Here is a 180,925-nt window from a genome sequence, read left to right on the forward strand (position 1 = left end):
GCGCCCACCCGGACCAGCTGTTTGCCCGCTTCGAGCGCGAACCGGTGGCGTCCGCCTCAATTGCCCAGGTGCACTTCGCTACCTTGAAAGATGGCCGCGAAGTGGCCGTGAAGGTCTTGCGTCCAGGCATGAAAAAGCTGATCGACGAAGACGTGGCCCTGATGCACATCGCCGCCGACTGGACCAGCCGCCTGTGGGCCGACAGCAAGCGCTTGAAACCGAAAGAGGTGGTGGGCGAGTTCGACAAATACCTGCACGACGAGCTGGACCTGATGCGCGAGGCGGCCAACGCCAGCCAACTGCGCCGCAATTTCGCCAACTCGGACTTGCTGCTGGTGCCGGAAATGCACTGGGATTACTGTTCCAGCAGCGTCATCGTCATGGAGCGCATGGTCGGCATTCCCGTGTCGCAGACCGAGCGCCTGGTGGCGGCCGGTGTGGATTTGCGCAAACTGTCCAGCGATGGCGTGGAGATTTTCTTCACGCAAGTGTTCCGCGACGGCTTTTTCCATGCGGACATGCATCCGGGCAATATTCTCGTGTCGATCGCGCCGGAATCGTTCGGCCGCTACATCGCGCTCGATTTCGGCATCGTGGGTACCTTGAACGACTACGACAAGGATTATCTGTCGCAAAACTTCCTCGCCTTCTTCCGCCGCGACTACAAGCGCGTGGCCGAGGCGCATATCGAATCGGGCTGGGCGCCGAAAGACACGCGCGTGGATGAACTGGAAGCGGCCGTGCGCGCCTGCTGCGAGCCGATCTTCGACCGTCCGCTGAAAGATATTTCTTTTGGGCAAGTGTTGCTGCGTTTGTTCCAGACGTCGCGCCGCTTCAACGTGGAAGTGCAGCCGCAACTGGTGCTGCTGCAAAAGACCCTGCTCAATATCGAAGGCCTGGGCCGCCAGCTGGACCCGGAACTGGATCTGTGGCAAACGGCCAAGCCCTACCTGGAAAAATGGATGAGCAACCAGGTGGGGCCGCAAGGCTTCATGGAGCGCCTGCGTGCCGAGGCGCCCCGTTATGCGCACATCTTCCCGCAACTGCCGCGCTTGCTTCACCAGGCCTTGACCGTGCATGGCGAGCCGCGCGAAAACGATGTGGAACTGATGAAAACCTTGCTTGCAGAACAACGCCAGACGAACCGCTTGCTGAGCTTTATCGTGTACTTCGTGGGCGCCTTCGCCCTCGGCGCGCTGGGCTTGCAAGTGTTCATGCGCTGGCATCAACTGCCGTTTTAAAGGCTGAGGACGTAAGTGATGGCTGACTTCCAAACCCGCGATCCGCTCTCGCCCGCCTTCTGGGACGAGCGTTTCGAAAAGCAATTTACGCCCTGGGACCACGGCGGCGTGCCCACGCGCCTGCGCAGCTTCGTCGCGGGCAGCCCGGCGCCGCTGTGCTGCCTGATCCCCGGCTGCGGCTCGGCCTATGAGCTGGTCTTCATGCTCGATCACGGTTGGGATGCCACGGCCATCGACTTTTCGCCAGCTGCCGTGGCTGCCGCGCGCGCCGTCGTCGGCGAGCGGGCAGGGCAGGTGGTGGAAGCCGATTTCTTTGCCTGGGAACCTGTCGCGCCGCTGGACCTGATCTATGAGCGGGCTTTTTTGTGCGCCATGCCGCGCGCCATGTGGCCGCAAGTGGCGGCCCGCTGGGCGCAACTGCTGGCGCCGGGCGCCATGCTGGCCGGTTACTTTTTCTTTGACGACAATGCCAAGGGACCGCCATTTGGTATTTCACGGGAGAAACTGCAGGAATTGCTGGCCCCGCATTTCGACTGCCTGGCCGATGAAGCCGTCGACGATTCCATCGCCGTCTTCGCTGGCAAGGAGCGCTGGATGAGCTGGCGCCGCCGGGCGGACTGAGGCGGACCGGTCAATTTCCGTTGAGGGCAAAGGAAAAGCTTTATAATTCAGGGTTTTTGATGATTTTCTCGGAGTAGAGATGCCGATTTACGCTTACCGTTGTGACGAGTGTGGTTTTGCCAAGGATGTCTTGCAAAAGATCTCCGATCCAGTACTGACGGTGTGCCTGTCGTGCGGCAAGCCCAGTTTCAAGAAACAATTGACGGCCGCCGGTTTCCAATTGAAGGGCACCGGCTGGTACGCGACCGATTTCCGCGGCGGCACGGCGCCCACCACGGCCATTCCGACGGGCCCGGCCGATAACGCCAAGCCTGCCCCGGCCGCCGACAGCGCGCCTGCTGCTGCGCCTGCGCCCGCCCCGGCTGCAACCGCGCCGAAAGCGGACTGAGCGCGCGCCGCGCCGATACGATCCATTACCGAGAAACTGATGCGTAAATACTTTATTACCGGATTACTGATTTTGGTGCCCCTGGCCATTACGGCCTGGGTCCTGAATCTGGTGATCAGCACGATGGACCAGTCGCTGTTGCTGGTGCCCGGCAGTACGCAGCCCAGCGTCTGGTTCGGCCACAAGGTTCCCGCGCTGAGCACCATTCCCGGCCTGGGCACGGTATTGACGGTACTGATCGTGTTCTTCACGGGCTTGCTGACGAATAACCTGGTCGGCAATTACGTGGTGAAGCTGTGGGAAAAATTGCTGCAACGCATACCCATCGTCAATTCCCTGTATTCGAGCGTCAAGCAAGTGTCGGATACCCTGTTTTCCCCGTCGGGCAATGCGTTCCGCAAGGCCGTGCTGGTGCCGTATCCGCACCAGAACTCCTGGACCATCGCTTTCCTGACGGGCGTGCCGGGCGGCGATGCGGCGAACCACCTGGTGGGCGACTTTGTCAGCGTGTATGTGCCGACGACGCCGAACCCGACATCGGGCTTTTTCCTGATGATGAAGCGCAGCGATGTCGTCGAACTCGACATGAGCGTCGATGCGGCGCTCAAATATATCGTCTCGATGGGCGTGGTGGCGCCTGCGGAAGTTGTTGCTGTACCGGCCCCGGCAGCCAAAGAATAAAGGCAGGCGTCCCACGTGGGACGTGGCCGGATTGAACACTCACTAACCTGAACTGAGAATTTTATGTCTATGCGTACTGAATACTGCGGCCTCGTTACCGAAGCCATGCTGGGACAAACCGTCAGCCTGTGCGGCTGGGTACATCGCCGCCGCGACCACGGCAGCCTGATCTTCATCGACTTGCGCGACCGTGAAGGCCTGGTGCAAATCGTCTGCAACCCGGAACAAGCGGAAATGTTCAAGGTCGCCGAAGCCGTGCGCAACGAATTCTGCCTGCGCGTGACGGGCGTCGTGACCAACCGTATCGAAGGCACGATCAACAACAACCTGAAGTCCGGCAAGATCGAAGTGGTCTGCTCGGAGCTGGAAGTGCTGAACCCTTCCGTGCCTGTGCCGTTCCAGCTGGACGACGACAACCTGTCGGAAACGACGCGTCTGACGCACCGCGTGCTGGACCTGCGCCGCCCGCAAATGCAGAACAACCTGCGCCTGCGCTACAAGGTGACGATGGAAGTGCGCAAGTACCTCGACGCGCTGGGCTTCATCGACATCGAAACGCCGATGCTGACCAAGTCGACGCCAGAAGGCGCGCGCGATTACCTGGTGCCGTCGCGCGTCAACGCGGGCAGCTTCTTCGCCTTGCCGCAATCGCCACAGTTGTTCAAGCAACTGTTGATGGTCGCTAACTTCGACCGTTACTACCAGATCACCAAGTGCTTCCGCGACGAAGACTTGCGCGCTGACCGCCAGCCTGAATTCACGCAGATCGATTGCGAAACCTCGTTCCTGACGGAACAGGAAATCCGCGACCTGTTCGAAGACATGATCCGCGTCGTCTTCAAGAACACCCTGGACATCGACCTGCCGAACCCGTTCCCGGTGATGGATTTCGCCGAAGCGATGGGCCTGTACGGTTCCGACAAGCCGGACATGCGCGTCAAGCTGGCCTTCACGGACTTGACGGAAGTCATGAAGTCGGTCGAATTCAAGGTCTTCAACGGCGCCGCCAACATGAAAGGTGGCCGCGTGGTTGCCCTGCGCGTACCGCAAGGCGGCAGCATGCCCCGTTCGGAAATCGACGCCTACACCCAGTTCGTCGCCATCTATGGCGCCAAGGGCCTCGCTTACATCAAGGTCAACGAGAAAGCCAAGGGTCCTGAAGGCTTGCAGTCGCCGATCGTCAAGTTCCTGCCTGCCGACGTGCTGGCCACGATCCTCGAGCAGACGGGCGCGCAAGACGGCGACCTGATCTTCTTCGGCGCCGACAAGGCCAAGGTCGTCAACGACGCCATCGGCGCGCTGCGCGTGAAAATCGGTCACAGCGAATTCGGCAAGAAAGCCGGCCTGTTCGAAGACGTGTGGAAGCCATTGTGGGTAGTCGACTTCCCGATGTTCGAGCACGACGAAGAAGCGGACCGCTGGACGGCTACCCACCATCCATTCACGGCGCCAAAAGACGGCCATGAAGACATGCTGGAAAGCGATCCGGGCGCCTGCATCGCCAAGGCCTACGACATGGTCTTGAACGGCTGGGAACTGGGCGGCGGTTCGATCCGTATCCACCGCGAAGAAGTGCAGTCGAAAGTGTTCCGCGCACTGAAGATCGATGCCGAAGAAGCGCAGCTGAAGTTCGGCTTCCTGCTCGACGCCCTGCAATACGGCGCGCCACCGCATGGCGGCCTGGCATTCGGCCTGGACCGTATCGTGACCATGATGACGGGTTCCGAATCGATCCGCGACGTGATCGCCTTCCCGAAAACCCAGCGTGCGCAAGACTTGCTGACCCATGCGCCGTCGGAAGTGGACGAGAAGCAACTGCGCGAACTGCACATCCGTTTGCGCAGCGCCGAGCCAAAAGTAGTGTAATGAAGCATGCGGCTGCCCCGGCGGCCGCTGTTTGATCCACTATGCAAAAAAAGGCGCTGTCGTGGCGCCTTTTTCATTGTTGATATGACTCATAAAATCCCTGTTTCCGTGCTGGTCGTCATTCATACGGCTGACCTTGACGTCTTGCTCATCGAACGCGCGGGCCAGCCCGGTTTCTGGCAATCGGTGACGGGTTCCGTCGATGCCGTCGACGAACCGCTGCTGCAGACGGCCGCGCGCGAACTGTTCGAGGAAACCGGCATCGTTGCCGATGGACACGATATCGTGCTGCGCGACTGGAAATTGTCGAATGTGTACGAGATCTATCCGATCTGGCGCCACCGCTATGCGCCCGGCGTGACGCGCAACACGGAGCACGTGTTCAGCGTGCAAGTGCCGCGCGACATCGCCATCACCCTGAGCCCGCGCGAGCATCTGCAATACGCGTGGCTGCCGTATCTGGCGGCGGCCGACCGCTGTTTCTCGTCGTCCAACGCGGAAGCGATTTTGCAATTGCCGGCCATGACGGGCCTGGCGCGTCCCACCTGATTTCCCTAGAAAGCATTCCATGTTGAACTGGTTACATTTGACTGCGCAGCAAAAACTGCTGGGCACCCTGGGCATTGTTTTTTGCCTGTGCTTTATCTTCCTGCTGTTCAGTTCCACCGTGCCCGGCCGTACGCCACCGATCGGCATGCCGCTGATGGCGATCGGCTGGCTGTTGCACCCGGGCGCGTTTGCCAAGGGCAAGCGCACCGTGGCCTGGCGCGGTGCACCGTTGCTGGTCAAGATCGTCTGGGCGGCCGGCATCACGGCGCTGCTCGTCAGCGTGACGGCGGGCGTGGGACGCATGCTGGCCTGAACACCCGATAGCGAACGATTACCCGGCAACATTTTGATATGAATAACAACGTCAGCGATGACGAGAGGATGGCATGCTGAATTGGTCTCAACTTTCTTTACGGCAGCGCATGATCAGTGTGCTATTCCTGTCCTGGGTGTTGGGCAGCCTGTATGCCGTCTGTTTCCCGGAGCAGCCGCATGCCAGTTTTCCGCAGGCGGGCTTGCCCTTGTTGATGCTGGGATTTTTGCTGCATCCGCGTTTCTTCGCTGGCGGACGCGGACCGTTCAGCTGGAGCAGCGCCCCCAGCCTGATAAAGGGCTTGTGGGTGACCGGCGCCATAGTCGGCAGCATCAGTGCCGCTAGTAGTCTGCTGCTGTCGGCTGCAGGTAAATAAAGCTGCCGTAGGTGCGCACGCGCACCTACGCTGGCGCCGCGCGGGGCCCGTCTGGGAGTAGAATCAATGCATGAAAATCCGCGTAGCAACTTATAATATTCACAAGGGTGTCTCCTCCGTGCGAGGCTTGCCCCGCGTACATGCTTTAAAACAGGCGATCGCCCTGTTTCATGCCGATGTCGTCTTTTTGCAGGAAGTGCAAGGCAAGCACGACCGCAATGCGGCCCGCTATGGCGCCGAGAAAAACGGCCACAAGCATTGGCCGGAAGCGTCGCAGCATGAGTTCTTTGCCGGCGCCGAGCACCATTCCGCGTATGGCATGAATGCCGTGTATGACCATGGCCACCATGGTAATGCCTTGCTCAGCAAGTTTCCCATCGCCTCGCAAACCAACCACGACGTCTCCGACCATGCCTACGAGCAGCGCGGCATCCTGCATTGTGTGCTGAAGACGCCGCAGGCCGACGTGCACTGTTATGTCGTCCACCTGGGCCTGTTCGAGTCGGGACGGGGACGCCAGACGCAGGCGCTGATCGACGCCGTGATGGAATCGGCGCCCGATGGCGAGCCCGTCATCATTGCCGGCGATTTCAACGACTGGCGCAACACGCTCAGCGACAAGCTGCGCAATGCGCTGGGCGTGGTCGAGGTGTTCGACCAGCGCGCGTCGAACTCGGCCTTGGGCGACCTGGTGCGCACCCTGGCGCGGCGCCAGACGAAAACGCCGATCCCCGTGCCGGCGCGCACCTTTCCCGCCGCCTTGCCGTGGTTCCGCCTGGACCGCATCTATGTGCGCGGTTTCCACGTGGAAGGCGCGCAAGTGATGCATGGCACCTTGTGGGCAAAACTGTCGGACCACGCGCCGATCGTTGCCGCTTTGAAACTCGCGTAGACTGCCGGCATGCGTACAGTCAATTTCATCGCCCATAACGACATCAAGCTGCTGTATTGCGGCACCGATTACTTTCCTGCGCTGATCGCGGCCATCGACGGCGCGCGCTCGGAAGTCTATTTCGAAACGTATATCTTTGCCGACGACGCCACGGGCACCCTGGTGCTCGACGCGCTCAAGCGTGCCGCCGCGCGCGGCGTGCTCGTATGCATGATCACGGACTGGTTCGGCACGGGCAACCGCCGGGTCAATGCCATGCATGCGCAGCTGGAAGCGGCCGGCGTGCACCACCGCATCTTCAACCCGTGGTTCCGGCGCGGCATCACGCGCACGCACCGCAAGATCTGCGTGGCCGATGGCGAAATCGCGCTGGTGGGCGGCATCAATATCAACGACGACATGTTTTGCGACTACGATCACAACATCAGCCTGGAAGCGCCGCGCTGGGATTTCGCCGTGCAGGTGAAGGGCCCGCTGGTCGACGCCATCCACGAAGAGGTGCAGGCGCAGTGGGCGCGATTGGGCAAGATGAATCTGGTGCGGCGTATCAAGCTGTACCGCAAAATGCGCGTCGTCAGCAAGGAGCTGGCGAAGAACCCCGTCGTGGCCGGCTTTGTCGTGCGCGACAACCTGCGCAACCGCCGCACCATCCAGCGCGCCTACCTGCAGGCACTGGGCCAGGCGCGTAAAAGCGTGATGCTGGCCAACCCGTATTTCGCACCCGGACACAAGCTGCGCCACGCGCTGGCCCAGGCGGCCCAGCGGGGCGTCGACGTGGTGCTGCTGATCGGCGTGGGCGAGTTCCGTATGCAAGATGCCGTGGCGCACTCGTTTTATCCGAAACTGCTGGCCGCCGGGGTGAAAATCGTCGAATACCGCAAGACGCAGCTGCACGCCAAGGTGGCCGTCGTCGACGACGACTGGGCGACGGTGGGCTCCAGCAATATTGACGCGCTGAGCCTGTTCCTGAACCAGGAGGCGAACGTGGTGATCAAGGACGTGGCCTTCGCGCAAAGCTTGCGCCAGCATATCGAGCAGGGCGTGGCCGACGGCATCGTCATTCACCAGGACGATTTCAAGCACATCGGCCGCTTCCGGCGCATCGGCTATGAAGCCGCGTTCCTCGCGTACCGGCTGGTGATGCGCATTTTTTCAGTAGGCAAGTACGCATGAACGAGATGACAACGGTAAGGCTGGACAAATGGCTGTGGGCGGCGCGCTTCTTCAAGACGCGCTCGCTGGCCAGCGAAGCTGTCGATACGGGCAAGGTCAAAGTGGGCGGCGAGCGCGTGAAACCGGCGCGCAGCGTGCGCGTGGGCGACGAGCTGGCCATCGACAATGGCGCGGAGACATGGGAAGTGGCCGTGCTGGGCCTGTCCGACAAGCGCGGCGCGGCGCCCGTGGCGCGCTTGCTGTATGGCGAAACGCCGGCCAGCATCGCCCGCCGCGAGCAGCTGGCCGAGGAGCGCAAGCTGTTCCGCGAGCCGGGCACCACCATCAAAGGGCGGCCGACCAAGCGCGACCGCCGTCAACTGAACAAGGCAGGCGGCCTCGACTGAGGAGCGCTGGCACTCAGGCGGCAGGGGCGCGCGCCGCTTTTGCCCGTCTGAAATCGCTACAAACACGCAGCCAAAGAATGCTGCGCTGCACCAATAGAACGCCGGCTCTAAAGTTCCCGTTTGACTTTTACGTGGTAGTGGATAATAGTACGAGCGTTCGGATTTTTTCGAAGCGTGCTTTTTTTACCCTCGCTTCAGTCCGCCAGATCGGCAACCTCACTTTGAGAACGGACCTCTTGAATACTTCAGTCAAATTCATGCGCAAGGGCGAACTGACCCGTGCAGCCATCCTCGACGTGGCGCTGGACCTGTCCAGCCGCGACGGCCTGGAAGGCCTGACCATCGGACTGCTTGCGGACAAAATGAACATGAGCAAGTCGGGCGTGTTTGCCCACTTTGGCTCGCGCGAAGACTTGCAGATGGAAGTGCTGAAGCTCTACCACTATCGTTTCGAGCAAGAAGTCTTTTTCCCCAGCATGAAAGAACCACGCGGCATCCAGCGCCTGCAATCGATGTTTGCGCGCTGGGTCAAGCGGGTCAGCGTGGAAATCGCTTCCGGCTGCATCTATATCAGCGGCGCCGTCGAGTATGACGACCGTCCCGGTCCCATCCGCGAAGCCCTCGTGGCCATGGTGCGGGCCTGGCAGGGCGCGTTGCTGCGCTGTGTCGAGCAATCGATCGCCACGGGCGACCTGAAAGCGGACACGGACGCCCAGCAGCTGGTGTACGAGATGTATGGCCTGATCCTGGCCCTGCATCACGACGCGCGCTTCCTGCGCGTGCCGGGCAGCATCGAACGGGCGCAAGCGGGCTTTATCCGCCTGCTGGCGTCGTACCAGAATTCCGTCACAAGCAAATAAGCCGTCAGGCAGTATCCGCAACAACGCACACGCACTTACAAGTACAACACTTTAGCTAATCGCCTTCAGGAGAAAATTATGGGTCAATACGTCGCGCCAATCCGGGATATGCAATTCGTCCTGCATGAGTTCCTGCAAGTGGAAGAAGAACTGAAGCAAATGCCGTCGTACGCCGACGTCGACGCCGACATCATCAACCAGGTGCTGGAAGAGGGCGGCAAATTCACCTCCGAGGTATTGTTCCCGCTGAACCACTCGGGCGACCGCGAAGGCTGCCACCACGACCCCGTCACGAAAAGCGTGACCACGCCTAAAGGTTTCAAAGAAGCCTACAAGCAGTACGTCGAAGGCGGCTGGGCAGCCTTGGCTTGCGATCCGGAATACGGCGGCCAGGGCTTGCCTGTCGTGCTGAACAATTCCTTCTATGAAATGCTGAACTCGTCGAACCAGGCCTGGTCCATGTACCCGGGCCTGTCGCACGGCGCCTACGAGTGCCTGAAGGAACACGGCACCGACCACCAGAAGGAAGTCTACCTGCCGAAACTGGTGTCGGGCGAATGGACTGGCACCATGTGCCTGACCGAACCGCACTGCGGCACCGACCTGGGCCTGCTGCGCTCGAAAGCGCTGCCTGAGGCGGACGGTTCCTGGACCATCACCGGCAACAAGATCTTCATCTCGGCCGGCGAGCACGACATGGCGGAAAACATCCTGCACCTGGTGCTGGCCCGCGTGCCGGACGCGCCGGAAGGCTCGAAAGGCATCTCGCTGTTCCTGGTGCCGAAATTCCTGCCGAACGCGGACGGCACGGTCGGTGAACGCAACCCGATCACCTGCGGCGCCATCGAAGAAAAAATGGGCATCCACGGCAACTCGACCTGCCAGATGAACCTGGACGGCGCGAAAGGCTGGATCATCGGCCAGCCGAACAAGGGCCTCAACGCCATGTTCGTCTTCATGAACGCGGCCCGCCTGGGCGTGGGCATGCAGTCGCTGGGCCTGACGGAAATCGCCTACCAAAACGCGCTGATCTACGCCAAGGACCGCACGCAAATGCGTTCGCTGTCCGGCATCAAGAACCCGGAACTGCCGGCCGACCGCATCATCGTGCACCCTGACGTGCGCCGCATGCTGCTGACGGGTAAAGCCTACGCCGAAGGCGCGCGCGCTTTCACCTCGTACGTGGCGCTGCAGATCGACCGCGAACTGCATCACCCCGACGCCGACGTGCGCAAGGAAGCGGCCGACGAAGTGGCGCTGCTGACCCCTGTCATCAAGGCCTTCATTACCGACAACGCCTGGATCGCCACCTCGGACGCGATGCAAGTGTTCGGCGGCCACGGCTACATCTCGGAATGGGGCATGGAACAGTATGTGCGCGACGCGCGCATCAACATGATCTATGAAGGCACGAACACGATCCAGTCGCTGGACCTGTTGGGCCGCAAGATCCTCGGCGACAACGGCGCCAAGCTGCGCAAGTTCGGCGAAAAGATCAAGGCATTCGTCGAAGACAACGGCACCGATGAAGCGATGAGCGAATTCGTCACCCCACTGGGCGACCTGGGCGACAAAGTCACCAAGCTGACCATGGAAATCGGCATGAAGGCCTTCCAGAATCCGGACGAAGTGGGCGCGGCATGCGTGCCTTACCTGCGCGTCGTCGGCCACATGATCTACAGCTACCTGTTCGCGCAGATGGCCAAGATCGCCCTCGAAAAAGAATCCAGCGGCGACAAGTTCTACACCGCCAAACTGGCTACCGCACGTTTCTACTTCGCCCGCTTGCAGCCAGAAACGGCAACCCTGATCCGTCAGGCGCGTTCCGGTTCGGCCAACCTGATGGCACTCGACGCAGACCTGTTCTAAGACTTGAGGAAAATATGACCAATTTCATCGTTAAAAAAGTAGCCGTCCTCGGCGCCGGCGTGATGGGTGCGCAGATCGCCGCCCATTGCATCAACGCGAAAGTGCCGGTCGTGCTGTTCGACCTGCCGGCCAAGGAAGGTCCAAAGAATGGCATCGTGCTGCGCGCCATCGAGAACCTGAAAAAGCTGTCGCCTGCCCCGCTGGGCAATAAGGATGACGCCGCGCTGATCCAGGTAGCCAACTACGAAGACAACCTGGACCTGCTGGCCGGTTGCGACCTGATCATCGAAGCCATCGCCGAGCGCATGGACTGGAAACACGACCTGTACCAGAAGGTCGCCCCGCACATCGGCCCGAACGCGATCTTCGCCTCGAACACCTCGGGCCTGTCGATCACCAAGCTGGCCGAAGGCTTCGACGCCGACCTGAAATCGCGCTACTGCGGCGTGCACTTCTTCAACCCGCCGCGCTATATGCACCTGGTCGAGATCATCCCGACCGAGTTCACCAAGCCTGAAATCAGCGACCAGCTGGAAGGCTTTTTGACCACCACCCTGGGCAAGGGCGTGGTACGCGCCAAGGATACGCCGAACTTCATCGCCAACCGCGTTGGCGTGTTCGGCATCCTGGCCATCGTGCACGAAGCTGAAAAATTCGGCCTGTCCGTGGACGTCGTCGATGATTTGACTGGCGCCAAGCTGGGCCGCGCCAAATCGGGCACCTTCCGCACGGCGGACGTAGTTGGCCTGGACACCATGGGCCATGTGATCAAGACCATGCAGGACTACCTGCCGAACGATCCGTTCGCCGCCGTCTACAAGACGCCGGAAGTGCTGGCCAAGCTGGTGGAAAAAGGCGCGCTGGGCCAGAAGAGCGGCGCAGGCTTCTACAAGAAGGTCGGCAAGGAAATTCAACGCCTGGACTTCGCCACCGGTGAATACGTGGCCGGCGGCGCCAAGGCCGCCGACATCATTGCCCGCATCCTGAAAGAAAAGGATCCGGTCAAGAAGATGAAGGCGCTGCGCGAATCGACGAACCCGCAAGGCCAGTTCCTGTGGGCGATCTTCCGCGACGCTTTCCACTACATCGCCATTCACCTCGACACTGTGGCCGACAATGCGCGCGACATCGACTTCGCCATGCGCTGGGGCTTCGGCTGGAACGTCGGTCCGTTTGAAACGTGGCAGGCATCGAACTGGCTGCAAGTGGCCAACTGGGTCAAGGAAGACATCGACGCCGGCCACGCGCTGTGCAACGCGCCGCTGCCAGCCTGGGTCTTCGAAGGTCCGGTCGCTGAAAAAGGCGGCGTGCACACGCCGGAAGGTTCGTACTCCGCCGTGTCGAACAGCTTCGTGCCACGCTCGACCCTGTCCGTGTATGACCGCCAGCCATTCCGCGCGCCCGTCCTGGGCAGTGGCGCCATCGACGGCAAGACCGCCGGCACCACCGTCTTCGAAGACGAATCCGTGCGCGTCTGGCATACGGGCGACGATGTGTTGATCATTTCGTTCAAGACCAAGATGCACGTGATCGGCGAAGGCGTCATCAACGGCCTGAAACTGGCGCTGGCCGAAGCGGAAAAGAACTTCAAGGGCCTGGTGATCTGGCACGCCGACGCAGCCGAAGGCGGCGCCTTCTCGGCCGGCGCCGACCTGCAATCGGCCCTGCCGGCGTTCATGCAAGGCGGCGTGAAAGCCGTCGATCCGATCATCGCCGAACTGCAGAACACCTTCATGTCGCTGAAATACGCGAACGTGCCGGTGATCGCCGCGGTCGCTGGCCTGGCACTGGGCGGCGGTTGCGAACTGGCCCTGCATGCATCGAAGCGCGTGGCCTCGATCGAGTCCTACATCGGCCTGGTGGAAGTGGGCGTCGGCCTGATTCCTGCCGGCGGCGGCTTGAAGGAAGCGGCGCAGCGCGCCTACAAGGAAGCCAAGGGTAACGACATCCTGCAATTCCTGAAGACGGGTTTCACCAACGCAGCCACCGCCAACGTGTCGAAGTCGGCGCTGGAAGCGAAGAAGATGGGTTACTTGAAGGAAGACGACGTCATCGTATTCAACGCCTACGAGCTGCTGCACGTGGCCAAGGTCGAAGCGCGCGCCATGTTCGACGCCGGCTTCCGTCCAGCGCTCCCATCGCTGATCCAAGTCACGGGCCGTTACGGCTGGGGCACCATCAAGGCGCAGCTGGTCAACATGCGCGACGGCGGCTTCATTTCGGCGCACGATTTCAAGCTGGGCGAGATGATCGCCGAGATCGTATCGGGCGGCGACGTGGACCAGGGCAGCTTCGTCAGCGAACAGTGGCTGCTGGATATGGAACGCAAGGCATTCCTGGAGCTGTTGAACCATCCGAAAACCCAGGAACGGATCATGGGCATGATGCAAACCGGTAAGCCGGTACGCAACTAAGCCTGACGTCGATGACGATCCTGTCCATTATTTTTAAAGTATTGCTGCGCGTGAGGCCAAGCATGGTGTATGACCGTATCAAACAACAGATGATGGACACCTTGCCCTTCGTGCGGCTGCTGGGGATCAGCATCGACGACATCGGCGCCGGCACCTCGAAGGTGTCGATGCCGGAAGATCCAAAACTGAATAATCACCTGGGCACGCAGCATGCGGGCGCCTTGTTTACCCTGGCCGAAACGGCTTCCGGCGCGGCCATGGCTGGCGGCTTCGCCGAGCTGATACTGGGCTTGCGCCCGGTGGCCAAGGAGTCGCGCATCCAGTACCAGAAGGTGGCCCGGGGCGCGACGCGCGCCGAAGGCCGGGTACCGGGCGACCTGGCTGCCTTGAAGGCGCAGCTGGCGCAGGATGGCAAGGTGGCGTTTCCCGTGGAGGTCGATATTTTCGACGCCGAAGGCACGCTGGCGGCACAGGTGACGGTGGACTGGTATTTGTCGCAGAAGCGATAGGCCAGCATCCTGGACATTCGACAGAACACGAACCTCGTTCAACATCTTTGAAAGCATAAAATGAGCAAACAACTTCAAGACGCGTACATCGTCTCTGCAACCCGCACCCCGATCGGCAAGGCGCCGCGCGGCATGTTCAAGAACACCCGCCCGGACGACCTGCTGGTGCGCGTGCTGCAATCGGCCCTGGCGCAAGCGCCTGGCCTCGACCCGGCTTTGATCACCGACGCCATCATCGGCTGCTCGTTCCCGGAAGCGGAGCAGGGCTTCAACATCGCGCGTAACTCGGTGCTGCTGGCCGGCTTGCCGAAAACCGTTGGCGGCGTCACCGTCAACCGTTATTGCGCTTCGGGCATCACGGCGATTGCCATGGCGGCCGACCGCATCCGCGTGGGCGAAGCCGACGTGATGATCGCCGGCGGCATCGAATCGATGTCGATGGTGCCGATGATGGGCCACCACCCATCGATGAACCTGGACATGTTCAGCGACGAGAACATCGGTATGGCTTACGGCATGGGCCTGACGGCCGAAAAAGTGGCGCAGCAATGGAAAGTGTCGCGCGAACAGCAGGACGCGTTCTCCGTTGAATCGCACCGCCGCGCCATCGCCGCGCAGCAAGCCGGCTTCTTCAAGGCGGAAACGACGCCAGTGGAAATCATCACGCGCACGCCGAACCTGGCCACCGGCCAGGTGGATGTAACGCGCCGCACCGTCGACACGGACGAAGGCGCGCGCGCCGATTCGTCGATGGAGTCGCTGGCAAAACTGAAGCCTGTGTTCGCCGCCAAGGGTTCCGTCACGGCCGCCAACAGCTCGCAGATGTCCGACGGCGCCGGTGCGCTGTTGATCGTCAGCGAAAAAATCCTGCGCGAGCACAACCTGACCCCGCTGGCGAAATTCTCCTCGTTCGCCGTGCGCGGCGTGCCGCCGGAAATCATGGGCATCGGTCCTAAATTCGCCATTCCGGCAGCATGCGCCGCCGCCGGCATCACGCAAGACCAGCTGGACTGGATCGAGCTGAACGAAGCGTTTGCCGCGCAAGCCCTGGCCGTCATCGGCGACCTGGGCCTGGACCCATCGAAGGTCAACCCGATGGGCGGCGCGATCGCCCTGGGCCACCCGCTGGGCGCGACCGGTGCCATCCGCGCCGCCACCGTGATCCACGCACTGCAGCGCACCAAGCAGAAGTACGGCATGGTCACGATGTGCGTGGGCGCCGGCATGGGCGCGGCAGGTATTTTCGAACGCGTCTAAGTTCGACGGGCTAAAGCAATAAAACAGGGCGCTGCGGGATTACCCAGGCGCCCTTTATCTTTTTGGAGACGACATGGATATTTTGTGCAGCAAGAGCGAGGGCATCCTGACCCTGGAATTCAACCGCCTGGAACGCAAGAATGCGATCACGGGTGCCATGTACCAGACCCTGGCCGACGCGCTGGTGGCGGCCGAGACCGATGATGAAGTGCGCGCCATCCTGATCTGCGGCAAGCGCGAGATTTTCACGGCCGGTAACGACCTCGACGACTTCATGAAGACGGCGCGCCCGAAAGATGGCTCGCCCGACCATGACCGTCCCGTGTTCCAGTTCATGCGTGCCCTGTACGGCAGCAGCAAGCCCGTGGTGGCGGCTGTTTCCGGTCCCGCCATCGGCATCGGCACCACCTTGCTGATGCATTGCGACCTCGTTTACGCGGCCGACAACGCCAGCTTCTCGATGCCGTTCACGCAGCTGGGACTGTGCCCGGAATTCGGCTCCAGCCTGCTGCTCACGCAACTGGCCGGGTACCCGCGCGCGGCGGAAAAATTGATGCTGGGCGAAGCGTTCCCGGCCAGCGAAGCGCTGGAAATGGGCCTGGTCTCGAAAGTCGTGCCCCTGTACGACTTGATGACGTACGCGCAAGGCCAGGCGGCCAAGCTGGTAGCCTTGCCAGCCGCCTCCATCCGCGCTACCAAGCGATTGATGAAGCAAAGCCGCATGGAGTCGATGAAGGTGGCCATCGCCGAGGAAAACAAACTGTTCAGCGCCATGCTGGGTGGCGCCGAGGCGAAGGAAGCGTTTACGGCCTTCTTTGAAAAGCGCAAGCCGGATTTCAAACAGTTTGCATAAGGCGGGGCCTGACATCTCGTCGGGCCCGGCACCATCTGATTTGGACATGGCGATCGGTGATGAGAATGCGGTGGCCGGTGCTGCCGCAATTCATCGAATGGATTTTTCTCAGCCCCCGACCTGCGTAGGAGGATATGCCTTCAACGAGGGATGGAAGCGGCCAATTCCGAACTATCGAGGAAGAATGCGCGGTTGTCAGCGAGTTTCTCGATCATGAAATCAATAAAAGTCCTCACCCGCAGAGACTGTTCCGCCCGATGCCCATAGTAGATATAGATGGCGCCGCACTCGCTGACATGCTGCATGAGCAAAGGCACGAGCCGGCCGCTACGGATATGCGGCATCGCCTCGAAACTACCTAGCTGTCCAATGCCAAGACCCGATAACACCGCCCGTGTCTCCATCGCGGTGTCATTCACGCAAATGACGGCCGGTATGTCCCGATGCACAATTTCATCGCCGATCTGGAACTGCCATTGGGCGACCTTGCCTGTATTTGCCCACCGATAGCCGGTGCAGCTGTGCTGGCTCAGTTCGTCTATCGTCCGAGGAGCGCCGTGGCGCTGAATGTAGTCCGGCGATGCGCAAACGATCAACTGAATGGGCACGAGCCGCCGCGCAATCGACGCTCCCGAGGGCGGCGGTCCACCCCGGAAACCGACATCGGCGCGTCCGCTCACCAGATCGGTGAACTGATCATCGAGCTGGATGTCGAGCTGCACTTTGGGATGGGACTGGTGGAATAATTCGAAAAATTGCCAAAGCACGGACAGCCCCAGCGACTGGGCAGCGTTGATGCGCAATATCCCGTTCACTTCTTCCTTTGACCGGCGCGCTTCGTCGAGGGACGACGACAGTATGGCCAGTGCCGGTTTCACGCTGTCGAACAGGCGCTGGCCTTCTTCCGTCAAACTCAGCTTGCGCGTGGTGCGGTGGAACAGGCGCACGCCAAGTGATTTTTCCAGCTGGATCACCGATTGGCTGGCCGCCTGCGGCGAGATGCCCTGGTCGACGGCCGCGCGCCGCAAACTGCCCAGCGTTGCCGTGCGGACGAAGACGGTAATGGCGCGGATATCGTTCATGGAGCGAGAATGATTAGCAAGTTTTAGTTGATTATCATTCTAGCATTTGACCACTAGTTCATGCCAATTTTTGCTTCTATCATTCGCCCTTTAAGTACCTCGGGAGCAGAATGATGAAGAACGTTCAACAGCACGAATTCAAGCGCGTCTGGTTGATCACCGGTGCATCCAGGGGCATCGGCGCGCTGATTGCAGAGGCGGCACTGGCGGACGGCAATGCGGTGGTCGCAACCGGGCGTAACGCGGCAGCGGTCGTCGAGCGGCTTGGCACATCCTCCGCGTTGCTGCCGCTTGCGCTCGACGTGACGAATGAGGAGCAAATCAGGCTGGGCGTGCGTGTTGCGCTGGAACATTTTGGGCGTATTGACGTGCTCGTCAATAATGCGGGCTTCGGTCTGCTGGCTGCCGTGGAAGAGTCTGGCGATGCGGATGTGAGACGGATGTTTGACACGAATGTCTTCGGCTTGCTGAACGTGACGCGCGCCGTGCTGCCCACAATGCGGGCGCAGCGTTCCGGTCACGTGATCAATATTTCATCGATCGGCGGCTATCAGGCTGCGGCAGGGTTCGGGGTGTATTCATCGACAAAATTTGCCGTCGAAGGCATCACGGAAGCCATGCATACCGAACTCAAGCCACTGGGAATTCACGCCACCATCGTTGAACCAGGTTATTTCCGCACCGATTTTCTCGATGCCTCGTCGCTGCTCGTAGCACCCGATGAAATTGGCGATTACGCGGCGACTTCGGGCGCCGTGCGCAAACAAGCGTTAGCGCTGAACCACAATCAGCCCGGTGATCCAAAAAAATTGGCGGCCGCCATGCTCCGCCTTGCCGACGCGCCCAATCCGCCACTGCGCCTTCCCATGGGCACCGATACGCTGGCTGCTATTGCCGCAAAAAACGCCTTTGTGGCACAGGAAATGGAGACGTGGCGCGACCTCTCCGCATCGACGGATTTTCCCGCCTGACAGAGTTTGACCGGTGGGCCATGCCTGAATTTGCCCATATAAGCGGTTCGCAGCTGCATCCCCCGATTCTTGAAACCATTGTTGATATCGCGTTCGCTGGCAAGGAATAACGCATGAGCACACCTGATTCTGTTGTCAAAGTTCTCCACCATCACATACGGCGGATGTCAGGACGCGATCCGCACGAGCCGCATCGTGTCGCATCGTCTCTGGAATTGTTATTCGACCTGACTTTCGTCACATGCTTTGCGTTTGCCGCGGCACAGTTCGCACACGCACTCGCGGCAGGCCATTACGCCAGCGCGCTCATCGGATTTGGATTTTCGAGCCTCTGCATCTGCTGGGCCTGGTTCAATTTCACGTGGTTTGCATCTGCCTACGACACTGACGACTGGATTTTCCGCATCACCACCATGGTACAGATGACGGGTGTGCTGGTGCTGGCGGTTGGCTTGCCGCGCCTGTTCTCTTCCCTCGAACACGGCCAGCAGCTCGATAACTCGGTGATGGTACTTGGCTACGTGATCATGCGCATGGCGCTGATATTTCAATGGTTGCGGGCAGCGAGGCAAGACGTCGCACGGCGCCGCGCGTGCCTCACCTATGCCGCCGCCATTGCGATTGCCCAGATAGGCTGGATAGCGATTATTCTTTTCCCTTTCTCGATGGGCGTGACCATTGTCCTCGTTGTCATCTGGTTTCTCATCGAGTTCGCCGGCCCCGTGCTGGCGGAGCGCAAGGATGGCGGTACGCCCTGGCACGCGGAGCACATTGCCGAACGCTACAGCCTGTTCGCCATCCTTGCCTTGGGTGAAGGGTTGGTCGGTACGGTCGCGACTTTGTCTGCCGAAATAGAGCACCAGGGCTGGACACTGGAAACGGCGCTCGCTTGCCTTGCAGGTGTCGGACTGACCTTTGGCATGTGGTGGGTGTATTCCATTCTGCCGTCGGCAAATGTGCTGCACGTGCATCGCTCACGCGCTTTCATCTGGAGCTATGGGCAGATACTGATCATTGCATCTATTGTGGCAACGGGGGCTGGCCTTGACGTCGCGGCGAACCTGATTGAAAACAAGGCCCATATCGGCACACTCCCGGCCCTGCTCGCCACCGCGATTCCCGTGACCATTTTCCTCGCCTTGATTTATGCGCTCCACTATTTTCTTGTGCGCCGCTTCGATCAACTGCATATATGGCTTTTGCTTGCAACAGCTGCCGTCATCGCGACAGCGATCATGGCGGCGATCTTTGGCGCGAATATCGTTGAATGTCTCGGTATTCTGCTCTTTGCACCGGTCATCACGGTCGTCGGCTATGAAGTATTGGGACACCGTCACCAGGGCGAAATGCTCATTCCCCGTTAGTGTGTGACGCAGTGCGCGAACCGATTGCATGCTGTTGATACGGCTGCCGGCAAGCAAACCTGACATTTTTATCTTTTATGATACTTTTCTGAAGAATTTCATTTTTACGCTAATTCATTGATTGCGACACTTGTCATTCTCAATGATGTGAGAGTCCGTAGCCATACGCTTTCACAGCCATGACGGCCAGTTAATGCGTATTGTTCGAGTATTGCTGCTGCAGTTAAAAACAGGAGGAGCATTCATGATTCGATTGGTGTTGCTGTTATTGGGCGTCGAATATCTACGCAAGCGCTGGCGCGGTATCCTGTTGATCGGATTAATATGGCTGCTCGCAGGCCTGGTCATATTTATCGACGCACTCGATAACGCACTGTACTTCCCGATCAATTTCTTTGCTTACCTGTTCCTGGCCGAAGGCCTGGCAACGCTGGCTGTGGCATGGACCGGCGTCGGCGGCCAACGCATCCTGCGATACGTGAAAGGCTGCGCCGTCGTGCTGGCCGCGATGCTGATCTTCGCCGGTCACCACCATGGCAATTTCCTGTTATCGATGATTTTTGGGACGCTGTTTCTCGCCGATGGGCTGATACAGTGCATTTCCGCTTACATGGTCCGCTATCGCCGCTGGCGCGTGGCCTTCTCGTGGGGTGTGGCCGAGATTGCGCTGGCCATTTTCTTTTATCAGCCCTACCCGACGCATTATGTCGGCACACTGCCGTATTGCCTGGGCTTGTTCCTGATGTTTGGCGGCGCCAACTTGATCGCCCTGGCCGCCCGTGTTCGCCGCATGAGCGATAACCCGGCGCTGTCGGAATCGGTGCAGCCTGACGTTCAGCCGGATGAGCAGCTTGCTTCCGCATTCACGCAAGTGGAGTGGGAAGGTCCTCCCGCGGACCATGAACAGGCGCTGACGGTGCACGTCTGGACGCCTTCCGGTTCAGCCAAGTCGCCCACCCAGAATTACCCGATCGTCGACCGCTATATCGCCGCGGTCGATGTCAATGGCGTGATCTCCACCGGGCATGCGGCATTGGAGTCGCCGGAGGGTATTTATATCAGCCTGTATCCGAGTGTGGAGATCGACCGTTCGCCCGACGATTTCGGACGCCTGCTGCGCGCCACCCGCGAGAATGACGTACCGGGCGTATTTCAGCCCGATTACGCGACAGAGTCGAAGGCATGGTGCCCGTCCACCGTTCAGGTCCGTATCCGGAATTACGACCCGCGCCAGCTGCAGTCTTTCTGGCGCCATTATCGCGAGGACGCGACTTACAATCTCACGCATCGCAATTGTTCCAGTACCGTCGCCCGGGCTCTGGAAGCGGCTATCGACGGCGCCGTTGGCCGCCTGTACGGGGAGCGCGCAGGCTGGAGAGTGTTTTTTCGCATCCTGGCGACGCCGGAACTGTGGGTCGCCGCCCAGATCCGCAAGCGTGCCGTGACGATGGCGTGGACGCCCGGGCTGACGCTCGATTACTCCCGAGCGCTCAGCATGCTGGCCGACCCGCGTCCGTTCGCCTGGTGGAAATTGGCAAGGACCGCCTTCAGCCGGATGGCGCAATTGCGCCGCGAATGGCGCGCCCAGGATCATGGCGCCGTTGATCTTCGCGAGCAGCCTGCTGAAGACGCCATGCGTGACAAGCGCGCGTAGGTCGCCGCTGCTGCATTGAAATAGAGGTCTATAGACGACTGGTCTAATTGTGCTACAATGCCTCGCATGAAAGCTGAATACACCGACGTGCGCCAGCACATTATCGACCAGGGCAAGGCCATCATCACGCGCAAGGGTTTTGCCGGGGTGGGGCTGAACGAGATCCTGTCGGCCGCCGACGTGCCCAAAGGCTCGTTCTACCATTACTTCAAGTCCAAGGAATTGTTTGGAGAAGCGATGCTGGAAGATTACGTCACCGGCTACCTGGACGAAATGGAGCTCGTGCTGGGCCAGCCGGGCCAGAACGCGGCGCAGGCGCTGATGGCGTATTGGGCCAGCTGGACCAGTGCAAGCCTCGACGGCAGCGGCTGCGATTGCCGCTGCCTGGTGGTCAAGCTGAGTAGTGAAGTGGCGGACATGTCGGAGCCGATGCGCGTGGCGCTGCTCGACGGCACCCACCGCATCATCGCCAGACTGGCCCTGGCCATCGCGCGCGGCAGGGTGGACGATACCTTGCCATCGGTGGCCGATCCGGCGCAGATGGCCGCCACCTTGTACCAGCTGTGGCTGGGTGCGGCCATGCTGACCAAGCTGCGGCGCGACGCCAGCGCCTTGCAAACGGCCTGGCGTGCGACCCTGGCGATGTTGCAGCTGCCGCCGGACAGCGACCGATAGGCAGCAAACCAAGCAAACAAGCGGACGCACCACGTCCGCATTTTTTGAACTGCATTCTAGACGACCAGTCTAATAATAAGGGAGCAGCAGCATGAAGAATTTTGAATTCCATAACCCGACGAAGATCGTGTTCGGCGCCGACACCGTCGCCAAATTGTCCATCTTGGTGCCGCATGATGCGCGCGTGCTGATTTTGTACGGCGGCGCCAGCGCGGAAAAGACCGGCACCCTGGCCGAAGTGCGAGCTGCGCTTGCGCTGGGCCAGCGCAGCGTGCAGGAGTTTGGCGGCATCGAACCCAATCCCAGCTATGAAACCCTGATGCGCGCCGTCGCCCAGGTGCGCAGCGAGAAAGTGGACTTCCTGCTGGCCGTCGGCGGCGGCTCCGTGATCGACGGCACCAAGTTCGTCGCCGCAGCCGCCCTGTACGACGGCGAGCCGTGGGAAATCGCCGAGCGCGGCGGCGCCAATTTGCAGCGTGCCCTGCCGTTCGGCACGGTGCTGACCTTGCCAGCCACGGGGTCGGAAATGAACAGCGGCGGCGTGGTGACGAAAAAAGCCACGCATGCCAAGCTGAGTTTCCGTAATCCGCTGCTGTACCCGCAGTTTTCCGTACTCGACCCCAGCAAGACCTTCACCTTGCCGGCCACACAGGTGGCCAATGGCCTGGTCGATGCCTTTGTCCACACGACGGAGCAGTATCTGACCTATCCGGTGCAGGCGATGGTGCAGGACCGCTTTGCCGAAGGCTTGCTGCAGACGCTCGTCGAGATCGCGCCGCAGACGGTCGCCTCGCCCGACGATTATGCGACTCGCGCCAACCTGATGTGGACCGCCACCCTGGCCCTGAATGGCTTGATCGGCGCGGGCGTGCCGCAGGACTGGGCCACCCACATGATCGGCCACGAACTGACGGCCCTGTACGACATCGACCATGCGCGCACCCTGGCGCTGGTGCTGCCAGCCCTGCTGGACGTGCAGCGCGAGCAGAAACGCGGCAAATTGCTACAGTATGGCGAACATGTCTGGAACATCACCAGTGGCAGCGACGACGAGCGCATCGATACCGCCATCGCCCGCACGCGCGCCTTCTTTGAAGGCCTGGGCATCCCGACCCGTTTGTCGGCCTATCAGCTGGGCCAGGAAGCGGTGGAAGCGGTACTGACGCAACTGGAAGCACATGGCATGACCTCACTCGGCGAACACCGCGATATCGACCTCGCGCGCAGCCGCCGTATCCTCGAAGCAGCACTGTAACCCTGACATAAAAGGACACAACATGAACATCCTGATGGTACTGACCTCGCACGACCAACTCGGTAATACCGGCAAGAAAACCGGCTTCTGGCTGGAAGAATTCGCCGCGCCCTACTATGCCCTGAAAGAAGCGGGCGCGAAGCTGACGGTAGTGTCGCCCCACGGCGGCCAGCCGCCGCTGGACCCGAAAAGCGACGAGCCGGATTCGCAAACGGACGCCACGCGCCGCTTCAAGCAGGACGCCGATGCGCAAGCTGTGCTGGCCAACACGGGCAAGCTGGCCGACGTGAAGGCGGGGGACTTCGATGCCGTGTTTTACCCGGGCGGCCATGGCCCGCTGTGGGACCTGGCCGAAGACCCGCACTCGATCGCGCTGATCGAGCAGATGATCGCCGCCGGTAAGCCCGTCGCCGCCGTCTGCCACGCGCCCGGCGTGCTGCGCCACGTGAAGGCAGCCGATGGCACGCCGCTGGTGCGCGGCAAGCAGGTGACGGGCTTTACGAATACCGAGGAAGACGCCGTCGGCTTGACGGCCATCGTGCCTTTCCTCGTCGAGGACATGCTCAAGCAAAACGGCGGCGTCTACTCGAAACTGGGCGACTGGCAGCCGTACGCCGTCACCGATGGCTTGCTGGTCACGGGCCAGAATCCCGCATCGTCTGAAGCGGCCGCGCAGGCGCTGCTCAAGCTGCTGGGCTGATGCCCGGGTAGTGCGTCCGGCCGCTGGACGTCACACTGCAGTGCGTCCGGCGGCCATGCCCGCCAGGATCAGGCCGACCGAGGCGTGCCATTGCGTCTCGCTGGCCGGCCTGCCCGCCAGCGCATAGCCGTGCAGGAAATCGACGAGCGTATCGCGCCCGCGCAGCCGGGTTTTCTTGTCCAGCGCGAGACCGTCGAGGGCTTGCTCAAACAGCGCCGTGAACCGCTGGGCCACGTCGGCTTGCTCCACCAGCCCGCGCGCCATCAGGCGCACGAAATACGGCGTGGCGCTGACCAGTTCCAGGTACAGCGCGCATAGCGCCAGCAGACGACGCTGCGGCCCCTGGCGTTGTGTAAACGGTGACTGCTGCGGATCGAGCGCGGCAAAACGCTGCGCCATCAAGGCCAGCAACAGTTCCTCTTTCCCCGCGTAGTAGTGATACACGGCCATGGCGTCGACGCCCAGGCTCTGCGCCAGTGCGCGCATGGAAAACGCATCGCCTTTTTCTTCCAGCAGGGCCAGGGCCGCTTGCAGGATGGCGGCGTTGTCCAACGCGGGCTTGGTGCGGCGCGGACGCCCGGCGCGGCGCACGGGAGATTCCGTGGCTTGAAGTTTTTGGGTTTTCATGGGCATAATTCTACACTGTAGAATTAAATCAAGGAGCACCCATGCAAAAAACTTTCGTCAGCGTTTTTCTCGGTATCAGCCTCGATGGCTGCATCGCGGGAGAGAACGGCGACCTGTCCTGGCTGGCCGAACTGGCGCCCGACTCGCCCGATGCCACCGGCTACACGGCATTGATGGAGCAGGTCGATACCTTGCTGATCGGCCGTACCACGTATGACGCCGTGCTGGGGTTCGAACCGTGGCCGTATGCGGGCAAGCGCGTGCAGGTATTGAGCCACCGCGGCTTCGCGCCGCGCCATGGTGAACAGCGCCGCGAAGGCAGCGTGCGGGACGTGCTGGAGGCGCTGGCGGAAGAGGGTTGCCGCCACGTGTATCTCGATGGCGGCGCCGTTGTCCGCGCCGGTTTGCGTGAGGGCGTCATCGACAGCCTGACCTTGTCCGTGCTGCCTGTGGTGCTGGGCAAGGGCGTGCGCCTGTTCGAGGACGGCTTGCCGCGCAGCGACTGGCGCCTGGACGGCACGCGCCAGCTGCCCAGCGGCGTGGTGCAGCTGCGCTATCGGAAAAATTAGCCCGCGCTGGCGATATCGACGATGAAGCCGGGATCGTAGCGTTCATTTTCCGGCGTGCCGTCGGGCCGCTTGTAGCCGCAAGGGTTGCACACGACGCGGCAATCCCGGACGCGGTAGTCGAGCGAGGCGTGCATGTGGCCATGCACCCACAGGTCCGCCTGCGCCACCAGTGCATCGAGCTGCGAGGCGAACGCGGGCGAACCGAGATTGGTCGCGTATTGCGCTTCCACCGACAGCATCGAGGGCGCCATGTGTGTGATGACGACCGTCTTGCCCTCGAAGGGTTGCGCCAGCTGCCGTTCCAGCCAGGCGCGGTGCCGTGCGTGCAGCTGCGCCGTGTCGCTGGCGCACAAGAGGCGCGGCGTGTCGCCGCCCGTGCTGATGCGCTTGTAGTCGGGCATGTAGGCTTGCGCCGCGCTCAATGCTTCGTCCCGGCGCTCCTCGCCGAACAGCAGGAAATCCGTCCACAGCGTGACGCCGAGGAAGCGCATGCCGCCGAGCGTCACGGCGTCGCCGTCGAGCAGGCGGATGTTGGCGCCTTGCGCATTGGCGCTGGCGCAGGCGTCGCGCACGGCGTCCTGCATGTGTTCGAGCTGGTGGCCATAGCCTTCATGGTTGCCGTGCACGTACAGCACGGGCAGGGCGCCGAAGGTGCGCGCGGCCCAGGCGATGGCGTTGCTGCCTGTGTCGATGTCGCCGGCCAGGATCACCACGTCGGGTCGGCAGGCGGCAAGGTCGATGGCGGGTGTGTCGTCACCCCAGACTTCCAGGTGCAGGTCGGACAGGATCAGCAAACGCATGGCAATAGGGGAGCAGTGACTGGGCCTCTATCGTAGCGCAAGTTGCCGCGCCAGTCTGCTTGACCGCGCAAGGGTAGCGACGTTACCCTGTGGCATCGATTACCGCAACTTACCCTGGAGCCGCATGCCGCCTTTCTTCCTTCCCAAGTCCTTGCTCAGCATCGCGCTGGCCGCCATGGCGCTGCCGTTTGCCGCACATGCGGAAACGCCTGCCATCGATTCCTTGACGCAGCCGATCGCCTCGCCGTATGCGGCGCAATGGAACCGCCCGCAGCAGCCGGCACGCATCCACGGCGACACGTATTACGTGGGCGTGGGCGGCTTGAGCGTGGTGTTGATCGATACGCGCGAAGGCTTGATCCTGATTGACGGCGCGCTGCCGCAATCGGTGGCCGCCATCAAGGAGCATATCCTCGAGCTGGGCTTTCGCCTGGAAGACATCAAGTTCATCCTGAATACGGAAGCGCATTTCGACCATTCGGGCGGCATCGCCGCCCTGGCCCGCGACAGCGGCGCGCAAGTGGTCGCCAGCCCGCTCGGCGCGCAGGCGCTGCGCGCGGGCTCGGTGCTCGCCATGGACCCGCAAGCGGGCGAAATCGACCCCATGCCGGCCGTGGAAAACGTGCGCGAAATCGCCGATGGCGAAACTCTGCAGCTGGGCGACGTGACCATCACGGCGCGCTACACGCCCGGCCATACGCCGGGCAGCACCAGCTGGACCTGGGTGTCGTGCGAGGATGAGGAGCGTACGGACTGCCTTAACGTCGTGTTTGGCGCCAGCCTCACGCCGGTGGCGGCCGACGATTTTCACTACCTGGGCGATGAACGCCATGCTGACCTGACGCCGGCCTTCCGCCGCGTCATGCAGGACTTCGCCAAACTGCCATGCGACATCCTGATCTCGGCCCATCCCGACCATTCCGGCGGCGACCGCAAGCTGACGCAATTGCTGGAAGGCGTCACGCCGAATCCCTTCATCGATGCGCAGGCGTGCAGCAGCTACGCGGCCAAAAATGAAGCGAAGCTCGATGCGCGCATCGCCAAGGAAAAAGCGGCTGCGACAAAATAACAACGTTGGCGCGTTCGCCATGAAAAGCGGTTGACGCACTGCAGCATCCGGTGCAGAATCATCGTCCGCAATGCAGATTAACCCAACAAAAGAAAGGATACCCATGTTCGAGCAGGCTGGCAGCAAGTCGTACTTCCACTAGCCCCGCGCATGACGCTCGGGGCCACCGGCATCTTGCCGATCCCGAGCCGGTGTCCTTGAAAACCCCGGTGAGGAAACTCGCCGGGGTTTTTTGGTTTACCAGGACCCCGGCATAACGCAGACATCAGGAACACCGTTATGCCCATTCATCAGACCCTGCGCGGCGCCCATGTGCCCGTGCATATTTTTACCGACGATATCGACGCGCAGGCATTGCGCCAGCTGCACAATATCGCCAGCCTGCCCATCGTCCATCCATATGTGGCGGCCATGCCCGACGTGCATGCCGGCATCGGCGCCACCGTCGGCAGCGTGATTCCCACGCGCGGCGCCATCATTCCGGCCGCCGTGGGCGTGGACATCGGCTGCGGCATGAACGCCGTGCGCACCACCCTGACGGCCAGCGACTTGCCCGACAACCTGGCGCGCCTGCGCAGCGCCATCGAAGCGGACGTGCCCGTCGGTTTCGAGCAGCACGACTGGAGCCGCGTGCAGGGTTCGCGCCATGCACGCGCCACGCGCCCCCTTGCCGGCCGCCTGGAGCATATCGTCGAGCGCCACCGCGGTATCGCCAAGATGCTGCGCCAGTTCGAACGCACGTGGATCTGCCAGGCCGGCACCCTCGGCGGCGGCAACCATTTCATCGAGATCTGCCTCGACGAGGAACAGCGCGTGTGGATCATGCTGCATTCGGGCTCGCGCGGCATCGGCAACGCCATCGGCCGATACTTCATCGCCGCCGCGCAGAAGGACATGCGGCGCCACCAGCTGCAGTTGCCGGACGCGGATCTGGCATACCTGAGTGCAGGCTCCACGGTGTTCGACGACTATGTGGAAGCGGTGGACTGGGCGCAGGATTATGCGCTGCTCAACCGCAGCGAGATGATGCGCCGCGTGCTCGACGCGCTGGCGAAGTTTGCGCCGCCGTTCCAGCTCGATGGAGAAGCCATCAACTGCCACCACAACTACATCGCGCGCGAAACGCATGGCAATGCCGACTTGTACGTGACGCGCAAGGGCGCCATTTCGGCGCGGCAGGGGGAGCTGGGCATCATCCCCGGCAGCATGGGCGCGCGCAGCTTCATCGTGCGCGGCAAGGGCAATCCGGAGTCGTTGTGTTCCTGCTCGCACGGAGCGGGGCGCAGCATGAGCCGCAGCGAGGCGAAGCGCCGTTACGACCGCTTCGATCTGGCCGAGCAGACTGCCGGTATCGAATGCCGCAAGGATGGCGGCGTGGTCGACGAGATTCCGGCCGCCTATAAAAATATCGACGCCGTGATGGCGCACCAGAGCGACCTGGTGGAGGTGGTGCATACCTTGCGCCAGGTCGTCTGCATCAAGGGTTGAAAGGAGAGCATATGAAAATCAAAGTGAAAGCCACGTCCAAGCCGCGCAACCCGCTGGTGGCGGCAGCGAAACTGCGCGGCGGCGCCGGCGCGCACCAGTCGGAGGCGTCGCCGCGTGCGGCGCGCCGGGCCGGCAAGCACCGCCTGCAGCAAATGCTGGCGGGCCGCCTCAAAGCTGACGATTAGCGGACCGGCAGTTCGACGATGAAGTTCGGATCAAAAGCGGGATTTTGCGGCGTGCCGCTGCGCGTCTTGTAGCCGCACGGGTTGCTGACGACGCGGCAGCGGCCGATGCGGTAGTCGCGCGAGACGTGGAGGTGGCCATGCACCCACAGGTCCGCCTGCGCGGCCAGGTCGTCCAGGCGCGAGGCGTAGGCGGGCGAACACCCTTCGCTGCCGTAGGCATCGTCGACGGACAACAGCGACGGCGCCATGTGGCTGATGACGACAGTGCGTCCGTCGAAGGGCTGCGCCAGTTCGCGCGCCAGCCACGCTTTTTGCTGCGCATGGAACATGGCCGTATCGGCCGCACGCAGTTTGCGAAAGCCCATGCCGGCCAAGCGGATGCGCTTGTAATCGTTCATGACGGCTTCCGCGTCGCGCATGGCCGCTTGCCGCGTATCGTCGCCCAGCAGGCGGAAATCCGTCCACAGGGTGGCGCCCAGGAAGCGTACCTTGTTGCCTGCCTGGTCGGTGATCACATAGGACTCCGCATCGAGAAAATGCACGTTGGGCGTGGCGGCGCAGGCCGCGCGCAGCTCCTGGCGCACCTTGTCCAGATGGTGGCCATAGCCTTCGTGGTTGCCATGCACGTACAGTACGGGCAGGCCCGCGAATGCGCTGGCGGCCCAGCCGACGGCGCGGATGCCCGTGTCGATGTCGCCGGCCAGGATGACGGCGTCGGGGCAGCTGAGCGCGAGGTCGCCCTGCGGCGCTTCGTCGCGCCATAGCTCGTGGTGCAGGTCCGACAGTATCAATAAACGCATGCTGTTTTCACGCCTGTTGAAAGAGCACCATCGTACCTGAAAACCTTCACTCTTCCGGCAGCGCGGCGAAGCTGTGCGCCAGGTAGTCGATCAGCGCGCGCACGGCCGGCAGCAGGCCGCGCCGCGAGGGAAATACTGCGTGGATGATTTCGCGCTGCGGCCGCCACTGCTCCATCAGCGGCAGCAGGCTGCCATTGGCCACCTGCTCGGTGATCATCATGGTCGGCAGCTGCACCACGCCCACGCCGGCCACGGCCGCGTCGCGCAGAGTCAGCATGTCGCCCGTGACGAAGCGCGGTGTATGGCGCAGCTGGGCGCGCGCCCCATCGGGGCCATGCAAATCCCACTGGTAGTGCTGTTGCGGCATGCCCAGGGCCAGGCTGGGCCAGTCGGCCAGGTCGGCCGGCGCCTTCGGCAGCGGTGCACCGGCGAACAGCAAGGGGCTGCCCACCATGCACTGGCCCCGTTCGGCCAGCACGCGCAGCACCAGGTCGCTGTCGGGCAGCGGCGGCGGACGCACGCGGATGGCCACGTCGATGCCTTCGGCCACCAGGTCGACGCGGCGGTTACTCGCTTCCAATAACAGAGTTACTTGCGGATGCGCGCGCATGAAACCGGCCAGCATGGGCGCGACCAGCGATTGCAGCAGGGCGATGGGGCAGGACAGGCGCACCGTGCCGCGCGGCGCGGCCCGCGTCAGTTCGATCGCTTCCTGCGCCGCTTCCGCTTCCACCAGCATCGCCTTGCAATGCTCGTAAAACGTCTGTCCCACGTCGGTGACGGAAAAATGCCGCGTCGTGCGCTGCAGCAGGCGTGCGCCGAGGCGCTCTTCCAGCAGCGCGATGCGCCGGCTCAGTTTGGATTTCGGCATGCCCAGCGCGCGCCCGGCCGGCGCGAAGCCGCCATGGTCGACCACCTGCACAAAGTAATACAAGTCATTCAGATCTTGCATGCCACCTCCTTGATCGTTCTATTTTTGGAACGCTGATGGCCTATTTTACCGTCTACCCGCTTCATCGTTGCAGGTCTATTCTGTCTCCATCGTAATGCAAACCTCAACAGGAGATCGAGATGAACAAAGTCACAGGTATCTACAGCGCACCGCGCCAGCACTGGGTAGGCGATGGTTTCCCCGTGCGCTCGATGTTTTCGTATAACGGCCATGGCAAGCAGCTGAGCCCATTCCTGCTGCTCGACTATGCCGGCCCCGCCGAATTTACCCCCGGCACCCGTCCGCCCGGCGTCGGCTCGCACCCGCACCGCGGCTTTGAAACGGTGACCATCGTCTACAAGGGCGAAGTGGCGCACCGCGATTCGACGGGCCAGGGCGGCGTGATCGGCCCCGGCGACGTGCAGTGGATGACGGCCGGCGCCGGCATCCTGCATGAAGAGTTTCACTCGCCTGCCTTCACGCAGTCGGGCGGCACCTTGGAAATGGTGCAGCTGTGGGTGAATCTGCCGGCAAAAAACAAGATGACGGCGCCCGGCTACCAGGCCATCACCAGCGACACGATACCCACGCTGGCGCTGCCCGACGATGCAGGTTCCGTGCGCGTGATCGCCGGCGATTTCGCTGGCCAGCATGGCCCGGCCCGCACGTTCTCGCCGATGCAGGTGTGGGATGTGCGCCTGGCCCAGGGCAAGCTGACGGAACTGCCCGTGCCCCGCGGCTGGAGCACGGCGCTGATCGTCCTGCATGGCACGGTGCTGGTCAATGGCGAGAGCGTGGTGCGCGAAGCGCAGATGGCGCTGTTCGAGCGCGACGGCGACAGCATCACCGTCGAGGCGAACAATGACGCCGTGGTGCTGCTGCTCAGTGGCGAGCCGATCGATGAACCCATCGTCGGCCATGGCCCCTTCGTCATGAACACCGAAGCGGAAATCGCGCAGGCGTTCGAGGATTTCAACAGCGGCCGCTTCGCCCGCATCGCGAAGTAATTTGCGCAGTGAATTTGTGTAGTACCCGTGCCGCATCCCGCGGCACGGTTTTTCAGGAGACCACCATGAGCACCCCCGCCAACTTCCAAGGTTTGCCACCGATGATCGATCCCGACGACGCCGTCATGCTGCTGATCGACCACCAGAGCGGCTTGTTCCAGCTGGTGCGCGACATCGAGCAGCACGTGCTGCGCGGCCACGTCACGGCGCTGGCCAAGCTGTCGCGCCTGGCCAAGATGCCGACGTTTACCACCGCGTCCGTGCCCGACGGCCCGAACGGCCCCTTGATCCCGGAAATCCACCATTTCAATCCGGAAGCCGTCTACATCCCGCGCACGGGCCAGATCAATGCCTGGGACAATCCGGCCTGGGTCGAAGCGATTGAAAAGACGGGCCGCAAGACCCTGCTGATCGCCGGCACGCTCACCAGCGTGTGCATGGCTTTTCCCACCATCAGCGCGCTGGCGGCCGGCTACAAGGTGTTTGCCATCATCGACGCCTCGGGCAACTGGTCGAAGATGGCCACCGACATCACCATGGCACGCGTCACGCAAGCGGGCGCCGTGCCGATCGACACGTATGCCGTGCTGGCTGAAGTGATGAGCACCTGGAACCGCGCCGATGCGATGGAATTCGCCGCCATCATGACCGACCACATCGTGCCGCCGTACCGCGCGCTGATCGAAAGCTACGACAAGGCGCAGGGCGTGCAAAAGAATGGCCGCGAAACGAAGCTGGAAATCCTCGAGGCGGCATCGAAGGGCTGACCGCCGCTATGGCGCTTCGTAGCTGCTGCGTATCGCCGCCAGCACGCCGCGCTGTTCCAGGCGCGTGATGGCGGCGTTCAGTTGCGCCAGGTCGGCGGCGCTGGTCGTGCGCGCGTTGAGCATCAGGTGCACGGGCGCGCGCAGTGCCAGGAAGGGCAGGGTGTTCAAGGCCACGCCCTGCAGACGCGCTTCGTGGCGCACGGCCAGCACGTCGCCCAGCAACAGGTCGGCGCGGCCCGCGTCGAGCATGAGGATGCCTTGCCGGAAGCTGCCGAAGGTATTCAGGCGGCCGTCTTTTTCCATTGCCGGACGGGCCGCCGCATAGTCGGCCCCGTACCAGCCCACCTTGGGCGCGAGCAGGGTGGACTTGCCGCGCGCGAGCTGCGCGAAGCTGGCGACTTGGCGGTGGTTGCCGGGCGCGCCGGATTTGCTGAAGACACCGACGGCTTCATCGCGATACGAGAGGGAAAAGCGGGCATAGGACTGGCGTTCTGGCGTCTCGGACGCGGCGGGCAGCAGGTCCAGTTCGCCTTTCTGGAACAGCAGCTGGCGCCGCGCCGTCGGCAATTCCGGCAAGGTGACCAAGGTGCAGTGCGCTTCCTTGAAGATGGCGCGCAGCAGTTCCAGGTCCAGCCCCGTATAACTGTCCTGGGCGTCGCGGTAGACATACGGCGGCCATTGCTCGAGCGCCATCGTCATGCGGCAGGCCAGGGCGGGCAGGACGCTGCCAAGCAGCGTTGCCGCAAGCAGCACGTGGCGCAAGCGCATGGAACATCTCCGCAGTGGTTCAAGTGTAGTGCTTAGCAATTTGCCAGAATGGCCACGGAAGTCAAGCAGTGCATGGCGGGTTGCGGATATCAAATGGGCTATAGTGGCGGCGTGTCTTCATCCAAAGGAAATCCGCTTGACTCCCCCGCTCGAGATCGCCGCCAATGTCTTGATGACTGCTTCCATCATCCTGGCCGGACGCAACAACATTCATTCCTGGTGGATCGGCATGGTCGGCTGCGTGCTGTTTGCCGTGCTGTTTTTCCAGGTCAACCTGTACGCCGACGTGATGCTGCAGCTGTTTTTCATCGTCACCTGCGTCATCGGCTGGCTGCAATGGCGGCGCGGCGCCGGCGGCAAGCCCTTGCCGATCACGCGCACGGGTTGGCGCAGCTTGGCCTGGGTCGTGCCGGCCGGTATCGCCTCCGTGGCCATCTACGGCATGCTGCTGCACCGCTTCACGAACGCCTACGCGCCATTCATCGATTCGGCGGTGTTGGTATTTAGCATCATCGCGCAATTCCTGCTGATGAGCCGCCGCATCGAAACGTGGGCTTTCTGGCTGCTCGTCAACACCGTCGCCGTGCCGCTCTACTACAGCCGCGGCCTGCACCTGACAGCCGTGCTGTATGCGGCCTACTGGGTCAACGCCGTCATTTCCTGGTACTGGTGGAGCGTGCAGGCACGCCGCGCGGCGGCCGTGCCGCCGGCGCTGGCCGACGCCTGATATTGCCAAAAACCAAGTCCTTAGATCCAAATCGTATATACATTCAATTTTTAATTCGTTCACCCCATAAAGACACCGGGATATAGTGGCCTTTCCCCGCTTACCGGTGTCTTTTATGTTGCGTTTTACCCTTTCTGCCTGTTTTTACGCCGTCCGGCACCAGCTGACCATGCAATGCATGGCGCAGTGGATGCCGATGCGTGTCCGTCCACGCATCCCGTAATTCCTTCATCCCCCCGTCGTCGTTTTGCCCGCAGGCCAATCCGGTCCGTGTGCCCCTGCTCGGCCTTTTTTATCTGAAAAAGGCTGCAATCCCAATAAGAGGAAACCATGTTCAAACCACTCGCCATCAGTCTTGCCATCGCCGCCGCCTTCCCCGCCGTCTCCACCATCGCCCACGCCGAGGATGACATGCTGCGCGTCAACGTCACCGGATCGAATATCCGCGTCAGCGAAAAAGAGGGCGCCAGCGCCGTGCAGGTCATCACGGCCAAGGAATTGAAAGCCAGCGGCAAGACCAGCGTGTCGGATGTGCTGCGCGCTATCTCCGCCAACAGCGGCAACAGCTACAACGAACAATATACGGGCAGTTTCTCGGCCGGCACGTCGGGCCTGTCGCTGCGCGGCATCGGCCAGAAAAATACCCTGATCCTGGTGAACGGCAAGCGCGTGGCCAGCTATGCGACGGCGCAAAACCTGCAGGAAACCTTTGTCGACCTGAACAGCCTGCCGATGGCGGCCGTACAGCGCATTGAGGTGCTCAAGGATGGCGCCTCGTCAATCTACGGTTCCGATGCCGTGGCCGGCGTCGTCAACATCATCCTGTACAAGGAATTCACGGGCACGGACATCACGGCGCAGTGGGGCGGCTCGACCGAAGGCACGGGCCAGCATGAAAAGAGCGCGGCGCTGCAGACGGGTTTCGGCAAGCTCGAGGAAGACGGCTACAGCCTGGTCTTCTCGATCGACGCGCAGCAGCGCGACAAGCTGCAGCAAAGCGACGTGGCGTGGATGCGCGATACGGACTTCCGCAATCAGCAGCGTGGCGCGCTGGGCTGGGTCGCCACCAATTATGCGGGCAGCGACCCGACGCGGACCCTGGGCGGGGTGCGCGGACCGCTGCAACTGGTCAATTACGGCGACATCACGCCCGGCAAGACGGGGCAAGTGCTCGCGTATAACCCGTCGCCGTATAAAACCCTGATCCCCGGCATCCAGCGCGTGCACACGGCCGCGCGCGCCACCTTCAAGCTGAACGCGGACACGGAAGCTTACGTCGACTTGCTGCACAGTTATTCGCGCGCCGACCAGACCTTCAGCGCGCCGCTCACCGTCAACAATGCCACGCGCGTGTGGAACAACGCCACGCAGGCGCTCGACACCATCCCCGTCGTGCTGCCGGTCGGCCACCCGAACAATCCGGGCGCCACGCCCCTGCCGTTCACGGCCACCCTGTTCGACCTGGGGCCGCGCCTGAAGCAGGACAAGGTCACCTTCTACCGCGCGCTGGCGGGCGTCAAAGGCACGCTGGCGGGCTGGGACTGGGATGCGGCCGTGGGCCACTCGAGCAGCAAGCTGGAAGAAACCGTGCAGAACTTCGTCAACCGCTACGAATTCCAGAAGGTGCTGGCCGATGGCAGTTATAACTTCCTCGACCAGTCGCAAAACAGTGAAGCGGTGCGCAACCGCCTGCGCCTGTCGACCCTGCGTCCGGCCGAGTCGACCCTCGACACCGTCGATTTCTCGGCCGCGAAAGACCTGTGGCAATTGCCGGCCGGTCCGCTGGGCTTTGCCGCCGGTGCCCAGTGGCGCCGCGAAAAGATGGATTCGCAAACCTCGACGGCCGTGTTGTCGGGCACGGAGCTGCGTCCGGCCATCAACATCATCAACGGTTCGCGCAGCGTGTCGGCCCTGTTTGCCGAATTCAACGTGCCCGTCGTGAAAGACCTGTCCGTCAATCTGGCGGGCCGCGCCGACCATTACAGCGATTTCGGCAATGCGTTTTCGCCGAAGGCCAGCGCGCGCTACCAGGCGGCGCCGTGGCTGCTGGTGCGCGGCACCGTGTCGCGCGGCTTCCGTGCGCCGTCGCTGCCGGAAATCACACAAAGCACGGCCGTCAGCTACGTCAGCGTGCTCGATCCGCGCGACCCGATCACGCCCACGCAGACGCGGGGCGTGACGGCCATTACCATCGCCAATACGGCGCTGCGTCCGGAGCGCTCGAATAACCTGAACCTGGGCGTGGTGGTGTCGCCGACCAGCAGTTCGAGCATCGGCCTCGATTACTACCGCATCAGGCAGGATGGCGTGATCGGCACGGAAAGCGCGACCACCACGCTCGCCAATGAAGCGTCGGCGCCGCAGAAGATCACGCGCGATGCCGATGGCCGCATCACGACCCTGTACCGCCAGTACCGCAACCAGGGACAGCGCGAAGTGTCGGGTATCGACCTCGACCTGCGCCAGCGCTTCGTCGACAAGGACTGGGGCAAGCTGACCCTGGCCGGCCAGTTGAGCCGCGTGCTGCGCTTTGCCGAACCGCTGTCCGACGGCGCCCCGCTCACCGATGGTGCCGGCACCAATTATTTCGGCTCGATTCCGAAATGGCGCGGCGTCACATCGGCCACGTGGGAGCAGGGAAAGTGGTCGTCCACGCTCACCTGGAACTACGTGGGCAGCTATGCGCAAAACACGCATCTCGATGAATCCGTGGCCGCCTTCAGCACGTTCGACGTGACCACCAGCTGGCAAGTCACGCCAGCGGCGAACGTCACCTTCATCGTGCAAAACCTGGCCAACAAGCGCGCGCCGTGGGATTACTCGGCCTCGGGCTTCGACTATACGCAGGCCGACCCGCGCGGCCGCTTCGCCTCGCTCAAGCTGAACTACAAGTTCTAATGACCGTTTGACACCTGCCGCTGGCCCGTCTGTTCATGCAGGCGCTGGCGGTAGGCGCTGGGCGTGACGCCCATGCGTTCGCGGAAGGCCGTGGCGAAGTTGCCCGCGTTGTGAAAGCCGATCAGCAGGGCGATATCCTGCACGTCGATCTCGGTCTGCTGCAGCAGTTCCACGCCGCGGGCGATGCGCGCTTCACGGATGAAAGCGAAGACCGTCATGCCCGTCTGCTCGCGGAACATCAGGGTCAGCTTTTCGCGGTAGGTGCCCACGCTGCGGGCGATTTCGGACAGGTTGGGCAGGCTGCCCAAGTTATCGAGAATCAGTTGTTTGACGGCATTGACGAACACGAGGTCCGGATGCTGCTGCCGGTCGCTGACCGGGGTCGCTGTCGGTGGCGTGCTGTTGCTTCTACGCATCAATCCCAGATGGATATGGATGCGCGCGGCCAGTTCTTCCGGCAAGAAGGGCTTGGAAATGTAATCGACGCCGCCCACCTGCAAACCCATGATGCGTTCCTTGGCGGCATCGGCGCCGCTGAGAAAGATCACGGGTATCTGTTCCGTTTCGGGATTGGCCTTGAGCAAACGGCACGCCGTGTAGCCATCCATCTCGGGCATGCGCACGTCGAGCAGGATCAGGTCGGGATGCGTGGCCAATGCCAGCTGGTAGCCCTGGTAGCCATTGAAGGCAATGCTGAAGCGATAGGGCTGCTCGCTGAGCAGCTCCATCAGCATGCGCTGCTCGAACGCGGAATCGTCCACGAGCAGGATATTCTTTTTGATGGTTTCGCTGGTCAATGGCATGGCATGGATGACTTAACCAAATAGCAAGTTGTTGCTTATTATGCCCTGCTTTTTCTTTTTTTTCTGCTTTTCTCGTGTTTCAAAAGATGTTTCTCCGCCAGAAGAAGCGCGGATTTCCCAGATCGCCAATAATTCGCTCATGCATTGATTTTAAGCAATGTCGATTGCCAAAAAATCTGTTTTGCAAATGCTGCAAACAATGCCGGAGTCCCCGGGTTCCTGACTCTCGGCACAAGTTTTTTGTCGTCCTGGTTTGCGTGCCCGAGAAAACGCCGGCAATACCGTGACTATCCTCGATGCCCTTCATATTGGTGGGCTCATTAATGATGTTCCATCATCAGGAGGTATCATGTTGCGAGTTATTTTTCCCCGCCTTATCGTTGCCGCCAGCGTGGCGGTTGCCGCCACGGCGTTCCTGCCGCGTAGCGCCGACGCCGCCGTGTATCTGAATGGCAGCGCCACCACCACCTTTGACGTCACCCTGAAAATCATCGCAAATTGCACCATCGCGGCGGCCAATCTCGACTTTGGCCAAAGTCAGGGTGTACTGGCTACTGCCGTTAACGTCAATACGACCGTGAACGTCACCTGCACCAATACCACGCTGTATAACGTGGGCTTGACGGCCGGCTCGGGCACGGGATCGAGCGGTACCACGCGCTATATGAGCGGCACGGGCGGCAACCTGGGGACGGTGCAGTTCAACCTGTACCAGACGGCTGGCAGCACCTTGTGGGGCGATACCCAGGGCACGAATACCGTCGGCGGCACCGGCAACGGCTCATCGCAGCCGATCACGGTGTACGGCAATATTCCGCCGCAAGCGACACCGGCGCCCGATACCTACAAGTCGACCATCACGGCCACCGTGTACTTTTAAGCCAGGCGCTGCGTGAAGGCCGGTGCTGTTTCCCTGATGAAAAGCGTGCTGGCGCTGCTGGCCTGCTGTGCGGCGGGCGCACACGGCGCCAATCTGCAGATTTCGCCGGTGACGCTCAATTTGCGCGCGCCACAGAATGCGGCCGGCATCAGCCTGCAAAACCTCGGCGACCAGCCCATCTACGGACAGGTGCGGGTGTTCGCCTGGGAGCAGCGCGATGGCGAGGAAACTCTGGCGCCGACGCAGGAACTGGTGGCCAGTCCGCCGATCGTGGAAATCGCCGCCAACAGCCGGCAGACCATCCGCCTCGTGCGTGCCCAGGCCGGTCTTGTGGTGCAGGAAAAGACGTATCGCGTGCTCATCGATGAAGTCAGCCGCGAAGATGGAGCGGGCCGCAGCGGCATCGATATCCGCTTGCGCTATTCGGTGCCCGTGTTCGTGCTGCCGGCCGGTGCGCCGGGCAAGGAAATACTCGACTGGCAAGTGTTTCGCGAGCGGGGCGAGTGGATGTTGCGTGTCAAGAACAGCGGCAATTTCCATGCACAGATCGGTGCGATGACATTGACGAACCAGGCGGGCAAGGAATTTGTCATCAGCAAGGGGCTGTTTGGTTATGTCCTGGCGGCACGCATGCGCGTCTGGCGCTTGCCCGTCGCCAGGGAGGCCGAACTGGATGGACCGTTGAGTATTGCGGCAAACGTGAATGCAAAGGCGCTCGTTGCCACGAATTCGACACCTTGAACCGGGCCGCCATGGCGGGCGGGTTTGCCGCGAACCGGGTTAAACCATGAGACGCGCACTGGCATCCTTGCTGTTGCTGTTGCTGGCCATGGCACCGGTGGCCAGGGCCGATGGATCGGCCGCCGAAACGGGCGCCGATCCGGGACCGGCCAGCTTGCCGAGCGATCCGATGGCGCCGAATGAACTGTATCTGGAGGTGACTGTGAATGCTGAATCAACCGGGCTGATCTTGCGCTTTACCCAGGTGGGCAAAGGCTTGCGCAGCAGTGTGGCGAACTTGCAGCAGTTGGGGCTGGACCCGGCGCGCCTGTCCGCACCCGGTCAGACCGAGGTGGCGCTCGATGCGATTCCCGGACTCAGCTATGACTATGATGCGGCGCGCCAGAGCGTGTCGCTGCAGGTGGCGGACGACTTGCGCTCGCCGTACCGAATCAACGCGCGCCTGGCCCCGCAGACGCCGCCGTCGCGCGTTACGCCCGGCGCCGTCCTCAATTACGAAGCCTATGCGGAACTGGGCCGGACGCGGCGCGCCGCCATCTTCAACGACTTGCGCTATTTCAATGACAGCGGCGTGTTCAGCAATACCGGCACCGTGAACCTGGGGTCGGACCAGCGCAAATACATGCGCTTTGACACGTTCTGGAGCCATGCCGATCCCGAGACCCTGCAGACGTGGCAAGTGGGCGACCTGATTTCCTCCTCGCTCAGCTGGAGCCGCGCCGTGCGCGTGGGCGGCGTGCAGTGGCGCAAGAATTTCCAGCTGCGCCCCGACCTGCTGACCTTTCCCGTCGCCTCCGTCGATGGCACGGCGCTCGTGCCTTCGTCGCTGAGCCTGTACGTCAATGGCGTGCAGCAATATGCTGCTAGCGTGCCCAGCGGTCCGTTCGTGCTGAACCAGGTGGCCGGCATCAATGGCGCCGGGCAAGCCACCCTCATCACGCGCGATGCCCTGGGGCGCAGCGTGACGACCGTGCTGCCCCTGTATGTCGACACGCGCATGCTGGCTGTCGGCTTGAGCGATTATTCGGTCGAGGCGGGCGCCGTGCGGCGCGACTATGGCCGCCGCCTGTTCGGCTATGAGCGGCAGCTCGTTGCCAGCGCTTCCGTCCGCCATGGCGTCAGCGACAGCTTCACCATCGAAGGCCATGCGGAACTGGCTGCCGGCCTGTATCAGGTGGGGACGGGCGCGCTGGTGCGGCTGGGCCAGGCGGGCGTGCTCAGCGGATCGCTGTCGGCCAGTGCCGGCCACAGCCGTGGCGCGCAGCTGGGCGCAGGCTACCAATACATGGGGCCGCGCTTCAGCGTCGACGTGCAAAGCGTGCGCGCCAGCGCCGGATTCGGCGACCTGGCCTCGCGCGACGGCAGCCCCGTGGTGCGCGCGGCGGACCGCTTTACCGTAAGTTTGCCCTTGCCGGCGGGAAGCTTCATCAGCAGCAGCTATATCCGCTACCGCACACCGGGCGCACCGTCATCGAAGCTGGCCACCCTGGGCTATTCGGCCACCCTGTTGCACGGCCTGTTCCTGAACGCCAGCCTGTTCCAGGATGTGCGGCAACGCGAGAAGCGGGGATTTTATGTCGGCCTGAGCATGGCCTTCGACAATAATCTGTCCATCAGCACGAGCGCCAGCCGGCAAAACGGCGAGAGCGGCCGCAGCGTCAGCGCGCAGCGCGCGGCCGACTTTGGCGGCGGCTTCGGCTGGAACTTGCAAGCTGGCACGGTGGGTGGCAATACCTACCGGCAGGCGCAAGTGGAATACCTGGGCAATGACGGCCGAGTGAGTGCGCGCACGCAAAGCAGCAGCATGGGCAAGGCCTCCTCGCTGGGCGCGGCTGGCGCGCTGGTATTGATGGATGGCCATGTCGAGACGACGCGCCAGGTGGGCAACGGTTTTGCGCTGGTCTCCACTGGCGGCGTGGGCAATATTCCTGTGCTGCATGAAAACCGCCAGATCGGCGTGACGGGCGGGAGCGGCTACCTGCTGGTGCCGAATTTGAATCCCTATGGCAATAACCAGATCAGTATCGCCACCGATGAACTCGACGTCGACGCGCGCGTACCCGTGACCAATATGACGGTTGTACCGCAACACCTGGCCGGCGTGCTGGCGGCCTTTCCCGTCGAACGCTACAGCGCCGCCACCGTCATCGTGCAGGGCGCCGATGGCAAGCCGCTGGCTACGGGCTTGCCCGTGCTGCATGTGCAAAGCGGCAAGCAGACGGTCGTGGGCTTTGACGGCATCATTTTCGTCGACGATCTGCGCGAACAGAATCAATTGCAAGTGGGTGAGGAGGACAGCGCGTGCACGGTCGGCTTTGCGTATGTGCGTCCGGCCACGGGCGGCTTGCCCGTGATCGGGCCTTTGCGCTGCGCTGCCACCGGAGGAGGCCGCTGATGCGCCGCCTGCTGCCATGGCTGACCTTGCTGCTGGGCTGCGCCTGGGGTAGTGTGGCGCAGGCGGCCGATACCTGCACGGTCAGCATGACGAATATCAATTTTGGCTCCGTCAGCCCGATTTCCGGCACCGATTACGTGGCGCAGGCCACGGGCACCTTCAGCTGCCTGTTTTCGTCGCTGAACCTGGGACAGTTGCTTACGCCCAATGCGCAAGTGTGCATCTCGCTGGGGCTGGGCACGAATTCCACCTCGGCCCTGCCGCGCAAGCTGGGCAATGGCAGCAACCGCATGGAGTACAACGTGTACGTGGACAGTTCATATGCGACGGCGAAGATCTGGGGCGGCGCCGGCGTGGCGGGCGCGCCATCGACCTTTGGCATGACCCTGTCTGCCGGCTTGCTGGCCCCGCCCGGCACGTATTCCACCACCTTTACCGTGTACGCGAAGATCCCTGCCGGTACGGCCCTGGCCGCCGTGCCCACGGTCGCCAACGCCAATACCGTCTATGCGTCGAGCTTTGCCGGCGTGGGCACCTACACGTACACGACGTATGGCCTCGTCAACTTGCAGGGGTGCTCGGCCACCAGCGGCAGCTTCGGTTTCACGGTAAGTGCCACGGCCGTCAACGACTGCACCATCGCGGCCAGCCCGATGGCGTTCGCCAACGCCTCCATCCTGACGGGCAACTTGCGCAGCACCAGCACCTTGTCCGTGCGCTGCGTGAATAACAACGCCTATCAGATTGCCCTGAACGGCGGCAGCGTGGCGGCCAATGTGGCCAACCGGCAAATGAAAAACCTCTTAACGACGGACAAGGTCAGCTACCTGCTGTCATCCACGCTCGATGGCGCGCCCTGGGGCGATGGCACGGCAGGCACGAGCATGGTGACGGGCACGGGCACGGGCGCCAGCGTGCCGCTGACGATTTACGGCCGCGTGCCGGCGCAGGTGTCGCCCCGCCCCGGCGACTACAAGGACACGGTGACGGCAACGATTTATTTTTAGAACGTGACGGTAACGAGGCCGGCGCCCGATGGCGTCGCCTGCTGGTGCAGCAGATAAGGCGTGTTGTGCTGGCAGCGTACCTGGGTGATGTTGCGCTGCGAGACGATGGTGCACGCTTCCTGCACGACGAAGGTGGCCTGCAGCGTTGCGGAAGCGGCGGTACCGGCGGTGGTGGTCTGGCAAAGGGACAGGGCGAGCAGGGCAGGCAGTACGGCAAGCTTCAAAGGGGTCATCGTGAACGCATCGAGTGAAAAACGGGCGTGGGCAGCAGCGCCGGAAGGCGTGGCTGGCACCGTTTTTCGCACCGGGATTGGGAGAGCAGAACCAGCCATGATTGTACTTGAACAAGGAAAGTGTGAGTTTTCGTGTATTTTCAGCCCGCCGCAGGGGCAAGCAGCTCACTTTCAAAATGATAGTAATTAAGTTTCCGTGTTGCAACTGAAATTTTTTTCGATTGTTGTGTTGAATCAATGTGAGGAGATGGCCATGAAACATACCAACTTTAATAATTTGCCTTGCCCGATTGCGCGCAGCCTGGGAAAGGTGGGCGAATGGTGGAGCATCCTCATCCTGCGCGAAGCGTTTTACGGCAAGACGCGCTTCGACGAATTTGAAAAAAGCCTCAAGATCGCCCCCACCATCCTGACGCGCCGCCTGGCCGACCTGGTGGAAGGCGGCTTGATGACGCGCCGCCTGTATTGCGCCAAGCCGCCCCGCTATGACTACGTGCTGACCAAGTCCGGGCGCGCCTTCAAGCCCGTCTTGCTGGCGTTTATCGCCTGGGGCAATGAAAACTTTGCGCCCGAAGGCGCCAGCCTCGTCATCGCCAGCCGCGACACGGGCCTGGCCGCCGATCCGGTGCTGGTCGATGCCACGACGGGCTTGCCCATCAATGACGAGTATTACGCGTTCGCGCCAGGGCCTGCCGCCAGCGACAGCATGCGCAGCATCATCCTCGACGCGGAAAAAAGCAGCGGCATCGCGCCCAAGCCGAAGGCGCCGGCCGCCAACCGCGGCTGGGTGGCGGAAGGGCATCTGGCCTGAAGACGCGCTGGCGGAGGTGCGCCGAGTTTGGCGCAAAGCAAGACGGACTGCACGGCATGGCGTTACCGTCGCACTATGCAATGCAAGTGCGGCGCAGGCCCGGCTGTGCAGGGTGAGGCGCCATCCGTGACCCGATGTCCGTTAAAGGAGTACTGCGATGACTACATTGCCACAACACGCTCGCCGCGCCGCCACCGTGCTGGCGCTGGCCGCCCTGCTGGGCGCCTGTTCCCATGGCCCGCATCAGCCGGGCGGCCATGACGTCACCTTGACGGGCGCGCAGGAAGTGCCGGCCAATACGAGCACGGCCAGCGGCAGCAGTAATATCCGTGTCGCCCACGACCGCAGCGTCAGCGGCGGCGTGCGCTACACGGGCATGGTGGCCACCGTCGCGCATATCCATGAAGCGCCGGCCGGCGCCAACGGCCCCGTCATCATGCCCCTGGTGAAAACGGCCGAAGGCATGTTTGCCGTGCCGGCCGGCGCCATGCTCACGCCGCCCCAGTATGCGAGCTACCAAGCCGGCAACCTGTACGTGAACGTGCACAGCGCCGCCTACCCGGCCGGCGAGATCCGCGCCCAGCTCAAGCCATAGCCGCTGGCGCTTTCCCGAAACCTCCTTGGGCCGCGCGAGCGGCCTTTTTTTGCGCCCGGCGGCCAGCCACAGCAGCGCGCTACAATGGCGCTTCATGCTGACCATCCTCGCCATCACCTTTCCCTTCTTCGCCCTGGTACTGTGCGGCTACCTGGCCGTGCGGCGTACGCTGCTGCCGCTGGCCGCCATCGGCGGCTTGAACAGTTTTGTCCTGTACTTCGCGCTGCCGTGCATGTTGTATCGCTTCGGCGCCGCCACGCCCATCGCGCAGCTGCTCGATGGCAGCGTGTTCGGCGTCTACTTGCTGTGCGCACTGATCATGGTGGGCGTCACCACGGCCATGACCTTGAGCCACCGCATCGACTGGAACAATGCCGCCTTCGGCGCGCTGGTGGCGGCCTTCCCGAATACGGGCTTCATGGGCGTGCCCCTGCTGTTGACCCTGCTGGGGCCCCGTTCCTCGGGTCCCGTCATCGTCACCATCGTCGTCGACATGCTCATTACCAGCTCGCTGTGCATCGCCCTGTCGCGTATCGGCAGCGGCGGCGCGCACGGCAGCCGCGCCGCCATCGCCAACGCCATGAAAGGCATGCTGGGCAACCCGATGCCGTGGGCGATCGTGCTGGGCGCCATGTCGTCGTGGCTGGAACTGGCCTTGCCCAAGCCATTGATGCAGACGGTGGGCCTGCTGGCCGACGCCGCCTCGCCGGTCGCCCTGTTTACCATCGGCGCCGTGCTGGCCCGTTCGCAAATGAGCACGGCCGATCCGGCGCCGCTGGGCGAGTATGTGCCCGTGGCGCTGAAAAAACTGCTGCTGCATCCGCTGCTGGTGTGGGGTATTGGCCATGCGGCCATCGCGCTGGGCGCGCCGCTCGATCCGTTCGCGCTGACCTGCATGGTGCTGGTGGCTTGCCTGCCCAGCGCCAGCAATGTCTCGCTGCTGTCGGAGCGCTTCGGCGCGAACACGGCGCGCATCGCCCGCATCATCCTGGTATCGACGGCGCTGTCGTTTTTGACGTTTTCGGCAGCCGTCAGCTGGCTGGCGTGAGGGTGGCCGCGTGGCCCCGGGCCTCGCCGCGCGCCTTGCGCATCGTCGAGAGCACAGCGACGGCGCGCATCGCCCGCATCATCCTGGTCTCGACGGCGCTGTCGTTCCTGACGTTTTCGGCGGCCGTCAGCTGGCTGGCGTGACGTTGGCGGCGATCAGCGCACCCAGGGCCTGCGCCGCGCCGGGCTGGGGGCCGGCGGCCAGTTCGCGCGCCATGGTGGCCTGGTCCTGCATGCTGCGGTTCTGGCCCAGCTTCCATTTGCCCGTGATGCGCGTGAGGGGGATTTCGATGCCGACGATGGCTTTCAAGAGTTTCTCGATATAGCTGGCCGGCGCGTCGCTCACCCGCCATGGCGCGGCTTGATCTGTCTCATGGCGCGCCGTCAGCCGCTCCACCAATCCCAGCAGCCACGCCGCGTCGTCGATGGCGCGCAGGGGGCCGTGGGCGTGCACGACCGCGTAATTAAAGGTCGGCACTTCCTTGCCGCTGCGCTGCTTTTCCGCGTACCAGGCGGGCGTGATGTAGGCGTGCGGTCCCTGGAAGATCACCAGTGCTTCGTCGTTCCCGCCGGCAGCGCGCCATAGCGGATTGGCGCGCGCCACGTGGGCGCGCAGGGTGCCGAATGGGGCGTCGGGCGTGGGCGCGGTGATCTCGAACGGCAGGTGGTCGGCGCACAAGCCATCGGCATCGTGGCGCACCAGCGCGCCCAGCGGATGCGCGTCGATCAAGCCATGCAGCACGTCGAGGCGTTCTTCGCGAAAGCTGGCGGGCGAGTACATTTAATCGGCTCCTTCCACGACCACGTCGGCCGTCAGCGAATTGGCGATGTAGCAGCGCTCGTGCGCGTCGTGGTGCAGGGCGGCCAGCGCTTCGGGCGAGGGCGGCGTTCCCGCAAACGCGATGCGCGGACGCAGCACGATGCGCGTCATGGCCAGGCGGCCTTGCGCATTCTTGCCCAGCTCGCCGGTGGCGTCGTCGCTGTAGTCGTCGATGACGTAGCCGCGCTGCGCCGCCAGCGACAGGAAGAACAGCATGTGGCAGCTCGACGTGGCCGCCACCAGCGCTTCTTCCGGATCGATATTTTCCGCCACCGACATGGGCAGCGGCACGGACAGGGGCGACGACGAGGCAGCTACCGTCAGGCCGCCGTCGAACTGCCATTCATGGCCACGGCTGTAGCGCTGGCCGACGAAATCCTGGCCGTCGCGCTGCCAGGCCACGGTGGCGAAAAACTGATGCATGGGTGCTCCGCAAAAATAGAGGGGATGCGCCATCTTAGCGCCAGTCTTGGCTATTTAAAACAGCCAATAAGTGCTATCTTTAAGCTACCAATTCAAGAGTGCCGCCATGCCAGCTTCCCATTTGCACCAGATCATCGCCACCTTGCCGCTGCAGCGCGGCGCCAGCGAGCCGCTGTTTCGCCAGCTGTATGCGGCCATCAAGGCCGCCATCCTCGATGGCCGCATGAATCCCGGCATGCAGCTGCCGCCCACGCGCGACTTTTGCCGCCTGCTGGCCGTGTCGCGCCAGACGGTGCTCAATGCGTATGCGCTTCTGACAGCCGAAGGCTATCTCGATGGCGCCGTGGGGCGCGGCACCTTCGTCAGCGTCGAGGTCCCCATGGCCGCGCCGGCCACCAAGATGGAAGCGCCTGGCCTGCTGCGGCCCCTGTCGGCGCGCGGTCAGGGCGTGGTGACGGCCATGCGCCAGGTGGCGTTCCACCGTGGTCCGCTGCGGGCTTTCCGCGTCGGCATGCCGCGCATCGACCATTTCCCGTTCGACGTGTGGAATCGCCTGGAAGCGCGGCGCTGGCGCCGGCCCGACCACCATTTCGGCTACAGCGACCCGGCCGGCTACCTGCCGCTGCGCGAACTGCTGTGCGTGTATCTGAAGGCGTCGCGCGGTGTCCAGTGCACGCCGCAGCAGATCGTCATTACGTCCGGTTCGCAGCAGGCGCTGTTCCTGCTGTCGACCATTTTGCTGGCGCCCGGCGACCCGGTCTGGATGGAGTCGCCCGGCTACCGGGGCGCCAGCGGCCCGCTGCGCGCGGCCGGTGCGCGCGTGTTTCCCGTCCCCGTCGATGCGCAGGGGCTGGACGTGGCGTATGGCGTGGCGCACTGTCCGCAGGCGAAGCTGGCGTACGTGACGCCGTCGCACCAGATGCCGCTGGGCGTGAGCATGAGCTTGCCCCGCCGCCTGGCCTTGCTGGCCTGGGCCGCACAGCACAAGGCGTGGCTGGTGGAAGACGATTACGACAGCGAATACCGCTACGCGGGCGCGCCATTGGCTTCGCTGCAAAGCCTGGACCGGGCCGGCTGCGTGGTGTATGTCGGCACCCTGTCGAAAGTGCTGTTCCCTGGCCTGCGCCTGGGTTACATGGTGGCGCCGCCCGCGCTGGCCGACGCGCTGGTGCAAGCCAAGGCCGTGATGGATCGGCACACGGCCATCGTGCCGCAGATGGCGCTGGCCGACTTCATCGCCGAGGGCCACTTTGGCCGGCATATCCGCCGCACGCGCGACAGCAATGCCGAACGGCGCGACCTGCTGGTGCGCGGCATCGCGCGCGAATTGTGCGACCAGCTCGCGTGCGGCCCGGCCGACAGCGGCCTGGAATTGTGCGCGTATTTTCGCGCCGGCCACGATGAAGAAACGGTCGCGCGCGCGGGCCTGGCACGCGGCATCGAATTGCGTCCGTTGAACCACTATGCCGATCCGGCGGCGGGGCCCGAGTGCGCCACGCCGCCCGGGCTGCTGCTGGGCTTTGCGGCCATTCCCCCGGCCGAGATGGAGCACGGCTTGCAGGAATTGGGCCGCATCCTGCGCGGCCGATAAACTATACTGGCACTTGCCTGCACATTAAGAACACGACCATGACCACCATCCGCTGCTCCTGGGCCAACCCGGCCAATCCCCGCTATCTCGACTACCACGATACGGAGTGGGGCGTGCCCTGCCACGACGAGCACCGGCTGTTCGAGATGCTGAACCTGGAAGGCGCACAGGCTGGCCTGAGCTGGGAAACCATCCTCAACAAGCGCGACACCTACCGCGCCGCGTTTGACGACTGGGACGCGGAAAAGATCGCCGCGTATGGCCCGGGCAAGGTGGCGCAGCTGCTGGCGGACCCCGGCATCGTGCGCAACCGCCTGAAGGTGGCGGCCGCCATCACGAATGCGCAAGCCTATTTGCGCCTGCGCGCGCAAGGCCAGACCCTGGACAGCTTCCTGTGGGCGTATGTCGATGGCCAGCCTATCGTCAACAGCTGGCAGCCGGGCGAATTTCCTGCCAAGACGGCATTGTCCGACCAACTGTCGAAAGACTTGCTCAAGCTGGGCTTCAAGTTCGTCGGCTCGACCATCATCTACGCCTACATGCAGGGCATCGGCATGGTCAATGACCATGCGCCCGCCTGCTTTTGCCGCGCGGGGCGCTGATGCACCGCGTGCTCGTCCTGCTCGACACGGATTTTGACGGCGCCCGCTTGCGTGCCGCCTGTGCGGCGCATGGGGAGCGCCGCCTGCATTACATCGCGCTGGCGCCGCGTCCCGTCGATGCGCGCCACTTGCCCGAAGAGTGGCGTGCGCAATGGCCGCCCTGCGTGCCGGGCCTGCATCGCATGGTCTCGCACGATGGCCTCGTCACGCTCGATGTGCTGATCGGCGAAGCCGATGCCTGCCTGGCGCAACTGTCGGCGCGCGTCGATGAAGTACACCTGGCCTGGGTGCCGCCAGCCACGCCGGTGCTGGCGCGCCTGATGGCCGATGGCGCACGTCTGCAAGCCGTGCATCTGGACGAGGCGCAGCGCGCGGCCCTGCAAAAGAATGGCTTTGTCTTCGACGAGAGCCGTTTGCGCGCCGTGTTTTATGCGCGGCGCGCAGAGTACGCGGCCGTCACCGCGCCCGAGCGGCGCGCCATCGTCATCGGCGCGGGCGTGGCCGGTGCGGCCGCCTGCGAACGGCTGGCCGCGCGCGGCTGGAAGGTGACCCTGGTCGAGCGCCACATGCAACCGGCCAGCGAGGCCTCGGGCAACCTGGCCGGCATCTTCATGCCGCTGATGTCGAAGGACGACAATATCGCCACGCGCCTGGTGCGCGCCGCCTACCTGTATTCGCTGAACCGCTGGAAAGACCTGGGCGGCATCGGCGCCGCCATCGAGGGTGCGCAAAGCGGCGTGCTGCACCTGGCGCGCGACGGCGCGCATGCGCAGGTGCAGCGGCAGATCGCCGCCAGTGGCCTGTATCCGCGTGAATTCGCCCGCTGGCTGGAAGCGCCCGAGGCGACCGCCATGCTGGGTGCACCGGCGCCCGATGGCGCCTGGTGGTTCGAGCAGGGCGGCTGGGCGCGCCCGTCTTCCGTCTGCGCGGCCATGCTGGACGCCTGCGGCGCCTCGCTCACGCGGCGCTTTTCCAGCAGCGCCTTGCGCCTGGAGCGCGGCGACCAGGAATGGCTGGTGCGCGATGCGGACGGCGCCCTGATCGCGGCTGCACCCAACGTCATCCTGGCGGCGGGCACGGGTGCCGTCGATTTCGAACAGGCGGCCGGCCTGCCGCTGGACGCCGTGCGCGGTCAGGTCACGCACCTGGCCGAAGGCAGCTTGCCATCGTTGCCGTTCGTCGTCTGTCGCGAAGCCTACATGACGCCGGCGCACCAGGGCATCGTGTGCGTGGGCGCCAGCTACGATGCGGACGCGGACACCAGCTTGCGCCCATCGAGCCAGGAAGACAATATCGCGAAGATCGCCGATATCCTTGGTGTGGCTCCGTTCGCCGCGCCGCTGGCCGGGCGCACGGGCTTTCGCTGCATGGCACCGGACCGCCTGCCGCTGGCGGGCGCCTTGCCCGACCCCGGCGTACCGGGCCGCTGCGAGCGCCTGCGCGACGTACCGCGCTGGCCCGGCCTGTTTGGCTTGCTCGGTTATGCCTCGCGTGGCCTGATCTGGGCACCGCTGGCGGCCGAGCTGCTGGCGTGCCAGCTGGAGGGGGAGCCGCTGCCGCTGGAACGTCAGTTGGCAGAGGCGCTTGACCCGGCGCGTTTTCTACTTCGCGAACGCCGCCGCGCTTCCTGAGGACACCCAAAGGCAAATTCCGGGGTCAGACCCGGCGGGTCTGACCCCGGCTTTACGCTGCAATATCTCCATATACGTTTTTCAGCTTTCTAAACTCTTTTTAATTTGTTTTCCGAACAACATAAGTTCGCTACAGTGGACTCGTGCTGGTTTTTGACGACGGAAGAAAGAGGTGGAAAGATGGCTGCTGCAGAACTGATTTTTGATCCCCGCGCCGCGCACGGCGAGGCGGCTTTTGACGAGGTGCTCAATCTCGCGCGTACCCAGGCGCAGGCGCAGGGCTTGCCGTATGCGGGCATCGTCAGCGCGCAGGATGCGTGGCAACTGGTGCAGGCTGGCAAAGCCGTGCTGGTCGACGTGCGCACGCATGAAGAACGCACGTTCGTCGGCTACGTGCCCGCCTCGCTGCACGTGGCGTGGGCCACCGGCACGGCCATGAACCGCAATCCCCGCTTTACGCGCGAACTGGAAGCGAAGGTGGGCGGCAAGGAGGCCGTCGTGGTGCTGCTGTGCCGCAGCGGCAAGCGCTCGGCCGCGGCCGCCGAAGCGGCTGCCAAGGCCGGTTTCACGCACGTCTTCAATATCGCGCAAGGCTTCGAGGGCGACCTCGACGAACAGCAGCAGCGCGGCCACAGCGGTGGCTGGCGCTGGCATGCGCTGCCCTGGCTGCAAGACTGAACCTCTTCCCGGGACCACCATGAACCAGCGAGCCATTCCCCCTGCCTCCCTTGCCGCGCAGCCGCAATGGGAACTGCGCCAGATCGTCGATGAATTGCGCGCCGTGCGCGAGCAGTGGCGCGAAGGCTTGGCCAGCAACCAGGAGTGCGGCGCGCGCGAATTCCCGTCGCGCCAGCATTTGCACGACATCATCAAAGCCCTGTGCGCGGCCCTGTTCCCCATGCGCCTCGGCCCCCTCGACCTGCAGCAGGAGAGCGAGGATTTCTTCGTCGGCCACACGCTCGACACGACCCTCACGGGCTTGCATGAACAGGTGCGGCGCGAACTCAGTTACCACGCGCGCCAGCATGGCTTGCAGCAGACGGTCTCCATCGAACAGCAGGCGCTGGCCATCGTGCAGCGCTTTGCCCGCGCTCTGCCGCGCATCCGCGCCCAGCTCGACACGGACGTGGCGGCCGCCTTCCATGGCGACCCGGCCGCGCACAGCGTCGATGAGGTGCTGCTGTGCTATCCGGGCATCCTGGCCATCATCCATTACCGCCTCGCGCACACCTTGTATGCACTGGGCGCGCCGCTGGTGGCGCGCATCATCGCCGAAGTGGCCCATTCGCAGACGGGCATCGACATCCACCCGGGCGCCATCATCGGCAGCAGTTTTTTCATCGACCATGGCACGGGCGTGGTGATCGGCGAGACGGCCATCATCGGCGAACGGGTGCGCATCTATCAAGCCGTCACCCTGGGCGCCAAGCGCTTTCCCGCCGGCGCCGACGGCGTGCTGAAAAAGGGACTGGCGCGCCACCCCATCGTGCAGGACGACGTGGTCATTTATGCGGGCGCGACGATCCTGGGACGGGTGACCATCGGCCAGGGTTCCGTCATCGGCGGCAATGTCTGGCTGACCCGCAGCGTGGCGCCCGGCAGCCATGTTACGCAAGCGCACAACCAGCAGGAGGCACCGGAATTGCCGGCGCCATCCCACCCCGCCTTTGCCCACCACCCATGAGGACAGCATGTTGATCAAACAGTTTGGACTGGCCGTGCGCCAGTTGCGTGAAGGGCATGGCTGGTCGCAGGAGCGGCTGGCCGAAGCGGCCGACTTGAACCGCTCGTTCATCGGCGAAATAGAACGGGGCGCCGCCACGCCGTCGCTGCTGACGGTGGAAAAGCTGGCCGTCGCGCTGGGCGTCGGCCTGGCCGGATTGATGGCGCGCTGCGAGCCGGAGTTGGTCGATTAAAAACGGGTAAAACGCTTAACAAAGCTGTGGCGAGCGGCAGTGAGTTGTGGCCGAGAAGCGCAGCTGTGCGAATGCACAGTGAGCATCGCAGGCTGCAAATCGCGACGCGCAGTAGGTTTGGTTAAGCGTTTTTTGGTGGCGATAGCATGTTGAGAGAAGAGGGGAGACACCCGATACTTTATTCGTTTTTCAGATAAGCATATTCACTTTTCTCATCAGGAGTAGTCATGGCAGAAGCAACAGAGAACCAGTTCGCGCTGGGCGATAACGCCGCGCGCCAGCTGGCCAATGCAAGCAAGAGCGTCCCCCAGTTATCCACGATCACGCCGCGCTGGCTCGTGCACCTGCTGCAATGGCTGCCCGTGGAAGCGGGTATCTACCGCCTGAACCGCGTGAAAAATCCGAAGGACGTGCGCGTGGCCTGCTCGCAGCGCGACGAGTCGGAACTGCCGCAAACCTTCGTCGACTATGACGACCAGCCGCGCGAATATTTTCTCAACGCCGTCAGCACGGTGCTCGACGTGCACACGCGCGTGTCGGACCTGTACAGCAGCCCGCACGACCAGATCAAGGAGCAGCTGCGCCTGACCATCGAGACGATCAAGGAGCGCCAGGAAAGCGAGTTGATCAACAATCCCGATTACGGCCTGCTGGCCAGCGTGCACGACGACCAGCGCATTTTTACCCTGACGGGCGCGCCCACGCCGGACGATCTCGACGAACTGCTGACGAAAGTGTGGAAAGAGCCGGGCTTTTTCCTCGCCCATCCGCTGGCCATTGCCGCCTTTGGCCGCGAATGCACGCGCCGCGGCGTGCCGCCGCCGACGGTCAGCCTGTTCGGTTCCCAGTTCCTCACGTGGCGCGGCGTGCCGCTGGTGCCATCGGACAAACTGCCGATCGAAGACGGCAAGACGAAGATCATTTTGCTGCGCGCGGGCGAACAGCGGCAGGGCGTGATCGGCCTGTTCCAGCCTGGTCTGGCGGGCGAGCAAAGCCCGGGCTTGTCCGTGCGCTTCATGGGCATCAACCGCCATGCGATTTCGTCCTACCTGATTTCGCTGTATTGCTCGCTGGCCGTGCTGACCGACGATGCGCTGGCCGTACTGGAAGACGTGGAGATCGGTAAATACCATGACTACCCAGACACCTACAAGTGATGGCGCGGCGGGCTTGCCTGCCGTCCCGTTCTTACCCGACGAAGCGACCTTGAACCGCCTGGCCGGTGAATTCTTTGCCCGCTTGCCGGGGTTGGCCCCCGCGTCGGACAAGTCACCCAGCCTCGGCGGTTCCGGCAGCGTGCTCGATGCGGCGCCCCGCTATGCGAACCGTCCGCCGCCGCAGCCCGGCCCTTCCTTCGCCGCCATCGCCCCCGGCGTGGCGACGGCGCAAGTGCCGCCCGTGACGGCGCCGCTGGAGGCACCGGTTGCGCCGGCGCCGGCTTCCGTGCCGACGCCGCGTGCATCAAGCCTCGGTGCGCCGTCGCCCTACTATTTTGTCGGCGGCGCGCATGGTTATCCCGCGTCGAACGGCAAGCTCGATGGCCTGGCGCAGCAGGGGCTGGGACAGGCGGCTCCCGATGCCACGCCGCAGCGCTCGCCCGCGCGCCAGCTGCCAGTCTCGCCGGCCAGTGGCCAGCCCATGTTCTATTTCCAGACCGAGCTGCCTGCGCGGCAGCAGGGACAAACGCCGGCGCCGTTCGACGTGCATGCTGTGCGGCGCGATTTTCCCGTGCTGGCCGAAAGGATCAACGGCAAGCCGCTGGCCTGGTTCGACAATGCGGCCACCACGCACAAGCCGCAGTCGGTGATCGACCGCGTGTCGTATTTCTATGCGCACGAGAACTCGAACATCCACCGCGCCGCGCACGCATTGGCGGCGCGTGCCAGCGACGCGTACGAGGCCGCGCGCGCCAAGGTGGCCAATTTCCTCGGTGCGGCTTCGCCCAATGAAATCATCTTCGTGCGGGGCGCCACCGAGGGCATCAACCTGGTCGCCAATACGTTCGGGCGCAAATACATCGGCAGCGGCGACGAGATCATCGTCTCGCAGCTCGAGCACCACGCCAACATCGTGCCGTGGCAGCAGCTGGCGGCGGAGAAGGGTGCAACCCTGCGCGTGATTCCCGTCGACGACAGCGGGCAGATCATCCTCGATGAATTCCGCAAGCTGCTCAACGGCCGCACCAAGCTCGTGTCCGTCACGCAGGTGTCGAATGCATTGGGCACCGTGACGCCCGTGGCGCAGATCATTGCGCTGGCGCATGCGGCCGGCGTGCGCGTGCTGGTCGACGGGGCGCAAGCCGTGTCGCATTTGCGCGTGGACGTGCAGGCGCTGGGCGCCGATTTCTATGTCTTCTCGGGCCACAAGGTATTTGGTCCGACGGGCATCGGCGCCGTGTATGGCAAGGCGGACTTACTCGAGCAATTGCCGCCATGGCAGGGCGGCGGCAACATGATCGCCGACGTCACGTTCGAGCGCACCGTCTACCAGGGCGTGCCGAACCGTTTCGAAGCGGGCACGGGCAATATCGCCGATGCCGTGGGCCTGGGCGCGGCCATCGATTACGTGCAGCGCATCGGCCTGGAAAACATCGCCGCCTACGAGCACGCGCTGCTGGAATACGCGACGCACCACTTGCAGGCGATTCCCGGCGTGCGCCTGATCGGCACGGCGATTGAAAAGGCGAGCGTGGCTTCGTTCGTGCTGGCCGGCTACGAGCCGGCGGAAGTGGGGCGCGCGCTGAACGACGAGGGCATCGCTGTGCGCTCGGGCCACCACTGCGCCCAGCCGATTCTGCGCCGCTTCGGCGTGGAAGCGACCGTGCGGCCATCGTTCGCCTTCTACAACACATATGAGGAAATCGACCGCATGATCGTCGTGGTCAAGCGCCTGGCGGGTGCGCGCCGCTGATCTTGCCTGTTTGTCAGCCTGATGCCGCCCTTGCGCAAGCGGGGGCGGCATTGTTGCGTCATGTCACGGACTTTGCGCGCGGCTGGCTGGCGCCCGCAGGCTGGCGGTATAATTTATCCTTGGCAATATTGAAGCTGCGGCCCAAGGAGATATCCGGTGGAAGATCAACACAGCTCGCCCGAGCTATTCCTGTTCCTGGCGTCGACCGTGCACGACATGAAAAACTCGATCAGCGTGGTCAGCGGCACGTTGGAGTCGCTGCTGGCGGCCGAGCAGGCGAAAACGGCCCCCCAGGCCGACCCCGCCTACCTGCAGATGGCGCAGATGCTGTACCAGACCAAGCGCCTCAACGATAACCTGATCCAGCTGCTGGCCCTGTACAAGGAAGTGGGCAAGCCCGGCTACCCGTTCGACGTGCAGCCGCAGCTGGTGAGCCAGGTGGTCGACCAGGTGGTGGACCAGGAAAAGATCCTGCTGGCGTCGAAAGGCATCGCCCTGGAGACGGCCTGCCCGCCAGAGCTGATCTGGACCCTCGATGAAGACCTGGTCATCGGCGTGCTCGCGCATGCCATCAACAACGCCATCCGCTACACGAAGGACACGATCCGCCTGTCCGTGCGGGAGCACGGCGGCATGCTCGAGCTGCGCGTGGAAGACAATGGCGACGGCTATACGCAGGCCTTGCTCGACGCGGGCAGCGCGGCCATGGATGGCATGGCCGCCGGCGTGAATTTTTCCACCAACAGCACGGGCCTGGGCCTGTATTTTTCCAGCGAAGTGGCAAAGATGCACAAGCACCGGGGCAGCAGCGGCAGCATCGCCCTGGAAAATGGCGGCGCCCTGGGCGGCGGCTGTTTCATCCTGCGCCTGCCCTGAACGAGGACTCCATGACGACAGACAGCCACGCCACCGCCGCCGAAGCGGGCAGCACCGACTGGGCCGATAAACATTATCTGCTGGTCGACGATTTCATCGGCATCCGCATCCTGCTGCGCGAATCGTTGCGCAACCTGGGCGCGCGCCATATCGACCAGGCGGCCAGCGGCGGCGAAGCCATGAAGCTGCTGGCCAAGACGCGCTACGACGTGGTGCTGTGCGATTACAACCTGGGCGAAGGCAAGAATGGCCAGCAAGTGCTGGAAGAGACGCGCGTGCGCAACCTGACGGCGCCGTCGAGCGTGTGGCTGATGGTGTCGGCCGAGAAAAGCGTGGAATCCGTGATGGGCGCGGCCGAGCACCAGCCCGACGCGTATCTGATCAAGCCGATCACGGAAGGCGTGCTGCTGACGCGCTTGAACCGCGTGTGGCACAAGAAGCAGGTGTTTCGCGAAATCGACCAGGCCTGCATGGAAAAGGATTATCTGCGCGCGGCCAAGCTGTGCGACGCGCAGATCGAAGTCAACAAGCTGCACGAGCTGGAATTGCTGCGCATGAAGGCGTCGTTGCTGCTGAAAAGCGGCGAGCCGGAAAAGGCCCGTGCCGTGTACGAAAAAGTCTTGGCCGAGCGCGATTACAGCTGGGCCAAGGCGGGCCTGGGCAAGATCCGCATGAACAACGGCGAGCACGAGGCGGCGCGGCAAATCTTCCAGGGCGTGATCGTGGAAAACAAGTACTACATCGATGCCTACGACCAGATGGCCGTCGCCTACCAGCTGATGGGCCAGCACGAAGAGGCCTGCGGCGTGCTGGAAAAGGCGGCGCGCCTGTCACCCAATTCCGTGCCGCGCCAGCGCAACCTGGGCCTCGCGGCCCTGAAGGTCGGCAATGTCAGCATGGCGGAAAAGGCCTTTCGCAAGTGTATTTCCATCGGCGAGTTTTCCGTCATGAAGACGCCGGACGCTTACCTGGGCCTGGCGCGCGTGTGCGGCCTCAAAAAGGATGCAAAGGAAGCGCTGCAATGGCTGCTGCTGGCGCAGCGCGAATTCTCGCCCGAGCAGATCGGGCTGCGCGCGAAGATCACGGAAGGCATGGTGCACCACGAAACGGGCGACTACCGGCGCGCGCGCAAGTGCGGCGACGAACTCGAAGCGATGCTGGCCGAAGACCCGGCGCGGCCCGAGAAAAGCATTTGCATGGAACTGGCGACCCTGCTGTTCGCCGTCGGCGTCAAGGATGCGCCGGCCGGTTTGTTGTGCTACGTGGTCAAGAACAACCACGATAACCAGGTGGTGCAGGACGAAGTGCAGAAAATTTTCGACAAGGCCAAGATGGGCGACGAGGGCACGAGCCTGATCATCGCCTCGCGCAAGGAAGCGTCGGACTTGATGAACAAGGGCGTGCTGCTGTGGAAGACGGACAAGCTCAACGAAGCCGTGGCCTGGATGCGCACGGCGCGCGACAAGCTGCCGAACAACTTGCGCATCCTGTTCAATTCCGCGCAAATCATCGTGTCGTTCTTGGAGCAGCGCGGCTACCAGGCGGAATTGGCGGCCGAAGCCATGGAAGTGTTGTTGTATGTGGACAAAATTGCACCAGGGCAGCAGCGCTTCGCGCAATTGATGGAGCAACTGGTGCAGTTGACGCCGCCGCCCGGGCCGGAAGAGGCCGTCGTGGTAGCGGAAAAAGCGCCGCCGGTGCCGGAAAAAGGGGGAAAAGTCGTGCGTGAGCGTGCCGGATGATAAACTAGGGGCCAGCGTGGGTTCGCCCGTGCTTGAGTTGCTCTACAACAATAAGGAAGAAACTATGCGTGATGTGGTCAATGAAGTATACAAAAAAATGAAAGTCGGCGCCGTTGCCTGGGTACGCCCGGTCGCCGCCAAGGGAGACACGCTGGAAACATTCCAGTCTTCGTACGAGCACGCCAAGGCGCTGGCCGACGAAGGCCTGATCACGATCGGTGACGTAAAACGCCAAGCCGACAATCAGATCGAGGCGATCCGCATTCATCGTATCGCCTGATCATATCGCCAGCTTGAAACATCAGGCCTTGCCTGGTGCTTTCGACTTGGGTGCCGCGCGCTTTGCCGGCGCCTTGCGCAGCGGGGCCTTGGCCTTGGCTGCCGTGCCTGCTTCAGCCGGTTTGGCGGATTTGCCGGCCGCTGGCTTGGCCGTCGCTCCAGCCGCTCCACCGCCAAAACTGGCAGCATCGGGCGACATGGCTGTCGACACGGCCTGCTTGAACTGATCTTGTAACAAATTCCACCAGGCACTTGGATTGGCCAGCTGGGCTGCCGCCTGGCTGCCGGCATCGCTGGGCACCGCCGCAGCCGGTTCCGGTGCGGGGGCAGGCGCCGGCTTTGGTTCAGGCGCTGTCGCCGCAGCTGCGGGTGCGGCTTGCTGGAAAAATGCGGAAGCGTAGGGTACCGATTCAAACACGGATTTCTCGCTGGCGCCGGGCTGGGTAATGGCTGCCGCCAGAGAAGCGCCCATTGATTTCAGGGTAGCGATGGTGCCGCGCTGCACTTCCAATGCCTGAATACTGCCGCGCAGCATGCTGGTATTGAGGTTCAGCCAGGCTTCGACGGCTTTCAAGTCATTGATTTTCTTGTCCAGCTCTTCCACCGACATGGTGGGCGCCGTGATGCCAGGCACGCCCATGCCGGGCACGCTCATGCTGCCCCACAGGTTCTTGACGAAGTCGAGGGTGTCGGTCACAACTGCTGCGCCCGGCATTTGGGGCATTTGCGGGTTTGCCATGCGAAATCTCCTGGTAGGTGGATGTGCCTAGCGTAGCAGATATCAGCTTGCAACTGACGCAAAGCCGCCAACATTTTCTTACATAAAACAGCAGGAGTTGAGTACGGGCAAGAAGCGGGAAGTAGGGGGAAGGCGTTACACTACGGCCTATGATGCCTGACTCCTTCTTTTCGCCACCGCGCCGCCGCACCGTCATTTTTGTCGCGGTCATCGGCGCACTGCATTACGTGGCGCTGGAATGGCTCACCTCGCGTGCCAGCATGGTGCCGCTGGGGCAGGATCATGCGCAGGTGGTCAGCATGGCCTTGATCGCCGAGCCGCCCGCACCCGTGCCGGTGCCGCCTCCGCCGCCCAAGCTGCGGCCCTTGCCCGAGCCCCGCTTGCCGCCACCGCCGCCGCCGACGGAGCTGCCGTCGAGCGACACGGCGCAGTTCACGGCGCCCGCCAGCGACGCGCCGCAAGGGCCGGTCACGCCAGCGGCACCGGCGGCCAGCGCGCCAGCCATCACGGCGCCGCCGCCCGCCGTGGCGGAAGCAGCGGCAGCGGCCAGTCCGCCGCCACCGCCCGTCGAGCAGGCGCGGCGCTACAAGACGAATGCGCCTGCATCGGCCCAGTTCGACCTGCACGTGGACCGGCGCGATGCGGACGGCACCAAGTGGCAGGGCGTGGCCGCCATGGCGTGGGACAACCGCGGTGACACGTACCAGCTGAAACTGGAAGTGGGCTTGAGCATGCTGATCACGCGCATCAACCTGCTGGTGCTGACCAGCGAAGGCGTGATCGATGGCAGCGGCATCGTGCCCGTCACGGCGACGGAAAAGCGCAAGGGCCGCGCGCAAACGGCCACGCATTTCAACCGCGACGCCAAGGCCATCACGTTTTCGGCCACGACGGCCACGGCGCCATGGCAGGAGGGGGCGCAGGACAAGGCCACCGTGCCATTCCAGCTGGCCGCCATCGGCCGCGCCGACGTCAATCAGCTGGCGGGCAATATCGACATCCTCGTCGGCGAGGAAAAGGAAGCGACCGTGTTCCGCTTCCAGCTGGTGGGCGAGGAAGAACTGGAGACCAAGATGGGCCGCCTGGTGACCTGGCATTTGCGCCGGCCGCCGAAGCCCGGCACGTATTCGTCGCAGCTCGATATCTGGCTGGCGCCATCGATGCAATGGTATCCGGTACAAATACGCAATACCGAAGCGAACGGGGCGCTGACCACGCAAACCGTGACCCAAATTCGCGTCAATGACGCTACAGGAAAATAAATGATGACTCTGAATTCTTTGAAACACTTGCTGGCCGCCGGCGTGCTGGCCGCCACCTTCGCTCCCGCCATGGCCGACGCGCCCGTGGACCATCCCGTCATCAAGCGCCCGTACAAGCTGGCGCCGTCGGCCGACCTCGTCTATTCGATCAAGGCGAAGCAGCGCGGCATCGCGCTGTCCGGCGAATCGGTCAGCAACTGGCGCGCCGGCGACGGCAAGTACTCGCTGCTGGCCGAAACCAAGGCTGCCCTGTTCGGCAAGATCCTCGAGCAGCGCAGCGAAGGCACAGTCGACGATTACGGCCTGGCGCCGGCCCAGTTCGTGGAAAAGCGTTTCCGCAAGGAAGCGGCCACGACCACCTTCAAGCGCGACAGCAAGACCATCGTCTTCAGCGAAGGCGACGACAGCTATCCGCTGAAAGGCGGCGAGCAGGACCGCAACAGCACCGTCTGGCAACTGGTCAGCATAGCGCGCGCCACGCCCGAGAAATTTACGCCCGGTTCGGAATGGAGCTTCTTCGTTGCCGGCCGCCGCGACGCCGAGCCGTGGACCTTCAAGGTCGTCAAGCAGGAGACCGTCGCCACCGGCCAGGGTCTGGTGGAGGCCGTGCACCTGATCAAGGCCCCGCCGCCGGACAAGAAGGGGCAGCAAGTGGACCTGTGGCTGGCGCCGTCGCTGGAATGGTATCCCGTGAAGGTGACGTTCGCCGATGAAGACGGTGATTACGTCGAGCAAACCTTGCAAAAGGTCGTGCAGAAGTAGGTTTCCACGCTTGCTTGCATTCGATTTTCTTGCCCCAAAGCAAATGCTGGGGTCAGACCCGCCGGGTCTGACCCCGGATTTCCGCCGCTGGCCATCAGTCAAATTGCATGTCAGAACTGATATACTGACGCCCCCGCCCCGCAGCGCTGCGTTAGCCCGCTGCGCCGCCCGCTGAACACTCATCCGGAAAAGAATGATTGATATAATGGCAAGTGCAGCCGTGGCTACGGATGCAAATCAGACAGAGCAAGAGCATCACGATTCCTTGCAGGCGCATTTCCAGCCCAATATTTCGGCCGATGAAATAGAGCAAGTTTTTCACTTGAAGCGGGCGCAGCCCCTGCTGCAAGTGTTTACGGCCCTGTTCCACGGCGGTTTCGATGGCGTGCTGGTGCGTCTGCTCGTGTTGCGCGAACTCGCGTCCGATGCGGCCACGTCCGCCTATACGCGCGCCGATATCAACACGAAACTCGCCTACCTGTTGCCGGAAAGCCTGGAAACGGTCTTGCTGCGCCTGCGCTCGAACCAGTTGCTGGCCTGGGATGCGCAGCAGGGCGTGTATCGCGTGACGCCGATGGCGCGCAATGTGCTGTCGGCCATCGACAGCTTGCTGGGCCTGGGCCAGACGGAAGACGAAGCGGAAATGGGTTTTCTGCTGTCGCAGGTAGCGGGCGCGCAAGCCGTCGGCGGCGTATCCGTTGAACAACTCCAGCATTTGCTGGGGCGCCTGGTGGACTTGACGGAGGAGTTCTCCGACGCCATCGCGTCCGGTTCCGAATTCCGGCTGCGCACGGCGCAGGCAAAGTGGAACATGGCCTGCGACTGGGTCGAGAAGGGTTCCGAAATCCTCGTGGCCATCACGTCCGATGAAAACGCGGACAGCGCCACGCACAAGGCGGCGCAGGCGATCGGCCGCGCGCAAAGCAAATTGCTCAACATGCAAGGCATGTTTTCGCGCGCCCTGAACCAGATCGAGCGCCAGCGCGTGCACCTGGGCCAGTCGGGCTTGTCGACCACGGACATCAAGCGCTGGCTCTTGCTGCACGAAGACCTGGCCAGCCTGGCCGAAGGCGCTATCGACCAGCCCGTCGTGCCGCTGTTCTCCACGCCGGCCGAGATGATCGACGTGGCCGAAACGGAACTGCTGTCCGAACGGGCGGCAGGCATTACCAACACGGGCCTGCCCAGCGGAGAGGATGCGCCCACCACCATCAGCGACGGACCCGCCATGCAGCTTGAACTCGATGACCTGTTGGACCGCCTGTCGAACTTCGCCAGCCTGGGCAATTTCCCCAGCATCGGCGAAGAGGGGCCGAAGTCGGTGCCCGTGCAGGACTCGCTGCTGCCGGCCAGCTTTGCCGTGGCGTCATATCGCGCCTCGATGCTGCCGCTGCTGGGCGACGTGTCCGAAGCGAGCTTGCAAGGCTCGACGGCCGAACTGGCCCGCTTGCCGATTACCTTTACACCGACCGACGAGATGGTCCAACTGACCGACCCCCACGTGGCGGCCATGTCGATCGCCTCGCTTTCACTGAATGTTTCACTTGATTTAGATAGCGGCACCGCCGATGAATGACGATTCCCAAATCCTGATTGCGCGCCTGCTCACGCATCAAACCCTGCGCCGCGACGACAAGCTCGTCAAGCGCGTGCTGTCCGACGAGCTGTTCCGCGCCGAGATCGATGCGCGATTGCTGGCCTGCGGCTTGAAACTGCTCGACAACGTGTATGCCGACCACGTGACGTTGGCCCTGACGCGCACCATCGAGCCGAAGATCTTCGGCGCGCGCGACGTGTGGCAAAACAATAATTTCGGTTTGGCCCGCGATGGCGTGGCCTTGCTGGTGGTGCTGTGGGCGCAGATCATCCTGCCCAAGCGCGAACGCCAGGAAACGCACCAGCATGCGGACGATGACCAGAACGATATGTTCGGCACGGAAAAACCGCTGCCGCGCGCGGAAGACGCGTCGATCGGCATTTCCTACAAGGCGCTGCTGTCGGACTTCGGCGACAAGCTGGGCAAGAAGACGCGCATGGACATGAATCTGGGCACCCTGGCCAAGCTGGGCTTCATCGAGCGGCGCGGCGATTTCATCCTGGAAGGTCCGCTGCTGGACCTGATGATGGACACGGACGTCTTGAAAGAGCGCATCATCAACGGCGCCCTGGCCGACGTGTTCAAGCGGGCGCCGGCGCGCCTGGTGGCCGTCGACCTCGATGCTGACTTGTCCGCTGATTTGTCCGCCGATATCGGCGACCTGCCTGACGCTGGCGACGAGCCCGCGTCCGACCTTCCTCACTGAAAGCGCCCATGTTTCATATCAAATCACTTGAACTGGTGCACTGGGATTACTGGCAGCGCATCAAGAATATCCCGCTCGACGCGAAGATCATCACCATCGCGGGGCAGAACGGTTCGGGCAAGACCACCTTGCTTGACGCCTTGCGCACCCTGTTCGGCCTCGACTGTTCGATGGGGCGCACGTATAAACACTATGCGCGCCACTCGGGCCAGCAGACGGCCTGGCTGCGCGCCGTGGTCGACAACAAGAACGTGGGCAAGCAGCTGTCGAACCGTCCGTTCCGCAGTTCCGGCTTCTTCAGCGACGATGAAGTGACCCTGTTTTGCCAGATCCAGAAAAATGGCGGCGACTGGAAGCGCCAGTATCTGATGCGTCCGGGCAACGTGCAGATCGAGGACATCACGGATGCCAACGACTGGCTCGGCGTGGAAAACTACCGCAAGCGCCTGGCCAATGCGGGCCTGTCGCCAGCCATGTCGAAAGTGCTGGCGCTGGAGCAGGGCGAGACGGACAAATTGTGCGAATATGCGCCGCGCCAGCTGCTCGATCTGGTGTTCCAGGTATTCGGCGACAAGGAAGTGCTGGACGCCTACGATGAAGCCAAGCGCCACCAGCGCGACACGGAAGTGGAGCTGAAACGTTTCGAAACGGAACTGGAAGCGTCGAAGACCAACTTGGAAGGCTTGCGCCTGCGCGTGGCCAATTACCACCAGTGGGAAGGGCTGCATAAAGAGCGCCGCAACCTGCTGGAAGAAGTGCTGCCCAGCCTGCAATACCACGAGGCGCGCGAAAAGGCGGCCATTGCCAGCCGGCAATTGCGCGACGCGCGCAAGCCGATGGCGCAGGCGGACCAGCAACTGACCGACAAGCGCAATGCGCTGGCCGCGCAAGCGAAGGCCCTGTCCGACGCGCAGATGAACGAAACCCTGCTGGAGCAGGAATCGATCGGCCTGCAGAGCCGCTTGTCACTGATCAATGCCAAGCTGAAACCGCTGGACAGCCTGCTGGAACAGAAGGATCGCCTGCAGAAGCTGGCCGCGGATTCGGGCAGCGACATCGCCGAAGTGGCGGCCCAGCTGGAACAGAAGGAAGCGGAACTGCTGCGTCAGCGCCAGCAGCGCGACGCCCTGTCGGCGCGCATTGCGGGCGAGCAGGCGACGATTGCAGCATTGCAAGGCAAGACGGCCATGCCGGAGCCGGACAATGTGCGCGGCATGCGCCGCGCGTTGCGTGACGCGGGGATCAGCCACGCGATGCTGTCGGACATCGTCGAAGTGACGGACAGCCGCTGGCAGGGCGCCGTCGAAGGCGTGCTGGGCGGTTACGCCTCGGTCGTTCTGCTCGACAAGGCCAAGGATGCGGCCGCCGCTTACCGTCTGGCCGAGAAGGAACGCTATCGCCACTTCATCGTGCCCGACCTCGTGACGGCGCCCGTGGCGAAAGACGAAAGCTTGCTGGCTGTGGTGAAATTTTCCGCGCCCGTGCCAAGCTGGCTGATCGAGCAGCTGTCGCGCATTTCGCGCGTCGATTCCGTCGAAGCCGGTTTCAAGCTGGGCAACCATGAAGAGTGGATCACGCCCGAGGCTTACCACCGCGAACGCCGAGGCGGACGCTCGCTGTTCGTGGAAGCGTCGCGCTACCGCTTCGGCCAGGCTGGCCGCAGCGGCCGCCTGGAAGCGCTGCTGCGCTCGCTGCCGGGACTGGAAGGACAGGAAGACACGCTCACCCTGGCGATCTCGAAGCTGGCGGCCGAAGTGGGTGCCTTGAAGGCGCGCATCGCCGGCGTCGACGCGGCCAAGGAACTGAGCGCACGCCAGGAAGAATTCGCCGAAGCGCTGCGCAATTCGAAGCCGCTCAAGGAAGAGCGCCTGGAAGTGGGCGGCCGCCTGGGCGAGCTGCAGAACCTGACGAAGAACGCCACCGTGGCGCGCACGCGTGCCGATACGGTGTGGCAAAACGCGCGCCTGGCTTTGTCGGAAGCGGAAGCCGGTTCGCGCCTCGGCTACAAGAAGCAAATTGAACAGCGCGCCGAGCATGCGCGCGCCTTGCTGGCCCTGCGCCATGCGTGGCGCCACCTGCCGAAAAGCTGGCGCCGTCCCGCTCGTCGCGCAGCCCTCGTGGCCGAGCACCAAAATGCGCACCAGGTCGATCTGCGCGTGGCCAGCCTGCAAAACAGCCTGGCGCGCGACGACTGGGAACTGGACGCGACCGTCATCGACCAGCATCACCGCCTGTCGGACCAGCTGCACGGCCGCCAGTCGGAAACGGACGAGCGCCGCTACCAGAACAACCGCGCCATCGAAGCGACGGGCAATGCCCGCGGCGCCTACATGGAGCGCTTGCGCTACACCATCAAGACGTACAGCAAGAACATCAAGGAGCTGGGCGAACTGGCCGGCATCGAAGTCCATGCCGACCCCGTGCGCCTGGAAAACGACGATGTGCAGCTGTCGCAGGCGGGCTTGCACGTGCGCTTCAAGTTCGACGGCAAGGGCGTCATCGGCATGAACGATGGCGAAGCGTCGGGCGGCCAGCAGGTGATGAAGTCCTTGGTGCTCTTGATCGGCCTGCTGAAATCGGAAGATGGTTCCGGCGGCTTCGTCTTCATCGACGAACCGTTTGCTCATTTGGATATCCGCAACATTCAACTGGTCGGCGAATTCCTGAAGAATACGGAAGCGCAATACCTGATGACGACGCCGTTGACGCACAACACGGACGTCTATGATCCGTCCGAGCTTACTTTGATCACCAGCAAGAAGAAAAAGGATACCCAATGGGCGCAACCGATTTTCGTGCTGCAGCGCCGGGTCGAACCCGCGCCGGGCAAGGCGGCGTGATGCTTGTACGCACTTTGCTCGCATCTGCAGTACTGGCGCTGGCGTGCTCGGCGCCAGCCGTGGCCAACGACGGCATCGGTTCCGTGAGCGCGGGCGGTATCCTGTTCGGCAAGACGGATGCCGTGGCCATGAAAAAGGAAGTGCTCAGCGTGAGCACGGACTTGATCAAGGTCGAGTATGAGTTCCTCAACGAGTCCGCCAAGGATGTGGAAGAGACGATCTTCTTCCCGCTGCCCGAATACTCGGCCGGCTACCATGGCTCGCCCACGTATTACGGCCAGCCGCAGCAGTTCACCGTCGACGTCGATGGCAAGCGCAAGGACTATCAAACCACCTTCGTCGCCAAGCTCGATAGCGCCGACGTGACGGCCCGCTTGCGCCAGCTGGGCCTGTCGGATGCGCAGATCGCGTATTTCCCTTCGCACACGCCGTTCGACAAGAAGGTGGCGCCGCTGACGGCCGCGCAGAGCAAGATCATGATACGCGAAGGCTTGCTGGCCCAGCTGTATGACGAAGAATGGGTGCCGGCCTGGACCGTCAAAGTCATCTACCTGTGGCAGCAGAAATTCCCCGCTGGCAAAGTCGTGCGCGTGCGCCATCAATATGCGCCCTTCGTCGCGGCCGGTCCGGGCGCGTCCTACCTGGGTGATGGCGATACATTTGAAAAGAAATACTGCGGCGACAAAGCCTTCTACAAGACGTGGAACCGCCTGGCGGCCAAGCAGGGCGAGAGCGGCTTCGTCAATGCTGTCTGGGTGTCGTACATTCTGACGACGGGCAACACGTGGAAGAATGGCATCGAAGACTTTACCTTGAATCTGATCAAGGGCAAGCCGGACGAACTGGTCAGCCTGTGCTTCCCCGGCACGTTCACGAAAATCAACCCCACCACCTTGCAAGTCAAGCTGCGCAACTTCCATCCGAAGCAGGATCTCGACGTGTACTTCGGCAATGTCGAAAGCGCGGGTGACCACGACGGCGTGGCGCCACGGATCCGGCCATAGGAATGAGCAAATGAGCACGCAGGAAGCGCTGGCCGCGCGCCTGCGCGCCATCGCCCGCGCCACGCCGTGGTGCATGCAAGCCCTGCGCGCCGTGGCGCAGCTGGGCTTGCCCCACTGCTGTATCGGCGCCGGCGCCGTGCGCAACCTCGTGTGGGACGCCTTGCACGGTTACGCGCAACCATCGGCATTGAGCGACATCGACGTGGCGTATTTCGATGCGCACGATGTGCATCCGGAAAGCGAAACGCAGTTGCGCCAGCGCCTGGAGACTGTGCTGCCCGGTGTGCCGTGGGAAGTGTGCAACCAGGCCCGGGTGCACCTGTGGTTTGAAGACGAGTTCGGCTACGCCGTGCCGCCGCTGCTGTCGCTCGACGACGCCATCGCTTCCTGGCCCGAGTTTGCCACGGCGGTTGGCATCCATCTGCAGCCTGACGGCGGGATCGGCATCATTGCGCCGCATGGCCTCGATGACCTGTTCGACATGGTGGTGCGGCGCAACCCGGCGCGCATCAGCGAAGACGGCTATGCGCAGCGCCTGGCCAGCAAAAACTATGCGGCGCGCTGGCCGCGTGTCACCATCGTCGCTTGAGAAATGCTGGCGTAAAAGCAATTAAATGCACTATGGATACAGATTGCCTATAATTGCTAGTTATCCAATAGTGTTTTCCTGATCTCATGTCCCTGTCCCTGTCCATTTCCATGCCGCTGCGCCGCCTCGGCCGTTTGTTCTGCCTTTCCTCCGCCCTCGTGGCGCCCGCCGCCTGGGCCGACAGCTATACCGATTTCCAGCAAGCGAGCGGCCAGCTGGAAGCGCTGATGGCCAAGGCGACGCCGCAAAGCGGCTTGCCGCGCCTGAGCGACCCCGGCGTGGCGCAGCTGTTTGCCCATATCGCCGACGGCCCGCGTCTGTTCCGGGCGCCCGTCGCGGCGCTGCAGGACGTCAACCAGAGCGTGTCCCTGTGCGAACGGAGCACCAATCTGGGCAAGTCCTATTACCAATTTGGCCTCACGCGGCCGCTGCTGTTGTCGGGCGCCGAATTGCAGCAGGCGCGCAGGGAACAAGTGACGCAGAACCTGGCCGACTACGGCGATGAAATGGCTGCCTTGTTCGCCTTTGGCATGCATTGCCATGCGCACTTGATTGGCTTGATGGAAAAGGAGTTCAGCAGCCAGCCCTTGCCCGAGGTGAGCAGTGCGGAGCGCATGCGCGCCCGCGCCTTCAGCAAGGGATCGAGCACCATGTTTGTGAACGTGGTGCAGTTCGTGCAAGTGCCGTTCTGGAACGTGGCGCAAAAGAAGCGGATGCTGGAAGCGGCGGCGCAGCACGCCGCAGCGAATGCCAATCTGATGGCGCCGCCCTTGCGCGAGCGTTTGCTGACCAGCCTGGTCGATGCGGACAAGGATCTCGATCCGGCCCTTGCACCGGCGCTGGCGGCGATACGCCAGGCGCTGTCGGTGACGACGTGTACCGGCCTGTGCCAGTACTACTGACTGATGTGACTTACTCCGATGCCTGCAGCGGCTTGTTGCGCTGGCGCCAGCGCACGAGGCCCCACGCATACACGGCGTAGTAGCCGATGACGAGGCCGTAGGCGGCCATGGTCAGCGGACTCTGGCCGAACGGCGGCGGCGGTACGGGCACGTCCAGGCGCGTGTTCAGGTAGATTTCCATGCCGCGGTACAGCAGGCGGGCGATGAACAGCATCGTGACGGCCAGGCCCAGATAGCGGTGCTGGGTAAAGAAGAAATCCTTGCCGACCTGTTCGAAGCGCGTCAGTTTCAAGCCCAGCACGCCCAGCCAGCCGCCGGCCAGCGCGCCCGCGCCCAGGCTGGACAGGGGCAACAGCTCGAATTTCGTCGTCGTCGCCAGGAACAGCAGCAGCGCGGGAAAGACGATGGCCACGCTCCAGTGACGCCACAGCTGCGACTTCTGGCGCGCCACCAGTTTCTTCAGACGCGAATAAATGCGCCAGACCAGCAGCGGGACCAGGAACAGCAGGGCGAGAGTAGTGGTTTCCATGTAGACATTCGGGTGCGGGTAAAACAGCGATTGTAAGCCAGATGGGGATGGGCGGCGATGCTTGTCAAACAGCAAAAGTTGCTGGTTGACATTTACATGGCATGAACGCACTATGCCCTGTCACACAGCGCCGCCATGAGCGGTGCGGTGCGCTTGCTTGTTGTCGCCACCTTCATACACTGGAGTTCCATGTCTACTCGTTTGCCTTTGCTGCCCATCACTGTCGGCCTGATGGCCTCGTCTTCCCTGGCCATGGCGCAAGATGGCGCCTATCAAGCCCCGCCAGCGCCCCTGCAAGCCATCGTCGATGCGCCGCGCGCGCCGACCCTGAGCCTGAGCCCGAAACGCAACCTGGCGGCCGTGCTGCCCACGCCATCCTTGCCCAGCATCAGCGAAGTGGCGCAGCCGGAACTGAAACTGGCGGGCTTGCGCATCAATCCACGCACGTATTCGGCCAGCCGTTTCAGTTTTCACACGGGACTGGGTTTGCTCGACATCGATACGCAGAAGGAAATCAAGGTCAGCGGCTTGCCAGCTTCGCCCCGCATCGCCGACCTGGCCTGGTCGCCCGACCAGCGCTACCTGGCGTTTACGCACATCGCCTTTGCCGATCCCGCCAAGGGCGTGAAGGAATCGGGCGTGGAACTGTGGCTGCTTGACGTGCAGACGAAAGCGGCGCGCAAGCTGGGCAATCAAGCCCTGTCGACCGTATATGGCCGCGGCTTTTCCTGGCTGCCAGACAGCAAGACCTTGCTGGTGCAACTGAAACCGGCCAAGCTGGGCGCGGCGCCCGTGGCGAGCGGTATTCCGACAGGCCCGTCCATCCAGGACAGCGTGCCGGGCGGCGGCGTCAAGCAATTGCGCACCTATCCCGACCTGCTGAAAAACGAACAGGATGCACAGCTGTTCGAGCACTACATCACCGTGCAGCTGGCCTTGCTGGACGTGGCGGGCAAGCAGCGCCTCGTCGGCCAGCCGGGCCAGTTCTCGCGCGTGGCGGCCTCGCCCGATGGCAAGCACTTGCTGACGACGAGCATCGTGCGTCCGTATTCCTACATCGTGCCGGCCTCCGACTTTGCCCACAAGATCGACGTGCGCGACCTGAATGGCAAGGTGGTGCATGCGGTGGCGGCCCTGCCGCTGGAAGAAGGCCTGCCGCCAGGCAATGATGCCGTGTCCGCCGGCGTGCGCTCCGTCAGCTGGCGGGTTGATGCGCCAGCCACCCTGGTGTGGGCCGAAGCGCAGGATGGCGGCGACCCGGCCAAGGCGGTCGAGATCCGCGACATCGTCTACACGCAGGCGGCGCCGTTCACCGCCAAGCCGGCCGTGCTGGCCAAGCTCGGTTCGCGTTATGCGGGCGTGGCCTGGGGCCGTGGCGACCTGGCCCTGCTCAGCGAAGCGTGGTACAAGACGCGCGCCGTCAAGCAGTGGAAGATTTCGCCAGATCAACCTTCCGCGCCGGCCGACCTCGTGTATGCGGGATCGTTCGAAGACCGCTACAACGATCCGGGCCAGCCCGTCATGCGCGCCGACGCGGCCGGCTTGCCGCGCCTGCTGATCGCCTTTGACAACTCCATCCTGCTCGACGGCCAGGGCGCGTCGAAGGAAGGCGACCGTCCCTTCATCGACCGCCTGAACCTGGCGACGAAACAGAAGCAGCGCCTGTTCCAGAGCGCCGCACCCTACTATGAAAACGTGGTGGCCGTGCTGGACGAGGATGGCAGCCGTTTGCTGTCGACGCGCGAATCGCCGACCGAGCAGCCGAATTACTATGTGCGCAACCTGAAACAGCAGGGCGCGGCGCAATTGACGGCCCTCACGCATTTCCCCCATCCGCTGCCGCAATTGAAGGACGTGCAGAAAGAGCTGATCCGCTACAAGCGCGCCGACGGCGTGGACTTGACGGCGACATTGATGCTGCCGCCGAACTATGACGTCAAACGCGACGGCCCGCTGCCGACCCTGATGTGGGCATACCCGCAGGAATTCAAGACGGCCAGCGCCGCCAGCCAGACCAAGGGTTCGCCGTACAAATTCAATGCCGTCAGCTACTGGGGCCCGGCCGCCTTCCTGTCCATGGGCTACGCCGTGCTCGACAATCCATCGTTCCCCATCGTCGGCAATGGCGAGCAGGAACCGAACGACACCTATCTGCCGCAGCTGGTGGCCGACGCCGAGGCTGCCGTTGAGGAAGTGGTGCGCCGCGGCGTGTCCGACCGCAACCGCATCGCCATCGGCGGCCACTCATATGGCGCTTTCATGACGGGCAATCTGCTGGCGCACACGCGGCTGTTCCGCGCCGGCATCGCGCGCAGCGGCGCCTACAACCGCACTCTGACGCCGTTCGGCTTCCAGGCGGAGGAGCGCTCGTTCTGGCAGGCGCCGGCCGTCTACCAGGCCATGTCGCCGTTTAATTATGCGGACAAGATCAAGGATGCGCTGCTGATGATCCATGGCGAGCAGGACAACAACTCTGGCACCTTCCCCATCCAGAGCGAGCGCATGTTCCAGGCCGTCAAGGGACTGGGCGGCACGGCGCGCCTGGTGATGTTGCCGAACGAGAGCCACGGCTACCGCGCGCGCGAATCGATCATGCAGATGCTGTATGAAAGCAACAACTGGCTGGAGAAATATGTGAAGAACGCGGCACCGCCAGCCGCCGACGCCAAGCCGGCAAGCAAATAAGGGCAGCGGCGCGCATCTCGTGGTATGGTCTTCCTTTGTCTGCAGGGAGGCCAGCCATGTCAGTCATCCATACCCACCGCGCGCCCGACCCGGCTCCCGTCGATGAACCCATGCCGGCGCCGGAGCCGCAAGAAGCGCCCGGGCGCCAGCCAGGACCCGTGCACCCGGTGCCGCAGGACGATCCCGTGCCGCACCCGCATCCCAGTTAATCTCGTCAAGAAAGGCTGTTTTAGATGGCAATTGTCAAGGAAGTCTACACACGCAAAGTCAGCGGAGAATCGTTCGACTATGAACTCGATTATACCCAGGGCGCGGACGTGGCCTGGATTGCGCGCGTGTACCACGACGGCGTGCTGAAAGGCTCGCCGCACGGCGCGCTGACGGCCAACGTGCTGTCCGGCCCCGCGCTGGAACAGTACCTGCGCGCCTACGTCGAAGGCATGATCGAGCGGGGGCTCGACGTGGCCGAGTAAGCTGTTTGCGTTAGAGCAAAGAAAAGGGCGCCGAGGCGCCCTTTGTGTTTCTGGTGGCGTCGGATGACGCGCATGCACATGGACCGTAGGTCGGATTAGCCCGCCAGGGCGTAATCCGACAACATGGTTGGCACCACGATGGCCACGACCAATCTAATCAAACGCCCACGTGTACAACACGTCGAGCGCATTGTTCGTGCCCGTCTGGAACTGCAAGGTGATGCGGCGGTTCAGCTTATAACGCAGCTTGACCAGGCTCGTCGCCGTGCTCGTGCCTTGCTCGAACGTCAGGTAGGCGCGCGAGGACAGGCGCTTGCCGACGGTGACGACCGTGCTTTCCAGCCCCTGCGCCTGCGACAGGCCCACTTCGTCGAGGCCCAGCGAATTGGCCAGCTTGCCTTGCAGGCCGCCGCCGGAGCCGCCGAAGAGGGCGCCTGCCGCCGTCGTCAGGAGGGCCATTTCATCGCCGGCCGCCGTTTCCGCGCCGTGGCCGAGGATCAGCCAGGCCAGCTTGTCGCTGTCCGACACGCTCGGCGTGGACACCAGCTTGGCCGTCGGCGCCTGGGCCGTGCCGCGCACTTCCACGCCCGCTTCCACGTTCGTTTCCGACAGCGCTTCGCCTTCAGGGCGCTTGCGCACGGCCAGGATGTTCAGCGACGGGTTGTCGTAGGCGCCCGTGAAGGCGATCAGGCCCCGCTCGATCGACAGCTTCTGCCCGTAGGCCGCGTACTGGCCGCTGGTGACCTTGATGCTGCCCGTCACGCGCGGCGCGGCGCGGTTGATGACACGCGCGCGCACATTGCCGGCCAGATCTGCATCGATGCCCATGCCGCGCAGGTGGAAGGCATTGCCCAGGTCGAACTCGAGGTCGATATTCAGGGGCAGCGAAGGCGCTTCCTTGCTGCCCTTGACTTCCTTGCCCAGCACCACCACGTCGCTGCTTTGCGTCGGCGTGTCTTGCGGCGCCAGTTCGATCAGCGCGCGGTTGGCCCTGAACTTGCCCTCGAAGCTGAAGCGTTTGTCGTTGCGCACCAGGGTGCTGTTGCCCGACAGGACCAGGGTACGGTCCGGCCGCGACAGCGCTTGCAGGCGGTCGGCCAGCAGTTTCAGTTCCAGGCTTGCTTCACCATTCGCAAAGCGTACCCAGCCATCTGCCTGCACCTTGCCATCGCCGCCGTCAAAGCTCAGGCGCTGCAATTGCAGTTGATCGCCGGCCAGCTTCGCCTGCAGCACGCCATTGCGCAATTTCAAGCCCTGGTCGGCCCAGTTGACGAGCAGCTTGCTGCCGTTGATGTCGCCATTCAATTGCGGCGCGCCGATGGTACCGCTGCCGGACAGGGCCACCTTCAAGGCGCCGCCCAGTTCCAGGCCCGGCTGGCCCGTCAGCGGCGCCAGCCACGCCAGCGAATCGATATTGGTGGTGCCCGTCAGCGAGAGGGCGCTGTCGTTGCTGATGCGTCCGCCCAGCATTTGCACGGTGGCATTGATGTCGCTCTGGCCCGCGCGCGCGCCGTCGAGTTTCACGGCCAGGCGCAGCTGCTGGTTGGCCACGTCCACTCTCGCATCGAGCGTGCGCAAGCCCAGCGCCAGCGGCTGCTCCACGCCCACCGTCACGTCGCCTTTTTCGCGGTAGATGTGCAGCATGCCGGCCAAAGATGGATCCTTCTGTTTCGCCGTCGGCACTTGCATGTCGAGCGACCATTGCGCGCCCAGGGTCAGGTCGCTGCGCGCATTGGCTTGCAGCGCGGGAATCACTTGCGCCAGATAGGTCAGCGCTACGCCGGCCGCCTGGCCGGAACTGGTCCAGCGGGGGCCGTTCTTGACGAGGCTTTGCATGGTGATGCTGCCTGCCGGCAATTTGATGACGGTGTTGCCCACGCTGATCTGCTCGGGCTGGCCCAGGCCCGCCACGCCGCTGTTGGCAGGGCCCGCCACTTTCACGGGCACGGGCGCTTGCAGCACGAGTGCATAGCGGCCCTTGTTTTGCAGGCTGTCGATGGTGCCCGTCCAGCTGGCGCCGCTCTGGCTGCCGCGCACTTGCACGGTGGCGTCGAAATCGTCATTGCGCGCCGCCAGGCTCACCGTATGGCTGCCGCGCGTACCCGTCGTGCCCAGGCGGGCGCTGGCCAGCTTGAAGGTGGGCGTGCTGTAGCCCGTGATTTCCAGGCTGCTGACCATGGGGTCGAGCGCGCCCTGGCCGGCGCCCACGCTGGCGCTGCCTTTGACGGCTTTCAATTGCTGGTCGCCAAAGAAGGTCAAGTCCTTGCCGTCGAGCGTCAGCTGGGCTGCGGGCGCATCCATCTTGCCCGAGACGGAACCGGCCGCATGCAGCACGCCGGCAAAGCGCGGTCCCAGGGTCGACAGTTGCGGCGCATCGAGTTTCCACGTCAGCTTGTCCGTGGCGCCGCCCAGCGCGCCCTTGGCCAGCAGGCTGTTCGGCCCCAGGCGCAATTCCGTATCGACGCTGTCGATGCGTTTTGCGTTGGCCGACAGCTTGGCGTAGCCGGCCAGCGGCGCGTTTTGCAAGGTCGATTCGCTCAAGGCAAGGTTCAGGGCCACTTGCCAGTCGCTCGTCAGGCGGCCGCTGCCGGTGAAGTCTGCGTTGACGTTGCCGTTGGGCAAAGCCGCGCCAAAGGCGGCCGGATTGATCTTTTGCAGCGAACCCGCCACTTTCAGTTCCGCCTGCTGCTTGGCTCCCGTCAAGCCCACTTCGCCGCTGGCGTGGATGGCGCTGTCGGGCGCAGGGCGCTTGCCGCTGGTCAGGCCCAGGCCCTTCGCATCGGCAACAAAGCTCGTGCGCGGCTGCTGCATGGTGCCCTGCACCACGCCGCTGGCCAGCACCGTGCCCAGCAAGTCGCCCTGCAAGGCGGAAAGTTGCCGCGCATCGACGTTCCAGTTGAGCTTTTCGCCCGCGCCGCCAAAGTTGCCCTTGGCTGTCACGTTGTTCTTGCCCAGCGCCAATTGCACGTCGATGCCGCTGAAATGGGCCGCGTCGGCCGTCAGCTTGCCCTTGCCCGACAGGGGCTGGTCGAGCAGCTTGCTGGGGCGCACGGTGAAGTCCGTATTCGCCAGCCACTTGGGCGCCACGTGACCATTCGCGCGCACGTCGAGGTTCAGGTCGGCCACGGGGAAGGCGCCGAAGTCGGCGGGATTGAGACGGCTGGTACTGGCCTCGGCCTTGAATGGCTGCTCGTCCTTCAGACTGATCTGGCCCGTCGCATTGACGCTGCTTTTGCCCGCTTGCAAGGTTGCCTTGCGCAGTTGCACCAAGGAGTCGGCCAAGGTCGCTTCCACGTCCAGGCGCAGCTTGGCTTCGCCGAGCTTTGCGCGCAGGGTCTGCGTCTTGCCGTCGCTGTCGAGCACGATGTCGCCGACGATCTTCGTGCTGTTGATGCTGCTGTAAATGTGCTGCAAGTCGATCTTGTCCGTGTGCAAGGTCAGCTGCGCATTGCCGATGGGCGCGTCGGCCGCGTCGCGGTTGAGCTTGCCGCCGCCCGTGAATTTGCCCGCGTTGCCGAAGTCGATGATGGCCGACTCGAGCGTCGTGGCCGTCAGGGTGCCGCCCAGGCGTGCCTCGAACTGGCGCAGCGGCAGCTTTTGCTGGTCGATGGGGCCCGGCGTGGCGTGGTTGAGGATGGCCAGCTTGCCCGACACGGTTTGCGCGTTGGGGCGCGTGTCGATGGCGGCATCGAGTTCCAGGCTCAGGTCCGCCTGCGGCAAGGTGGTGTCGAACTTGCCCGGATTGATGTTGCGGCCTTTGATGCTGGCCGAGTGCAGGATGATGACGGGATCGAACGGCGCCAGCGCCAGCCGGGCGTCGGCCGTGGCCGCGCCCGCGCTGCCCTTGGCCGTGACGTTCAGCACGTTCAAGTCGCCGCCCAGCTGCAAGGCGAGGGCAGCCGGTTTTTCGCCGGCGGCGGGGTTGAGCTGCGTCAAGCCGGCCTTGCCCGACAGTTTGAACGGCTGCGTGGCGGCTATCGTCGCGCTGGCAGTGGCCTGGCCGAACGGCGTCAGGGCCGAAGCGTCTTCCAGTTGCCATTGCGACTTGTCGCCCGACAAGGTGAAATGGATCTTTTCAAACACCGTATTGCCGCCCGGGCTGACCAGGGTTACCTTGTCCAGGCGCGCGTCGGCAATGCCGATCCTGAACGGCGCGGCCAGGCTGGTGGGCATGGTCGACGGTTCCTCGGACGGCGCCGTGCTTTCGACGGACAGGCTGGCCACGTGCAGTTCGCTGATGGCAATGCCTTCCGAGAAGAACTGGAACGGCGACCAGTTGATGTCGATATTGTCGGCCGTGATGTGCTGCGTCTTGCTGCGGTAGCTGACGTGGCCCAGGTGCATGCGGTTGTACAGCGAGCCGGACACGCCCGACACTTCGATGTCGCCGCCGCTGGCGCTGGCCACTTTTTGCACCAGCATCTGCAAGGTCGATTCGCGGCCCAGGAACCAGAAGGCGCCGCCCAGCAGCACCGCCAGGCTGGCGACGGCGATCAGTACGTAGCGCACCCAGCGGCGCGGTTTTTTCGCCGGCGGCGGAGGGACGGCGCCGGGCGATTCGGTAGTCATATCGGACATCAGAAAGTGAATCCCAGAGAGAAGTGCAAACGGTAGGCGTGGACGGCGTGGCCATATGCCACGTCGACATTGATGGGACCGACGGGGCTCTTGTAGCGCCCGCCCAGGCCGTAGCCCGATTTCGGCGTCATGGCCGCTTTCATGGTGTCGGCCGCGTTGCCGGCGTCATAGAAAGCGGCAATGGCCCACTTCGGCTTGAACCAGTACTGGTATTCGGCGCTGCCGGTGAGCATGTAGCGCCCGCCGACGGTAGCGTCGCCCTCTTTGACGCCCAGTTCCTGGTAGGCATAGCCGCGCACCGACTGGTCGCCGCCCGCGCGGAACAGGTAGACGGCCGGCACGCCGCGTTTTTCCTTTGAACCGAGCGCGCCCATTTCGCCGCGCACGATCAGCTCGCCTTTTTCACCGAGCGGACGGTAATACACGGCCTTGCCGGCCACGCGCACAAAGCGCTCGTCCGTCAGCACGGGCAGCAGGGCGCCGCCCACTTGTGCGTTGATGACATAGCCCTTGGTGGGGAACAGCAGGCTGTCGAGGCTGCGCTTGGTGATCGCGTAGGTCAGCGGCAAGCTCTTGCTGCGCGTCTGTTCCAGGCCCACGACGGTCTTGTCTTCGCTGAGGAACTCGAATGTCAGGCTGCGCTCGAGGTTGGTGCCGCCCCAGTTGCGCTTGGCCGAGATGGTCGTCACGGCCGTGATTTCGTTGGAAATGTCGCTGCGCTCGAACGAGGCGCCCGCGCTGTCGTTGTAGCCGCGTTCGGTCGTTGGAAAGTAAAAATTGGCGTGCGCCGCCTGTTTCTTCGTTTCCATTGTGAGAGCGCTCTTGAAGCGCGTGCCCCACACGTTCAGGTTGTCATAGTTGAGCTGGGCGCGATTCCCCGTATTCGTACTGAAACCGAGACCGGCGCTGACGTTCTGCTGCTTGTTTTCCGTCACGCGCACGACCAGCGGCAACTGCGGCGCGGGGCCGCGGTTGGCGGGCTTGGCGTCGGGCGCGGCGCCGGCGGCATCGGCTTGCTGGCTTTCCTGGCCCGCCTCGATCTGCTCGCTGAGGATGCTGCTCATGTCGGCGCTCACTTCCACGCTGGCAAAGTAACCGGTGTCCTGCAGGCGCGCCTGGTACGATTGCAGCGCCGATTCGCTGTAGTAATCGCCGGGACGGATCTTGTCGAGGTTGCGGATGATGCTGGCATCGTAGCGCTTCAAGCCTTCGATGCGCAGCTCGCCGAAGCGCAGCTCGGGGCCGCTGTCGAGCACCACCAGCAGCGAGACCTTGTGCGTTTCCGGGTCGACCACGGCTTGCGTGTCGACCAGCTGGGCGCGCGGGTAGCGCGTCTGTACCACTTCGCGCAGCAGCGCGCGCTTGGCCGCTTCCCAGTCGGACTGGCGAAACACGCTGCCCGTCTTCAGGGCCCAGCTGCGCTTCAGCGCTTCCGTATCGTAGGGTTCGCTGGCGGCCAGCGGCGGCGTGGGGTCGAAGCCGCGCAATTCCAGCTCGACCTTGTCGATGGTCGCGGGCTGGCCCGGGTCGACGTCGACGATGACGACGGGTTTGGCGCCCGTCGTATCGACGCGCACCGTGACGACGGGCGTATAGTAGCCGGCCGTGGCGATGAGGTTTTTGGCTTCCTCGGGCGTGGCGCGCACGAGGCGCCGCAATTGCTCACGGTCCATGCGCGGGTTGCCGCGAAAGCGTTCCAGGTCCAGGTTTTTTTCGAGCAACTCATCGAGGTCGCCGGGCGCGTTGACCTTGACCTCGTACTGCAGCGGGGCAGGCGCCGCTTCCGTGGCGCTGGCGCTCTCTGGAGCAGCATCTTGCGTGGCCTCTTGTGCGGCGGCATGGGCGGCAGGAAACAGCAATATGGCACCGCCAGCGGCGGCCAGTGTCAGTTGCCCCATTACTTTTGCCACTACTTGTGCCAAAATTCGTGGTCGTATCGCCTTGCCGGCAGCCGTATGCCGTATGGGTCGTGCAGAAAACATGGTGCTCCAGATAAGTAAATGCTGACTGCATGTTACCGGAATAGGTAAACTGATGGCGGACGAATAAGTATTTTTTGCGCAGGGAATCATGTTTGCCCGCGCACTCGGACAGAATAAAACTGAAAAGAAAGAAATTATGCTAGCAACGGACTCCGCACTGGTGCTCTTTAGCGGTGGACAAGATTCCACCACCTGCCTGGCCTGGGCCCTCAAGCACTATAGCCGCGTCGAAACCATCGGCTTTGATTATGGCCAGCGCCACGCGATCGAACTGACCGTGCGTCCCGGCGTGCTGGAACAGATACGCCAGCAGTCGCCCGAATGGGACAGCCGCCTGGGCCAGGATCACATGATCGACCTGTCGCTCATTTCCGCCATTTCCGATACGGCCATGACGCAGAACGTCGAGATCGTCATGCAGGAAAACGGCTTGCCGAATACTTTTGTTCCTGGACGCAACTTGCTGTTCATGACCGTGGCCGCCACCGTGGCCTACCGCCGCGGCTTGACGGTGTTAGTGGGCGGCATGTGCGAGACGGATTTTTCCGGCTATCCGGATTGCCGCGACGATACGATGAAGGCCCTGCAAGTGGCCCTGAACCTGGGCATGGACACGCGCTTGAAGCTGGAAACGCCGCTGATGTGGCTGGACAAGGCGCAAAGCTGGGACCTGGCGGAAGACCTGGGCGGCCAGCCGCTGGTCGACCTGATCCGCAGCGGCACGCATACGTGCTACCTGGGCGAGCGGGGCGAGCTGCACGACTGGGGCTATGGCTGCGGCACTTGCCCCGCCTGCGCCCTGCGCGCGAATGGCTACCAGCAATATGCTGCGAGAAAAGCCCTGAAGTAACAGGTTGCGCCGTTTCTTCAAGCGGCGCGGCAGGGGGAGCAGCCATGCTGTGGTTTTTGCCACAGGAGCGTCTTGCCATGAAATCCCTCTTTACCGCGCTGTACGGCCCCGTATTCTGGGCCGGCTTCATCGGCGCCGCCGCTTGCCTGATCGCGGCGTGCCACTATTCCCTGTGGGTCTTGCCGCCCTTGTTGCTGCTGGCCCTGCTCACTTCCTTTCTTGCCGAACGCTATGCGCCGTATGACGGCGCGTGGAACGACGGTCACGGCGACGGCTGGCGCGATACGCTGCATGCGCTCGTCAATGAAGCGCTCTACCTGCTGGGCCTGGCGGCTTTTCCCCTGCTGGCCGGGCACCTGGCGCTGGGGCCGTTCTGGCCGGGCCAGCTGCCGTTCTGGGCGCAGCTGCTGCTGGCGATCCTGATTGCCGACTGCGGCATCACGCTCGTGCACTACCTGAGCCACCGCTATTATTTTCTGTGGAAACTGCATGCCGTGCACCACAGCGTGCAGCGCATGTACGGTTTCAACGGCTGGATGAAACATCCGCTGCATCTGCTGCTCGAAGCGGCGGGTGGCATGCTGCCCTTGCTGCTGCTGGGCATACCGGAGAAGGTCATGGCCGTGCTGGCGTTTGCCGTGGCGATCCAGCTGTTGCTGCAGCACGCGAATGTCGACATGCGCATGGGGCCGCTGCGCCACGTGTTCGCCTGGGCGCCCTTGCACCGTTTTCACCACATGAAGTATGGCACGGCCGGCGACGTGAATTTCGGCCTGTTCTTTACGTGCTGGGACCGTCTGCTGGGCACGGCCTTCGACGCGCCCGGCTACCGCATGCGGGGTGAAGACCTGGGCATCGGCAGCCGTCCCGATTATCCCGTCGCTTATGGACCGCAGCTGCTGGAGCCGTTCCGCGCGGAAGAGGGCGTGCGCGCGCCCGAGTTGCCGGCCGGCTTGCGGCAGGCACTCAATCGTGCCGTCAATCGAGCAGCTTGACGTCGAGCTGGCGCAAGCTGCGGTCGGCGCGCACGCCGAACAGGCTGCGCATGGTGCGCGAAAAATGCGCGGCATCGGCAAAGCCGGCGCCGTGGGCCGCCTGCGTCAGGGTACTGCCGAGCAAGATGAAGCGGATGGCCAGGCGCAAGCGGCGCCACAGCACCAGGCGCCGCACAGGCAAGCCCAGCTGGGCGCTGAACAGGCGCTCCAGCTGGCTCAGCGACAAATGCGCGGCCTCGGCCACTTCCGCCGCGCTGACCTTGCCAGACAATAGCGCATCGACCTTGTCCAGCGCCCGCAGCAGGCGGGGATCGGGCAAGCGCTCGCGCGGCTGCGCGTGCAGCGCGGCGGCCAGGCTGTCGAGACTGGGTACGCCGGCGCTGGCGGCCGCCGCCAGCAGGGCCGCGCCGCCCAGGCGCTGCGGTTCCGCATAGATGGTCAGCATGGGGGCCGGCGCGGCGATGATGGCGTGCGGGCGCAGGCTGTCGACCAGCAAGTGCCGCGCCGTGTGGATGATGCCGTCGAGCTCGGCGGTGAAGGGCGCTCCCGTGCTCAGCATCAGCTGGTGCGCATAATGGGCGTGGCTGTCCGTGGCGCCCGCTGCGCCATGCAAGATGGCAAAGTCCGGCGCCAGCCAGAGTGTTCCCTGCCAGCTATCTTGCTGCAAACGCGGCTCCTCGGTAATGGATTGCGGGGCGATCATACCAGTGTCGGGCGATGGTTTTCATGGCATCGAATTTTCCTGGAGTACACATCATTGCGTTCACGAAATATGTGCTCTTTTTAATACAATATTCAGCATTGCAAGGGCGCCCGCTGTAACGTACTATCATTCTCATCGACTACCGATGGTAGTTGTACAGCCCGCTGCCAGCCATGTTGCTGGCCGTGAAATGGTTTGATGTCCGTCCTGTCAGCCTGTCATGTCTACACGCGCGTCTTCGTCGTGGTTTGCCAAGCCAGTGTCGCACTGGGTGGGACCGCGCGCGTTGGCCGCGCTGGTGCTGGCGCTGTGCCTGGGGTTGACGTATGGCGCCTGGCGCAATGCCCATGATGCCAGCGAACAGCAGGTGCAGGCCGATTTCGATTTCCGCGTGCGCGAACTGGTGGGCAACATCGCCGGCCGCATGCAGACCTATATCCAGGTGCTGCACGGGGTGCAGGGACTGTATGCCAGTTCGCAGGAAGTCACGCGCCGCGAATTCCATGCCTATCTGTCGGTGCAGCAGGTGGACCGTCACTTTCCTGGCATCCACGGCATCGGCTACCTGCCGCTGTTGCCCGGCGCCGCCTTGGCGCGGCACGAGGCCAGCGTGCGCGCGGAAGGCTATCCCGGCTATGCCGTGCGTCCGCACGGCCAGCGCGCCTGGCATGCGCCCATCACCTATCTGGAACCTTTAAGCGACAGCAACCTGCTGGCCTTCGGCTATGACCTCTGGTCCGAACCCGTGCGCCGCGCCGCGCTCGAGCAGGCACGCGATACGGGGCGGGCCGCCATGACGGGCAAGATTCACCTGGTGCAAGACAGCGGCAGCGCCCAGGCGCATGGCTTCCTCGTCGTGCTGCCCGTGTATGACAACGGCATGCTGCATGCGAGCGTGGAACAGCGGCGCGCCGCCTTGCGCGCCTGGGTGTTTGCGCCGTTCCGCATGGGCGACCTGATGGCGGGCGTGGGCGGCGAGGCGGCGCGCCAGCTGGACCTGGAAATCTATGACGGCGCGCAACTGGCCGAGGCGACCCTGATGTACGACAGCTTGCCGGGCGGCTTTTCCTCTGCCGCGTCGGACAGCCTCGTGTCGCGGCAAGTCATCACCATCGCGGGCCGCCCCTGGACCTTGCGCGTGCGCGCCATGCCGGGCTTCGATGGCGAGCTGCTGGCGCGGCCCCGTCTGGTGGCCTGGACCGGTTTGCTGGCCAGCATCGTGCTGGCGCTGGCGGCGTGGCTGCTGGCGGCGGGCCGTGCCCGCGCCCAGGCGGCGCTGGCGCGCTCGAGCGAGCTGACCGGCCAGCTGGAGCAGGGGCAGGCGAGCGTGCTGGCGATGGCCGAGGCTGCGCAGCGCAGCCAGGCCATGCTGCGCAGCATCCTCGATTCGACCATCGACGGCATTCTGGTCGACAATATCAACGGCCGCATCTTCACGTCGAACCGGCGTTTCCGCGACCTGTGGCAAGTGCCCGACGCGCTCGACTGGCAAGCCGATGGCACGGCGCTCGTGCGCCATGTGGAAAGCCAGCTCGAGCAGGCGGCACCTTTCCTCGGGGCACGCGCCCACGCGCCGCACGGCCACCGCGAGCGGCGCGACGTGCTGCACCTGCGCGATGGACGGGTGGTCGAGCAATACGTGCGCAGCATGCAGCTGGGCAATGAGCAGGCGCGTTTGTGGACCTTCCGCGATATCAGCGAGCGCAGCCAGATGGAACGGCGCGAGCACACGCGGCGGCAAGTGCTGGAAATGCTGGCCACGGGCGCGCCGCTGGAACGGGTGCTGGAAAGCGTGGTGCTGAGCGTGCAAGCCGACCATCCCGCCATGCTGTGCAGCATCTTGCTGCTCGACGAAAGCCGCCACCGCCTGGTGCTGGGCGCGGCGCCGAGCCTGCCCGCGTTTTTCAACCTGTCCAGCCATGGCCACGACCTCGACACCCTGCAGGGCGTGCACGGCATCGCCGCGCAAGCCGTGCGCGACGGCCAGCGCGTGATCGTCGGCGATCTGCATGCCGTTGCGCAGGAAACGATGGAACTGGCGTGCCGGGCCCAGCTGCAATCGTGCTGGGCCGAGCCCGTGCGTGGCGGCTCGGGCAAGCTGCTCGGTGTGCTGATGGCGTATCACCGCCAGCCGACCTTGCCGGGCGCGGCGCATCTGGCGCGGCTGAGCGAGGCGGCGCACCTGGCCGGCATGGCCATCGAGCAGGCGCAGGTGGCGCTGGCCCTGCGCGCCGGCGAAGCGCGTTTCCGCAGCCTGTACGACCATGCGCCCGTGGCCTTGTGGGAACAGGACTGGTCGGCTGTGCGCGCCGCGCTCGATGCTATCGAGCAAGCGGGCGTGCGCGACCTGGGCGCCCACTTCCAGGCCAATCCGGATGTGCTGCGGCGGCTGGCGGGGCTGGTGCGCATCATCGATGCGAACGGCGCCGCGCTGGCGCAGGTGCGCGCCAACGAGGAAGACCAGCGCCGCGGGGCGCTGGGCCTGGCACAGAATTTCGACGACAGCGCCTTGCCCCGTTTCGGCGATGCGCTGCTGGCGCTGGCTGGCGGCGCCCACCTGTACGAGTGCGAGAGCAGCTTCGTGCGTCTCGATGGCGCGGCGCGGCAAAATGAATTGAGCTTGCTGGTGATGCCTGGCCATGCGGACAGCCTCGATTTCGTCATGGTGTCTTCGCTCGACATCACCGAGCGCAAGCGCATGAACGCGGAACTGCTGCAGCTGGCCACTACGGATTTCCTGACCGGCTTGCCGAACCGGCGCCACTTCATGGCGTCGCTGGAAAACGAGCATGCCCGCTTGCAGCGCGAGCTGGCCAGCTGCGCCAGCGTGCTGATGCTCGACATCGATCACTTCAAGCGCGTCAACGACGAGTATGGCCATGCCGTGGGCGACGCCGTGCTGCGCCACCTGGGCGCGCTGATGTGCCAGGCGCTGCGCAAGGTCGACGTGCCGGGCCGCGTGGGCGGCGAGGAATTTGCCATCTTGTTGCCGGGCACGGATCTGAGCGCCGCCGCCGTGTTTGCCGAACGGCTGCGCCGGCGCGTGGCGGAAAGTTCGCTGACCATCGATGGCGGCACGGTGATCACCATCACGGTGAGCATCGGCATGGCTGCCATGGCCGGTACCGATGCCGATTGCGACGCCGTGCTGGCGCGCGCCGACGAGGCGCTGTACCGGGCCAAGCGGGGCGGGCGCAACCGCATCGAACAGAACGATGGCGGCGGCGACGGCGTGCTCAGCAAATTCATGGCGCAGTGATTACAGGCTGTGCTGACGCGCTTGCGTCTGCTTGCGGTTGCGGCTGACGATCAGCCAGACGATGGCGACGGGTATCAGCAGCGGCAGCAGCACGGGCGTGCTCAGCGCGAGCGCCAGCACGACGCACAGGGCCACGGCGGCGATCAGCACTACGCTCACGCCGGCCAGCACCACGCCCGCCACGATGGCGGCGCACACCACCGCAATGGCGGCGATCAGCAAGCCGCCGCCGGCAAACACGAGGCCGAACAGCCACTCGAGCGGACCGTCGACATCGTCGCCGTTGAACTGCATGTGCATGTCGCTGCCGCCGACCTTGTCGAGGAACAGGCAGGCGAGCATGACGATGAGGACGAAGGTGAGCAGTTTTTTCATGGTAAGCCTCGCAGTGTGGGTGATCGGGTATTGCATGGTCACACTGTAGGGGCGCGCCCGGTTTGCCGCCAGCGGCGTGCGACAGGCCGTCATTTTCACGGTATGGAAGGCGCTGGAGGCCAGAAAACGCTGATCTGGAACAAGATTTCTTTTCTTGTAATGTACGCAAGCCGTCCTATACTGAATACCTCACTCTCGCAAGGAGGGCAACATGCTTTTGTTTGCAGATACCGGGGATCAATCGCTATCCCCCCCTGACCATCGAATCACGCGCCAGCGTAGCGCCACGCAGTCCTGCGCCGAGCCCGTCGGTGCGCCATCGGCGATACCGCCGATCATCATCAATCCCTTTAATTACCATGCGCCGCTGCCGGCCATCGACCCGCGCTGGGTGCCGCCGGGCCCGCCGCTGACCTGGCCCAACCGGCCTGCCATGTCCATGTGCTGACAGTCGCGTGGGAAGATGCCGGACGGAAGTGTTGAACGTTCACCCGTGCCGCCGGGAACGCGGCACGGGCGGGCGTTTTCGACTATCATGCTAGCCCCGACCTTCCATCACGAGCACCGCCATGAGTACCGATTTCCCCGACTTTTCCGACGAAGCAGCCGAGCAGGACAATGATGCCCCGATCCAGGAGCCGCGCCTGTGGGTGGGCAATGGCTGGACGGCGAGGGTGATCAAGAACGAGGAAGATGAAGGCTGGGCCGTGGCCATGATCAAGGATGGCGAACCGGAGCCGGCGCTGGTGGGCCCGTGGACCATGGGCCGCGACAAGAAAAACCCGAAACCGCTCGACGTCAACGCCTTCAATACCCTGGTCAAGACGGCGTCGGAAGTGCTGCGCCGCCACGAGCAGCAGCTGCATGCGCAATTGCACAAGAACCTGTTCGTCGCCACGGACGAGGGGCAAGTCAAGGTGATGTTCGACATCGTCCCCGACGAAGACCACCCGTACGCGGAACTGAGCGCCTACGACGCCGACGGCGAACAGATCGCCAAGGTGCGCACCTCGGCCGCGTTCAAGTTCAATGCGACGTCCGCCGCGAACTGGATCGAGGGCGGCTACCGCCGTCCGTAATCCAACGCCACCACCGGCGTCAACAATGTGTCGGATTACGCGCTTGCGCGCTAATCCGACCTACCTCTTGCGGCATGCGCCAGCCGATACAGCAGCGGCAGGCGTAGGTCGGATTAGGCCTGAAAGGCCGTAATCCGACGCCACCAGCGCCAACAATGTGTCGGATTACGCGTGCCCTTCGGCCACGCTAATCCGACCTACCTCCTCTTCTTTCCTGCGATACGCGAGCCTGTACAACAGCGGCAGTACCAGCAAGGTCAACGCTGTCGACGACAGGATGCCGCCGATCACCACGGTGGCCAGCGGACGCTGCACTTCGGCGCCCGTGCCCGTGGCGATCGCCATCGGCACGAAACCGAGCGACGCCACCAGCGCTGTCATCAAGACGGGCCGCAAGCGGGTGATTGCGCCTTCCCGTATGGCATCGTGCAAGGGCATGCCCTGTTCGCGCAACTGGCGGATGTAGGCGATCATCACGAGGCCGTTCAGCACGGCCACGCCGGACAGGGCGATGAAGCCGACAGCGGCCGAGATCGACATAGGGATGTCGCGCAGCCACAGGGCGACGATGCCGCCTGTCAAGGCGAACGGGATGCCGCTGAACACCAGCAAACCATCCTTCAGATTGCCGAACATGGCGAACAGCAAGACGAAGACGAGGGCCAGCGCCACGGGCACCACCAGCTCCAGGCGTTTCGTCGCCGACTGCAGCTGCTCGAACTGGCCGCCCCAGCTGGTCCAGTAGCCGGCGGGAATGGCCACTTGCGCTTGCAGCTGCTGCGTGGCGTCGGCGACAAACGACCCAATATCGCGTCCGCGCACATTCGCGCTGATGACGATGCGGCGCTTGCCGTCTTCGCGGCTGATCTGGTTCGGTCCCGGCGCCACTTGCAGGCTGGCCACTTCACCGAGCGGAATGAAGCGGGCACGGCCTTCCGCCGACGCGCCCAGGGGCAGGGCGATGGGCAAGCGTTTCAGCTGCTCGAGGTCGCTGCGCAGGCTGTCGGGCAGGCGTACGACGATGTCGAAGCGGCGGTCGCCCTGGAACAGGGTGCCGGCCTCTTGCCCGCCAATGGCCGTGGCAATCGCCGCTTGCACGTCCGCTATGTTGAGGCCGTAGCGGGCCGTCTGCTCGCGGTCGATCTGCACCGTCAGCATCGGTAACCCCGTCGTCTGCTCGACCTTCACTTCCGTCGCGCCGGGAATCTTGCCCAGTACGCCGGCGATCTTCGCGGCTGTGCCGTCGAGGACAAGCATGTCGTCGCCGAACAGTTTAACGGCCACGTCGCTGCGCACGCCGGAAATCAGTTCATTGAAGCGCAGCTGGATCGGCTGCGAAAACTCGTAGTTATTGCCCGGTAAACTGGTGGCCGTCGCTTCGATTTCCGCCAGCAACTGCTCGCGCGGTTTCTTCGGTTCCGGCCACTGGTCGCGGGGCTTGAGCATGATGTAGCCATCGGAAATATTCGGCGGCATGGGGTCGGACGCGATCTCGGCCGTCCCCGTGCGGGCGAACACGCGCGCGATTTCCTTGTGGTTTGCCATGAGCTTGCTTTCCAGCTGCTGCTGCATGGCCAGCGATTGCGTCAAGCTGGTGCCGGGGATGCGCAGGGCCTGGATGGCGATGTCGCCCTCGTTCAGGCTGGGTACGAATTCGCTGCCCATGCGCGTGGCCAGCAAGCCCGACAGCACGACGGCCATGGCCGCGCCCGTCAGTACGACGGGCGTGTTGCGCATCACCTTGTCCAGCAGCGGCGCATACCAGCGCTTGGCGGCGCGCATGATGGCGTTTTCCTTTTCCGCCACCTTGTCGCCGATGAACAGCGCCACGGCGGCCGGAATGAAGGTGATCGACAGCAGCATGGCGCCTAGCAGGGCGATGACGACCGTCAGCGCCATCGGCGTAAACATGCGGCCTTCCACGCCCGTCAGCGCGAAGATGGGCAGGTACACGACCATGATGATCAGCTGGCCGTACAGCAGGGGACGGCGGGCCTCTTGCGATGCGGCAAACACTTCGTGAAAACGCTCCTGCAAGGTCAACGGCCGTCCCAGTTTCTGCTGCGCGTGGGCCAGGCGGCGCACGCAGTTTTCCACGATCACCACGGCGCCATCGATGATGATGCCGAAGTCGAGCGCGCCCAAACTCATCAGGTTGGCGCTCACGTGGTATTGCACCATGCCCGTAAACGTGAACAGCATGGCCAGCGGAATCACCATGGCCGTGATGACGGCCGCGCGGATATTGCCGAGGAACAGGAACAAAATGGCGATCACCAATACCGCGCCTTCGAGCAGGTTTTTCTTTACCGTATTGATGGCCTTGTCGACGAGGACCGTGCGGTCATACACGGTGACGGCGTGCACGCCTTTGGGCAGGCTGCGGTTGATCTCCACCATCTTCTTGTCGACGGCTTGCGAGACGGCGCGGCTGTTCTGCCCGATCAGCATGAAGACGGTGCCGAGCACCACTTCGCGGCCGTTTTCCGTGGCCGCGCCCGTGCGCAGCTCGCGCCCCAGCACCACGTCGGCCACGTCGCGGATGCGGATCGCCACGCCTTGCACATTGGCGACGACGATGTTGCCGATGTCGCTTTTGGATGCCACCTGGCCCGGCGCGCGTATCAGCAGCTGCTCGCCCTGTTTTTCGATATACCCGGCGCCCACGTTGCTGTTGTTGCGCTCGAGCGCCGTCACCACGTCTTGCAGGCTGATGCCGTAGGCGGCCAGTTTTTCAGGGTAGGGCGCCACCTGGTATTGCTTGGCGTAGCCGCCGATGGCATTGATTTCCGTCACGCCCGTGACGTTGCGCAACTGCGGCTTGATGATCCAGTCCTGGATTTCGCGCAAGTCCGTCGGCGTGTACGGCGTGCCGTCCGGCTTTTTCGCGCCGTCCTGCGTTTCCACCGTCCACAGGTAGATTTCGCCGAGGCCCGTGGAGACGGGGCCCATCTTGGGCGTGATGCCGGACGGCAGGCTTTCCCTGGCTTCCTGCAAGCGCTCGTTGATCATCTGGCGCGCGAAATAAATGTCCGTGCCATCCTTGAAGATCACGGTCACTTGCGACAGGCCATAGCGTGACAGCGAGCGCGTCTGTTCCAGATTCGGCAAGCCGGCCATGGCCGTCTCGATGGGGAAGGTCACGCGCTGCTCGGTTTCCAACGGCGAATAGCCGGCGGACTGGGTATTGATTTGCACCTGCACATTGGTGATGTCGGGCACGGCGTCGATGGGCAGCTTTTGATAGCTGTAGATGCCGAGGCCAGCCATGGCGGCGACGGCCAGCATCACCAGCCAGCGCTGGTCGATGGCGAAGCGGATCAAGCGTTCAAACATGATGGTTTCCTTTAGTTTGACGTGATCAGTGTTCGTGGCCGGCGGAGTCTTTGCCCAGCTCGGACTTCAGAACAAAACTGCCTTGCGCCGCGTACGGCGTGCCGGCTGCCAGGCCCTGCTTGATGTGCGTCAATGTGCCATCGCTGCGGCCCAGCACCACGGGCGTGGCCTGGTAGCCGTCTTTCACCTGCACGAAGACGACGGGCTTGTCTTCCACCGTCTGGATGGCCGTGCTGTGCACGGTGACGGGCGCGTCCGCTTCGCCGGACACCACTTCCACCGTGACGAACAGACCCGGGCGCCAGGCCATGTCGGGGTTTTGCAAGCTGATGCGTGCCTTGGCCGTGCGCGTCTGCTCGCCCAGCAGCGCGCCCACGTAGGTGATCGTGCCTTGCGCGCTGGCGTCAAACGCGGACGCTTTCACCTCCGCCTTGCCTCCCATGCGCACGGTGGCCAGGTCTTTCGCCGGCACGGCGATTTCCGCCCACACGGTCGACAGGTCGGAAATGACGAAGATGTTCGCGTCTTCCTTGACGGCCTCGCCCAGGGTGATATGTTTTTCCAGCACCATGCCGTCGAACGGCGCGCGGATCTCATAGCGGTTCAGCGGACCTTTGCTGGTACTCGTGGCGCCCAGCGCGCTGAGCTTTTGCTGCGCGTTCTGCACGGCGATTTCCGCTTCGCGCCACGCCTGCTGCGCCTGCAGATAATCCTGTTCGGCTGAAATTTTCTCGCGCCACAGTTTTTCCTCGCGCTCATACGTGGAGCGGGCCAGCGACAAGCGCCGCTGCGCCGACAGCAGCGCGCTGCGCTGTTCCGACAATTCCGTGCTGGCGATGACGGCCAGCACTTGTCCCTTCTTGACAAGCTGGCCCAGGTCCGCCTGCACCGTTTCGACCACGCCGGCCAGGCGCGGCACGACGTGGGCCGTGCGGTCTTCATTGAACCGGATTTCACCGGGCAGGGCGACCGTCGTCTTGATGCGGCCGGGCGCGGCCGTGGCGATGACGACGCCGGCGGCCTTGCTTTGCGCCGCCGTCAATTCCAGCTTGCCTTCCACTTCTTCGTGGCCGTGTTCGTCTTTCTTTTCAGCATGTGCTTCCGCCTTGACGGCAAGGGCCGGCGGGGCGCTGGATTTCCCCGTGCCGAGGATGAGGATGGCCAGCACGACGCCGGCGGCCGCGATGGAAGCCATGGCGACCGCCTGTTTTTTGTTGAGTGTGATGTTCATGGATGGTGTTCCTTACAGGGGAGCTGGTGTACCCAGCAGGCGTTCGATGTCGGCGGCGGCGTGTTGCGCTTCCGTCAGCGCGCGCAGGTATTGGTTTTTGGCTTGCAGCAAGGTGCGCTGGGCATCGAGCACGTCGAGGAAGGCGAACTTGCCGAACTCGAAACCTTTGCTGGCCGCGTCGTAGGCGCTTTGGGCGCCGGGCAAGATGTCCTGGCGCAAGCTTTCCACGTCGAGCCGGGCCGTGGCCAGGCGTTCGGTGGCGGCGGCCACGTCCGTTTGCACGGCGATGCGGGCGGCGGCCAGCTCGTCGCTGGCCTTGTCGCTGCGGCGCAGGGCGTCGAGCTTGTTGCCCGCATTGCGGTCGAACAGTGGCAGCGGCAGGGCCAGGCCGATGATGGCCTGGTTGCGGCCCAGCTCTTCCGAGCGCTTCATGCCGATGCTGACCGTGACGTCGGGCGTGGCGCGCCGCTGTTCCACGTCGAGCATGGCTTGCCGCTGGGCCAGCGCGCTTTGCGCCTGGCGCACAGCCGGGGCTTGCTCCAGGCGCGCCGCCAGTTCGCTGGCCGGTGGCAGTTCGGGCAAGGTTTCCAGCCGTCCCTCGGCGACGCTGAAGCGCGGCGTGGCGTTGCCCCACAGGGCGGCCAGGCGCTTGCGGGCGCTGGCCAGGGTGCTGCGGGCCAGGTTCAGCTCCAGCCGCACGCTCGCTTCGGCGACCCTGGCGCGGGTTTCCTCGACGGGCGAGGCCTTGCCGGCCGTTACCCTGCGCGCCGTGATGTCGCTGGCGCGCGCGGCCAGGGCCTGTGCGCTGTCGGCCAGGCGCAAGCCTTCCTGCGCGGCCAGCACGTCGACAAAGGCACTCGTGACGGCGGCGCGCGTGTCGGCTTGCTGCATTGACAGGCCCGCTTGCGCCAGGTCTGCGCCGCGCTGGGCAACGGCGGCGCGCGCCCCGCGTTTGCCGCCCAGTTCGATGAGCTGGTTCAGTTGCACCGTGGTGCTGCGCGTGGCGCGCCGCGTGTCTTCCAGCACGGTTTGCAGTTCCGGATTGGGCAGGGCGCGTGCCTGCTGCAGGGCGCCGCCCTGCGCCGCCAGTTCGTGGCGGGCGGCGGACAGGGTGGCGTTGCCGCCCTTGGCCAGAGCCAGCGCGGCGGGCAGGGTCAGGGGGCCGGCAGGCTCCTGTGGAGCTTGTGCATGGGCAAAGTTGCCGGCCAGCAGGCCAGCGGATAGCAAGAAAATGAATCGGTACATCGAATTCTCCAAAAGCATGGAAAAGAATTCGACGGGACGCGCAGGCCTGCGCCTGACTTACTGCGATAAGTGATTGAAACGTCCCGTCGGCCTAGATGGCCGACGACCAGTCAGGGCGCTTGGGAGCGTCCGGGATGTGGGAAGCGTAAAAGAAGGGGGAGGTGTCCGCGTTGACGGACGCCGTGTCGCCGATGGGCAGGCTGGAGCCGGCTGGCAGCCACGCGTGGCCAATGCCATGGCAGACGTTGCAGTCGCTGTGCGGCTGGCCTTTTTTCTGCTGGTCCGCCACTTTTTTGTCGCCGGCGGGCTGCTTGTCCGCATCGGACTCGGCCTTGTGCTGGTGGCTGTGGTGGCCCAGGTGCTGCGCCGCCTTGCCTTCCTCATGCAGGCAATACGCGCTCGCCGCGGCCCAGGACATCTGGAGCGGAAGCACGAACAGCAGAAAAATGAGGAAGAATCGGCGCATGGTGACGGCTATTGTACAGAAAGAAAGAAGGCCGTGCCCATGTCAGCGCGGCTGGGTGCGCCACGCCTTCAGCTGCGCGGCGATGGCCTTGCCCTGGAACAGCTGCGGCTCGGAATGCTCTTCCGCTTCCATGCCGCCTTCGTTAAAGTCGGCCGCTTCGCGCGCCTGCACCAGCACTTTGGCCTTGTCGAACGCTTCCGCAAAGCCAGCGCTCTTCGGCAAGGCTTCCTTGAAATACGCTTCGCTGAAATACGTAAAATCGTTCTGGTCGTCGCAGCCGAACGAGGTGCGGTCGCTGCGCGCGGCCGTGATGATGAGGGTATTGTCATCTTTTAAGGGCGCAATGAAGCCGTCCGCATAGCAGGCCGAGATCACGATGACTTTCCAGCGGATGCCGCTGTGCTTGAGCATGGACGCCAGCTCCTGCGCGGGCAGGCTGTGCAAGTCCATGCCGTTTTGCGCCAGCGCCAGTTCGTGCTCGGGCGAGCCGTGGCTGGTGAGAAACAGAAACAGGATGTCGTTGGCCTTGTCCATCTTCGCGCCCAGCGCGTCGAGGCTGGCCGCGATGCTGGTGCGCGTGGCCATCGGCTGCTGGGCCACCGTGTTGCGGCTGTTGACCAGCATCAAGGAGCGGCCCACGGTACCGTAATCGCGGTCGAACTGGCGCTGCACGAAGGCCGTTTCGCGGTGGAACACTTCCTGCGCGCCATCGCCGGCCACGCCCAGCAAATACAGATTGATCTTTTTCGCCGTGTCGCGCGGTGCGATGCGGGCCAGGGCGCCGTCGAGCAGGCTGCGCTGGTTGTACAGCGCCAGCTCGATATTGTCGCGCGTGAGCTTGTCCAGGGCCGGGTCGTCCAGCTGGCCTTCCGTCCAGTTGCCGCTGTCTTCGCGCCGGCCGTCCGCTTGCGCCACGGCGTAGCGCAGCACGCCCTTGCCGTCGAACTGGCCATTCTTGAAGCCGCCCCGGTATTCGTCGCCGTCGGCCGTGCGCAGCACGCCTTCACCTTCGAATTTCCAGTCTTTCAGCTCGCCTTCGTAGTGGATGCCGTCGCTGGTGGTGACCTCGGCCTTGCCCTGCACCTGGCCCTGGACGAAGTCGCCCTCGAAGACGGTGCCGTCCGTGTCGGTCAGTTTGCCGGCGCCGTGCGGGCGCCAGTGCCTGAAATGGCCTTCGAAGGTGGCGCCATCGGCGCCCTGGAAGCGGCCTTGTCCCTCGAAGCTGCCTTTGACGAAGCTGCCCGCATAAATCTCGCCCTTGGGCGAAGTGTAGCGGCCGATGCCATCGAAGGCGCCCTGGCGGAAGGCGCCCGTGTATTCGACGCCGGACGCCTGGCGCAGCTTGCCCTGGCCGGAAAACACCCCGCGCGCGAAACCGCCTTCGTAGAATGCGCCGCTCGCATACTCGAGCCGGCCCTGGCCATGCATCTTGCCCGCGACGAGGGGGCCGAAATAGCGTCCGCCATCGGCCGTTTCCGCCGCCGGCGCCTTGGCTGGCGCGGCGCACAGCGGCGGCATGCCCAGCGCGGCAAAGGCCAGCAGGCCGGCGAGGGTATAGGGACGAAGCGAGGCGCGTAGCGTGGCGGTCATGAGGACAGTCTGGTCTGTAGGAAGGGGCCTAGTCTGCCACTGTATTGCCAGCGTGGCAAATGTGCGCGTGGCGTGCGTTGCGCTGCCTCAAGGCAAGATTCTCCGTTTTATGCCGTGCCAAGGCCGGGCTGAACTGATAATATTGATTTTCAGAACATATACTTGCACAAGGTACATAGTCACCCATGGAAAGCCGCCTCAGCCGTCTGGAAGCCGTTCAAACCGTGTTGCTGGAGATCGGGCAGCGCTCGAGCACCTGCAGCGATATCAGCGAATTCCTGCAGGCGGTGCATGCGGCGCTGGGACGCATCATGTATGCGGCGAACTTTTACGTGGCGCTCAGCGACCATGACGACGGCCTCGTGCGCTTTCCGTATTTTGTCGATGAATTCGACGCCGCGCCCGACCCGGACGAGGGCGTGCGCCTGGCCAGCGCCGCGCAGTCGCCCACGGCGTGGGTCATCGTCAACCGCAAGCAGCTGGTGATGACGGCCGACGACGACGCCATGCGCGCCATCGGCGGCGGCGCCTGGGGCGGCGGCACGGCTGCCGAGCACTGGATCGGCTGTCCGCTGCTGGACCAGCAGCACCAGGTGCTGGGCGCCATCGTCATCCAGAGCTATGACGCGCAGCACCGCTTCAGCCTGGAAGACCAGGCCCTGTTCGCGCTGATCGCCACCCACGTGTCGAGCGCCCTGCAAGGCATGCAAAGTATGGACCGGCTGGAAAAGGCGGTGCAGGAGCGCACGGCCCTGCTGGCGCACGAGGTGGCCGAGCGGCGCCGCGCGGAAAACCTCCAGCATGCGCTGTATGAAATCGCCAACCTGTCGGCGCAGGCGGCCGACGCGACGACCCTGTATGCGCGCCTGCACGCCATCATCAGCGAGCTGGTGACGGCCAAGAATTTCCTGATCGCCCTGTACCACCCGGACAACAAGGACATCACGATCCCGTATTTCGTCGACGAGAAGGATGCGCAGGCGCCCGTGAAACGCTTTCATTACGGCATCGGCATGAGTTCGTACGTGCTGGCGCGGCGCAAGGCTTGCCTGCTCGATGCCAGCAGCTATGCGGCGCTGGTGGCCAGCGGCGAGATGGACGAGCCGCTGGGCAATGTCGGCATCGCCAGCTGGATGGGCGCGCCCATGCTGCTGGGCGAGCGCAAATATGGCGTGATCATCGTGCAAAGCTACGACGAATCCGTCGTGTATGGCCAGGCGGAACTGGATGTGCTGGCCTTCATGGCCAGCCACGTGGCCGTGGCGATGGCCCGTATCCAGGCCGACAGCGCCATGCGCCAGGCCAAGGAAGCGCTGGAAGAACAGAACGCGGCCCTGAACAGCGCCCTGAGCGCCTTGCAGGAAGCGCAGTCGGAACTGGTGCGCCAGGAAAAGCTGGCATCGCTGGGGCGCCTGGTGGCGGGCGTGGCGCATGAAATCAATACGCCGCTGGGCATCTGTGTGACGGCCACCAGCCACCTGGTGCAGGAATTGAAACTCACGCGCGAAGACCTGGAAGGCGGCCAGCTCGATGAAGACGGCTTGCGGCAATTCTTCGACATCATCGACCAGACCCTGCGCATCATGACGACGAACACGCAGCGCGCCGCGGCGCTGGTGCGCAGCTTCAAGCAGGTGGCCGTGGACCAGTCGTCGGACGAATTGCGCAGCTTTAACTTGCGCAAATACCTCGATGAAGTCCTGCTGTCCCTGCAGCCCAAACTCAAGGGCAAGCCGATCAAGGTGGAGATCGACTGCGCGCCCGAGGTGCAGCTGCGCAGCTATCCGGGCGCCGTCTCGCAGATCGTCACGAACATGGTGGTCAATTCACTGGTGCACGGCTTTGCCGAAGGCGAACCGGGCAAGATCAAGCTGTCCGCCAGGACGGCGGGCGACATGCTGGAACTTGACTACAGCGACGATGGCATGGGCATGGACAGCGCCACTCTGGCACAGCTGTTCGACCCCTTTTTCACGACGAAGCGGGGCTCGGGCGGCAGCGGACTCGGCGCGCATATCCTGTACAACCTGGTGACGGGACCGCTGGGAGGGACGGTGAAGGTGGTTAGTGCGCCGGGCATGGGATTGCATTACAAGATACGCTTCCCATTAGAACCACGTAGGTCGGATTAGCGCTTGCGCGTAATCCGACGCCGGCGGCCAAAAACGGCGGGCCGGAGACGCGGGCCTGAGAAAATACCGATGGCGGCGTTGCAGCTCCTTGCCGTACATGCGTACTGTCTGCGTCGCTGCGCCTTGCCCTCGACATTTTTCAGGCCCGCTTGGCCCGGAACGCCCATGTTGGGGGCTTGGGCCGAAGCGTATTTTTCTGGCGTGCGTATCGATTCGGGGGGCACTTGGCTCTTTGATGAACCGCATAATCTGGCGCCGTCGGCGGCGCCAACAATGTTGTCGGATTACGCGCAAGCGCTAATCCGACCTACTAGTCGGGGAAACGCTTGTTCAGTGCCAGCGCTTCATCCAGATTCGCAATCAACAACTCCACATACTGCGGATCGAGGTGGCTGCCGCTCACTTCGCGCAGGTAGCTGACCACGCGCTCCAGGGGCCAGGCGTCCTTGTAGCAGCGCTTGTGCATGAGGGCGTCGAAGACGTCGGCGACGGCGGCGATGCGTGCATATTTGTGAATGTTTTCGCCGACGAGACCTTGCGGGTAGCCGCTGCCGTCGAATTTTTCATGGTGCTGGTGGGCGATCACGGCGGCCGCCTTCAGCAGCGGGCGCTGCGAGCCGTCGAGGATGGACATGCCTACCGTCGGATGCTGCTTCATGATTTCCCATTCGGCCGCATCGAGCTTGCCCGGTTTGAGCAGCACGGCGTCGGGGGTGGAAATCTTGCCGATGTCGTGCATGGGCGCCGCGTGGCGCAGCACCATGGTTTCCTCTTCCGACATGCCGGACGCCTGCGCCAGCAGCTGGCACACTTCGGCCATGCGGCGCACGTGGTTGCCGCCTTCGTGCGAGCGCGATTCGACCACGTCGCCCAGGCGCAGGATCAGCTCGGCCTGGGTATCGGTGATTTCCTGCGTCAGCAGGATGTTGTCGAAGGCGATGGCCACGCCCGAGCAGAATACTTCCAGCAATTGCGCGTCGAGATCGGAGATTTCTTCCACACCTTTGAGTACCAGCAAGGACGCCTTGCCGCTGCTGTTCGGGAAATAGCCGACATAGGTGTCGCCATGCAGGCGCGAAATCTTGTTGCTCTTGGCGTCGTCCAGCTGCGACAGCAGGGACGGGCTGAGGATGCCGCCATCGGCTTCATGGTCGCCGATCTGCGCGAGGATTTCATAGTCTTGCTCGCCCGTGATGGCGCTGGCGCCGCGCAGGCGTAGCAGCATGCTCGTTTCCAGGCGCAGCAGGGCGACGACTTGCTGCAGCAGGCCGCTGGCGAAGTCGCGCAGGTTGCGCTGCTTGAAGATGTGCGCCGAGGCGGCGATGACGCGCTCAAGGCCTTCGCGGTAATGGAGCTGGGCCTGGCGCGCTTCTTCCACCTTCATGATGTCGCGGTAGGCGCGCAGGGCGGCAAAGGTGGTGGTGAACAGCTTGGTGCGGTCCAGTTCCGTCTTTTCCTTGTAGTCATTGATGTCGTAGTTGACGATCACCCGTTCTTCCGGCGCCTGTCCCGGCTGTCCCGTGCGCAGCACGATGCGCGTAAACTGGTTGCCCAGGTCTTCGCGCATCCAGCGCGCCACTTCCAGGCCGCTATCTTCGCGTTCCATCACCACGTCGAGGAAGACGAGCGCGATGCCTTCTTCGCGCGCCAGCACCTGCTTGGCTTCGGCGCCGCTGTACGCGTGCACGAAGCTCAGCGCGCGGCCTTCGAGGCGGAAACGGCTCAGCGTCAGTTTGGTGATGTCGTGGATGTCGGGTTCATCATCGACGAGCAGGACTTTCCAGGGAGGTAACTTGGGCGATGCTGAAGACAAAAATGACATAAGGGCAAGTTCCGCTAAAAGGCATAACTGACGCAATGCTGAGACGCCCGCGCCAGGAATTCCTGTGCGCCATGACCGGCGTTGCGCGTTTTTCGGGCGCATTTTGTCGATTGTAGACTGACAGCTAAGTATTAACAATAAGCAAGAACAATTGACTAAAATCATGCAACACACGTGCTAAAAAAGCACTTTAAATCCGTGCTGCCGACACTATCTATACTTTATCGCTTAGGCAACTATATTTTCAAGACAATACTTTGTTTTAATTAATATTGCTAATGAATCTGCAAAAAAGTGGCGGCCGGTCTTGTCAGAGTTGCCGTAGGAAAAGGTAACAAGGTATGAATTTCGCTTTGAACGGCGGCGCATGGGGGTATAGTGAATCGGATAAAAAGTGGCTCATGCGCCACCCATATTTTTCCTGAAAGGATTACATCATGAAAAAGAAGACAACGCGCGCCCTGATCGCCGGCCTGGCCTTGCTGGCCAGCAGCGCGGCCTGGGCAGGAACCGAAGTGCATTTCAGCAAACCGGATCAATTCACGGATGTGCCGTTCGACCCGCACGAACGGGAAGACGTACTGAAGGAGCTGACCCGGCATTTCGAGAAGCTGGGTACGGCGCTGCCGCCCGGGCGGACCTTGAAAATCGACGTCACGGATGTGGACCTGGCGGGACGTGAAAATCCTTCCCTGCGTGCCGGCCATGATATCCGCGTCATGAATGGCCGGGTCGACTGGCCGCGCATGCGCCTGCAGTATGTGCTGGAACAGGATGGCAAGGTCATCAGCAGCGGCAATGCGGCCCTGTCCGATATGTCATACCTGAGCCGCATCAATCCTTACTTCAGCAATGAAAAGTTGCGCTATGAAAAGCTGATGATCGATGACTGGTTTTCCGATACCTTTGGCGTCAAGGTGAAGCGCCACGCGCGCAAGTAGTGAGCAAGTAGTAAATCAGCGCAGGTAAGCGCCTTCGATGCGCGCCAGCTCGCCGTTCTGCCGCATGGCGAGCAGGGCGGCATTCATCCTCTCGATGAAATCGGCCTTGTAGGCGGGCGTGTTGCGCGCGCTGTAGGCGATGTAGGTGGCTTCGGACGACAATTCCAGCACTTCGCGCAATTGAAAGCCGTAGCCGGCCAGTTCCTCTTGAAGCTGGCGCGCCGTGTGGCGTGCCGCGCCGCGGTCGCTGGCGTAGCAATCGATGCGTCGCAGGGCCAGTTTCTTCAGGTTCGCTTCATTCCCCTTGGCCGCTTCCAGGCGCAGCAGCCCCTGGCGGGCTGGCGCCATCAACTTTTCCGACAGCAAAAAACCCGTGTTGACGCCGATGGTCAGGCCCGCAAAGTCGGACGGGAAGTGCGTGCGCGGCGTGCGCATGATGGCGTCATGGCAAAACAGCACCACCGATTCGCGGTGCAGCACGGCCGAATATGGTTGCACGTACGAGCGTTCCGTCTTGCGTCCGGGCGGAAACAGGCCGAAAACCTGGCCTTTTTCCAGCGCGTCGAGCCCCCGTTTCCAGGGGCGCGGCTGCAATTCCAGCCGGTAGCCGGGCATCGTGCCCGCCGCCTGGCGCAGGATGTCGATATACATGCCCTTGAAGACACCGTTTTCCACATAGCTGTACGGCGCGTAGTCATCGTCGCCGTACAGCGTGACGGTTCGCGGCGCGGCCAGGGCGCATGGCAAGACGCCCAGCAACGCCAGGGCCAGGCACAGTCTTGCCGTTATTGCTGATTGCATGCCGCTCCAGAATTAATTATCTTCCTGGCAAGGATACAGCATGGCGGCATCGAGCTGCTGTCAATCGATCCAGTTCACCTGCGGGAACTTGCTGCCGAACTCTTCCGGCATGGGCACGACCTGGCTGCGCTTGTAGTTGAAGAAGACAAAGCCGGACTTTGCCATCGCGATCAGGGTGTTGTCGCGCGGGCGCGTGATGCGGAAGGTGATGTCGCCGCCATACTTGTTGAAATCCATGACGCCCACTTCGAACAGCAGCTGGTCGCGCGCATGGGCTTCGGCGCGGTAGGTGGTGGCCAGGTCGGTGACGATGATGCCGGTGCCGTCCGCTTCGATGTCGCGCACGCCATATTCGAACAGGAAGCGGGCGCGCGCCTCGGAAATCATGGAAATCATGGAATCGTTGCCGAGATGGTTGCCGGCATTGATGTCCGTCGTGCGTACCGTCAGTTGCGAGGAATAGCAGTACTGGTCTTCGGGAAATTCAAGTTTCAAACGGGCCATGGTGTTCTCTTGGGCTGGTGCGCAGGGCGCGGCGGAAAAACCAATTTTAGCCGGTTCCCCGCGCCCCGTCGAAAAACGCGGCCTCAGGCGTGCGTCGCCATGACTGCTTGCACATGCTCATTGGCCCACCTCATTGGCCCATCTTTTTGCGTACGCTTATTTACGTACAATCTTGTACACCTTGCCCGTGCCGCTCAGCATGTACAGCTCGTTTTGCGCATTCTGGCCGAACGACAGGATGTTGCCCACATTCGTGATGCCCCAGTCTTTTACGGCCGATGCCGTGCCATTGCTGTAGCTGAAACTCTTCAGCCAGGCGCTGCAGTAATCCGAATACAGGTATTGCCCCGCCAGTTCCGGCAAGGCCGTGCCCCGGTACACATAGCCGCCCGTGATCGAACAGCCGTTGGCTGCATTGTTGCCGTATTCGATGGCAGGTAGAACCAGCCCCGCCTGGTTGCAACTGGTGCTGTTGTAGCACTGCGTGCCTTCCATGATGTTCCAGCCATAGTTGTTGCCCGCCTGGCCCACGGGACGCACGTCGACTTCTTCCAGGTTGGCCTGGCCCACATCGGCGATATACAGCAACTGGGCTGGCAGGTCGAAGGCGTAGCGCCACGGGTTGCGCAAGCCGTAGGCCCAGATTTCAGGGCGCCCGCCTGCTGTGGCAAACGGGTTGCCGGGCGGAATGGCGTACGGCTGGGCGGCGCTGCTGGCGCTGACGTCCAGGCGCAGCAGCTTGCCCAGCAGGACATTCGTGTTTTGCGCGTTGCGTGGCGGGTCGCCCGCGCCGCCGCCATCGCCCGTGCCCGCATACAGATAGCCGTCCGGCCCAAAGCTGAGCAGGCCGCCATAATGGTTGCTGAACGTGGGGTGGGGGATCGTCAGGATGGTCAGCGCTGACAGGGGATCGGCCATGTTGGCGTTGCCGGCCGACACCTGCCGGCGCTCGATGACGATATCGCCAGCCAGGTTGGTGTAATACAGGAAGAAATAGCCATTGCTGGCGTATTGCGGATGGAAGGCCATCGACAGCAAACCCCGCTCGCCGCTGGTGGTGGTGAGCGTACTGATGTCGAGGAAGGGCGTGGCCAGCAGAGTGCCGTTCTGCACTACGCGGATGCGGCCGGCCCGTTCGAGGATGAACAAACGGCTGTCGCCGGGCGGCGCCGTAAGGAAGATGGGCACGCTCAAGCCGCTGGCCACCTCCTGCAGGCCCAGGGTCAGCGTCGTGGCCGCCGCATACAGGACGCTGGCGCTGGCCGTCGCCCCCGCATTGACTTGCACCTGCTGCGTGACGGGCGTGGGCGCCAGCGGTCCCGTGCCTTGCGTCACGCTGGCGGCGTTGAGCGTATAGGCGCCGGGCGCCAGATCCGTGAGCGTGGCGCTCGCCGTCAATGTCTTGCTGTAGGACGCAGGTCCCGTCACCGTGACGGCACCGGCCACGCCGGCCGGCAAGCCGCCGATGCTGACCGTCAGGCTGCCGGTGGTGGGGCCAGGCGCGGGATCGTCGTCGCCACCGCCGCCACAGCCGGCCAGCAGGGCCAAACAGCATGCCAGCAGCAGGGCCAGCCAAGGCCGGGGAAAGCGGGAAAGGATATGGCGCATGTCGGTCTCCTGCGGGAACGGCGCAACGGCGGCTCAATCGGGGAGCCTGTGCCAAGAATGCGCGTCTTTGTGCCTGTAGGTTTGCGTTGGCGCAAACGTGCGGCGCCATCGGACAAATGCGCCGCGTTTTCAGACAAGCGCGTGGCCAGCCGCGCCATCGCGCCCGCCGGCGCCCGATAATGGCGCATCTGAAACCGAGCAGGAATGACACACATGAAAACCAAAGCCGCGATTGCCTGGAAGGCGGGCGCCCCGCTGACCATCGAAGAAGTCGACCTGGCCGGCCCGCGCGCCGGCGAAGTGCTGGTCGAACTGAAAGCCACGGGCATTTGCCATACCGATTACTACACCTTGTCCGGCGCCGATCCGGAAGGCATCTTCCCTGCCATCCTCGGCCATGAAGGCGCCGGCGTCGTCGTCGACGTGGGCCCGGGCGTGACGACCCTGAAAAAGGACGACCACGTCATCCCGCTGTACACGCCGGAATGCCGCCAGTGCAAGTTCTGCCTGTCGCAAAAGACGAATCTGTGCCAGGCCATCCGTTCCACGCAAGGCCGCGGTCTGATGCCGGACGCGACCAGCCGCTTCTCGCTCAATGGCCAGCCCCTGTTCCATTACATGGGCACGTCCACGTTCTCGAACTACATCGTCGTGCCGGAAATCGCCTTGGCGAAGATCCGCGAAGACGCGCCGTTCGACAAGGTGTGCTACATCGGCTGCGGCGTGACGACGGGCGTGGGCGCCGTCTTGTTCTCTGCCAAGGTGGAAGCGGGTGCCAACGTGGCCGTGTTCGGCCTGGGCGGCATCGGCCTGAACGTGATCCAGGCGGCGAAAATGGTCGGTGCCGACAAGATCATCGGTATCGACATCAACCCGGCGCGCCAGGCCATCGCGCGCAAGTTCGGCATGACGCATTTCATCAACCCGAACGAAGTGGAAAACGTCGTCGACGCCATCGTGCAGCTGACGGACGGCGGCGCCGATTATTCGTTCGAATGCGTGGGCAACACGACCTTGATGCGCCAGGCGCTCGAGTGCACGCACAAGGGCTGGGGAAAATCGTTCATCATCGGCGTGGCGGCGGCGGGCCAGGAAATTTCCACCCGTCCATTCCAGCTGGTAACGGGGCGCGAATGGCGCGGTTCGGCCTTCGGCGGCGCGCGGGGACGCACGGACGTGCCGAAGATCGTCGACTGGTATATGGAAGGCAAGCTCAATATCGACGACCTGATCACGCACCGTTTGCCGCTCGAACGCATCAATGAGGGCTTCGACCTGATGAAGAGCGGCGAATCGATCCGTTCCGTCGTGTTGTATTAATTTTATTTGACTGTACTCATTGCGCAACACTTGACGGACGGGGCAGGACGGCACGCTGTACTTCGCCGTCTGCCCCTGCTAGTGTGAAGACATCACCGCCTTGCTTTGGGAGCCGTTCATGTTTGCCACTGCCTATCTCGCGACCTTGCGCCGCATGCTGCCCGTCTTCCTCGGCGCGGCCCTGTCTTCCCTGCTGGCCTTGTGGTGGAGCAATGCCGCCAGCCTTGCCACGCCCGCCATCTGGCTGGCGCTGCTGGCGACGTATCTGCTGTGCGCACTCCTGTTTACACCGCTGGCCCTGCAGAGCCGCCAGCTGGCCACGCGCCACGTGCGTCACGGCAAGCCGCGCTGACCTGCTAGCGCGCCGTGCTGGAAAAGCGCTCGCGATAGTCGCGCGGCGTGATGGCGAGTTTCTTTTGGAATAGGCGGCGCAGCCTGTCCTCGCTATGCAAGCCCGCCTGCACGGCCACCTGTTTTAAGGAAGATACATTGTCTTCCAGCAAACGGCGCGCCACTTCGAAGCGGGCCGTGTCGATGAATTCCGTGGGGCTGGTCCCCGTTTCGCGCTGGAACACGCGCGTAAAATTGCGTTCGCTCATGGCTAGCCTGGCCGCCAGCAGCGGCACGGTGAGTTCTTCGGCAAGATGCTCCATGATCCAGCCCTGCAACTGGCGGATGGTCGGATGCGTCGTCATCTGGCTCGACAGGTGCACGGAAAACTGCGACTGGCCGCCGGGCCGCTTCAAATACACGACCAGGTCACGCGCCACTTCCAGCGCGATATCGCGGCTGAAATCGTCTTCCACCAGGGCCAGCGCCAGGTCGATGCCGGCCGTCACGCCGGCCGACGTCCAGAATTTCCCTTCCCGCACGAAAATCGCATCGGCATTGACCTGTATCAATGGATAGCGCTGGCGCAGGCTGTCCACGGCGCTCCAGTGCGTGGCGGCGCTTTTGCCGTCGAGCACACCGGCTTCGGCCAGGAAAAAGCAGCCCGTACACAGGGCCGCCAGGGTATCGATGCGCGGCGCCGCTTCGGCCACCCAGGCGGCGAGCGCGGGGATGTCCTGCAAGACTTGCTCGACGTGATGGCAGCCGACGATGACGGCCAGGTCGGGCAGGCGGCTGGCGTCGAGCGCCTTGCTCGCGTGCAGCGACATCAGCGTGTCCGATTCGACCGAGCCGATGGCCGTCGAGGCGATGCGCACGTCGTAACCTCCGGGCAGCTTGCGCAGGCGCAAATGGGTGTTGGCGTAATCAAACACCTTCATGGCGCCGATGGCTTCGAGCGCCTTGAAGCCGGGATAGACGATGATGTCGACTGTGCGCAGGGGAAATTCTTTGGGGCTTTGCTTGATCATGCGATATGCGCGAGGGGGATAAATACTGCCATAATGCAACAACAGCGATGGCGTAGGTTAGCATGAAATAATCGGCGCGCCCGCTGGCTCCCCACCGATCGGATTCCTGAATATCGTGCGCTTACTCCACATTTTTGCCGCCCTGACATTGTTGCTGGGCTCATCCCTTGCCCACGCGGTCACGCTCAACTTCAATGGCGGCGCCGTCAGCGGCTGCGGCCTGAGCCAGGACGGTTTGCAATACACGTGCGCCTCGCTGGCGCTCGGTTCTACCGACGTCATCGTCATCGGCAGCGCGTATGGCGTGACAGTCAACAGTTCCTTGTCGATGAGCTACAACCAGGGCTTGACGATGAGCGGCAATGCCGCGCTGACGGTCAAGGGCAATCTCGACATCAAGGACATCAATCCGCCGAACCTGAAGGTGACGGGTGGAAACCTGACAGCCGAGGGTGGCACTTTCTTCCTGGGCGCGCAGGAACAGACTATCACGGCAAACGTTTCCGCCACGACCATCAAGATGGGCTCGAACAACGTCACGGTGACGGGCAGGATCAGCGCCAAGGGTCCGGTGGAAATCGCCTCGGGTTCGCTCATCAACGGGCCCATCAGCGGCACCATCGTCAATATCCTGGCCGCCAATACCCGCATCCAGGGCGATATCACGGCAACCACTTCGCTGACCATCGGTTCCGGCAGCCAGGTGACGGGCAACCTGAAATCGCCGACGATCGACTTGAAGGCGTCCGGCCTGCTCGTCACGGGCGACGTGGAAGCCAGCAATTCCTTGTCGATCGCCTCGGGCAACGGCATCAAGGGCAATGTGGACGCCGGCGAGGTAACGCTCGACTCGTCCAACGCCTATATCACGGGCAATGCCAAGGTCGACCACATCACCCTGGGCTGGCAGGGCCGGGTGCAGCAAACCATCACCTGCAAAACCTATACACCGTCGTATCCGTGCAGCTGCGTGACGAACAACAGCGGCTGGGCTTTCAATGAACCGATGGGTCCGAAGTGCGGGCCGGGTACGCAGGCGGGGCCCCACCATTTCCAGATCGAGCATTCGGGCAATGCCCTGACGTGCGCGCCGCAGACGGTGACGGTGACGGCATGCGCGGATGCCGCCTGCAGCGCCAAGTACACGAACGGCGTGAATGTCACTGTCAGCCCTGGTGGCACGGCGACGCAGATAGGCAACACCGGCGTGGCGACGGCCAGCGTGCGCCAGTACACGGCCGGCACGGCCACCCTGAGCCTGACGAGCGTGCCCGGCACCACGGGCGCGCTCGTATGCAAGCGTGCTTCGGACAACAGCAGCAGCTGCGACATGAGCTTTGCGGCGACAGGCTTGACGGTCACTCCCGTCAATCATGTTTCTGCCAAGCTGCAATCGTTCAGTATCAGCGCCGTGCAGGCGCCCCCCAGTTCGACCCCGCAAGCTTGCGTGCCCCTGTTCAAAAGTACCAGCAAGAACCTGAATCTCGCTTGCAGCTATGGCAATCCCGCCAGCGGCACCCTGCCTGTTTTCGTGCAGGGAACCGGGGCGCTCGTGCCACTGGCATCGAACAGCACCAGCGCCTGCGGCACGGCGGGCGCGAACGTCAACCTGGCGTTCAACGACCAGGGCGTCGCCACCGCCATCATGTCGTATGCGGACGTGGGACAGCTGAATTTGAAGGCCACCTATACGGGGTCGGCCACAACCGGCGACGCCGGCTTGAGCATGACGGGCAGTGGCAAGGTTACCGTCGTGCCGGCCTCGTTCAGCGTCGTTGCCATCGCCAACCCCCAGCGCGCGGGCGCGCCTGTGGCGGTCAGCATGAGTGTGCTCAATAGTGTGGGCGCCGTGACGCCGAACTTCGGCAATGAAAAGCCGGCGGAGACGGTGCTGCCTTCGCTGTCCAGCCTGGTCAAGCCGACGACCAGCGAGATCGCCGCGCCGGACACACCAGCCAAGCCGGCCATGCAGGGTGGCGTGGTCTTCACGAATGGCAGCGTTGTCAGCAGCGACATGAACTGGCCGGAAGTGGGCACCATCACCATCGCTTTCAATCTGGCCAACCCCAACGGCTACCTGGATGCCAACCTTGCTGTGCCGGCCTTGCCCAAGGCTTCGGGCGTGAGCGGGGAGGTGCAGTTTATCCCGCACCACTTCATTACGGAACTGGTGAAAACCGGCGCTCCCGCCGGCATCGCCACGCCGTGCGCCGCACCGCTCACCTGCGCCAACGACGGGGAAAAAGGCCGCTACGCTTACTCGGGGCAGGCGATAGGCATGCGTGTGACGGCGCGCGCCCTGGGCGGGACGCCGACCAAAAACTATGACGACCGCGTCCCGAGCGTCCTGGCGCCCGTGCTGCTCGAAGGCCTCGATGCGGCCACGGGCACGATTTCCTTTCCGCCGAGTACCCCCGATGGCAGCAGCCGGCTTACCGATGGCAAGAAGGCGCAGACCACCATCACCGGCGTGGCGCCCGCGAAATTCACCCTCGGCGTTGCCCTTCCCATGGTCGCCTACCGTTTTCCGGGCAAGGCCGGCGTGCCGCTGAAGGTGGCGCCTACCGACGTGCGCTTGCGCGCCAGCAGCACCTATCCCGGCGGCGCCGTCGTCAGCTCAAGCTCGGCATTGATACAGAACGAGGCACGGATGACCGTGCTGTCGGGGCAATGGATGGTGCCCCACGGCTATGGCTCCGAATTGCTGCCAGTCAGGCTGGCCGTGCAAGTCCAGTACTGGAACGGCACGAAATGGGTCACGAATCTGCTTGACAACGTCAGTGCCTTGAACAAGTCGGACGTGTTGTTTGTCAATTGCAAGAAAACGCTGGACTGCGGCAAGCTGGCCGTTGATGACCGGATATACACCGTCACGCAAGGCGCACTGCCGCAAACCAATCTCCTGACCTTGCTGGCGCCCGGCGCCGGCAAGGCCGGCAGCGTGGATGTTTCCGTGGGCAGCCATCCCTACCTGGCCAGCACCGTCGGCACCGTCGTCTTCGGTGTCTTCAAATCGGGTCCCGTGATTTACCTGCGCGAGATGTATTGAGCCTGGACCAAGGGCGGGGGCAGAAAAGAGGAAAAACCAGTAACATGCCTGGCTGTGGCATTCCCCCCAACCTCAGACTGGAGTTTTCTATGAGCACAACTTCGCAGTGGATCGATATCGCCGGCCCGGACGGCAGCTTCCAGGCTTACCTGGCCGTGCCGCACGTGGGCAAGGGTCCCGCCATCATCCTGTTGCAGGAAATTTTCGGCGTCAACGAGCACATCCGCGCCGTGGCCGACCAGTATGCGGCCGATGGCTACGTGGTGCTGGTGCCGGACCTGTTCTGGCGCGCCGGCGCGCACATCGAGCTGGGCTATGACGCGGACGGCTGGAAGCGCGCCGTCGAGCTGATGCAGGCCACCGACAATCCGCAGGCCGACGCCGATATCGCCGCCACCATCGCCGCCCTGCGCGCGCGTCCGGAAGTGACGGGCAAGCTCGCTTCGGTCGGCTACTGCTTCGGCGGCCGGCTGTCGTATCAGGCGGCCGCGGCCGGCCTGGTTGATGCGGCCATCGCCTATTACGGCGGCGGCATCCAGAACAAGCTGGACCTGGCCGACCGGATCAAGGTGCCGCTGCTCATGCATTTCGGCGGCCAGGATAGCCATATTCCGCCGGAAGCCGTGCAAAAGATCGCCGAGCGCTTCGAAGACCGCCAAGACGTGGAAATCCATATCTACCCGGGCGCCGAGCACGGTTTCAACTGCACCCACCGCGACAGCTATCAGCAGCGCTCCGCCGCCCAGGCGCATGGCAATTCCCTGATTTTCTTGGCGGAAAATCTGTAAGACTGCCTCGCCAGCCAGGCCAGCCGTTATTTTCCGCCCAGCAGCAACGCTGCATGGGCGTTAAAATAGCGGCTGTGCCGGGCAACTCCGGCCGGCCGGGCACGGCGCCCGGCAAACCTGGATGAGGAACCGAATTAAAGATGGCCCAAGTAATTGTTTCTGTAACATTGGCGGCAAGCGCCGAACGCGTGTGGGATTTTATCGGCGGCTTCCAGTCGCTGGCTGAATGGTCGAGCTCGATCAAGACCAGCTTGTCCGAGCACGGCGGCCGCGTACGCCGCCTGAAAACCACGGACGGCGCCATCATCGCCGAACGGCTGCAAAGCTACAGCGAAGCGGACAAGAGCTACAGCTACACCATCGTCTCGGGCCCGATCCCCGTCAAGAACTACCGTTCCACCCTGCGCGTCACGGGCGAGCCAGGCGCGAACGAGTGCGTGGCCGAATGGTCGAGCGAATTCGACGCGGCCGAAGGCGTGGAAGAGGTCATGGTCGGCGCGTTTCAGCATCTGTATGAAACGGCGTTCGTCGACCTGAAACGCATCATGGCAATCTGAAGCCGCGTATCCGGCATTCCCACCGGCGCTAACAATGTTGTCGGATTACGCGGCTGTGCCGCTAATCCGACCTACGGGATTGTGGCCGGCACGCTTGTAAAAACACCGGCACAGGCCGGTGTTTTTCATGATGCCTAGCGCTTGACCTTCCCAAACGCTTCGCCCTTGTTCCACACCGGCAAATTCTTGTCGTTCGCCACTTCATAGCCGAGGTTCAATGTAAATTGCGCCTGCTGCACCATGCCCGACAAGTCCCACGACGGGTTGTACTCATCGGTGACCTGGTGGTAGTCCTTTTTAAATGCGACCAGGCGCTCGCCCGACGCTTTCGGCTCCTGGACGAAGTCGAACGAGCCGTCGCCGGAAAACACTGCCGAACCCACGTTGAAGGCGGGTACGCCAGCCTTGGCGAAGGCAAAATGGTCGGCCCGGTAAAACGCGCCGGACAGGTCGGGGATCGTGGGCGCCAGACGCAGGCCCATGCGCTTGGCGACCTTGGCGGCGCTCGTGTACAGGCTGCTGCGTTCGGCGCCGGCCACGCCGATGTCGTGCGTCTTGCCGACAAAATTCATGCTGTCGAGGTTCAGGTCGGCGGCTGTCTTGGCCAGCGGCCACAGGGGCGCGCGCGTGTAGGCCGTGCTGCCCAGCATGCCCGTTTCTTCGCCGGCCGGCCACAGGAAGATCTGCGTGCGGCGCGCCGGCTGTTTCACGGCCACTTGCGCCATGGCCAGCAAGGCCGCCGCGCCCGACGCATTGTCGATGGCGCCGTTGTAGATATGGTCGCTTTGCCCGGCGCGCTGGCTGCCTTCGTCATCCTTGCCCAAGTGGTCCCAGTGGGCCGAGTAAATGACGGCCTCGTCCTTCAATTTCGGGTCCGTGCCCGGCACGATGCCGGCCACATTGAATTGCTCGATGCTGCGCACCTGGCTGTCGAGTTGCACCTTGACCGTGGCGTTCAGGGCCACGGGGCGGAACGCGCGCGTTTCCGCCTGCGCGCGCAAGGCGTCCAGGTCCTGTCCGCTCGCCTGGAACAGCGTGCGCGCCATGTCTTCCTGCAGCCAGCCTTCCATCGCATTGCCCGCACCGGCCAGGTTGAAGCGTTCATGGCCGAAACCGTTGGCCGGCACCGACCACGGATACGAAGCCGATGCGGTCGTGTGTATCAGCAGCACGCCGGCGGCGCCCTGGCGCAGCGCTTCCTCGTACTTGTAGACCCAGCGGCCGTAATAGGTCAGCGACTTGCCGGCGAAGCGCTGCGGTTCGGCGCTTGTGGGTTGCGGGTCGTTGACCATCATGATGACGAGCTTGCCCTTCAGGTCGACGCCCTTGAAATCGTCCCAGTTTTCTTCTGGCGCGCGGATGCCGTAGCCGGCGAACACGACGGGCGCGTCGAACGCCACTGTCTGCTGGCCATTTGCCGCGCCAAAGACGATGTCCTTGCCGAAGGCGGGAGACAAGGTCTTGCCGCCCGCGCTGAACGTGACTTTGCTGGATGGCAAGGCCTTGCTGCCGACGATGGTCAGCGCCTGGCGGTACGTGCCATCCTTCAACGGCTGCAGGCCGGCCACGGCCGCCTGCGTTTCCAGGTAACGCACGGCCAGGTCGCCGCCGCGCTGGCCCGTGCCGCGTCCTTCCAGTAAATCGTCGGCCAGGAAGGACAGATGGGCGCGCAGGGGCGCTTCGGCCACGAGCGGTTGGGCGAGGGCGGCCGTGCTGAACAGGCTGGCGGCGAGGACGAAGGGAAAGCGCATGACAACTCCAAAAGTGAATACGGGAAAGCAAAGCAGCGACAATCTTACTCTACCGCAATGCCCTGGCGTAGCGCGCGGCGTGCGCGGGCCAATTGCGGCCACAATGGCTGCTGGTCCACCGACAAGGAGCGTTCCATGACTGCCACGAACTTGCAATCCAGTAATACCCTGCGTACCGCCGACGGCACATTGATCCACTACAAGGACTGGGGCAGCGGCCCGCCCGTCGTCTTCAGCCACGGCTGGCCATTGTCGTCCGACGCGTGGGAAGACCAGATGTTTTATCTGGCCTCGCGCGGCTACCGCGTCATCGCGCACGACCGGCGCGGCCATGGCCGCTCGAGCCAGCCGTTCGACGGCAACGACATGGATACCTATGCCGACGATCTGGCCGCCCTGATCGACGCGCTGGATTTGACGGGCGCCACCCTCGTCGGCCACTCGACGGGCGGCGGCGAAGTGGCGCGCTACATCGGCCGCCATGGCACCGGGCGCCTGGCCGGCGCCGTGCTCGTGGGCGCCGTGCCGCCGCTGATGCTGCAAACCACGGAAAACCCGCTGGGCTTGCCCCTGTCCACATTTGACGCCATCCGCGCCGGCGTGCAGGCCGACCGTAGCCAGTTTTTCCAGGATTTGAGCGAGGCCTTCTATGGCTACAACCGGCCCGATGCGAAGCCGTCGCAGGGCGTGCGCGACGGTTTCTGGCGGCAAGGCATGCAGGCGGGCATGCCGGCATCCTACCTGTGCATCAAGCAATTTTCCGAGACGGATTTTACGGCTGACCTGGCCAAATTCGACGTGCCGACCCTGGTGATCCATGGCGACGATGACCAGATCGTGCCGATTGCCGCCTCGGCGCGGCGCACTGCCGAACTCATCATCGGCAGCAAGCTGCTCGTGTATGCGGGCGCGCCGCACGGCCTGGCGACGACGCACAAGGACCGGCTGAACGAGGACTTGCTGGAATTTTTGCGCCACTCAGTCGATGCGGCAAGCAATATCGAGGCGCATCTGTAAAGTAGTCGAATCTATTGCAAAACATATAATATTGCTTGGTTTTTGCACCAATTGCGTGCGGATCGCCGATTTTTCTGCGTTTTAGACTGCAAAAAATGGCGTTCTGCCGCCCCGTTCCACCCGGTAAGGTCCAGTAAAGAGTAAACTAGCGGATACACTCTTTCGCATTGGGCGATTCGAGCGAACTTGTGAGTGATTTCATGTCTGATACACCAATTTCCTTATTTTCCGACCTTAACCTGAGCGAGCCGCTGATTCGCGCGCTCAAGGATGTCGGTTACGAAACACCGTCGCCTATCCAGGCGGCCACGATTCCATTATTGCTCGCGAACCGCGACGTGCTGGGCCAGGCGCAAACGGGCACGGGTAAAACCGCTGCCTTCGCCTTGCCGATCCTGTCGCGCATCGATCTGAAACAAAGCTCACCCCAAGCCCTGGTCCTGGCACCGACGCGCGAACTGGCCATCCAGGTCGCCGAAGCGTTCCAGGTGTACGCCGCCCACATCCCCGGCTTCCACGTGCTGCCGATCTACGGCGGCCAAAGCTACGGCCCGCAGCTGTCGGCCCTGCGCCGCGGCGTGCACGTCATCGTCGGCACCCCAGGCCGCGTCATCGATCACTTGGACAAGGGTTCGCTCGACCTGTCCAAGCTGAAAACCCTGGTGCTCGACGAAGCCGATGAAATGCTGCGCATGGGCTTTATCGACGACGTCGAACGTATCTTGAAAGAAACCCCGGAAGGCCATCAAACGGCGTTGTTCTCGGCCACCATGCCTTCCGTCATCAAGCGCATCGCCACGACCTATCTGGTGAACCCGGCCGAAGTGACGGTCGCCGCCAAGACGGGCACGGCCGACAACATCCGCCAGCGCTACTGGCTGGTGTCGGGCATGCACAAGCTCGACGCGCTGACCCGCATCCTGGAAGCGGAAGCGTTTGACGGCATGATCATCTTCGCCCGCACCAAGCTGGGTACGGAAGAGCTGGCCGGCAAGCTGCAAGCCCGTGGCTTCTCGGCTGCCGCCATCAACGGCGACATCCAGCAAGCCCAGCGCGAGCGCACGATCCAGCAGTTGAAAGACGGCAAGATCGACATCCTCGTGGCAACCGACGTGGCCGCCCGCGGCCTGGACGTCGAGCGCATCAGCCACGTCGTCAACTACGACGTGCCGCACGATCCGGAAAGCTATACCCACCGCATCGGCCGCACGGGCCGCGCCGGCCGCAGCGGCGAAGCGATTTTGTTCATCACCCCGCGTGAAAAGAACTTGTTGAAAGCCATCGAACGCTCGACCCGCCAGCCGATCGGCATGCTGGAACTGCCAACGATCCAGGCCGTCAACGACGTGCGTATCGCCAAGTTCAAGGAACAGATCAGCGAAACCCTGGCCCTGGGCGAACTGGAACAGTTCCAGTCGCTGATTGAGGATTTCGAACGCGAGCAAAACATTCCCGCCATCGAAATCGCCGCTGCCCTGGCGAAGATGGCGCGTGGCAATACGCCGCTGCTGCTGGACAAGAACAAGGCGCGCGAGCAAGCCACGTGGCAAGACGACCGTCCAGTGCGTCAGGATCGTTTCGAACGCAACGACCGTCCGGAACGGGGCGACCGCTTCGACCGTAACGAGCGCAGCGAACGCCCGGCCTTCCCGAAAAAGGAACGCATCCAGCGTCCAGCCGACGCCGGCATGCAGACCTTCCGCATTGAAGTCGGTCATCAGCATGGCGTGAAACCAGGCAATATCGTGGGTGCCATCGCCAACGAAGCGGGCATCGATTCGAAAAACATCGGCCGCATCGAAATCTATGACGACTACAGCGTCCTGGACTTGCCGGACAGCATGCCGAAAGAATTGCTGGACCAGCTGAAAACCGTGTGGGTCGCGGGCCAGCAGCTGCGCATCAGCCGCGACGGCGACGCGCCGGACCTGGCGCCGCCAGCCGCGCCGCGCAAGCCGTTCGCCGCCAAGTCCGCGCCAGCGTTCAAGGATGCGCCAGCGGACGCGGGCGACGCAGCCCCTGCGCCGCGCGCGCCGAAGAAGGAACGCCCACGTCCAGGCGTGACGGCTTACCGCATCGAAGTGGGCCGCGAACACGCCGTGACGCCAAGCAACATCGTCGGCGCCATCGCCAACGAAGCGAACCTGGAAGCCAAGCATATCGGCCGCATCGATATCTTTGACAACTACAGCGTGCTGGACCTGCCGGAAGGCATGCCGCCGGAAATCCTCGACCACCTGAAATCGGTCGTGGTCTCGGGCCAGAAGCTGCGCATCAGCCTGGACGATGGCACGACGGAGCGCAAGCCTGCGCCACCGCGTCCGAAGTCGCCTCCCCGTAAGACCTACAAGTAAGCCATCCCCACGGGCGCTTCGGCGCCTGTGTCGCGGATTGGAGACACATCCCCCACTGGCGCATTCGCGCCAGTTTTTATTTTCCCTCAAGAAATGAATATTGTTGCCGCGTTATGGTTGGCGGCAGTCGTCGCCACGTGCCGGCCATTGCACCAGTTCCCTTGCGCCTTTTTATCGGCGCATACGCCGTATTTATTGCCTGCTTCGCCAATAAATAATTTTTTATTAATTATTGTCTCTGCGCGCAATTTGAATTTTACATTCAATAAAATCAATCAAGTTGAATCAAAGTAAATTCTAAAACATAAATGAATTAGCTTTTATTAAATTGTTTGATCAGTGTCACTGTCGCCGAGGCGATATATCATGGGTGCTTGATGTGGTATATTGTTTTTATGATTTTGTTATGCTAGTTGAAAAAAAATAGAGGAGCGACGATGCGGGTCAATACGCCTATCACGCAAAATGAATACGTATTAAATGAAGGCATGACGATTGTTTCCACGACGGATTTACAAGGAAACATCAATTACGCCAATCAGTATTTCATTGAAGTCAGCGGTTTTTCAGAAATAGAACTGCTGGGTGCGCCACAGAATATTCTGCGTCATCCCGATATGCCGGCCGAAGCGTTTGCCGACCTGTGGGATACCATCAAGACCGGCATGCCATGGACCGGCATGGTCAAGAACCGCTGCAAGAATGGCGATTTCTACTGGGTCTTCGCCAATATCACGCCCGTCATCGAAAACGGCCGCCCGATCGGTTATATGTCCGTGCGCACCAAGCCCACGCGCGAGCAGATCAACGAAGCGGCAGCCCTGTATAAAAGTTTTAAAGACGGTAATAGCGCCAAGCTGGCGATCCGCAATGGCCGCGTCGTGCGCCAGGGCTTGGCCGCCAAGCTGGCCGAGTGGCGCAAGCTGAGCCTGTCGCAAGACCTGGCCCTGCATTGCATCGTCTTTGGCGTGGTGCTGGCCATTCTCGGCTGCGCCGTGTGGAATATCGATGGCGACACGAGCACGGCCACGCGCAGCTGGCTCAGCGGCGCTGCCGCCGCGGCCGTGGCGCTGATGCTGTATTTCTGGGCCCATTTGCACAATTCCCTCGTCGCGCCGCTGGGCGAGGCCATCACGGTGGCGCGCAAGATGGCTGGCGGCGACTTGACGGGCGTCATCGACAAAGTGCGCGACGACGACATGGGCCAATTGATGGCGGCCTTGCGCCAGACGAATATCAACCTGCACAGCATCATCGGCGACGTGCGCGCCAACTTCGAGGATATCCGCGTCACCACGGCCGAGATCGCCACGGGCAATATGGACCTGTCCAGCCGCACGGAATCGCAGGCTTCCAGCCTCGAGCAGACGGCGGCCAGCATGGAAGAGCTGACTTCCACGGTGCAGAACAGCGCCGACCACGTGGACACGGCCAATAAGCTGGCGGCGCAGGCGTCTACCGTCGCGGCCAAGGGCGGCACCATCGTCAGCGAAGTGGTCACCACGATGGACGAGATCAGCACCTCGTCGCGCAAGATTCTCGACATCATTGGTCTCATCGACGGCATCGCCTTCCAGACGAATATCCTCGCCTTGAACGCGGCCGTGGAAGCGGCACGCGCGGGCGAACACGGCCGTGGTTTCGCCGTCGTGGCCGGCGAAGTGCGCAGCCTGGCGCAGCGCTCGGCAACAGCGGCGAAAGAAGTGAAAAACCTGATCGACCATTCGATCGCCACCGTGAATGCGGGCAGCGTGCTGACCAGTAATGCGGGCGCCACCATGACGGAGGTGATCGCCTCGGTAGCCCGCGTGACGGAAGTGATGGACGAGATTTCCTCGACCACGCGCGAGCAGAACCAGGGCATCGGGCAAGTCAACCAGGCCGTCATCCACATGGATGGCATCACGCAGCAGAATGCGGCGCTGGTGGAACAGGCGGCCGCAGCCGCCACCAGCCTGGCGCAGCGCACCGACAGCGTGGCCCAGTCGATCGGCATCTTCAAATTGAAGGCCTCGCCCAAGCGCAAGACAGCTGGTATGGGACGCAGCGTGGGCGCGGGCGTGGCGTCGCGCGCTTTGCTGAAAGCACGCTAATTACCCCAACGGCGAAAGGCCGGGGTCGTACCCTCAGGGTACGACCCCAGTTTGCTTTTTGGGTACTTTTACTGCTTCACCCGATACACCTCTCCGCTGCGCACCTTCTTCACCACCCCATCCCCGCCAAACAAAATCACATATTCTCCCTGCGCGCCCGAGGCGGCCGGGTAGGTGTACATCCATACTTCATTGCCGCTGTCGAAACGGATGGACGTGCTGTCTCCCAGCGCGGCGCGCACCTGTTCGCGCGTGCTGCTGCCCGGTTGCACCGTCTGTTCCAAGGTGGCATATGGCACGTTCTTACTTGCCTGCAAGGCGCGCGTGCCGGAGCAGGCGGCCAGCAGCGTCAGCATGGCGATCAGCAGCCACTTCATGGCGCCACCTCGTCCATGTAAGTAAATTCCAGCAGGGTGTCGTCGGGCCAGCTGGCATCCCACAAGGGCGCGTAATACGTGCGGTCAAGCAGTACCTGGCAATCGCAGTAGGGCAGCGAGGCGGGCGTCTGCTCGCCGCCCGCGTACAGCATCCTGAACGGCAACGCCAGGCGGCGCTCGCCATGCACGAGGGTCACGCCGAACAGGGGCCGCTCCGTGAAGAACAGGTAATTGCCGTCCGGCTCGGAACACACCTTGTCTGTGCTGTAGAGCATGCTGGACAGCCAGGCGATGATTTGCGGGTCGTTCGAGATCAGGCCCGAATCCATGCCGGCGCGGCATTCCAGGCGCAGGTCGCCCAGACGCCGCGTGCCGGGCGGCAAGCCGGGCGTGATCACTTGCGCGCGCCAGCTCATGGTGGTGGCCTTGCGGTTGGCGATCAGCACGGCATCTTCGCGCGCCGCTTGCGCATTGCGCACGGGGGCAAAGCTGTTGTCCTCTGCCAAGGGTAACGGGATGCTGACGGTGTCGCCAGCGATGCGCAGCCGCACGCCCGTCATGTCCACGACAGGCTGGCGCGGCAGCAGACGAAAGCGCAGGCTCGCTTGCGGCGCCAGCGCACGGTCGCGTTCGAAACGGTCCACGCCCTGCAGCATCTTGCGGTACGATTTATCGACGGGGTCGCGCGTGGCGCCCACTTTCACCTGCGGCACGGGCGTGGTTTGCGCCAGGGCAACCGGGCCAGGGAGCAGGCAGGCAAGCAGCAGGGAAATAGGGATGCGCATGGCTGGATGCTACGCTTTTTTGCGCATCAGCCACGCACGGATGGCTGTTCAGTATTCGCTGTATTTGCGCGCGTCGCCGCGTACCTGCTGCGCCGGGTATTTCTGCGCATTGAGTTCCATCTTTTCCAGCACGGCTGCGTGCAGGTCGACGCCGCTCTTGTCGGCCAGGCGCACCAGGTACATCAGTACGTCGGCCAGTTCGTGGCGGATGCCCGTGCGTTTGGCATCGTCCAGCTCGGCGTCCGCGCCCGTGGGCAGCCACTGGTAGTGCTCGGCCAGTTCCGCCACTTCGACGGACAAGGCCATGGCCAGGTTTTTCGGCGTGTGGAACTGGTCCCAGTCGCGCTCGTCGGCAAAGGCGCGCAGGCGCGCGCGGATGTCAAACAGGCTGTCGGCAGGCGTACTCATGCCGCCACCTGCAGCGGTTTTTCCATGAAGACACTGAACGGATCGTCGGGATAGTTGCCGTAGGGCCCGCGCCGCTGGTAGCCGTGGCGCGCGTACAGGGCGATGGCTTCGGGCTGGTGGATGCCCGTCTCCAAGGTCAGCAAGCGGCAGCCGCGCGCCAGCGCCTGCTCTTCCAGCAGGGCCAGCAGGCGCTTGGCCAGGCCCAGGCCGCGGCTGTCCGGGTGCACGTACATGCGCTTGACTTCGCCGAAATCGGGCGTGACGACGATGGCGCCGCAAGCGCGCGCCGCGCCTGCCGCATCGCGGGCGACGGCAAACAGCAGGGTATCGGACGGCACGGATGCCAGGTCCAGCGAATAGACGCACTCGGCCGGATACAGGGTCTGTTGGTAGGCGTCAAGCTCGGCGATCAGGGTTTGCACGTCGGCTTGCTGCGGCGATTCTAGGCGGATGGTCATGGGAAGGTCGAATGTATGGGACTTCTCCCATGGTATCACTGCGGCCGCGCCAGGCGCATCGTCAGGCCGATGGGCGACATCACAAAACCCATCAGTTCCTGCGCTTCGCCGCCATCAGGCGTATCGACGCCGGCGATGTCGAAGCTGCCCAGCAGCATGGCCATGGCGATCTTGATTTCCAGCAAGGCCAGGTAGCGGCCCGGGCACGTGCGCAAGCCGGCGCCGAAAGGCATGGCGGCGCGCTTGTTGTTCGCCTCGCCGCCTTCCAGCCAGCGTTCGGGCTGGAAGGCCTGGGCGTCGGGGAAGTGCGCATCGGATACGCTGTCGTGGCGCATCACGCACCAGAGCATGCTGCCGGCGGGCACGGCCACGTCGCCCACCACCGTGTCGCGCAGCGCTTCGAGCGGAATGTAGGGTGCCACCGGTTTCAAGCGCATGGCCTCGCTGGCGCAGGCGCCCAGGTAGTCGAGGCTATCCATTTGCGCCACGCTGAACTGCGCCACGTCGGGCGCCAGGCGCCGCACTTCCTCGCGCGCCTTGGCCAGGCTGTGCGGATGGCGCTGCAACAGGTAGATGATCCAGGAAATCGTGTTGGCCGTCGTGTCTTCGCCGGCCAGCAGCATGGTCAGCACATTGCCGGCCACGGCGCGGTCGTTCACGCCGCTGCCGGGTTCGTCTGCGGCGGCGATCATGGCTTCGAGCAGGTTGGGCGGGCGCACGCGCCGCGCGGGGTCTTGTTCCATGCGTTCGCGCGCCTGCCGCACCAGTTGCGCCACGGCCACGTCCAGCGCCGCCACGTCGCGGTCCAGGCGCCGGTCGACGGGCAGCTTGACGTAGCGCCAGTACGGCAGCATCGACAGGCTGCGCCGCGCCACGGCTGGCAGGATGGCGTCCAGGTGGCGCTGGATCACGTCCTCGCCCGATTCGAGCGTGTTGACTTCCGTGCCGAAGGCCAGGCCGGCGATGATGTCAACCGTGTAGCGCTTCAGGTCGCCATCGAGGGCAATGGCCTGGCCTTGCGTGGCGGCCAGATGCCAGCGCCGCTGCAGGCGCTGCGCCACCGTCACCAGCGCGGGAAAATACGCCTTGATGGCGCCTGGCGCCATGCCGGCCATCACCATGCGGCGCTGGTTGCGCCATTCGCTGCCTTCGGCCAGGAAGACGCCGGGATTGCCGCCCATTTCCTCCGAGACGATGTAGCTGCTGAGGGGGCGGCGGAAACCATCGGGACGGTCGCGCAGCACGGCGGCCACCGCCTCGCTGTCGGCCACCACCAGTACCAGAGTGCGGCCGAACCAGGCACGCATGAAAGGTCCATAGCGGCGTACCCAGCCTTCCACGTCGCGGTGGATGCGCGGCAGCCGCACTTGCATGGCGTTGCCGATGATGGGCAAGGCGAATGGCCCCGGCAACTGGCGGATCTGGCGCAGGGTGGTGGCGGGTGCGGCGGCGTGGTCGAGTGGCGGCATGGAAAGCTCCTGTTGTCGTGGGAACGATGGCTAGACTCTAGCGCGCTTGCGGGCACGCGTCTTGAACGAATACGACATCGCGCGCGGCCAAAAATTGCCGGTACAATCGTCGCCATGCCTGCCGCCCCCACGCCCCTGACCCGCTTGATCGCGCCGCGCACCGCGCTCGCTTCCTGCGTGCGCGCCTTCCTCGTGCGTGACACCACGCATTGCGCGCCGCTGCCGCCCGCGCAGCGCCTGAACCGCTTTCCCGCCACGCCCATGTGCTGCCTGCTGTGGACGGTCGCGGGCGACGTCGAGGCGGCCGCGCCCGGCCCCGACCTGCTGCATGTGCGCATGCCGCCCGCCCTGTTCAGCGGACCGCGCGGCTATCCGCTGGTCAGCTACAACCCCGGCCCCGTGCACTCGTTCATGGTGATGCTGTATCCGGCCGCCCTGCACGCGCTGACGGGCATCGACATGGCGGCCCTGTTCGACCAGGTGCTCCCGCTGGAACCGCTGTTCGACGCCGACTGGCTGGCCTTGTCCGACGCCGTGCTGGCCGCGCCCGACGATGCAGCGCGCATCGCGCTGGTGGAAGCATTCCTGGCGCCGCGCTGGGCGCTGGCGCGCAAGAGCGGCGACCATCCCACCGGCGCCATCCAGGACTGGGTGCGCCGCCTGGGCGTACAGGCGGCCTCGACGGGCCTGGCCAGCGGCGCGCGCAATATCGAGCGCCGCATCAAGGCCTGGGCCGGCCAGCCCATGCGCACCCTGCGGCGCATGCGCCGCGCGGAACAGTCGTTTCTCGACGCACGCGAGGCCATGCTGCAAGGCAATGCTTCTTGGACCGATATCGCCGCCGAGGGCGGCTACGCCGACCAGGCCCACCTGTGCCGCGAAGTGCGCGCCATCACCGGCCTGAGCCCCACCGAACTGGCACGCGCCAGCCGCGAAGATGAAAGTTACTGGATCTACAGGATTTGGGCGTAATCCGACCTACCCGTGGTGACGAGCGTAGGTCGGATTAGCGTGGCAACGCCACGCGTAATCCGACAACATCGTTGGCGTGGCCGGTGGTCATGCCGACCTACCGCTCGCTGTACACCTTGCCCTTGGACAGGGTCACTTCATGGTGCCCCGCGCCGGGCGCCATCATGGGGAAACAATTTTCTGCGCCATGCACGCGCACGTCGAGGAAATACGGGCTTTCGGATGCCAGGCAGGCCGCCAGCGCCGCGTCGAGGTCTTCGCGCCGGCTGACCGTATGCGCCTGCCAGCCGAACGCCCGCGCCAGCGCGACGAAATCGGGCAGCGCTTCCGTGTAGCTGTGGCTGTAACGCCCGCCATGGATGAGTTCCTGCCACTGGCGCACCATGCCCATGTAGCCATTGTTCGACAGCACCACTTTCACGGGCAGGCGGTGCTGCACGGCCGTGGCCAGTTCCTGGATATTCATCAAAATCGACGCGTCGCCGCTGACGCACACGATGCATTTTCCCGGATGGGCGATCTGCGCGCCGATGGCGGCCGGCAATCCATAGCCCATGGTGCCGGCGCCGCCCGAGGTCAGCCAGCGGCGCGGCTGCTCGAAGCGCAGGTGCTGCGCCGCCCACATCTGGTGCTGGCCCACGTCGGTGGACACGATGGCGTCCTGTCCGTCCAGGGCCGCCTGCAGCCGGCGCATCAGCGCCTGCGGTGCGATCACGTCCGGCGTGTCGTCGAACGCCAGGCTGTCCTGAGCGCGCCAGCCGTCGATACGCTGCCACCACGGCTGGCGGTCCGCCAGCAAGCGGCCGCGCAGCTGCGCCAGCAATGCCGCCAGCACGGGCGCGCAATCGCCGCGCAGGGCCACGTCGGCGCGCACCACCTTGCCGATCGACGCCGGGTCGATATCGACGTGGATGATTTTCGCGCCGGGGCAGAAGGCATCGAGTCTGCCCGTCACCCGGTCGTCGAAGCGGGCGCCCACGCAGACGATCAGGTCCGCATGGTGCATGGCCAGGTTCGCTTCCAGGGTGCCGTGCATGCCCAGCATGCCAAGGAAGGCCGGATGCGAGGCGGGAAAGGCGCCCAGGCCCAGCAGGGTCAGGGTGCAGGGCGCGGCCGCCAGTTTCACCAGCTGCTGGAAAGCGGCGCAGGCATCGAGCCCGGAATTGATGAGGCCCCCGCCACCATAGAACACGGGCTGGCGCGCGGAGGCGATCAGGCTGGCGGCTTGCTCGATATCGGCCGCCTCGGGCAGGGGGGCGGCGACGTTGGCGACGGATGGCGGCGGCGTGTTGGCCGCGACCTGCGCCAATTGCATATCCTTGGGAAAATCGATCAGCACGGGACCGGGCCGGCCCTGCGTGGCCTGGATAAATGCTTCGTGCACGACGGCGGCCGTCTCGTCGGCCGCGCGGATTTGCCGGTTCCACTTGGTGACGGGGCGCGAGATGCCCAGCGCGTCGCATTCCTGGAAGGCGTTCGTGCCGATGCTGGTGGTGGCCACCTGGCCGCTGATGCAGATGACGGGAATCGAATCGCACAGGGCGTCGAGCAAGCCCGTGGTGGTGTTGCTCATGCCGGGGCCGGAGGTGACGAAGACGACGCCGGGCCGCCCCGTGCTGCGCGCATAACCCTCGGCCGCGTGCACGGCCGCCTGTTCGTGGCGCACGAGCACGTGGCGCAAGCGCGGTTGCGCGTGCAGCGCATCGTACAGGGGCAGCACGGCGCCGCCCGGGTAGCCGAAGACGGTGTCGACGCCCAGGGCCAGCAGGGTGTCGATCAGGGTGCTGGCGCCGTTGCGCGGCGCAAGATCGTGGGCGGGAGCGAGGAGGGGAGCGGGATCGGGTTTCATGTGTCTATTTTCTGCTTGCCCCGGCAGAAAAGGCTGCTGGTTTTCTCGTATAAAATGCCTTGATCAGCAAAATTTGCTGTAAACATTGGAAATTGCAAAATGAAGCTCGACAAATTCGACCTCGCCATCCTGACGGCCCTGCAGCAGGATGCCCGCATCAGCCTGCACGAGCTGAGCGCCAAGGTGGGCCTGACCTCGTCGCCATGCTGGGCGCGCATCAAGCGCATGGAAGACGATGGCGTCATCGAAGGCTATACGGTGAACGTCAACGCGGCCAAGGTAGGGCTGGCCGACACCGTCATCGTGCAAGTGACCCTGGACGACCATTCCGACCATGCCCTGTTCGAGTTCGGCCACGCGCTGGCCATGATCCCGGAAGTGCTCGAAGCGTTCCTCGTCTCCGGCGACTACGACTACTACCTGCGCATTGCCGTCAGCGACACGCGCGACTATGAACGCCTGCTGCGCGAGCGCCTGTATAAAATTCCCGGCATCCGCCACAGCAAATCGAGTTTCGTGCTGCGCCAGCTCAAGCAAAGCTATTTGCCTTTGCAGCGATAGCCTGCCCGCACGGCGGGAGTTTTTCCCTAGTGCATCCCCGGTGGCTGTCCGATACTGGACAGACATAAAAACCATGATAAAAACGGGGACTCGCATGAAACTGACTTTATTGGCCGCTGCCGCCATGGCGCTGTGCCAGGCGCAGGCCGCCGAGCCTGCTGCCGCCAGCTTGGCCGCGAACCTGGCCGCCTCGGGCGACTTGCCCACCGTCGTCATCACGGGCAGCATGCCGCTGCCCACCGTGGAGCAGCCGCGCGATACCTTGGCCGCGCCCGTGCAGACGGCCAGCGCACAGCAGATCGCCGGCAGCGGCGCGCTCGATATTTCCGCCTTCCTGCGCCGCAACCTGGGCAGCGTCTACGTGAACGAAGTGCAGAACAACCCGTTCCAGCCCGACGTCAGTTACCGCGGCTATACGGCCTCGCCGCTGCTGGGCACGCCACAGGGACTGTCCGTGTACCTCGACGGCATGCGCCTGAACCAGCCATTTGGCGACGTCGTCAGCTGGGACTTGATCCCGCGCATGGCAATCAAATCGCTGACCTTGATGCCCGGCTCGAATCCCCTGTTCGGCTTGAATACCCTGGGCGGTGCGCTGGCCTTGCAGACCAAGGATGGCAAGAGCCACCCGGGCACCGCCGTCGAGGCGCGCCTGGGTTCCGATCAACGGCGCGCCGTGGAGGTCGAGCATGGCGGCAGCAATGCGCAGGGCTGGCACTGGTACGTGACGGGCAACCGCTTCAAGGAAGATGGCTGGCGTGACGATTCGCCATCCGACGTGCGCCAGGTGTTTGGCAAGCTGGGCTGGGGCGATGCGCGCACCGATATCGCCGTCACCGTGGCCCACGCGGACAATGCGTTGACGGGCAACGGCTTGCAGGAACAGCGCCTGCTGGCGCGCGACTACCGCAGCGTCTACACCAAGCCCGACTTGACGAAAAACAGGTCGACCCTGTTGAATCTGACGGGCAAGCACCAGGCCAGCGCTGCCTTGCTCTTGTCCGGCAATGTCTACTACCGCAAGATCGACACGCACACCTTCAATGGCGACCTCAACGACGAGTCGCTCGACCAGTCCGTCTACCAGCCCGGCGCGGCCGAGCGCGCGGCCCTGGCGGCGGCCGGCTACACGGGCTTTCCCGCCAGCGGGGCAAATGTGACCAATACGCCGTTTCCGAAGTGGCGCTGCATAGCCAACGTGCTGTTGAATGACGAGCCTGCCGAAAAATGCAATGGCATGATCAACCGCAGCCATACCGAGCAGGAAAACTATGGTTTTTCCGGCCAGTTCACCGCGCTGGCCGACGTGGCCAGTATGCGCCATGCCGTCACGGCTGGCGCCGCCTATGATACGAGCCACGCCACCTTCCGCCAGACGAGCCAGTTTGGCTATCTGAACCCGGACCGCGGCATCACGCCGGTCGACTTTTTTGCCGACGGCACGCAAATCGACGACGATGGCACGCCCGTCGACAACCGGGTCGACTTGAGCGGACGCATGCGTACGTGGAGCGTGTATGCGAGCGACAGCATCGCGCTCAAGCAAGACTTGACCCTGACCATCTCCGGCCGCTACAACCGCAGCACGGTGCGCAACCGCGACGCCATCACGCCCGGCGGCGGCAGCGGTTCGCTCGATGGCGACCACCGTTTCAGCCGCTTCAATCCCGCCATCGGCCTGGCCTATGCGCCAGTCAAGGGCGTGAGCGCCTACCTCGGCTACAACGAAGGCAGTCGCACGCCGACGGCCATCGAGCTTGGCTGCGCCGATCCGGAAAACCCCTGCCGCCTGCCCAACGCCATGGCTGGCGATCCGCCCTTGAAACAGGTAGTGACGAAGACGTGGGAAGCGGGTGTGCGCGGCCAGTGGGGCGAGGCGGCGCGCTGGAGCGCGGGCCTGTTCCGCGCGGAAAACCACGACGATATCCTGTTCGTGGCCGACAACCAGGCCGGTTTCGGCTACTTCAAGAATTTCGGCAAGACGCGCCACCAGGGCATGGAGCTGGCGCTGGACGGCAAGGCGGGCGCGCTGGACTTCGGCGTCAACTACACGTGGCTGCAGGCGACGTATCAAAGCCGGGAAACCGTCAACGGCAGCGCCAACAGCAGCAGCGACGCCGAGGCGCCCGGCCTGGAAGGCAATATCGTCATCACGCCGGGCAACCGGATTCCCCTCACGCCCAGCCATATCCTGAAGGCGCACGTGGAGGTTCAGGGCGGACGCGACTGGACGGTGGGCCTGGCCATGACGGCCGTGTCGAGTTCCTATGCGCGCGGCAATGAAAACAATGCGCACCAGGCAGGCGGGCCAGCGTACTTGGGCGCGGGCAAGAGCGGCGGCTACGCCGTGGTCGAGCTGAACGGCAAATACCAGCTGACACGGCAACTGAGCGTGTTCGCCCAGGTGAGTAATCTGTTCGACCGGCACTATGCGACGGCGGCCCAGCTGGGCGCGACGGGATTCGATGCCAACGGCAATTTTAGTGCCCGGCCGCTGCCGGCCGTGAACGGCGAGTATCCGATGGTCAACGCGACCTTCTATGCGGCCGGCGCCCCGCGCAGCGTGAATCTGGGCTTGCGCTACGTGTTTTAAGAGTGGATCTGTTCGATGACCCCGTTGCGCAAGGCCAAGTGGACGAGCGCGGCGGGGCCGGGCACGTCGAGCTTTTCTTTGATGCAGGTCTGGTGGTTGGCCACCGTCTTGCTGCTCACGTGCAGCAGGCGGGCGCAGTCGGCGGCGCTGCGGCCTTCGGCCAGCAGGCGGAAGATTTCGAATTCGCGCTGGCTCAGGCTGCTCAAGCGCTGCGCTTCCATGCTAGCGGTGTCCTGCAGCACGCCGGGCGCGCTGTGCGGATCGAGGTAGCGCCGGCCCGCGTGGGCGGCGCGCACGGCGTCGACCAGGTGTTCCGGGTCGGCCTGCTTGCTGACGAAGCCGCAGGCGCCGCCCTCAAACGCGCGCGCGATCAGCTGCGGCGTGTCGTGCATGCTGAACACGAGCACGCGGGCGCCGGCATCGCGGGCGAGCAGCTTGCGCAGCAATTCCAGGCCGCCGATGCCGGGCATGGACAAATCCGTCACGCAGACGTCGGGCGCGTGTTCCTGGTACAAGCCATACGCCGTTTCGCCATTGCCCGCTTCGGCCACGACAGCGATGTCGCCGCCCTGTTCCAGCAGGCGCCGGTAACCTGTGCGCACCACCGGGTGGTCGTCGACCAGCATCACGCGGATCGGGGTCATGGCCGCGTTCATGCCGCACCGGCCGCCAGCGGCATCGCCACTTCGATGCGCAAGCCGTTGCCCAGCGCGCTGATCCAGCGGATATGGCCGCGCAGGCCGGCCACTCTTTCGCGCATGCCCAGCATGCCGAAGCCATCTGCCGGCGTTTTGTCTGGATGCAAACCCTGGCCATTGTCTTCGATGGCCAGGTGCAGCAAGCCGTGCGCATCGGCGCGCAATTCCACCGTGGCCCGGTTGGCGCCCGCGTGGCGCGCCACGTTCGTCAAGCCTTCCTGCACCAAGCGGTAGATGGCGGTGGCGGTGCAGTCGTCGAGGCTGGCGGGAATGGCGTGCGGTGCGAAATGGCAGGCGATGCCGTGCTGCTGGGACCAGCTGTCGCACAGCGCCTGCAGGGCCGGCGCCAGGCCCAGGCTGTCGAGCACGGGCGGGCGCAGCCGGCGCAGCATGGTGCGCACCATCGCATGCAGCGCTTCCGACGAGCGCGCGATGCTGGCGGCGCACGCCTGAACGTTCGCCTGGTCGCCGTCGCGTGCGCGCAGGATGTAGCTGGCGGCCGCGCGGATGGCTGTGCAGTCCTGTCCCACTTCATCGTGCAGCTCGCGCGCCAGCGCGCAGCGCTCTTCTTCCTGCGCACGCAGCAGGCGCTGCGTGAGGGTGCGGTTTTGCGCCAGCAGCAGCGCCACCTGGCGTCCGCGCCGCACGGCGAAGCCGGCCAGCGCCAGCGTCAGCAACAGCAGGCTCAGGGCCAGTTCATCAAGTTGCCAGTGCTCGTGGCGCCACAGCGCGTAGGTCAGCCGTTCGGCCAGGTCCAGCCTGGCGGCCAGCAGGAAAAAAGCCAGCGCCAGCGCGCAGCACACGAGGAGGCGCCGTGCCGGCCGCGTGCCTGAGCGGCCGTTGCCGGCAGATTGATGGTGTTCCATGATGCTGCTCCCTGAGCACGGTCGATTCCCTTGTTGTGCAAGCTTCATGCCATCGCGCAGGGGCTGTGGCCGGGCGCGTGGCGGCGAGAGACAAGTGTTCCAGGATGGAACAGGTGTACCGCGATGTGACGCGGGATGACGGCGCGGCAGGCGCGGTTTTCGAGCTTATCTGAAGTCGCGCCGGCGCGCTGGCGCGCACGTCTGCGGTGCGAGGCATTGTTGTTCCGATGTAACGTTGAGATTGCTCAAGCTTTCATAGATAAAACAAAACAAAGTATCGCAGAGTTAGATAAAAAATAAATAAATGATATTAAAAATATGATATTTGTTTTGTGTGGTTTGCTATATTTGTTGACACTTTTGTGAAAAAGCTGAAAGCGGGCGCGAGACCTGCCGACCTATCTATCCACAACAACCAAGGGAATAGAATGAATCGTCCATCACATGCGCGGGTATCGCCCGCCACCGCCGATCGGCCCGCTACCCGCGGCCGCGCCACCATCCTGGCCGCGCTGGCCACCTTGTCCGTGCTGGCCTCGGCGCCGGCCATGGCAGGTGTCCTGACCTTCGATAATTTGCCCCCCGACGTGTATGAAAGCGGCCAGACGCTCAATACGTCGAGCTACAACCTGCTGTTCCTGGCCGACCCGACCACGGCGGCCGGCGGCGGTGTCAGCGGCGTGGGCGCCATCCTCGATGGCCGCGTGGGCTCGTCGTGCGATATCGCCGCCTGCCCGCAGGGCGCCACCGGCAACTACCTGGCTATCCTCAACGATGGCGGCGTGAATTTCGCGCGTGCCGACCACCAGGCGTTCAGCCTGGCCGGTTTCGACTACTCCTTCATCGCGCCCGTTTCCGGCTTGCCCAACATGCAGTGGGGCCAGCTGCAACTGAGCGGTACCCTCAGCAACGGCCAGGTGGTCAGCACCTCGCTGGCGTTTCCGGGCCAGGGCAGCGATGGCAATTACCATTTCCAGAGCGCATCCCTGCTGGGCGGCTTCAGCAACTATTCCTTCACGGGCCTGACCTTCAACGCCTGCATTTTCAATGACACTGGCGCGTGCACCAACTCCATCGATTTCCCCGCCTTTAACCAGGGCCAGTTTGCGCTCGACAATATCAACATCAGCGCCGTGCCGGAACCATCGACCTACATGCTGCTGCTGGCCGGCCTGGGCGCCATCGGCATGCTGTCGCGCCGCCGCAGCGGCAAGTTCGCAGCGTTCACCGTGCAAGGAGCGTGAGATGAAACTACGTCCCGTCTCTCTCGGCATCCTCCTGCTGGCCGCCAGCCTGGCGCAAGCGGCGCAGGCGCAGGAACGCCGCTCCTACATCGTGCAGCTGGTCGACAAGCCGGCCGCCACCTACACGGGCCAGGTCGACGGCCTGGCCGCCACCAAGCCGGCCCCGGGCGCACGCATCAACGTGGGCGCCGCCGATGTGCAGGCCTACCTGAGCTACCTCGACACCAAGCAGGCCGCCGTGGCCGGCACCGTCAGCGCGGCGGAAATCACGCACCAGTACAGCGTCGTCTTCAACGGCTTTTCCGCCTTGCTGACGGACGATGAAGTGCGGGCCCTGAAGAAAAACAGCGGCGTGGCCAGCATCAGCGCCGACTCCATCCTGCAGCTCGACACCAGCTACACGCCCACCTTCCTGGGCCTGGACAAGCCGGGCGGCCTGTGGGAACAACTGGGCGGCAAGACGCACGCGGGCGAAGACATCATCATCGGCATCGTCGACAGCGGCATCTGGCCCGAGAACACGGCCTTTGCCGACCGCCTCGACGAGAACGGCGTGCCCAGCCACAGCGGCAGCAATGTCGTGTACGGCGCGCCACCGGCCAGCTGGCAGGGTACTTGCCAGACGGGCGAAGGATTCTCCGCCGAGAATTGCAACAACAAGCTGATCGGCGCGCGCTACTACCGCGCTTCCACGTCGGCGCTGCACTGGACGGAATTCCTGTCGCCGCGCGATTCCGTCGCTGGCCTGACGGGGCACGGCGGCCATGGCACGCATACGGCGTCCACGGCCGGCGGCAACAATGGCGCCCTGGCCACCTCGAACGGCGTGTCGCTGGGCAAGGCCTCGGGCATGGCGCCGCGTGCCCGCATCGCCGCCTATAAAGTCTGCTGGACGGCCGCATCGACGGGCCGCAACGGTTGCGCCACGGCCGACAGCGTGGCCGCCATCGATCAGGCCGTCAAGGATGGCGTCAACGTCATCAACTTCTCCATCGGCCCGAACGCGGGCGGCGGCGCCTTCGACGAGCCGACGGAAGTCGCCTTCCTCGGCGCGGCGGCGGCCGGCGTGTTTGTCGCCACGTCGGGCGGCAATTCCGGCCCATCCACGCCGGCGCCCGACGTGCCGGCGCCTGTCTCGCACATCAGCCCTTGGCTGGCGACGGTGGCCAATTCCACGCACAACCGCTTGTATGCGGGCAATGTCATCCTCAGCAACGGCACCAGGCTGGAAGGCGCATCGAGCAATGCGAAGACGCCGGCGCTGCCGCTGATCCGCTCGCGCGATGCTGGCCTGGCCGGCGTGCTGCCGACGGACCTCAATTTGCTGCGCTGCTTCGGCGGGGCCGATGCCACCTCCGCTTATCTGGACCCGGCGAAAGTGGCGGGCAAGATACTCGTGTGCGACCGCGGCGGCAACGTGCTGGTCAACAAGAGCGCGAATGCCAGGACGGCGGGCGCGGCGGGCGTGGTCATCGCCAACGTGGCCGGTGGCGCCAACACCATCATCAACCAGGCGCACACGCTGTCGACCGTGCACTTGGCGCAGGCGCAGGGCGACGCGCTGAAGGCTTTCATGGCGTCCAATCCGGACGGCACGGCGGCATTGGGTGAAATCCACACGATCGCCGACACGACGGTGCAGGCGCCGATCGTCAGCGACCGTTCCTCGCGCGGACCGAACGTGGCCAACGCGAACATCCTGAAACCGGACATGTCGGCGCCCGGCACCAACATCCTCGCCGGCGTGACGGCCGACCTGACGCCGGCGCAGCGTGATGCCGTGGCCGCTGGCGGCGCGGCGCCTGTGGCGGAATGGGATTTCTATTCCGGCACCTCGATGGCAAGCCCGCACGTGGCCGGCGTGGCGGCACTGCTCAAGCAGCAGCATCCGGGCTGGTCGCCCGCGGCCATCAAGTCGGCGCTGATGACGACGGCCTTCAGCACGTATCCCGATGGCTTGAACGGTTCCGTGTCGTGGGATGCGACGGCGAAGAACTCGGGCCAGCTGCCATGGGGCCAGGGCGCCGGCCACATAGCACCGAACAGCGCGGCCGATCCCGGCCTCGTGTACGACGTGTCGGAAATCGACTATGCGCGCTTCCTGTGCGGCCTGAACCTGAAGGTCTACAGTCCCGCCACCTGCCAGGCCGTCGGCACCATTCCTGCCTACAACCTGAACCTGGCGTCGCTGACGGCGGCCAACGTGCTGGGCACGCAGGTGCTGACGCGCACGGTGACCAACGTGGGCGCCAGCAGTGCCGTCTACAACGTCTCGGCCAGCCTGCCCGGCTACACGGTGGCGGTGACGCCAACGAGCCTGAGCCTGGCGCCGGGCGCCAAGGGCCAATACCAGGTCAAGTTGACGCGCACGACGGCGCCGGCCAATACCTGGACCTACGGCGCCCTGAGCTGGACGGATGGCACGCACACGGTGCGCAGCCCGCTGACGGCGCGCGGCACGTCGCTGGCCGCCATTCCGCTGGTCAGCAGCGAAGCGGCCACGGGCAGCAAGGTGCTGACCCTGGGCACGGGCTTCACGGGTGCGCTGGTCGGCGTCAAGTCGGGTCTCGTCGAAGCCGTGCGCCAGACGCGCACGATTGGCCAGGCGGTGACGGGCGCCGCCGCATCGGCTGCCTGCAAGGCGGGCGGCGCGACGGGTGTGAACGTGCACAACGTGGTGATCCCGGCCGGCACCCTGGCGGCGCGCTTTGCCACCTACGATACGGAAACGACGGGCGGTGCGAATACCGACATGGACATGGAGGTCTACAACGCCGCCAATGTGCTGGTCGGCAGCAGCGGCAATGAAAGTTCCAATGAGCAGGTGGAACTGCGCCTGCCCGCCGCCGGCACCTACAAGGTGTGCGTGATCGGTTTTGCGCCGCAAAACGGCCAGGCCGACTACACCTTGTCGTCGTGGGTGCTGGCGCCGGGCTTGAACAACGGCAGCTTCAAGGCGCTGATGCCGGGCACGGCCTTCATGGGCGGCACCGCGTCTGTCTCGCTGAGCTGGTCCAACCTGGCCGAAGGCAAGCGCCACCTGGGCGCCGTCGGCTACCAGGTCGCTGGCGTGGTGCAGGGCGTGACGGTGGTCGAGGTCAATACCAATGATCCCGTGCCGCTGTTCCAGAACGCGCGCGGCGCCAAGCCGGTGCTGGCCGAGTAAACCGTTGCAGATGTCAGCGCAAGGCGTGCCTCCGGGCACGCCTTTTTTTTAACGCAGACCCCTGTTCGGGAGGAATAGCACTTGCATGGCGGTAACGCCCCCGGTATCTTGTCGGATAGCCATGGCTTTGTGGCCTGGCATTCTTGGGGAGTCGCGCGTGACCAGTTTCCGCACCAATACCGACCGCCTGCTGGAAGTGCGCCTGCAGGATGAAAAAGTGCTGACGATTGCCGGCGCGATGGTCGCCTATACGGGCGCCATCAAATTTGAAAAGTCCCTGCTCGGCGGCGAGGGCCTCTTCGGCGCGCTCAAGCGCAAGGTGACGAACGAAGGCATGCAGGTGATGCAGGCCTCTGGCACCGGCACGGTGTTTTTCGCGCAGAATGCGGCCGAGATCACCGTCATGGCGCTGGCCGGCGAAAAGTTGACCATCGAAAGCAGCAGCCTGCTGGCCTACGACACGAGCCTGAAGACGGGCACCAGCTTTGCGGGCTTGCGCGGCGCCAGCTCGGGCCAGGGCCTGTTTTCCACCACCGTCGAAGGCAACGGCAACCTGGCCGTCATTTCGCGCGGCAACCTGATCATGCTGGAAGTGACGCCCACGCATCCGCTGCGCGTGGACCCGGACGCCTTCGTCGGCTTCAAGGGCGACATCCGCCAGGAATTCGTTTTCGACGTCAACTGGCGCACGATGATCGGCCAGAGCTCGGGCGAATCGTACCAGCACAAATTCACAGGCCAGGGCGTGGTGTTCATCCAGCCCGCCGAACGTTAAGTTAGCGAGGACCCGCGATGCCTGTCTATCAGCAGATCAATGAAAAGATGCTCGAGGTCAAACTCGGCAATGAAGAAGTGTTCGCGCGCAAGGGCGCCATGGTGTCGTACCAGGGCGACGTGGCGTTCAGCCGCTCCTTCCTGGCTGGCCAGGGCGTGCAAAGCCTGGCCATGCGCGCCGTCACGAACGAAGGCTACGCCATGATGTCGGCGCGTGGCACGGGCAGCGTGTTTTACGCGCAAGGCGGCCTGTTCGTCACCATCGTCCCCGTGCGCGGCGAAACGTTTTACGTGGAAAGCGATTCCCTGCTGGCCTTCGATGCGCGCTTGACGGCCGGTACCATGTTCCTCGGCAACCAGGGCGGCGTGCAGGGTGTGGTGCGCGGCATGGCTACGGGCCAGGGCTTGTTTACCACCACCTTGCAAGGCACGGGCGACGTGGCGATTTTGTCGGATGGTAATGCCATCGGCTTGCCCGTCACGCCGGACGTGCCCGTCTTTGTCGATCCGCAAGCGTATATCGGCCACACGGGGCAGCTGAGCTCGACCATCGTCACGGACTTGAACTGGAAAACCTTCGTCGGCCAGGCGTCCGGCGAATCGTACCAGGTGAAGTTCACGGGCCAGGGCACGGTCTACATCCAAGCGAGCGAAAGGTAAGCCATGACGATTTACACTCCCGATACCTTGCCGAAGAACGATAACCTGAACCGTTTTTCGTATGTCATCGACGTCAAGGAACAGATCTTCATTCGCAAGGGCAAGATGATCGCCTTCTATGGCGAACTGCGCTTCGAAGCCATGGGCAGCAGCGTGCTCGACCTGATCGTGCGCAATGCCTTCAATGCGCCGAAATACATCCACCACTTTGTCGTCGCGCAAGGGCAAGGCCAATTGATCCTGGGCGACAACGGCAACGACCTGGCCTGCTACGACCTCGATAACGCCAACATGACCATCCGCGCGAAAAACCTGCTGGGTTTTACGAAGGATGTGATTTGCCAGGAATCGACCTTGCCCGGCTATCTGACCATGATAGGCACGGGTAAAGTGATCGCCTCGTCGAACGGCCCCGTGCATTTCCTCGAGTTGCCATGCCGCGTGGACGAGCAGGCCGTGCTGGGCTGGGCCGATTGCCCCAGTCCTTCGTATCACTACGATTACGCCCACGTGCAGGGCTGGGCCTCGGCCGCCGGCGCGCTCACGGGCTTTACCCTGTCGGGCGAGGAAAAGCAGATCGACTTCACGGGCGCCGGCACGGTGCTGGTGCAGTCGTCCGAGCTGGACGTGACGGGCAGCTCGGCCCTGGCCAACCTGCTGGCGCAATTGCCGATGCTGGGCAAGGAAGACCTGGGGACCTTGAGCTTGTCCGTGCAGCAGCAGATGAAGCAGGAGCGTTAAGTTATATTACGGCCGCGCCCAGTTGGGCGGCCGCTTTTCCAAGAAGGCGGTGACGCCTTCTTCCGCATCCTCTTCCATCATGTTGCGCGCCATCACGTCGCCCGCATACGCGTACGCGTCGTCCAGCGGCAGCTGGCGCTGCCGGTAGAACATCTGCTTGCCGTAGCGGATGGCCGTCGGGCTTTTCGCCATGATCTGCTGCGCCAGGCGCGCCACGGCCTCGTCGAGCGCCGCGTCGGCCACCGTTTCATTGATCAGGCCCCAGTCGGCGGCCGTGTCGGCGTCGATGAAGCGCCCCGTCACCAGCATGTCGAAGGCCCGCTTGGGCGACACATTGCGCGACAGGGCGACCGATGGCGTGGCGCAGAACAGGCCTACGTTGATGCCGGAGACGGCAAAACGGGCGGAGGCGCCCGCCACGGCCAGGTCGCAGCTGGCGACCAATTGGCAGCCGGCCGCCGTGGCGATGCCGTGCACGCGGGCAATCACGGGCACGGGCAAGGTTTGAATGGCTTGCATCACGCGCGAGCATTGCGCGAACAGGATTTGATAATATGCAAGCTGGCGCGTGGCCTGCATCTGGCGCAAATCGTGGCCCGCGCAAAAGGCTTTGCCTTCGGCGGCCAGCACCACGCAGCGCACGTGCGGCTGCTGCGCGATCGTGTCGAACGCTTCCTGCAGCGCGGCCAGCATGGCTTCGGACAGGGCATTGAATTGCAGCGGGCGGTTCAGCCGCAGGGTGACGAGGCCATCGTGCTCCTCGCGCAGTACCAGCGGCGCTTCGGTATCATGTGTTGCGGTCATGCGGTCTCCAGTGGCCTGATGGCCTTGTTGTTCTAGGAAGTCTTATTTTGCGGCATTGACGCTGCCGATGCCGGCGATCGATTTGTGCACGATCTTCGGCTTGCCGTAGTAGGTCAGTTCGCCCATGCCGCGCACCACGGCGTTCAGCTCGCCCGAGGAATACACCTTGACGGAGCCGATGCCTTCGAAATTCACATCGACGTTTTTCGCCAGCAAGGCTTTCGTATCGACCTCGCCCACGCCTTGCGCCTTCAGGCGCAGCCAGTCGACCTGGCCATCGGCGGCCAGGCGGCCCGCGCCCTTGTAGCTGATGTCGACTCGTGGGCCATTGAGCTTGGTGAGGATTTTTTCGCCCGCGCCTTCCGCGATCAGCTTGCGCAAGGTGGGCATGGTGATGATGATGCGCGGATCGCCCTCGGTCTTCTTGATGTCCTTGTCCTTCATGGAAATTTTCAGCTCGCCATCGACCACTTCCGTGATGACGCCGCTGAGGAATTTCTGGTCGCCGCGCAGCAGCAGGCTTTGCTCCTTGCCCGATTCCACTTCGATGCTGATGGGGCCGCGGATGTCGATGGCGTTGAAGGCGGCTACCGTGCGGGTTTGCTCGTCGGCATGTGCGAGGGTCGAGAGGCAGGCGAGGGACAGGACTGACAACAGGAACAGAGGACGCATGGCGGTTTCCTTGAGTAGTTGATCAGTGTATTCTATGTTGCAACATCTCCAAGGGGGAGAAATTTGCGTTGAACGGCACAAATCGCGGTGCCGATAACACGCCGCGGCCGGCCAGCCGCGCGCCCGGCAAGGCGCCGTTGGTCTATGCTATGGCGTACCGCGTCCTGGAGACCAGATGAAAAATTACCACAAAGAAGATTATCCCGTCGCCGATATCCGGCGCTTCCTCGAACCGGGGCCGGTGGTGCTCGTCAGTTCAACCTGGCAGGGCGAAAGCGACGTCATGACCATGGCCTGGCACATGCTGATGGAATTCACGCCATCGTTGCTGGGCTGCTTTATTTCCGACGCGAACCATAGCTATGAAATGATCAAGCGCAGCATGGAGTGCGTGATCAACCTGCCCACGGCCGACATGGTCGACCAGGTGGTCGCCATCGGCAATTGCAGCGGTGAAGACACGGACAAGTTCACGGCCTTCGGCCTGACACCGCAACCAGCCGACCTGGTGGGCGCGCCCCTGATCGCCGAATGCTACGCCAACTTCGAATGCAAGCTGGCCCAGGTGGCGGGCAATCCGAAAGGCAGCTTCTTCATCTTCGAATGCGTGAAAGCCCACGTGGCCACCTCGCCCAAGCTGCCGGAAACGTTACATTACCGCGGCAACGGCGAGTTCATGGTGTCGGGCCGGACCATCAGCCGCAAGAGCCTGATGAAGCCGGAAATGTCGTAGGTCGGCGTAGGTCGGATTAGGCGCAAGGCGCCGTAATCCGACACCACCGTTGGCCGATGATTAAATCACGCCCTGCGCCAGCATCGCATCGGCCACTTTCACGAAACCGGCGATATTGGCGCCATCGACATAGCTGACCGTGCCATCGGCGCGCGTGCCGTATTGCTTGCACGCGGCGTGGATGCCTTGCATGATCTGCAGCAAACGCGCGTCGACTTCCTCGCGCGGCCAAGAAATTCGGGCCGCGTTCTGGCTCATTTCCAGGCCGGACGTGGCCACGCCGCCCGCATTGCTGGCCTTGCCTGGCGCGTACAGCACGCCGGCCGCCTCGAAGGCCTTGGCTGCCTCGATGGTGGTCGGCATGTTGGCGCCCTCGGCCACGCATTGCACGCCGTTGGCGATCAAGGTGCGCGCGTCGTCGATATGCAATTCATTTTGCGTGGCGCAGGGCAGGGCGATGTCGACCGGCACATGCCATGGCGACACGCCCGCTTCGAAGCGCACGCCCGTGCGCGCGGCGTAGTCGCTGACCCTGCCATACAAATGGTTCTTGACCTCCATCAGGATGGCCAGCTTTTCCGGGGTAAAGCCTTCCTCGTCGATGACGGTGCCGCTCGAATCGGAGACGGTGATGACTTTCGCGCCCATCGCCATGGCTTTTTCCACAGCGTACTGCGCCACGTTGCCCGAGCCGGACACGGACACGCGCATGCCTTCGAACGAGCGGCCCCGCGTTTTCAGCATTTCCTGTGCAAAATATACGGTGCCGTAGCCCGTCGCTTCCGGGCGCATCAGCGAGCCGCCGAAGCTGGCGCCCTTGCCCGTAAACACGCAGTCGGCGCGGTTGCTGAGCTTTTTCATCATGCCTGCCATATAGCCCACTTCGCGCCCGCCCACGCCGATGTCGCCGGCCGGCACGTCCGTGTCCGAACCCACGTGGCGGAAGAGTTCGCTCACGAAGGCCTGGCAGAAACGCATCACTTCGCCCGGGCTCTTGCCCTTTGGATCGAAGTCGGAACCGCCCTTGCCACCGCCCATGGGCAAGGTCGTCAGCGCATTCTTGAACGTCTGCTCGAAAGCGAGGAATTTCAGCACGGACAAGGTCACGGAAGGGTGGAAGCGAATGCCGCCCTTGTACGGTCCGATGGCCATGCTGTGCTGGATGCGGTAGCCGCGGTTGACTTGCACCTGCCCGTGGTCATCGACCCACGACACGCGGAACATCACCACGCGCTCCGGCTCGATCAAGCGTTCCAGCAAGCCTTGTTCCGCGTATTTCGGGTGCTGTTCCAGGAACGGCCACAAGCTCTCCATGACTTCGGTGACGGCTTGCAGAAACTCGGGTTGACCTGGATTGCGTGCGGCGACATGCTGGACATACTCGTGAGCAGATGCGTATTTCATCAGAATTCCATGGAGGTAATCGGTTATTTGGGAAACTATCATCGCAGATTTCGCACAAAAATGGTGCGGAAATTTGGTTTTGAGGGGTTTCTGCTACATTGTGGGGATTTTTTGGGATGCTGCGGCCGATGCGAGCCGTAAACGACAACGCCAGCCCGAAGGCTGGCGTTGTCGTCATTCTTGCGTGCCTGGCTGGACAAGCCAGGACAGGGATCACCCCGCCATGCCGCGCAAGATCAAGCCCGTGATGTAGGCGCCGTAGGTGCCCAGCGCGTAGCCGAGCACGGCCAGCAGGACGCCAACGGGGGCCAGGGATGGGTGGAAGGCGCTGGCGATGACGGGGGCCGAGGCGGCGCCGCCGATGTTCGCTTGCGATCCCACGGCCATGAAAAACAGGGGCGCGCGGATCAGCTTGGCGACGAGCAGCATCAGGCCGCCATGCACGGCGATCCAGATCAGGCCCAGCAGGAACAAAAACGGTTTGTCGAACAGGGCTTTCAAGTCCATGTGCATGCCGATGGTTGCCACCAGCACGTACAGCATGGCCGAGCCGATGGTCGAGGCGCCCGCGCCTTCCAGGCTGCGCGCCCGGGTAAAACTGAGCAGCAGGCCGAAGGTGGTGGCGAGCACGACGATCCAGAAGAAGTTCGACGTCAGGCTGTAATCCTGCAAGCGCCATGCGGCGGGCAGGGTGCTGATCCAGCCGATGATGGGGCCGGCCAGGAAGTGCGACAGGCCCGTCACGCCCAGGCCTACGCCGAGGATGATCATGATGTCGGTCAGGTTGGCGATGCGCGCGTGCTGGGCGCGGTAGCTTTCGATGCTGTTCTTGAGCGCGTTGATGGCGGATAAGTCCGCGCCGGTCCAGCGGTCGAAGGCGCCCGCGCGGCCGGCCAGGAACAGCAGCACGGCCGTCCAGACGTTGGCCACCAGCACGTCGACGGCGACGAACTGGCCAAACAGCGTCGCATCCACTTCAAACACTTCCTTCATGGCCGCCTGGTTGGCGCCGCCGCCTATCCACGAGCCGGCCACGGTGGTCATGCCGCGCCAGGTGTCGCCGGCCACCGTTTCCGGGTGGATCAAACGCAAGGCTTCGAACGAGACGAGGGCGCCCAGCATGACGCCCAGGGTGCCCGTCAAAAACATGATGATGGCCTTGGGACCGAGGCGGATGATGCCGCCGAAATCGATGGCCACGCACAGCAGCACCAGCGCGCTGGGCAGCAGATAGTCGCGCGCCACGGCGTACAGGCCGGACGCGTTGCCGTCGATGATGCCGAACGTGTTGAGCAACGCCGGGATCAAATAGCACATCAGCAGCGACGGGATATACGTGTAGAACTTTTTCCAGAAGCCGTCTGGGCGGGAAGCGCTCCAGAAGACGGCTCCCAGGGTCATGGCGAGCAGGCCGAGGACGACGGCGTCATTGGTGATCAGGGCGGGTGTGGCAGGTGGCATCGGGGATTCCGGTGAACGTGTCAGGGACGCACGGGATGCCGATAAGGCCCCCGGGCGCGGGTGGCCGTATCGTATAGCAATGTTGAAGCCTAAACAAATTATTTAGGTAGTGCCAGCCGGAATTTTTCTTGTCAAATCAAACACTTGTAGACTGCTTCGCTACCCCGCGCAGCAGACTGGCGGTTACAAATAACGGGCCAGCAAGGCCTTGTCGAGAGCGCCGTCAAGTTCGATGCGCACGAAGTGGCCGCTGCCGGGCGCCACCTGGATTTCGCTGCCGTCATCGCTGAGCATGCGGGTAATGGTGACGTCGCGGTTGCCGCCCGGATGCACGGCCTCGATGCGGTCGCCCACGGCGAAGCGGTTTTTCACTTCCACCCTGGCCCAGCCGTCCGCCACGCCCAGCACGTCGCCCACGTATTGGCTGCGGTCCGCCTCGGACGCGCCGCGCATGTAGTTCTGGTGCGCCTGCGTGTGGTGGCGCTGGTAAAAGCCGTCCGTGTAGCCGCGGTTGGCCAGGCCTTGCAGCTGGCCCAGGAGGCTGATATCGAAAGGGCGGCCCGCGACGGCGTCATCGATGGCCTGGCGGTAGACTTGCGCCGTGCGCGCCGCGTAGTACAGCGACTTGGTGCGGCCCTCGACCTTCAGCGAATCGACGCCGATTCTCACCAGGCGCTCGATATGCTCGACGGCGCGCAAGTCCTTCGAATTCATGATGTAGGTGCCGTGCTCGTCTTCGAGTATCGGCATCAGCTGGCCCGGGCGCTGGGCTTCTTCAATCAGATAGGGCTGGTCGGCCAGCGGGTGGCGCGGCTGCTGGTGCAGGGCGGAAAACGCATTGTTGTCCGCCTCGGCCAGCGCCTGGTGAAATTCCAGCGGCACCACCTGCATGCCGCCCAGGTCGCCGCTGGCGTCTTCGGACGCGTTTTTCACCTTGTAATCCCAGCGGCAGGAATTCGTGCACGTGCCCTGGTTCGGGTCGCGGTGGTTGAAATAACCGGACAGCAGGCAACGGCCTGAATAGGCGATGCACAGCGCGCCGTGGACGAAGACCTCGAGCTCCATTTCCGGGCAGCGCTGGCGGATTTCCTCGATCTCGTCGAGCGACAGTTCGCGCGACAGGATCACGCGCGTCAAGCCCATGCGGTGCCAGAACTTGACGTCGGCCCAGTTGACGGCGTTCGCCTGCACGGACAGGTGTACGGGGACGTCCGGCCACTTGTCGCGCACCATCATGATGAGGCCCGGATCGGCCATGATCAGCGCGTCGGGGCGCATGGCGATCACCGGTTCCATGTCGCGCAAATACGTTTTCAGCTTGGCGTTGTGGGCGAAGATATTGCTGGCGACAAAGAATTGCTTGCCGCGCGCATGGGCGCCATCGATGCCTTCCTGCAAGGCTTGCAAGGTCGAAAAATCGTTATTGCGCACGCGCAAGCTGTAGCGTGGCTGGCCCGCGTAGACGGCGTCGGCGCCAAAGTCGAAGGCGGCGTGCATCTTGGCCAGGGAGCCGGCAGGCAGGAGGAGTTCGGGAGCGTGGCGCATGGAGGATGGGCAAAGGCGGCGATCTTATGCTGGCTGGCCGCATATTGCATTGCCTTGGATCAAGGGATTGATATCCGCTGCCGGGGTGCTCAGGCGTCAGGCGTTCAAGCCTGTGTGTCCCTGGTGCCGCTCGTGCCGGGCTTGCGCTTTCAGAAACCGGCGCAAGCCCTGGCCGGCTAGTGCGCATGCGCGGTCCCGCTGTTGCCGGCCTGTCCCGTCATGGGCAGGTGTTCGGGCGGCATGCCGTCCTTGAACAGTTGACGCAATTGCTGGCGCAGTTCCGGCGTGTCGTGGTGATGGTGTACCGAGACCGCGTGCTCCACGGCAATCCCCAATAGCTCTTCCTCGCTGTCGGCCGAGATGGCCACCGAACAATGCGTGTCGCTTGGGAATTCCCGGCAATCGATGAATTTGCGCGTCATGATCGACTCCTTTCCGAAAAGAGCGGGCACAGCACCCGCTCAATTCAGTATAGGCCGCAATCCGGCTCAGGCTGCGCGGCTGTTGATATCGGCCCCGTGCGCCTGCAAGTGTGTTGGCTGCGCCGCAGCGGGCGCAAAATCGTCGACCTGTATCAAGCCGTCGACCAGGCGCGCATAGTCGAGCAAGGTGTTGTGCTCCTGGCAGCTGACCGAACCCGCCGCCTTGGCTGCGGCCAGCCACTGCTGCATGGCGGACAGGCTTTGCGGCAGGTGCCGCAGGGCCGCGCCTTCGGGCGTGTCTTTCAGGCGTTTTTCGATGTGCAGGATGTCGGGCAGCAGGGTCAGGGCCCGCTCGGCGCAGGCCACGGGGTCGTTGCTGTCGTTGGCCACATAAGCGTCGGCCAGCAGGCGTTCGCGGTCGGCGCCCGGCGTTTGCAGGGCCAGCGCCACCTCGCTGCCCAGTTCGTCGGATGGCGGGCGGTGGGGCAAGCCAAACGGGAACAGCAAGGTGCGCAGCAGCGCCGCCAGCACGCGCGCGGGGAAATTGTCGAGCACGCCCGTCAAGCCCTGCTGCGCCTTGACCAGCGCATCTTGCAGCGACCAGTGCACATAGGGCAGGTCGGCCTCGGGCCGGCCATCATCCTCGTAGCGCTTCAGCACGGACGACGCCAGGTACAGCTGCGCCAGCACGTCGCCCAAGCGGGCGGACAGCCGCTCGCGGCGCTTGAGTTCGCCACCGAGCACGAACATCGACATATCCGTCATGACGGCAAACGCCGTCGACAACCGCGTCAGGGCGCGGTAGTAGGGCGTCAGTACAGGCGCGCCGGCATCGGGCACGGCCGCCAGGCGCGCGCCGCCCAGCCCGTACCACAATCCCCTGGCCAGGTTGCCCAGCACAAAGCCGACATGGCCAAAGAAGGCCGCATCGAAATCGCGCAAGGCCTTGCGGCCGTCGCTTTCGCTGACGGCAGCCATTTCCCTGAGCACATACGGATGCGCGCGGATGGCGCCCTGGCCAAAGATGATCAGGCTGCGTGTGAGGATGTTGGCCCCTTCGACCGTGATCGCGATGGGGATTTGCTGGTAGGCGCTGGCGAGGAAATTGTTGGGGCCGATGCAGATGCCCTTGCCGCCGAGAATATCCATGCCGTCATTGACGAGCGCGCGGCCCCGTTCCGTGACGTGGTATTTAACGATGGCGGAAATGACGGCCGGCTTTTCGCCCAGGTCGACGGCGTGCGCGGCCAGGGTGCGCGCCGCATCCATCAGGTACAGGTTGGCGCCCATGCGGGCCAGCGCTTCCTGCACCCCCTCGAATTTGCCGATCGGCATGTTGAACTGGCGCCGCACGGCCGCATACGCGCCAGTGCCGCGCACGGCCATCTTGCCCATGCCCACGCTGGACGAGGGCAGCGAAATGGCGCGCCCAGCCGCCAGGCACTCCATCAGCATGCGCCAGCCTTTGCCCACTTGCGCCTGGCCACCGATGACCCAGTCGATGGGGATGAACACATCGTTGCCCGACGTGGGGCCGTTCTGGAAAGCGGCGTTCAATGGATGGTGGCGGCGCCCGATCACGACGCCGTCGTGGCTGGCGGGGATCAGCGCGCAAGTGATGCCCGGCGCATCGTTGTCGGACAGCAGATGATCGGGGTCGCTGGTCTGGAATGCCAGGCCCAGCAAGGTTGCCACGGGCGCCAGGGTGATGTAGCGCTTGTTCCACGTGAGGCGGAAACCCAGGGTAGGGCGTCCTTCATGCATGCCCATGCAAACCACGCCCAGGTCGGGAATGGCGGCCGCGTCGGAGCCCGCATACGGACTGGTCAGGGCAAAGCAGGGAATCTCGGTGCCGTTGGCCAGGCGCGGCAGATAATGGTTTTTCTGTGCTTCGGTGCCGTAGTGCAACAGCAGTTCGGCCGGCCCCAGCGAATTGGGCACCATCACGGTCACGGCCAGCGCCGAGCAGCGGCTCGACAGCTTCATCACCACTTGCGAATGCATGTAGGCGGAGAATTGCTTGCCGCCATATTGCTTCGGGATAATCATGCCGAGGAAACCTTGCGCCTTCATGTAGTCCCAGGCTGGGCGCGGCAAATCCTGCGCCTGCTGCGTTTCCCAGTCGTTGACCAGTTCGCACAGCCGCTCGACATCGTGATCGAGAAAATGGCGCTCCTCGGCTGTGAGCGTGGCGCGTCCATAGCGCAGCAGCTTGGGCCAGTCGGGCTTGCCGGAAAACAGGTCCGCATCCCACCACGTGGTACCGGCCTCGAGCGCGTCGCGCTCCGTGTCGGACATCGTCGGCAAGATGCGCTTGAACAGGGCCAGCAGGTGTGGGGTAATCAGGGCGCGGCGCACGGGGCCGGGCGCGAACAGTACAACCAGGCCCAGCAGGGCCACCACCAGTATGATCGTCAGCATGCGATATCTCCCTGTTATATGACAACAGGATAGGCCGAGATGGCGAATGTTACTGTGCGGTACAGCGCATACGCACAACGCCAACCGGATGGGTTGGCGTTGTGGTGTCCGGAGTAAAGCGTATTAACGTTGTGGAACGACAATCACCGTGTCGCCCGTCTTACCTTTGGCGCCGTCGTCGCCCTTGGCACCATCGTTGCCTTGTGCTCCAGTGGCGCCCTTGGCGCCGTCATATCCGGCGGCACCGCTGTCGCCGGTCTGTCCCGTGGCGCCGGTGGCACCGGTCGCGCCGGCAGGGGCTTCAGCGCCCGTGGCACCCGTCGCGCCGGCAGGACCAGGCGCGCCGGCAGGGCCGGGAACGACTTGTACGACGGTGGGTGCGGGTGGTGCTTCGCGCTGGCAAGCCGTCAGGGCAAGGGTAGAGGCGAGCGCGAGCAATATCAGGGTAGTTTTCATGATGCATCCTTTGGCAGTGTGCCGTAATGTACGGAACGGCTCGACGGCGTCGGGCGCGAGTTTCGCATGGCGGTGTAGCGGGGAGAACTGGCCAGGTGGCCGTTGCGCCGTGTCGCGCAGGGCGCTGGCGGCGGGAAGGGTGTGTGGTCTGCCTGCAGCATGGGCTCTTGGGCCGCTGCAGTCCGTACGTTTGCGTACACAGCGGTGGGGCGGGAGAGATTTTGTGCAAAGAAAAACAAAAAGCCAACCCGAAGGTTGGCTGAGGATGTTCAAAGCGGGCTGGCAGCTCCCTGATTGATCGTCTGGTGCTGCCTGGCGTGTTTATTTAACGGTGAAACTTTTGTCGTAGCCACCATTCGTACTTGTATATCCTAATGTGTCACGGAACGCTGTCCAGCCAACCACCCATTGCCCCGCTTTGGCGCCTGCGGGTATCGTCACCGTTGAACTGAACGTAGCATGCTTCGCGTCGCCGGATGCCAGCACCCATTTGCTGTCGATGCGTGTTCCGCCGATATCGGCGATGTTGTACCAATAGGGATTGGGCAGGACGTTGAGATTGATCCCGGTGGCATCTGTCACGATGACGGTGGTCGTCACCAGTTGACTTGTCTGGGAGACATCAACGGTGGTGGGATTGACGGTGATGGCTGAAACGGCGGGACCCGATGTGTCGCCGAGTCCATTACTTTGCACGGTGAAACTCTTTTCGTAGCCGCCATTCGTACTCGTATATCCTAATGTGTCACGGAACGCTGTCCAGCCAACCGTCCAGGAGCCGGCTTTGGCGCCTGTGGGTATCGTCACCGTTGAACTGAACGTAGCATGCTTCGCGTCGCCGGAGGCCAGCATCCATTTGCTGTCGATGCGGGTGCCGCCGATATCGGCGACGTTGTACCAATAGGGATTGGGCAGGGCGTTGAGATTGACCCCGGTGGCATCTGTCACGGTCACCGTGGCCGTCACCAGTTGGCTTGCCTGCGAGACGTCAACGGTGGTGGGATTGACGGTGATGGCTGAAACGGCGGGGCCCGACGTGTCGCTGAGTTCATTACTTTGCACGGTGAAACTCTTTTCGTAGCCGCCATTCGTACTCGTATATCCTAATGTGTCACGGAACGCTGTCCAGCCAACCGTCCAGGAGCCGGCTTTGGCGCCTGTGGGTATCGTCACCGTTGAACTGAACGTAGCATGCTTCGCGTCGCCGGAGGCCAGCATCCATTTGCTGTCGATGCGGGTGCCGCCGATATCGGCGACGTTGTACCAATAGGGATTGGGCAGGGCGTTGAGATTGACCCCGGTGGCATCTGTCACGGTCACCGTGGCCGTCACCAGTTGGCTTGCCTGCGAGACGTCAACGGTGGTGGGATTGACGGTGATGGCTGAAACGGCGGGGCCCGACGTGTCGCTGAGTTCATTACTTTGCACGGTGAAACTCTTTTCGTAGCCGCCATTCGTACTCGTATATCCTAATGTGTCACGGAACGCTGTCCAGCCAACCGTCCAGGAGCCGGCTTTGGCGCCTGCGGGGATCGTCACCGTCGAACTGAAGGTGGCATGCTTCGCGTCGCCGTAGGCCAGCACCCATTTGCTATCGATGCGGGTGCCGCCGATATCGGCGATGCTGTGCCAATAGGGGTGGGGCAGGGCGTTGAGATTGATTCCGGTGGCATCTGTCACGGTCACCGTGGCCGTCACGCGTTGGCTTGCCTGCGAGACGTTGACGGTGGCGGGGGTGACAGTGATGACTGACACGGAGGGTCCCGATGTGTCGACGGCACTGGCGCTGACAGTGACCGTTGCATCCGCACTGCTCGCTTTGCCATCGTTGACGATGAGCTTGGCGACATACAAGCCGGAGGCATCGGCGGTAAAGCTGGTCCTGGCTGCGCTGGCAGAGGACAAGGTGGCCGTACTGTTCGCCGGTTTTTCCGTCAGCATCCAGGCAAACGTCAAGACATCGCCATTGGCATCCGAGCTAGCGCTGCCATCGAGCTCGACCACGCTGCCGGACAAGACATTTTGCGCGTAGCCTGCGTTCGCAACCGGCGCCGCATTGGCTACACTGGCCGTGATGCTGACCGCCGCGGCGTTGCTGCTGACCTTGCCGTCGTTGACGATGACGCTGGCGACATAGGTGCCAGCCACATCCGCCGTAAAAGTGGGCCTGGCGGAGGTCGGCGACAACAAGCTTGCCGTGCTGCCTGCCGGTTTGGATTGCAGGGTCCATGCATAGCTGAGTGTACGGCCGGCATAGGCCGAGCTGGCGCTGGCATCGAGGGTAACGACAGTGCCCGTTACCACGCTTTGTGCCGGCCCGGCCTGGGCGACAGGGGGGACTGCGGCAATATCGGCGATGACTTGCTTGATGGTGTCTGGATTGCTGATCTTGGCCAGCGCGGTCACGACCTGGGTAAGCTGGGCGGCATTGATTTTTATTCTGAGCGCATCGAGAACCCTGTCCTGTGCATCGCCGCCGGCGGGGTTGCCTTGCGTCGCCGCTTTCAAGGGCGTGGAAAGGAAATCAGCGAGCGGGGTCGTGTCGACGACACCGCTCAGTACCGCAGCCACGTCGGCCTGCGCCGCTTTCACCGCAGTGCTATTGATCTTGCTGCCGGCAATAGTGGAGTCAAACGCGGCAAAGAAGACCGCGGGTTCGTTACCCAATACCCGCGCCGTCAGCATTTCGGTCAGTGGCGTGATGTTGGCAGTGGCGGCGTTGCCGCTTCCCAGCACGAGCGTGTGTAATTTCGAACCATCAGCCGGATCGGTGATCTGGAGCAGGCACGGTAGTTGGCCACCGGCGGCGGCAAGGCTGTAGCTGCCGTCGGCCAGCGACGTGGCGTTGCCTGTGCCCGTCTGGCATTTGGCAGTAATCATGGCGCCAGCAATTGCTTTCCCCGTTGCGGCAGTGCCGTTGACGGTTAATTTTGCCGGGTTAGCAGGGGCCGGTGAGGAGCTGCTACCACCGCCACCGCATGCAACGAGCATGCACGAACCAAGCATAATTGCCAAAGTCTTCATCGAATATATCCATTTTCAATTTTTAAAGTGATGCCATGTGGCGTCACGTTCAAACGGCCAAGCTCTTGCCGAAGTCAGTCTGTTAAGGGAAATTATATATCTTTAAGCAATATTTTATGCCTTGAAATTGAAGGCTATGCACTTGAAGGGGCGTAGGGATGTATTTTTTCATGTGGCTCGCAGCGTTGCGCGGCTTGCAGCGTGACTGGCGACAGGCTGGACGCGAGCAATTCAGCAAACAAAAAAGCCAACCCGAAGGTTGGCTTTTTGCTATGTGCGGCTGAATTCTTGGTGGCCCGGGGCGGAATCGAACCACCGACACAAGGATTTTCAATCCTCTGCTCTACCGACTGAGCTACCAGGCCAAGGCGGCGAATTATAGCAGAAAGACTTTCTACCTGACCAGAGCTAGCTGTGTTCAAATGCAACAGATGGCCAAAACATGGTGTTTTGGCATCCTTGTATGACCCGAAGGGATGTGGCGATGCAGCGACGTATTGGAGTGCAGGGCCTGGCGGTGGCGGGCTTGTTCAGTTTGTTTTGCGGCGCGGCGCGCGCCGACGGGTTGGCCGATTTGACTGCGGCGCTGGCCCGATTGCAGGGCCAGATGCCGATCAAGGCGCAGGTGGAATCGAAAAGCTGGCGCCGCGAGGGCGAGGGCAAGGCGGCGGAAGAGGATAGCGGCCAGGCGACCGTCACTGTCGAAGGCGGGCCGGCAGGCTTGCAAGTGCTCTACGGCAAGGATTTGCTGGCGAAAGTGGAGGCCGAGCAGCGCGCCAGGGTGAAAGATCCGAAGGTGAAGACGCCGATCGGCTTTGCGCTGGGAGAAATGAAGGCGACGGAGTTGCGTTCCATGGTGTCGGCCGCGGACGCCTTGTCGCGCGAGATCGAGGAAGCCGTGTTCAGCGGCGAGAAGATGGATAGCTACAAGGGCAAGCCGGCGCGTCTGCTCAGCTTTACTTTGTCGCTCGACAAGGTGCCTGAGAAAGACCGCAAGTATGTGAAGAAGTTCGAAGGCGGCATCGAGGTGTGGATCGCCGCGGACGGCACGCCGCTGGCCAGCCATTTCCACTTTGACGTGAGCGGGCGCGCCTTTGTCGTCGTCAGCTTTACGCAAAAGTCGGACGAGACGCGCCAGTATGGCGTCAGCGGCGACCATTTATTGTTGCTGCGCAAGGAGAGCAAGAACACCACCTCAGGCGCGGGCGAGAGGGTGGAGAGCAAGATCGTCAAGACCTTGCAATTGCAGTCCTGACGTGTTGCCGAATCATTTCATTACATGGCGGCGCTGCCACCCATGGCGCTCTTTTGCAGCACGCAGCGTCCCGCTTCGCAGGTGGCGCCCGGGTCCGTGACGATGGAGCAGGTCGACATCATGCCGTCCGCTTGCTGCTGCTTGCGGCTGGCCTCGGCTTGCGCCTGGGCCAGGGCCTTGAGTTTCTTGCCGTCATTGCCCTTGCCGGACCAGGCCAGGTAGCGCTCGGGGCCGCCGCAAGCCTTGGCGCCGATGGCGATGGTTTGACATTGCTGGGTGGAATCGCAGGCGGCGGTGCCCACTTCCGCCTGGATTTGCGCCAGCAAGCCGGCATTGCCGGGGGCGGGCGGCGCATCATCTTGCGTGGGGGCACTGCCGCAGGCACTGGCGGCCAGCAGCAGGAAGCTGGCGCACGTGGCGCGCAACAGTGGCAACAGGGTTGGGTAGGTAGGCGTTTTCATGCCGTCATCATGTGCCACGCTTGCGTAAATGGCAAGCGCGATTCGCACTTGGCCAGAACCTTGATCCCGGTCATTTTCATTATCAACCCGTCAAAGTTAATATAAATCAACATCCAATCAGCGATGTACGGGTGGCGACCGGGCCGGCGCGCTGCATTCCCGCGCTGGCGCGCGCCGCCGATTCGGGAATGTTTCCAGGAGTTAGACTATGCGCCGCACCATGTCCCCCTTCCTTTTCATCGCCAGCCTCGCTCTCAGTGGCGCGCTGCACGCCGCCAGCAAGGAGCCGATCCAGCCGATTACTGCCGCCAAGGTGGCCAATCCAGCCATGGTCGAGCTGGGCAAGAAACTGTTTTTCGACCCGCGCCTGTCGCGCTCGGGATTTATTTCCTGCAACAGCTGCCATAACCTGAGCATGGGCGGCACGGACAATATCAAGACCTCGATCGGCCACAACTGGCAGCGCGGACCCATCAATTCGCCCACCGTGCTCAATGCCAGCATGAACGTGGCGCAATTCTGGGATGGCCGCGCCAAGGATTTGCAGGAGCAGGCGGGCGGCCCCATCGCCAATCCGGGCGAGATGGCTTTTACGCACGAGCTGGCCATCGACGTGCTGGCCTCGATTCCCGCTTACCGCGCGGAGTTCAGACAAGTGTTTGGCCAGGACAAGCTGTCCATCGAGCAAGTCACGCGCGCCATCGCCGCCTTTGAAGATGTGCTGGTGACGCCCGGTTCGTGCTTCGACCAATGGCTGTCGGGCAAGAAAAGCGCGTTGACGAAAGACGAACTGGCCGGCTACCAGCTGTTCAAATCGAGCGGCTGCATCGCCTGTCATAACGGTCCCGCCGTGGGCGGCAACACTTTCCAGAAGATGGGCGTGGTGGAACCGTACAAGACGGCGATGACGGCTGAAGGGCGCTCGGCCGTGACGGGCAAGGATGCGGACCGCTTCAATTTCAAGGTGCCGACCCTGCGCAACGTGGAGCTGACGTATCCGTACTTCCACGATGGCGAAGCGGCGACCCTGACGCAGGCCGTCGACGTGATGGGCCGCTTGCAGCTGGGCCGCACGTTTACGCCCGACGAAAACGCCAAACTGGTGGCTTTCCTGAAAACCCTGACGGGCAAGCAGCCGCACATCGTGCTGCCGATCTTGCCGCCATCGTCGGATACGACGCCACGGCCGGTGCCGTTTGACTGAGTGAGTGTGGTGTCGGATTACGCCCTTGCGGGCTAATCCGACCTACGCCTGAGCGGGTAGGTCGGATTAGCGGCGTCGCCGCGTAATCCGACATTCTGATATCGCTTACTTCAACGTACGCTGGAACAACTGATAGATGCGGCGGTACTCGTCATACCACGCTTCCGGCTGCACGAAACCGTGGCGCTCCATCGGGTAGCTGGCCATTTCCCAGTTATCCTTTTTCAGCTCGATCAGGCGCTGCGACAGGCGCACGGAATCCTGGTAAAACACGTTGTCATCGATCATGCCGTGGGCGATCAGCAGGTTGCCCGTCAGCTTGTCCGCGTATTCGATCGGCGACGAGATTTTATACGCTTGCGGATCGATGTCCGGCGTGTTCAGGATATTCGCCGTGTACTCGTGGTTGTAGGTCGTCCAGTCCGTCACGGGGCGCAGGGCGGCGCCCGATTTGAAGATGTCCGGCGCGCGCATCAGGGCCATCAGGCTCATGAAGCCGCCATAGCTGCCGCCATAGATGCCCACGTTCTTGATGTCGCCCTGGTGCTGGGCTGCCAGCCAGTTGGCGCCATCGACAAAATCTTCCAGTTCCGGGTGGCCCATCTGGCGGTAGATGGCCGTGCGCCAGGCGCTGCCGTAGCCGAGCGAGGCGCGGTAGTCGACGTCGAGCACGATGTAGCCTTGCTCGACCAGCAGGTTGTGGAACATCTGTTCGCGGAAGTACACGGGATAGCGCTCGGTCACATTCTGCAGGTAGCCGGCGCCGTGCGCGAACATGACGATCGGATAGCGCTTGCCAGCTTCCAGCTGCTTTGGCCGGTACAGCTTGGCCCAGATCGGTGCCGCGCCATGCGTGGACGGCACTTGCACCAGTTCCGGCATGACCCAGTTGCGCGCCTTGAAGGCGTCGCTGCGCGTATCGGTGAGGATAGTCGCCTTGCCGCCAGAGACAGAAACGGTGGCCAGCTGGGCCGGCATATAGCTGGTCGAATAGCGCAGCAGCAGCTTGCCGCCATCAGGCGACAGGCCGAAGTTTTCCACGCCTTTCAAATTCGTGACTTCGCGCGCGCCGCCATCCCTGGCCGTGCTGGCGCACACTTCATACGTGCCTGGCGCCTGCCGGTTGCACATGAAATAGGCGTTCTTGCCGTCGCGGCTCCATTCGACGGCGCTCACTTCCCATGGGCCGCTGGTCAACGCGCGTGCCGGAGCCGCGCCCGTTTTCGCGTACAGATGGGCGTAGCCGCTTTCCTCGGACAGATACCACAAGGTGGCGTTGTCGGGCAGCCAGCCGAATTCCTCGGCGCGGCGGTTGACCCAGGCCGTATCGCTGATGCGGTGCACGGGCACGAGGGCGCCGTTGGCCAGGTCGACGTTGGCGAGCCAGCCGTCCTTGTTGTCGATGGCGCGGATACGCACGGCGGCCTTGCTGCCGTCATCGGTCCAGGCGATGCCGTCGCGCTGGGCATCGATGCGTACGGCGCGGTTGCCTTTCAACGGCGGCAGCTTCTGTTCCGCGCGCAAGGCTGCCAGCGGGTCGGTGGCGATGCCGGGCAGGCTGTCAAAGGCGATCTCGCGCACCTGGCCCGTGCGCAGGTCGGCCAGTTTCAGGCTTTGCGCGATCGGCATGTTGCGGCCCACGCGCGTGCGCTCGTCGTCCGCTTCCGGATAGCCCGTTTCCGTGACATAGCGGGCCAGTTTACCCAGCTTGCCCTTCTCGGCAGCTTTATCCTGCGTGACGAACAGCAGCCAGCGGCCGTCCGGCGACAGGGCGCTGCCGGAAATCGTCACTTTCTCGCCCAGGTAGATCGGTTCCGGCGCGCGCGTGGCATCGAGGCGGCGCTCTTCGTGGCGGCGTTCGCGGTTCGCGTCGCGGTCTTCCTTCTGGCGCGCCAGGTTGACGATCAGGCGCAGCTGCAGTTCGCGCAGGGCGTCCGCTTCCGGCTTGGCGTCCGGGTCCTTGGCCGCGCGCAGAAGGGCGACGGGGGCGCTCAGGCGATCAAGACGGTTCCAGCTGAACCAGTCGGTGCCGCTGCGGTATTGCACGGCGCCGCCGTCGCTGGAATATTGCGGGTCGCTGATGGCCGTCACACCGCGCGTGATTTGCGTCAGGGCGCCGTTTTTCAGGTCGCGCTCGAACAAGTCGCCGTTGCGCAGCAGGATGGCGCGCGTGCCGGCCCGGTTGACGACCATTTGCTGGCCATCGAGGTTGGCCAGCTGTGCATCGTCGACCTTCTTGCCGCTATTGAGCTTGGCGTTCGCGCCTGGTAATTGATAGGTGTCGCGCAGCGGCGAGCCGAGGCGTTTTTGCTTGTAGTAGAGCTGGCCATTCCAGCCCCACCATGCCGCTTCGACGGGTGTGCCAATCCAGTCGGGATCGGCCATGGCCTGGTCCAAGGTGATCGGTGTAGGCGCGGTGGCGGTGGAGGAAGGGGCCGCATGCGCGGCAGGCAGCAGAGATAGCAGCAGGAGCGGCAGCAGGGGAAGAACCAGACGCATCGGGGATCACTTTAATCAAAGGGGATGATGAAGGTACAGGCTATGAGGCCGGTATTCTAGCGGAGGAGTTGCGTGCAGGAAATGTCGGAAAGCTAAGCTTGATGCCCGGCCAGCCAGGCGAGAAAGTCGGCGAGCGGCATCGGCCGCGCATACAGGAAGCCCTGCAAGCCGTCGCAATCGTGGGCGATGAGGAAGTCGGCTTGCTCCTGCGTTTCCACGCCTTCGGCCACGACGCGCAAGCCCAGATGGCGCGCCATGGCCAGGATCGCTTGCACGATGGCCGTGTCGCGCGCATCGTGCGGCGTGTCGTCGATGAAGCGCTTGTCGATTTTGAGTTCATACAGCGGCATCGAGGTCAGGTAGGCGAGGCTGGAATAACCGGTGCCGAAATCGTCGATGGAAAAGCGGATGCCCAGTTCCGCCAGTTCGCGCATGCGCGCCAGCGAGGCGTCGCGCTGGTCGATCAGCAAACCCTCCGTCAATTCCAGGATCAGGGCGCCGGCCGGCGTGCCGTGTTCGGCCAGTGCGGCCTGCACGCGGGAAGCGAAATCGGGCTGGCGAAACTGGGCCGGGCTGACGTTCACGGACAGGGCGACGGGCGATCCCGCCTGCGCCAGCACCCTGGCGGCGCGGCATGCTTCGCGCAGCGCCCAGTGGCCGAGCTTGACGATCAGCCCCGATTCCTCGGCGATGGGAATGAAGATATCCGGCGCGATGTACGTGCCGTCCGCCTGCGGCCAGCGCATCAGCAATTCGGCGCCCGTGACCCGGCCGTGGCGGTCGACCTGCGGCTGCACGTGCATGCATAACACATGGTCATCGAGGGCGCGCGCCAGCGCCCGTTCCAGGGTCAGGCGGCGCTCCACGCCTGCCTGCATGGCCGCTTCGAAGAAGGCGATGCCGTTGCGCCCTTCGGCCTTGGCGCGGTACATGGCGATGTCCGCTTCGCGCAGCAGGTCGTGCGCCTGCTGCTCCATTTTCGGCAGCAGGGTCACGCCGATGCTGGCGCTGCAATGATAGGACTGCGCGCCGATTTCGAAGTCGCGCGCGATGGCGGCGCGGATTTTCTCGGCCACCTGGGCTGCTGCGCGCGCGGCGCTGTCCAGGTCATCGGCCAGGTGCGCCAGCAGCACGACGAATTCATCGCCGCCGATGCGCGCCACCGTGTCGGCCTTGCGCATCAGCTGCGCCAGCCGTTCGCCCGCCAGGCGCAGCAGCGCGTCGCCGGTGGCGTGGCCGCGCGCGTCGTTGATGTGCTTGAAGTGGTCGAGGTCGATGAACATCAGCGCGCTGATGGACTGGTTGCGCGGCGCGGCGGCCAGCAAGTGGCCGATGCGGTCCATCAGCAGGCGCCGGTTGGGCAAGCCCGTCAGCACGTCATAGAAGGCCAGGCGGTGGATGTCCGCTTCCGATTTCTTGCGCTCGTCGATTTCGCGCTCGACGGCCACCCAGTGCGTCTGCCTGCCGTCCGCATCCGTAAACGGCACCAGTTCCGCCTCGACCCAGTACGCCTTGCCGGCCTTGTTGTAATTCAGTAATTCCGCCCTGGCTGGCTGGGCGCGGGCCATGGCGGCGGCGACGCGCGCCAGTTCGTCCGCATCCGTGGCGGGGCCTTGCTGGAACAGCAGGCTGCGGCCCAGCACTTCGGCGCGCGCATAGCCGCTGCTGCGCTCGAAGGCATCGTTGACGAAGATGATGCGCGTGGCGGGCACCGTACCCGCGCCTAACGCGGTATCGGCCACTTCGGCGATCATCACCATGTCGTTCAGGCGGGCCAGCGCCGTGGCCGTCAAGCGCAGGTCGGCGTTCAGCTGCGACAGGGCCTGGCTGCTGCGTTCCAGGTGGCGCAGCAGGAAGGCGCAGGACAGGGTCAGTACGGCGGCGATGAACAGGAAGTTCAGGGCCACGATCAGCGCGCGCAGCACGGGCGAATCGGGCACGCCGCGCAATTGCAGCTCCACGTCGGGATGCAGGCCGAGCAGAAAGATGGTCAGCGACGTCAGGGCCAGGGTCGACAAGGCTGGCCGCATGCCCAGCAGCAGGGCCGCCAGCACGGGCATGAGCATCATGTAGATCTGGCTGACGGGGCCGATTTTCATCAGCAGGCCCACGCCCACCAGATAGGCGACGATGAGGAATTGCCACACGCGCCAGCGGTAGGGCATGGCGCGCAGATGCCAGATGAGGCCGATCCAGCCGATGGCCAGCAAGTCGAGGGCGACTATGGACCAGATAGCTTCGCGCGCGGCCAGCAGGGCGCTGGGAATGGCAGTGACGATGCCCAGCAGCAGCACCGCCTGCAGCAGGCGCGCAAAAATCTGTCCGCGCCAGTGCGCGAGGTCGTTTGACGCGGCCACACTGCCGTCCTTTCCCCAGGGAGCTCTGCTGCCGAGCTGAGCAGTATGGTAAAAATATTACGCGGTATCTTTCAGCATGTCATCTTGATCATTCGGCATGATTGACGGCGCGACCACAAGGCGCACCGGACCTCCTAGTCCGTTTGCGCCGTGGGCCAGTAATGGCTATCGGGCGTATCGCGCGCGCCGAAGATGGCCTGGCCGACGCGCACGACGGTGGCGCCTTCTTCGATGGCGATTTCATAATCGCCGGACATGCCCATCGACAGCTCGTCGAGGCTGACGCCATCGGGGGCGCCCTGGCGCAGCCGGTCGCGCAATTCGCGCAGCAGCACGAAGCAGCGGCGCACGCGCACGGCTTCCGCCGACAACAGCGCCAGGGTCATGAGCCCGCGCACGCGCAGCGCCGGGAAGGCGGACAGCTGGCGCAGGAAAGCGGCCACTTCGTCCGGCGGCAAGCCGTACTTGCTGGCTTCTCCCGAGGTGTTTACTTGCACGAACACATCGAGCCCGCGCCCTTCCGCTTGCAGGCGCCGTTCCAGCGCCTCGGCCACGCGCAGACTGTCGAGCGCCTGGAATTCGCTGGCAAAACGCGCCACCAGCTTGGCCTTGTTGGTCTGCAAATGGCCGATCACCGACCATTGCAGGTCGGCCAGGTCCGCCATCGCTTCCCATTTGCGGCCCGCCTCCTGCGGCTTGTTTTCTCCCAGCATGCGGCAACCGGCGGCGTAGGCCAGGCGCAGGCTCGCCTCGGGCTTGGTCTTGCTGACTGGCAGCAGGCGCACGCCGGCCGGATCGCGTCCGGCCCGCAGGCAGGCGGCCACCATGCGCGCATGCACTTTTGCCAGGTTGCGGCGGAAGTCATCCACCGACACGGCTTGCGGCCAGCGCCCATGCCGCTCGTGCATGGTGGGAGTGAGCAGGGGAGTGTCTTTGTGCATGTGTCGGCCTTGTGTCAGTCTTTAGCGGCAGCAGTCGCGGGAGTGGTGTATTATTGTCCTATGCCAAAATATATCATGTCTGAGACTATCGTGAAGATTGCCGGAAAAACCGCTGCGGAACTGTTCGACAGCATCCGCGGGCTGACGCAGGCGGGCGAATTGCTGCCGGGCCAGGAGTTGCCGACCGTGCGCGAGCTGGCCGCGACCCTGGGCGTCAACCGCAATACCGTGTCGCTAGCCTACAAGCGCCTGGTGACGGCCGGGATCGCGGTCACGCAAGGGCGTTTGGGCACGGCCATCCGCGCGCAGCGCGATCCCGGCGAGCAGGAAGGCTTGCTGCCCGGCTCGCCGCTGGCCGACCTGGGCGGCGGCAATCCGAACCTGGCCTGGCTGCCCGATGTCGGCGCGGCCCTGGCGCGCAAGCCATACCGTCCGCGCCTGTATGGCGAAGCCACCGTCGATTCGGAACTGGAAGTGCTGGCGCGTCGCTGGCTGGCCGGCGATTGTCCCGGAGGCCACGACATCACCGTGACGAATGGGGCAGTCGATGCGGTCGAGCGCCTCCTGGGGGCGCACCTGGCCGCGGGCGACAAGGTGGTCGTGGAAGACCCGTGCTTCGTCAGCAGCATCAACACCTTGCGCATCGCCGGACTGCACGCCGTTGGCGTGGCCGTCGATGCCGAGGGCATGCAGGCCGGGGCGCTGGAACGGGCGCTGGCGCAAGGCGCGCAAGCCGTCATCGTGACGCCGCGCGCGCACAATCCCACCGGCTGCAGCCTGAGCGTGGCGCGCGCGGACCAGCTGCGCGCCGTGCTGGCCGCCTACCCGCACGTGCTGGTCATCGTCGACGACCATTTCTCGCTGTTGTCCACGGCCGGCTACCAGGACGTGATTCCCCCTGCTGCCCGGCGCTGGGCGCTGATCCGTTCCGTGTCGAAGATCTTCGGCCCCGACCTGCGCCTGGCCGTTGTCGCCAGCGACGGGCAGACGGCACAGCGTTTGCGCTTGCGACTCGCGCCCGGCACGAACTGGGTCAGCCATCTCTTGCAGGACGCCGTCAGCGCCTGCCTGTCGTCGTCCGACGTGTCCGCGCAGGTGGTCCTGGCCCGCGCCGACTATGCGCGCCGACGCGACATGGTGGCGGCGGCGCTGGCGGCGCGAGGCCTGGTCTGCGCCAGTCCCGCCGATGGCCTGAACCTGTGGCTGCCGCTGCCAAGTAACAGCCAGGCGGCCGTGCTGGCGCTGGCCCGGCATGGCTGGCTGGTGCGCGGCGGCGAAGCGTTCGGCGTGCAGGCGCCGGCGCAGGGATTGCGGATCACCGTGTCGACCATCGATGAAGCGGGCGCGCGGGCGTTCGCCGCGGTGCTGGCCCAGGTGCTGGGCCGGTCATAGTTTCAGTTACTCGCTACAGAAGGGGAAGATCATGAAAGTCCATTTCGTCGTGCATGAAGCATTCGAGGCGCCGGGCGCCTATGAGACCTGGGTGCGCGAGCGCGGCCACGAGGCCACGTATTCCCGCGTTTATGCCCATGAGCCGCTGCCCGTTTCCATCGCGGACATCGACCTGCTGGTTGTCATGGGCGGGCCGCAGTCGCCGTCGACGACGCGCGAGGAATGCCCGCATTTCGACGCCGCGGCCGAACAGGCCCTGATAGCCGCCTGTGCCGCGGCGGGCAAGGCGGTCGTCGGCGTTTGCCTGGGCGCGCAGCTGATCGGCGCGGCCTTGGGAGCGCGCCATGCGCACAGCCCTGAAAAGGAGATCGGCAAGTTCCCCATCACGCTGACGGCGGACGGAAAGGCGAACGGCAAGTTCGCGCATTTCGGCGATGTTCTGGAAACCGGGCATTGGCATAGCGACATGCCGGGCCTGACCGGCAACGCGAAGGTCATCGCCTATAGCGAAGGCTGCCCGCGCCAGATCGTCGAATACGGCAATCTGGTGTACGGCTTCCAGTGCCATATGGAGTTCACGCCGGAGGTGGTCGACCTGCTGATCGCCGCGTCGGAAGCAGAACTGGCCACGCTTACGTCGCACCGCTTCGTGCAGCAGCCAGCGACCCTGCGCGCCCACGACTGGCAAGCGATGAACGGCCAGCTGTTTGTTTTCCTCGACCGGCTGATGCAGGCTTACGCGGCGCCATAAAAAACGCCAGCATGATGCTGGCGTTGTGGGGCAAGCGGCGAGGCGCTTATTTCTTCGGCGCGCTCAGGCATTCCTTCATGAAGGCTTTGCGGGCGTCGCCTTTCATGTCCTTGGCGTCGACATTGCACGCTTTCATCTTGTTTTGCTGCGTCATGGCCGGCGCCGGCTTGGCGCTCAGGCATTCCTTCATGAAGGCCTTGCGCTCATCGCCTTTCTTGCCGGCGGCATCCGCATTGCAGGTGGTCATTTTCGACTGTTGGGCCGTCTTGGCGACGGGCGCCGCTTCCGGTGCGGCGGCAAAGGCTGTGCTGGCAAACGCGGCGGCGATGCAGAGGGCGATGAATTGTTTCATGGTAAATCCTTTAGGCGCAGTCGGTGGAAGGGGACATGCAAGCGGCAGGTAATGCCGGTATGCAGAACGTAACTAACTATATGACATTTATCAACAAAATTTCCACTCGAGTGTGTCTTTTTGTTACTGACAGGCACAAGGCGCCCGCCGGCCGGCCCGGGCAGCCATGTTACGGCGGCAGCGCCCCTGTTTTTTGCTATGCTAGCGACTTTCCACCGGCCGATGCCGCTGCCTTGGCCGGCGCACCCTCAATACGGAGTAGTTATGGTCTCGTTGCAAGAGCAGTTTTTAAAGGCCGGCCTGGTCGACAAGAAGAAGGTCAAGCTGGCCAACCAGGACAAGAGCAAGCAAAAAAAGGACGAGCGCAAGAGCGGCACGCAAAGCGTCGACGAAGTGCGCCTGGCCGCGCTCGAGACGCAGCGCAAGAATGCGGAACGCGCGCGTGAACTGAACGCCCAGCGCGACGCGGCCGCCAACCAGAAAGCCATCGTGGCGCAGATCGCGCAAATGGTGCAAAAGAACCGCCAGAGCAAGGGCAACAACGGCGACGTGCCGTATAACTTCACGTTCAACAACAAGATCGAGCGCATCTACGTGACGGCGGCCGTGCAAGCCCATCTGGTGGCGGGCCGTCTGGTGATTGTCTGCCTGGGCGGCGCCGTGGAACTGGTGCCGCGCATCATCGCCGACAAGATCGCCGAACGCGACCCCGCCATCGTCGTGCGCGTCAAGCAGGCCAGCACCGAAGTGGATGAGGATGATCCGTACGCGGCGTTCCAGATTCCTGATGATTTGATGTGGTAAAAGCGATGTGGCTGGCCGCAGGCGGCCGCCTTGCGTGATTTGAGAACGCCAACCTGCGGGTTGGCTTTTTTTTGCATTAATTCGGTGCGACAGGCAGGCCAAATCCTGCGGGTAATCGCCCCAGAATGTCGCCGGTGATGCCGGAGTAAAAAATAATGCCAGCCATATTGCCGGCAAGGTAAATGCTTTGTATTGTTTTCATGTCCGTTCTGTCCGGAGTAAACTCGGACCGGTAGAAATCATAGACAAGGTAAGGCGCCGCCACTTTCATCACGAGCAGCGCCTTCAAGGCGGGTAGCTCTTTTTCCGCGACGGCATTTTCCATCGTCAACTGGACTACTGGTTTCTTGTTAGATTGAAAATTGTCACGCTGAAAATCCAGGAACGGGATGCGATTGACTGCAATGCCCAGCCTTGCCGTGTCGGTTTCTTCGATGGGGTATTTTGCGCGATAGCTGCCAGGCCCCTTGTACGGACCTTTTGATTTCAGTTTGGAACTCAATTGAAATTGATCCAGGCCCTTGTATCGCAGTTTGTTGAGGTCGTAGTCAGGAGCGCCGATACCATTGAGCTCAAAAGAGTAAGGCAAGACAAAGAGCTTTACTTTTCCCGTATTCGCATTGAATTCATAGCTGATGGCATTTGAAGATTGTTCGTTATTCTTGACCGGGGTCACCAAGGCAAACCAGTCATTCAAGCTTGAGTTGCCGATGATTTTCTCATCCAGGGCAGCGGTCTTTCTACGCTGATAATCAGCCGTCGATTCGAATTCCCCTTTTTTGTCGGCCAAGAATTTTTGTATGGCGGTCACGGCGAGGCCAAGCGGCAAGCCAGGGTAGTCGGGATCAATGCGGCCGCTTGCCAGCATCTGCATGGAAAACGTCGACGCTGCCAGCCTTTTTTCCCATGGCCTGAGTGGGATTGCGCGCTGAGGTTCCTGCTGCGTGGCGCTTGAAGACGTTGTCACCTGTGCTGCGACTTGCGCAGGCTGCGCCATCCCGGTACTGGCAAGGGCACTGGCAACAGCCAGTAATAAACATTGTTTCACGGTCATGTTCCTTGATACGGGCGTTAATCTTTGATTAATCTTAACATGTTCCCGTGGGGAAAATCCTGTGTCAGGAATGCCGGCGTCTTGTGCAATGGTGCCGGATGATGAGCTGGGAGGGAATGTGACGGCGCCACAAACAAAAACGCCACCCGAAGGTGGCGTTTTTGAACGTGAAACTAATTCTTGGTGGCCCGGGGCGGAATCGAACCACCGACACAAGGATTTTCAATCCTCTGCTCTACCGACTGAGCTACCAGGCCAAGGTGGCGAATTATAGCAGACCAAAACGGGAATGCAAGAGCCGGTGACGACTTTTCCCGGATTTCCTGCATGGGCATCAGCTTACTTGCCTGTAGATCAAATATGATTTGATCTAAACGGTATTTTTCTCAACAAAAGATGGGCGCATAGTGTCGTCATCGACATGTATTTGAGAGGACTGCCGCATGAATACCACCACCAATGACACCGCCATCCCTGAAATCGGCCTGGGCACCTTCCGCCTGCAGGGCCAGGTCGTCATCGATTCCGTCACCGCGGGCCTCGACGTCGGCTACCGCCATATCGACACGGCGCAAATCTACGGCAATGAAGCCGAAGTGGGCCAGGCGATCGCCGCCAGCGCCGTCCCGCGCGACGCGCTGTTCGTCACCACGAAGATCTGGATCGACAATCTGCAGCGCGACAAGCTGATTCCGAGCCTGAAGGACAGCCTGCGCAAGCTGCGGCTGGAACAACTGGACCTGACCCTGATCCACTGGCCGTCGCCGAACAACGCGATTCCCGTGGCCGAGTACATGGAAGCGCTGGCGCAGGCGAAGGCGCAGGGACTGACCAGGGCCATCGGCGTATCGAATTTCACCAACGCGCAGCTGCGGCAAGCCATCGATACGGTGGGCGCATCGGAAATCGCCACGCAGCAGGTCGAGATCCATCCGTTCCTGCCAAACCGCAAGGTCATCGATTTCGCGCGCAGCCAGGGCATCCACGTCACGGCCTACATGCCGCTCGCGTATGGCAAGGTGATGGCCGACCCCGTGATCGCGGCCATTGCAGCCAGGCACGGCGTGACGCCGGCGCAAGTGGCGCTGAGCTGGTCGCTGCAGCAGGGCTTTGCCGTGATTCCGTCGTCGACCAGACGCGCCAACCTGGAAGCGAACCTGCATTTCCAGCGCATCACCCTGTCGCCGGACGAGATGGCGCAGATGGCGACCCTGGAGCGGGGCGAGCGCCTGGCCAACCCGGACGGCCTGGCGCCGCAGTGGGATTGAGATGGGCGCCATGACGAAGCTGGGGCAGGGCGGTTTCAGTATCCGCCTGGAACTGCGGCAGAACCGCCGCCCGCTGGCCGAGACGATGCAGGAGATCGCGGACCACGTGTTGCCCGTCTTTCATGGCGCCGCTTGATCTGAGGCACGCGTTCTGTATTTCCGGACTATCTGAAACAGGTGGGGCAAACGCTATAATGGCCGCATGAACAGTCCCACTCCCCCTACCATGCGGCGCTTCATGCACAGCCACAGCGACGTTTGCATCGTCGGCAACGGCGCCATCGCGAAAACCACGGCGCTGGCGTTTGCCCAGGCAGGACAAAGCGTCACCTTGTTATCTCCGGCGAGCCCGCCGGTGACCGCATCCCCTTTGGTCGCCAAGCCGGTCGAAGCCAGCTGGGACGTGCGCGTGTATGCGCTCAATCACACGGCGCACGACTTGCTGTCGTCGCTGAAGGTGTGGGGCGCTTTAGAGGCCGACAGGGTGGCGCCCGTCGACGCCATGCTGGTCAACGGCGACGGCGCGCAGGCGGGCGGACTCGGTTTCGACGCCTACGGCGCCCATGTGGGCAGCCTGGCGTGGATCATCGAAGACCGCAACCTGGGCCAGGCGCTGGACGCCGCCCTGAAATTCGCGCCGAACGTCAGCGTGCTGCAGGGCCGCGCCAGCCGCCTGGAATGGACGAACGACTCGGCCATCGTGCACCTCGATGGCGGCGACACCATCACCTGCGCGCTGGTGGTGGGCGCGGACGGCGCCCAGTCGTGGGTGCGGGGCCAGTGCGACATCGGCCTCGATTACCGCTCGTATGGCCAGCGCGGCGTGGTCAGCAACTTCGCCTGCGAAAAGCCGCATCATGGCGCGGCCCACCAGTGGTTTACGGGCAGCGAAGGCATTGTCGCGCTGCTGCCGCTGCCGGGCGAGCGCGTTTCTCTCGTCTGGTCGGCGCCCGATGCGCTGGCCGATACCTTGATGGCCGAACCGGCCGACGCCCTGGCCGCGCGCTTGTCCGCATACTGCCAGGACAAGCTGGGTAAACTCACGCCTTTGCAGCCGGAGCTGGTGCGTGCCTTCCCATTGACCCTGATGCGCCCGCACGCCATGGTGGCACCGCGCGTGGCACTGGTGGGCGACGCCGCCCACGTGGTCCATCCGATGGCTGGCCACGGCATGAACCTGGGCTTTGCCGACGTGGCGCAGCTGGTCAAGACGATCGCTGAACGCGAAGCGCACCGCGGCATCGGCGACGAACGCGTGCTGGCCCGCTATGCGCGCGCGCGCAAGGAAGACGTGCTGCTGATGCAGCTGGCCACCGATGGCCTGGCGCGATTATTTGGCGCCGATCTGGAACCGTTGCGCGTGGTTCGCAATTTGGGATTAAACTTGCTGGATAAATTACCTGCGCTGAAGCGGAAAATGATTTCGCACGCCTTGGGGCATCAGTAAATATCAGCGTATCTTAAGATATCGCCGGATAATGGCAGCAGTGAAAATTCAAGGTCGCCGCAGCTGGTCTGCGGCGCTCGTTTTGTTAAAGAGATAATGGCGCCGGGCCCCCTGCCAGTTTCGCCGGGCGTTTCAAGTGGAGAAGTGATAGTGATAACAATGAACAAAAGCATGAGCAAAATCGCCTTGCTGATGGCCTCGGGCCTGATGATGTCGTGCGCTGGCGCCGAAACGCCGACGGAAGCGAACATCAAAAAGCTGATCGAGCCGCGCCTGGGCGAAGGCGCCAAGGTCGATTCGGTCAAGGAAACGCCGTACGGCGGCCTGTACGAAGTGCGCACGGGTGGCGACATCCTGTACACGGACAAGAGCGCGCAATACCTGTTCGTCGGCCACGTCTTCGACGCCAAGACGTCGCAGGATCTCACCAAGGTGCGCCTGGACGAAGTCAATCGCATCAAGTTCTCCGACCTGCCGCTCGATTCGGCCATGAAAACCGTCAAGGGCAATGGCAAGCGCGTGATCGCCGTGTTCGAAGATCCGAACTGCGGCTATTGCAAGCGCTTCCGCCAGAACGCTTTGAAGGAAATCGACAACGTCACCGTCTACACATTCATGTACAACATCCTGTCGCCCGATTCGATCGTCAAGTCGCGCAATGTGTGGTGCGCGCCGGACCGCAACAAGGCCTGGGATGACTGGATGTTGAACGGCAAGGCGCCAGCCACGGTGGCCGCCAATTGCGCCAACCCGCATGAAAAAATCCTGGCCCTGGGCCAGCAGTTGCGCGTCTCGGGCACGCCAGCCATCTTCTTCGCCGACGGCAGCCGCATTCCGGGCGCGGTCGATGCGAAAACGCTGGAACAGAAATTCTCGACCATTAAGTAATCCGGGCTGTCGCCAGGAAGGCTGGACGGCGCGCCCTCGCAAGGCGCGCTTTTTTTTGCGTTTTTTCCGCTGTCGTATCATCAAGTGTTGTTCGTAGACGCCATAACAATCCAAAAAAGGGGAAGCAGCAGATGATTACCTTGAATATCAACGGACGCGACACGCAAGTCGACGCCGATCCTTCCACGCCCATCCTGTGGGCGCTGCGCGATAACCTGAACATGACGGGCACCAAGTTCGGCTGCGGCGCGGCCCTGTGCGGCGCCTGCACGGTGCACCTCGATGGCCAGCCTATCCGCTCGTGCATCACGCCGATTTCCTCGGTGGGCGCGCAAAAGATCACCACCATCGAAGCGATGGAAAACGACCAGGTGGGCAAGGCCGTGCAGGCGGCATGGGTACGCCACGACGTGCCGCAATGCGGCTACTGTCAGAGCGGCCAGGTGATGAGCGCGACGGCGCTGCTGCGCACCAACAAGGCGCCCAGCGATGCCGACATCGACGGCGCCATGAGCGGCAATATCTGCCGCTGCGGCACCTATCAACGGATCCGCGCGGCCATCAAGGACGCGGCCAAGACCCTGGCCTGAGGAGAACGGCATGCGTATCGAATGGTTGAATCAGGAAGCATTGCAGCATGGCGGGGTGACCCTGGGCGCGGCGTTGGCATCGGCGCCGGTGGCTGTGGTTGGCGCGGCCGATGGCGTGTCGCGGCGCGGTTTCATGAAAGCCGGCGCTGTGGCCGGCGGCGGCTTGATGCTGGGCTTTTTCCTGCCGGGCGCAGGCAAGCTGGCGCAGGCGGCCGATGCCGCACCCGCCAAGCCCGTGTATGCGCCGAACGCCTTTTTGCACATCGCTCCCGATAACACGGTGACGGTGCAGGTGAACCGGCTGGAATTTGGCCAGGGCGTGCAAACGAGCTTGCCCATGCTGATCGCCGAGGAACTCGACGCCGACTGGAGCCTGGTGCACGGCGCGCTGGCGCCCGCCGGCGAGCAGTACAAGGATGCCGCTTACGGCATGCAGATGACGGGCGGCTCGGGCAGCATCGCCCACTCGTTTACGCAGTACCGCGAAATCGGCGCCAAGGCACGCGCCATGCTGGTGGGCGCCGCTGCCGCGCAGTGGAAAGTCAATCCCGACCAGGTACGCGCCGCCAAGGGCGTGCTGTATGGCCCCGGCGGACAAAAGGCGACGTATGGCGAGTTTGCCGACGCGGCCATGCGCCAACCCGTGCCTACCACCGTGAAGCTGAAGGACCCGCGCGAATTTTCCATCATCGGCAAACCCGTGAAACGCCTCGACGCGTCCGCCAAGTCGACGGGCAAGCAGCAGTTCGGCATCGACTTCAAGCCGCCAGGCGCGAAAGTGGCCATGGTGGCGCGCCCGCCCGTGTTTGGCGCCAAGGTGGCGAAATTTGACGCCAGCAAGGCGAAAGCCATCAAGGGCGTGCTCGAGGTGCTGGAAGTGAAGACGGACCGTGGCGGCAGCGGCGTGGCCGTCATCGCCGACGGTTACTGGCCTGCCAAGCAGGGGCGCGACGCGCTGGCGATCGAATGGGATACGAGCGCCGTGGAAAAGGTCAGCAGCGACAGGCAGCTGGCCGCCTTCAAGGCGCTGGCGAAAACGCCGGGCACCATCGCCAAGCCTGCCGACATGGGCAAGCTGGCCAAGGCGCCGAAAAAGATCGAAGCCGTCTACGAATTCCCCTACCTGGCGCACGCGCCGATGGAGCCGCTCAACTGCGTCGTCGATCTGCAAGCGGACAAATGCACGATGTGGGTCGGTTCGCAATTCCAGACGGGCGACCAGGCGGCGATTGCCGCGACTTCCGGCCTGAAACCGGAGCAGGTGACCCTGCACACGATGATGGCCGGTGGCGGCTTTGGCCGGCGCGCCGTGCCCTCGTCCGACTACGTGGTCGAAGCCGTCAACGTCGCCAAGGCTTACCGCGCGGCAGGCAAGAGCGGTCCGTTAAAGCTGATGTGGAGCCGCGAGGACGACATCAAGGGCGGCTACTACCGGCCGTCGCACGTGCACCGCGCGCAGATCGGCCTCGACGCCAAGGGCAAGATCCTCGCCTGGGACCACACCATCGTGGGCCAGTCCATCATGGCCGGCACGCCGTTCGAAGCCTTCATGGTGAAAAATGGCGTCGACGGCACCATGGTCGAAGGCATGGGCGAGCCGTACACCCTGCCGATGAAGCTGTCCGTGCACACGGCCAAGGCGAACGTGCCCGTGCTGTGGTGGCGCTCCGTCGGCTCGACGCACACGGCCTTCGTCATGGAAACCCTGATCGACGAGGCGGCGCACGTGGCGAAGATGGACCCCGTCGCCTACCGCAAGCAGCTGATCGATGCCAAGCATACGCGCCACATCGTCGCGCTGGATCTGGCCGTGGCCAAGTCCGGCTATGGCAAGAAGAAGCTGCCGAAGGGACAAGCCTGGGGCGTGGCCATGCACGAGTCGTTCAATTCCGTCGTCGCCTACGTGGTGACGGCTTCGGTGGTGGAAGGCGCGCCCAAGCTGCACCAGGTATGGGCGGGCGTGCATTGCAACCTGGCCGTCAACCCCTTGACGATCGAGGCGCAAGTGCAGGGCGCCGCGCTGATGGCGCTGGGCATGACCATCCCCGGCGCGGCCATCACGCTCAAGGAGGGCGTGGTGGAGCAGCAGAACTTCGGCGATTACCCGGTGCCGCGCATGCCCGACATGCCCGTGATCGAGGTGCACCTGGTGCCATCGGGCGACGCGCCGACGGGCATGGGTGAGCCGGGCGTGCCGCCATTGGCGCCTGCATTCGCCAATGCGCTGTTCGCCCTGACGGGCAAGCGCCTGCGCAAGCTGCCGTTCGACCTGGCGGCCGCATGACGGCAGCGGTTTTTTGAGTACGGTCGGCATCTTGCTGGCAGCCGGAAGGGGGCGCAGGTTCGACCCTTCCGGCGTACAGAACAAATTATTGCAGCCGCTGGCCGAAGGCCCGCATGCGGGATTGCCGGTGGTCGCGGCGGCAGCAAAAGCCATGCTGGCGGCCTTGCCGCGGGTTCTGGCCGTGGTGCGCGCAGACGATACGCAGGTGGCGCGCGTGCTCGGCGCGCTCGGTTGCGAAGTGCGCGTCTGCCATGATGCCGACACGGGCATGGCCGCCTCGCTCACCTGCGCCATCGATTACGTGCGCGGCGCGCCGGGCTGGCTGATCGCCCTGGGCGACATGCCTTTCGTGGAAGCGGCTACAATCGCCGCCTTGTCGCAAGCCATCGGCGATGGCGCGCGCATCGCCGTGCCCGTGTACGAGGGACGGCGCGGCAATCCTGTCGCGTTTGGCGCCTATCACTTGCCGCTGCTGCTGGCGCTCGATGGCGACCAGGGCGCGCGCAGCATCGTCAACAGCCATGCCGTGTGCGAAGTGACAGTGGACGACGGCGGCATCTTGCGCGATATTGATACACCTGACGATTTGTCGCCGGTGCATGGCGCGCCCGGGCGATTGTAGAATATCCATGCCAGACACGAGGAAAACATGAAGAAAGCACCGATTAAAAAAATCACCGCAAAAGCCTCCGGCAATGCCACAAGCAAAGCCGTTGCGAAAACCAAGGCAAAAGCCGCACCGGCCGCCGGCATCATCTACAGCATCGCCGCAGCGGACCTGGCCGGCCACATGTTCAAGGTGACGTTGACCGTCAAGTCGCCGGCCGCCATCGGCCAGGTCCTGGCCTTGCCGGCCTGGATTCCGGGCAGCTACATGATCCGCGAATTTTCGCGCAACATCGTCAGCATCCGCGCCGAGTCCGAGGGCAAGGCCGTGGCGCTGACCAAACTGGACAAGCACTCGTGGCAAGCCGCGCCGTGCAAGGGCCCGTTGACGGTCGAATACGACGTGTATGCATGGGATCTGTCCGTGCGCGCCGCTCACCTGGACCAGAATCACGGCTTCTTCAACGGCACCAGCGTGTTCCTGCGCGTGCTGGGCCAGGAATCCGACGCCCATGAAGTGCACATCGTGCAGCCGAAGGATGCGGCCTGCAAGACCTGGAAAGTGGCCACCACCCTGCCGGAGCTGAAAGCGAAGCGCTATGGCTTCGGCAGCTACCAGGCCGCCAACTACGATGAGCTGATCGACCACCCGGTGGAGATGGGCGACTTCGCGCTGGCCACCTTTACCGCGCATGGTGTGCCGCACGATATCGTCGTCACGGGCAAGGTGCCGAACCTGGACCTGGACCGTCTGTGCCGCGACCTGAAAGCTATCTGCGAAACGCAGATCGCCTTCTTCGAGCCGAAAACCAAAAAAGCGCCGATGGACCGCTATGTGTTCATGACCATGGCCGTCGGCGACGGTTACGGCGGGCTCGAACACCGCGCCTCGACGGCGCTGATCTGCGCGCGCGCCGACCTGCCGACGACAGCGTCGAATAGCACCGAGATCGGCGATGGCTACCTGAAATTCCTGGGCTTGTGCAGCCACGAGTATTTCCACACCTGGAACGTCAAGCGCATCAAGCCGGCCGCCTTTGCGCCGTACAACCTGCAGGCGGAAAGCTACTCGCCGCTGTTGTGGCTGTTCGAGGGCTTCACCAGCTATTACGATGACCTCATGCTGGTGCGCGCGGGCCTGATCGATGAAGCGGCCTATTTCAAGCTGCTCGGGAAAACCGTCAACAGCGTCTTGCGCGGCAGCGGCCGCACCAAGCAAAGCGTGGCCGATTCCAGCTTCGACGCTTGGGGCAAGTACTACCGCCAGGATGAAAACGCGCCGAACGCCATCGTCAGCTACTACACCAAGGGTTCGCTGATCGCGCTGGCCTTCGACCTGACGATCCGCAGCAAGACAAATGGCGAGAAATCGCTGGACGACGTGATGCAGGCGCTGTGGCAGCGCTATGGCCGCGATTTCTACAAGGGCAAAGCGCGCGGCGTGACGCCGGCCGAAGTCGAAGCCCTGTTCGATGAAGTTTCCGGTACGCGCATGAAGCCGTTCTTCGAGCGCTACATCCGCGGCACGGACGACGTGCCGCTGGCGCGCCTGCTGGCACCATTCGGCGTGAAATACAGCGACGCGCGCAAGGCGGAAAAAGCCAGCCTCGATGTCAACCTGGGGCGCGACGGCAACGACGCCAAACTGGCGCAGGTGCACCAGGGCGGCGCCGCCCACGCAGCCGGCCTGTCGGCGGGCGACGTGCTGGTGGCCGTCGATGGCTTGCGCGTGACGGGCACCAACCTGGACACCCTCTTGGGCCGCTACGCCGTCGGCGCCAAGGTGGCGGTTCACGCCTTCCGCCGCGACGAGCTGATGACGTTCGCGGCCGTGCTGCAGGGCGACCGCGTGCCGGGCGTCAGCCTGGCCCTGCTGCCGGCGCCAAAGAAAGCCACGGGACCGAAGCGTCCTAGCGCTGTATAAGCTGTTCGTCATGCGGTAAGACAGAGAACCGGCCGTCACTGGCCGGTTTTCTATTTCAGGCTGCAATTTCTCAATGCAGCGTATCCGCCGGCCGCCTTGGCCTCTTGCCATCATATTTACTGTAAATGAACTAATTTTTCTTTAACTAAACTAAAATTGCCGAACTGCTTCTTTTAGATCGCGCCCAACGTGCAAACCCTCGATCCCCGAACCATCATGCTGATGACGACCCTGATGTGCGGGGCGATGAGCATCGTCATGTTTTCGGTGTATCGCAGCTTCCGGCGCGAGGTGCAGGGTCTCGGGCATTGGGCGGCCGGTCTGCTGTTGCTGGTGTGCGCGTCCCTGCTGTTCGGCACCCGCGAGGTGCTGCCGCCGGCATTGTCCATGATCGCTGCCAATGCGGCGCTGGTGGCCGGCATCGGCCTGTCGATGCTGGGCACGGAGAAATTCTTCGGCCTGGCGCCCAGCCGCCGCGCCTATCTGCTGATACTTGCCCTGGCCATCGCCGGCAATAGCTGGTGGCTGCTGGCGCGCCCCGATTTCTCGGTGCGCGTGGCGGTCTTTTCCCTGCTGGTCTTCCTGTTTTATGCGCGCCAGGTGCAGCTGGTGTGGCGCCATGGCGAGCGCCACTTTTCCAGTTTTTTCTTTGGCGCGCTGATGCTGATGCAAGCTGTCGTGGTACTGGCGCGCGGCGTGTCGGCCTTGCTGCATGGCGGCGCCAGCGTGAACCTGATGGTGGCCGGCACGCCGGCCGGCATCTATCTGGCGGTCGCCAATTTCATGGCGCTGCTGCTGACGGTGGGTTTCATGACGGTGGCCACGCGCCGCCTGCAGCAGATACTGGAACGTCGCTCGACCCACGATCCGCTGACGCAGGTGCTGAACCGGCGCGGCTTTGGCGACGCCTATGCGCACGAGACAGGCAATCTGCGCCGCCGCCGTTTGCCGCTGACATTGCTCAGCATCGACCTCGATTACTTCAAATTGATCAATGACCGCTACGGTCACGCGGTGGGCGACCAGGTGCTGGCGCACGTGGCCGCCGTCATCGGCAGCGCCTTGCGCGAATCGGATTGCGTGGCGCGTTTCGGCGGCGAGGAGTTCGTCGTGCTGATGCCGGACATGCCGGCGCATAATGCGCTCGGCGTGGCCGAACGCATCCGCGCCTTGCTGCACGAGCCCAGTCATGCGGGGCTGCCACCGTGTACGGTCAGCATCGGCGTCGCTTGCCAGGCATCGGTGGTGGAAGGGCTGGAACAGCTGCTGTCGCGCGCCGATGCGGCCCTGTACCTGGCCAAGGAGCGGGGACGCGACCGCATCGAACTCGATGCCTGCGCGCTTACTGAGGGCCGGACAATGTCCGCAGCTGGAAGCGGTACTGGTCGTTGAACAGGAAGGTTTCGGAAAAATCGAAGGTCCGGGCGTGGCGGCGCATCAGGTGTTCGGCCGGTGGAAACGCGTTTTGCACACGCCGCACGGCGGCCAGCGCGGCGGCCGATGCTTCGCTGTTGCGCGAACGGTGCACGTGCACGCTTTTCAGTTCGCCGTCAGGGCCCACGCTCAGGTCGAGCACGACGATGGCCGGCAGCATGGGCGGCAAGCGCCCGCTGAACGTGTATTCAGCGTTGGCCGTCATGATCTGCTGCGCCACCAGCGATTTGTAGGCGTCGATGCTGGCGGCCAGCTGTATCGCGGCCGGCGTGCGAGAGGGCGTGGACGTGGGCATGTTCGCCGCTGGCGGCGGCGTACTTTGGCAGGCTGCCAGCAGGCTGGCGGCGGCAAGGACGGTGATCGCGTGTCTCATGGCTGCCAGCCTACCATGGTTTAACTGAACAGGCGTTCCAGCTCCACGCCGGGGTCTGGCGCGCGCATGAACGCTTCGCCCACGAGGAAACTGTGGATGTGCGCATCGCGCATGCGTTGCACGTCGGCCGTGCTGTGGATGCCCGATTCCGTGATGATCAATTTGTCTTGCGGGATGCGCGGCAGCAGGCCGAGTGTCGTTTCCAGCGACGTGTCGAACGTGCGCAGGTTGCGGTTGTTGATGCCGATCAGCGCGCTCTTGAGCTTGAGGGCCGCCGTCAGTTCTTCGCCGTCGTGGCTTTCGATCAGCACGCCCATGCCCAGTTCGTGGGCGCACGCTTCCATCTCCGCCATCAAGCCATGGTCGAGCGCCGCGACGATCAGGAGGATGCAGTCGGCGCCCATGGCGCGCGCTTCATAGATCTGGTACATGTCGACCATGAAATCCTTGCGCAGCACGGGAATGGCGCAGGCGGCGCGCGCCTGCTGCAGATACTCCACGGAGCCCTGGAAAAACTGCTCGTCCGTCAGCACGGACAGGCAGGCCGCGCCGTGCTGGGCATAGCTGGCGGCGATGTCGGCAGGGCGGAAGTCGGCGCGTATCACGCCTTTCGACGGCGATGCCTTTTTCACTTCGGCGATGATGCCGGGCTTGCCGGCGGCGATGTGCTGGCGCAGGCTTGCTTCAAAGCCGCGCAGCCCGGCGCGCAATTCGCTGTCGCTTTCCACGTCGCTACGCAGGCTGGCCAGGCTGCGGCGGGCTTTGGCCTTGGCCACTTCATCGGCCTTCACGGCCAGGATTTTATCGAGTATGTCGGACATGATGGTCGCTATTCTATAAAGGAGGGCGGAGGGCTTACGCTTGCGCCGGGGTGCCCAGCTGCTGCGTGACCTGCACGAATTGGTCGAGTTTCGCCAAGGCCGCACCCGAGCTGACGGCGGTGCGCGCACGCGCCAGGCCGTCTTCGATCGAGCTGGCCACGCCGGCCGCATACAGCGCCGTGCCCGCGTTCAGGGCGACGATGTCGGCAGCGGCACCGGGCTCGCCGCGCAGTGCTTCCATCATCTTCGCTTTCGATTCGATGGAATCGGCCACCTTCAGGTTGCGGCTGGCGATCATCGACATGCCGAAGTCTTCCGGATGGATTTCATATTCGCGGATTTCGCCGTTGACCAGTTCACCGACCATGGTGGCCGCGCCGAGAGACACTTCATCCATATTGTCGCGGCCATACACGACGATCGCGTGCTGCGCGCCCAGGCGCTGCAGCACGCGCACCTGGATGCCGACCAGGTCGGCGTGGAACACGCCCATCAAGATGTTCGGCGCGCCGGCCGGGTTGGTCAGCGGCCCGAGGATATTGAAAATCGTGCGCACGCCCAGCTCCTTGCGCACGGGCGCCGCATGCTTCATGGCCGCATGGTGATTCGGCGCGTACATGAAGCCGATGCCCGTTTGCGCGATCGACTGGGCGATCTGCTCGGGCTGCAGGTTGATGTTGACGCCCAAGGAATCGAGCACGTCGGCGCTGCCGGACGAGGACGACACGCTGCGCCCGCCATGCTTGGCCACGCGCGCGCCGGCGGCGGCCGCCACGAACATCGAGGCGGTGGAAATGTTGAAAGTGTGCGCGCCGTCGCCGCCCGTGCCGACGATGTCGAGCAGGTTGGTGGTGTCGGCCATGGGCACCTTGGTGGAAAACTCGCGCATCACTTGCGCGGCGGCGGCGATTTCGCCGATGGTTTCCTTTTTCACGCGCAGGCCCATGGTGAGGGCCGCGATCATGGTGGGCGACATTTCGCCGGACATGATCTGGCGGAACAGGTACAGCATTTCGTCGTGAAAGATCTCGCGGTGTTCGATGCAGCGCAGCAGGGCTTCTTGTGGTGTGATCGGCATGATGCTTCCTTCTTCAATGATGGCGCAGGAGGACACTGATGGCACGCCGTGGCGTGCGCAGGGGATCAGCGCTCGAGGAAATTCTTCAGCAGGGCGTGGCCGTGCTCCGAGAGGATCGATTCGGGGTGGAACTGCACGCCCTCGATATCGTATTCCCGGTGGCGCACGCCCATGATTTCGCCGTCGTCCGTCCACGCCGTCACTTCCAGGCAGGAAGGCAGCGAGGCGCGTTCGATCGCCAAAGAGTGGTAGCGGATCACTGTGAAGGGGCTGGGGATGTCCTTGAAGACACCCACGCCTGTATGCGCGATGAGGGAAGTCTTGCCATGCATGACTTGCTTGGCGCGGATGACTTTACCGCCAAACGCTTCGCCGATGGCCTGGTGCCCCAGGCACACGCCCAATATCGGCTTCTTGCCGGCGAAGTGCTTGAGCACTGCCACCGAAATGCCCGCCTGTGCCGGCGCTTTCGGGCCGGGCGAGATGCAGATGCGGTCCGGGTTCAGCGCCTCGATCTGTTCGATCGTGATTTCATCGTTGCGGTAGACCCGCACGTCTTCGCCCAGCTCGCCGAAATACTGCACGATGTTGTAGGTGAAGGAGTCGTAGTTGTCGATCATGAGCAGCATCTTAAAACCCTCCATCCAGGCCATCTTGCACTTGTTCGGCGGCGCGCAGCACGGCGCGCGCCTTGTTTTCCGTTTCCTGCCATTCCATTTCGGGGATGGAGTCGGCCACGATGCCGGCCGCGGCCTGCACGTACAGCATGCCGTCCTTGACCACGCCCGTGCGGATGGCGATGGCCACATCCATTTCGCCGCCAAACGACAGGTAGCCGCAGGCGCCGCCGTAGATGCCGCGCTTGGTGATTTCCAGTTCGTCGATCACTTCCATGGCGCGCACTTTCGGCGCGCCCGTCAGGGTGCCGGCGGGGAAGGTCGCGCGCAGCACGTCCAGGTTCGACAGGCCCTCCTTGAGGGTGCCTTCCACGTTCGAGACGATGTGCTGCACGTGCGAGTATTTTTCGATAACCATGCGGTCGGTGACGTGTACGCTGCCCGTCTCGGCGATGCGGCCGATATCGTTGCGCGCCAGGTCGATCAGCATCACGTGCTCTGCGATCTCTTTCGGGTCGGCCAGCAGCTCGGCCGACAGTTCGGCGTCGCGCTCGGGCGTGGCGCCGCGCGGACGGGTGCCGGCGATGGGACGCAAGGTGACTTTCTTGCCGCCGTCCGCCGTCTTCTCGTTGCGCACCAGGATCTCGGGCGAGGCGCCGATGATTTGCATGTCGCCGAAATTATAGAAGTACATATACGGCGATGGGTTGAGCGAACGCAAGGCGCGGTACAAAGTCAGTGGCGAATCGACATAGGGTTTACGGATGCGCTGGCCGATCTGCACCTGCATCAGGTCGCCCGCCATCACGTATTCATGCGCCTTGGCGACGGCCTTCAGGTAGTCTTCCTTGGAAAAGTCGCGGATGGTTTCCGTGCGCACGGAAGCGCTGGTGACGGGCGCATCGACACCGCGGCGCAGCATCATGCGCAAATCCTTCAGGCGCTGCTGCGCTTTCGAAAACGATTCGGGCTGCGTCGTATCGGCGTAGACGATCAGGTAGAGCTTGCCGGACAGGTTGTCGATGACGGCCAGTTCTTCCGTCACCATCAGCTGGATGTCGGGCAGCTTCAAGTCATCTTTCGGCGCGCCGCCGGCCAGTTTTTTCTCGATGTGGCGCACGGTGTCGTAGCCGAAGTAGCCGGCCAGGCCGCCGCAGAAGCGCGGCATGCCGGGGCGCAGGGCCACCTTGAAGCGCGACTGGTACTGTTCGATGAAGTCGAGCGGATTGCCTTCGTGCTCTTCGATCACGACGCCGTTCTTGACGATCTCGGTGCGCTTGCCATGGCTGCGCAACACGGTCGTGGCGGGCAAGCCGATGAAGGAATAGCGGCCGAAGCGTTCGCCGCCGACGACGGATTCGAGCAGGAAGGTGTTCTTGCCGCCTTGTTGGGACTGTGCCAGTTTCAGGTACAGCGTGAGCGGGGTTTCCAGGTCGGCGAACGCTTCTGCGATCAGGGGGATGCGGTTGTAGCCTTGCTGGGACAGCGATTTGAATTCGAGTTCGGTCATGTTTCTCTCCATGCCGTCAGGGTATGCATGTGCATAGTGCACAAACCCTGCGGTGGGTTATCAAAAAACTTGCCGGGGCACGCAACAGGCGCAATATGCGCAAACTATACGGGTGCAGCCGGCAGCAATCGTAACGGCTCGGCCCTTAAGCCTGCCAGGATTGCCAGCGTCGCCAAAGCCAGGCCTCAATCGAGCCGGTTTGGGTGACATTGTGTTTTTTGATGAGAAACGTGTTCACGATATGGTGGTGGGTTTGGTCAGTATGCCGGTTAGTTTTGCATGCTAATAAAACGGGCTGCTTCGAGCAGTGTCTTTACTATACCATCGGAATCGGTATCGTGTATAGAGTGTCCGTGATTGTAGCCATAGGGTACCGTCAGTACGGGACAAGCCGCAGCCCTGGCCGCTTGCGCGTCGTTCGAGGAGTCGCCGATGGCCACCACTTTGGCGGGCGCCAGGTCGAAGTCCGCGCACACTTGCAGCAGCGGCAGCGGGTCCGGTTTCTTCCTCGGCAGCGAATCGCCGCCGTAGACGATCTCGAAATACTGGTCGAGATTTTTCTGCTTCAGCAGGGGCAGGGCGAAGGCGATCGGCTTGTTGGTGACGCAGGCCAGGCGCAGGCCCGCCGCCTTCATCGCCGCCAGCCCCGCTTCCACGTCCGGGTACAGGGTGCTGAACTGGCCGTTGATGGCCAGGTAATGGCGCTGGTAGCCGTCCATCGCCTGCTCGAAACGCTGTTCCACCCCGGCCGCGTCGAAGTCGAGCGCCAGTACGGTGCGGATCAGGTTTTCCGAGCCCTTGCCGACCATCAGCTTGATGGCGTCGGCGCTGATGGGCGCCAGGTCCAGTTCGGCGCGCATGCCGTTGATGGCGACATGGAAATCGGGCACGGTGTCGAGCATCGTGCCATCGAGGTCGATGATGGCGGCGCGCACGCCGGTCAGTACGTGGTCTTTCACCGTGCCCGCTTGCATCAGGCGCCCTTGACGGCTGCCAGCTCGGCGCGCATGGCGTCGATGACGGCTTTGTAGTCGGGCTTGCCGAAGATGGCCGAGCCGGCGACAAAGGTGTCGGCGCCGGCAGCGGCGGCAGCGGCGATGTTGTCGATCTTGATGCCGCCATCGACTTCCAGCATGATGTCACGGCCCGATTCGTCGATCATGCGGCGCGCTTCGGCGATTTTCTTCAGCGCCTGCGGGATGAAGGACTGGCCGCCGAAGCCCGGGTTGACGGACATGATCAGGATGATGTCGATCTTGTCCATCACGTGTTCCAGGTAGTGCAGCGGCGTGCCCGGGTTGAATACCAGGCCCGATTTGCAGCCATTGTCGCGGATCAGCTGCAAGGAGCGGTCGACGTGCTCGGACGCTTCCGGGTGAAAGGTGATGATGTTCGCGCCAGCCTTGGCGAAATCCGGGATAATGCGATCGACAGGCTTGACCATCAGGTGCACGTCGATGGGTACTTGTACGTGCGGGCGGATCGCTTCGCACACCAGCGGGCCGATGGTCAGGTTCGGCACATAGTGATTGTCCATCACGTCGAAGTGGATGATGTCGGCGCCGGCGGTAACGACGTTGCGCACTTCCTCGCCCAGGCGGGCAAAGTCGGCGGACAGGATGCTGGGAGCGATACGGAATGTAGTCATGGTGGAGTAGCCAAAGGATAGAAAATGCGAAGATGCGCTATTTTACGCTTGACGCCGCTACCATGCCTTATTGAAGCACGATGAAACACGGAATACGCATCGCGCGATGGTCTATGCGTCGCGCGCGACACACAATACGACTGGCAATGTCTGAATAGGAATGACGATGGCGACTTATGAATTTACGGTAACGGTCAAGACGCAATACCTGCCCGAGCAATCGGCACCGGACCAGGGGCGGCACGTGTTCAGCTACACGATCCGCGTCGTCAACACGGGCACGGCTGGCGCGCAGCTGATTTCGCGCCACTGGGTCATCACGGATGCGAACAACAAGGTGGAAGAGGTGCGCGGCCTGGGCGCCGTCGGCCACCAGCCGCTGCTGCAGCCGGGCGAACAGTTCGAATACACGAGCGGCACCATGCTGGGCACGCCGCAAGGTTCGATGCACGGCGAGTATTTCTGCGTGGCCGAAGATGGCCATCAGTTTGAAGCGCCGATTCCCGAGTTCGTGCTGTCGGTGCCACGCACCCTGCATTGACGCAACGCCGGGGGGCTTGCGCCCCTTACTTAAGTTTTTCGGTGCTGTCCTGTTCTTCGCCGAGCTGCTTGCGCGCCGGTGGGACGGGTTTTTTACCCGAATACATGGTCCACCAGACTATAAATGCCAGCAAGAAGAACGCCACCAGCGCCTCTATCATCAAGATCCACATACGCACCCCTATGTTATTTACCCGCAGCTTAGTATTTACCCGCCGTCTGTTGACACGCGGTAGTCTACCCGTTTCAATCGGTGCCGTCGCGCTTGCGTTGTCCGCCTGTACCACGCCGCCCGCGCCGCCCGCTGCCAGCGGCAAGGCGCCGCCCATCGCGCCGACCGTCGTCAGGCCGGTTCCGGCCAAGCCGGCAGAGGCCAAGGATGCCGCGGATGTGGCGGCGCCCACCTTCGTGCCCGCCAAGTTTGCCGCCTTGCCTGGCTGGGCCCGCGACGACATGCGCGCCGCCTGGCCCGCTTTCATGGCATCGTGCGGCGTGCTGGTGAAACGTCCGGACTGGAAGGAGTCGTGCACGATCGCGCGCCAGGTGAATGCCGACAGCGACAAGGCCATCCGCCTGTTCTTCGAGACCTTCTTTGTGCCGAATCAAGTCATCACCGCCGATGGCGCCAGTACCGGCTTGGTGACCGGCTACTACGAGCCGCTGCTGCACGGGGCGCGCAAGCGGGGCGGCCCATACCAGACACCGCTGTACAAGGTGCCCGACGACCTCGTCTCGGTGGATTTGTCCGGCGTGTATCCGGAATTGAAGAACATGCGCTTGCGGGGCAAGCTGGTCGGCAAGAAAGTGATACCGTACGCGACCCGCGCCGACATCGAGCGCGCCACGTCCGTCACGGGCAAGGAATTGCTGTGGGTGGATGATGAAGTCGAGGCCTTCTTCCTGCAGGTGCAGGGCTCCGGCCGCGTGCAGCTGACCGATACGCAGGAAACCGTGCGCGTGGCGTACGCGGACCAGAATGGCCATCCGTACAAATCGATTGGCCGCTACCTGGTCGACAAGGGCGAGCTGACCTTGAGCCAGGCGTCCGCGCAGGGCATCAAGGCGTGGATCGCCGGCCATCCTACGCGCAAGGATGAATTGTTCAACGCCAATCCCAGCTATGTGTTCTTCAAGGAAGAGCGCTTGCCCGACCCGAAAGTGGGGCCGAAGGGCGCGCTGGGCGTGCCGCTGACGCCGCAGCGTTCGGTGGCCATTGATTCGCGCTTTTTGCCGCTGGGCGCACCCGTGTTTTTGGCCACCACGCAAGCCAATAGCGAGATTCCCATGCAGCGGCTGGTGATGGCGCAGGATACGGGCGGCGCCATTCGCGGGCCGATCCGTGTCGATTATTTCTTTGGCTTTGGCGCGGAAGCGGCCGAGAATGCGGGCCGCATGAAGCAGAGCGGCGCCGTGTGGGTGTTGTTGCCGAAGCAGGCGCCGGCGCGCTAGGGAAAGCGTCGCCGGGCAGTTCGTGGTGTGGCTTAGCGCAAGACCATCACTGGCAGGTGGGTGTGGGCCAGCACTTTTTGCGTTTCGCTGCCCACGAACAGCTTGTTCAAACCCTTGCGGCCGTGCGAAGCCATCAGGATGATGTCGCAATGGTAGGTTTGCGCCGCATTGACGATTTCATCGTGCGGGCTCGGCGACACGGCGACCACGCCTTCGAAAGGTACGCCGGCGGCGCCTGCCGCTGCGCCGATCTTGTCGATGGCGCGTTGCGACGCTTCCTGCATCTGCTGTTCATACAGGCTGGCGTCGAGCACGATGCCGCCGTCCGCCATCGGCGAGAACGGGAATGGTTGCACCACGCTGATGGCGACCAGCTTGGCCTTGTTCAATTGGGCGAAGGCGAGGGCGGTCTCGGCGGCTTTGTCGGACAGCGGCGAGCCGTCGGTGGGAAATAAGATGGTGTTAAACATAGCGTGCTCCTCAAGTGATGTAAGACAGCTTATGGATTTACATCAATTAAAACCTTGATGTAAATCAAACCTCACGGGCTTTGGCGTGAATAGTGTCGCCAAAGCAATCTTTTGCCAGTGTATTCCCGTTCACCGCTTCAGGTGCGCACGCTACGCAGCGGCGTGCCCCACACCATGGCCACCGTCAACACGATGCTGCCGGCCGCGATGCAGGCCAGGCCATTGCGCACGCCAAAATGTTCCGCTATCCAGCCGGCGGCCAGCGCACCCAGCGGCGCCGTCGCTACCGTCAGGAAACGCATGGTCGACGTCATGCGGCCCAGCATGGGGTCGGGCGTGACTTTTTGGCGCAAGCCCAGGTAGGGAATAAAGAACAGCATCACGCCGCAATCGAAAAAGAACATCAGAACGGCATAGGCGACGGCGCTGGCCGCTGCGCTACCGAACAGCGCGGCGGGTATCGTGGGCGTCAGGGCAAAGCAGAGCGAAGTCGATGCCAGGCCGATCAGGATGGTGCGGCCGGCGCCATAGCGGCGCGTCAGCGGCTTGACGATGAAGGCGCTGAGCAGGACGCCGGCGCCACCGAGCATCTGCGTCATGCCCAGCACGCCCGGGCTCATGCCCAGGTCGCGCGTGGCGAACAGCACCGTCAAGGCCATGCTGGCGTAAAACAGGAAGTGCCAGATGCCGGCGCCCCAGGCCAGCCCGCGCAGCAGCGGTTCGCGCCAGACGAACAGCAAGCCGTCGGCGATGTCGCGCAAAGCGTGCTTGTCGGACGGCGCGGGTCGCGGGTCGCGCACGCTCATGGCGCGCAGATTGAAGACGGAAACCAGATAGCCGCAGGCCGTGCACAGGATGGCGACGGGCGCCGACAGCACTTGCACGAGCACGCCGGCCAGGCCGGGACCGATCAGGCGCGAAGCCGATTCGGTGGCGGCAAATTTGGACTGCGCATCGATCAAGCCGTCGCGGCCCACGAGGAAAGTCAGAAACACCTGTTCGGCGCCACCACCGACGACGAAGCCCGTGCCGATGATGAAGCCCACTATATATAACCATGGCATCGACAGCACGCCGCACCAGTAAGCCACGGCCACGCTGGCCAGGGCCAGGCCCGACATGCTTTCGCTGAACAGCATGATCGGGTGCTTGCTGCGCCGATCCAGCAGCACGCCGACGGGCAAGCCGAAGAGGGCGAACGGCAGCGCCTGCAGCGCAACCAGCACGCCCATCTGTTCCGGTGTCGCATGCAGCAAGAGCACCGCGCACAGGGGCAGGGCCAGCGAGGTAATCTGGGCGCCGAAGCAATTGAGGCCGTTGCTGAACCACAGGCGGCGGAAATTGACGCTGGCGGCGCTGCCGTCGCCACGCAGATAGTGGGCGCAATACTGGAAGAGGGAAGAGAAAATATGCTGCTCGATAAAAAAGATCGGGCTCACAATAATAGCAGCGCACCTGCCGCGCCGCTGCCGTTAGCCGCTACAATCGTTGCACCGTTCATCGAGAGGAGACACCATGCAATACGAAGACCTGATCATCGATATCCAGGACAAAGTGGCGGTCATCCGCCTGAACCGACCCAAGGCCCTGAATGCCTTGAACGACAACATGATGAATGAGCTGGGCGACGCCTTGCTGAAGTTCGACGCCGACGAGAGTATCGGCTGCATCGTGCTCACGGGCAGCGAAAAAGCATTTGCCGCCGGCGCCGACATCGCGGCCATGGCCGATTACACCTACCCCGATACCTATACCCAGGGCTACATCAGCCGTAACTGGGAGCATATCTTGCGCGTGCGCAAACCGGTGGTGGGCGCCGTGGCCGGCTATGCGCTCGGTGGCGGCTGCGAACTGGCCATGATGTGCGATTTCCTGATCGCCGCTGACAGCGCCAAGTTCGGCCAGCCGGAAATCAAGGTTGGCGTCACGCCGGGCGCGGGCGGTACGCAGCGTTTGCCGCGCGCCATCGGCAAGGCCAAGGCCATGGACCTGCTGCTGACGGCGCGCACCATCGATGCCACCGAGGCGGAACGCATCGGCCTCGTGTCGCGCGTGGTGCCGGCAGATAAATTGCTGGAAGAAACCCTGGCCGCCGCCAAGACCATCGCCGCCATGCCGACTTCGGTTGCCATGATGATCAAGGATTGCGTCAACCGCGCCTTTGAAACGACCTTGACCGATGGTGTCGCCTACGAGCGCCGTTTGTTCCAGGCCGCCTTCGGTACGCCGGCGCAAAAAGAAGGCATGCACGCTTTCCTGGAAAAGCGCTTGCCAAACTTCGACGGTCTTTGATATGATTCGCCTCCCCGATGAGACGCACTGGTTTGCGGCACAAAAGGGACGGCCTTCCGGGGCTGGGTAGTAGAAAAAGAAGGTTGACGAAATGCTGCAAACGCTTCATACTCTTCCTTCTTCGCAGCTGACAAACACAACGCTTTGTCGATAGCGCGAAAGCAGTACCGAATACAGTTCTTTAACAATTAACAGTCGATAAGTGTGGGCATTTGATGTAAGTGCAGCGTCAATCTTCGGATTGGCGTCTAACTTAAAATATCAAATGTTCACAAGAAATAATGAAATAGG

At 63.4% G+C, this 180,925-nt stretch carries 163 protein-coding genes and 2 tRNA genes (1 of these 165 only partly in view); 102 read left to right on the plus strand and 63 right to left on the minus strand.

Features of this window, described 5'->3' with window-relative positions; genetic code table 11:
* From ubiB to JAB6_RS25275, 17 genes are all read left to right on the plus strand, one after another.
* Window positions 1–1,241, plus strand: the 3' portion of a protein-coding gene (ubiB, locus tag JAB6_RS25195) for a ubiquinone biosynthesis regulatory protein kinase UbiB (protein WP_034753364.1). The gene continues 331 nt to the left of window position 1, outside the view; the window shows 1,241 of its 1,572 coding nt (coding positions 332–1,572); the start codon falls outside the window, past its left edge; it ends in the stop codon at window positions 1,239–1,241.
* An 18-nt stretch (window positions 1,242–1,259) separates the two neighbouring features.
* A complete protein-coding gene (locus tag JAB6_RS25200; RefSeq protein ID WP_070305348.1) occupies window positions 1,260–1,862 on the plus strand; it encodes a methyltransferase in 603 nt (200 codons plus the stop codon).
* 79 nt (window positions 1,863–1,941) lie between these two features.
* The gene (locus JAB6_RS25205; protein ID WP_046682127.1) at window positions 1,942–2,250 is read left to right on the plus strand and encodes an FmdB family zinc ribbon protein; all 309 of its coding nucleotides are present in this window, start codon (window positions 1,942–1,944) and stop codon (window positions 2,248–2,250) included.
* Window positions 2,251–2,289: 39 nt separating this feature from the next.
* The gene (locus JAB6_RS25210; RefSeq protein ID WP_034753372.1) at window positions 2,290–2,931 is read left to right on the plus strand and encodes a DUF502 domain-containing protein; all 642 of its coding nucleotides are present in this window, start codon (window positions 2,290–2,292) and stop codon (window positions 2,929–2,931) included.
* 69 nt (window positions 2,932–3,000) lie between these two features.
* Window positions 3,001–4,797 carry an aspartate--tRNA ligase gene (gene aspS, locus JAB6_RS25215; RefSeq protein WP_035824170.1) on the plus strand — a complete coding sequence of 599 codons (1,797 nt, stop codon included), beginning with the start codon at window positions 3,001–3,003 and terminating at the stop codon, window positions 4,795–4,797.
* A gap of 84 nt (window positions 4,798–4,881) precedes the next feature.
* Window positions 4,882–5,346, plus strand: coding sequence for a dihydroneopterin triphosphate diphosphatase (nudB, locus tag JAB6_RS25220; protein WP_070305350.1), 465 nt, complete (start codon window positions 4,882–4,884; stop codon window positions 5,344–5,346).
* Window positions 5,347–5,365: 19 nt separating this feature from the next.
* On the plus strand, window positions 5,366–5,659 hold the full coding sequence (locus tag JAB6_RS25225) for a hypothetical protein (RefSeq protein ID WP_072457749.1): 294 nt from the start codon (window positions 5,366–5,368) through the stop codon (window positions 5,657–5,659).
* Window positions 5,660–5,768: 109 nt separating this feature from the next.
* Window positions 5,769–6,035: a hypothetical protein gene (locus JAB6_RS25230; protein WP_070305354.1), complete on the plus strand. Its 267-nt coding sequence runs from the start codon at window positions 5,769–5,771 to the stop codon at window positions 6,033–6,035.
* A gap of 70 nt (window positions 6,036–6,105) precedes the next feature.
* Window positions 6,106–6,927 (plus strand): endonuclease/exonuclease/phosphatase family protein, encoded by an 822-nt coding sequence (locus tag JAB6_RS25235; protein WP_034753381.1) that lies wholly within the window; start codon window positions 6,106–6,108, stop codon window positions 6,925–6,927.
* 9 nt (window positions 6,928–6,936) lie between these two features.
* Window positions 6,937–8,100 carry a cardiolipin synthase ClsB gene (clsB, locus tag JAB6_RS25240; protein WP_034753382.1) on the plus strand — a complete coding sequence of 388 codons (1,164 nt, stop codon included), beginning with the start codon at window positions 6,937–6,939 and terminating at the stop codon, window positions 8,098–8,100.
* A complete protein-coding gene (locus JAB6_RS25245; RefSeq protein ID WP_070305356.1) occupies window positions 8,097–8,486 on the plus strand; it encodes an RNA-binding S4 domain-containing protein in 390 nt (129 codons plus the stop codon). The genes clsB and JAB6_RS25245 overlap by 4 nt, the downstream gene beginning before the upstream one ends.
* Window positions 8,487–8,743: 257 nt before the next feature.
* The gene (locus JAB6_RS25250) at window positions 8,744–9,346 is read left to right on the plus strand and encodes a TetR/AcrR family transcriptional regulator (protein ID WP_034753385.1); all 603 of its coding nucleotides are present in this window, start codon (window positions 8,744–8,746) and stop codon (window positions 9,344–9,346) included.
* A gap of 78 nt (window positions 9,347–9,424) precedes the next feature.
* Entirely contained in the window at window positions 9,425–11,215 is a 1,791-nt protein-coding gene (locus tag JAB6_RS25255) for an acyl-CoA dehydrogenase C-terminal domain-containing protein (protein ID WP_034753387.1), read from the plus strand.
* Window positions 11,216–11,229: 14 nt separating this feature from the next.
* Complete coding sequence (locus tag JAB6_RS25260; RefSeq protein ID WP_034753388.1) at window positions 11,230–13,629, plus strand: 3-hydroxyacyl-CoA dehydrogenase/enoyl-CoA hydratase family protein; 2,400 nt, start codon at window positions 11,230–11,232, stop codon at window positions 13,627–13,629.
* Window positions 13,630–13,691: 62 nt separating this feature from the next.
* Entirely contained in the window at window positions 13,692–14,138 is a 447-nt protein-coding gene (locus JAB6_RS25265) for a PaaI family thioesterase (RefSeq protein ID WP_070305557.1), read from the plus strand.
* A gap of 60 nt (window positions 14,139–14,198) precedes the next feature.
* Window positions 14,199–15,395 carry an acetyl-CoA C-acyltransferase gene (locus tag JAB6_RS25270; RefSeq protein WP_034753391.1) on the plus strand — a complete coding sequence of 399 codons (1,197 nt, stop codon included), beginning with the start codon at window positions 14,199–14,201 and terminating at the stop codon, window positions 15,393–15,395.
* A 73-nt stretch (window positions 15,396–15,468) separates the two neighbouring features.
* Entirely contained in the window at window positions 15,469–16,248 is a 780-nt protein-coding gene (locus tag JAB6_RS25275; RefSeq protein ID WP_070305358.1) for an enoyl-CoA hydratase, read from the plus strand.
* A gap of 140 nt (window positions 16,249–16,388) precedes the next feature.
* On the opposite strand, the gene JAB6_RS25280 is transcribed toward JAB6_RS25275, so the two are convergent.
* Entirely contained in the window at window positions 16,389–17,330 is a 942-nt protein-coding gene (locus tag JAB6_RS25280) for a LysR family transcriptional regulator (protein WP_070305360.1), read from the minus strand.
* A gap of 113 nt (window positions 17,331–17,443) precedes the next feature.
* Between JAB6_RS25280 and JAB6_RS25285 the strand changes: the two genes are divergently transcribed.
* The 6 genes from JAB6_RS25285 to JAB6_RS25310 all read left to right on the plus strand — a co-directional run bounded on the left by JAB6_RS25285 (window position 17,444) and on the right by JAB6_RS25310 (window position 23,949).
* On the plus strand, window positions 17,444–18,301 hold the full coding sequence (locus JAB6_RS25285; RefSeq protein ID WP_070305361.1) for an oxidoreductase: 858 nt from the start codon (window positions 17,444–17,446) through the stop codon (window positions 18,299–18,301).
* A 113-nt stretch (window positions 18,302–18,414) separates the two neighbouring features.
* Window positions 18,415–19,665, plus strand: coding sequence for a low temperature requirement protein A (locus JAB6_RS25290; protein ID WP_070305363.1), 1,251 nt, complete (start codon window positions 18,415–18,417; stop codon window positions 19,663–19,665).
* Between the two features lie 244 nt (window positions 19,666–19,909).
* Window positions 19,910–21,319 (plus strand): HdeD family acid-resistance protein, encoded by a 1,410-nt coding sequence (locus JAB6_RS25295; protein WP_070305365.1) that lies wholly within the window; start codon window positions 19,910–19,912, stop codon window positions 21,317–21,319.
* Window positions 21,320–21,385: 66 nt separating this feature from the next.
* Entirely contained in the window at window positions 21,386–21,994 is a 609-nt protein-coding gene (locus tag JAB6_RS25300) for a TetR/AcrR family transcriptional regulator (protein ID WP_070305367.1), read from the plus strand.
* A 91-nt stretch (window positions 21,995–22,085) separates the two neighbouring features.
* The gene (locus tag JAB6_RS25305) at window positions 22,086–23,249 is read left to right on the plus strand and encodes an iron-containing alcohol dehydrogenase (protein ID WP_070305369.1); all 1,164 of its coding nucleotides are present in this window, start codon (window positions 22,086–22,088) and stop codon (window positions 23,247–23,249) included.
* 22 nt (window positions 23,250–23,271) lie between these two features.
* Window positions 23,272–23,949, plus strand: a complete 678-nt coding sequence (locus JAB6_RS25310) for a type 1 glutamine amidotransferase domain-containing protein (RefSeq protein ID WP_070305371.1) — start codon at window positions 23,272–23,274, stop codon at window positions 23,947–23,949.
* A 30-nt stretch (window positions 23,950–23,979) separates the two neighbouring features.
* On the opposite strand, the gene JAB6_RS25315 is transcribed toward JAB6_RS25310, so the two are convergent.
* On the minus strand, window positions 23,980–24,576 hold the full coding sequence (locus tag JAB6_RS25315) for a TetR/AcrR family transcriptional regulator (protein WP_070305373.1): 597 nt from the start codon (window positions 24,574–24,576) through the stop codon (window positions 23,980–23,982).
* A 41-nt stretch (window positions 24,577–24,617) separates the two neighbouring features.
* Between JAB6_RS25315 and JAB6_RS25320 the strand changes: the two genes are divergently transcribed.
* Complete coding sequence (locus tag JAB6_RS25320; protein WP_070305375.1) at window positions 24,618–25,145, plus strand: dihydrofolate reductase family protein; 528 nt, start codon at window positions 24,618–24,620, stop codon at window positions 25,143–25,145.
* Here JAB6_RS25320 and JAB6_RS25325 read toward each other — a convergent pair.
* Window positions 25,142–25,945 (minus strand): metallophosphoesterase family protein, encoded by an 804-nt coding sequence (locus tag JAB6_RS25325; protein ID WP_070305377.1) that lies wholly within the window; start codon window positions 25,943–25,945, stop codon window positions 25,142–25,144. The two genes, JAB6_RS25320 and JAB6_RS25325, sit on opposite strands and share 4 nt — an antisense overlap.
* Window positions 25,946–26,069: 124 nt before the next feature.
* On the opposite strand from JAB6_RS25325, the gene bla reads away from it, so the two are divergent.
* The 3 genes from bla to JAB6_RS29470 all read left to right on the plus strand — a co-directional run bounded on the left by bla (window position 26,070) and on the right by JAB6_RS29470 (window position 28,687).
* On the plus strand, window positions 26,070–27,014 hold the full coding sequence (gene bla, locus JAB6_RS25330) for a subclass B3 metallo-beta-lactamase (RefSeq protein WP_070305379.1): 945 nt from the start codon (window positions 26,070–26,072) through the stop codon (window positions 27,012–27,014).
* Window positions 27,015–27,293: 279 nt separating this feature from the next.
* Window positions 27,294–28,502, plus strand: coding sequence for an RtcB family protein (locus tag JAB6_RS25335; protein WP_070305381.1), 1,209 nt, complete (start codon window positions 27,294–27,296; stop codon window positions 28,500–28,502).
* 11 nt (window positions 28,503–28,513) lie between these two features.
* Complete coding sequence (locus JAB6_RS29470; protein WP_175444615.1) at window positions 28,514–28,687, plus strand: hypothetical protein; 174 nt, start codon at window positions 28,514–28,516, stop codon at window positions 28,685–28,687.
* Here the strand turns inward: JAB6_RS29470 and JAB6_RS25340 are convergent.
* Complete coding sequence (locus tag JAB6_RS25340) at window positions 28,684–29,487, minus strand: metallophosphoesterase family protein (protein ID WP_070305383.1); 804 nt, start codon at window positions 29,485–29,487, stop codon at window positions 28,684–28,686. The genes JAB6_RS29470 and JAB6_RS25340 overlap by 4 nt on opposite strands.
* 46 nt (window positions 29,488–29,533) lie before the next feature.
* On the minus strand, window positions 29,534–30,439 hold the full coding sequence (locus JAB6_RS25345; RefSeq protein WP_034753424.1) for a LysR family transcriptional regulator: 906 nt from the start codon (window positions 30,437–30,439) through the stop codon (window positions 29,534–29,536).
* A gap of 119 nt (window positions 30,440–30,558) precedes the next feature.
* On the opposite strand from JAB6_RS25345, the gene JAB6_RS25350 reads away from it, so the two are divergent.
* Together JAB6_RS25350 and JAB6_RS25355 are read left to right on the plus strand one after the other, a co-directional pair.
* Entirely contained in the window at window positions 30,559–31,425 is an 867-nt protein-coding gene (locus tag JAB6_RS25350) for a pirin family protein (RefSeq protein ID WP_070305385.1), read from the plus strand.
* Window positions 31,426–31,490: 65 nt separating this feature from the next.
* Window positions 31,491–32,192 carry an isochorismatase family protein gene (locus JAB6_RS25355; RefSeq protein ID WP_198511246.1) on the plus strand — a complete coding sequence of 234 codons (702 nt, stop codon included), beginning with the start codon at window positions 31,491–31,493 and terminating at the stop codon, window positions 32,190–32,192.
* Window positions 32,193–32,198: 6 nt separating this feature from the next.
* Here the strand turns inward: JAB6_RS25355 and JAB6_RS25360 are convergent, their stop codons facing one another.
* Complete coding sequence (locus JAB6_RS25360) at window positions 32,199–32,960, minus strand: ABC transporter substrate-binding protein (RefSeq protein WP_070305387.1); 762 nt, start codon at window positions 32,958–32,960, stop codon at window positions 32,199–32,201.
* Window positions 32,961–33,096: 136 nt separating this feature from the next.
* On the opposite strand from JAB6_RS25360, the gene pnuC reads away from it, so the two are divergent.
* Both pnuC and JAB6_RS25370 read left to right on the plus strand, forming a co-directional pair.
* Complete coding sequence (gene pnuC / locus JAB6_RS25365; RefSeq protein WP_080698630.1) at window positions 33,097–33,687, plus strand: nicotinamide riboside transporter PnuC; 591 nt, start codon at window positions 33,097–33,099, stop codon at window positions 33,685–33,687.
* Window positions 33,688–34,017: 330 nt separating this feature from the next.
* Entirely contained in the window at window positions 34,018–36,585 is a 2,568-nt protein-coding gene (locus JAB6_RS25370) for a TonB-dependent receptor (RefSeq protein WP_070305389.1), read from the plus strand.
* On the opposite strand, the gene JAB6_RS25375 is transcribed toward JAB6_RS25370, so the two are convergent.
* Both JAB6_RS25375 and JAB6_RS29900 read right to left on the minus strand, forming a co-directional pair.
* Entirely contained in the window at window positions 36,582–37,388 is an 807-nt protein-coding gene (locus tag JAB6_RS25375) for a response regulator (protein WP_070305391.1), read from the minus strand. The two genes, JAB6_RS25370 and JAB6_RS25375, sit on opposite strands and share 4 nt — an antisense overlap.
* Window positions 37,389–37,400: 12 nt before the next feature.
* A complete protein-coding gene (locus JAB6_RS29900; protein ID WP_257620510.1) occupies window positions 37,401–37,529 on the minus strand; it encodes a hypothetical protein in 129 nt (42 codons plus the stop codon).
* A 208-nt stretch (window positions 37,530–37,737) separates the two neighbouring features.
* Here JAB6_RS29900 and JAB6_RS25380 point away from each other — a divergent pair, with 208 nt between their 5' ends.
* Genes JAB6_RS25380 through JAB6_RS25395 form a run of 4 tightly spaced genes read left to right on the plus strand, consistent with a single transcriptional unit; the run spans window position 37,738 to window position 42,411 of the window.
* On the plus strand, window positions 37,738–38,268 hold the full coding sequence (locus JAB6_RS25380; protein WP_034753434.1) for a spore coat U domain-containing protein: 531 nt from the start codon (window positions 37,738–37,740) through the stop codon (window positions 38,266–38,268).
* A 12-nt stretch (window positions 38,269–38,280) separates the two neighbouring features.
* On the plus strand, window positions 38,281–39,009 hold the full coding sequence (locus JAB6_RS25385; protein ID WP_254671799.1) for a molecular chaperone: 729 nt from the start codon (window positions 38,281–38,283) through the stop codon (window positions 39,007–39,009).
* A gap of 46 nt (window positions 39,010–39,055) precedes the next feature.
* Window positions 39,056–41,404, plus strand: coding sequence for a fimbria/pilus outer membrane usher protein (locus JAB6_RS25390; protein ID WP_070305395.1), 2,349 nt, complete (start codon window positions 39,056–39,058; stop codon window positions 41,402–41,404).
* Entirely contained in the window at window positions 41,404–42,411 is a 1,008-nt protein-coding gene (locus JAB6_RS25395; protein WP_070305397.1) for a spore coat U domain-containing protein, read from the plus strand. Before JAB6_RS25390 ends, JAB6_RS25395 begins: the two co-directional genes overlap by 1 nt.
* Here the strand turns inward: JAB6_RS25395 and JAB6_RS25400 are convergent.
* A complete protein-coding gene (locus JAB6_RS25400) occupies window positions 42,408–42,644 on the minus strand; it encodes a hypothetical protein (RefSeq protein ID WP_034753441.1) in 237 nt (78 codons plus the stop codon). The genes JAB6_RS25395 and JAB6_RS25400 overlap by 4 nt on opposite strands.
* 253 nt (window positions 42,645–42,897) lie before the next feature.
* On the opposite strand from JAB6_RS25400, the gene JAB6_RS25405 reads away from it, so the two are divergent.
* The 4 genes from JAB6_RS25405 (at window position 42,898) to JAB6_RS29475 (ending at window position 45,241) form a co-directional block, all read left to right on the plus strand.
* Window positions 42,898–43,455 (plus strand): helix-turn-helix domain-containing protein, encoded by a 558-nt coding sequence (locus tag JAB6_RS25405; protein ID WP_034753667.1) that lies wholly within the window; start codon window positions 42,898–42,900, stop codon window positions 43,453–43,455.
* 157 nt (window positions 43,456–43,612) lie between these two features.
* A complete protein-coding gene (locus JAB6_RS25410) occupies window positions 43,613–44,050 on the plus strand; it encodes a CHRD domain-containing protein (RefSeq protein ID WP_070305399.1) in 438 nt (145 codons plus the stop codon).
* Between the two features lie 94 nt (window positions 44,051–44,144).
* Window positions 44,145–45,098 carry an AEC family transporter gene (locus JAB6_RS25415; RefSeq protein WP_070305559.1) on the plus strand — a complete coding sequence of 318 codons (954 nt, stop codon included), beginning with the start codon at window positions 44,145–44,147 and terminating at the stop codon, window positions 45,096–45,098.
* A 2-nt stretch (window positions 45,099–45,100) separates the two neighbouring features.
* On the plus strand, window positions 45,101–45,241 hold the full coding sequence (locus tag JAB6_RS29475; protein ID WP_161784201.1) for a hypothetical protein: 141 nt from the start codon (window positions 45,101–45,103) through the stop codon (window positions 45,239–45,241).
* Here JAB6_RS29475 and JAB6_RS25420 read toward each other — a convergent pair.
* Window positions 45,225–45,878 (minus strand): FMN-binding negative transcriptional regulator, encoded by a 654-nt coding sequence (locus tag JAB6_RS25420; protein ID WP_070305401.1) that lies wholly within the window; start codon window positions 45,876–45,878, stop codon window positions 45,225–45,227. The two genes, JAB6_RS29475 and JAB6_RS25420, sit on opposite strands and share 17 nt — an antisense overlap.
* Window positions 45,879–46,340 carry an OsmC family protein gene (locus tag JAB6_RS25425; protein ID WP_070305403.1) on the minus strand — a complete coding sequence of 154 codons (462 nt, stop codon included), beginning with the start codon at window positions 46,338–46,340 and terminating at the stop codon, window positions 45,879–45,881.
* Window positions 46,341–46,446: 106 nt separating this feature from the next.
* Between JAB6_RS25425 and JAB6_RS25430 the strand changes: the two genes are divergently transcribed.
* From JAB6_RS25430 to JAB6_RS25480, 11 genes are all read left to right on the plus strand, one after another.
* Complete coding sequence (locus JAB6_RS25430; RefSeq protein ID WP_083292996.1) at window positions 46,447–47,931, plus strand: PLP-dependent aminotransferase family protein; 1,485 nt, start codon at window positions 46,447–46,449, stop codon at window positions 47,929–47,931.
* A 38-nt stretch (window positions 47,932–47,969) separates the two neighbouring features.
* Window positions 47,970–48,533 (plus strand): DNA-3-methyladenine glycosylase I, encoded by a 564-nt coding sequence (locus JAB6_RS25435; protein WP_070305405.1) that lies wholly within the window; start codon window positions 47,970–47,972, stop codon window positions 48,531–48,533.
* Entirely contained in the window at window positions 48,533–50,164 is a 1,632-nt protein-coding gene (gene mnmC / locus JAB6_RS25440) for an FAD-dependent 5-carboxymethylaminomethyl-2-thiouridine(34) oxidoreductase MnmC (protein WP_070305564.1), read from the plus strand. The genes JAB6_RS25435 and mnmC overlap by 1 nt, the downstream gene beginning before the upstream one ends.
* Window positions 50,165–50,344: 180 nt before the next feature.
* Entirely contained in the window at window positions 50,345–50,842 is a 498-nt protein-coding gene (locus JAB6_RS25445; protein WP_083292998.1) for a rhodanese-like domain-containing protein, read from the plus strand.
* A gap of 19 nt (window positions 50,843–50,861) precedes the next feature.
* Window positions 50,862–51,848 carry a serine O-acetyltransferase EpsC gene (gene epsC / locus JAB6_RS25450; RefSeq protein ID WP_070305407.1) on the plus strand — a complete coding sequence of 329 codons (987 nt, stop codon included), beginning with the start codon at window positions 50,862–50,864 and terminating at the stop codon, window positions 51,846–51,848.
* A 7-nt stretch (window positions 51,849–51,855) separates the two neighbouring features.
* Entirely contained in the window at window positions 51,856–52,080 is a 225-nt protein-coding gene (locus JAB6_RS25455) for a helix-turn-helix domain-containing protein (RefSeq protein ID WP_070305409.1), read from the plus strand.
* A 227-nt stretch (window positions 52,081–52,307) separates the two neighbouring features.
* Entirely contained in the window at window positions 52,308–53,237 is a 930-nt protein-coding gene (locus JAB6_RS25460) for a family 2A encapsulin nanocompartment shell protein (protein WP_034784363.1), read from the plus strand.
* On the plus strand, window positions 53,212–54,990 hold the full coding sequence (locus tag JAB6_RS25465; protein WP_070305411.1) for a family 2A encapsulin nanocompartment cargo protein cysteine desulfurase: 1,779 nt from the start codon (window positions 53,212–53,214) through the stop codon (window positions 54,988–54,990). Before JAB6_RS25460 ends, JAB6_RS25465 begins: the two co-directional genes overlap by 26 nt.
* A 156-nt stretch (window positions 54,991–55,146) precedes the next feature.
* On the plus strand, window positions 55,147–55,866 hold the full coding sequence (locus JAB6_RS25470; protein ID WP_070305412.1) for a sensor histidine kinase KdpD: 720 nt from the start codon (window positions 55,147–55,149) through the stop codon (window positions 55,864–55,866).
* A gap of 11 nt (window positions 55,867–55,877) precedes the next feature.
* Entirely contained in the window at window positions 55,878–57,608 is a 1,731-nt protein-coding gene (locus tag JAB6_RS25475) for a tetratricopeptide repeat-containing response regulator (RefSeq protein ID WP_070305414.1), read from the plus strand.
* A complete protein-coding gene (locus JAB6_RS25480) occupies window positions 57,592–57,888 on the plus strand; it encodes a hypothetical protein (protein ID WP_230516689.1) in 297 nt (98 codons plus the stop codon). Before JAB6_RS25475 ends, JAB6_RS25480 begins: the two co-directional genes overlap by 17 nt.
* A gap of 21 nt (window positions 57,889–57,909) precedes the next feature.
* Here JAB6_RS25480 and JAB6_RS25485 read toward each other — a convergent pair whose 3' ends face one another.
* Complete coding sequence (locus tag JAB6_RS25485) at window positions 57,910–58,626, minus strand: PhaM family polyhydroxyalkanoate granule multifunctional regulatory protein (RefSeq protein WP_070305416.1); 717 nt, start codon at window positions 58,624–58,626, stop codon at window positions 57,910–57,912.
* Between the two features lie 149 nt (window positions 58,627–58,775).
* On the opposite strand from JAB6_RS25485, the gene JAB6_RS25490 reads away from it, so the two are divergent.
* The 8 genes from JAB6_RS25490 (at window position 58,776) to JAB6_RS25525 (ending at window position 68,288) form a co-directional block, all read left to right on the plus strand.
* Window positions 58,776–59,888, plus strand: a complete 1,113-nt coding sequence (locus JAB6_RS25490; protein WP_139143499.1) for a DUF3108 domain-containing protein — start codon at window positions 58,776–58,778, stop codon at window positions 59,886–59,888.
* On the plus strand, window positions 59,889–60,650 hold the full coding sequence (locus JAB6_RS25495; protein ID WP_070305418.1) for a DUF3108 domain-containing protein: 762 nt from the start codon (window positions 59,889–59,891) through the stop codon (window positions 60,648–60,650).
* 205 nt (window positions 60,651–60,855) lie between these two features.
* A complete protein-coding gene (locus JAB6_RS25500; protein ID WP_128141393.1) occupies window positions 60,856–62,226 on the plus strand; it encodes a hypothetical protein in 1,371 nt (456 codons plus the stop codon).
* Complete coding sequence (locus JAB6_RS25505) at window positions 62,219–62,953, plus strand: hypothetical protein (protein ID WP_034753458.1); 735 nt, start codon at window positions 62,219–62,221, stop codon at window positions 62,951–62,953. Before JAB6_RS25500 ends, JAB6_RS25505 begins: the two co-directional genes overlap by 8 nt.
* A gap of 8 nt (window positions 62,954–62,961) precedes the next feature.
* Window positions 62,962–65,793: an ATP-binding protein gene (locus JAB6_RS25510; protein ID WP_070305420.1), complete on the plus strand. Its 2,832-nt coding sequence runs from the start codon at window positions 62,962–62,964 to the stop codon at window positions 65,791–65,793.
* Entirely contained in the window at window positions 65,793–66,797 is a 1,005-nt protein-coding gene (locus JAB6_RS25515) for a DUF4424 family protein (protein WP_070305422.1), read from the plus strand. Before JAB6_RS25510 ends, JAB6_RS25515 begins: the two co-directional genes overlap by 1 nt.
* 10 nt (window positions 66,798–66,807) lie before the next feature.
* On the plus strand, window positions 66,808–67,386 hold the full coding sequence (locus tag JAB6_RS25520) for a nucleotidyltransferase family protein (RefSeq protein WP_070305424.1): 579 nt from the start codon (window positions 66,808–66,810) through the stop codon (window positions 67,384–67,386).
* Between the two features lie 86 nt (window positions 67,387–67,472).
* Window positions 67,473–68,288, plus strand: a complete 816-nt coding sequence (locus tag JAB6_RS25525) for a hypothetical protein (RefSeq protein WP_070305426.1) — start codon at window positions 67,473–67,475, stop codon at window positions 68,286–68,288.
* Between the two features lie 10 nt (window positions 68,289–68,298).
* Here the strand turns inward: JAB6_RS25525 and JAB6_RS25530 are convergent, their stop codons facing one another.
* Window positions 68,299–68,817, minus strand: a complete 519-nt coding sequence (locus JAB6_RS25530) for a hypothetical protein (protein WP_070305427.1) — start codon at window positions 68,815–68,817, stop codon at window positions 68,299–68,301.
* Between the two features lie 189 nt (window positions 68,818–69,006).
* On the opposite strand from JAB6_RS25530, the gene JAB6_RS25535 reads away from it, so the two are divergent.
* The 3 genes from JAB6_RS25535 to JAB6_RS25540 are packed head-to-tail and all read left to right on the plus strand — an operon-like array spanning window position 69,007 to window position 71,975.
* On the plus strand, window positions 69,007–71,502 hold the full coding sequence (locus JAB6_RS25535) for a S9 family peptidase (RefSeq protein WP_070305429.1): 2,496 nt from the start codon (window positions 69,007–69,009) through the stop codon (window positions 71,500–71,502).
* A gap of 56 nt (window positions 71,503–71,558) precedes the next feature.
* Window positions 71,559–71,711: a hypothetical protein gene (locus tag JAB6_RS29480; RefSeq protein ID WP_175444616.1), complete on the plus strand. Its 153-nt coding sequence runs from the start codon at window positions 71,559–71,561 to the stop codon at window positions 71,709–71,711.
* Window positions 71,712–71,735: 24 nt separating this feature from the next.
* Window positions 71,736–71,975 carry a hypothetical protein gene (locus JAB6_RS25540; protein WP_034753464.1) on the plus strand — a complete coding sequence of 80 codons (240 nt, stop codon included), beginning with the start codon at window positions 71,736–71,738 and terminating at the stop codon, window positions 71,973–71,975.
* 153 nt (window positions 71,976–72,128) lie between these two features.
* Here the strand turns inward: JAB6_RS25540 and JAB6_RS25545 are convergent, their stop codons facing one another.
* The gene (locus JAB6_RS25545; protein ID WP_070305431.1) at window positions 72,129–76,553 is read right to left on the minus strand and encodes a translocation/assembly module TamB domain-containing protein; all 4,425 of its coding nucleotides are present in this window, start codon (window positions 76,551–76,553) and stop codon (window positions 72,129–72,131) included.
* Window positions 76,553–78,451, minus strand: coding sequence for an autotransporter assembly complex family protein (locus tag JAB6_RS25550; RefSeq protein WP_070305433.1), 1,899 nt, complete (start codon window positions 78,449–78,451; stop codon window positions 76,553–76,555). Before JAB6_RS25550 ends, JAB6_RS25545 begins: the two co-directional genes overlap by 1 nt.
* Before the next feature lie 220 nt (window positions 78,452–78,671).
* Here JAB6_RS25550 and queC point away from each other — a divergent pair, with 220 nt between their 5' ends.
* Window positions 78,672–79,385 (plus strand): 7-cyano-7-deazaguanine synthase QueC, encoded by a 714-nt coding sequence (queC, locus tag JAB6_RS25555; protein ID WP_034753467.1) that lies wholly within the window; start codon window positions 78,672–78,674, stop codon window positions 79,383–79,385.
* Window positions 79,386–79,462: 77 nt separating this feature from the next.
* Complete coding sequence (locus tag JAB6_RS25560) at window positions 79,463–80,380, plus strand: sterol desaturase family protein (RefSeq protein WP_070305435.1); 918 nt, start codon at window positions 79,463–79,465, stop codon at window positions 80,378–80,380.
* Here JAB6_RS25560 and JAB6_RS25565 read toward each other — a convergent pair.
* The gene (locus JAB6_RS25565; RefSeq protein WP_051991402.1) at window positions 80,364–81,083 is read right to left on the minus strand and encodes a helix-turn-helix domain-containing protein; all 720 of its coding nucleotides are present in this window, start codon (window positions 81,081–81,083) and stop codon (window positions 80,364–80,366) included. The genes JAB6_RS25560 and JAB6_RS25565 overlap by 17 nt on opposite strands.
* Window positions 81,084–81,303: 220 nt before the next feature.
* Between JAB6_RS25565 and JAB6_RS25570 the strand changes: the two genes are divergently transcribed.
* Entirely contained in the window at window positions 81,304–84,342 is a 3,039-nt protein-coding gene (locus JAB6_RS25570) for a CHASE domain-containing protein (RefSeq protein WP_070305437.1), read from the plus strand.
* Here JAB6_RS25570 and JAB6_RS25575 read toward each other — a convergent pair whose 3' ends face one another.
* A complete protein-coding gene (locus JAB6_RS25575) occupies window positions 84,343–84,717 on the minus strand; it encodes a hypothetical protein (protein ID WP_051991406.1) in 375 nt (124 codons plus the stop codon).
* A gap of 211 nt (window positions 84,718–84,928) precedes the next feature.
* On the opposite strand from JAB6_RS25575, the gene JAB6_RS29155 reads away from it, so the two are divergent.
* Both JAB6_RS29155 and JAB6_RS25580 read left to right on the plus strand, forming a co-directional pair.
* Window positions 84,929–85,165 carry a hypothetical protein gene (locus JAB6_RS29155; RefSeq protein ID WP_072457088.1) on the plus strand — a complete coding sequence of 79 codons (237 nt, stop codon included), beginning with the start codon at window positions 84,929–84,931 and terminating at the stop codon, window positions 85,163–85,165.
* A gap of 121 nt (window positions 85,166–85,286) precedes the next feature.
* Window positions 85,287–85,796, plus strand: coding sequence for a hypothetical protein (locus JAB6_RS25580; RefSeq protein ID WP_034753470.1), 510 nt, complete (start codon window positions 85,287–85,289; stop codon window positions 85,794–85,796).
* 165 nt (window positions 85,797–85,961) lie between these two features.
* Here the strand turns inward: JAB6_RS25580 and JAB6_RS25585 are convergent, their stop codons facing one another.
* The 5 genes from JAB6_RS25585 to JAB6_RS25605 form a co-directional block, all read right to left on the minus strand.
* Window positions 85,962–89,132: an efflux RND transporter permease subunit gene (locus JAB6_RS25585; RefSeq protein ID WP_070305440.1), complete on the minus strand. Its 3,171-nt coding sequence runs from the start codon at window positions 89,130–89,132 to the stop codon at window positions 85,962–85,964.
* Window positions 89,133–89,157: 25 nt separating this feature from the next.
* The gene (locus tag JAB6_RS25590) at window positions 89,158–90,363 is read right to left on the minus strand and encodes an efflux RND transporter periplasmic adaptor subunit (protein WP_070305441.1); all 1,206 of its coding nucleotides are present in this window, start codon (window positions 90,361–90,363) and stop codon (window positions 89,158–89,160) included.
* Window positions 90,364–90,375: 12 nt separating this feature from the next.
* Entirely contained in the window at window positions 90,376–91,608 is a 1,233-nt protein-coding gene (locus tag JAB6_RS25595; RefSeq protein ID WP_070305443.1) for a TolC family protein, read from the minus strand.
* Between the two features lie 91 nt (window positions 91,609–91,699).
* Window positions 91,700–92,074, minus strand: a complete 375-nt coding sequence (czcI, locus tag JAB6_RS25600; RefSeq protein ID WP_070305445.1) for a cation efflux protein, CzcI family — start codon at window positions 92,072–92,074, stop codon at window positions 91,700–91,702.
* Window positions 92,075–92,116: 42 nt separating this feature from the next.
* Window positions 92,117–93,664, minus strand: coding sequence for a C13 family peptidase (locus JAB6_RS25605; protein WP_070305447.1), 1,548 nt, complete (start codon window positions 93,662–93,664; stop codon window positions 92,117–92,119).
* Between the two features lie 185 nt (window positions 93,665–93,849).
* Between JAB6_RS25605 and JAB6_RS25610 the strand changes: the two genes are divergently transcribed.
* Window positions 93,850–95,796: a GAF domain-containing sensor histidine kinase gene (locus JAB6_RS25610; RefSeq protein ID WP_070305449.1), complete on the plus strand. Its 1,947-nt coding sequence runs from the start codon at window positions 93,850–93,852 to the stop codon at window positions 95,794–95,796.
* 310 nt (window positions 95,797–96,106) lie between these two features.
* On the opposite strand, the gene JAB6_RS25615 is transcribed toward JAB6_RS25610, so the two are convergent.
* Window positions 96,107–97,618 (minus strand): DUF3369 domain-containing protein, encoded by a 1,512-nt coding sequence (locus tag JAB6_RS25615; protein ID WP_070305451.1) that lies wholly within the window; start codon window positions 97,616–97,618, stop codon window positions 96,107–96,109.
* Window positions 97,619–98,055: 437 nt separating this feature from the next.
* Between JAB6_RS25615 and JAB6_RS25620 the strand changes: the two genes are divergently transcribed.
* The gene (locus JAB6_RS25620; protein ID WP_070305452.1) at window positions 98,056–98,559 is read left to right on the plus strand and encodes a DUF3016 domain-containing protein; all 504 of its coding nucleotides are present in this window, start codon (window positions 98,056–98,058) and stop codon (window positions 98,557–98,559) included.
* Between the two features lie 15 nt (window positions 98,560–98,574).
* On the opposite strand, the gene JAB6_RS25625 is transcribed toward JAB6_RS25620, so the two are convergent.
* The 3 genes from JAB6_RS25625 to JAB6_RS25635 form a co-directional block, all read right to left on the minus strand.
* Window positions 98,575–99,360, minus strand: coding sequence for an ABC transporter substrate-binding protein (locus JAB6_RS25625; protein WP_070305454.1), 786 nt, complete (start codon window positions 99,358–99,360; stop codon window positions 98,575–98,577).
* Between the two features lie 60 nt (window positions 99,361–99,420).
* Entirely contained in the window at window positions 99,421–99,864 is a 444-nt protein-coding gene (locus JAB6_RS25630; RefSeq protein ID WP_034753479.1) for a thioesterase family protein, read from the minus strand.
* A 156-nt stretch (window positions 99,865–100,020) separates the two neighbouring features.
* Entirely contained in the window at window positions 100,021–101,472 is a 1,452-nt protein-coding gene (locus JAB6_RS25635; protein WP_070305456.1) for a sorbosone dehydrogenase family protein, read from the minus strand.
* 213 nt (window positions 101,473–101,685) lie between these two features.
* On the opposite strand from JAB6_RS25635, the gene JAB6_RS25640 reads away from it, so the two are divergent.
* Both JAB6_RS25640 and JAB6_RS25645 read left to right on the plus strand, forming a co-directional pair.
* On the plus strand, window positions 101,686–102,792 hold the full coding sequence (locus JAB6_RS25640; protein WP_035824324.1) for an S-(hydroxymethyl)glutathione dehydrogenase/class III alcohol dehydrogenase: 1,107 nt from the start codon (window positions 101,686–101,688) through the stop codon (window positions 102,790–102,792).
* 118 nt (window positions 102,793–102,910) lie between these two features.
* Window positions 102,911–103,144: a hypothetical protein gene (locus JAB6_RS25645; protein WP_034753482.1), complete on the plus strand. Its 234-nt coding sequence runs from the start codon at window positions 102,911–102,913 to the stop codon at window positions 103,142–103,144.
* Between the two features lie 4 nt (window positions 103,145–103,148).
* Here JAB6_RS25645 and JAB6_RS25650 read toward each other — a convergent pair whose 3' ends face one another.
* On the minus strand, window positions 103,149–104,153 hold the full coding sequence (locus JAB6_RS25650; protein WP_070305458.1) for a GlxA family transcriptional regulator: 1,005 nt from the start codon (window positions 104,151–104,153) through the stop codon (window positions 103,149–103,151).
* 115 nt (window positions 104,154–104,268) lie between these two features.
* Between JAB6_RS25650 and JAB6_RS25655 the strand changes: the two genes are divergently transcribed.
* The 3 genes from JAB6_RS25655 (at window position 104,269) to JAB6_RS25665 (ending at window position 108,547) form a co-directional block, all read left to right on the plus strand.
* On the plus strand, window positions 104,269–107,202 hold the full coding sequence (locus JAB6_RS25655; RefSeq protein ID WP_070305460.1) for a polymer-forming cytoskeletal protein: 2,934 nt from the start codon (window positions 104,269–104,271) through the stop codon (window positions 107,200–107,202).
* An 89-nt stretch (window positions 107,203–107,291) separates the two neighbouring features.
* Window positions 107,292–107,990 carry a dienelactone hydrolase family protein gene (locus JAB6_RS25660; RefSeq protein WP_034753485.1) on the plus strand — a complete coding sequence of 233 codons (699 nt, stop codon included), beginning with the start codon at window positions 107,292–107,294 and terminating at the stop codon, window positions 107,988–107,990.
* A 140-nt stretch (window positions 107,991–108,130) separates the two neighbouring features.
* Entirely contained in the window at window positions 108,131–108,547 is a 417-nt protein-coding gene (locus tag JAB6_RS25665) for an SRPBCC family protein (RefSeq protein ID WP_034753486.1), read from the plus strand.
* A 134-nt stretch (window positions 108,548–108,681) separates the two neighbouring features.
* On the opposite strand, the gene JAB6_RS25670 is transcribed toward JAB6_RS25665, so the two are convergent.
* Window positions 108,682–110,298, minus strand: a complete 1,617-nt coding sequence (locus JAB6_RS25670) for a M28 family peptidase (RefSeq protein WP_070305462.1) — start codon at window positions 110,296–110,298, stop codon at window positions 108,682–108,684.
* Between the two features lie 135 nt (window positions 110,299–110,433).
* Here JAB6_RS25670 and JAB6_RS25675 point away from each other — a divergent pair, with 135 nt between their 5' ends.
* From JAB6_RS25675 to JAB6_RS25685, 3 genes are all read left to right on the plus strand, one after another.
* Window positions 110,434–111,315 carry an alpha/beta fold hydrolase gene (locus JAB6_RS25675; RefSeq protein WP_070305464.1) on the plus strand — a complete coding sequence of 294 codons (882 nt, stop codon included), beginning with the start codon at window positions 110,434–110,436 and terminating at the stop codon, window positions 111,313–111,315.
* 200 nt (window positions 111,316–111,515) lie between these two features.
* Window positions 111,516–113,669: a DEAD/DEAH box helicase gene (locus tag JAB6_RS25680; protein WP_083293023.1), complete on the plus strand. Its 2,154-nt coding sequence runs from the start codon at window positions 111,516–111,518 to the stop codon at window positions 113,667–113,669.
* A 437-nt stretch (window positions 113,670–114,106) separates the two neighbouring features.
* A complete protein-coding gene (locus JAB6_RS25685; RefSeq protein WP_070305466.1) occupies window positions 114,107–115,762 on the plus strand; it encodes a PAS domain-containing methyl-accepting chemotaxis protein in 1,656 nt (551 codons plus the stop codon).
* Between the two features lie 68 nt (window positions 115,763–115,830).
* Here the strand turns inward: JAB6_RS25685 and bamE are convergent, their stop codons facing one another.
* Genes bamE through JAB6_RS25710 form a run of 5 tightly spaced genes read right to left on the minus strand, consistent with a single transcriptional unit; the run spans window position 115,831 to window position 119,259 of the window.
* Window positions 115,831–116,139, minus strand: coding sequence for an outer membrane protein assembly factor BamE (bamE, locus tag JAB6_RS29160; protein WP_070305468.1), 309 nt, complete (start codon window positions 116,137–116,139; stop codon window positions 115,831–115,833).
* Window positions 116,136–116,924 (minus strand): hypothetical protein, encoded by a 789-nt coding sequence (locus JAB6_RS25695; RefSeq protein WP_070305470.1) that lies wholly within the window; start codon window positions 116,922–116,924, stop codon window positions 116,136–116,138. Before JAB6_RS25695 ends, bamE begins: the two co-directional genes overlap by 4 nt.
* Before the next feature lie 48 nt (window positions 116,925–116,972).
* Entirely contained in the window at window positions 116,973–117,332 is a 360-nt protein-coding gene (locus JAB6_RS25700) for a nucleotide pyrophosphohydrolase (protein WP_034753491.1), read from the minus strand.
* Window positions 117,329–117,790: a GNAT family N-acetyltransferase gene (locus JAB6_RS25705; protein WP_034753492.1), complete on the minus strand. Its 462-nt coding sequence runs from the start codon at window positions 117,788–117,790 to the stop codon at window positions 117,329–117,331. The genes JAB6_RS25700 and JAB6_RS25705 overlap by 4 nt, the downstream gene beginning before the upstream one ends.
* Before the next feature lie 35 nt (window positions 117,791–117,825).
* Window positions 117,826–119,259, minus strand: a complete 1,434-nt coding sequence (locus JAB6_RS25710; protein ID WP_070305472.1) for a cytochrome P450 — start codon at window positions 119,257–119,259, stop codon at window positions 117,826–117,828.
* 114 nt (window positions 119,260–119,373) lie between these two features.
* Here JAB6_RS25710 and JAB6_RS25715 point away from each other — a divergent pair, with 114 nt between their 5' ends.
* A complete protein-coding gene (locus JAB6_RS25715; protein WP_070305474.1) occupies window positions 119,374–120,231 on the plus strand; it encodes an AraC family transcriptional regulator in 858 nt (285 codons plus the stop codon).
* Window positions 120,232–120,328: 97 nt separating this feature from the next.
* On the opposite strand, the gene ilvB is transcribed toward JAB6_RS25715, so the two are convergent.
* Entirely contained in the window at window positions 120,329–122,080 is a 1,752-nt protein-coding gene (gene ilvB, locus JAB6_RS25720; protein WP_070305475.1) for a biosynthetic-type acetolactate synthase large subunit, read from the minus strand.
* 99 nt (window positions 122,081–122,179) lie between these two features.
* On the opposite strand from ilvB, the gene JAB6_RS25725 reads away from it, so the two are divergent.
* Window positions 122,180–122,641, plus strand: coding sequence for an Lrp/AsnC family transcriptional regulator (locus tag JAB6_RS25725; RefSeq protein WP_034753497.1), 462 nt, complete (start codon window positions 122,180–122,182; stop codon window positions 122,639–122,641).
* A 94-nt stretch (window positions 122,642–122,735) separates the two neighbouring features.
* On the plus strand, window positions 122,736–125,234 hold the full coding sequence (locus JAB6_RS25730) for a TonB-dependent receptor (RefSeq protein WP_254671800.1): 2,499 nt from the start codon (window positions 122,736–122,738) through the stop codon (window positions 125,232–125,234).
* Here the strand turns inward: JAB6_RS25730 and JAB6_RS25735 are convergent.
* The gene (locus JAB6_RS25735) at window positions 125,231–125,878 is read right to left on the minus strand and encodes a response regulator transcription factor (RefSeq protein ID WP_070305569.1); all 648 of its coding nucleotides are present in this window, start codon (window positions 125,876–125,878) and stop codon (window positions 125,231–125,233) included. The genes JAB6_RS25730 and JAB6_RS25735 overlap by 4 nt on opposite strands.
* An 8-nt stretch (window positions 125,879–125,886) precedes the next feature.
* Window positions 125,887–126,798: a histidine kinase gene (locus JAB6_RS25740; protein ID WP_070305477.1), complete on the minus strand. Its 912-nt coding sequence runs from the start codon at window positions 126,796–126,798 to the stop codon at window positions 125,887–125,889.
* Window positions 126,799–127,226: 428 nt separating this feature from the next.
* Here JAB6_RS25740 and JAB6_RS29595 point away from each other — a divergent pair, with 428 nt between their 5' ends.
* From JAB6_RS29595 to JAB6_RS25765, 5 genes are all read left to right on the plus strand, one after another.
* Window positions 127,227–128,042 carry an NF038120 family PEP-CTERM protein gene (locus tag JAB6_RS29595; protein WP_070305478.1) on the plus strand — a complete coding sequence of 272 codons (816 nt, stop codon included), beginning with the start codon at window positions 127,227–127,229 and terminating at the stop codon, window positions 128,040–128,042.
* A 1-nt stretch (window position 128,043) separates the two neighbouring features.
* Window positions 128,044–131,208: a S8 family serine peptidase gene (locus tag JAB6_RS29905; protein ID WP_070305479.1), complete on the plus strand. Its 3,165-nt coding sequence runs from the start codon at window positions 128,044–128,046 to the stop codon at window positions 131,206–131,208.
* Between the two features lie 121 nt (window positions 131,209–131,329).
* Window positions 131,330–131,983 carry an AIM24 family protein gene (locus JAB6_RS25755; protein ID WP_083293003.1) on the plus strand — a complete coding sequence of 218 codons (654 nt, stop codon included), beginning with the start codon at window positions 131,330–131,332 and terminating at the stop codon, window positions 131,981–131,983.
* Window positions 131,984–132,000: 17 nt separating this feature from the next.
* The gene (locus JAB6_RS25760) at window positions 132,001–132,642 is read left to right on the plus strand and encodes an AIM24 family protein (protein WP_070305480.1); all 642 of its coding nucleotides are present in this window, start codon (window positions 132,001–132,003) and stop codon (window positions 132,640–132,642) included.
* A 3-nt stretch (window positions 132,643–132,645) separates the two neighbouring features.
* Window positions 132,646–133,383, plus strand: coding sequence for an AIM24 family protein (locus JAB6_RS25765; RefSeq protein WP_034753505.1), 738 nt, complete (start codon window positions 132,646–132,648; stop codon window positions 133,381–133,383).
* A 6-nt stretch (window positions 133,384–133,389) separates the two neighbouring features.
* Here the strand turns inward: JAB6_RS25765 and JAB6_RS25770 are convergent, their stop codons facing one another.
* Together JAB6_RS25770 and JAB6_RS25775 are read right to left on the minus strand one after the other, a co-directional pair.
* Complete coding sequence (locus tag JAB6_RS25770; RefSeq protein WP_070305481.1) at window positions 133,390–134,187, minus strand: enoyl-CoA hydratase; 798 nt, start codon at window positions 134,185–134,187, stop codon at window positions 133,390–133,392.
* Between the two features lie 42 nt (window positions 134,188–134,229).
* Window positions 134,230–134,859 carry a head GIN domain-containing protein gene (locus JAB6_RS25775; RefSeq protein ID WP_070305483.1) on the minus strand — a complete coding sequence of 210 codons (630 nt, stop codon included), beginning with the start codon at window positions 134,857–134,859 and terminating at the stop codon, window positions 134,230–134,232.
* A gap of 175 nt (window positions 134,860–135,034) precedes the next feature.
* Here JAB6_RS25775 and JAB6_RS25780 point away from each other — a divergent pair, with 175 nt between their 5' ends.
* Window positions 135,035–135,592: a flavin reductase family protein gene (locus JAB6_RS25780; protein ID WP_070305484.1), complete on the plus strand. Its 558-nt coding sequence runs from the start codon at window positions 135,035–135,037 to the stop codon at window positions 135,590–135,592.
* A gap of 60 nt (window positions 135,593–135,652) precedes the next feature.
* Here the strand turns inward: JAB6_RS25780 and gdhA are convergent, their stop codons facing one another.
* The 8 genes from gdhA to JAB6_RS25820 all read right to left on the minus strand — a co-directional run bounded on the left by gdhA (window position 135,653) and on the right by JAB6_RS25820 (window position 146,690).
* Entirely contained in the window at window positions 135,653–136,996 is a 1,344-nt protein-coding gene (gene gdhA, locus JAB6_RS25785; protein ID WP_070305486.1) for an NADP-specific glutamate dehydrogenase, read from the minus strand.
* A gap of 213 nt (window positions 136,997–137,209) precedes the next feature.
* Window positions 137,210–138,457: a DUF819 domain-containing protein gene (locus JAB6_RS25790; protein WP_070305488.1), complete on the minus strand. Its 1,248-nt coding sequence runs from the start codon at window positions 138,455–138,457 to the stop codon at window positions 137,210–137,212.
* Window positions 138,458–138,640: 183 nt separating this feature from the next.
* A complete protein-coding gene (yegQ, locus tag JAB6_RS25795; RefSeq protein ID WP_070305489.1) occupies window positions 138,641–140,002 on the minus strand; it encodes a tRNA 5-hydroxyuridine modification protein YegQ in 1,362 nt (453 codons plus the stop codon).
* A 176-nt stretch (window positions 140,003–140,178) separates the two neighbouring features.
* Window positions 140,179–140,424 (minus strand): DUF1059 domain-containing protein, encoded by a 246-nt coding sequence (locus JAB6_RS25800; RefSeq protein WP_070305491.1) that lies wholly within the window; start codon window positions 140,422–140,424, stop codon window positions 140,179–140,181.
* Between the two features lie 66 nt (window positions 140,425–140,490).
* Window positions 140,491–142,845, minus strand: coding sequence for an acyl-CoA dehydrogenase (locus JAB6_RS25805; protein ID WP_083293005.1), 2,355 nt, complete (start codon window positions 142,843–142,845; stop codon window positions 140,491–140,493).
* A 123-nt stretch (window positions 142,846–142,968) separates the two neighbouring features.
* A complete protein-coding gene (locus tag JAB6_RS29910) occupies window positions 142,969–143,301 on the minus strand; it encodes a hypothetical protein (RefSeq protein WP_070305493.1) in 333 nt (110 codons plus the stop codon).
* 321 nt (window positions 143,302–143,622) lie between these two features.
* Window positions 143,623–146,325 (minus strand): PKD domain-containing protein, encoded by a 2,703-nt coding sequence (locus JAB6_RS25815; protein WP_139143500.1) that lies wholly within the window; start codon window positions 146,323–146,325, stop codon window positions 143,623–143,625.
* Between the two features lie 289 nt (window positions 146,326–146,614).
* Window positions 146,615–146,690, minus strand: a tRNA-Phe gene (locus JAB6_RS25820).
* A gap of 119 nt (window positions 146,691–146,809) precedes the next feature.
* Here JAB6_RS25820 and JAB6_RS25825 point away from each other — a divergent pair.
* Window positions 146,810–147,580, plus strand: coding sequence for a hypothetical protein (locus tag JAB6_RS25825; protein WP_070305497.1), 771 nt, complete (start codon window positions 146,810–146,812; stop codon window positions 147,578–147,580).
* Window positions 147,581–147,600: 20 nt separating this feature from the next.
* Here the strand turns inward: JAB6_RS25825 and JAB6_RS25830 are convergent, their stop codons facing one another.
* Entirely contained in the window at window positions 147,601–148,041 is a 441-nt protein-coding gene (locus tag JAB6_RS25830) for a hypothetical protein (protein WP_070305499.1), read from the minus strand.
* A gap of 220 nt (window positions 148,042–148,261) precedes the next feature.
* Between JAB6_RS25830 and JAB6_RS25835 the strand changes: the two genes are divergently transcribed.
* Window positions 148,262–149,245 (plus strand): cytochrome-c peroxidase, encoded by a 984-nt coding sequence (locus JAB6_RS25835; RefSeq protein ID WP_254671801.1) that lies wholly within the window; start codon window positions 148,262–148,264, stop codon window positions 149,243–149,245.
* A gap of 105 nt (window positions 149,246–149,350) precedes the next feature.
* On the opposite strand, the gene JAB6_RS25840 is transcribed toward JAB6_RS25835, so the two are convergent.
* The 3 genes from JAB6_RS25840 to JAB6_RS25850 form a co-directional block, all read right to left on the minus strand.
* Complete coding sequence (locus JAB6_RS25840) at window positions 149,351–151,744, minus strand: S9 family peptidase (RefSeq protein ID WP_070305500.1); 2,394 nt, start codon at window positions 151,742–151,744, stop codon at window positions 149,351–149,353.
* A 92-nt stretch (window positions 151,745–151,836) separates the two neighbouring features.
* Window positions 151,837–154,101 (minus strand): bifunctional diguanylate cyclase/phosphodiesterase, encoded by a 2,265-nt coding sequence (locus JAB6_RS25845; protein WP_070305502.1) that lies wholly within the window; start codon window positions 154,099–154,101, stop codon window positions 151,837–151,839.
* 134 nt (window positions 154,102–154,235) lie between these two features.
* A complete protein-coding gene (locus JAB6_RS25850) occupies window positions 154,236–155,042 on the minus strand; it encodes a YggS family pyridoxal phosphate-dependent enzyme (RefSeq protein WP_070305503.1) in 807 nt (268 codons plus the stop codon).
* A gap of 90 nt (window positions 155,043–155,132) precedes the next feature.
* On the opposite strand from JAB6_RS25850, the gene ptsJ reads away from it, so the two are divergent.
* Together ptsJ and JAB6_RS25860 are read left to right on the plus strand one after the other, a co-directional pair.
* Window positions 155,133–156,434 (plus strand): transcriptional regulator PtsJ, encoded by a 1,302-nt coding sequence (ptsJ, locus tag JAB6_RS25855; protein WP_070305505.1) that lies wholly within the window; start codon window positions 155,133–155,135, stop codon window positions 156,432–156,434.
* A 31-nt stretch (window positions 156,435–156,465) separates the two neighbouring features.
* Window positions 156,466–157,185: a GMP synthase gene (locus tag JAB6_RS25860; protein WP_070305507.1), complete on the plus strand. Its 720-nt coding sequence runs from the start codon at window positions 156,466–156,468 to the stop codon at window positions 157,183–157,185.
* 46 nt (window positions 157,186–157,231) lie between these two features.
* On the opposite strand, the gene JAB6_RS25865 is transcribed toward JAB6_RS25860, so the two are convergent.
* Window positions 157,232–157,537 (minus strand): PsiF family protein, encoded by a 306-nt coding sequence (locus tag JAB6_RS25865; RefSeq protein ID WP_034753527.1) that lies wholly within the window; start codon window positions 157,535–157,537, stop codon window positions 157,232–157,234.
* A gap of 264 nt (window positions 157,538–157,801) precedes the next feature.
* Here JAB6_RS25865 and JAB6_RS25870 point away from each other — a divergent pair, with 264 nt between their 5' ends.
* Window positions 157,802–158,341 (plus strand): DUF2058 domain-containing protein, encoded by a 540-nt coding sequence (locus JAB6_RS25870; protein ID WP_034753528.1) that lies wholly within the window; start codon window positions 157,802–157,804, stop codon window positions 158,339–158,341.
* A 76-nt stretch (window positions 158,342–158,417) separates the two neighbouring features.
* Here the strand turns inward: JAB6_RS25870 and JAB6_RS25875 are convergent, their stop codons facing one another.
* Together JAB6_RS25875 and JAB6_RS25880 are read right to left on the minus strand one after the other, a co-directional pair.
* A complete protein-coding gene (locus tag JAB6_RS25875; RefSeq protein WP_139143501.1) occupies window positions 158,418–159,395 on the minus strand; it encodes a hypothetical protein in 978 nt (325 codons plus the stop codon).
* 181 nt (window positions 159,396–159,576) lie between these two features.
* Window positions 159,577–159,652, minus strand: a tRNA-Phe gene (locus tag JAB6_RS25880).
* A gap of 186 nt (window positions 159,653–159,838) precedes the next feature.
* Between JAB6_RS25880 and dkgB the strand changes: the two genes are divergently transcribed.
* From dkgB to JAB6_RS25920, 9 genes are all read left to right on the plus strand, one after another.
* The gene (dkgB, locus tag JAB6_RS25885) at window positions 159,839–160,663 is read left to right on the plus strand and encodes a 2,5-didehydrogluconate reductase DkgB (protein WP_070305511.1); all 825 of its coding nucleotides are present in this window, start codon (window positions 159,839–159,841) and stop codon (window positions 160,661–160,663) included.
* Window position 160,664: 1 nt separating this feature from the next.
* Entirely contained in the window at window positions 160,665–160,799 is a 135-nt protein-coding gene (locus JAB6_RS29915; RefSeq protein ID WP_302622680.1) for a hypothetical protein, read from the plus strand.
* A gap of 66 nt (window positions 160,800–160,865) precedes the next feature.
* Window positions 160,866–162,110 carry a UbiH/UbiF family hydroxylase gene (locus JAB6_RS25890; RefSeq protein ID WP_070305513.1) on the plus strand — a complete coding sequence of 415 codons (1,245 nt, stop codon included), beginning with the start codon at window positions 160,866–160,868 and terminating at the stop codon, window positions 162,108–162,110.
* Between the two features lie 159 nt (window positions 162,111–162,269).
* A complete protein-coding gene (locus JAB6_RS25895; protein ID WP_070305515.1) occupies window positions 162,270–162,998 on the plus strand; it encodes a DsbC family protein in 729 nt (242 codons plus the stop codon).
* A 131-nt stretch (window positions 162,999–163,129) separates the two neighbouring features.
* Window positions 163,130–163,588: a (2Fe-2S)-binding protein gene (locus JAB6_RS25900; protein WP_034753534.1), complete on the plus strand. Its 459-nt coding sequence runs from the start codon at window positions 163,130–163,132 to the stop codon at window positions 163,586–163,588.
* A gap of 10 nt (window positions 163,589–163,598) precedes the next feature.
* Entirely contained in the window at window positions 163,599–165,872 is a 2,274-nt protein-coding gene (locus tag JAB6_RS25905; protein WP_070305517.1) for a xanthine dehydrogenase family protein molybdopterin-binding subunit, read from the plus strand.
* Between the two features lie 13 nt (window positions 165,873–165,885).
* Complete coding sequence (locus JAB6_RS25910; RefSeq protein WP_070305518.1) at window positions 165,886–166,494, plus strand: NTP transferase domain-containing protein; 609 nt, start codon at window positions 165,886–165,888, stop codon at window positions 166,492–166,494.
* Between the two features lie 27 nt (window positions 166,495–166,521).
* A complete protein-coding gene (locus tag JAB6_RS25915) occupies window positions 166,522–168,402 on the plus strand; it encodes a M61 family metallopeptidase (RefSeq protein ID WP_302622681.1) in 1,881 nt (626 codons plus the stop codon).
* Between the two features lie 189 nt (window positions 168,403–168,591).
* The gene (locus tag JAB6_RS25920) at window positions 168,592–169,794 is read left to right on the plus strand and encodes a GGDEF domain-containing protein (protein WP_254671802.1); all 1,203 of its coding nucleotides are present in this window, start codon (window positions 168,592–168,594) and stop codon (window positions 169,792–169,794) included.
* Here JAB6_RS25920 and JAB6_RS25925 read toward each other — a convergent pair.
* The 7 genes from JAB6_RS25925 to rpe form a co-directional block, all read right to left on the minus strand.
* Window positions 169,745–170,209 (minus strand): hypothetical protein, encoded by a 465-nt coding sequence (locus tag JAB6_RS25925; protein ID WP_070305522.1) that lies wholly within the window; start codon window positions 170,207–170,209, stop codon window positions 169,745–169,747. The genes JAB6_RS25920 and JAB6_RS25925 overlap by 50 nt on opposite strands.
* A gap of 20 nt (window positions 170,210–170,229) precedes the next feature.
* Entirely contained in the window at window positions 170,230–171,030 is an 801-nt protein-coding gene (gene trpC / locus JAB6_RS25930) for an indole-3-glycerol phosphate synthase TrpC (RefSeq protein ID WP_070305528.1), read from the minus strand.
* A gap of 34 nt (window positions 171,031–171,064) precedes the next feature.
* Window positions 171,065–172,108 carry an anthranilate phosphoribosyltransferase gene (trpD, locus tag JAB6_RS25935; protein WP_070305530.1) on the minus strand — a complete coding sequence of 348 codons (1,044 nt, stop codon included), beginning with the start codon at window positions 172,106–172,108 and terminating at the stop codon, window positions 171,065–171,067.
* Window positions 172,109–172,173: 65 nt separating this feature from the next.
* Window positions 172,174–172,737 (minus strand): aminodeoxychorismate/anthranilate synthase component II, encoded by a 564-nt coding sequence (locus tag JAB6_RS25940; protein WP_034753541.1) that lies wholly within the window; start codon window positions 172,735–172,737, stop codon window positions 172,174–172,176.
* 1 nt (window position 172,738) lies between these two features.
* Window positions 172,739–174,235 (minus strand): anthranilate synthase component I, encoded by a 1,497-nt coding sequence (trpE, locus tag JAB6_RS25945; RefSeq protein WP_070305532.1) that lies wholly within the window; start codon window positions 174,233–174,235, stop codon window positions 172,739–172,741.
* Between the two features lie 269 nt (window positions 174,236–174,504).
* A complete protein-coding gene (locus JAB6_RS25950) occupies window positions 174,505–175,209 on the minus strand; it encodes a phosphoglycolate phosphatase (RefSeq protein WP_070305534.1) in 705 nt (234 codons plus the stop codon).
* Entirely contained in the window at window positions 175,209–175,883 is a 675-nt protein-coding gene (gene rpe / locus JAB6_RS25955; protein ID WP_070305537.1) for a ribulose-phosphate 3-epimerase, read from the minus strand. The genes JAB6_RS25950 and rpe overlap by 1 nt, the downstream gene beginning before the upstream one ends.
* A gap of 166 nt (window positions 175,884–176,049) precedes the next feature.
* Here rpe and apaG point away from each other — a divergent pair, with 166 nt between their 5' ends.
* On the plus strand, window positions 176,050–176,424 hold the full coding sequence (gene apaG / locus JAB6_RS25960; RefSeq protein ID WP_034753698.1) for a Co2+/Mg2+ efflux protein ApaG: 375 nt from the start codon (window positions 176,050–176,052) through the stop codon (window positions 176,422–176,424).
* A 25-nt stretch (window positions 176,425–176,449) separates the two neighbouring features.
* Here apaG and JAB6_RS29485 read toward each other — a convergent pair whose 3' ends face one another.
* Complete coding sequence (locus JAB6_RS29485; RefSeq protein ID WP_175444617.1) at window positions 176,450–176,596, minus strand: hypothetical protein; 147 nt, start codon at window positions 176,594–176,596, stop codon at window positions 176,450–176,452.
* Between the two features lie 97 nt (window positions 176,597–176,693).
* On the opposite strand from JAB6_RS29485, the gene JAB6_RS25965 reads away from it, so the two are divergent.
* Window positions 176,694–177,872, plus strand: a complete 1,179-nt coding sequence (locus tag JAB6_RS25965) for a murein transglycosylase A (protein WP_070305539.1) — start codon at window positions 176,694–176,696, stop codon at window positions 177,870–177,872.
* Between the two features lie 32 nt (window positions 177,873–177,904).
* Here the strand turns inward: JAB6_RS25965 and JAB6_RS25970 are convergent, their stop codons facing one another.
* Window positions 177,905–178,342, minus strand: coding sequence for a universal stress protein (locus JAB6_RS25970; protein ID WP_070305541.1), 438 nt, complete (start codon window positions 178,340–178,342; stop codon window positions 177,905–177,907).
* Window positions 178,343–178,479: 137 nt separating this feature from the next.
* Window positions 178,480–179,781: an MFS transporter gene (locus JAB6_RS25975; protein WP_254671803.1), complete on the minus strand. Its 1,302-nt coding sequence runs from the start codon at window positions 179,779–179,781 to the stop codon at window positions 178,480–178,482.
* Between the two features lie 76 nt (window positions 179,782–179,857).
* Here JAB6_RS25975 and JAB6_RS25980 point away from each other — a divergent pair, with 76 nt between their 5' ends.
* Entirely contained in the window at window positions 179,858–180,634 is a 777-nt protein-coding gene (locus tag JAB6_RS25980; protein WP_070305543.1) for an enoyl-CoA hydratase, read from the plus strand.
* The last annotated feature ends 291 nt before the right edge of the window (window positions 180,635–180,925 follow it).

Origin of the sequence: Janthinobacterium sp. HH104 (assembly GCF_001758715.1) — a bacterium.
GTDB lineage: Bacteria > Pseudomonadota > Gammaproteobacteria > Burkholderiales > Burkholderiaceae_D > Janthinobacterium > Janthinobacterium aestuarii.

What these genes read in the sequence shown, in the direction of transcription:
- JAB6_RS25200 (WP_070305348.1), top strand. Translation starts at nt 1,260, where the DNA reads ATGGCTGACTTCCAAACCCGCGATCCGCTCTCGCCCGCCTTCTGGGAC.
- JAB6_RS25205 (WP_046682127.1), top strand. Translation starts at nt 1,942, where the DNA reads ATGCCGATTTACGCTTACCGTTGTGACGAGTGTGGTTTTGCCAAGGAT.
- JAB6_RS25210 (WP_034753372.1), top strand. Translation starts at nt 2,290, where the DNA reads ATGCGTAAATACTTTATTACCGGATTACTGATTTTGGTGCCCCTGGCC.
- aspS (WP_035824170.1), top strand. Translation starts at nt 3,001, where the DNA reads ATGCGTACTGAATACTGCGGCCTCGTTACCGAAGCCATGCTGGGACAA.
- nudB (WP_070305350.1), top strand. Translation starts at nt 4,882, where the DNA reads ATGACTCATAAAATCCCTGTTTCCGTGCTGGTCGTCATTCATACGGCT.
- JAB6_RS25225 (WP_072457749.1), top strand. Translation starts at nt 5,366, where the DNA reads ATGTTGAACTGGTTACATTTGACTGCGCAGCAAAAACTGCTGGGCACC.
- JAB6_RS25230 (WP_070305354.1), top strand. Translation starts at nt 5,769, where the DNA reads ATGATCAGTGTGCTATTCCTGTCCTGGGTGTTGGGCAGCCTGTATGCC.
- JAB6_RS25235 (WP_034753381.1), top strand. Translation starts at nt 6,106, where the DNA reads ATGAAAATCCGCGTAGCAACTTATAATATTCACAAGGGTGTCTCCTCC.
- clsB (WP_034753382.1), top strand. Translation starts at nt 6,937, where the DNA reads ATGCGTACAGTCAATTTCATCGCCCATAACGACATCAAGCTGCTGTAT.
- JAB6_RS25245 (WP_070305356.1), top strand. Translation starts at nt 8,097, where the DNA reads ATGAACGAGATGACAACGGTAAGGCTGGACAAATGGCTGTGGGCGGCG.
- JAB6_RS25250 (WP_034753385.1), top strand. Translation starts at nt 8,744, where the DNA reads ATGCGCAAGGGCGAACTGACCCGTGCAGCCATCCTCGACGTGGCGCTG.
- JAB6_RS25255 (WP_034753387.1), top strand. Translation starts at nt 9,425, where the DNA reads ATGGGTCAATACGTCGCGCCAATCCGGGATATGCAATTCGTCCTGCAT.
- JAB6_RS25260 (WP_034753388.1), top strand. Translation starts at nt 11,230, where the DNA reads ATGACCAATTTCATCGTTAAAAAAGTAGCCGTCCTCGGCGCCGGCGTG.
- JAB6_RS25265 (WP_070305557.1), top strand. Translation starts at nt 13,692, where the DNA reads ATGGTGTATGACCGTATCAAACAACAGATGATGGACACCTTGCCCTTC.
- JAB6_RS25270 (WP_034753391.1), top strand. Translation starts at nt 14,199, where the DNA reads ATGAGCAAACAACTTCAAGACGCGTACATCGTCTCTGCAACCCGCACC.
- JAB6_RS25275 (WP_070305358.1), top strand. Translation starts at nt 15,469, where the DNA reads ATGGATATTTTGTGCAGCAAGAGCGAGGGCATCCTGACCCTGGAATTC.
- JAB6_RS25280 (WP_070305360.1), bottom strand. Translation starts at nt 17,330, where the DNA reads ATGAACGATATCCGCGCCATTACCGTCTTCGTCCGCACGGCAACGCTG.
- JAB6_RS25285 (WP_070305361.1), top strand. Translation starts at nt 17,444, where the DNA reads ATGAAGAACGTTCAACAGCACGAATTCAAGCGCGTCTGGTTGATCACC.
- JAB6_RS25290 (WP_070305363.1), top strand. Translation starts at nt 18,415, where the DNA reads ATGAGCACACCTGATTCTGTTGTCAAAGTTCTCCACCATCACATACGG.
- JAB6_RS25295 (WP_070305365.1), top strand. Translation starts at nt 19,910, where the DNA reads ATGATTCGATTGGTGTTGCTGTTATTGGGCGTCGAATATCTACGCAAG.
- JAB6_RS25300 (WP_070305367.1), top strand. Translation starts at nt 21,386, where the DNA reads ATGAAAGCTGAATACACCGACGTGCGCCAGCACATTATCGACCAGGGC.
- JAB6_RS25305 (WP_070305369.1), top strand. Translation starts at nt 22,086, where the DNA reads ATGAAGAATTTTGAATTCCATAACCCGACGAAGATCGTGTTCGGCGCC.
- JAB6_RS25310 (WP_070305371.1), top strand. Translation starts at nt 23,272, where the DNA reads ATGAACATCCTGATGGTACTGACCTCGCACGACCAACTCGGTAATACC.
- JAB6_RS25315 (WP_070305373.1), bottom strand. Translation starts at nt 24,576, where the DNA reads ATGAAAACCCAAAAACTTCAAGCCACGGAATCTCCCGTGCGCCGCGCC.
- JAB6_RS25320 (WP_070305375.1), top strand. Translation starts at nt 24,618, where the DNA reads ATGCAAAAAACTTTCGTCAGCGTTTTTCTCGGTATCAGCCTCGATGGC.
- JAB6_RS25325 (WP_070305377.1), bottom strand. Translation starts at nt 25,945, where the DNA reads ATGCGTTTGCTGATCCTGTCCGACCTGCACCTGGAAGTCTGGGGTGAC.
- bla (WP_070305379.1), top strand. Translation starts at nt 26,070, where the DNA reads ATGCCGCCTTTCTTCCTTCCCAAGTCCTTGCTCAGCATCGCGCTGGCC.
- JAB6_RS25335 (WP_070305381.1), top strand. Translation starts at nt 27,294, where the DNA reads ATGCCCATTCATCAGACCCTGCGCGGCGCCCATGTGCCCGTGCATATT.
- JAB6_RS29470 (WP_175444615.1), top strand. Translation starts at nt 28,514, where the DNA reads ATGAAAATCAAAGTGAAAGCCACGTCCAAGCCGCGCAACCCGCTGGTG.
- JAB6_RS25340 (WP_070305383.1), bottom strand. Translation starts at nt 29,487, where the DNA reads ATGCGTTTATTGATACTGTCGGACCTGCACCACGAGCTATGGCGCGAC.
- JAB6_RS25345 (WP_034753424.1), bottom strand. Translation starts at nt 30,439, where the DNA reads ATGCAAGATCTGAATGACTTGTATTACTTTGTGCAGGTGGTCGACCAT.
- JAB6_RS25350 (WP_070305385.1), top strand. Translation starts at nt 30,559, where the DNA reads ATGAACAAAGTCACAGGTATCTACAGCGCACCGCGCCAGCACTGGGTA.
- JAB6_RS25355 (WP_198511246.1), top strand. Translation starts at nt 31,491, where the DNA reads ATGAGCACCCCCGCCAACTTCCAAGGTTTGCCACCGATGATCGATCCC.
- JAB6_RS25360 (WP_070305387.1), bottom strand. Translation starts at nt 32,960, where the DNA reads ATGCGCTTGCGCCACGTGCTGCTTGCGGCAACGCTGCTTGGCAGCGTC.
- JAB6_RS25370 (WP_070305389.1), top strand. Translation starts at nt 34,018, where the DNA reads ATGTTCAAACCACTCGCCATCAGTCTTGCCATCGCCGCCGCCTTCCCC.
- JAB6_RS25375 (WP_070305391.1), bottom strand. Translation starts at nt 37,388, where the DNA reads ATGCCATTGACCAGCGAAACCATCAAAAAGAATATCCTGCTCGTGGAC.
- JAB6_RS29900 (WP_257620510.1), bottom strand. Translation starts at nt 37,529, where the DNA reads ATGAGCGAATTATTGGCGATCTGGGAAATCCGCGCTTCTTCTGGCGGA.
- JAB6_RS25380 (WP_034753434.1), top strand. Translation starts at nt 37,738, where the DNA reads ATGTTGCGAGTTATTTTTCCCCGCCTTATCGTTGCCGCCAGCGTGGCG.
- JAB6_RS25390 (WP_070305395.1), top strand. Translation starts at nt 39,056, where the DNA reads ATGAGACGCGCACTGGCATCCTTGCTGTTGCTGTTGCTGGCCATGGCA.
- JAB6_RS25395 (WP_070305397.1), top strand. Translation starts at nt 41,404, where the DNA reads ATGCGCCGCCTGCTGCCATGGCTGACCTTGCTGCTGGGCTGCGCCTGG.
- JAB6_RS25400 (WP_034753441.1), bottom strand. Translation starts at nt 42,644, where the DNA reads ATGACCCCTTTGAAGCTTGCCGTACTGCCTGCCCTGCTCGCCCTGTCC.
- JAB6_RS25405 (WP_034753667.1), top strand. Translation starts at nt 42,898, where the DNA reads ATGAAACATACCAACTTTAATAATTTGCCTTGCCCGATTGCGCGCAGC.
- JAB6_RS25410 (WP_070305399.1), top strand. Translation starts at nt 43,613, where the DNA reads ATGACTACATTGCCACAACACGCTCGCCGCGCCGCCACCGTGCTGGCG.
- JAB6_RS25415 (WP_070305559.1), top strand. Translation starts at nt 44,145, where the DNA reads ATGCTGACCATCCTCGCCATCACCTTTCCCTTCTTCGCCCTGGTACTG.
- JAB6_RS25420 (WP_070305401.1), bottom strand. Translation starts at nt 45,878, where the DNA reads ATGTACTCGCCCGCCAGCTTTCGCGAAGAACGCCTCGACGTGCTGCAT.
- JAB6_RS25425 (WP_070305403.1), bottom strand. Translation starts at nt 46,340, where the DNA reads ATGCATCAGTTTTTCGCCACCGTGGCCTGGCAGCGCGACGGCCAGGAT.
- JAB6_RS25430 (WP_083292996.1), top strand. Translation starts at nt 46,447, where the DNA reads ATGCCAGCTTCCCATTTGCACCAGATCATCGCCACCTTGCCGCTGCAG.
- JAB6_RS25435 (WP_070305405.1), top strand. Translation starts at nt 47,970, where the DNA reads ATGACCACCATCCGCTGCTCCTGGGCCAACCCGGCCAATCCCCGCTAT.
- mnmC (WP_070305564.1), top strand. Translation starts at nt 48,533, where the DNA reads ATGCACCGCGTGCTCGTCCTGCTCGACACGGATTTTGACGGCGCCCGC.
- JAB6_RS25445 (WP_083292998.1), top strand. Translation starts at nt 50,345, where the DNA reads ATGGCTGCTGCAGAACTGATTTTTGATCCCCGCGCCGCGCACGGCGAG.
- epsC (WP_070305407.1), top strand. Translation starts at nt 50,862, where the DNA reads ATGAACCAGCGAGCCATTCCCCCTGCCTCCCTTGCCGCGCAGCCGCAA.
- JAB6_RS25455 (WP_070305409.1), top strand. Translation starts at nt 51,856, where the DNA reads ATGTTGATCAAACAGTTTGGACTGGCCGTGCGCCAGTTGCGTGAAGGG.
- JAB6_RS25460 (WP_034784363.1), top strand. Translation starts at nt 52,308, where the DNA reads ATGGCAGAAGCAACAGAGAACCAGTTCGCGCTGGGCGATAACGCCGCG.
- JAB6_RS25465 (WP_070305411.1), top strand. Translation starts at nt 53,212, where the DNA reads ATGACTACCCAGACACCTACAAGTGATGGCGCGGCGGGCTTGCCTGCC.
- JAB6_RS25475 (WP_070305414.1), top strand. Translation starts at nt 55,878, where the DNA reads ATGACGACAGACAGCCACGCCACCGCCGCCGAAGCGGGCAGCACCGAC.
- JAB6_RS25485 (WP_070305416.1), bottom strand. Translation starts at nt 58,626, where the DNA reads ATGGCAAACCCGCAAATGCCCCAAATGCCGGGCGCAGCAGTTGTGACC.
- JAB6_RS25490 (WP_139143499.1), top strand. Translation starts at nt 58,776, where the DNA reads ATGATGCCTGACTCCTTCTTTTCGCCACCGCGCCGCCGCACCGTCATT.
- JAB6_RS25495 (WP_070305418.1), top strand. Translation starts at nt 59,889, where the DNA reads ATGATGACTCTGAATTCTTTGAAACACTTGCTGGCCGCCGGCGTGCTG.
- JAB6_RS25500 (WP_128141393.1), top strand. Translation starts at nt 60,856, where the DNA reads ATGGCAAGTGCAGCCGTGGCTACGGATGCAAATCAGACAGAGCAAGAG.
- JAB6_RS25505 (WP_034753458.1), top strand. Translation starts at nt 62,219, where the DNA reads ATGAATGACGATTCCCAAATCCTGATTGCGCGCCTGCTCACGCATCAA.
- JAB6_RS25510 (WP_070305420.1), top strand. Translation starts at nt 62,962, where the DNA reads ATGTTTCATATCAAATCACTTGAACTGGTGCACTGGGATTACTGGCAG.
- JAB6_RS25515 (WP_070305422.1), top strand. Translation starts at nt 65,793, where the DNA reads ATGCTTGTACGCACTTTGCTCGCATCTGCAGTACTGGCGCTGGCGTGC.
- JAB6_RS25520 (WP_070305424.1), top strand. Translation starts at nt 66,808, where the DNA reads ATGAGCACGCAGGAAGCGCTGGCCGCGCGCCTGCGCGCCATCGCCCGC.
- JAB6_RS25525 (WP_070305426.1), top strand. Translation starts at nt 67,473, where the DNA reads ATGTCCCTGTCCCTGTCCATTTCCATGCCGCTGCGCCGCCTCGGCCGT.
- JAB6_RS25530 (WP_070305427.1), bottom strand. Translation starts at nt 68,817, where the DNA reads ATGGAAACCACTACTCTCGCCCTGCTGTTCCTGGTCCCGCTGCTGGTC.
- JAB6_RS25535 (WP_070305429.1), top strand. Translation starts at nt 69,007, where the DNA reads ATGTCTACTCGTTTGCCTTTGCTGCCCATCACTGTCGGCCTGATGGCC.
- JAB6_RS29480 (WP_175444616.1), top strand. Translation starts at nt 71,559, where the DNA reads ATGTCAGTCATCCATACCCACCGCGCGCCCGACCCGGCTCCCGTCGAT.
- JAB6_RS25540 (WP_034753464.1), top strand. Translation starts at nt 71,736, where the DNA reads ATGGCAATTGTCAAGGAAGTCTACACACGCAAAGTCAGCGGAGAATCG.
- JAB6_RS25545 (WP_070305431.1), bottom strand. Translation starts at nt 76,553, where the DNA reads ATGTCCGATATGACTACCGAATCGCCCGGCGCCGTCCCTCCGCCGCCG.
- JAB6_RS25550 (WP_070305433.1), bottom strand. Translation starts at nt 78,451, where the DNA reads ATGGGGCAACTGACACTGGCCGCCGCTGGCGGTGCCATATTGCTGTTT.
- queC (WP_034753467.1), top strand. Translation starts at nt 78,672, where the DNA reads ATGCTAGCAACGGACTCCGCACTGGTGCTCTTTAGCGGTGGACAAGAT.
- JAB6_RS25560 (WP_070305435.1), top strand. Translation starts at nt 79,463, where the DNA reads ATGAAATCCCTCTTTACCGCGCTGTACGGCCCCGTATTCTGGGCCGGC.
- JAB6_RS25565 (WP_051991402.1), bottom strand. Translation starts at nt 81,083, where the DNA reads ATGATCGCCCCGCAATCCATTACCGAGGAGCCGCGTTTGCAGCAAGAT.
- JAB6_RS25570 (WP_070305437.1), top strand. Translation starts at nt 81,304, where the DNA reads ATGTCTACACGCGCGTCTTCGTCGTGGTTTGCCAAGCCAGTGTCGCAC.
- JAB6_RS25575 (WP_051991406.1), bottom strand. Translation starts at nt 84,717, where the DNA reads ATGAAAAAACTGCTCACCTTCGTCCTCATCGTCATGCTCGCCTGCCTG.
- JAB6_RS29155 (WP_072457088.1), top strand. Translation starts at nt 84,929, where the DNA reads ATGCTTTTGTTTGCAGATACCGGGGATCAATCGCTATCCCCCCCTGAC.
- JAB6_RS25580 (WP_034753470.1), top strand. Translation starts at nt 85,287, where the DNA reads ATGAGTACCGATTTCCCCGACTTTTCCGACGAAGCAGCCGAGCAGGAC.
- JAB6_RS25585 (WP_070305440.1), bottom strand. Translation starts at nt 89,132, where the DNA reads ATGTTTGAACGCTTGATCCGCTTCGCCATCGACCAGCGCTGGCTGGTG.
- JAB6_RS25590 (WP_070305441.1), bottom strand. Translation starts at nt 90,363, where the DNA reads ATGAACATCACACTCAACAAAAAACAGGCGGTCGCCATGGCTTCCATC.
- JAB6_RS25595 (WP_070305443.1), bottom strand. Translation starts at nt 91,608, where the DNA reads ATGTACCGATTCATTTTCTTGCTATCCGCTGGCCTGCTGGCCGGCAAC.
- czcI (WP_070305445.1), bottom strand. Translation starts at nt 92,074, where the DNA reads ATGCGCCGATTCTTCCTCATTTTTCTGCTGTTCGTGCTTCCGCTCCAG.
- JAB6_RS25605 (WP_070305447.1), bottom strand. Translation starts at nt 93,664, where the DNA reads ATGACCGCCACGCTACGCGCCTCGCTTCGTCCCTATACCCTCGCCGGC.
- JAB6_RS25610 (WP_070305449.1), top strand. Translation starts at nt 93,850, where the DNA reads ATGGAAAGCCGCCTCAGCCGTCTGGAAGCCGTTCAAACCGTGTTGCTG.
- JAB6_RS25615 (WP_070305451.1), bottom strand. Translation starts at nt 97,618, where the DNA reads ATGTCATTTTTGTCTTCAGCATCGCCCAAGTTACCTCCCTGGAAAGTC.
- JAB6_RS25620 (WP_070305452.1), top strand. Translation starts at nt 98,056, where the DNA reads ATGAAAAAGAAGACAACGCGCGCCCTGATCGCCGGCCTGGCCTTGCTG.
- JAB6_RS25625 (WP_070305454.1), bottom strand. Translation starts at nt 99,360, where the DNA reads ATGCAATCAGCAATAACGGCAAGACTGTGCCTGGCCCTGGCGTTGCTG.
- JAB6_RS25630 (WP_034753479.1), bottom strand. Translation starts at nt 99,864, where the DNA reads ATGGCCCGTTTGAAACTTGAATTTCCCGAAGACCAGTACTGCTATTCC.
- JAB6_RS25635 (WP_070305456.1), bottom strand. Translation starts at nt 101,472, where the DNA reads ATGCGCCATATCCTTTCCCGCTTTCCCCGGCCTTGGCTGGCCCTGCTG.
- JAB6_RS25640 (WP_035824324.1), top strand. Translation starts at nt 101,686, where the DNA reads ATGAAAACCAAAGCCGCGATTGCCTGGAAGGCGGGCGCCCCGCTGACC.
- JAB6_RS25645 (WP_034753482.1), top strand. Translation starts at nt 102,911, where the DNA reads ATGTTTGCCACTGCCTATCTCGCGACCTTGCGCCGCATGCTGCCCGTC.
- JAB6_RS25650 (WP_070305458.1), bottom strand. Translation starts at nt 104,153, where the DNA reads ATGATCAAGCAAAGCCCCAAAGAATTTCCCCTGCGCACAGTCGACATC.
- JAB6_RS25660 (WP_034753485.1), top strand. Translation starts at nt 107,292, where the DNA reads ATGAGCACAACTTCGCAGTGGATCGATATCGCCGGCCCGGACGGCAGC.
- JAB6_RS25665 (WP_034753486.1), top strand. Translation starts at nt 108,131, where the DNA reads ATGGCCCAAGTAATTGTTTCTGTAACATTGGCGGCAAGCGCCGAACGC.
- JAB6_RS25670 (WP_070305462.1), bottom strand. Translation starts at nt 110,298, where the DNA reads ATGCGCTTTCCCTTCGTCCTCGCCGCCAGCCTGTTCAGCACGGCCGCC.
- JAB6_RS25675 (WP_070305464.1), top strand. Translation starts at nt 110,434, where the DNA reads ATGACTGCCACGAACTTGCAATCCAGTAATACCCTGCGTACCGCCGAC.
- JAB6_RS25680 (WP_083293023.1), top strand. Translation starts at nt 111,516, where the DNA reads ATGTCTGATACACCAATTTCCTTATTTTCCGACCTTAACCTGAGCGAG.
- JAB6_RS25685 (WP_070305466.1), top strand. Translation starts at nt 114,107, where the DNA reads ATGCGGGTCAATACGCCTATCACGCAAAATGAATACGTATTAAATGAA.
- bamE (WP_070305468.1), bottom strand. Translation starts at nt 116,139, where the DNA reads ATGAAGTGGCTGCTGATCGCCATGCTGACGCTGCTGGCCGCCTGCTCC.
- JAB6_RS25695 (WP_070305470.1), bottom strand. Translation starts at nt 116,924, where the DNA reads ATGCGCATCCCTATTTCCCTGCTGCTTGCCTGCCTGCTCCCTGGCCCG.
- JAB6_RS25700 (WP_034753491.1), bottom strand. Translation starts at nt 117,332, where the DNA reads ATGAGTACGCCTGCCGACAGCCTGTTTGACATCCGCGCGCGCCTGCGC.
- JAB6_RS25705 (WP_034753492.1), bottom strand. Translation starts at nt 117,790, where the DNA reads ATGACCATCCGCCTAGAATCGCCGCAGCAAGCCGACGTGCAAACCCTG.
- JAB6_RS25710 (WP_070305472.1), bottom strand. Translation starts at nt 119,259, where the DNA reads ATGCCGCCACTCGACCACGCCGCCGCACCCGCCACCACCCTGCGCCAG.
- JAB6_RS25715 (WP_070305474.1), top strand. Translation starts at nt 119,374, where the DNA reads ATGCCTGCCGCCCCCACGCCCCTGACCCGCTTGATCGCGCCGCGCACC.
- ilvB (WP_070305475.1), bottom strand. Translation starts at nt 122,080, where the DNA reads ATGAAACCCGATCCCGCTCCCCTCCTCGCTCCCGCCCACGATCTTGCG.
- JAB6_RS25725 (WP_034753497.1), top strand. Translation starts at nt 122,180, where the DNA reads ATGAAGCTCGACAAATTCGACCTCGCCATCCTGACGGCCCTGCAGCAG.
- JAB6_RS25730 (WP_254671800.1), top strand. Translation starts at nt 122,736, where the DNA reads ATGAAACTGACTTTATTGGCCGCTGCCGCCATGGCGCTGTGCCAGGCG.
- JAB6_RS25735 (WP_070305569.1), bottom strand. Translation starts at nt 125,878, where the DNA reads ATGACCCCGATCCGCGTGATGCTGGTCGACGACCACCCGGTGGTGCGC.
- JAB6_RS25740 (WP_070305477.1), bottom strand. Translation starts at nt 126,798, where the DNA reads ATGGAACACCATCAATCTGCCGGCAACGGCCGCTCAGGCACGCGGCCG.
- JAB6_RS29595 (WP_070305478.1), top strand. Translation starts at nt 127,227, where the DNA reads ATGAATCGTCCATCACATGCGCGGGTATCGCCCGCCACCGCCGATCGG.
- JAB6_RS29905 (WP_070305479.1), top strand. Translation starts at nt 128,044, where the DNA reads ATGAAACTACGTCCCGTCTCTCTCGGCATCCTCCTGCTGGCCGCCAGC.
- JAB6_RS25755 (WP_083293003.1), top strand. Translation starts at nt 131,330, where the DNA reads ATGGCTTTGTGGCCTGGCATTCTTGGGGAGTCGCGCGTGACCAGTTTC.
- JAB6_RS25760 (WP_070305480.1), top strand. Translation starts at nt 132,001, where the DNA reads ATGCCTGTCTATCAGCAGATCAATGAAAAGATGCTCGAGGTCAAACTC.
- JAB6_RS25765 (WP_034753505.1), top strand. Translation starts at nt 132,646, where the DNA reads ATGACGATTTACACTCCCGATACCTTGCCGAAGAACGATAACCTGAAC.
- JAB6_RS25770 (WP_070305481.1), bottom strand. Translation starts at nt 134,187, where the DNA reads ATGACCGCAACACATGATACCGAAGCGCCGCTGGTACTGCGCGAGGAG.
- JAB6_RS25775 (WP_070305483.1), bottom strand. Translation starts at nt 134,859, where the DNA reads ATGCGTCCTCTGTTCCTGTTGTCAGTCCTGTCCCTCGCCTGCCTCTCG.
- JAB6_RS25780 (WP_070305484.1), top strand. Translation starts at nt 135,035, where the DNA reads ATGAAAAATTACCACAAAGAAGATTATCCCGTCGCCGATATCCGGCGC.
- gdhA (WP_070305486.1), bottom strand. Translation starts at nt 136,996, where the DNA reads ATGAAATACGCATCTGCTCACGAGTATGTCCAGCATGTCGCCGCACGC.
- JAB6_RS25790 (WP_070305488.1), bottom strand. Translation starts at nt 138,457, where the DNA reads ATGCCACCTGCCACACCCGCCCTGATCACCAATGACGCCGTCGTCCTC.
- yegQ (WP_070305489.1), bottom strand. Translation starts at nt 140,002, where the DNA reads ATGCGCCACGCTCCCGAACTCCTCCTGCCTGCCGGCTCCCTGGCCAAG.
- JAB6_RS25800 (WP_070305491.1), bottom strand. Translation starts at nt 140,424, where the DNA reads ATGACGCGCAAATTCATCGATTGCCGGGAATTCCCAAGCGACACGCAT.
- JAB6_RS25805 (WP_083293005.1), bottom strand. Translation starts at nt 142,845, where the DNA reads ATGCTGACGATCATACTGGTGGTGGCCCTGCTGGGCCTGGTTGTACTG.
- JAB6_RS29910 (WP_070305493.1), bottom strand. Translation starts at nt 143,301, where the DNA reads ATGAAAACTACCCTGATATTGCTCGCGCTCGCCTCTACCCTTGCCCTG.
- JAB6_RS25815 (WP_139143500.1), bottom strand. Translation starts at nt 146,325, where the DNA reads ATGAAGACTTTGGCAATTATGCTTGGTTCGTGCATGCTCGTTGCATGC.
- JAB6_RS25825 (WP_070305497.1), top strand. Translation starts at nt 146,810, where the DNA reads ATGCAGCGACGTATTGGAGTGCAGGGCCTGGCGGTGGCGGGCTTGTTC.
- JAB6_RS25830 (WP_070305499.1), bottom strand. Translation starts at nt 148,041, where the DNA reads ATGAAAACGCCTACCTACCCAACCCTGTTGCCACTGTTGCGCGCCACG.
- JAB6_RS25835 (WP_254671801.1), top strand. Translation starts at nt 148,262, where the DNA reads ATGTCCCCCTTCCTTTTCATCGCCAGCCTCGCTCTCAGTGGCGCGCTG.
- JAB6_RS25840 (WP_070305500.1), bottom strand. Translation starts at nt 151,744, where the DNA reads ATGCGTCTGGTTCTTCCCCTGCTGCCGCTCCTGCTGCTATCTCTGCTG.
- JAB6_RS25850 (WP_070305503.1), bottom strand. Translation starts at nt 155,042, where the DNA reads ATGCACAAAGACACTCCCCTGCTCACTCCCACCATGCACGAGCGGCAT.
- JAB6_RS25860 (WP_070305507.1), top strand. Translation starts at nt 156,466, where the DNA reads ATGAAAGTCCATTTCGTCGTGCATGAAGCATTCGAGGCGCCGGGCGCC.
- JAB6_RS25865 (WP_034753527.1), bottom strand. Translation starts at nt 157,537, where the DNA reads ATGAAACAATTCATCGCCCTCTGCATCGCCGCCGCGTTTGCCAGCACA.
- JAB6_RS25870 (WP_034753528.1), top strand. Translation starts at nt 157,802, where the DNA reads ATGGTCTCGTTGCAAGAGCAGTTTTTAAAGGCCGGCCTGGTCGACAAG.
- JAB6_RS25875 (WP_139143501.1), bottom strand. Translation starts at nt 159,395, where the DNA reads ATGACCGTGAAACAATGTTTATTACTGGCTGTTGCCAGTGCCCTTGCC.
- dkgB (WP_070305511.1), top strand. Translation starts at nt 159,839, where the DNA reads ATGAATACCACCACCAATGACACCGCCATCCCTGAAATCGGCCTGGGC.
- JAB6_RS29915 (WP_302622680.1), top strand. Translation starts at nt 160,665, where the DNA reads ATGGGCGCCATGACGAAGCTGGGGCAGGGCGGTTTCAGTATCCGCCTG.
- JAB6_RS25890 (WP_070305513.1), top strand. Translation starts at nt 160,866, where the DNA reads ATGAACAGTCCCACTCCCCCTACCATGCGGCGCTTCATGCACAGCCAC.
- JAB6_RS25895 (WP_070305515.1), top strand. Translation starts at nt 162,270, where the DNA reads ATGAACAAAAGCATGAGCAAAATCGCCTTGCTGATGGCCTCGGGCCTG.
- JAB6_RS25900 (WP_034753534.1), top strand. Translation starts at nt 163,130, where the DNA reads ATGATTACCTTGAATATCAACGGACGCGACACGCAAGTCGACGCCGAT.
- JAB6_RS25905 (WP_070305517.1), top strand. Translation starts at nt 163,599, where the DNA reads ATGCGTATCGAATGGTTGAATCAGGAAGCATTGCAGCATGGCGGGGTG.
- JAB6_RS25915 (WP_302622681.1), top strand. Translation starts at nt 166,522, where the DNA reads ATGAAGAAAGCACCGATTAAAAAAATCACCGCAAAAGCCTCCGGCAAT.
- JAB6_RS25925 (WP_070305522.1), bottom strand. Translation starts at nt 170,209, where the DNA reads ATGAGACACGCGATCACCGTCCTTGCCGCCGCCAGCCTGCTGGCAGCC.
- trpC (WP_070305528.1), bottom strand. Translation starts at nt 171,030, where the DNA reads ATGTCCGACATACTCGATAAAATCCTGGCCGTGAAGGCCGATGAAGTG.
- trpD (WP_070305530.1), bottom strand. Translation starts at nt 172,108, where the DNA reads ATGCCGATCACACCACAAGAAGCCCTGCTGCGCTGCATCGAACACCGC.
- JAB6_RS25940 (WP_034753541.1), bottom strand. Translation starts at nt 172,737, where the DNA reads ATGCTGCTCATGATCGACAACTACGACTCCTTCACCTACAACATCGTG.
- trpE (WP_070305532.1), bottom strand. Translation starts at nt 174,235, where the DNA reads ATGACCGAACTCGAATTCAAATCGCTGTCCCAGCAAGGCTACAACCGC.
- JAB6_RS25950 (WP_070305534.1), bottom strand. Translation starts at nt 175,209, where the DNA reads ATGCAAGCGGGCACGGTGAAAGACCACGTACTGACCGGCGTGCGCGCC.
- rpe (WP_070305537.1), bottom strand. Translation starts at nt 175,883, where the DNA reads ATGACTACATTCCGTATCGCTCCCAGCATCCTGTCCGCCGACTTTGCC.
- apaG (WP_034753698.1), top strand. Translation starts at nt 176,050, where the DNA reads ATGGCGACTTATGAATTTACGGTAACGGTCAAGACGCAATACCTGCCC.
- JAB6_RS29485 (WP_175444617.1), bottom strand. Translation starts at nt 176,596, where the DNA reads ATGTGGATCTTGATGATAGAGGCGCTGGTGGCGTTCTTCTTGCTGGCA.
- JAB6_RS25970 (WP_070305541.1), bottom strand. Translation starts at nt 178,342, where the DNA reads ATGTTTAACACCATCTTATTTCCCACCGACGGCTCGCCGCTGTCCGAC.
- JAB6_RS25980 (WP_070305543.1), top strand. Translation starts at nt 179,858, where the DNA reads ATGCAATACGAAGACCTGATCATCGATATCCAGGACAAAGTGGCGGTC.